General features: G+C 67.0%; 213 protein-coding genes, 5 tRNA genes, 2 other RNA genes, 1 pseudogene and 1 CRISPR repeat array (1 of these 222 only partly in view). Of the genes and pseudogenes, 99 read left to right on the top strand and 122 right to left on the bottom strand.

What is annotated here, in order from left to right; translation table 11 throughout:
* The 7 genes and pseudogenes from G7Y54_RS12495 to G7Y54_RS04265 all read right to left on the bottom strand — a co-directional run.
* A pseudogene (locus tag G7Y54_RS12495) lies at window positions 1–1,079 on the bottom strand (hypothetical protein); the annotation flags it as partial.
* Between the two features lie 72 nt (window positions 1,080–1,151).
* On the bottom strand, window positions 1,152–1,835 hold the full coding sequence (locus G7Y54_RS04240) for a DUF2612 domain-containing protein (protein ID WP_165078054.1): 684 nt from the start codon (window positions 1,833–1,835) through the stop codon (window positions 1,152–1,154).
* Window positions 1,835–3,022: a baseplate J/gp47 family protein gene (locus tag G7Y54_RS04245; protein ID WP_165078059.1), complete on the bottom strand. Its 1,188-nt coding sequence runs from the start codon at window positions 3,020–3,022 to the stop codon at window positions 1,835–1,837. Before G7Y54_RS04245 ends, G7Y54_RS04240 begins: the two co-directional genes overlap by 1 nt.
* Before the next feature lie 8 nt (window positions 3,023–3,030).
* Window positions 3,031–3,384: a hypothetical protein gene (locus G7Y54_RS04250; RefSeq protein ID WP_165078062.1), complete on the bottom strand. Its 354-nt coding sequence runs from the start codon at window positions 3,382–3,384 to the stop codon at window positions 3,031–3,033.
* Window positions 3,384–4,160: a Gp138 family membrane-puncturing spike protein gene (locus tag G7Y54_RS04255; RefSeq protein ID WP_165078063.1), complete on the bottom strand. Its 777-nt coding sequence runs from the start codon at window positions 4,158–4,160 to the stop codon at window positions 3,384–3,386. The genes G7Y54_RS04250 and G7Y54_RS04255 overlap by 1 nt, the downstream gene beginning before the upstream one ends.
* Before the next feature lie 4 nt (window positions 4,161–4,164).
* Window positions 4,165–5,094 carry a hypothetical protein gene (locus G7Y54_RS04260; protein WP_165078064.1) on the bottom strand — a complete coding sequence of 310 codons (930 nt, stop codon included), beginning with the start codon at window positions 5,092–5,094 and terminating at the stop codon, window positions 4,165–4,167.
* A complete protein-coding gene (locus G7Y54_RS04265) occupies window positions 5,091–5,420 on the bottom strand; it encodes a hypothetical protein (RefSeq protein ID WP_165078065.1) in 330 nt (109 codons plus the stop codon). The genes G7Y54_RS04260 and G7Y54_RS04265 overlap by 4 nt, the downstream gene beginning before the upstream one ends.
* A gap of 61 nt (window positions 5,421–5,481) precedes the next feature.
* Between G7Y54_RS04265 and G7Y54_RS04270 the strand changes: the two genes are divergently transcribed.
* Window positions 5,482–5,982: a thermonuclease family protein gene (locus tag G7Y54_RS04270; RefSeq protein WP_165078066.1), complete on the top strand. Its 501-nt coding sequence runs from the start codon at window positions 5,482–5,484 to the stop codon at window positions 5,980–5,982.
* 3 nt (window positions 5,983–5,985) lie between these two features.
* Here G7Y54_RS04270 and G7Y54_RS04275 read toward each other — a convergent pair whose 3' ends face one another.
* The 42 genes from G7Y54_RS04275 to G7Y54_RS04480 all read right to left on the bottom strand — a co-directional run bounded on the left by G7Y54_RS04275 (window position 5,986) and on the right by G7Y54_RS04480 (window position 31,594).
* Window positions 5,986–6,507, bottom strand: coding sequence for a phage baseplate protein (locus G7Y54_RS04275; protein WP_165078067.1), 522 nt, complete (start codon window positions 6,505–6,507; stop codon window positions 5,986–5,988).
* The gene (locus G7Y54_RS04280; protein WP_165078068.1) at window positions 6,504–8,195 is read right to left on the bottom strand and encodes a hypothetical protein; all 1,692 of its coding nucleotides are present in this window, start codon (window positions 8,193–8,195) and stop codon (window positions 6,504–6,506) included. The genes G7Y54_RS04275 and G7Y54_RS04280 overlap by 4 nt, the downstream gene beginning before the upstream one ends.
* Complete coding sequence (locus G7Y54_RS04285; RefSeq protein ID WP_165078069.1) at window positions 8,195–8,371, bottom strand: hypothetical protein; 177 nt, start codon at window positions 8,369–8,371, stop codon at window positions 8,195–8,197. The genes G7Y54_RS04280 and G7Y54_RS04285 overlap by 1 nt, the downstream gene beginning before the upstream one ends.
* Window positions 8,372–8,388: 17 nt before the next feature.
* Window positions 8,389–8,802, bottom strand: coding sequence for a phage tail assembly chaperone (locus G7Y54_RS04290; RefSeq protein ID WP_165078070.1), 414 nt, complete (start codon window positions 8,800–8,802; stop codon window positions 8,389–8,391).
* Between the two features lie 9 nt (window positions 8,803–8,811).
* Window positions 8,812–9,273 (bottom strand): phage protein, encoded by a 462-nt coding sequence (locus G7Y54_RS04295; protein ID WP_165078071.1) that lies wholly within the window; start codon window positions 9,271–9,273, stop codon window positions 8,812–8,814.
* Between the two features lie 11 nt (window positions 9,274–9,284).
* Complete coding sequence (locus G7Y54_RS04300) at window positions 9,285–10,763, bottom strand: DUF3383 domain-containing protein (RefSeq protein WP_165078072.1); 1,479 nt, start codon at window positions 10,761–10,763, stop codon at window positions 9,285–9,287.
* A gap of 10 nt (window positions 10,764–10,773) precedes the next feature.
* A complete protein-coding gene (locus G7Y54_RS04305; RefSeq protein ID WP_165078073.1) occupies window positions 10,774–11,346 on the bottom strand; it encodes a hypothetical protein in 573 nt (190 codons plus the stop codon).
* On the bottom strand, window positions 11,339–11,704 hold the full coding sequence (locus tag G7Y54_RS04310; RefSeq protein WP_165078074.1) for a hypothetical protein: 366 nt from the start codon (window positions 11,702–11,704) through the stop codon (window positions 11,339–11,341). Before G7Y54_RS04310 ends, G7Y54_RS04305 begins: the two co-directional genes overlap by 8 nt.
* The gene (locus G7Y54_RS04315) at window positions 11,694–12,281 is read right to left on the bottom strand and encodes a hypothetical protein (protein ID WP_241159371.1); all 588 of its coding nucleotides are present in this window, start codon (window positions 12,279–12,281) and stop codon (window positions 11,694–11,696) included. Before G7Y54_RS04315 ends, G7Y54_RS04310 begins: the two co-directional genes overlap by 11 nt.
* Window positions 12,282–12,289: 8 nt before the next feature.
* Window positions 12,290–12,694, bottom strand: coding sequence for a DUF4054 domain-containing protein (locus G7Y54_RS04320; RefSeq protein WP_165078076.1), 405 nt, complete (start codon window positions 12,692–12,694; stop codon window positions 12,290–12,292).
* A 2-nt stretch (window positions 12,695–12,696) separates the two neighbouring features.
* Window positions 12,697–13,623: a DUF2184 domain-containing protein gene (locus G7Y54_RS04325; protein ID WP_241159372.1), complete on the bottom strand. Its 927-nt coding sequence runs from the start codon at window positions 13,621–13,623 to the stop codon at window positions 12,697–12,699.
* A 22-nt stretch (window positions 13,624–13,645) separates the two neighbouring features.
* Window positions 13,646–14,098 carry a hypothetical protein gene (locus G7Y54_RS04330; protein WP_165078078.1) on the bottom strand — a complete coding sequence of 151 codons (453 nt, stop codon included), beginning with the start codon at window positions 14,096–14,098 and terminating at the stop codon, window positions 13,646–13,648.
* On the bottom strand, window positions 14,091–15,353 hold the full coding sequence (locus tag G7Y54_RS04335; protein WP_165078079.1) for a DUF2213 domain-containing protein: 1,263 nt from the start codon (window positions 15,351–15,353) through the stop codon (window positions 14,091–14,093). Before G7Y54_RS04335 ends, G7Y54_RS04330 begins: the two co-directional genes overlap by 8 nt.
* A 156-nt stretch (window positions 15,354–15,509) precedes the next feature.
* On the bottom strand, window positions 15,510–15,791 hold the full coding sequence (locus G7Y54_RS04340; RefSeq protein WP_165078080.1) for a DUF4926 domain-containing protein: 282 nt from the start codon (window positions 15,789–15,791) through the stop codon (window positions 15,510–15,512).
* Window positions 15,769–17,082 carry a phage minor head protein gene (locus G7Y54_RS04345; protein ID WP_165078081.1) on the bottom strand — a complete coding sequence of 438 codons (1,314 nt, stop codon included), beginning with the start codon at window positions 17,080–17,082 and terminating at the stop codon, window positions 15,769–15,771. The genes G7Y54_RS04340 and G7Y54_RS04345 overlap by 23 nt, the downstream gene beginning before the upstream one ends.
* The gene (locus G7Y54_RS04350) at window positions 17,079–18,485 is read right to left on the bottom strand and encodes a DUF1073 domain-containing protein (RefSeq protein ID WP_165078082.1); all 1,407 of its coding nucleotides are present in this window, start codon (window positions 18,483–18,485) and stop codon (window positions 17,079–17,081) included. The genes G7Y54_RS04345 and G7Y54_RS04350 overlap by 4 nt, the downstream gene beginning before the upstream one ends.
* The gene (gene terL / locus G7Y54_RS04355; RefSeq protein WP_165078083.1) at window positions 18,478–19,908 is read right to left on the bottom strand and encodes a phage terminase large subunit; all 1,431 of its coding nucleotides are present in this window, start codon (window positions 19,906–19,908) and stop codon (window positions 18,478–18,480) included. Before terL ends, G7Y54_RS04350 begins: the two co-directional genes overlap by 8 nt.
* Complete coding sequence (locus G7Y54_RS04360) at window positions 19,895–20,482, bottom strand: phage protein Gp27 family protein (RefSeq protein WP_165078084.1); 588 nt, start codon at window positions 20,480–20,482, stop codon at window positions 19,895–19,897. The genes terL and G7Y54_RS04360 overlap by 14 nt, the downstream gene beginning before the upstream one ends.
* A gap of 3 nt (window positions 20,483–20,485) precedes the next feature.
* A complete protein-coding gene (locus G7Y54_RS04365; RefSeq protein ID WP_165078085.1) occupies window positions 20,486–20,794 on the bottom strand; it encodes an ArsR family transcriptional regulator in 309 nt (102 codons plus the stop codon).
* Window positions 20,795–20,805: 11 nt separating this feature from the next.
* Window positions 20,806–21,198 carry a DUF2730 family protein gene (locus G7Y54_RS04370; RefSeq protein ID WP_165078086.1) on the bottom strand — a complete coding sequence of 131 codons (393 nt, stop codon included), beginning with the start codon at window positions 21,196–21,198 and terminating at the stop codon, window positions 20,806–20,808.
* Complete coding sequence (locus tag G7Y54_RS04375; protein WP_165078087.1) at window positions 21,198–21,479, bottom strand: hypothetical protein; 282 nt, start codon at window positions 21,477–21,479, stop codon at window positions 21,198–21,200. Before G7Y54_RS04375 ends, G7Y54_RS04370 begins: the two co-directional genes overlap by 1 nt.
* Window positions 21,457–21,822, bottom strand: a complete 366-nt coding sequence (locus G7Y54_RS04380) for a hypothetical protein (protein WP_165078088.1) — start codon at window positions 21,820–21,822, stop codon at window positions 21,457–21,459. Before G7Y54_RS04380 ends, G7Y54_RS04375 begins: the two co-directional genes overlap by 23 nt.
* Window positions 21,819–22,499 (bottom strand): lytic murein transglycosylase, encoded by a 681-nt coding sequence (locus G7Y54_RS04385; protein WP_165078089.1) that lies wholly within the window; start codon window positions 22,497–22,499, stop codon window positions 21,819–21,821. Before G7Y54_RS04385 ends, G7Y54_RS04380 begins: the two co-directional genes overlap by 4 nt.
* Entirely contained in the window at window positions 22,499–22,819 is a 321-nt protein-coding gene (locus G7Y54_RS04390; protein WP_165078090.1) for a hypothetical protein, read from the bottom strand. Before G7Y54_RS04390 ends, G7Y54_RS04385 begins: the two co-directional genes overlap by 1 nt.
* Window positions 22,820–22,902: 83 nt before the next feature.
* Entirely contained in the window at window positions 22,903–23,274 is a 372-nt protein-coding gene (locus G7Y54_RS04395; protein WP_165078091.1) for an RNA helicase, read from the bottom strand.
* The gene (locus G7Y54_RS04400) at window positions 23,274–23,741 is read right to left on the bottom strand and encodes a regulatory protein GemA (RefSeq protein ID WP_165078092.1); all 468 of its coding nucleotides are present in this window, start codon (window positions 23,739–23,741) and stop codon (window positions 23,274–23,276) included. Before G7Y54_RS04400 ends, G7Y54_RS04395 begins: the two co-directional genes overlap by 1 nt.
* Before the next feature lie 119 nt (window positions 23,742–23,860).
* Window positions 23,861–24,358, bottom strand: coding sequence for a hypothetical protein (locus tag G7Y54_RS04405; RefSeq protein WP_165078093.1), 498 nt, complete (start codon window positions 24,356–24,358; stop codon window positions 23,861–23,863).
* Window positions 24,343–24,996: a hypothetical protein gene (locus tag G7Y54_RS04410; RefSeq protein WP_165078094.1), complete on the bottom strand. Its 654-nt coding sequence runs from the start codon at window positions 24,994–24,996 to the stop codon at window positions 24,343–24,345. Before G7Y54_RS04410 ends, G7Y54_RS04405 begins: the two co-directional genes overlap by 16 nt.
* A 2-nt stretch (window positions 24,997–24,998) precedes the next feature.
* Window positions 24,999–25,199: a hypothetical protein gene (locus G7Y54_RS04415; RefSeq protein WP_165078095.1), complete on the bottom strand. Its 201-nt coding sequence runs from the start codon at window positions 25,197–25,199 to the stop codon at window positions 24,999–25,001.
* Complete coding sequence (locus G7Y54_RS04420) at window positions 25,199–25,411, bottom strand: hypothetical protein (RefSeq protein WP_165078096.1); 213 nt, start codon at window positions 25,409–25,411, stop codon at window positions 25,199–25,201. The genes G7Y54_RS04415 and G7Y54_RS04420 overlap by 1 nt, the downstream gene beginning before the upstream one ends.
* Before the next feature lie 7 nt (window positions 25,412–25,418).
* Window positions 25,419–25,495: hammerhead ribozyme type II (locus G7Y54_RS04425), an RNA gene on the bottom strand.
* A gap of 3 nt (window positions 25,496–25,498) precedes the next feature.
* Complete coding sequence (locus G7Y54_RS04430) at window positions 25,499–25,687, bottom strand: hypothetical protein (RefSeq protein ID WP_165078097.1); 189 nt, start codon at window positions 25,685–25,687, stop codon at window positions 25,499–25,501.
* Complete coding sequence (locus G7Y54_RS04435) at window positions 25,684–25,968, bottom strand: HU family DNA-binding protein (protein WP_206214899.1); 285 nt, start codon at window positions 25,966–25,968, stop codon at window positions 25,684–25,686. The genes G7Y54_RS04430 and G7Y54_RS04435 overlap by 4 nt, the downstream gene beginning before the upstream one ends.
* A 14-nt stretch (window positions 25,969–25,982) precedes the next feature.
* Window positions 25,983–26,207, bottom strand: coding sequence for a hypothetical protein (locus tag G7Y54_RS04440; RefSeq protein ID WP_165078099.1), 225 nt, complete (start codon window positions 26,205–26,207; stop codon window positions 25,983–25,985).
* A 1-nt stretch (window position 26,208) separates the two neighbouring features.
* Window positions 26,209–26,721: a host-nuclease inhibitor Gam family protein gene (locus G7Y54_RS04445; RefSeq protein WP_165078100.1), complete on the bottom strand. Its 513-nt coding sequence runs from the start codon at window positions 26,719–26,721 to the stop codon at window positions 26,209–26,211.
* 3 nt (window positions 26,722–26,724) lie between these two features.
* Complete coding sequence (locus G7Y54_RS04450) at window positions 26,725–26,904, bottom strand: hypothetical protein (RefSeq protein WP_165078101.1); 180 nt, start codon at window positions 26,902–26,904, stop codon at window positions 26,725–26,727.
* Window positions 26,894–27,286: a transcriptional regulator gene (locus G7Y54_RS04455; RefSeq protein ID WP_165078102.1), complete on the bottom strand. Its 393-nt coding sequence runs from the start codon at window positions 27,284–27,286 to the stop codon at window positions 26,894–26,896. The genes G7Y54_RS04450 and G7Y54_RS04455 overlap by 11 nt, the downstream gene beginning before the upstream one ends.
* Entirely contained in the window at window positions 27,283–27,897 is a 615-nt protein-coding gene (locus G7Y54_RS04460) for a hypothetical protein (protein WP_165078103.1), read from the bottom strand. Before G7Y54_RS04460 ends, G7Y54_RS04455 begins: the two co-directional genes overlap by 4 nt.
* Window positions 27,894–28,637, bottom strand: coding sequence for an AAA family ATPase (locus G7Y54_RS04465; RefSeq protein ID WP_165078104.1), 744 nt, complete (start codon window positions 28,635–28,637; stop codon window positions 27,894–27,896). Before G7Y54_RS04465 ends, G7Y54_RS04460 begins: the two co-directional genes overlap by 4 nt.
* Before the next feature lie 56 nt (window positions 28,638–28,693).
* Window positions 28,694–30,862 (bottom strand): Mu transposase C-terminal domain-containing protein, encoded by a 2,169-nt coding sequence (locus tag G7Y54_RS04470; RefSeq protein WP_165078105.1) that lies wholly within the window; start codon window positions 30,860–30,862, stop codon window positions 28,694–28,696.
* Window positions 30,863–30,899: 37 nt separating this feature from the next.
* Window positions 30,900–31,172, bottom strand: a complete 273-nt coding sequence (locus G7Y54_RS04475; protein ID WP_165078106.1) for an XRE family transcriptional regulator — start codon at window positions 31,170–31,172, stop codon at window positions 30,900–30,902.
* Window positions 31,169–31,594, bottom strand: coding sequence for a hypothetical protein (locus G7Y54_RS04480; protein ID WP_165078107.1), 426 nt, complete (start codon window positions 31,592–31,594; stop codon window positions 31,169–31,171). The genes G7Y54_RS04475 and G7Y54_RS04480 overlap by 4 nt, the downstream gene beginning before the upstream one ends.
* A 259-nt stretch (window positions 31,595–31,853) precedes the next feature.
* On the opposite strand from G7Y54_RS04480, the gene G7Y54_RS04485 reads away from it, so the two are divergent.
* The gene (locus G7Y54_RS04485) at window positions 31,854–32,528 is read left to right on the top strand and encodes a S24 family peptidase (protein WP_165078108.1); all 675 of its coding nucleotides are present in this window, start codon (window positions 31,854–31,856) and stop codon (window positions 32,526–32,528) included.
* 709 nt (window positions 32,529–33,237) lie between these two features.
* Here G7Y54_RS04485 and thiF read toward each other — a convergent pair.
* The 5 genes from thiF to G7Y54_RS04510 form a co-directional block, all read right to left on the bottom strand.
* Window positions 33,238–33,870: a sulfur carrier protein ThiS adenylyltransferase ThiF gene (gene thiF, locus G7Y54_RS04490; RefSeq protein ID WP_165078109.1), complete on the bottom strand. Its 633-nt coding sequence runs from the start codon at window positions 33,868–33,870 to the stop codon at window positions 33,238–33,240.
* Window positions 33,867–34,991, bottom strand: coding sequence for a 2-iminoacetate synthase ThiH (gene thiH / locus G7Y54_RS04495; RefSeq protein ID WP_165078371.1), 1,125 nt, complete (start codon window positions 34,989–34,991; stop codon window positions 33,867–33,869). The genes thiF and thiH overlap by 4 nt, the downstream gene beginning before the upstream one ends.
* Window positions 34,992–35,243: 252 nt before the next feature.
* Entirely contained in the window at window positions 35,244–36,017 is a 774-nt protein-coding gene (locus G7Y54_RS04500) for a thiazole synthase (protein WP_165078110.1), read from the bottom strand.
* Window positions 36,018–36,128: 111 nt separating this feature from the next.
* Complete coding sequence (gene thiS / locus G7Y54_RS04505; RefSeq protein WP_165078111.1) at window positions 36,129–36,326, bottom strand: sulfur carrier protein ThiS; 198 nt, start codon at window positions 36,324–36,326, stop codon at window positions 36,129–36,131.
* Window positions 36,327–36,442: 116 nt separating this feature from the next.
* Complete coding sequence (locus G7Y54_RS04510) at window positions 36,443–38,011, bottom strand: lipopolysaccharide biosynthesis protein (RefSeq protein WP_165078112.1); 1,569 nt, start codon at window positions 38,009–38,011, stop codon at window positions 36,443–36,445.
* A 240-nt stretch (window positions 38,012–38,251) separates the two neighbouring features.
* Here G7Y54_RS04510 and G7Y54_RS04515 point away from each other — a divergent pair, with 240 nt between their 5' ends.
* The 3 genes from G7Y54_RS04515 to sppA are packed head-to-tail and all read left to right on the top strand — an operon-like array spanning window position 38,252 to window position 41,710.
* Window positions 38,252–38,905 (top strand): cupin domain-containing protein, encoded by a 654-nt coding sequence (locus tag G7Y54_RS04515; protein ID WP_165078113.1) that lies wholly within the window; start codon window positions 38,252–38,254, stop codon window positions 38,903–38,905.
* Entirely contained in the window at window positions 38,902–40,644 is a 1,743-nt protein-coding gene (locus G7Y54_RS04520; RefSeq protein ID WP_165078114.1) for an AMP-binding protein, read from the top strand. Before G7Y54_RS04515 ends, G7Y54_RS04520 begins: the two co-directional genes overlap by 4 nt.
* Window positions 40,637–41,710 (top strand): signal peptide peptidase SppA, encoded by a 1,074-nt coding sequence (gene sppA, locus G7Y54_RS04525; RefSeq protein WP_165078115.1) that lies wholly within the window; start codon window positions 40,637–40,639, stop codon window positions 41,708–41,710. The genes G7Y54_RS04520 and sppA overlap by 8 nt, the downstream gene beginning before the upstream one ends.
* Window positions 41,711–41,846: 136 nt before the next feature.
* On the opposite strand, the gene G7Y54_RS04530 is transcribed toward sppA, so the two are convergent.
* The 8 genes from G7Y54_RS04530 to G7Y54_RS04565 form a co-directional block, all read right to left on the bottom strand.
* The gene (locus G7Y54_RS04530; protein ID WP_165078116.1) at window positions 41,847–42,149 is read right to left on the bottom strand and encodes a hypothetical protein; all 303 of its coding nucleotides are present in this window, start codon (window positions 42,147–42,149) and stop codon (window positions 41,847–41,849) included.
* 153 nt (window positions 42,150–42,302) lie between these two features.
* Window positions 42,303–42,626 (bottom strand): ATP synthase F0 subunit C, encoded by a 324-nt coding sequence (gene atpE, locus G7Y54_RS04535; RefSeq protein ID WP_165078117.1) that lies wholly within the window; start codon window positions 42,624–42,626, stop codon window positions 42,303–42,305.
* Between the two features lie 69 nt (window positions 42,627–42,695).
* Window positions 42,696–43,400 (bottom strand): F0F1 ATP synthase subunit A, encoded by a 705-nt coding sequence (gene atpB, locus G7Y54_RS04540; RefSeq protein WP_165078118.1) that lies wholly within the window; start codon window positions 43,398–43,400, stop codon window positions 42,696–42,698.
* Window positions 43,401–43,496: 96 nt separating this feature from the next.
* Window positions 43,497–43,967 carry a hypothetical protein gene (locus G7Y54_RS04545; protein ID WP_165078119.1) on the bottom strand — a complete coding sequence of 157 codons (471 nt, stop codon included), beginning with the start codon at window positions 43,965–43,967 and terminating at the stop codon, window positions 43,497–43,499.
* Window positions 43,964–44,365, bottom strand: coding sequence for an AtpZ/AtpI family protein (locus G7Y54_RS04550; protein ID WP_241159373.1), 402 nt, complete (start codon window positions 44,363–44,365; stop codon window positions 43,964–43,966). The genes G7Y54_RS04545 and G7Y54_RS04550 overlap by 4 nt, the downstream gene beginning before the upstream one ends.
* A gap of 354 nt (window positions 44,366–44,719) precedes the next feature.
* Entirely contained in the window at window positions 44,720–46,234 is a 1,515-nt protein-coding gene (locus G7Y54_RS04555; protein WP_165078121.1) for a flagellar hook protein FlgE, read from the bottom strand.
* A 132-nt stretch (window positions 46,235–46,366) separates the two neighbouring features.
* On the bottom strand, window positions 46,367–46,834 hold the full coding sequence (locus G7Y54_RS04560) for a rhodanese-like domain-containing protein (protein ID WP_165078122.1): 468 nt from the start codon (window positions 46,832–46,834) through the stop codon (window positions 46,367–46,369).
* A 17-nt stretch (window positions 46,835–46,851) separates the two neighbouring features.
* Window positions 46,852–48,072, bottom strand: coding sequence for a pyridoxal phosphate-dependent aminotransferase (locus tag G7Y54_RS04565; RefSeq protein ID WP_165078123.1), 1,221 nt, complete (start codon window positions 48,070–48,072; stop codon window positions 46,852–46,854).
* A gap of 121 nt (window positions 48,073–48,193) precedes the next feature.
* On the opposite strand from G7Y54_RS04565, the gene G7Y54_RS04570 reads away from it, so the two are divergent.
* The 18 genes from G7Y54_RS04570 to nadE all read left to right on the top strand — a co-directional run bounded on the left by G7Y54_RS04570 (window position 48,194) and on the right by nadE (window position 82,500).
* Complete coding sequence (locus G7Y54_RS04570) at window positions 48,194–48,625, top strand: MbtF (RefSeq protein WP_165078124.1); 432 nt, start codon at window positions 48,194–48,196, stop codon at window positions 48,623–48,625.
* Window positions 48,626–48,709: 84 nt separating this feature from the next.
* Window positions 48,710–48,785, top strand: a tRNA-Phe gene (locus G7Y54_RS04575).
* Between the two features lie 618 nt (window positions 48,786–49,403).
* Window positions 49,404–58,904 (top strand): VCBS domain-containing protein, encoded by a 9,501-nt coding sequence (locus G7Y54_RS04580; RefSeq protein WP_165078125.1) that lies wholly within the window; start codon window positions 49,404–49,406, stop codon window positions 58,902–58,904.
* 54 nt (window positions 58,905–58,958) lie between these two features.
* Entirely contained in the window at window positions 58,959–60,119 is a 1,161-nt protein-coding gene (locus G7Y54_RS04585) for a hypothetical protein (RefSeq protein ID WP_165078126.1), read from the top strand.
* A 790-nt stretch (window positions 60,120–60,909) separates the two neighbouring features.
* Window positions 60,910–61,647, top strand: coding sequence for a hypothetical protein (locus G7Y54_RS04590; RefSeq protein ID WP_165078127.1), 738 nt, complete (start codon window positions 60,910–60,912; stop codon window positions 61,645–61,647).
* 34 nt (window positions 61,648–61,681) lie between these two features.
* Entirely contained in the window at window positions 61,682–63,199 is a 1,518-nt protein-coding gene (locus G7Y54_RS04595) for a sigma 54-interacting transcriptional regulator (RefSeq protein WP_165078128.1), read from the top strand.
* 1,334 nt (window positions 63,200–64,533) lie between these two features.
* Window positions 64,534–66,618 carry a hypothetical protein gene (locus G7Y54_RS04600; RefSeq protein WP_165078129.1) on the top strand — a complete coding sequence of 695 codons (2,085 nt, stop codon included), beginning with the start codon at window positions 64,534–64,536 and terminating at the stop codon, window positions 66,616–66,618.
* On the top strand, window positions 66,615–68,258 hold the full coding sequence (locus G7Y54_RS04605; protein ID WP_165078130.1) for a hypothetical protein: 1,644 nt from the start codon (window positions 66,615–66,617) through the stop codon (window positions 68,256–68,258). The genes G7Y54_RS04600 and G7Y54_RS04605 overlap by 4 nt, the downstream gene beginning before the upstream one ends.
* Window positions 68,251–68,904, top strand: a complete 654-nt coding sequence (locus G7Y54_RS04610; protein ID WP_165078131.1) for an RAMP superfamily CRISPR-associated protein — start codon at window positions 68,251–68,253, stop codon at window positions 68,902–68,904. The genes G7Y54_RS04605 and G7Y54_RS04610 overlap by 8 nt, the downstream gene beginning before the upstream one ends.
* Before the next feature lie 7 nt (window positions 68,905–68,911).
* A complete protein-coding gene (locus G7Y54_RS04615; RefSeq protein WP_165078132.1) occupies window positions 68,912–70,546 on the top strand; it encodes a hypothetical protein in 1,635 nt (544 codons plus the stop codon).
* Between the two features lies 1 nt (window position 70,547).
* Window positions 70,548–72,020, top strand: coding sequence for an RAMP superfamily CRISPR-associated protein (locus G7Y54_RS12740; RefSeq protein ID WP_165078133.1), 1,473 nt, complete (start codon window positions 70,548–70,550; stop codon window positions 72,018–72,020).
* On the top strand, window positions 72,013–72,456 hold the full coding sequence (locus G7Y54_RS04625) for a hypothetical protein (RefSeq protein WP_165078134.1): 444 nt from the start codon (window positions 72,013–72,015) through the stop codon (window positions 72,454–72,456). The genes G7Y54_RS12740 and G7Y54_RS04625 overlap by 8 nt, the downstream gene beginning before the upstream one ends.
* Complete coding sequence (locus G7Y54_RS04630; RefSeq protein WP_165078135.1) at window positions 72,456–74,387, top strand: TIGR03986 family CRISPR-associated RAMP protein; 1,932 nt, start codon at window positions 72,456–72,458, stop codon at window positions 74,385–74,387. Before G7Y54_RS04625 ends, G7Y54_RS04630 begins: the two co-directional genes overlap by 1 nt.
* A 578-nt stretch (window positions 74,388–74,965) precedes the next feature.
* Window positions 74,966–76,006 carry a CRISPR-associated endonuclease Cas1 gene (gene cas1 / locus G7Y54_RS04635; protein WP_165078136.1) on the top strand — a complete coding sequence of 347 codons (1,041 nt, stop codon included), beginning with the start codon at window positions 74,966–74,968 and terminating at the stop codon, window positions 76,004–76,006.
* A complete protein-coding gene (cas2, locus tag G7Y54_RS04640; RefSeq protein ID WP_165078137.1) occupies window positions 75,991–76,254 on the top strand; it encodes a CRISPR-associated endonuclease Cas2 in 264 nt (87 codons plus the stop codon). Before cas1 ends, cas2 begins: the two co-directional genes overlap by 16 nt.
* 153 nt (window positions 76,255–76,407) lie before the next feature.
* Window positions 76,408–78,035: direct repeats of the CRISPR family, unit length 35 nt; unit sequence CCTGCGCAGACCTCACAGCTGAGAGGGGTTACAAC.
* A gap of 321 nt (window positions 78,036–78,356) precedes the next feature.
* Complete coding sequence (locus G7Y54_RS04645; protein ID WP_165078138.1) at window positions 78,357–78,860, top strand: NUDIX hydrolase; 504 nt, start codon at window positions 78,357–78,359, stop codon at window positions 78,858–78,860.
* 2 nt (window positions 78,861–78,862) lie between these two features.
* Complete coding sequence (locus tag G7Y54_RS04650) at window positions 78,863–80,719, top strand: UbiD family decarboxylase (RefSeq protein ID WP_165078139.1); 1,857 nt, start codon at window positions 78,863–78,865, stop codon at window positions 80,717–80,719.
* A gap of 35 nt (window positions 80,720–80,754) precedes the next feature.
* Window positions 80,755–82,500, top strand: a complete 1,746-nt coding sequence (nadE, locus tag G7Y54_RS04655; RefSeq protein WP_165078140.1) for an NAD(+) synthase — start codon at window positions 80,755–80,757, stop codon at window positions 82,498–82,500.
* A 131-nt stretch (window positions 82,501–82,631) separates the two neighbouring features.
* On the opposite strand, the gene ilvN is transcribed toward nadE, so the two are convergent.
* The 6 genes from ilvN to G7Y54_RS04685 form a co-directional block, all read right to left on the bottom strand.
* Window positions 82,632–83,123 carry an acetolactate synthase small subunit gene (ilvN, locus tag G7Y54_RS04660; protein ID WP_165078141.1) on the bottom strand — a complete coding sequence of 164 codons (492 nt, stop codon included), beginning with the start codon at window positions 83,121–83,123 and terminating at the stop codon, window positions 82,632–82,634.
* A 53-nt stretch (window positions 83,124–83,176) separates the two neighbouring features.
* Window positions 83,177–84,874 carry a biosynthetic-type acetolactate synthase large subunit gene (gene ilvB, locus G7Y54_RS04665; protein WP_165078142.1) on the bottom strand — a complete coding sequence of 566 codons (1,698 nt, stop codon included), beginning with the start codon at window positions 84,872–84,874 and terminating at the stop codon, window positions 83,177–83,179.
* A gap of 205 nt (window positions 84,875–85,079) precedes the next feature.
* A complete protein-coding gene (locus G7Y54_RS04670) occupies window positions 85,080–85,310 on the bottom strand; it encodes a DUF465 domain-containing protein (RefSeq protein ID WP_165078143.1) in 231 nt (76 codons plus the stop codon).
* Between the two features lie 66 nt (window positions 85,311–85,376).
* Complete coding sequence (locus tag G7Y54_RS04675) at window positions 85,377–85,679, bottom strand: YggT family protein (protein ID WP_165078144.1); 303 nt, start codon at window positions 85,677–85,679, stop codon at window positions 85,377–85,379.
* Window positions 85,676–86,368 (bottom strand): HAD family hydrolase, encoded by a 693-nt coding sequence (locus tag G7Y54_RS04680; RefSeq protein WP_165078145.1) that lies wholly within the window; start codon window positions 86,366–86,368, stop codon window positions 85,676–85,678. The genes G7Y54_RS04675 and G7Y54_RS04680 overlap by 4 nt, the downstream gene beginning before the upstream one ends.
* On the bottom strand, window positions 86,365–87,207 hold the full coding sequence (locus G7Y54_RS04685; RefSeq protein ID WP_165078146.1) for a hypothetical protein: 843 nt from the start codon (window positions 87,205–87,207) through the stop codon (window positions 86,365–86,367). The genes G7Y54_RS04680 and G7Y54_RS04685 overlap by 4 nt, the downstream gene beginning before the upstream one ends.
* 227 nt (window positions 87,208–87,434) lie before the next feature.
* Between G7Y54_RS04685 and ilvD the strand changes: the two genes are divergently transcribed.
* From ilvD to G7Y54_RS04720, 7 genes are all read left to right on the top strand, one after another.
* Window positions 87,435–89,117, top strand: coding sequence for a dihydroxy-acid dehydratase (gene ilvD, locus G7Y54_RS04690; RefSeq protein WP_165078147.1), 1,683 nt, complete (start codon window positions 87,435–87,437; stop codon window positions 89,115–89,117).
* A 14-nt stretch (window positions 89,118–89,131) separates the two neighbouring features.
* Window positions 89,132–91,258: a ribonuclease catalytic domain-containing protein gene (locus tag G7Y54_RS04695; RefSeq protein ID WP_165078148.1), complete on the top strand. Its 2,127-nt coding sequence runs from the start codon at window positions 89,132–89,134 to the stop codon at window positions 91,256–91,258.
* A gap of 36 nt (window positions 91,259–91,294) precedes the next feature.
* Window positions 91,295–91,897 carry a glycerol-3-phosphate 1-O-acyltransferase PlsY gene (gene plsY, locus G7Y54_RS04700; RefSeq protein WP_165078149.1) on the top strand — a complete coding sequence of 201 codons (603 nt, stop codon included), beginning with the start codon at window positions 91,295–91,297 and terminating at the stop codon, window positions 91,895–91,897.
* 89 nt (window positions 91,898–91,986) lie between these two features.
* A complete protein-coding gene (thrC, locus tag G7Y54_RS04705) occupies window positions 91,987–93,441 on the top strand; it encodes a threonine synthase (RefSeq protein ID WP_165078150.1) in 1,455 nt (484 codons plus the stop codon).
* 12 nt (window positions 93,442–93,453) lie between these two features.
* Window positions 93,454–94,515: an N-acetylneuraminate synthase family protein gene (locus G7Y54_RS04710; RefSeq protein WP_165078151.1), complete on the top strand. Its 1,062-nt coding sequence runs from the start codon at window positions 93,454–93,456 to the stop codon at window positions 94,513–94,515.
* Window positions 94,491–96,305 (top strand): LIC12162 family protein, encoded by a 1,815-nt coding sequence (locus tag G7Y54_RS04715; protein ID WP_241159374.1) that lies wholly within the window; start codon window positions 94,491–94,493, stop codon window positions 96,303–96,305. Before G7Y54_RS04710 ends, G7Y54_RS04715 begins: the two co-directional genes overlap by 25 nt.
* Window positions 96,302–97,459, top strand: coding sequence for an SEL1-like repeat protein (locus G7Y54_RS04720; RefSeq protein WP_241159375.1), 1,158 nt, complete (start codon window positions 96,302–96,304; stop codon window positions 97,457–97,459). The genes G7Y54_RS04715 and G7Y54_RS04720 overlap by 4 nt, the downstream gene beginning before the upstream one ends.
* 374 nt (window positions 97,460–97,833) lie before the next feature.
* On the opposite strand, the gene G7Y54_RS04725 is transcribed toward G7Y54_RS04720, so the two are convergent.
* Together G7Y54_RS04725 and G7Y54_RS04730 are read right to left on the bottom strand one after the other, a co-directional pair.
* Window positions 97,834–97,909, bottom strand: a tRNA-Thr gene (locus tag G7Y54_RS04725).
* 87 nt (window positions 97,910–97,996) lie between these two features.
* Complete coding sequence (locus tag G7Y54_RS04730) at window positions 97,997–98,695, bottom strand: SPOR domain-containing protein (protein ID WP_241159376.1); 699 nt, start codon at window positions 98,693–98,695, stop codon at window positions 97,997–97,999.
* Window positions 98,696–98,961: 266 nt separating this feature from the next.
* Between G7Y54_RS04730 and G7Y54_RS04735 the strand changes: the two genes are divergently transcribed.
* Window positions 98,962–99,927, top strand: a complete 966-nt coding sequence (locus G7Y54_RS04735; protein ID WP_165078152.1) for a peptidoglycan glycosyltransferase — start codon at window positions 98,962–98,964, stop codon at window positions 99,925–99,927.
* 5 nt (window positions 99,928–99,932) lie between these two features.
* Here the strand turns inward: G7Y54_RS04735 and hypB are convergent, their stop codons facing one another.
* Together hypB and G7Y54_RS04745 are read right to left on the bottom strand one after the other, a co-directional pair.
* On the bottom strand, window positions 99,933–100,595 hold the full coding sequence (gene hypB / locus G7Y54_RS04740) for a hydrogenase nickel incorporation protein HypB (RefSeq protein ID WP_165078153.1): 663 nt from the start codon (window positions 100,593–100,595) through the stop codon (window positions 99,933–99,935).
* Window positions 100,596–100,644: 49 nt separating this feature from the next.
* On the bottom strand, window positions 100,645–100,998 hold the full coding sequence (locus G7Y54_RS04745) for a hydrogenase maturation nickel metallochaperone HypA (RefSeq protein ID WP_165078154.1): 354 nt from the start codon (window positions 100,996–100,998) through the stop codon (window positions 100,645–100,647).
* Between the two features lie 148 nt (window positions 100,999–101,146).
* Here G7Y54_RS04745 and G7Y54_RS04750 point away from each other — a divergent pair, with 148 nt between their 5' ends.
* Together G7Y54_RS04750 and G7Y54_RS04755 are read left to right on the top strand one after the other, a co-directional pair.
* Window positions 101,147–101,920 (top strand): tetratricopeptide repeat protein, encoded by a 774-nt coding sequence (locus G7Y54_RS04750; protein ID WP_165078155.1) that lies wholly within the window; start codon window positions 101,147–101,149, stop codon window positions 101,918–101,920.
* Between the two features lie 65 nt (window positions 101,921–101,985).
* Window positions 101,986–102,834 (top strand): AMIN domain-containing protein, encoded by an 849-nt coding sequence (locus G7Y54_RS04755; RefSeq protein WP_165078156.1) that lies wholly within the window; start codon window positions 101,986–101,988, stop codon window positions 102,832–102,834.
* An 85-nt stretch (window positions 102,835–102,919) separates the two neighbouring features.
* On the opposite strand, the gene trpA is transcribed toward G7Y54_RS04755, so the two are convergent.
* The 8 genes from trpA to G7Y54_RS04795 form a co-directional block, all read right to left on the bottom strand.
* A complete protein-coding gene (gene trpA / locus G7Y54_RS04760) occupies window positions 102,920–103,711 on the bottom strand; it encodes a tryptophan synthase subunit alpha (protein ID WP_165078157.1) in 792 nt (263 codons plus the stop codon).
* Window positions 103,698–104,891: a tryptophan synthase subunit beta gene (gene trpB, locus G7Y54_RS04765; RefSeq protein WP_165078158.1), complete on the bottom strand. Its 1,194-nt coding sequence runs from the start codon at window positions 104,889–104,891 to the stop codon at window positions 103,698–103,700. Before trpB ends, trpA begins: the two co-directional genes overlap by 14 nt.
* Window positions 104,888–105,517: a phosphoribosylanthranilate isomerase gene (locus tag G7Y54_RS04770; protein WP_165078159.1), complete on the bottom strand. Its 630-nt coding sequence runs from the start codon at window positions 105,515–105,517 to the stop codon at window positions 104,888–104,890. The genes trpB and G7Y54_RS04770 overlap by 4 nt, the downstream gene beginning before the upstream one ends.
* Window positions 105,507–106,331, bottom strand: a complete 825-nt coding sequence (locus G7Y54_RS04775; protein WP_165078160.1) for an indole-3-glycerol-phosphate synthase — start codon at window positions 106,329–106,331, stop codon at window positions 105,507–105,509. The genes G7Y54_RS04770 and G7Y54_RS04775 overlap by 11 nt, the downstream gene beginning before the upstream one ends.
* Window positions 106,321–107,922, bottom strand: a complete 1,602-nt coding sequence (gene trpD / locus G7Y54_RS04780; RefSeq protein WP_165078161.1) for an anthranilate phosphoribosyltransferase — start codon at window positions 107,920–107,922, stop codon at window positions 106,321–106,323. The genes G7Y54_RS04775 and trpD overlap by 11 nt, the downstream gene beginning before the upstream one ends.
* Window positions 107,903–109,408, bottom strand: coding sequence for an anthranilate synthase component I family protein (locus G7Y54_RS04785; RefSeq protein WP_206214900.1), 1,506 nt, complete (start codon window positions 109,406–109,408; stop codon window positions 107,903–107,905). The genes trpD and G7Y54_RS04785 overlap by 20 nt, the downstream gene beginning before the upstream one ends.
* Before the next feature lie 485 nt (window positions 109,409–109,893).
* Complete coding sequence (locus G7Y54_RS04790) at window positions 109,894–110,451, bottom strand: translation initiation factor 2 (protein WP_165078162.1); 558 nt, start codon at window positions 110,449–110,451, stop codon at window positions 109,894–109,896.
* A 91-nt stretch (window positions 110,452–110,542) separates the two neighbouring features.
* Window positions 110,543–111,541, bottom strand: coding sequence for an OmpA family protein (locus G7Y54_RS04795; RefSeq protein ID WP_165078163.1), 999 nt, complete (start codon window positions 111,539–111,541; stop codon window positions 110,543–110,545).
* A 240-nt stretch (window positions 111,542–111,781) separates the two neighbouring features.
* Between G7Y54_RS04795 and G7Y54_RS04800 the strand changes: the two genes are divergently transcribed.
* From G7Y54_RS04800 to cobM, 4 genes are read left to right on the top strand one after another with little or no spacing between them, the layout of a single operon-like run.
* Window positions 111,782–112,600, top strand: coding sequence for a hypothetical protein (locus G7Y54_RS04800; RefSeq protein WP_165078164.1), 819 nt, complete (start codon window positions 111,782–111,784; stop codon window positions 112,598–112,600).
* A complete protein-coding gene (cbiD, locus tag G7Y54_RS04805) occupies window positions 112,587–113,732 on the top strand; it encodes a cobalt-precorrin-5B (C(1))-methyltransferase CbiD (RefSeq protein WP_165078165.1) in 1,146 nt (381 codons plus the stop codon). Before G7Y54_RS04800 ends, cbiD begins: the two co-directional genes overlap by 14 nt.
* The gene (cbiE, locus tag G7Y54_RS04810; protein WP_165078166.1) at window positions 113,729–115,156 is read left to right on the top strand and encodes a precorrin-6y C5,15-methyltransferase (decarboxylating) subunit CbiE; all 1,428 of its coding nucleotides are present in this window, start codon (window positions 113,729–113,731) and stop codon (window positions 115,154–115,156) included. Before cbiD ends, cbiE begins: the two co-directional genes overlap by 4 nt.
* Window positions 115,153–115,935: a precorrin-4 C(11)-methyltransferase gene (gene cobM / locus G7Y54_RS04815; protein WP_165078167.1), complete on the top strand. Its 783-nt coding sequence runs from the start codon at window positions 115,153–115,155 to the stop codon at window positions 115,933–115,935. Before cbiE ends, cobM begins: the two co-directional genes overlap by 4 nt.
* Before the next feature lie 60 nt (window positions 115,936–115,995).
* Here the strand turns inward: cobM and G7Y54_RS04820 are convergent, their stop codons facing one another.
* From G7Y54_RS04820 to glpX, 3 genes are all read right to left on the bottom strand, one after another.
* Complete coding sequence (locus tag G7Y54_RS04820; protein ID WP_165078376.1) at window positions 115,996–116,643, bottom strand: class I SAM-dependent methyltransferase; 648 nt, start codon at window positions 116,641–116,643, stop codon at window positions 115,996–115,998.
* A gap of 146 nt (window positions 116,644–116,789) precedes the next feature.
* Window positions 116,790–117,419, bottom strand: coding sequence for a serine/threonine protein phosphatase (locus G7Y54_RS12580; RefSeq protein ID WP_241159377.1), 630 nt, complete (start codon window positions 117,417–117,419; stop codon window positions 116,790–116,792).
* A 13-nt stretch (window positions 117,420–117,432) separates the two neighbouring features.
* Window positions 117,433–118,416, bottom strand: a complete 984-nt coding sequence (gene glpX / locus G7Y54_RS04830; RefSeq protein ID WP_165078168.1) for a class II fructose-bisphosphatase — start codon at window positions 118,414–118,416, stop codon at window positions 117,433–117,435.
* A 235-nt stretch (window positions 118,417–118,651) separates the two neighbouring features.
* Here glpX and ilvC point away from each other — a divergent pair, with 235 nt between their 5' ends.
* Both ilvC and G7Y54_RS04840 read left to right on the top strand, forming a co-directional pair.
* On the top strand, window positions 118,652–119,656 hold the full coding sequence (gene ilvC / locus G7Y54_RS04835; protein WP_165078169.1) for a ketol-acid reductoisomerase: 1,005 nt from the start codon (window positions 118,652–118,654) through the stop codon (window positions 119,654–119,656).
* A 263-nt stretch (window positions 119,657–119,919) separates the two neighbouring features.
* Window positions 119,920–121,188 (top strand): cyclopropane-fatty-acyl-phospholipid synthase, encoded by a 1,269-nt coding sequence (locus G7Y54_RS04840; RefSeq protein ID WP_206214901.1) that lies wholly within the window; start codon window positions 119,920–119,922, stop codon window positions 121,186–121,188.
* 51 nt (window positions 121,189–121,239) lie between these two features.
* Here G7Y54_RS04840 and G7Y54_RS04845 read toward each other — a convergent pair whose 3' ends face one another.
* The 11 genes from G7Y54_RS04845 to G7Y54_RS04895 form a co-directional block, all read right to left on the bottom strand.
* Entirely contained in the window at window positions 121,240–122,193 is a 954-nt protein-coding gene (locus G7Y54_RS04845) for a DMT family transporter (protein ID WP_165078170.1), read from the bottom strand.
* 104 nt (window positions 122,194–122,297) lie between these two features.
* Entirely contained in the window at window positions 122,298–122,867 is a 570-nt protein-coding gene (locus G7Y54_RS12745; RefSeq protein WP_206214902.1) for a DapH/DapD/GlmU-related protein, read from the bottom strand.
* On the bottom strand, window positions 122,864–123,826 hold the full coding sequence (locus G7Y54_RS04855; protein ID WP_241159392.1) for an ABC transporter ATP-binding protein: 963 nt from the start codon (window positions 123,824–123,826) through the stop codon (window positions 122,864–122,866). Before G7Y54_RS04855 ends, G7Y54_RS12745 begins: the two co-directional genes overlap by 4 nt.
* Window positions 123,827–123,890: 64 nt before the next feature.
* Entirely contained in the window at window positions 123,891–124,922 is a 1,032-nt protein-coding gene (locus G7Y54_RS04860; protein WP_241159378.1) for a VacJ family lipoprotein, read from the bottom strand.
* Window positions 124,900–125,553 carry an ABC transporter substrate-binding protein gene (locus G7Y54_RS04865; RefSeq protein ID WP_165078171.1) on the bottom strand — a complete coding sequence of 218 codons (654 nt, stop codon included), beginning with the start codon at window positions 125,551–125,553 and terminating at the stop codon, window positions 124,900–124,902. The genes G7Y54_RS04860 and G7Y54_RS04865 overlap by 23 nt, the downstream gene beginning before the upstream one ends.
* Window positions 125,550–126,002, bottom strand: a complete 453-nt coding sequence (gene mlaD, locus G7Y54_RS04870; protein ID WP_165078172.1) for an outer membrane lipid asymmetry maintenance protein MlaD — start codon at window positions 126,000–126,002, stop codon at window positions 125,550–125,552. The genes G7Y54_RS04865 and mlaD overlap by 4 nt, the downstream gene beginning before the upstream one ends.
* A gap of 85 nt (window positions 126,003–126,087) precedes the next feature.
* A complete protein-coding gene (locus tag G7Y54_RS04875) occupies window positions 126,088–126,903 on the bottom strand; it encodes an ATP-binding cassette domain-containing protein (RefSeq protein WP_165078173.1) in 816 nt (271 codons plus the stop codon).
* A 21-nt stretch (window positions 126,904–126,924) separates the two neighbouring features.
* Window positions 126,925–127,746, bottom strand: a complete 822-nt coding sequence (locus G7Y54_RS04880; protein ID WP_165078381.1) for an ABC transporter permease — start codon at window positions 127,744–127,746, stop codon at window positions 126,925–126,927.
* Window positions 127,746–128,675, bottom strand: coding sequence for an SPOR domain-containing protein (locus G7Y54_RS04885; RefSeq protein WP_165078174.1), 930 nt, complete (start codon window positions 128,673–128,675; stop codon window positions 127,746–127,748). The genes G7Y54_RS04880 and G7Y54_RS04885 overlap by 1 nt, the downstream gene beginning before the upstream one ends.
* An 11-nt stretch (window positions 128,676–128,686) precedes the next feature.
* The gene (gene argS, locus G7Y54_RS04890) at window positions 128,687–130,348 is read right to left on the bottom strand and encodes an arginine--tRNA ligase (RefSeq protein WP_165078175.1); all 1,662 of its coding nucleotides are present in this window, start codon (window positions 130,346–130,348) and stop codon (window positions 128,687–128,689) included.
* Between the two features lie 41 nt (window positions 130,349–130,389).
* Window positions 130,390–131,397: an ACP S-malonyltransferase gene (locus G7Y54_RS04895; protein WP_165078176.1), complete on the bottom strand. Its 1,008-nt coding sequence runs from the start codon at window positions 131,395–131,397 to the stop codon at window positions 130,390–130,392.
* Window positions 131,398–131,542: 145 nt separating this feature from the next.
* Between G7Y54_RS04895 and G7Y54_RS04900 the strand changes: the two genes are divergently transcribed.
* Both G7Y54_RS04900 and G7Y54_RS04905 read left to right on the top strand, forming a co-directional pair.
* A complete protein-coding gene (locus G7Y54_RS04900; protein WP_165078177.1) occupies window positions 131,543–132,331 on the top strand; it encodes an RsmG family class I SAM-dependent methyltransferase in 789 nt (262 codons plus the stop codon).
* Window positions 132,324–134,636 (top strand): STT3 domain-containing protein, encoded by a 2,313-nt coding sequence (locus G7Y54_RS04905; RefSeq protein WP_165078178.1) that lies wholly within the window; start codon window positions 132,324–132,326, stop codon window positions 134,634–134,636. Before G7Y54_RS04900 ends, G7Y54_RS04905 begins: the two co-directional genes overlap by 8 nt.
* A 6-nt stretch (window positions 134,637–134,642) precedes the next feature.
* Here the strand turns inward: G7Y54_RS04905 and G7Y54_RS04910 are convergent, their stop codons facing one another.
* Window positions 134,643–135,113 (bottom strand): 23S rRNA (pseudouridine(1915)-N(3))-methyltransferase RlmH, encoded by a 471-nt coding sequence (locus G7Y54_RS04910; protein WP_165078179.1) that lies wholly within the window; start codon window positions 135,111–135,113, stop codon window positions 134,643–134,645.
* On the opposite strand from G7Y54_RS04910, the gene G7Y54_RS04915 reads away from it, so the two are divergent.
* Window positions 135,112–135,867, top strand: coding sequence for a Sua5/YciO/YrdC/YwlC family protein (locus tag G7Y54_RS04915; RefSeq protein ID WP_165078180.1), 756 nt, complete (start codon window positions 135,112–135,114; stop codon window positions 135,865–135,867). The two genes, G7Y54_RS04910 and G7Y54_RS04915, sit on opposite strands and share 2 nt — an antisense overlap.
* A gap of 126 nt (window positions 135,868–135,993) precedes the next feature.
* Here the strand turns inward: G7Y54_RS04915 and G7Y54_RS04920 are convergent.
* Window positions 135,994–136,070 (bottom strand) — tRNA-Arg (locus G7Y54_RS04920).
* A 162-nt stretch (window positions 136,071–136,232) separates the two neighbouring features.
* On the opposite strand from G7Y54_RS04920, the gene G7Y54_RS04925 reads away from it, so the two are divergent.
* Together G7Y54_RS04925 and G7Y54_RS04930 are read left to right on the top strand one after the other, a co-directional pair.
* Window positions 136,233–136,847, top strand: a complete 615-nt coding sequence (locus tag G7Y54_RS04925) for a UbiX family flavin prenyltransferase (protein ID WP_165078181.1) — start codon at window positions 136,233–136,235, stop codon at window positions 136,845–136,847.
* Complete coding sequence (locus G7Y54_RS04930) at window positions 136,844–137,554, top strand: metal-dependent hydrolase (RefSeq protein ID WP_165078182.1); 711 nt, start codon at window positions 136,844–136,846, stop codon at window positions 137,552–137,554. The genes G7Y54_RS04925 and G7Y54_RS04930 overlap by 4 nt, the downstream gene beginning before the upstream one ends.
* On the opposite strand, the gene G7Y54_RS04935 is transcribed toward G7Y54_RS04930, so the two are convergent.
* Window positions 137,529–138,044 (bottom strand): peptidylprolyl isomerase, encoded by a 516-nt coding sequence (locus G7Y54_RS04935; protein WP_165078183.1) that lies wholly within the window; start codon window positions 138,042–138,044, stop codon window positions 137,529–137,531. The two genes, G7Y54_RS04930 and G7Y54_RS04935, sit on opposite strands and share 26 nt — an antisense overlap.
* A 118-nt stretch (window positions 138,045–138,162) precedes the next feature.
* Between G7Y54_RS04935 and mutY the strand changes: the two genes are divergently transcribed.
* Window positions 138,163–139,326: an A/G-specific adenine glycosylase gene (mutY, locus tag G7Y54_RS04940; RefSeq protein WP_241159379.1), complete on the top strand. Its 1,164-nt coding sequence runs from the start codon at window positions 138,163–138,165 to the stop codon at window positions 139,324–139,326.
* Window positions 139,327–139,340: 14 nt separating this feature from the next.
* On the opposite strand, the gene G7Y54_RS04945 is transcribed toward mutY, so the two are convergent.
* Complete coding sequence (locus G7Y54_RS04945) at window positions 139,341–140,282, bottom strand: ATP-binding protein (protein ID WP_165078184.1); 942 nt, start codon at window positions 140,280–140,282, stop codon at window positions 139,341–139,343.
* A 612-nt stretch (window positions 140,283–140,894) separates the two neighbouring features.
* On the opposite strand from G7Y54_RS04945, the gene G7Y54_RS04950 reads away from it, so the two are divergent.
* The gene (locus tag G7Y54_RS04950; RefSeq protein ID WP_165078185.1) at window positions 140,895–141,416 is read left to right on the top strand and encodes a DUF1269 domain-containing protein; all 522 of its coding nucleotides are present in this window, start codon (window positions 140,895–140,897) and stop codon (window positions 141,414–141,416) included.
* Between the two features lie 127 nt (window positions 141,417–141,543).
* Here G7Y54_RS04950 and G7Y54_RS04955 read toward each other — a convergent pair whose 3' ends face one another.
* From G7Y54_RS04955 to G7Y54_RS04965, 3 genes are all read right to left on the bottom strand, one after another.
* Window positions 141,544–142,443, bottom strand: coding sequence for a flagellin (locus G7Y54_RS04955; RefSeq protein WP_165078186.1), 900 nt, complete (start codon window positions 142,441–142,443; stop codon window positions 141,544–141,546).
* An 800-nt stretch (window positions 142,444–143,243) separates the two neighbouring features.
* On the bottom strand, window positions 143,244–144,143 hold the full coding sequence (locus G7Y54_RS04960) for a flagellin (RefSeq protein ID WP_165078187.1): 900 nt from the start codon (window positions 144,141–144,143) through the stop codon (window positions 143,244–143,246).
* 207 nt (window positions 144,144–144,350) lie between these two features.
* Entirely contained in the window at window positions 144,351–145,181 is an 831-nt protein-coding gene (locus G7Y54_RS04965) for a glycosyltransferase (protein ID WP_165078188.1), read from the bottom strand.
* 407 nt (window positions 145,182–145,588) lie between these two features.
* Between G7Y54_RS04965 and G7Y54_RS04970 the strand changes: the two genes are divergently transcribed.
* From G7Y54_RS04970 to G7Y54_RS04995, 6 genes are all read left to right on the top strand, one after another.
* Complete coding sequence (locus tag G7Y54_RS04970; protein WP_165078189.1) at window positions 145,589–145,933, top strand: chemotaxis protein; 345 nt, start codon at window positions 145,589–145,591, stop codon at window positions 145,931–145,933.
* Between the two features lies 1 nt (window position 145,934).
* Entirely contained in the window at window positions 145,935–147,047 is a 1,113-nt protein-coding gene (locus G7Y54_RS04975; protein ID WP_165078190.1) for a metal-dependent hydrolase, read from the top strand.
* 87 nt (window positions 147,048–147,134) lie between these two features.
* Entirely contained in the window at window positions 147,135–147,926 is a 792-nt protein-coding gene (lgt, locus tag G7Y54_RS04980) for a prolipoprotein diacylglyceryl transferase (protein WP_165078191.1), read from the top strand.
* Between the two features lie 38 nt (window positions 147,927–147,964).
* On the top strand, window positions 147,965–149,026 hold the full coding sequence (locus G7Y54_RS04985) for a hypothetical protein (RefSeq protein ID WP_165080185.1): 1,062 nt from the start codon (window positions 147,965–147,967) through the stop codon (window positions 149,024–149,026).
* The gene (locus G7Y54_RS04990; protein ID WP_165080188.1) at window positions 148,954–149,385 is read left to right on the top strand and encodes a hypothetical protein; all 432 of its coding nucleotides are present in this window, start codon (window positions 148,954–148,956) and stop codon (window positions 149,383–149,385) included. Before G7Y54_RS04985 ends, G7Y54_RS04990 begins: the two co-directional genes overlap by 73 nt.
* 54 nt (window positions 149,386–149,439) lie before the next feature.
* On the top strand, window positions 149,440–149,832 hold the full coding sequence (locus tag G7Y54_RS04995) for a NifB/NifX family molybdenum-iron cluster-binding protein (RefSeq protein ID WP_165078193.1): 393 nt from the start codon (window positions 149,440–149,442) through the stop codon (window positions 149,830–149,832).
* 84 nt (window positions 149,833–149,916) lie between these two features.
* Here the strand turns inward: G7Y54_RS04995 and G7Y54_RS05000 are convergent, their stop codons facing one another.
* Both G7Y54_RS05000 and purM read right to left on the bottom strand, forming a co-directional pair.
* Window positions 149,917–150,426 carry a YccF domain-containing protein gene (locus G7Y54_RS05000; protein ID WP_206214903.1) on the bottom strand — a complete coding sequence of 170 codons (510 nt, stop codon included), beginning with the start codon at window positions 150,424–150,426 and terminating at the stop codon, window positions 149,917–149,919.
* Between the two features lie 36 nt (window positions 150,427–150,462).
* Window positions 150,463–151,551 (bottom strand): phosphoribosylformylglycinamidine cyclo-ligase, encoded by a 1,089-nt coding sequence (gene purM, locus G7Y54_RS05005; protein WP_165078194.1) that lies wholly within the window; start codon window positions 151,549–151,551, stop codon window positions 150,463–150,465.
* 122 nt (window positions 151,552–151,673) lie between these two features.
* On the opposite strand from purM, the gene G7Y54_RS05010 reads away from it, so the two are divergent.
* The 5 genes from G7Y54_RS05010 to G7Y54_RS05030 all read left to right on the top strand — a co-directional run bounded on the left by G7Y54_RS05010 (window position 151,674) and on the right by G7Y54_RS05030 (window position 155,592).
* Window positions 151,674–152,870, top strand: coding sequence for a hypothetical protein (locus tag G7Y54_RS05010; protein ID WP_165078195.1), 1,197 nt, complete (start codon window positions 151,674–151,676; stop codon window positions 152,868–152,870).
* Window positions 152,871–153,878: an AmmeMemoRadiSam system radical SAM enzyme gene (gene amrS, locus G7Y54_RS05015; RefSeq protein WP_165078196.1), complete on the top strand. Its 1,008-nt coding sequence runs from the start codon at window positions 152,871–152,873 to the stop codon at window positions 153,876–153,878.
* On the top strand, window positions 153,875–154,378 hold the full coding sequence (locus G7Y54_RS05020) for a cob(I)yrinic acid a,c-diamide adenosyltransferase (protein ID WP_165078197.1): 504 nt from the start codon (window positions 153,875–153,877) through the stop codon (window positions 154,376–154,378). The genes amrS and G7Y54_RS05020 overlap by 4 nt, the downstream gene beginning before the upstream one ends.
* A gap of 2 nt (window positions 154,379–154,380) precedes the next feature.
* A complete protein-coding gene (locus G7Y54_RS12590; protein WP_241159380.1) occupies window positions 154,381–154,983 on the top strand; it encodes a translation initiation factor 2 in 603 nt (200 codons plus the stop codon).
* 63 nt (window positions 154,984–155,046) lie between these two features.
* The gene (locus G7Y54_RS05030; RefSeq protein WP_165078198.1) at window positions 155,047–155,592 is read left to right on the top strand and encodes a DUF1440 domain-containing protein; all 546 of its coding nucleotides are present in this window, start codon (window positions 155,047–155,049) and stop codon (window positions 155,590–155,592) included.
* Window positions 155,593–155,697: 105 nt separating this feature from the next.
* Here the strand turns inward: G7Y54_RS05030 and G7Y54_RS05035 are convergent, their stop codons facing one another.
* Both G7Y54_RS05035 and murA read right to left on the bottom strand, forming a co-directional pair.
* Entirely contained in the window at window positions 155,698–156,342 is a 645-nt protein-coding gene (locus G7Y54_RS05035) for a BON domain-containing protein (protein WP_165078199.1), read from the bottom strand.
* Window positions 156,343–156,440: 98 nt separating this feature from the next.
* A complete protein-coding gene (murA, locus tag G7Y54_RS05040) occupies window positions 156,441–157,691 on the bottom strand; it encodes a UDP-N-acetylglucosamine 1-carboxyvinyltransferase (protein WP_165078200.1) in 1,251 nt (416 codons plus the stop codon).
* Between the two features lie 217 nt (window positions 157,692–157,908).
* On the opposite strand from murA, the gene G7Y54_RS05045 reads away from it, so the two are divergent.
* The 10 genes from G7Y54_RS05045 to G7Y54_RS05090 all read left to right on the top strand — a co-directional run bounded on the left by G7Y54_RS05045 (window position 157,909) and on the right by G7Y54_RS05090 (window position 166,861).
* Window positions 157,909–157,984 (top strand) — tRNA-His (locus G7Y54_RS05045).
* Window positions 157,985–158,157: 173 nt separating this feature from the next.
* Window positions 158,158–158,234, top strand: a tRNA-Pro gene (locus G7Y54_RS05050).
* A 251-nt stretch (window positions 158,235–158,485) separates the two neighbouring features.
* Complete coding sequence (gene flgB, locus G7Y54_RS05055; protein WP_165078201.1) at window positions 158,486–158,899, top strand: flagellar basal body rod protein FlgB; 414 nt, start codon at window positions 158,486–158,488, stop codon at window positions 158,897–158,899.
* Window positions 158,900–158,947: 48 nt separating this feature from the next.
* A complete protein-coding gene (gene flgC / locus G7Y54_RS05060) occupies window positions 158,948–159,388 on the top strand; it encodes a flagellar basal body rod protein FlgC (protein ID WP_165078202.1) in 441 nt (146 codons plus the stop codon).
* Between the two features lie 38 nt (window positions 159,389–159,426).
* A complete protein-coding gene (fliE, locus tag G7Y54_RS05065; protein ID WP_165078203.1) occupies window positions 159,427–159,873 on the top strand; it encodes a flagellar hook-basal body complex protein FliE in 447 nt (148 codons plus the stop codon).
* Window positions 159,874–160,084: 211 nt separating this feature from the next.
* Complete coding sequence (gene fliF / locus G7Y54_RS05070) at window positions 160,085–161,731, top strand: flagellar basal-body MS-ring/collar protein FliF (RefSeq protein WP_165078204.1); 1,647 nt, start codon at window positions 160,085–160,087, stop codon at window positions 161,729–161,731.
* Window positions 161,715–161,924, top strand: coding sequence for a flagellar M-ring protein FliF (locus tag G7Y54_RS05075; protein ID WP_165078205.1), 210 nt, complete (start codon window positions 161,715–161,717; stop codon window positions 161,922–161,924). The genes fliF and G7Y54_RS05075 overlap by 17 nt, the downstream gene beginning before the upstream one ends.
* A gap of 53 nt (window positions 161,925–161,977) precedes the next feature.
* Window positions 161,978–162,973 carry a flagellar motor switch protein FliG gene (fliG, locus tag G7Y54_RS05080; RefSeq protein ID WP_165078206.1) on the top strand — a complete coding sequence of 332 codons (996 nt, stop codon included), beginning with the start codon at window positions 161,978–161,980 and terminating at the stop codon, window positions 162,971–162,973.
* A 669-nt stretch (window positions 162,974–163,642) separates the two neighbouring features.
* Window positions 163,643–165,301: a FliH/SctL family protein gene (locus G7Y54_RS05085; RefSeq protein ID WP_165078207.1), complete on the top strand. Its 1,659-nt coding sequence runs from the start codon at window positions 163,643–163,645 to the stop codon at window positions 165,299–165,301.
* A gap of 60 nt (window positions 165,302–165,361) precedes the next feature.
* Entirely contained in the window at window positions 165,362–166,861 is a 1,500-nt protein-coding gene (locus G7Y54_RS05090; RefSeq protein WP_165078208.1) for a FliI/YscN family ATPase, read from the top strand.
* An 815-nt stretch (window positions 166,862–167,676) separates the two neighbouring features.
* Here G7Y54_RS05090 and G7Y54_RS05095 read toward each other — a convergent pair.
* Entirely contained in the window at window positions 167,677–168,903 is a 1,227-nt protein-coding gene (locus G7Y54_RS05095) for a hypothetical protein (RefSeq protein WP_165078209.1), read from the bottom strand.
* Window positions 168,904–170,270: 1,367 nt separating this feature from the next.
* Window positions 170,271–171,083, bottom strand: coding sequence for a hypothetical protein (locus tag G7Y54_RS05100; RefSeq protein ID WP_165078210.1), 813 nt, complete (start codon window positions 171,081–171,083; stop codon window positions 170,271–170,273).
* 320 nt (window positions 171,084–171,403) lie between these two features.
* Between G7Y54_RS05100 and G7Y54_RS05105 the strand changes: the two genes are divergently transcribed.
* The 8 genes from G7Y54_RS05105 to G7Y54_RS05140 all read left to right on the top strand — a co-directional run bounded on the left by G7Y54_RS05105 (window position 171,404) and on the right by G7Y54_RS05140 (window position 180,595).
* Window positions 171,404–172,789 (top strand): FAD-linked oxidase C-terminal domain-containing protein, encoded by a 1,386-nt coding sequence (locus G7Y54_RS05105; RefSeq protein WP_165078211.1) that lies wholly within the window; start codon window positions 171,404–171,406, stop codon window positions 172,787–172,789.
* A gap of 3 nt (window positions 172,790–172,792) precedes the next feature.
* The gene (locus G7Y54_RS05110) at window positions 172,793–174,091 is read left to right on the top strand and encodes a (Fe-S)-binding protein (RefSeq protein ID WP_165078212.1); all 1,299 of its coding nucleotides are present in this window, start codon (window positions 172,793–172,795) and stop codon (window positions 174,089–174,091) included.
* Between the two features lie 80 nt (window positions 174,092–174,171).
* The gene (locus G7Y54_RS05115; protein ID WP_165078213.1) at window positions 174,172–174,822 is read left to right on the top strand and encodes a lactate utilization protein; all 651 of its coding nucleotides are present in this window, start codon (window positions 174,172–174,174) and stop codon (window positions 174,820–174,822) included.
* On the top strand, window positions 174,815–176,971 hold the full coding sequence (gene ldhH, locus G7Y54_RS05120) for an L-lactate dehydrogenase (quinone) large subunit LdhH (protein ID WP_165078214.1): 2,157 nt from the start codon (window positions 174,815–174,817) through the stop codon (window positions 176,969–176,971). Before G7Y54_RS05115 ends, ldhH begins: the two co-directional genes overlap by 8 nt.
* Window positions 176,972–177,228: 257 nt before the next feature.
* Window positions 177,229–177,624 (top strand): fluoride efflux transporter CrcB, encoded by a 396-nt coding sequence (locus G7Y54_RS05125; RefSeq protein ID WP_165078215.1) that lies wholly within the window; start codon window positions 177,229–177,231, stop codon window positions 177,622–177,624.
* 61 nt (window positions 177,625–177,685) lie between these two features.
* Window positions 177,686–177,883, top strand: a complete 198-nt coding sequence (locus tag G7Y54_RS05130; RefSeq protein ID WP_165078216.1) for a hypothetical protein — start codon at window positions 177,686–177,688, stop codon at window positions 177,881–177,883.
* A 380-nt stretch (window positions 177,884–178,263) separates the two neighbouring features.
* A complete protein-coding gene (locus G7Y54_RS05135) occupies window positions 178,264–179,952 on the top strand; it encodes an L-lactate permease (RefSeq protein ID WP_165080191.1) in 1,689 nt (562 codons plus the stop codon).
* A gap of 205 nt (window positions 179,953–180,157) precedes the next feature.
* Window positions 180,158–180,595, top strand: a complete 438-nt coding sequence (locus G7Y54_RS05140) for a hypothetical protein (RefSeq protein ID WP_165078217.1) — start codon at window positions 180,158–180,160, stop codon at window positions 180,593–180,595.
* Window positions 180,596–180,759: 164 nt separating this feature from the next.
* Here G7Y54_RS05140 and G7Y54_RS05145 read toward each other — a convergent pair whose 3' ends face one another.
* Window positions 180,760–181,167, bottom strand: a complete 408-nt coding sequence (locus G7Y54_RS05145; RefSeq protein ID WP_165078218.1) for a hypothetical protein — start codon at window positions 181,165–181,167, stop codon at window positions 180,760–180,762.
* 234 nt (window positions 181,168–181,401) lie between these two features.
* Between G7Y54_RS05145 and G7Y54_RS05150 the strand changes: the two genes are divergently transcribed.
* The 4 genes from G7Y54_RS05150 to G7Y54_RS05165 are packed head-to-tail and all read left to right on the top strand — an operon-like array spanning window position 181,402 to window position 186,423.
* Window positions 181,402–182,172, top strand: a complete 771-nt coding sequence (locus G7Y54_RS05150) for an ATP-binding cassette domain-containing protein (protein WP_165078219.1) — start codon at window positions 181,402–181,404, stop codon at window positions 182,170–182,172.
* On the top strand, window positions 182,166–183,389 hold the full coding sequence (locus tag G7Y54_RS05155; protein WP_165078220.1) for an FtsX-like permease family protein: 1,224 nt from the start codon (window positions 182,166–182,168) through the stop codon (window positions 183,387–183,389). The genes G7Y54_RS05150 and G7Y54_RS05155 overlap by 7 nt, the downstream gene beginning before the upstream one ends.
* 2 nt (window positions 183,390–183,391) lie before the next feature.
* Window positions 183,392–185,170 carry an SUMF1/EgtB/PvdO family nonheme iron enzyme gene (locus G7Y54_RS05160; protein WP_165078221.1) on the top strand — a complete coding sequence of 593 codons (1,779 nt, stop codon included), beginning with the start codon at window positions 183,392–183,394 and terminating at the stop codon, window positions 185,168–185,170.
* A gap of 32 nt (window positions 185,171–185,202) precedes the next feature.
* Window positions 185,203–186,423: an MFS transporter gene (locus G7Y54_RS05165; RefSeq protein WP_165078222.1), complete on the top strand. Its 1,221-nt coding sequence runs from the start codon at window positions 185,203–185,205 to the stop codon at window positions 186,421–186,423.
* A gap of 9 nt (window positions 186,424–186,432) precedes the next feature.
* Here the strand turns inward: G7Y54_RS05165 and G7Y54_RS05170 are convergent, their stop codons facing one another.
* The 3 genes from G7Y54_RS05170 to G7Y54_RS05180 all read right to left on the bottom strand — a co-directional run bounded on the left by G7Y54_RS05170 (window position 186,433) and on the right by G7Y54_RS05180 (window position 188,995).
* Window positions 186,433–187,662, bottom strand: coding sequence for a mechanosensitive ion channel family protein (locus tag G7Y54_RS05170; protein ID WP_165078223.1), 1,230 nt, complete (start codon window positions 187,660–187,662; stop codon window positions 186,433–186,435).
* A gap of 124 nt (window positions 187,663–187,786) precedes the next feature.
* Window positions 187,787–188,164, bottom strand: coding sequence for a carboxymuconolactone decarboxylase family protein (locus G7Y54_RS05175; protein ID WP_165078224.1), 378 nt, complete (start codon window positions 188,162–188,164; stop codon window positions 187,787–187,789).
* Window positions 188,165–188,179: 15 nt separating this feature from the next.
* Window positions 188,180–188,995, bottom strand: a complete 816-nt coding sequence (locus tag G7Y54_RS05180) for a hypothetical protein (protein ID WP_165078225.1) — start codon at window positions 188,993–188,995, stop codon at window positions 188,180–188,182.
* A gap of 75 nt (window positions 188,996–189,070) precedes the next feature.
* Here G7Y54_RS05180 and G7Y54_RS05185 point away from each other — a divergent pair, with 75 nt between their 5' ends.
* The 6 genes from G7Y54_RS05185 to G7Y54_RS05210 all read left to right on the top strand — a co-directional run bounded on the left by G7Y54_RS05185 (window position 189,071) and on the right by G7Y54_RS05210 (window position 194,725).
* Window positions 189,071–190,045 carry a LysR family transcriptional regulator gene (locus G7Y54_RS05185; RefSeq protein ID WP_165078226.1) on the top strand — a complete coding sequence of 325 codons (975 nt, stop codon included), beginning with the start codon at window positions 189,071–189,073 and terminating at the stop codon, window positions 190,043–190,045.
* Between the two features lie 98 nt (window positions 190,046–190,143).
* On the top strand, window positions 190,144–191,274 hold the full coding sequence (locus G7Y54_RS05190) for a branched-chain amino acid ABC transporter substrate-binding protein (protein WP_165078227.1): 1,131 nt from the start codon (window positions 190,144–190,146) through the stop codon (window positions 191,272–191,274).
* A gap of 122 nt (window positions 191,275–191,396) precedes the next feature.
* Window positions 191,397–192,302 carry a branched-chain amino acid ABC transporter permease gene (locus G7Y54_RS05195; RefSeq protein ID WP_165078228.1) on the top strand — a complete coding sequence of 302 codons (906 nt, stop codon included), beginning with the start codon at window positions 191,397–191,399 and terminating at the stop codon, window positions 192,300–192,302.
* On the top strand, window positions 192,299–193,246 hold the full coding sequence (locus G7Y54_RS05200; protein ID WP_165078229.1) for a branched-chain amino acid ABC transporter permease: 948 nt from the start codon (window positions 192,299–192,301) through the stop codon (window positions 193,244–193,246). The genes G7Y54_RS05195 and G7Y54_RS05200 overlap by 4 nt, the downstream gene beginning before the upstream one ends.
* Window positions 193,243–194,013 (top strand): ABC transporter ATP-binding protein, encoded by a 771-nt coding sequence (locus tag G7Y54_RS05205; protein ID WP_165078230.1) that lies wholly within the window; start codon window positions 193,243–193,245, stop codon window positions 194,011–194,013. The genes G7Y54_RS05200 and G7Y54_RS05205 overlap by 4 nt, the downstream gene beginning before the upstream one ends.
* Before the next feature lies 1 nt (window position 194,014).
* Complete coding sequence (locus tag G7Y54_RS05210) at window positions 194,015–194,725, top strand: ABC transporter ATP-binding protein (RefSeq protein ID WP_165078231.1); 711 nt, start codon at window positions 194,015–194,017, stop codon at window positions 194,723–194,725.
* Window positions 194,726–194,866: 141 nt separating this feature from the next.
* On the opposite strand, the gene G7Y54_RS05215 is transcribed toward G7Y54_RS05210, so the two are convergent.
* From G7Y54_RS05215 to hypF, 8 genes are all read right to left on the bottom strand, one after another.
* Window positions 194,867–195,289 carry a YbjQ family protein gene (locus G7Y54_RS05215; RefSeq protein WP_165078232.1) on the bottom strand — a complete coding sequence of 141 codons (423 nt, stop codon included), beginning with the start codon at window positions 195,287–195,289 and terminating at the stop codon, window positions 194,867–194,869.
* Between the two features lie 663 nt (window positions 195,290–195,952).
* A complete protein-coding gene (locus G7Y54_RS05220; RefSeq protein WP_241159381.1) occupies window positions 195,953–197,065 on the bottom strand; it encodes a hypothetical protein in 1,113 nt (370 codons plus the stop codon).
* Complete coding sequence (locus G7Y54_RS05225) at window positions 197,040–197,675, bottom strand: HAD family hydrolase (protein WP_165078233.1); 636 nt, start codon at window positions 197,673–197,675, stop codon at window positions 197,040–197,042. Before G7Y54_RS05225 ends, G7Y54_RS05220 begins: the two co-directional genes overlap by 26 nt.
* Before the next feature lie 6 nt (window positions 197,676–197,681).
* The gene (locus G7Y54_RS05230; RefSeq protein ID WP_165078234.1) at window positions 197,682–198,350 is read right to left on the bottom strand and encodes an acyltransferase; all 669 of its coding nucleotides are present in this window, start codon (window positions 198,348–198,350) and stop codon (window positions 197,682–197,684) included.
* Window positions 198,351–199,130 carry a 3-deoxy-manno-octulosonate cytidylyltransferase gene (locus G7Y54_RS05235; protein ID WP_165078235.1) on the bottom strand — a complete coding sequence of 260 codons (780 nt, stop codon included), beginning with the start codon at window positions 199,128–199,130 and terminating at the stop codon, window positions 198,351–198,353.
* 45 nt (window positions 199,131–199,175) lie between these two features.
* Window positions 199,176–200,090 carry an NAD(P)-dependent oxidoreductase gene (locus tag G7Y54_RS05240; RefSeq protein WP_165078385.1) on the bottom strand — a complete coding sequence of 305 codons (915 nt, stop codon included), beginning with the start codon at window positions 200,088–200,090 and terminating at the stop codon, window positions 199,176–199,178.
* Window positions 200,091–200,129: 39 nt separating this feature from the next.
* Window positions 200,130–200,915 carry an aldolase/citrate lyase family protein gene (locus G7Y54_RS05245; protein WP_165078236.1) on the bottom strand — a complete coding sequence of 262 codons (786 nt, stop codon included), beginning with the start codon at window positions 200,913–200,915 and terminating at the stop codon, window positions 200,130–200,132.
* Between the two features lie 680 nt (window positions 200,916–201,595).
* A complete protein-coding gene (gene hypF, locus G7Y54_RS05250; protein ID WP_165078237.1) occupies window positions 201,596–204,031 on the bottom strand; it encodes a carbamoyltransferase HypF in 2,436 nt (811 codons plus the stop codon).
* Window positions 204,032–204,116: 85 nt separating this feature from the next.
* Between hypF and ffs the strand changes: the two genes are divergently transcribed.
* Window positions 204,117–204,197: signal recognition particle sRNA small type (gene ffs, locus G7Y54_RS05255), an RNA gene on the top strand.
* A gap of 60 nt (window positions 204,198–204,257) precedes the next feature.
* Here the strand turns inward: ffs and G7Y54_RS05260 are convergent.
* The gene (locus tag G7Y54_RS05260) at window positions 204,258–205,367 is read right to left on the bottom strand and encodes an efflux RND transporter periplasmic adaptor subunit (protein ID WP_165078238.1); all 1,110 of its coding nucleotides are present in this window, start codon (window positions 205,365–205,367) and stop codon (window positions 204,258–204,260) included.
* Between the two features lie 177 nt (window positions 205,368–205,544).
* Between G7Y54_RS05260 and speA the strand changes: the two genes are divergently transcribed.
* The 4 genes from speA (at window position 205,545) to G7Y54_RS05280 (ending at window position 210,053) form a co-directional block, all read left to right on the top strand.
* Window positions 205,545–207,461, top strand: a complete 1,917-nt coding sequence (speA, locus tag G7Y54_RS05265; protein WP_165078239.1) for a biosynthetic arginine decarboxylase — start codon at window positions 205,545–205,547, stop codon at window positions 207,459–207,461.
* A gap of 65 nt (window positions 207,462–207,526) precedes the next feature.
* Window positions 207,527–208,837, top strand: coding sequence for a hypothetical protein (locus G7Y54_RS05270; protein ID WP_165078240.1), 1,311 nt, complete (start codon window positions 207,527–207,529; stop codon window positions 208,835–208,837).
* Window positions 208,834–209,415: a bifunctional adenosylcobinamide kinase/adenosylcobinamide-phosphate guanylyltransferase gene (locus G7Y54_RS05275; protein ID WP_165078241.1), complete on the top strand. Its 582-nt coding sequence runs from the start codon at window positions 208,834–208,836 to the stop codon at window positions 209,413–209,415. The genes G7Y54_RS05270 and G7Y54_RS05275 overlap by 4 nt, the downstream gene beginning before the upstream one ends.
* A complete protein-coding gene (locus G7Y54_RS05280) occupies window positions 209,412–210,053 on the top strand; it encodes a hypothetical protein (protein ID WP_165078242.1) in 642 nt (213 codons plus the stop codon). Before G7Y54_RS05275 ends, G7Y54_RS05280 begins: the two co-directional genes overlap by 4 nt.
* 7 nt (window positions 210,054–210,060) lie before the next feature.
* On the opposite strand, the gene G7Y54_RS05285 is transcribed toward G7Y54_RS05280, so the two are convergent.
* Together G7Y54_RS05285 and G7Y54_RS05290 are read right to left on the bottom strand one after the other, a co-directional pair.
* Complete coding sequence (locus G7Y54_RS05285) at window positions 210,061–211,347, bottom strand: MFS transporter (RefSeq protein ID WP_165078243.1); 1,287 nt, start codon at window positions 211,345–211,347, stop codon at window positions 210,061–210,063.
* Between the two features lie 316 nt (window positions 211,348–211,663).
* The gene (locus tag G7Y54_RS05290) at window positions 211,664–214,363 is read right to left on the bottom strand and encodes a PEP/pyruvate-binding domain-containing protein (RefSeq protein WP_165078244.1); all 2,700 of its coding nucleotides are present in this window, start codon (window positions 214,361–214,363) and stop codon (window positions 211,664–211,666) included.
* A 316-nt stretch (window positions 214,364–214,679) separates the two neighbouring features.
* On the opposite strand from G7Y54_RS05290, the gene G7Y54_RS05295 reads away from it, so the two are divergent.
* The 9 genes from G7Y54_RS05295 to G7Y54_RS05335 all read left to right on the top strand — a co-directional run.
* A complete protein-coding gene (locus G7Y54_RS05295; RefSeq protein WP_165078245.1) occupies window positions 214,680–214,982 on the top strand; it encodes a DVU0150 family protein in 303 nt (100 codons plus the stop codon).
* An 18-nt stretch (window positions 214,983–215,000) separates the two neighbouring features.
* On the top strand, window positions 215,001–216,065 hold the full coding sequence (locus tag G7Y54_RS05300) for a sulfite exporter TauE/SafE family protein (protein ID WP_165078246.1): 1,065 nt from the start codon (window positions 215,001–215,003) through the stop codon (window positions 216,063–216,065).
* A gap of 12 nt (window positions 216,066–216,077) precedes the next feature.
* Window positions 216,078–216,665, top strand: a complete 588-nt coding sequence (locus G7Y54_RS05305) for a DUF4881 domain-containing protein (RefSeq protein ID WP_165078247.1) — start codon at window positions 216,078–216,080, stop codon at window positions 216,663–216,665.
* Window positions 216,666–217,130: 465 nt separating this feature from the next.
* Window positions 217,131–217,442, top strand: coding sequence for a hypothetical protein (locus G7Y54_RS05310; protein WP_165078248.1), 312 nt, complete (start codon window positions 217,131–217,133; stop codon window positions 217,440–217,442).
* A 17-nt stretch (window positions 217,443–217,459) separates the two neighbouring features.
* The gene (locus tag G7Y54_RS05315; RefSeq protein ID WP_165078249.1) at window positions 217,460–218,299 is read left to right on the top strand and encodes a hypothetical protein; all 840 of its coding nucleotides are present in this window, start codon (window positions 217,460–217,462) and stop codon (window positions 218,297–218,299) included.
* Between the two features lie 179 nt (window positions 218,300–218,478).
* Entirely contained in the window at window positions 218,479–219,051 is a 573-nt protein-coding gene (locus G7Y54_RS05320) for a YchJ family protein (protein ID WP_165078250.1), read from the top strand.
* Window positions 219,048–219,530 (top strand): hypothetical protein, encoded by a 483-nt coding sequence (locus G7Y54_RS05325; RefSeq protein ID WP_241159382.1) that lies wholly within the window; start codon window positions 219,048–219,050, stop codon window positions 219,528–219,530. The genes G7Y54_RS05320 and G7Y54_RS05325 overlap by 4 nt, the downstream gene beginning before the upstream one ends.
* Window positions 219,531–219,540: 10 nt before the next feature.
* Window positions 219,541–220,896 carry a glucose-6-phosphate isomerase gene (locus G7Y54_RS05330; RefSeq protein WP_165078251.1) on the top strand — a complete coding sequence of 452 codons (1,356 nt, stop codon included), beginning with the start codon at window positions 219,541–219,543 and terminating at the stop codon, window positions 220,894–220,896.
* Window positions 220,897–220,900: 4 nt separating this feature from the next.
* Window positions 220,901–221,445 carry the start of an ATP-binding protein gene (locus G7Y54_RS05335; RefSeq protein WP_346773628.1) on the top strand. 1,000 nt of this gene lie beyond the right edge of the window, so 545 of the gene's 1,545 nt are visible here — the first part of the coding sequence; it begins with the start codon at window positions 220,901–220,903; its stop codon lies beyond the right edge, outside the window.

Genomic DNA, 221,445 nt, shown 5'->3' on the forward strand with positions numbered 1-221,445 from the left:
CCACCTTGTAACACAATAATGCCGCTGCCAGTTACGGTATTATCGGAGCGATCAGTTATCACGCCAAGAGCTGTATACCCGGAACCATTTCGCACCCGGTCGCTCATCACCCCTCCCATGCTGGGAGCAATCACCCCGTCCCCGGCCATTGCGCGAAACATGCCCGTGAGGTCCGGCATATACAGGGCATCTGCGGCCGCGTCGTAAAAAAACTTGCTCACGCCGCCAACACCTTCCCAGCCCACGGTCGCGCCGCTGGCCAGGGTATGCCAGATGGCGACGTGGGCGGCCTGGCGCTCGGCGAGGCTTGCAAAGCAGCGCGCCTGCCCGTGGGCGGTTTGCAGGTAGGCATACGCCTGCGGCCAGGTCGCGGCAAAGTCCTCCACCACGCTGCCGTTGAGCGGCACAAAGCCCGGACGAGATAACGTATCCTCGAACCACGCAGTCTGGCATATGCGCGTCCGCGCCATGCCCGCCATGATCTGCCAGGCCAATCCGGTGTAAATGACCTCATAGACCTGGCCAGCGGCCAGATCGCCCACTTCCGGGGCCACGCCCTCCCAAAGCAGGGGCTCGGCGTTGCCGCCGTTGATGCTGATGCGCGGGTTGACGGCCGTGTTGACGTGGGCAAAGCGCAGGTACACCTTGGAGCCGGGCACAAGGTCAAGGCCCTCTATTTCCAGGGCCTTGACGGGCTCGTCCGCGGCACTCTCGCACAGCGCAAAAGAGGCGTCATGCCGGGGCTCAAGGGCACGAATGGCCCTCACCAGGGCGGCCTCCACTTTGTCCAGGTCGCCGTCGTCGAGGACGCCCGGAGCAAAGCGGCGCGCCAGGAATTGCGCGAGGCCCGCGGCCATATGCGCAACCTGCCGGGCCTGTTTGTTGGCGAGCTTGGCGCGGGCAATGCCCGGCTGGTGGCCAATAATGCGCTGCATGTCCTGGGCGTACTCGGCCTGCGTAAGCAGGTCGCGGCCCTCCTGCCCCTGCGCGCAGAAGGGCAAAATCTCATTGATAACGGCCTCGGGCGCAACGGTGACGCCCGTGTCCTTGAGGTCCGCAACGGTTTGTGCCTGTGCCATGTCTGGCCTCCTCGGGGTACTCTACGGGGCTTTGCTGGCCTGGTGTCCCCCGAAATTGTTCGGGAGGCGTGATTATGCCGGAACCAGGAACTCGGGCCAGCGGCCGCCGCTCCCGGCCTCGTCAGGCCACCCCGCAAGGGCCGCCGAGTCGCAATCCCACGCGAACAGCTTGTCGCCGTCCGGCGTCACGGCGTACCAGTTTATGCGCACGCCCTCGGGCTTGAGCGGGATATAGTTGCCCGTGAGCAGCGCGCGGAATACGGCATCGGGCCTTATGCCCGCTATGCCCACGCTCATGCTCATGTCCTGGTTATCCTGGATAACCAGGAGGCTGCCTGTGTCCGCAAAGGCCATGCGCCAGACAGCGTAGGCCAGGGGCACGCTGCCATCCCAGGCATTGGCGGTAATGCGCGCCTTGACCAGGCGCCGGAAGCTGTCGTCATCCAGCACAGAGAGACCCGAGGCCGGGTCGTAGCGGCCTTTCCACACGCCCTCCTGCCAGCCCACGCCCTCCACGTCCCAGCTAAAATAGACGCCTTCCAGGGGCGTTTGCAGGTAGCGGGTGACGCCTACCCACAGGCCCACGGCGTCAAGCTGCACGCCCACGGCCGTGTCCACGTCAAAGGCCGGGGGAAGCTGGCAAAGGAAAGCCTGGGCGTCCGCATAGGGCTGGACGCACGCGGCCACCAGCGCCAGAAAACGCGGGCGGCGGTGCTCGCTTGTCACCAGGGCAACGTAGTCCGCAACGCCGGGCATTAGTCGCCCCCCGGCAGCAGCACGTCCTCTACCGCGCAACTCGCGGCGGCGTTAAAGGTAATGGGCAAATTGGCCTGCTGCCACTCGGCCGCGTCGTCCGGGGCGTCGCCCGTGCAAAGCTCCACCGCCAGCACGTCAAAGGACCTGCGGCCGGGCACGTCCGCCTCATTTATGGGGCACAAGAGGCGGCTCACAAGCACGTCCTCGCCAATGGGCAGGGCGTTGACGTAGGCCGCAAGATTTTCGCGAATGGCCTGCGCGGTACTGGACAAAAAGCCCGCCAGGGGCTTGAGGGTGACGCGCAGGCGTACGCGCACGGGCGCGGCGTAAAAAAAGCGGATAGGGTTAGGGACGCCCATTTCGTCGCGGGTCAACACCTCCACGTTGCCGTAGGTGTAGCAGCCGGGCGTCTTTTTAACGGCTATGGCGTCCGCAATGGCCCTGGCGTCGCCCCCCTCCACCACAAGGCAAATGCTGTGCGGCGGAAGATTGTTGGCGTCCTCCACATTGGTGTCATTTTCGTAGCCGCGCCAGCGGGTCACGCCCGGCACGGCCGCCACGGCCCCCAGCGTGCCCTCGAACACCGTGCGGCTGGGCAGCGCCGTGGAGACGGCCTGCCGCTCGCGCAGGGCCGCGTCAGTCTCAACCGCGCGGCCGGGCGTGGCGGCCACGGTATTGACGGCGCTTTGCCAGCCCCGGCAGGGCGTGGCTATTATCTTGATCTCGCCCGCGGCGGCGTGGATGTCCCCGGCCTCCTGCGCCGTGGCCGTCACCGTGATTTCCCCGGCCACGGGAATGATAACCTCGGCGGGCAAATCCCATTTGCGCCCTGCATCGTCCTCGAGCTGGCCAGCCTTGATTATGGTCCCGGCCACGCCCGTAAGGCGCACGGGCGCTGTGCTCACGCCCGCGGCCTGCCGTCGTATGCCGTTGATGATCACCATGCGGGACAGGCCCGCGCCCTGCGCCGTCTGCGGGGAAAAGGCGTTATACACGGCGCAGGCCAGGGCATAGGTATCCTGCTGCGCCAGCGCCACAATGGCGGCAAGCTGGCCCTCCTGGCTATCCGGCTCAAGGTACAGGTCAGCCCCGAAAATATCCCGCAGGCTCTGCTGCATCTTTTCCAGTGTCGCCGGGTACTCGGGCAGGTGGTAGCCGTCCCGGTCGATGTATGCGCTCTCCGGCATACTGCCTCCTATAGCGTCGCTGCCACTGTGGCCGGGCCGTAAACAGTGTCAATTTCCGCGGTCACGGTCAGCCTGCGCGTTTCGGCGTCCCACGAGCTCTCATAGCTCGTAAGGGCGCGCACGCCCTGCGTTTGCAAGATGCGGCGGCGCAAAATGGGGTCGTAGGTCTCGCGCGTCTGCTTGCCCCAGACGTGCGTGGCGTAGGGCGTGCCCTCGGTAAGGTCCAGGAACCACTCGCCCGAAAGCAGGGCCAGCCGCGTTTTTACGGCCTGCGCCACGCCCAGGGCATCGTCCACAAAATAATCGGCCTCGCCGTGGCCGAGGCGAAAGTCCCCGGCATTGTCCAGCTTGCGGTAACGCATCAGGCGGGCTCTCCCGTTGTGCCGCCGGAGTCGCCCTGGTGCGTGTGGTGCGCCACGCTCTTGCCCTCGGCGGTCATGTCGCCCGTGGTGTCCAGCGTGCCCTCAAGGCTCACGGCCCCGCGCATACTGATAACGCCCGCGCCGCCGTTTGCTCCCGTGGCGGTCAGGTTGCCCTCAATGGTCACTTGCGGGGCCTTGATGGTAAGGCTGGCGCTGGCCTCAAGCGTTATTTCCCCGGCCGGGGAAATGACCAGGCTGCCCTGCTCATTACGCATGTCCAGCGTCATGTCCGGCCTGATGGTCAGGCTTGCCTTGCCGTCGTCCATGCGCAGTTGCACGTTTTCCGGGTCCACGGGGGGGTCCAGCTTGCCCGCCTGGGAGCGGGGGCCCACAAAGGCCAGCCCGTCGGAAAGGTCATGCATCCGGCTATCGGGAGGCGGCACGGCTTTGCCGCCCTGCCACCAGCCGTCTATACAACGGCTGGAAAACACCACCAGGGCTTCGTCGCCGGGCTTGATGGGATAGGTCAGGGAAAAGCCGCCCCCGCAGGGAAACACCACGGGCACGTCCACCAGCAGGGGCATGGCCTGGCTCTTGACCTGGCCGCGCTCGTCCGCCACGCTGCCCATGACCGCGGGCTGTACGCTCACGGTCATGGCTACGGGGTCAAAGGCCTGGACAATGCCGGGCAGGGCCGTCCAGAGTTGCGCCTGCTGGCCCTCCTGGGCGCGGCGCAGGGCCTCCACGTCGTCACTTGTGCGCTCTATGCGGTCCACGTTGCTACCTCACCTGGTCCAGCGGGAGCCGCGCGGTGTCGTCAATGCCGATGCACACCATGTCGGCGTACCAGTCATTGCCGCGCGTGTCCCCTCGAAACTCAACCTTGAGGATGCGGTAAAAGCCGTCCGCGTCCATGCGCGGGGCCTGCTGCCCGGCCGCCTGCTTCAAGGGCGACTGCATGGCCTTGACCTGCGCGTTATTGAGCTTGATGCGGCCGCCCACGCGCAGCCGTGGGTTGAGGAGTGCCCGCACGGTGATGCCGTCCTGTGTCTGCTCGGGGCTGCCGACAAGCCCGGTCTCATGCGTCAGCACCACGGCCTCGCCGGGCAAATAGCCCTTGCGCGGGACCATTTGCACCTTGCCGTCCTGGATGCACCAGTCCGTACCCGTGTCGCGCGCCTCGTCGCGCATGTACTGCCTGGTCATGCCGTACATGACCTTGCCACGCGGAAGCCTCTGGCCGCCCAGGTCCGGCGTATAGCCGGGCTTGGCGCCCTTGCCCTCCATGCTTCCCTGGCACACGCGCACGCGGTCCGCCGGGCGGGAGCCCGCGGCCAATGTGGTGTTGACCGTGGCAAAATTGTAGGCGCGGTCGCCGTCCGCGGCCAAAATGGCCAGCACCGTGTCCACGCCGTTCTCGCGGAAGACTCGCACCTGCCGGATATTGCCGCGGAATATTGTGCCCAGGTTGTCCTCATAGCCCGCGGCCAGGTTGACCTGGGTAAACTCGCGGCGAATCTTCGCGGCCGTGTCGTCCGCGAGGTTATAGACGTTGATCTCGGCGCTGTTGGGCGTCTCGGTATCGCCCTTTTTGGTGGCAAAAGTGATACGCAGGGCCGAAAGGTCCAGCCCCTCGCCACTGTCCGGGCCCACGATAAGCGAGCAGGCGCGGAGCCACTGCCTGCCTTCCTCATGCTCATTTTGGCTCATTGGGCCGCGTCCTCCGTTTCAAACAGCAGCCGCACGTCCTCGCCCAGATTTTCCAGCGTGGGCGGCAGGTCCCCGGAAAGATGGAGGCCCCCGCCAATGCCCAGATAGGCATAGGGCCGCAAAAGATCGCAGCCCGCCACCAGGGGAATACCCAGCACCAGCGGCGCAAGGTCGTCAGGCGCGTCAAAAATGTCCAGCATCCAGCCCCCCGGCGCGTCAGGGCAGAGGCTTTCCGCCCAGCGCACGGCCAGGTGCAGCTCGCGTCCGGCCAGGCTTATGCCGATACTCTGCGGCTCAGGTGTCAGGGGTATCTCGTACAGTGCCATGCGGGCACTGTACCAGCGGAAGGGCTTATGCTATCCCCCGAAATAGTTCGGGGGGGGATATATGCGCAAGAGTTTTGTTTTTGGGCTGTGCATAGCCGCACTGGTGATGGCTCTTACCGTGCAGGCGGCGGAGATACTGTCAGGCAAAGTCGTGCATATTGCTGATGGGGACACCGTTACTATCCTCACGGGCGGCAACCGGCAGGTAAAAATCAGGCTGTATGGGATAGACTGCCCGGAAAAACGCCAGGCCTACGGCAACCGTGCTCGCCAAGCCATTGCGGAAATGATTGCGGGTAAAGAAGTGCGCGTGCGCAGTATGGGCGTTGACCGCTATGGGCGCGTCCTCGGCCTTATCACTGGTCCCGGCGGGGAGGATGTCAACCGTGCCATGATTCGGCAGGGTATGGCGTGGGTCTATACGCACTATTGTAAGGCCCCGGAGTGCAAAAGGTGGCGCATTGATGAGGTCGAGGCGCAGGCTGCAAAACTAGGGTTATGGGCTGATCCTCATGCCATGCCGCCCTGGGATTGGCGCAGGGCAAATCGGCGTAGGAGATAGCACCTAACCGAGGCCTGCCTTGAGCAGACTTTTGCTTTTCTCGGGTGCTGCCTTGGCCTGCTTTTGCCCCTTGTCCGCGCTGCCCCCGGTGCGCCCGGCGTTTTTGTGCTTCTCTCGCGGGGGCACACTGGTGGTCTGTGTCTGGACGATGATGACCTCGCGGCATTGCGCGGTGACAAAAAGAGCGTGCTCGCTTGTGCTGTCCGTTGTAGTGTTTACGGCCTCCACCAGCATGTTGCTGTAAAGGCGCTTGCCCGTGACTATTTCCACGGGCTCGCGCTTGCGCATGAGCTCGAGCAGCTTTTCGTAAAGCTCCCGGCTGGCCCCTGGGCCCGCGGCATCCGAGTGGCCCGCGCGTATGGTCAGGCTGGCGGGCTCGACGTAGGCGTGGTCGTTGATTTTCGCACCCTGCTCCACGGGGTGCTCGGTTATGGTCACCTTGTCCTCGTGGGCCTCCTCCACCACCACGGCAAATTGCAGGCCGCCCAGGTTGCGGCCCGTTATGATTGTCCCGCTCTCACTCACCGGACCGCCCCCTGCGTGTTGCGCGCAATGTCTGCGGCCACGTTGCCCTGCGCCGCGGCCACCTTGCCCGCCACCTGCTCGGGGCTTTGCGCACCGTTGACCGTGATTTCGGCCTTGCTGTCCACCTTGACGCTCGTGTTTTTGTTGACCGCGCCGTGCGCCTGAAGGGGCGAGGGCTTGAGGGCGGCCCCCTGCGGAATGGTCGGCGGCGCGACAGGCGCGGGCGCACCTTGCTTTTCCGGCGCGGGCGCACCCTGCTTTTCCGGCGCGGCCGCTTCCCCGGAAAGGCCCAGCTTTTTTTGCAGGAACTCGGGCAGGATGGACGCCATGCTCTTGATCTTGCCCTTGATCCAGTCAATGGCCGGGGCAAAAAAGTCCATTATGGCCTTGCCTGCCCCTTGCGCCCAGGCCGCCACGTCCGGGAAGGCATCCGCAAAGCCGTCCCAGAGGTGCGCGAAAAACTCTTTAATGGGCTCCCAATACTCGATGACCAGGGCGGCCAGAGTGATGATGATGCCAAGCGGGTTGGCCTTGAGGATGCCCCACAGCACGCGGAAGGCCATAGTCACGCCGCCCAGGACGCCCTTGACCGCCAGGAGCGCCCCCTTGAGGGACAGGGCCACGCCAAGGCCCGTGGCTATGGCCGTAAACAGGCGTTCATTTTCGGAGCAAAATTTGAGCACCGCGGAAATGGCGCCGCCAATGGCCTTGCGCACCGTCTCAATGGTCCCGGCCCACGGCCCCCAATCAAAGTAGGACTCGCCCCCTTCCATATAGGTGCAATAGTCGTCAATGAGGGCCACCACGGCGGCCAGCCCGGCCACAATGAGGCCCAGGGGCGTCGCCAGAAAACCCGCGTTGAGCAGCTTCCATGCGCCCAGAAAGAGCGCGAGGCCCTGGACAATGCGCTTTTGCCCGTCGTCCAGCTTGTCATACCAGGACACCAGTGCCGCCGCCCAGGTGACGACACGGCGCACAAAGGCCCCCACAACCCCGGCCACGCGCAGGACCAGGCCGATGATCGTCTCAAACAGGCGCTTGATCTTGCCGAAGTTCTCCATGACGACGCGGCGCAGGCTCTCGATGTCCCCCCTGATCTTGCCCAGGAAGGCCCCGCCAACTGCCTTGGCCAGAAGATCACACATGGAGCGCAGCTTGCCCAGCTCGGCCATAAAGGCCTTGCTGTCCTCCGCGGCCTTTTGCGCGTCGCGCCCCGCCACGGCGTACATGGCCGCAAACTCGCTTTTGAGCTCTCCCACGTCGCGCGTAAGCATGGGCACAAGGGCCGGGTCAATGCCCATGCGCTGGGCATAGAGGCGCGCGGCCTGGTCACTCATGCCGCGCATGGCCCGGCCCGCGCGCTCCAAAAGCACGCTCGTGTCCTTTATGTGCGGGTACTTGCTCTTGAGGCTGGCCAGGCTTGATGCCACGGCGGAGGCTGAGGCCCCTGTCTGCTCGGCCACATAGCCGAGCTCCTCCAACTTTTGAATGGGCACGCCCAGGCTCTCGGCCTTTTTGGCAAGCTCAACCTCGCTTTGCGCCACGCGCATGATGCCCGCAATGGCCGCGCCCGCGGCCACTGAACACGCGGCCCCAAAGCCCGCCACCTTGGCGAGGGCCGCCTTCATGCCCTTTTCATCGACTTTAAAGCCAATGCTGGCCAAAAATTCGGCAATGGTCGCCGCCATTATGTGCCCTTGTGTTTCAGCGCCGCGAGGTAACGCCGCTCATTTTCCGCCGCCACGTCCAGGGCGTCATTCATGGCCGCCACGTCCGCAAGGTCCAGGCTGCCGTTTTTAAGGCTCTCATAACGGCACATGCCGCGCACGGCGGGCCTAAGGAGCCAGTCGAGGCCGTCCGGCATGGCTACCCACTCAACGCTTACGCCGTCGCCGTCTCCCCCCCACCCGGCGCGATCGAGGGGAGCGCGAGAAAAAACCCCGCAAGGTTGTCCTGGAGGGTGTGCGCCGTAAGCGAAAGCAGGGTCAAAAGGTCAAGGTCCGCGTACATGGTCGCCCCGTTCTGGCGCAGGGGCGCCCAGCCGCCGCCCTCCACGCGGCGGGCGCACACGTCCAGGCAGGCGTTGCAAATGTATTCCAGGCTTTCGTCCGGGAGCGCGCCAATGGCCTCGCCCAGCGGCCCCACAAAGCTCTCGGGGTGCTCCATGTCCGCCTGCTGCAAAAGGCCCTGGACCTTGCCCAGCACGGGCGCGGCGCGCTTGATGATGTACATTTGCGCAAAGGCGTTGAGCTTGCCCGTGCGGTACGTCTTGCCCTGGATAATCACTTCCTTCATGGCTTGCCTCTAGAGGATTTCCGGCGTGCCGCTGCCGATCTGGCTCTCGATCTTGCCCGCGTAGAAAGTCCACTGGTAGGTCCCGCCCTCCTGCGCAAAGACCTTGTCCGGGGCCTTGGCGAAGGCCACCTCCTGTAAGGTCACGGTGTCCCCGCGCGCAATGTCCCGAATGGTTATGGTGTTGCGGCCCCAGGAGGAGCTGGACTTGCTCTGCGTGTTGTAGAGGTTTTGCAGCAGGCGGTTAACCGGGCTGGTGCGCAGCAGGGTCACGGTGATACTGCCCGAGCAGTCCGCAATCAGGGAGTGCATGGCCGCGCCGTCCGCGCCGATGGTCATCACGTCCTTGTCGCCCGTGGGCGTTATGGTGATGCCCTCCTGGGCAATGCCCACGCGGTCGCCGGACAGGGGGAAATTGCCCCCGGGCCCGGAAATGGCGGCCTGAACGTCCAGGAAAGAATATGCAAAGCCCATGATTGCCCCCCTTAGCGGTTGACGTTGATGGCCACATCAACGGAGTGGATGGCCCCGGCCAGCTTGATGGCGCACTGGATGGGCGGGGCCTTGCGCTGTTCGCGCTCGCTCTGCGCCTGCAACTCGATGGGCTCGGAATAGACGTAATAGCCCTTGGGCAGGTAATCGCCGCGCTCGATTTGCCCAAAGCCGTCGCCGTTCCAGGTGCCAGGCGCCACCAGGGCGTTGTTGACGGCCTGCTCCATGACGTTTTCAATGCAGGCAATGAGCTGGTTCACGCCGCTGTTGGTCTGCGGAATCTTGGTCTTGGACTGGTAGAGCAGGTTCCACAGCTCGGTTTGCACGGCGTTTTGGAGCCAGTCAGTGCCATGTACCTCGTCGAACCAGGCGTCGCCGCTCATGACGCCTTCCTGCAAAATGGCCGTGTCGTTATTGTAGGCCGCAAAGACGTTGCAGCGCTTGGCCGCCAGGGTGTTCGCCTGGCTTTCGGTAAGGCCCTCGGCTTCCACGCTGGGCAGCTGCTTGAACTTCAGCGTAATGGTGGAGCGGTTGGCCGAAAAATTGACCGTAAAGGCCCGGCCGATGGCGCTTATGGCCGCATAGGGGTTGGCGCTGTAGCACACAAAGCAGCGCGAGAGCTTCAGCGCCTTGGCGCGGCTAGCCAGGTCGTCCGCGTAAACACTGTCCAGCACGCGGGTGTCGGTAATGGTGGCCGCGTAGATGCGGCTTTTGGGCGCGGCCTGAAGGTATTGCGCCACGGCGAGGTGCTCGTCCACGGTGAGGTCCGGGTCCGCCACGGCAAAGCCGTACCAGTCGCCCCGGTCCGCCAGTTCCACGGCGCACTCTTTCAGGCTTTCGGCGTCCTGGCCGTCCTGGGGCGCGAGGCCCGTGGCCTGCGTGAGCTTCAGCATGGCGGCCAGCGGCGTACCGTTTTCGGCGTCGCCGCACCAGTTGAGCGTGGCTTCCGCGCCCGTGGCCTTGCTGGTCAAGGTAAAGCGCTCGCCGTCAAAGGTGCAGTTGGCCCCGGCGCTCGCGGCCTTGGTGTCAATGGCGGCCGCCACGGCGTTGAGGTTGGTCGCGGCCGTAAAGTCCAGGTCCTCGAGGGCCGTTTCCACGCCGCCCACGCTGATGACCAGGGAGCCGTCGGCAATGACGCCCCAGCGGGACATGGCCATTTCCTCGGCCGTGAGGATGCCGCCCGTGAGCTGGGCGGGGCTTGCCGTCTTAACCCAGCGGCCGATTTGCAAAATGGCCGGGCGCGGGGACTGTGAAAAAAAGAGTTCCGCGGCCAGGTATTCGGGGGCGTGGATGCCGAAGTCCGCGGCCACGCCGTCGATGCCCGTGTAGGTGCGGATACGCTCGGCCGCCGTGATGACAGGCGAGGCCCCGGCAATGAGGAGGACGCCGAAGTTGCGGCGGCTGGCGGCCAGCGGTTGCAGGTTGACGGTGACATTGACCACGCGGTCAACGGAAAGGGCTTTTGTGGCCATTGCTGCCTCCTTATCTTGAGCGCCCGCACAGGCCGCAGGCCTGGGCGGTTTTAAGGTCCTTGATGTCCGTAACGCCCTCGCCGGGCTCGCGCTTGCCGAGCCACGGCCCGCGCGTGAAGGTGATGCTCATGTCCTGGCGGCGCTGCCAGCGGCCGTCCACAAGCTCCGGGGCTGGCGTTATGCCGCCCACGCGCACCAGTGCCAGGTTGGCCGGGTCGCGCAGCATGGCCCGGTTTTGCTCAACCCAAAGGCCGTCGCGCACGGCGCGCGCGTGCTCCCGCGCGTGGGGCCCGTAAAAGCTGCAAAGCACGGTCAGGGACTCATGCATGGCCAGCCGTGTGCATCCGCCCTCATGCCAGGCCGCGCCGCCCGGCGCGTCCTCGCCCACAATGCCCAGGGCGCACCAGTCCACGTCCGGCACCGGGGCCGCGGGCGGCTTGGGCTGCCAGCGGGGGCGCACCAGGTCGCCGGGAAGGCCCGTGAGGGCGCAGACCATGTCGTGCAGCACGTCCTCAAGGGCAGGCTCTTCCGGGCCGGGAGCGGGCCTAAGCCACCCGGCCGCCAGGCTGCTCGCGTCAGTCATGGGTTGCCTCGGGCAGCAGCGTGGCCAGGGCGCGCACATAGCCGGGCCAGGTCTCCACGCTGGCCACCTCGTAGCGCTGCCCCTGCCAGAGGATGACGTCCGCGGCCGTGCCTTCCGGCCGCTGGCCCACGCGCAGGGGCTCGCGGCTGTAGACAGTGATGGTTTCCCGGTCGCGGTCGCCCTCGGCGAGGCGCTCAAGCTCGCGCGGCGTGGCAGGCTGGACCACGCCCCGCCAGGGCAGGACCTCGCTTGTGAGTTGCGCCCGGCCCTTGTCGTCAACACTTTCCACACACCGCTCCACCGTGAACGCCGCGCAAAAGTCCGGGTCAGAAAGCAGGTAGGAAATGTCAAGCGCCATTGCCGCCCCCTGGCGTAATAAGGCCACTGCCCCCGCCGCGCTTGCGGATCACATAGGTGTGGCTTTTCATAAGCTGGCCCGTGACCAAAAGCGGGTTGAGCTTGCCCTGCTCGCGGCGGGACTTGCCCCGCCTTTCCTTTCCCTTTTTGTCCTTGAGGACCTTGCCCTCGTCATTTTTCAGCAGGGGCTTGTAGTCCAGCGTTTCCGCCTTGAGCGGCGGCCAGTCGTTATCCTGGAATTTTGCCCGCACGGCGTTTTGCGCGAGCGTCCCCACTTTGTTGAGCGCCGCGTCCACGGCCTGCTCCTTGCCCTCCAGAGCCGCGCTGGCGGCCGCCCTAAGCTCCTCCGCGGCCTCGGGGATGATTGCCTCGATGCCTGGAATAAGGTGTGGCCGGGCCGGGATGCCCGCCGCGGGAGCCCCGAACTCGTGAATGTAGGACAGCTCGGCGTTGTTGATGCCCCCCTGGCGCGCCCCGGCCTTTTCGGCGGGCACGCCCACGAGCACGTCCTGCCCGCTCAAGTTGGCAACGGCCCTGCGGATCGCGCCCGTCTGGTCCGCTGTCTGCCTGACGCTCAACGTGGGCCTCATACCACCATGCCCCCGGCCCCCACGATTTGCACCAGGGCCCAAAACTGTTGGCCGTAACTCGTCAAATTGTATTGGCCAGCCCCGGAAAGGGCATTGCCCTGGGCGGCCGCGCCCGTGCGCGTGGTGGAGTGCGAGAGGCCGCCTACTGTCTTGGTCTCGCTGGTCACGGGCCCGGCGGCCGCGTTGATGCCGCCCGTGCCTGCGGTGTCCTTTGCCGCCTCAAGCTCCAGGGTGATCTGGTGCGCGGCGTAGAGGCCCATGCCCTCCTCAAGCAGGTCCCCCCAGCGGGTAGCGGGCAACAGTTTGCCCGCCACCCGCAGGTGGAACGCCACGCGGCCGTCCGGCACAAGGTCCGGCGAAAACTGCGGGAACGCCTCGCGGAAGGCCGCCACGTCGCACATGCCTACACCCCGTCCGCGTAGGCCACGGTCTCGGGATAGACAAACTCCACCTCGCCCAGGGCGGCGTAGTAGGTGGTCATCTGGTACAGGCTGCGGTACTCCACGGGCGTGTGCTGGAGCGGCACAAGGGGATAGCGCACATACTGGCGCGCCTTGGTGTAGGCCACCATGCGGCTCTTCTTGGCCGCGCCGATGCCGTCCAGGTGCTTGACCGGGGCCACCTCCAGCAGGCGGCCGTTGACGGTGTTGCAAAGGCACTGCTCGCGCACATATTGCAGGATGCTGATGCTGCCCGCCTCGGTCATGGGCTTGGTCAGGCAGCTCATGGCCTTGGGCGGGACCAGCAGGCGGTCCGGCAGGATGGCGTAGGCGCTGGCTTCCCAGGCGGTTTCCAGGAGCTTGTTGATGCTGGCAAGGATTTCGTCCGGCGTGGACGCGCTCCACAGCTTGGTGAGCGTGGTCGTGGCCACGTCCGGGTTGTTGCAAAGCCCCGTTGCCCCCACGGCGGCGTCGCCCACATAGACCATCTGGTCGATGTCCATCTGGTGCTTGAGGTGCATGGCGTCCAGCTTTTCGCGGTCAATGGGGCGGCCCACCTGCTGCGCGGCCGCCAGTTCCTTGACTGTGTAGCCAATCTCATTGGCCCAGAGGCGCAGGGGCTTGCTGGACTTTTCAATGTTCACGGCCACGCCCGGAATGGCCGTGGCGTCCTTGCCAACCCAGTTGATGCCACCCGCGTAGATGCCGCCCATAGCCGCAAAGCTGGTGTTGGTGTAGCTGGACACCTCGTCGGCGAGGGTCACGTCCTCGCGCAGGTCAATGTCGCGGCCCCAGGTCACGGCCGCCAGGGGGCCGTGAAGTTCCGGGTCCAGGCGCTCGAGTTCCCCCTCCAGGAAGGCCCCGGCATCGCGGATTTTCGTTGCATCCATCGTAAACATGCTTTCAGCCCCCTTAGATGTTGAAGGCGATCTCGACGATGCCGCCGTCGTCCGCCTGCCCCATGAAGATGCAGCCGGGCACTTCCAGCGTCTCGTCCTTGACCGCAGTGGCCTCGATGTCGCCCACGGCCTTGCCTTCGGCGGCCGCTATGCGCACATGGACGGCCGCGCCCTTGGCGGCCGTACCGCGGGCAAGCCGCACGGCCATGTAGCCCCGCCTCATGCAGTCCTGGATGCTCCCGGCCGTGGCCTGCTGGTCCTGCGTGGGATAGGGCCGGACCATAAAGCCATAGACGGCGTCGCCCGCGGCCGAAAGCGGCGAGAGCTTGCCCGTGCCGTCCAGCTTGACGGGCGCGCCGAAGGGCACGTCCTCGCCCATGAGGCCGGACTCCACGGTCGCCTCGGCCTTGCGGGTCACGTCCCCGGCAAAGCCCGCGGGCATCCTGAAGAGGTAAGCGTTACCCATTGTTGCCTCCCTTGCCGTAGAAAGCGGCGTTGGCCTTGTTGATGTCCGCGGGGGTCCATACCTTCCGGGCGCCATTGGCGGCGGTGCGCGTCAGGCTGTCCGCCGTGCGGGTATTGTTGCGGCTGGCCGCCACCGCGGACACAGCGCCAAAGGCCGCGGCAAGCTCGGCCGGGTTCGCGCGGGAAAGGGGCTTGTCGCCCAGGATGTCCCGCACCAGGCTGGCGCTCGCCGTATCGCGCATGGCCAGCGCCAGCGCGCCCCTGCGCACGGCGTCCGCATTGTCCCCCGGCCGCGCGCCCGCAAGGCCCATGCCCTGGGCCCGGCGCACCATATCCGCGTCCGCCAGGCGCTTCGGCCTGCGGTCACGGGCGGGCGCGGCAGGCTCCTCGTCCTGTGGGCTCGCGGGGTCGTCGTCGCCGCAGGGCTCCTCGTCCTGTGGGCTCCCCGGCTCCACGTCCTGGGGATTGTCGTCCGCTTTCTTGGGCATGAGCGCCTCGCAGAGGGTGCGCACCATGAGCTTGAGCTCTTCCAGGCTGGCGGCCATGTCGTCGTCGGTCGTGGCCGGGGCCTGCTCCTCGTCCTTGCCGGGCGTGTCCTCGTCCGCCGGAGCGGGCGCTTCTTCGTCCGCGGCCTTGGCGGCCACTTCTTCGGCTTCCGCCGCATCGAGCCAGCGGCGCAGCCTCTGCCAGGGCGTCCCCTTGGGCTTTTTGGCCATAGCATCCTCATCCTTGATTTTGCAGCGCCCTCCGGCCCTGCCGTGATCGACCAGGGCAACATGATTGCCCCGTATATGCGTCTGCCGCCCCACGCCGGGGCGGATGCGCTCCACTTCTGCGTCATAACCGCAGGACAATTCCCGCAGGCCGCCCTCGATAGCGCAAATCGCTTCCACGTCCGTTACCAGGATGTCCGCCAGCACGAGGTCGCTTGCGGGGCCCGTGCCCCGGTGGACATTGGTGACAATGCCGCGCGCGAGCTCGGCCCAGTTTTCCGGGTCCACGTCCTCGTCCGGGTGATCCAGCGTCAGGGGCTTGCCTTCAAAGCTGGCCAGCGCTTCAGGCGCAAATACTTCGGCGTCGTCCCGGTAAACCAGCACTTCCTTGCCCGCAAAGCCGCGGGTTATGTCGTCACTCACCTCCTCGGGCAGGTAACGCATGACGCCCGTCCGCCCCAGGGCGGCGTCCCTGCACAGCAGGTAGCCCTCGGGCGTCTTTTCGAGGTGCTCGGAGAGGTTGACCACGGTTCTGATGCGCATGGGGGCATCATGGGACACGGGCGCAAAAAAAGCCCCCCCGAAATTGTTCGGGGGGGCCGGAATTGGGAAACGTGTTTACGGGGTGTTTACCTTGCCGTGTGCTGCGTCAAAATGTGTCGGCCTGTAGGTCGGCCCATGTTGGCACTTAAAAACGTCTTAGGCGGCGTTTTTGGGCGGGAGCTTCCAGCCGGGCTCACATTGATCCGCCCTCACCGGGATTTGAACGGAAACAAAGTCATCATGGTTCGCGGGGTCCGGGTAGATGAGAAATTCCACCTCAAAGGCATCCCCGCCACCAAAAATATACACGACCGTCCCTTCGCTCCCAACCGGGAGTTGGTAGATGGCCTTGTCGTCAAAGACATCAGGCCCCTCTAGCGGCACCGTGAGGCGGATGACGTCAAACTCTTCGATTTCAGTTTCCCTTGTATTTTCCATTTTCGTCGATTTTCTTCGTGTCGATGTAGCAGTTTATCATGCGCGGATGCGTGGAAACAGATTTTCCTTCCTTGTAGTCCCGGTCATAAATCCACGCGGTCATAACGTCAACCTCGCGGCCATTGTTGCCTATGACGGGCACATACACGTTGAACCGCTGCCCGTATATATCCGTTGGGGCCTTGGGAATGGCCTTGAGCTTGGCAAGCTGGGCCATGACCTGCTTTTCCACCTTGGGGGCATCCTTGTCCGTAAAATCAAGCCACTTCTTGAACGCCCTTGCCTTTGAGCGGGCAGATTCGTTAGGCGTCCCGTCTTTTTTGACTGCATTGGCGTTCATGGAATAGGTGGTCAGCCTCTCAAAATCAAATTTTGCCTTGTCCACATTGGGCAGCGGCTCGCCCTCAAGGTGCGGAATGACCTCGGAGCCCACGGCCTTTTCCCATTGTGTGCGCAGGAGCCTTTGCCCGCTTTCACGCTCCTCTTCCTGCGTGGGCAGCATGGGGCGGTACACCCCCTTGCCGTCGCTCCTGGGGATGACGGGCTCCGGGTAACAGCGGCAGTTGGGAAATTCGCCCGCGTGCCCGGTCATGCCGTCAAGCCGGGGCGGATCAGACCATTTGACAAACTTGCCCTCCATTGCCCTGTGGCTTGGCCGCGTCGCCCCGTCGCGCACACTGCGCCAGATGTAACCCTCACTTCCAAACTGCTCGGAGCGCGCCTGCGTCAGGGCCGTGGCCGCCTTGCTGACCTCCGTTACTGCTATGACCTTCGCGCGCGCCTTGGTGACGCCGTTGAGGCCATAAATCTCCTCGGCCATGTCCTCGGCGCGCATACCCGTGATGAGGCTCTCGTGGGCCAGCTCGCCAGCTCGGAGCGCCGAGTCCAGCACCAGAGACTTGATGAGGCGCGCATTTTCCTCAATGCGCGCGGCTACCACCTGCCCCACGGCGTCGCCCCCCAGAAACGTCCGTATGTCATAGCCCATGCGGTGCGCCAGGCGCGCAAACTTGTCCGCGTTGTCGCGCTCTATGCCCAGCACCATGTTGGCGGCAGCCTGTTGCGCCCAGGGGCCAATGGTCTCGGCGTAGTCGCGCAGGATTTCCTCGGCGTCCCCGGGGGTGTGCGTGGCGAGCACCCCCGCGATCTTGTCCGCCAGGTTTCGCAGGGCGCGCGCGTAGGCACGCTCGGCCCCGCGCGAGGGCTTGAACCTGCCTTGCGCGGCCTTGGCAGCGTCCGCCCAGGTCCACACAAGGCCGGGCCATGCCGGGACTTGCCAGGGCATTGTCATGGCAGGTCGTAGCCCGCCGCTGTGGCCAGCGCGTCAAGGCCGGGGCCCAGCGGGGGAACGGCAGGGGCGCTCTCGGCCTTTTCCGCGGCCTCGATGTCCGCGTCGGTAATACCGGCAAAACGGCCCGTGAGGCGGGAGGAGTCGCGCAGGGCGGCAAGAGCCAGGGGCTCCTTGATGATGCCCGCCTGCATCAGGGCCGCAACGGCCTGCGCGTCCGCCGTGGCGATCTGCGCCTTGTCCACTTCAGAAGGTTGCATGAGGCTGTCAAACGTAAACGTAAAGCCGTCCGGCAACGCCTCGCCCCACAGGTGGCGCGCGAGCACCGCAAACACCACGTCCAGGGCTGGGCGCAGGTCGTCATCCTGCAATGTCGCTATTGTGTCGTAATAGGTGCGCAAGTCCGACTCGCCGCTGCTAAAGCCCTTGGGGCTTTGCCCCAAAAGGCGTACCAGGGGGATACCCGTCGCGCCCGCGATCTGCTCGGCGAAGGCCTGCAAAGCATCGTACATGCCCGCGAAAGTGTAGCCCGTGGTGTAAAACGTGTCGTTTTTGTCCAGCAGCGTGATGCCCTCATTGGATTGCATCTGCCGGATCATCTCAAATTGCTTGACAAGGGCCGTTTCCGCGCGGCCGCCCGTGGCCAGGATAGCCCGCAGGCCCTCCACGCCAATGACGCGCAGAAAGGACTTGTACAGCAGGTTGGCGCTGCCTTGCGTGGCGCTGTCATAGGCCAGCAGGCGGTCGTAGGCCTGCTCCACCACGCTCGCGCCCCAGTGCTGCTCTGTACGCCGTTGCTGCCACGGCAGCTCCACACCAATAAAGCGCAGGACGCGGCTGTGGTGTATCCGCTGCCTGTCCATGCCCTCACCGCTGTTGACCGTGTAAAACTCGGGATAGCCCAGCAGCGGGCCCAGCTCGGTAATCAACGCGGTACTGGGGGACAGTTGCCAGCGGTCCAGCACATGCAGGCCTCGGAAACTGCCCTTGCCAATGGCCGCAATGTCCAGGGGCTCGCCCAGGTCGTCGCCGTCAATGAGCAGCACGGCCAGCGCCCCGCCGTAGAGCCGCGCCCACTTGATGGCATCGGAGAGGCGGCCGGGGCAGCCCAGGCGGCGGTAGGCCTGCCACAGCTCGTCCGTTTTGCCCACGTCCCACTGCGCCTGGATGTCAATGCCCCCGCGCACCATGTCCTCGGCCACCACGTTGACCATGCGGCCCACGAGCCAGCTTGTGCGGTACATGTCCTCAAGTTGCAGGCGGTCGCGTGTGAGGTAGCCCCCCGGCTGGTAGCCGCTATGCGCCAGCGTATTGTCCTCGGAAAGGCCCAGGCGGGCCACGAAATTGCTAAAGCCGTCCCGCAGGCGCAGGCTGCGCTGCGCGGGCCTTGTCTTGCGTCTAATCATCGGCCAGTTTCTCCCAAACGCTCAAGCCGTGGCTCTTGAGATAGCGCAAGGCCTGGCTCGTGGCGTCCACTTGGTCATCGTGAGCCCCCGCGGGGAAGGCCACTAGCTCCTCTTTGTACTCGTCTAACCAGGGCGCGGCCGCGGGCAAATACACATTGCCCCCGGCAAAGAGCGCCGTCACGGCATAGGCGCGCGCAATCTTGCTGCCGTCCGGTTCAATGGGCACAAGGCCGGGTACGTCGTCGCGCAGGGCGTCCAGCACGGCCGGGCCGTTGGCCTTGTCCTCAATAAGCACGGCCGATGTCTCGGGATGCCGCACGCACATGGCCAGCACCGCGGCCTTGCTGGCCGTAAAGCCCATGCGCGCCCGGTGCTGCTCCAAAAGGTAGTAGCTGACGCCCGCGCGGGCCCACAACTGCCCCACCACAAAGTCGCTGCCGTCCGTATCCTTGAAGGTCATATCCCAGGACTGGATGACCTCATCAAAGCGCTCCGGCAGGTCGCCGCGCCGCCACGTTCTGAACCAGGCCTCGTCGAAAATGTTGCCGCCGTCCGCCACTGGGCTTTGCTGGTACAGGGCGGACCATTGCGTGGGCGACAGCGTTGCCCTGGTTTCCAGCAGCTTCTCCACCGGGTGCAGTTCCGGGACCAGGGCGCGGCCCTGGTCGTCCAGGGCCGGAAACTTCAGGTGCTCGGCGCGGCTGTTTTTTTTGCTCACCGTGCCGATGAGGTCGTCCACGGCCCAGCTTGTGGCCATGATGATCTGCCCGGAACGCCGGGACAGGCGCGTCAGAAAAACCGTATTGTACCAGCCCTCGATGGTGCGCTTGACCGTGGCCGAGCGGGCTTCCTCTTCATTTTTAATCGGGTCGTCGATGATGCCTATATCGACGCTCTTGCCCGTCAACGCGCCGCCCACGCCCGCGCATATGTAGTAGCCGCGCCGCCCCACTATATCAAAGCGGTCCGAGTTACGGAGCGCCAGGCCCTCCAAGGTCACCACGCGCTTAGGGTTCAGGCTGGCCTCGGGGAACAGGGCCGCATATTCCTCCGACATCATAATGCGCTGCACGTCCCGGTTCATGTCCCTGGCGAGGTCCGCGCCATAGCTGCACGCGGCGATGCGCAGGTCCGGGTTGCGGCCAAAGGCGAAGGGCGGGAACATACGGGAGACAAGCTGGGATTTCCCGTGCTGGGGCGGGGCCTGAAACAGCTTGACGGGGCGGCGTCCGGCAAGCACGCCCTCCAGAAAATCATCGAGGGCGGCGCACACGGCGCGGGAAAAGTCGCTATGGATGTAGTCCGGCATGATGTAGGACACAAAAGCGGCCATATGCCGCCGCGCCTGCTCGGCCTTGAGGGCGCGCCGCTCCTGCTCGCGCTGTAAACACTCGATGGCTTCTGCGCGTTTACGCGCTGGCATGGGGCACTTCCACCGTCAGTTCGGCCAGCTTTCGGGCCAGGTCCTCGTCGGAAAGCTCTTTTATGGAGGCCGCGCTGCCCAGCTCGCGCACGCGCGCGCGGATTTGCTCGCTTGCCTCGCGCTTTGCCTCTTCGCGGATGCGCCTGGCGAAGTCCGCTTCAAGGGTCATGGCCTGAGAGAGATTTTTAAAGCTGCGCGCCAGGCGGTCGATTTCCGCGGCGTCCACCTTGGCGTCAGGGTTGCCCATGCGGTCCTGGATGGCGCGGTAGCAAATGCCGCGCAGCATTTCCACCAAAAGGCGCCCCTGCTCGCTTTCCACGCTTTCCGCGCCAAGCTCTTGCGCCAAGGCGCGGGCCATGTCCCGGTTCTCGCGCATGACTTTTGCGGCCGCCTCAAAGTTGCTCGAGTAGCGCCACAGGGCCGTGCGGCTGGGCGGGGCCTCGCCTTCGGCCGCGCATTTTGCGGCCACAAAGGCGTGGAGCTCGTCCAGCGTCATGCGGCCCTGGGCCAGGGCCTTGTCGATCTGACTGCGCAGGGAAAGGGGCAGGCGCGTCACGGTGCTTTTGCGGCCCATAGGCTAGTCCCCCAGCCGGGGGCGCTTGACGCCCGGCACGGTCACAAGGCCCCTGGCCACCTCCACGCCGCGAGCCGTGACGCGGAAAATGGGCACAGTGCCCACATATTCCACCAGCAGCAGCCCGCGCTCCTCAAGGTATCCCGCGTCCACCATGACCTGGGCCCGCGGGACGTGGTGCGCCATGAGTTCCAGGGCGTCCTGCATGACGCTGGCACTCATGCGGCCGTCCGCCTCCTCGGCCAAAAAACGCAGGATGACCAGGCGGCGATCTTCCGCTAGACGCGCCTGAAATTCGGCATTATGAGACATTTCCGGGCCCCCTAGCGCATATGCGTTTCCTGGAACAGGTCCACGGCGCGTTCCAGGCGAGCGATCATATGCTCAAAGCCGTCGATCTGCGCGCGCAGGGCCTTCAGGTCCCCCTCAAGCTCCTTGACGCTGACCGTGATGTCCTTGAGCTCGTCCGATGTCGGCAGGTCGTCCAGCTTGCCGTTGAGGGCCTGCAACGTCGTGGCGCGCGCGTGCTGCCGCTTCTCCACGGCTTCCAGGCGCGCCTCAAGGCCCGCATTGGCGGTTTTGCGGCAGGTCTCGCAATCAGCCCGCGTGACAAACACCTTCTTGATGGACCACCAAAGCCACAGGCACGCGCCCGTGGCCACGAATTGGATGATGCCGGGCAGGTAGTGCCACAGCAAGGAGGCCATATGTTCCATTATTCCCCTCCCTGGGCGGGTGCCCCGGCTTGCGGCAGTTGCGCCTCGTAACAGTCCAGGGCATCGGAGAGCCCGGCAATGTAGTCGCGCATGATGCGGTCCCGTTGTTTAAGCAGGGCATAGCCCTGCGGGCTTTCCAGCAGGGAGAGCCCGGAGAGCCGGGGCAGGTCCGGGGCGGCTGGCCGCGCGCACCGCGCAGGCCACACAATGACCGGGGCGGCCACGGGCTCGCTCGGGACGGGCGCGGGCGCGCACGCGCTACAAAGGGCGGTCAAGAGCATCAAGCAACGCGCGGCGCGTGGCATCGTCCGGCACTCCCTTGGCTTCCTCCTCGCTTAGGGCGCGGAGGGTCATGTCTTGCAAAATTTGCCGCCACTCCTGGGCGTCCGCGCGGGCGGCGGTCTCCCGGTCAAGGCAGGCCTGCGCCTGGGCGGCGAGGGCGTCCTGTCCGGCCTTTGCCTGGGCATAGGCCGTTTGCCAGCGGGCTACCTCCACGCGCAGTTGCAGGGCTTCTGCTTCCAACAGGGCGGCGTTGGCCGAGGCTGTGCTGGCGCGCAAGTGCATAATGGCCACCGTCGCCGCAAGGATCGCGGCGAGCAGCAAGTAGAGGAGCACGCTTCTCACGGGCGCGCCGGCTTTGCCGCAAGCTCGGCCAGTGCCGGGCGGTAGCGCTCGCGCCGCTCGCCCATGACGTTGCGGACGTAGGCCCGATTAATGGCGTAAGGGGACTTGTCCGCGTAGGCCTTGCCCATGCCCTTGCGCGACTTCGTGCTGTGCGCTTCCACATGTCCGGCCCAGCGGCCTTGGTCGCAGCCCTTGACGCGGCCGCACAGGGCGCGGTCCTGCAACACGCCGCCAAGTCCACCGTTGTAGGCCGCAAGCATCATGGCCGCGCGGTCCTCGTCAGTTGTGCAGCCCTTGAGGGCGTTCCAGGCTTGGCGATTTTTGAGGACCAGCGCGCGCAGTTGCAGGCGCGGGTCGTAGCGCTCTTCCCAGCGCCATCTTTTCAGGCTGGCATGGAGGCGCTGCACGTCCTTAAAATTGTCAAAGCGCACCTTGCCCGCGCGGTCGTAGGCAATGGTTATCTGCCCCAGCCCAAAGCCATACTCCCGCGAGGTTTTGAGCTCCGTTGCCGGGTTCCAGCAGCGCTTATCCTTGAGGCCGTAGCAGGTCTCCTGCTCCACCTGCCCGGCATAGATGGCCGGGTCGTAAAAGTCCGGCGTATAGGCCAGGTGCTCCTCGTAGAGCATGGGCAGGTAGAGCTGCGCCAGGAGCGGCAGGGCCATGAGCGCCGAGGACATTATTTGCCCCAGGCCATGATGGTAATGAGCAGGCCCAGCACAAGGATCACCCGCGCCAGCACCACCAGGGCGGCGGCCACGTTGCCCTTTTCCAGGGCCGCGTGGACATGGCGGGAAAGGTGCAGATAGGGCATGAGGATCATGGCGAGCATCTGGGCCGCCCCGGCCATGCCGATGACGTATGCCAGGTAGCCCGCAAGCCCCAGCGTGGCCGCGGGGTCCGTAAACAGGCCCAGGGCAAACGCCACGCACAGGAGCAAGAGGGCCCGGAAGTCGTAGAGCGGCCGCAACGTGGCAAACAATTTTTTGAGCAGGTTCATAAGCAAAGCCTCCTGCGCTGATATAGCGCAGGAGGCTCGCTGGCCGCCCCCCCGAAACAGTTCGGGGGGCGAATGGGGACGAATCACATATCCAGCAGGCTGCCCTGGCGGGCGCCGGGCCGTGCTGACTTGGCCAGATATTCCACATAGCGTTGAGTCACGTCAAGGGAGAGGGCAATATCGCGCGCGGCCATGCCCCGGTCCAGCATGTCCAGGATTTTCCCCTTGCGCGGGCCCTCTTTGCGGCGGTTAGGGACTGCAATCATGTCGCCGCCATAGACTTCCACCAGCTTGCGCAGAGCCGGGACGCCGATGATGCGGGCCAGGTCCCCGCTTGCATCCGCCTGCATGGGCACATAGAGGGACACACCGCCCAGAGTGCTGCACAGGGCCTGCGTTGCGTCATTGCCAATCAGGCCTGCCAGCTCGGCCCAGCTTATCCAGGTCGCGCCCATTAGTTGATTCTCCTGCCGTGGCGCTTGGCGTCTCTGGCGAGGGCCGCAATAACGCCGCGCAACTGCTCGGGCGTGGCGTGCTCAAGGCAGCGCGTCACGCCGCCGGACTGCTTTTGCAGGATGCCCACGGCATAGGCCCAGGGCACGTCGGTTCCTTCCTCGCGTCCCTTTTCGGCAAGCTGGGCCTCAATCTTCTGCATGAGCTTTTTGCGCCCCAGGCCCGAGTCGTCCCTGGCAAGCGTTGCGGGCACGGCGCGCTTCCGGCTTTCCCCGCGGCGGGCATGTCCACGGCGGGGCTGGAAACCGTAGGCCTGCATCTCGAATATCATGCGTTGCAGGCCTGCGCCGTCCAGGTGCGCGGCGGAAGTTACGCCAAAATTCCCCTCGAGCATGGCGCGGTACTCGTCGTCAGTCAGGCCCAGTTGCTTTTTCGCAACGTGGATTTTGGCGAGCAGGCTCTTGCGCATTTCCTCCGTTACGGTCCCGCGCTTGCGGGCCCGCGGAGCCGGGCGCTTAGGCGCTACCGGTGCCGCAGGGGCTTGCGGCTCCTGGGGCCGAGAAAAATGGATCACGCGGGCGCACATGGCTACGCCTCCTGGTTACGGATCATCCACCTGCGGATAGGGCCGGGCTGGTACTTGGCGGGCAGGGGGCGCACGTCCTCGCAGCGGGCGTACCAGTGCCGCCCGCCCCCGCTAACCGCGACATACCAGTGGCCGTCATGGGCCAATATGGGCGCGGCAAAAACCCAGCCCTGCACAAATTCGTCCGCCTCAAATTCTCCCGCGTCCGGGCGGCGCAGCATGACGCTCATGTCCTCGCACAGCGCAGGGCCGGGCGGCGGCTCCACCGTGCCAGCGGCCAGCAATGCGGCCAAAAAATCGGCCAGCCCGGCGCGGTCCACGAAAAGCGGCTTGCCGTCAACACCATCATGCCATCGCCTGTTTACGCGCACGCGCCACGCGCCTTCCGGGCCGTCGTAGATTTCGGCCGGGGAAAGCTGTACGCGCACGGCGTCGCCGCCTAGGCGCAGCAGGCAGGAGGCCAGAAAGCGGCGCTTGTCCTGTCTCACAGGGCGTTCCATTCGCTTTCCTCCACGTCTGCGGCGCTCCCGCGCAGGCGCGCCCAGCACTCCGGGCAGCGGTAGTTATTGGTGGGCCGCCCGCAGTCATGGCAGTGGCGCGAGGCGCCAGTGCCAAAATTGCGGACGCCTGTGCGGGCCTTGCGCTTGGCGTCCACAGGTTTAGGCGCGGGAAAGCCTGCGGCAACGGCCGCGCCGGGCCCGAAGGCGAGTTCCAGGAGGCGCGCAACCGACACAGCGGTGCGCCCTACCACATAACTCCCGCCCGCAGGTCCCTCGGGCCTGTGGACCTTGAGCGGCTGCCCGCGCCTGCCCAGGCCAATGCCCTCGCGGTTGATGTGGTAGCCGGGATGGCCCGGCACGGGCACAAAGCCCTCGGGGACGACTTTGCGGGGCTTTTCCACAGGCGCGGGGACCACGGGGGCGGGCGCGGGCGCAGGCGGCACCGGGGCCGAAAGCTCACCTTCCGGCGGCCATGCCAGGGCAATCAGCTCCTGCGGCGTCAGGCGCGCCTTGCCGCCCCCGCAGGAGAGGCAGTAGCGCTTGCCCTGCCTGCACAGCACATAGCCCGAGGCCTTGCGCAGCACGCCGCGCGCGTTGACCTGATAGCCCGGATAGCCGGGCACGTCCCGCCACTCCATGACTAGCCCTCCTGCGCCTGCTTCCTGGGCGCGCCCGCCGCATTGAGCGCCGCCAGCATGACCTTGACCATTGCCTCGGTTTTCTCCAGGGGGCGCTTGCCCTTTTGGACAATGCACACCAGGCTGTCGTCTTTCTGGTCCTTGATAAACCAGGCGTCCGCCTGACTACGGCGCAGAATAAAGCGTTGCGGATGTCCGGCCATTATTCTTCCTCGCCTTCTTCCTTGATGATGTGGCCGCATTTTGGGCAGACATCCGGGCGGCTGCTGTAGCTGCTGCCCCCGAAGAGCGCGATCGCCACGGCGGCAAACAAAAATCCCCCGGAGTCCAACTGCCACGCGGCGAACATCGTAAGTGCGACCACCGCGTAACGGGCGCAGTTGATAATCACAAAGGCGCGAACTAAGGGTTTCATCGTTTTGCCTCGGCTGCTCGTCAGGCCCGGCGCGCCACCGCCGGGCGACAGCGCCGCCCTTGGACCGGGCGGGCTGTTTCGCTTTCCCTATGCCTCCTTTACGATGCCATCCTCCACGAGGTCCGGGGCATACTCGGTTTCATTCCTAAGCCATTCCAGTGTGTCGATGACGCCCTGCTCGTAGCAGGGGTTATCGTAGCGCGCCCTGTCGCCAAGATTCCGGCCCGCCCACTCCTCCACGCGGGCGATCTGTTCCTCGGTTCGCACGACCTTCATGCCCGGTCTCCGTTGAGCGCTTCCTTGAGTTCCTTCCCGGCCACAAAGCGCACCACCACGCAGGCCGGGATTTCCACGGGATCGCCCGTGCGCGGGTTGCGCCCGGTGCGCGCGGGGCGCTGCTTGGCCTCGAGCTTTCCCCCTGCCAGCGGTACGGACTCGCCCCTGGTAAGGGCATCCGTCACCGTCTCGGTCAGCGCGCCCAGAAAAGCCTCGGTATCGGCCTTGGTGACGTTCCTGTCATAGCGCCCGCAACGGGCAGCATGAGTCAGCTTATCCACAAGTCCCGCCTTGGTCATTGTTCGTCCCCCTTAGTGGCGTGTCGGCACTCCACCTCTTTCACAGCTTCATCTAATGCCGCTGCGACTGCGGCATGGAGCTTTTTATCCAGCGCGCTGCAATACGGTCGCATCCAGTCATCATACGCGGACTGTATGGCCCAAAAACCACTACTGGTATATTGCACCATGATGACAACATCTTTGTGCAAAAAGGCCACATTGTCGCATTGGACGTTCATGTTACGCCCCCTCCGGCACGGTCTCGCGCGGGATGTCCACAAAAAAGTCGTCCGTCTGCTTCTTGCGCAGGCCCACCAGCGCAAGCCGCTCTTCCGGCCAGCCGAGCAACACGGCCTTGGCAAGGCTTTCCTTGACCATTATGCCCTCGGCAAAGCCCAGCTCGCGCAGGCGCGCAAGCGAGCCCTCCACCGTGACGCCGCTCTGCTGGACAATGGACGGCATCGAGACGCGGAAGCCAATCTTCCCGGCCCCCAGGTCCAGCGTTTTGCTGTCCGCAAAGAGTTCGTCCTTGCGCAGCTTGGCCCAGGTGCAGACGGCTTTTTCCAGTTCCTTGTAGCGGTCCGGCAGGCCCGCGGCCTTCTGGGCGGCGCAGGCCTTTGCCTGGTCGATTTTTTCCTTGAGCTCGACTTCAATAAGGGTCAGCTCGCGGTCGATCCCGGCCATTTCCGCCACGGCCTCTGTGGCGCCATTTATGTCCGCCACCACATAGGCGTTCACAATTCGCCGTGCCATTCCCTACGCCTCCTCGGCCGCGTCCTGCGGCGGGCAAAAGTGCGCCTCAAGCGTGCCCACGCAATCGGCCAGCGCCGAAAGGTTGATGCGCGCCATCCTGATGACCTCGTAGTCCTCTTCCTGGAGCCGCCCGGCCAGTTCGCCAAGCTGGGCGCTGATGTTGCGGATTTTCTCATGCAGCATGGTTTTTTCTCTCCTGTTTTTGTGGGTTGTAGTGGCGGCAGCCGTTACGGCACGCCCGGTAAACACTCACGGCCAGGGGCGACGCGCTCACAAAGGGCTTGCCCTGCTGTTCCTGACATTCGGCCGCGCTGATCATGCCCAGGGCGGGGCAGGCCACGATCTCGGCCATGAGCATCGCCCGCACGCGCCCTGCCAAAAAGTCCAGGCTGGCGTGGTAGCGGGCGTTAATCACCCGCGAGACCAGGGCCGGGCTTACCTTGATGCTCACGGCCACTTGGCGCACGCTTCGGGCATCGCAGGCCTGGGCCAGGCGCAATATCCAGTCCGGGACTGCCGCGCCCCAGGCGGCCTTGGCGCGCTTGACAGCGCCCCCGGCCCTCATGCCGCGCCCTCGGCGGCGTCAATGGCCTCCTGCAATGTCTGCCCGGTAGCTATTTCGCCCGTGTTGGTGTCGTAGAGCTGCTTTAGCTGCAACACCTGCGGGGCTCGGGGCCCCGTATCCTTGACAAGGCGGTACGGCTCGCCGCGCCGCTTAGGGGCCTTGAGGTAGCCACCGCGCGCAAGCCAGTAGCAATAGTGCACGGCAGTCTTTAGGCGCAGATCGAGCCCGGCAAGCTGCGCGCTGGCGACGAGGTCCTGCGCCGTAAACTCCCGGAGCACCTTCATGGCCCGCCACATACTTTGCTGCACGGGCTCGGCGACAAGGCTGCCGTCCCTGCGCACGCGCGGGGCGTCCACGCCCACGTCCAGGCGCAGCCCATACAGGGCAAAAGCTCCGGGATATTTTGGGCGCTCCAACACCTCGACGATGCCCGCCTTGCAAAGCCCCAGCAGGTAGTCCCGGACGCAATAGGTGGACAGGTCGATGCCCGCTTCTTGTGCCAAGTCCGGCACGCGAAAGCTCTTTAACTCGCGCATGGCGCGCCAGAGTTTTTCCCTGGTGGAGAGGACGCCCGCCGGGGTAAGAGTGGGGGCCTTGCGCTGACCGCTCACGCCCGCCCCCGCACCGGGGCCTCGCCCGTGTACAGGGGCCGCTTGCCCCATTCGGCGAGGTTGATGGACTTTTTGCCAAGCCCGAGGGCCGCCTGCTGCGCGCGCTCAAGGTTGACGCAAATGCGCCGCGCCACGCCCTTGCTCACCGCATGGATCTGCGCGAGCAGGTCGTCCTCGATTGCCACCTTGTCGCAGTAGAGAGCGCGCAGGGCCTTGGCGTCGTCCATTGTGGCGTATTGCGCGGGTATCCACTCAAGGACGCGGTTGTGGATGCGCTCCCAGCGGGCCAGCCCCGCGGGCAGGTGCTCCTCGCCTATGAGCAGGATGGCCGCGCCGGACGCCTCGTAGATGTCCCGCACGATTTCAATGGACGACTTGGCGACAAGGTGGTCGCACTCGTCCACGATCAGCGGGCGCCCGCTGGCCGCAAGCTGGCCAGCGACCTGCTCCTCCATGTCATAGATTGTCTTGGCGGGCACGATGCCCATGACCTTGAGGATGGCCTGGTAAACGGCCTTGCGCGTCCAACTGCTTTTGGCTTGGACGTAGTAGGCCTGGAGCTGCATGGCCGCCACGGCGGCCGCCGTGCTCTTGCCGAGCCCGGACGGCCCGTACAACACCACAATGCCGGGCAGGTGGGCCGGGCGCTTCATGGCCCCGGAAAGGGCCGAGATAGTCAGGGCCACGTTTGCCAGCGGTGCTTTGCCGCCAAGGTTGACAGTTTTTTTCGCCTCTGCCATAGTGGAGTCCTCCTGTTTTTGGCGGGGTGCGTTGGTAGTGCGGCGCGCCCCGCGTTTTATTCGTTCACGGCCCGGACCTGTTCCGGGTCGATTAGGGCAAAGCCCCGAAATTCGTTAGATTCCGTATAAATTTGTAGCCACTCCACCTGTTCAGCGGTGAGGCTTTCGCCCGCAGCCTGGCGCGCCTTGAGGCGCTTCCAGAGGGCATACTTTTCTTGCGGGTGCTCGGGGAGCCAGTTGGTGGCCTCGGCCTGCGCCAAGCTGGCGCGGGCAATTTCCAGGGCGGCCGCCACGTCAACACCCGTGCCCAGGCTTGCGGGCTCTTCCACGGCGTGCACCGCCTGCGCAGCAGCTTCCAGGGCCTCGCTTTCGTGCTCCACCACTTCCGGGGCGGCCGGGCCGGCCGCGGCCTCAATGGCGCGTGCGCGGTCCTTGTACATGGCCATGATGTCAGCCGCGGCGTGTTCGGCGTCAGTCTCCTGGGCCGCCGCATCGAGCACCTTGCGCGCGCTGGTTATGGCCGCCATTTGCTTGCGGCGTTTTTCTTTCGCAAGCTGCATCCGCTCTTCAAGGGCGAGGCCGGAGACCTCGTTAGCCACGCCCAAAAAGTCGCCGTTCTCGTCAAAAATCCACGCGCGCGTCCTGTCAGTGGGGTCCACGCGCACCTGCGCGCGCTCGCCCACATGCGGGCCCAGCGCGGCGGCGTCGTAGCGCATACCGTCCAGGCGGATGCCCTTCTTGGTGATCTCGCGCCAGCCCGAGTCCATGAGCAGCACGTCCAGGGCGCGCTCCTGCTCGCCTGTGAGGCGGCGCACTTCCCCCGTCCATGACTGGCGCACCTGCCAGGGAGTTAGACCCCGGAGTGCGCCTCGGAAGCCGCTGTGGGGCGTATGGCGGTACACGTCATCCGCCCAGGCATCGCAAAATTCCTGCAACTCCTCGGGCGTGATCGCCATCGTCAACTGGTCCGCCGTGGAGGACATGAGGCGCTTGGCAAAGGTCTCGCGTTCCCGGATTTGCTGGCGCGTGGCCACATTGTGGCCGAGGTAACAGGGGCAAATGGGCAGCAGGTGGTGGCTAAAGGTGCGGAAAACGCGCTCAATGGCGGGTTTCAAGCAGGGCTGGAAAGGTGGCAACACGTCCGGGATGATGCCGAGGTCCAAGAAAAGCCCCTGCATGGTGTTGCTCACAAATTCTTTGCCGTTGTCGGTAACGGCCACGCGGGGCACGCCCCAGTCAAGGATGCAGCGCCGCGTGAGGTTCGCCACGGTGCGCCCGGTGGAGCGCTCGGCCACCTCAAACTTTACCTCGCGGCTGTAGCAGTTGATGATGCCCACAATGGTGTAGCGCTTGCCGTCCTTGAGCATCAGGTCCGCGGGCGTGCCGTCGTATTCCCAGCGCTCGTTATATTCGGTAAGCGCTTCATAGGCGACGCCCGTTGCGGACTGGTAGCTTCCGCGCCACTTGTCCGGCGCTGTGATATAGGCCAGCAGGGAGCGGTGCGTGGCTTTCCAGTTGGCTATCCACGATTGCAGCCGCCGCAGTGACGGCACCTCTACGTCGATGCCCTTGTGGGCAAGGGCCTCAATGCGCTGGCGTATAACGGTCGCGCTGGCATTGGGATACTGGCGCACCATGCCCAAAATAGTGTTTACGACCAGGTCCTGCCTGTCGATGCAGCCCGTGCCCAGCGTTTTGCGGCCATACTTGCCGCCCAGCACGGCCACGCCCTCGGCCTTGGCGTCACTATCCCAGCGGCGCAGGGAGCTCATATTGAGCGCCGGGAGCTCGGCCCGCGTGGCCTCGGAAAGCACAATTTCCCCGGCGTTGTAGCGCCGGGCAAAGGTGGAGAGCGCCACCGTGTAGGGTAGGCCGGAGTTGGCCGCAAAGGTGCGTGCGGCCAGCGTGGCCTCGATGCGCGCGTCCGCGCGCCGCTTGGCAGAGCCCGAGAGCGTGGTGAGAGAGGCGGCCGCCCCCGCACCGCCCGGCGCACCGTGGCGCGCATGGGCGGGACCAGACACGGGGGCGGCCATGCTGGCGGCGGGATGAGTTACCGCCAGCGACGTTGTGGAGGCGCACACCTTGGCGGCAATGGCCAGGCGCGTAGGCTCGGGCATGGAGGACACAATCCACTCATGGCCCCCGCCCTTTCCCACGCGGGCGCGGGAGTTCCAGCCCTCGCGCTGGGCGCGCTTCAGTGCGTTTTTCACAGACACGTCAAGCATGTCAGCTACTTCTCGAGTGGTGTATGCTTCTCTCATTTTACGCCACTTCTTTTGCTGTCATCCGGCGCGGGTCATAAAGATATTTTTCCGGGACGCCAGCTTCGCGCAGGGCATCCAATACGACGGGGCTGTGCCCGTTGCCCGTAATCACTTTGCACACGCCCGCGCGCGTGAGGCCAAGTTGCTTGGCTATAGCTGCGCCATTTGTCCCCGCCTTTGCCAGCGCTTCATAGATGCGCCATCTGTTACGGGCACGCCGGGCCCCACACGCGGCACGGAGCGCAGGACTATCAATGCCTTTCCGGCTCATAACCCTGCCTCCAGCATCTTCTTGCGTTTGCGGGCTGCGCGCATTTCCGCGTCCAGCTTGCCCAGGTCCCGGTAGCGGCGATCCTCGTCGGTCATCACGTCGAGCCCCACGGCGCGCAGCATGGCGCGCAAAGGCGCGGGGTCGCCCGTGGCCACCACAAAGGCCAGCAAGGCCTGGATGGATGGGGGATGTGATTCATCCGAAGGCGAAAGCCACTTGTCCAGGGTATCCTTGGACACGGCGCGACTGTTTCCCGCAGTGAGCTTGAGGCCGGACATGGCCGCTACCGCGTTGATTTTGTCAGGCAGCGCCTTGCGCCCCTCCCCCTCGGCCGCGCCCGCAACGGCGCGCATGGCGGCGCGTATTTCCGCCATCACACCTGCCATCGGGGCTATGTCGTCGAGGAGGGAGAGTTGCCGCATGAGTTGGTCCCTTGAGTTGTCCAAACCTTGCACAGTCGCGGACGTTGACCTTTGCTTGCGGCGGCTGGTAAGTTGACTTGTGGGGCAACATGTCAACCGCCGGAATTTTGTTTTAGGCCAAAATATTGTTCTTGTAAACAAAATTTCGGGGTAAAACTTTAAATTTGTCCGAAATTTTATTTCCTTGCTTTTTCAGGTATTTGCTTTCAAATACGAGGAAAAAGTTAGGGTAATAGTTCGGGCAAGGAACTTTTACCCTATGAGCACCTTTGGCGAGCGCCTTAAATTGGTGAGAGGCCCAGAGACACAGGAAGCATTCGCCGCCCGCATCGGTATCCCCAAAAGTTCCATGAGTGGCTATGAAAAAGATATAAATTTACCAGGCGCGGATGTGATTTCAAAAATTTGTCTAAAACTCGATATTTCGTCCGACTGGTTACTTCTGGGAAAGGGCTCGATGCAAGGCAGGGCAGCGGAGGAACCCACTAGGAATCTAGACGCCAAGGTTTCCCCTGACGACTTGATTATGATTCCAATGGTAGAGGCTATTCTCTCCGCGGGGACAGGTAGTCTGGAAACTAGCGACCATATGGTGCGAGAATACGCCTTCCGGCGCGATTTTATTCAGCGCAAGGGTAATCCGGCGAATATGGTTTTAATGCGCGTCCGAGGCGATTCTATGCAGCCCGAGGTAATGGATAATGACATTGTGTTGTTGGACCAGTCCAAGACGCGCCCGCATCCGGGTCCGATCTTCGCCGTGGGTATTGAGGACGCCATCTATTTGAAACGAGTGGACATGCTCCCTGGCCAGGTCGTGCTTAAGAGCGTGAACCCGGACTACGCGCCTATTCATATAGATATGGGAGAGGACACAGCGGACCAATTCCGCGTCATTGGCCAGGTGTTGTGGGTAGGGCGTGAATACAAATAACAACGCCCCGCGCGTGCCACACTTGGCACGGCGCAGAGCCCTCAACGGTTACATGTTAAAATTTTTCAAAAAAATATAACGTATAGATATATCAGGCAATATTTGTTTTGCCCAGTAACAGGTTCGGTTGCAGGTTGTGCCGGAGAAGTTGCAACCTTGCGTGTAGCCACAAGCAAGCCCGTGCGTGTCGCTTTTGGCACTCCGTAGGGCGTTGGCAGGGTCCAACTTCATTTTTTCTCATTTTTTCTATCCTATAGAAAATATAAAGAAAAAGGCTCTCTACCACCTGTCCAGCTTGTGTCCATCTTTCGCCAGAAGTCGGACACGCCGTCCAGCCGTTTGACGGCCTCACAAGTGCTATTTTAGGGCGCCAATTATTTTCAAAATGAGTTTCGCGGGGGCGGATTTTTTTCAAACTAAGTTTCGCACAGGGTAAAACTTCCACGCGACGCTTTTTTCTTGCCACGCGCCCGCAAGTCCGCGCCAGCCGTGGCTTTCCATTCCACCACGTCCCGCTAAGTCCCGCTATATTCCGGTTCCTCTAATTTTCAATCTAAGTGTCGCTGCACACCCGTGGCCCGCGAGGGGCAGGCCCTCGCCTGGGTGACGCCCCAAGAAGCCGCCGCGCTGCCCTTCCTGCCGGCGGACGCGGATATTTTGCGGGAATTGCAGGCTCAGGAGGGCATGGCAGCGGCCGTTGCTCCCACCCTCAGCTAAGGATCCACTCCAGCACGGCGTCGGCCAGAAGGGCCGCGGCCTGGGTCACGCGCGGGGCCAGCGGCGGCGCTTCGGCCACATCCGTTGCAAAATCCCCCACCAAAACAAGGTTGCCGAGGCGCCGGCGGCGCATGGGCGCCCCGCCCACGCCGGCCACGCCCGAGGCCGAGGCGATGCGCCGCCCGGCGAGCAGGGCCCGCTCCACGAGCAGGGTCTTGGTGTCCGCCGCGTCCAGCGCTTCCACCCAGAGGGGGCAGGCGGGGAGCAGCGCGGGCAGCGTGGCCTCGTCGAGGCGCGCGTTGACGAGCTCGAGGCGGATGTGCGGGTTCAGCTCGCGCAGGAGTTCCCCAAGTGCCTCCACCTTGGGCCGCCCCACGTGGCGCGGCCAGAACTGCTGGCGGTTGAGGTTGGAGGCGTCCACCACGTCGTGGTCGATGACGAGCATGTCTTCCACGCCCGAGCGCGCGAGCATGAGCGCCACGTTGGAGCCGAGGCCCCCGGCCCCGGCGATGCCCACGCGCGCGGCCGCAAGCCGGGCGAGCTCGTCCGGCGAGAAATAGCGCGCAAGCCCTTCGCGCAGGGTATTGGCATTGCCGCCCGCTTGCCGGCCGTCAGTCCCGCTCATGCCGCCGGGTCTTCCCAGTCCTTGAGCACGGGCTGGTAGCCGTGGGCCGCGAGGTCGGCCATCATCTGCTCGAGGCTGCGGTGGTCGGTGATCTCGAACTGGCCGGGATTGTGCAGGTCCTCGGTGGCGCGGCCGCCCACGGCCGTGGACACGCCCGCCGAGACGCGCGTGACGCCCAGCGGCACGAGATGGTCGCGCATGAAGGCGCTCTCGCGGCTCGAGCAGGTGATACCCGCGCGCGGCAAAAAGCAGCGCAGGGCCGTCACATACTGGGCGAGCTCGCGGTCCGTGACGCCGTGCGTCACCTCGAATTCCCCCTCGTGCGGGCAGATGCGCGGGATGGACACGCTCACCTCCACCCCGGGGAAGTGCCGCTGGAGCCACCACGCGTGCAGCCCCGTGGCGAAGGCGTCCTGCTCGAAGGCGTCCAGCCCGAGGAGCGCGCCCACGCCGAGCGAGCGCATGCCCGCGCGCGCGGCCCGCTCCGGCGCGGCCAGCCTGAAGGCGTAATCGCGCTTGGGGCCGGCCGGGTGCAGCCAGGCGTAGAGCTCGGGGTTGTAGGTCTCCTGGAACATGGTCATGGAGTCCACGCCCGCTTCCACCAGCATGCGGTAGTTCTCCTCGGTCTGGGAATAGACCTCGATGCCCACCGAGGCGAAGCGCGGCTTGATGCGGCGCACCACGTCGGCGATATATTCCGGCGAGGAGACCTTGGGCGCGTCCCCCGTGAGCAGGAGGATGTGCTGGAAGCCCGCGTCCGCAATGGCGAAGGCCTCGGCCGCGGCCTCGTTCACGCTGAGGTGCCGGCGCGGCTGCTTGTTCTTCGCGTTGAATCCGCAGTAGCGGCACTGGTTGGTGCAGACATCCGAAATATAGAGCGGCGTGAAGATGCTCACCGCGCGCCCGAAATAGCGCAGGGTGAGCTCGTGCGCCTTTTGCGCCATGGCCTCGAGATGTTCGGCCGCCGCCGGCGAGAGGAGGACGAGAAAATCCTCCGGCGAGAGCCAGTGCCGCGCGAGCTTGTCGAGCACTGCCGTGACATCCGCCGAGGTGGCGCGGGCGGCCGCCTCGCTGCGCCGGCCGGCCGGCCAGTTCTGCAAAAATTCCTGAAACGTTTCCATCATGCACCTGATGTTCTGGGAGATTATGATAACGGAAGCCGGCGAGAGCCCTTCCTTATGTCCGTCTGGAGCGAAGCGGAAGACGGGTGCTGCGACCGGATGGCGGCGCGAAGCGCCGTGCCCGTTGGCGAGCGAAGCGAGCCCTACGGGCATCGACAGCAGCGATGGTGCCGGAAGAATCCTAAAAATCTGTTTTTGACGGATAATTTCGGCATTACAGATGCAGCACAGCCCCACCAAGGCAGACGACACTCAGCGCAAAAAGCCCGTGAGCGGGGACGAGGCCTCGGCGCCCTCGCCGCGCTTCTTCACCGCGCCCGGGCCGGCCAGCCACGCGTCGCGCCCTGCCGCCACAGCCGCGCCGAAAGCCCGCGCCATGCGCACCGGTTCGCCCGAGGAGGCGATGGCCGTGTTCACAAGGCAGGCGGCCGCGCCCATCTCCATGGCCTCGCAGGCCTGGGAGGGCAGCCCGATGCCAGCGTCCACCACGATGGGGATGTCCAGCTCCTCGATGAGGATGGCGATCATCTCCCGGGTCTGGAGGCCCCGGTTGGTGCCGATGGGCGCGCCCAGCGGCATGACGGCCGCGGCGCCGGCGTCCACGCAGGCGCGGGCCACATAGAGGTCGGGATTGATATAGGGCAGCACCGTGAAGCCTTCGCCGGCCAGGATTTCCGTGGCCTTGGCCGTGCCGTAGCCGTCGGGGAGCAGGTGGCGCGTGTCCGAGATGACCTCGATCTTGATCCAGTCGCCGCAGCCAGCGGCCCGTGCCAGATGCGCGAGGCGCACGGCCTCTTCCGCGGTGCGGGCGCCCGAGGTGTTGGGCAGAAGGCGCATGTGCGGCGGGATGTGCCCCATGACGCCCTTCTGGCCCGGCTCCACGCGGCGCATGGCCACGGTGATGACCTCCGCGCCGCTGGCATCGGCCACGGCGGGGATGAGGGCGTCGTCACCGTATTTGCCGGTGCCGATAAACAGGCGGCTGTTCAGGGTCACGCCGCCGATGACCAGGGGATCGTCCCGCATAGTGCCTCCGCCGCCCAAGGCGGCGTCTCCAGAATGTGCGTTGGGTGAGGGGAAGAACAGGATCCAGATACCGGACGGGAAAGCGGCCCCGCGCGGGGCCGGGGCGCGGGCCTAGCCGCCGCCCACGAACTGGACGATCTCGACCGTATCGCCGTCGGCGAGGGCGCGGGCGGCGAACTCCGCCGCGGGGACGATCTCGCCGTTGAGCTCCACGACCACGGCTTTTGGCGCGTGGCCGCGCGCCTCGAGCAGGGCGAGCACGGTGGAAAAGTCCCCTTTTTCGGGCGCGCCGTTGATGATGAGTTCCATGCTGTCTCCCGGGTTCCGGGCTTGCGGCGGGACCGCCGCCCGAAACGCCATTCTAAGCCTTGGCACGGGGGATTGCAAGCGGCCCCCGGAGCGGCGGACGCCCGGGAGGGCCGGTCTCAACGCCTGAGCACGGCGAGGCGGAAGCGCACAACGAGCTCGGCGAGCTCGCGCCGCGTGAGCCCGAGCAGGCCGGGCGCCAAAAGGCAGAGGCCGCCGGTGAGGAAGGTGTAGACCACCCCGGAGAGGACGAAGCGGGCGATGCCGTCCAGCGGGCCGCCCCCGGTGCCACCGAGCAGCGCCGCCAGCGAAGACGTGGCCTCGCGCGCGCCGAAGGCCAGCGCCAGCAGGGCCGCCACGCACAGCAGCTGGTGGGCGGCGTTGCGCCAGAAATCAAAGGGGATGAAGCGCGAGGCCAGCCAGAGATAGACGTTCACGGTCACGCACTGCACGGCCACGGTCTTGACGGCGAGGCCCGTGGCACCGAGGTTGAGGCCGCCGAGATGGGCCGGCGCCAGCAGGAACCACGCCGTCGCGAAACCGTAGACGCACTCCAGCGCCGCCATGTTGCGCAAAACACGCGTGCGCCCCGTGGCGTGGAACACCGAGCCCGCAAGCTGGCCGTACGCCTGGTGCAGCGGATAGAGCGCCATGATCTGCACCGGCAAGAGCGCGGCCGCGAACTCGGCGCCGCCGAAAAAGTCCACGAGGGCCGCGCCCTCGGCGAGCGTGAAACAGGAAAAATACGCGGCCACGGCATAGAGCAGCGGCGCGAAGCGCGTGAGCAGGCGGCCCATGGCCGAAACATCCTTCTCGCCCCAGGCGATGGAGAGCTCGCGCATGACGAGCGGCGTCATGGCCGAGACAAAGAGGAAGCAGGCCATGCTCACCTTTTGCGACAGCGCGAAAAAGCCCTGCTGGGCGCTGCCGTCGAACCACTGGAGCAGCCAGCGCTCGGCGGTGAGCATGGAGAAGGAGAGCAGGGCCTGCACGAACAGCGGGTGGCTGTAGTCGAAAAATTCGCGGCCATAGGCGCGCATCTGGGCCCTGTCGGGCTTGAGGCGCAGGGGCACGCCGCGCTCAAGCCAGTGGCGGCGGCTCACCAGCCAGAAGGCCAGCGCCGTGGCGCCGAGCATGAGGTATTGCTGCGCGAAGAGGCTTCCGATGGTGAGCCAATCGCCCCAGAAGAGCACGCCGAGCAGGGCCACGGCGAGGAGCGAGATGACGGTGCGCGCGAGCTCCGAGGGGATGGTGGCGCCGAGGGCGTCGTTCATGGAGCGCAAAACCCGCCCCCACCATGTCAAAAAGGCCCAGAGCGCGGCCAGCGGCGCGAGCCAGAGCGGCACCCCGGGCATGAGCAGGCCGCCCACGGGCGGCCAGAGCATGAGCAGGGCGCAAAGGCCGCTCACCACGGCCACGGCGAGGCTCACGCGCAGGTAGAAGCCGGCGAGCGCCGTCTCGTCCCGGCGGCGCGACAGGGCATTGTAAAAACAGGTGGAGGTGCCCATGTCGAGAAAGCCGGAGAGCTGCTGGAAAAGATTGGTGGCAAAGCTGTAATTGCCGTACATCCGCGGCCCGAGGGCGCGCGGCAGGATGGCCTCCATGGCGAGGTAGACCGGGACGGAGGCCATGTTGGCCAAGAGCTTGAAGCCGTAACGGCGCGCCAGCGTGGGCGTTGGTTTTTGCATGGCGGTGCGTGGGGGATACGGGGCGTCTGGCCCCGTCCGCAGAGAGTGGCATTGTCTTGCATGGATGGCAAGGGGCGGCCTCCGGAAATGGCGGGGAGCGCGCTTACGGGGGTTTCCCGTGGCCCCCGCGCCCTCCCCTGCCCGCGCTTGCCTCGCCGCGCCCTTGCCGCTATAGTGCCCGATACTCCGGCTTCGGCACGAAGCCTGTTCCCACTTTTCCCTTTTTTCCAAGGAGCCCGAATGCCCGGCACAGCCCCCCCGCCCAGGCGGGACAATGCCGTCGGCGCGCGCGTCCGCGCCTTCAGGGAAGCGCGCGGCATGGAGCTTTCCGCCCTCGCCGAAACGACCAACCTCTCCCCGGCCTTTCTGGAAGGCCTCGAAAACGGCGCCGTGTATCCGCCCATCGGCACCCTGCAAAAGGTGGCCCGCGCCCTCGACCTGCGCCTCGGCACCATTCTGGACGGCGAGGAGATCGCCGACCCGGTGAGAGCCCGCATCGAGGGCTTTCCCGGCGGCATCCAGAGCGTGGGGCACATGGCGCCCCCGCCTGTGGAGGGCCAAGCCCCGCAGGGCGGCAGCGCCGAACCGGCCGCGGACATGCGCCGCCCCGGCTACAGCTATCAGGTACTCGGCAAGGGCAAGAGCGACCGCAACATGGAGCCCTTTTGCGTGGAATTCTTCCCCCCGGCGGACGGCGAGGAGCCGCACCTCTCCTCGCACCAGGGCGAGGAATTCATCCTCGTGCTGGCCGGGCGCCTCAGGCTGCGCTACGGCCGCGAGAGCTACGAGCTCTCGCCCGGCGAGACCGTCTATTACAATTCCATCGTGCCCCACGCGCTCACCGCGCTTGACGGGGCGCCGGTGCGCATCCTCGGGGTGGCCTACAATCCATGAGCCGCGCCACTCCCCTCCCCGACGACGAGACCTTCGAGATGCGCGAGCGCACGCTCGGACAGATTTTGGATGAAACCGTCGCCCGCTTCCCGGACAACGACGCCCTGGTGTATCCAGACCGCGGGTTTCGCCTGAGCTGGCGCGAGTTCGGCGCCCTCGTGGACCGCCTCGCCCGGGGCCTCATGGCGCTCGGCATCCAGAAGGGCGAAAAAGTGGCCGTCTGGGCCACCAATGTGCCGTGGTGGCCGGCGCTCCAGTTCGCCACGGCGCGCATCGGCGCCGTGCTGCTCACGGTGAACACCAATTACCGCGAGCACGAGCTTCGCTACCTGCTCGGCCAGTCGGAATGCGAAAACATCTTCCTCATCGACAGCTTGCGCGACCACAGCTTTCTCGACACCCTCTACGCCATCGCGCCGGAGCTGCGCGCCCAGCCCCGCGCCCGCGGCCTGCGCAGCAAGGCGCTGCCGCACCTGCGGCGCGTGTGCTTTCTCGGCGCGGAAAAGCACCGCGGCATGTTCTCCATGCCCGAGATTCTCGCGCTTTCCGCCATGACCGACGAGGCCGCCTACAGGGCGCGGCAGGCGGAGCTTGACCCGCATGACGCCATCAACATGCAGTACACTTCGGGCACCACGGGCTTTCCGCGCGGGGTCATGCTCACGCATCTGGGCGTGGGCCTCAACGGCTACTGGATCGGGCGGCGCCAGCGCTTCACGGCGCGCGACCGCGTGTGCCTGCCCGTGCCGCTCTTCCACTGCTTCGGCTGCGTGCTCGGAGTCATGGCCTGCGTCAACCACGGCGCGGCCATGGTGATGCTCGAGAGCTTCAACCCCCTGCACGTGCTCGAGGCCGTGGAGCGCGAGAAATGCACGGCCCTTTACGGCGTGCCCACCATGTTCATCGCCGAGCTCGAGCACAAGCGCTTTCCTGAGTTCGACCTCTCCTCCCTGCGCACGGGCATCATGGCGGGCTCGGTCTGCCCGGAACCGCTCATGCGCCGCGTGGTGGAGGACATGCACATGCGCGAGATCACCATCTGCTACGGCCTCACCGAGGCCTCGCCGGTGATGACGCAGTCCGGCATCCATGACCCGCTCCCTTCCCGCTGCACGACCGTGGGCCGGGCCCTCCCGGGCATCGAGGTGCGCGTGGCCGCGCCGGGCGGCGTGGAGGAGCTTGGGCGCGGCACCCCCGGCGAGATCCTGTGCCGGGGCTACAATGTGATGCAGGGCTATTACAGGATGCCCGAAGAGACGGCGCGGGCCGTGACGCCCGAGGGATGGCTGCGCTCGGGCGACCTCGGCGTCATGGACGAGGCGGGCTACCTCACCATAACGGGCCGCATCAAGGACATGATCATTCGTGGCGGCGAAAACATCTATCCTCGAGAGATCGAGGAATTCCTCCTCGGCATGCCCGGGGTCATGGACGTGCAGGTGGTGGGCGTTCCGAGCCGCAAATACGGCGAGGAAGTGGCGGCCTTCATCCTCCCCCGGCCCGGCGCCATGCCGGACGCCAAGGCCGTGCGCCAGTGGTGCCGCGGGAAGATCGCCTGGCACAAGATCCCTCGGCATGTGGCCGTGGTGGAGAAATTCCCGCTCACGGCGAGCGGAAAGATCCAGAAATACCTGCTCAGGGAGGAGGCCGCGCGGCTGTGGCCCGAGGCGCCGCGGGAAGGGCCGGGCGCCAAAGCCGTCGCCAACGCCGAAACACCACGCGGAGGCTCCAATGGCTGATACCACATCTCAAGACTCCGTCCCCGCGCCCGGCGCCCCGGCCAGTGGCGCGCCCGGCGGCTCGCCCGCCTTCACCCTCGAAGCCGCCGCAAAGCGCGCCGACAGCGGCTGCGGCGCCTGCCCGCTTGGCCGCATCCCGGCATCCGTGTGGCGCGCCCTCCTGCGGCCGCCCTTCCGCAAGCGGCACCCCGTGCTCTTCTGGGGGCTCGTGGTGCTTTCTCTGGTGGCTGCCGGCGCCGTGGGGCGCCTTGCCGCGCCGCCGGCCCCGGGCGAACGCCTCGCGCTCGTCTCCGTGCGCGGGCCCATCCTCGACCCGGTCCCCACCCTCGCCTGGGTGCGCCAGCTGGAGCAGGACGAGCGGGTAAAGGGCGTGCTCCTGCGCGTCGACTCCCCCGGCGGGGGCGCCGCGGCCTCGCAGGAAATCTACGCCGCGCTGGAGCGCCTCTCGCGCAAGGTCCCCATTGTGGTGAGCATGGGCGCCACCGCGGCCTCGGGCGCCCTCATGGTCAGCATGGCCGGGGCCCGCATCTACGCCAACCCTTCCACGGTGACGGGCTCCATCGGCGTGCGCATGGACATCCCCCAGTTGCAGGGCCTCATGGACAAGGTGGGCGTGGGGCAGGAAACACTGGTGACCGCGCCCTACAAGGACGCGGCCTCATACCTGCACCCCCTCACGCCCAAGGACCGCGCCTATCTCGAGCATGTGCTCATGGACATGCACGAGCAGTTCGTGGCCATCGTGGCCAAGGGGCGGCACATGGAGCGCGAACAGGCCGTGAAGCTCGCGGACGGCAAGATCTTCACCGGTCAGGAGGCGAAAACGCTGGGCCTTGTGGATGTCATGGGCGGCCAGGACGCCGCCCTCGACTGGCTGGCGGAGAAAACGGGCGTCCCGGCGACGCGGCCCCTGCTGCGCAAGCAGGACAAGGCCCCGGCCTCGCTGCTCAAGCGCCTGCTTGGCGCCGCGGCGGAAGCCATGGGCCTTTCTGGCGCGCTGGAGCTTGCGGGCGCCGCGCAGCTCGTGGAACGGGGTCTCGGCCCGGCCTTCCTGTACCAGATGTAGACGCAGGAAAGCCGCGCGACACCGGGGCATTCCCGGCGCATGCAGAAAGGGCGCCCTTTCTGCAGTGCATGGCGGGGAAATCATCGCGTTCCCTGCCATTCTAAAATCCATGCTTCGCAGAAAAGCGGGGCAAGCCTCATTCCCGCGTGCCGCGCCGGCGCTCACGCCAGCGCCAGAGGCGCAAGCCCACCTGGATGGCGAGCCACGCCAGCACCAGCATGAGCAAAAAGGCCGGCCCGAGCACGCCCCAGGAGTGGCGCGAGGCGCCCTCCCACAGGCCGCTCGCCCAGAACAGCAGGAACACGCCCGAAATGAAGGCGCCATAGCCGAAGGCGCGGCGGAAGCCCGTCTCCCAAAAGAAGTTGATGGCCCCGGCCGCCGCGCAGGCAGCCGCGAGCCACAGGGCAAGCAGGGCGATGAGGAGGGAAAATTCAGGCATTGCGCCTCCGCATGGGGGGCAATCTCAACGCGGAGCGCCGGAAAACGCGCCCCGTGAAAGACAGGCGGGCGGCCGTGCGCATGCACCGCGCGGGCCACGGCCCCCATGCCGCCGGGGGCCGGAAGGCCCGGCCCCGCACGGCGGCGGAAACGGCTACGCGTAGGGGTTGGCGTAGAGCAGGATGAAGCTGATGACGAGCGCGTAAATGGCCAGCGATTCGATGAAGGCGAAGGCCAGGATCATGGTACCCGTGATCTTGCCGCTCACCTCGGGATTGCGGGCCACGCCCTCGCTGGCGCCCTTGAGGCCCAGGCCCATGCCGATGCCGCAGCCGCAGGCCGCGATACCGATGCCCAGCGCCGCCGCGAGGCAGGTGAAGCCGAGCGAGTCGGAATTGAGCGCTTCGGCGGCGAAGGCCATGCCGGCCATGCCGAGCAGGGCGACGGTGTTGAGGGCAATCAGCAGAATCTTGCGCATGGAACACTCCTTCCACGTTGTATTGTTGGGTCGCGTGCGACCATTCCCCCGATGTTGCGCTGGCGCGTCCTAGTGCTCGGGCCCTTCAAGGGCGCTCGCGATATAGAACATGGTCAGCATGAAGAACACGAAGGCCTGCATGCACTTGCCGAGCAGGAAGAGCCCGTAGATGGGCAGGGTGCCGAGCAGCGGCGCCATGATGAAGAACAGGATGATGACGATTTCCTCGCCGCGGATGTTGCCGAAAAGTCGCAGGGAAAGCGACACCGGCCGCGAGAGGTGCGAGACGATCTCAAGCGGGAACATGAGCGGGATGAGGAACTTGGAAGGCCCGAGGAACTGGTTGATGTAGTGCGCCTTCCAGCGGGCGAGGCCCACCCAGTTGTAGTAGAAGAAGACGAAGATCGCCATGCACGCCGTGGTGTTCAGGTTGGCGGTGGGCGCGTCGCAACCCGGGATGAGCCCGAGGATGTTCATGCCGAAGATATAGATGAGCATGCCGGCGAGCAGGGGCACATATTTCTTGCCCACCTCGCCCATGGAGGAGCAGATAAATCGCTCCGTGGTGTCGATGACCGCCTCGAAAAAGTTTTGCAGGCCCCCGGGCACCAGTGTCAGGCGCCGGCGCAGGATGAGGGCCACGCCGAAGAGCACGGCCATGCACAGCCAGGAATAAAAGACGTGCTTGAAGGGCACGAGCTGGCCGCCGATGGTGATTTCATCCATCCCGAGAAAGGTGGAGAGCAATACCGGTTCCGGCAAACTGCCTGCCATGATGAGCCTCCTCGTCGGCCTGTGCGGCCATTCCTGGAACAGCGCGGAAGCGCCCGCGCCCGTGACCATGCCTGAAAAATCTGTGCGCCGGGGTGCTCAGGCCCCCGTTCCCCCTGCCCCGCTGCCGCGAGCCCCGGGGCTGCGCGCAAGGAGGGCGTAGCCGGCAAGGCCCACAGCCACCCCGAAGGCCACGCCCGCCGCGAGGGCGATGGGCGAAGCGCCCACGCGCAGCGCCCCGTACAGGGCCAGGGCGAACACCAGCATCCGGCAGCCCCAGCGCAAAAGCGCGCCCATGAGCGCCCCGGGCTGCACGCTCCCGGACCCGCGGGAGAAAAAGCGCGCCCAGCCCCAAAATACCCAAGCCATGCCGGCGAGCCCCGCGCCGAACCACAAGAGCAGGGGCGTCACCACCAAGAGCGCGGCCCCGGCCGCCAGCGCGAGGGCGCAGGCCCCGGCCTCGAAGCACAACAGGCCCCGGATGGCCGGCTGGCGGATGCCCCGGCGCCAGAGCCACGCGTCCAGCGCCGCATGAAGGGCCGCGAGGGGCTGGAACTTGGTGCGGCTCATTTCCCTCCGTCCGTGCCCTTGGGGTCGGCCTTCGCCGGGGCCTCTTGCGCGCCTTGGGGCGCGCCTCCGGGAGCTTCTGCCGGAACCTTTGCGGGAGCCTGCACAGGAGCCCCGTGAAGCGCCGCCCCCGGCGCCGCCGGGCGCCCGCGCCGGCTTTCCTTCTCGAGCTTGCGCAAGAGCTCCTGCGTGTCGCGGTAGACATTGAGAAAGCCCGCGCCAATGCCCACCAGCAGAAAAATGATCTTGCACCAGGGGCTCGTGCCGAGCCACGCGTCCAGCCCGTACCCGATGGCGAAGCCCACCAGCGGCCCGCTCACGAGGTGCAGCCCCATGACGCCCGTGGTCGCCATGGCGCGCATGCCGTCCCGCTGCTGGCCTAAAATATCCCTGAAGGACACCCGCGCTCCCGGCATGGCGGAGGCGCGCCCGGGAAAGCCCGGCCCAAGGCCGTCCGCATGTGTGCCTTTCCCGCGTACTCTAGCACGGGCAAGGCGATGCGTCAATCGGCTCCGGGAAATCCCCAGGGCACGCCAAGGGGCGCCCGCGGCGCGGCCTGACGGTGGAAAAAGAGGATGGGAGAAAGCGAAGAGGAAGAATTTGCAGCCCGCGAGCGCACCCGGGGATAGGGCGCCCGCAGGCTCTGCGTATATGCGCGGGCCGCGCGAAAGCGCGGCACGCACCACGCGCTCCCGGGGGGAGGAAAATTTTTCTCCCCGGCAACGGCGCCGGCGCCGCGTTTCAGGCGGTGCGCCCTACTGCCGCTTGAGCTCCATGGCCTTCTGCAGCATCTGGTCCGCCGTGGTCACGACCTTGCTGTTGGACTGGAAGCCGCGCTGGGTGACGATCATGTTGACCATCTCGGTGGCCATGTCCACGTTGGAGAGCTCGATATTGTAGGCCTGGACGGTGCCGTAATTCTCGGTGCCGGCCATGCCGAGCTCCATCTGGCCGGACTCGGGCGTGGCGGAAAAGAGGTTGCTGCCCTCGCGGCGCAGGCCGTCCTCGCTGGTGAACCGGGCCACGGGTATCTGCCACAAATCGATGCTCTGGCTGTTGGAGAAGAGCCCCACCACCGTGCCGTCGTTACGGATGCTCACATTGCTCAAAAAGCCCTCGCTGTAGCCGTCCTGCGTGTAGGCGCTGGTGGGGCCGCTGCTCGCGAAGGCCGTGGTGGGATACTGGGAGAGGATGGCGCTTTCGCCCATGTTGGGCAGAAGGTGCATGTCCGTGCCCACGTCCGCAGCGGTGGCGGGAGCGTTCTGCCAGCCGCCGGCCGAGCGGATGCCGAGGTCGAGGGTCATGGGCGCACCGTCGAGGCTGAACTGCGGGAGCCCCCCGGAAAGACTGGCCGGCACCCAGTCCTTGAGGTCCTTGCTGCCCTCGGTGGTGGGCGTGAAGGCGGCCATGCTCTTGAGATTGCCCGCCGAATCGAACTGGAGCACGCCGCTCATGAGCAGCCCGTCGCCCGGCTTGGGCATGATGGCGTTGCCGTCCGCGTCGTACTTGAGCTCGGTGTCGGCCGCGATGATGAATTCCATGTAGCGGTTGGGCGAATCGGAAGGCGCGCCGTCAAAATAGGCCGTGACCGTGCGGGCGTTGCCTTGCGCGTCATAGACGGTCATGGGCTGGCTGTAGGTGTAGGCGTCGTTGGCGAGCGGCTTGCTGCCCCGGCCGTCATACTGGTCGAGCAGGGAGAAATACGGATTTTCGCCGCCGGTGCTCTTGTCCGCCTTGGAATTGAGGTTGAGGGTCAGCTCCACCTTGCTGGTGGTCTTGGCCGGGATGGTGGCGAACCTGTCCACCTGCACGGCGGAAAGCTCGCCGCGACTGCCGTCCGCGCCGATCTGGTAGCCCATGAGCGCGAGCCCCGTGGGCGTGCGCCAGACACCCTCGTTGTCGGGCCTGAAATCGCCCGCGCGCGTGTAGAACGTGCCGCCCTTGTCGTCCGTCACCTGGAAGAAGCCCTTGCCGTTGATGGCCATGTCCGTGACGGTATTGCTGGATTCCAGCCCGCCCTGCTGGAACATGGTGCGGATGGACTCCACCTGCAGGCCCATGCCCACCTGCCCGAGGGCAACGCGCGAGTCCTCCTGGGCGTTCCACCAGTTGCCCATGCAGGCCTGGCCCTGCGAGAGCATGTCCGAAAAGAGGATGCCCTGCTGCTTGTAGCCGATGGTGCTGACATTGGCGAGGTTGTTGGTCGTTACCTGCATGCCCTGGGCCAGGCCCTTCATGCCGGTGGCGCCGATATAGAGCGACGAGTTCACGCTGCTGCCTCCGGGAAAAAACTGCGGCGGCGGGGAAAATTTTTCCTCACCGCCGCATATAAAGCAGCATTCGTGCCAGCGCGCCGGGCCTTTGCGGCTTGCGCAAGAGGGACGGGCGCCCGCCCCCGCTTCCTATTGCTCCAGCGGCAGCCCGGCCTGCCGCCAGGCCTCGATGCCCTGGTGCATATGGTAGATGTGTTTCACGCCCGCCTCGCCCAGGGTCTCGGCGGCAGCCGCCGAGCGCTTGCCGGTGCGGCAATAGAGGAGCACGGGCGCGTCCTTGGAGAGGGCCTCGGCCTGCCTCTCAAAGCTGCCGCCGAAAAAGTCCATGTTGCGCGCCCCGAGGAGATGCCCCTGGCGGAACTCCTGCGGGGTGCGCACATCGAGGATGACAAGGCCTGCCGGCGGAGCGGCAAGCAGGTCCTTCGCCTGCCCCACGCTGATGTCGCCCGGGGCGGCCAGGCACGTGACCGCCGCATGCTTCGCGGCCTTGGGGGCCTCGTCGCGCGCGCCGGCCGGGGCGGCGCCCCACAGGGCAAGCAAAAGGACGGCGAAAGCCAGCGCCCCAAAGCGCTGACGAAAGAACGGCGCAGGCCGCATACATCTGCAAAAAGCGCTCATGCCTTCGCCTCCCCGTCCGCCTTCCCGGCGCGCACGGCAGCGGCTGCCTTGGCGAAACCGGGCGCCGCGTCGCGGATGACCTTTTCATCCACGCAAAAGGCGAGCCGGAAATGCCCGGGCCAGCCGAAGCCCGAGCCGGGCACGGCGAGCACGCGCTCTTCCATGAGCCGGCCCACAAAGGCCACGTCGTCGCCGCCGGGCGCCTTGGGGAAGAAATAAAAGGCCCCGCGCGGCATGAAGAACTCATAGCCCGCTTCGCTGAGCACCTCGGCCATGGCCGCGCGCCGGGCCGCATAGATCTCGCGCTCCACGGCGCTGCCGAGGGCCGCGGCCATGATGTGCTGGCCCACCACCGGCGGGTTCACGAAGCCCAGGATGCGGTTGGTGAAGGTGAGCGCGGCCATGAGCTCGGCCTTTTCGGGCATCTGCGGCGCGAGCACCACATAGCCCACGCGCTCGCCGGGCAGCGACAGGTTCTTGGAGAGCGAGCTCACCGCCACGGCGTAGGGATAGAGCGGCAGCACCGAGGGCACCTCGGCGCCGTCATAGGCGAGGAAGCGGTAGGGCTCGTCCGCCACGAGCCAGATGGGCCGGCCGTACTGCTGGCTCTTGTTCTCGAGGAGGGCCGCCAGCGCCTGAAGGTCGGCGCGGCTGTAGATGGCCCCGGTGGGATTGTGCGGCGAATTGATGAGCACCACGCGCGTTTTCTCGTCGATGGCGCGCTCCAGCGCGGCGAGGTCGGGCGCGAAGTCCTGGGGCTTGCTCGGCACGGCCTCGAGCGTGCCGCCGTGGTTGGACACATAGAAGCCGTATTCCACAAAATAGGGCGCGAAGGTAAGCACCTTTTCCCCGGGCTCGAGCACGGCGCGCAAAAAGGCGTTGAGGCCGCCGGCCGCGCCGCAGGTGAGGATCACGTCCCCGGCGCCCAGCTTCACGCCCTGCTCGCCCGAAAGCTGGGCGGCCAGCTTCTCGCGCAGCCACGGGAAGCCGCCGTTGGGCATGTAGCCGAAGGCGAAGGGCTCGCCGGCGTGCTCGGCGAAGTCGCGCAGGCCCTGCTGCACGGCCGGGGGCGCCGGCAGGTCGGGGTTGCCGAGGCTGAAGTCATAGACGTTTTCCGGGCCGTACTTGGCCTTGAGCTGGATGCCGGCCTCGAACATCCGGCGCACCCAGGAGGCGTTGGCGAGGTCGGCGGCCACATTCTTCGCAAGGACAGACATGGGAGACTCCAGATGATTGTCTTTGATGGAGAAAGCCAGTATACTCCCGAAAAGGGCCGGATGGCAATCGCCGCGCCGCCCCGCGCCCGGTCACAGACGCCGGTATATCTGGAGGATGATAATGATGCTCGCGCTTCACGCCCGCACCCTGCTCCTGCCCCTGCTCTTCGCCGCGCTCCTCCTGGCGGCCTGCGCGGCAAGGGACGAAAACACGCCGCCCGAAGAAGGCATGACCATCACCGTCGACTTGAGCGAGATCCACCGCTGCTCGCGCGTCTCGCCGGAGATTACGGTGGCCTATGCGCCCAAGGGCACGAAATTCTACGACATCCGGCTCATCGAATACGGCACCGAGGAAGAACGCTTCTTCGGCGGCGGCACATGGGTGGAGGACGGCACGGGCGTCATCCCCGAGGGCGCGCTCACCCGGCACTATCGCGGCCCCTGCCCGCCCGGCACCAAGGCCCTGGAATACGCCTATGTGGTCTCGGCCATGGAGAGCGAAAATTCCCAGCCGCTCGCCGTGCGCCTCTACCGCTTCACGCAGGAATAGCCGCAAGCCCGGCGCGGCCCCGGTGGCCGCGTGAAAAAGTGCTTGCCAATTTCACCGCGGAGGCATATGAATGCCCTCACGCGGGCCGAGGTAGCTCAGTTGGTAGAGCAGGGGACTGAAAATCCCCGTGTCGGCAGTTCAATTCTGTCCCTCGGCACCAGCCAAATATCCGGCGAAGCCCCGCAAGGTTCCAAAAGCCTTGCGGGACTTCGCTTTTGGGGAAACCGGTCGTCCAGCGAAGTCTTGCGGGGCGCGCCGGCTGAGCCGAATGGGAAACAGGTTTCCCATGGTACTTTATTTTTTTTTCTAAAATCGTCTGCCCTCATGGGCATCCCCGTCTCTTCCCGGGGCCCGACTTGACAATATTTGCCAAGCTGCTATTTTCTTAGCCATCTGGAGATAAACTTCAGAAGATTTCCTGCCAATTTGGAGATCGACCGGCCTTGTTTCCGGCCCACAGGCAGGCTCGCCCCATATCGGGCGTGTCCGCCGGAAGTGGGTGTACGCGGGTTATTTTCTCGCGCACTGACGTGCCAGGCCCTTGCTGCGAAAATGGCAGGAACTCAAATGCTCTCTCTCTTCTCTCTCTCTGGAGTTAACGCGTCCGCGTGCCCTCGGCGCGGCTTTTTGCGTGCCGGGCCTTAAGGCTCCGCCGCCCTGAAATGGCGTTTCCACGCCCGTTTCAGGGCTTTCCAGTTTTCTGTCCCCAGGAATTTCGGCAACGAACCACGGCTTCCAGCCAATAGAGAAACCTTAAGAAACTTCCCAGGAGCCCATCATGGCCGACATCCGCCTCGCCAAGCCCGCCGCCGGCGCCACCCAGACCGTCCCCTGCGAACCCGAAGCCCGCTTCGTCTTCGACTTTCCCACGACGGACGCCACCCTCGCCCGCGACGGCGACAACCTGAACATCAGCTTTCAGGACGGCTCACGGCTCCAGCTCGAGGGCTTTTATCAGGAATATAACGGCGACAACCTGCCCTCGTTCACTATCGACGGCACCGAAGTGGCCGCGGCGGACTTTTTCGAGGCCATGAACGAGCCCGACCTCATGCCGGCAGCCGGCCCCGGCACGGGCACTGTCGCCAACGGCGCGCGCTTCCACGAATGGGGCGATTCCTCGCTCACCGGCGGTATCCAGCATCTGGACGGCCTTGACTGGGGCTTCTCCCGCAGCTTCGAGTGGGACGACGTGCCCAACGCCGTGGGCCGCAACGGGGATGATTGGGGCTGGTGGGCCGACCGAGGCGGCGAGCCCGACAATCCCGTGACCATCGTCCCCGAGGACCCCACCCCCGTGCCTCCCGGCACGCCGGGCATCCCGGGCATCCCGGAAGGCGGTGAGCCCGGCAACGCGGGCATCGTGCCCACCGGCGACGTGCGCGTGGTGGATGAGGCCGGCCTGCGCGGCGGCGGCACGGTCTCCGTCAACGGCGCCATGCGCATCACCGCCCCGGACGGCCTCGCCAGCATCGAGATCGCGGGACAGGCCGTCTGGCAGAACGGCCATATCATCGGCAATCCCAGCTTCGCCACCGACGAGGGCTATTTCCACAATTTCGCCTATGACGCGGCCTCCGGGCGCCTCACCTATATCTACACCCTCACCTCCTCCACGCAGGAGCACGGACAGCCCGGCGCGGACCACATCGCCCATTCCCTGCCCGTGACCGTGCGCGACACGGACGGCGACGCCGCGTCCAGCAGCATCACCATCGTCATCAGGGACGATATGCCCGAAGCGGTCAATGACTATGCAAAAGCTGTGGAAGGGCATGAAATTAGCGGGAATGTCGTTAAAAACGACACGCGCGGCGCCGATGACCTGGGCACTTTCGATGACGGGAGGGTTGTGCGCTGGGGCGTGTCCGAAGATGCCCGCGAGGGCGACCACTATGTGATCCAGTTGCAGGATAACGCTGGCAGGCAATATGGCACCGTGGAGCTGTATGACGACGGCAGCTACACGTTCAGGGCCGAGAGCGTCGGTGAGGGCTGGGACGAAGGCATAACCGAATTTTCCGCGCCCGCCATCGGATATGACATCGTGGATGCGGACGGTGACATTGCGCATGCCACGCTGAATCTTGAAACCATCAAGTTCGTGCCCGGCGTCACGCCGAATCCCCCGGAGCCGGAAGTTCCGGAGGAGCCCAAGCCCGGCGACGAAGAGAGCGGCGTCGGTGCCAAGGGCGCAACCATCAGCGTGGACGAGGGCGCGCTCGACGGCGCCTCAGGGCAGCACACGGAGCACGGCTTCAAGGGCACAGGCACGGTCACGCTTGAGGTGAACGGCGAGGCCAACGGCAAAGCCACGGCCACCCTGAGCGGCGCGGGCCATGCGGACATTACCGTTGCCCTGCCCGACACGAGCGAGGGCGATACCAGTGTGACGTTCCCCGAGGGCAGCATTTTCACCATCAACGGCGTGGACGTCACCTTCACCGGGGCCGATTACGCCGACGGCAAGTGGATGCTGAGCTATAAGTACGAGCTCAAGGACGCCCAGACCCACGACAAGGCCCAGGACCACGACAAGGTTCTCGGTGGCCCGGATGACGCAGGCATCAGCATCACCGTGAAGGACGCCAGCGGCGATGAGGCCACGGGCAAGGTCACTGTTGAAGTGCATGACGACATCCCGGTGGTGAGCACGGTTGAAGGCCAGAGCACCACCGTGCAGGTCAGCATGGGCGCGGACAACGTGGCCATTGACGGCCAGCCGGCCCACTACCATTCCGTGGAAGTCTCTATCAAGGGCACGGACACAGTCCTCCAGTGGAAGGCGGAAGGCTCCGAGGACGCCCAGCCGCTCTACAATCCCGATGGCACCTTCAATGCCGGCGCCTACACCGCCGAAAGCGACTACGGCACCGTCACGCTGCAAGTTTCGTCCGACGGCAGCCTGAAATTCGGCATGGAGCCGGCCGAGGACGGCAAAGAACAGAATGTGGAGCTGACGATCAAAGCCATAGACGCCGACGGCGACACGGCCAGCGCGGACGTAAAGCTCTCCACGCCCAGCATCACGACACCTCCTTCCGAGCCGGAAATCCCGGAAGAGCCCAAGCCCGGCGACGAAGAGAGCGGCGTCGGCGCCAAGGGCGCAACCATCACGGTGGACGAGGGCGCGCTTGACGGCGCCTCAGGGCAGCACAACGAGCACGGCTTCAAGGGCACAGGCACGGTGACGCTGGAGGTGAATGGCGAGGGCAACGGCCAGGGCAAGCTCACCCTGAGCGGAGCGGGCCATGACCCCATTGAGCTTAACCTGCCTGACACGAGCGAGGGCGTTACCAGTGTGACGTTCCCCGAGGGCAGCACCTTCACCATCAACGGCGTGGAAGTAACCTTCACCGAGGCCGATTACGCCGCCGGCCAGTGGACGCTGAGCTATACCTATGCGCTCACGGACGCCCAGACCCACGACAAGGCCGAGCATGACACTGTTCTCGGCGGCCCCGACACCGATGGCATCAGCATCTCTGTGAAGGACGCCAGCGGTGATGTGGCCACGGGCAAGGTCACTGTTGAAGTGCATGACGACATCCCGGTGGTGAGCACGGTTGAAGGCCAGAGCACCACCGTGCAGGTCAGCATGGGCGCGGACAACGTGGCCATTGACGGCCAGCCGGCCGACTACCATTCCGTGGAAGTCTCTATCAAGGGCACGGACACCGTCCTCCAGTGGAAGTCGGAAGGCTCCGGGGAGGCGCAGCCGCTCTACAATCCCGATGGCACCTTCAATGCCGGCACCTACACCGCCGAAAGCGACTACGGCACCGTCACGCTGGAAGTTTCGTCCGACGGCAGCCTGAAATTCGGCATGAAGCCTTCGGCCGACGGCAAAGAACAGAATGTGGAGCTGACGGTCAAGGCCATTGACGCCGACGGCGACACGGCCAGCGCGGACGTAAAGCTCTCCACGCCCAGCATCACGACACCTCCTTCCGAGCCGGAAATCCCTGAAGAGCCCAAGCCGGGTGACGAGGAGAGCAAGGTCGACGCCACGGGCGCGACCATCACGGTGGACGAGGGCGCGCTTGACGGCGCCTCAGGGCAGCACAACGAGCACGGCTTCAAGGGCACAGGCACGGTGACGCTGGAGGTGAATGGCGAGGGCAACGGCCAGGGCAAGCTCACCCTGAGCGGCGCGGGCCATGACCCCATTGAGCTTAACCTGCCTGACACGAGCGAGGGCGTTACCAGTGTGACGTTCCCCGAGGGCTCCACCTTCACCATCAACGGCGTGGACGTGACCTTCACCGGGGCCGATTACGCCGCTGGCCAGTGGACCCTCAGCTATACCTATGCGCTCACGGGCGCCCAGACCCACGACAAGACCGAGCATGACACTGTTCTCGGCGGCCCCGACACCGATGGCATCAGCATCACTGTGAAGGACGCCAGCGGCGATGAGGCCACGGGCAAGGTCACTGTTGAAGTTCATGACGACATCCCGGTCATCAGCGCGGTCACCACCGTGGCAGGCAAGCCGGCCAATGCGGTGGAATTCTCCTTCGGCGCGGATGACAGGGCGAATGATCCGGCCAGCCAGCAGCAGGTCGAGGTGAGCATTGACGGCGAGAAGCTCACGTGGGCTCACGGCGAAAGCAGCGAAACGGACCTCTCGCAAATCACGTCAGGCGAGTGGACCACCACGGCGACGACAAAGGACGCTGAGGGCAATGAGGTAAAGGTCGATCTCAAGGTCAGCTACCAGGACGGCAAGTACGTCTTTGCGTATGCCGACAAGGAAGCCGCCAATCCGAACCTCAAGCTGGATGTGCAAATCACCGACGCCGATGGCGACACCGCGAGCGCCAAGGTCAGCCTCGCCACTCCCGGCCTGGAGGTGCCCCCGCCCCCGCCTGCTCCCAGCGACACTCCCTTCATTCCGGCCACCGGCAATGCCCAGATAGTGGTGGACGAAGGCGCGCTGCTGGCGGATGACCAGGGGCACGCCTACCACGGCAAGCAGGGCACAGGCTCCTTTGAGGTTGAAATCACCGACCCCGAGGGTGGCAGCATCGAGCTTGCGGCCGGCGGCAAGACGGTCAGCCTGACTGTTGCGGCTGACGGCACGGTGACAGTCCAGCCGGAAGATGCCTCTTTCACCATCAACGGCGTCGAAGTGGGCGGCTTCACGGCCAGCCCGCTGGGCGATGGCAAGTGGGAGGTCAGCTACACCTACGAGCTCACGTCCGCCCAGACCCATGACAAGGATGGCCAGCCTCTGGACGAGGGCAGCTACAACAGCGATGACGTTATCTTCACCGACAAGGCCATCGGCATCACGGTGAAAAACCATGATGGCAGCGAGTCCGACCAAGGCAAGATCAGCGTTGAGGTGCATGACGATGTGCCGGTTATCAGCGCCGTGGCGGCCGATGCCGATGGCCCCGTCAACGCCGTGAAGTTCTCCTTTGGCGCGGATAACAGGGCGAATGATGCGGCCAGCCAGCAGCACGTCGAGGTGAGCATTGACGGCGAGAAGCTCACATGGACCGATAGCGACGGCAACGGACAAGGCTCGGACCTCTCGCAGCTCCAGTCCGGCAGCTGGACTGCCGAAGTGCCGGTGACAGGCGTGGATGATGACGGCAACCCGCTCACCACCGCGGTCACGGTCACGTACAGGGACGGCAAGTACGTCTTTGAGTATGCCGACAAGGAAGCTGACAATCCGGATCTGAAGCTGGATGTGCAAATCACCGACGCCGATGGCGACACGGCCCTCGCAAATGTCTATCTGGGCACGCAGCCGGGTGATGGTCCCGACACTCCCGGCAACGAATCCGCCATTCCGGCCACGGAGGGCGCCAACATCGTGGTGGACGAGGGCGCGCTGAAAGACGGCAGCCACGCCCATGACGCCCACGGCAAGGAGGGCATCGGCCAGTTTAATGTGGAGCTGCCCCATGCGGAGGGCGGCACCATAGAGCTTGCGGTCCCCGGCGCGGACGGCCAGCCGATAACGCTGACCATCAGCATTGCTGCCGCCAGCGGGGATGGCCAGCCGGCCTACACCATTACCGGCGCGGAATCGCTGGTGGCCAACGGCGTTGCCCTCTCCGAGTTCCAGCTGGTGTACAATGGCGACGGAGCGGAAGGCAAAGACAGCTGGACGGTGAACTATCACTACGAGCTCACCGGCGCCCAGAAGCATGACCCGGAAACGGCCGACAAGAGCCTCTATGAGGAAGGCGCGGTCAAGATCACTGTTACGGACGGAACGGGCGAATCCGTTACCGGCCAGATCAACATTGAAGTGCATGACGACGCGCCCCAGGCCGTGGCGGACTTCGCTGAAGTGACGCGGGGCCGGGATGGCAAGACGGAAGCCGTCACAGGCGACCTGCTTGAGAATGACAGCTTCGGCGCGGACGGCAAGGCCGACGCCGGGTATGTCAAGCCTGCGGGCGATGTTGAAACCGCCAACGCCTATACCCTCAAGGGCGAGTACGGCACCCTTACGCTCAAGGCGGACGGCACCTACTCCTATCAGCTGAATGACGAGAATCAGGATGTCATCGCCCTGGTCAAGGGCCAGACCCTGACGGAGACCTTTGACTACCAGATAACGGATGGCGATGGCGATGTGAGCACCGCCACGCTGACACTTACCGTTACGGGCGATCATGGCGTTACCGTCACCCCCGGCGACGATCCCACACCTGGCGCGTCCAGCGTGGCCACGGTCTATGACGCGGGCCTTGCGGACGGAAACCATGCGGGAGAGGACCGTTACACGACCGAAATCAGCAAGACCATGCATATCGAGGCCAAGGACGGCCTTGGAAGCATAAAGGTGGACGGTGAAACTGTCTGGGAGAATGGAGAGTTCAAGGGTGCGGAAATCGGCACACCTGATGGCAAGCTGACCATCACCGGGTATGACGAGGCAAACGGCACTCTCAGCTATACCTACAAACTTGACAGCGCGGCCATGCACGACAAGCCCGGCGAGGACAACCGGCTCACGCATGAGTTCACGGTTGAGGTAGCTGATATTGACGGCGATACCGGCAAGGGCGCCATCAAGATCAACGTGGTGGACGACGCGCCGGTCTGGACACAGGAGTCCTCTACGGTCCATAGCGATCCGGGCTTTACCTCTCTCACGGGCATCGGAAATGAGAGCATGAGCATTGATTTCACTAAGGGAGGAACAGGATCGTACGCGGCTGTGTTCAACAAGTGTGGGCTGAAGACCACTCTTGAGTATGGGGAGAATAAAGATACTTCGCTCCCATCAGGGTTGAATCCGAATGGTAATAATCCAACTGCCCAGGCAACCACTCCGAATGGCAGTGTAAAAATGACTGCATCCTTTGTGCATTACAGATATGTGGAGAATGAGGGAGAAGGCCTGCTGGATGTTGACAATGTGGTGGACATTACCAATGCCATACCCCATAGCGCCAAGGCTCTCCGTCTGACAGGGGAAGGCATCACCGTTGGCGCCACCACAAACGAAAATGCCTGGAACGGGGGCACGAACGATGGCGAAATCTCTGCCGTCGGGGCGACCGGGAACCACGAACTGAAGGGCGCGAACGGCATCGGCAACTTTGAGAATGCCTATGGCAGAGATCACTACTTGGGGAATGGCAAGGGAGTCGATGCGGACAATGTCTCCGAGGCCATCGTTTTTGACCTCGGGCGCACTTCCTCTTACGGCTTCAAGATTAACCTCGGCACCAGTCTGCAAGATGGCGACCGGGTACTGCTCACTTTCATGCAGGCGCCGGCCAACAGCAGCGACGACTCCATCGTCAAGATGGTGGAAATCAGGGATGGTGTTACGGAAAGCCCCTTCTGGGACAAGGACGACGCCGGCAACTACACCATCAGCGTGCCGGACGGCTTTACCAAGGTCATTGTGTCCGCCCTGCCCAAGGAGACGTACACCGTCGGCGATGACGGCTTCAGCGCCAATAAGACTTCAGGGGGCACGGAAAGCTCGGGCTTCATCATCAAGTCCGTGGATTTCCTTACGGCCACCGAGGTCTCCCGCGGCACGGTGCACGCCGTCAGCGCGGACGAAGTCACCTACGACTGGAACTGGGACAATCTCAAGGGCGCCGAAGTGCTGGTGAAGGGCGAGAACGGCGGGCAGTTCACCCTGACGTCCCCGACGCAGACGCAGTCTGGCACGCTGATAACCTATGAGTGGAAGGCCGGTGACAAACTCCTCTTTGTGGCGACCATAAATACTGAAAGCGGCGAGTGGACTGTCACCCATTACCATGAGTTTGACATGCTCAATGGCGAGGCCCCCTTCAGGATCGATGCCAAGGACAAGGATGGGGACGTTTCCACCATTGACCTGGAGCTGAACCCGCATTTCACCAGGTTTGCCGAAGTTATTGACGGTACCTATCTGAAGGGCTGGGACCAGGTGAACGTCGCCACCAAGGACCAGGCCGACGACATCCTCGTTGGTAAGGATGACAACAGCCTCATCTACGGCAAAGGCGGCGACGACCTGCTCATCGGCGACAAGCTGGACGGGCCGGAGGAGTATGACCCCGAAGGCAAAACTGTGGAGGATATTGCCGGCCGGATTGCCAACGCCACGACAGAGACGAACCTTAACAACGTGGCTGGCAATGTCTCAGGCGACAAGGTTACGGAGTATGCCGATACAAAGGTCGACACGCTCTATAACGACATAGTGGACCTTGACGACAACGACGCCCGGGAGGAGCTCGGCAAGGAGCTGGAAGGCTACGAAAAGGTCACCCACGGCGACGACGCGCTCTATGGCGGCCAGGGCAATGACCTGCTCTTCGGCGCCGGCGGCAATGACTACCTCAGCGGCGACCTCGGTTCGGATATCCTCTATGGCGGCGGCGGCAATGACATCATTCTCTATGACGAGAACGATGCCTACATTGACGGCGGCTCAAACATCGACATCCTGCTGGCCGGCAAGAGCGCGGACCTCACCGACTTGCAGAACAGGGACGACATCCGCAATATCGAGGTCTTCATCAAGTCGGAAAATACCGACAACGTCGCCACGCTGGGCATAACCTCGCTCCAGACGCTTGCCCAGTACGGCGTCAGCATCGACGAGGCCAACAACACCATCCACCTCTCCGGCGCCTGGACCGACGAGGGCAATGGCGTTTATAAGAACAGCTCGGCCGGCCTGCAACTGGCGACCAATAATCTGTCCACTATCGGGGTGGTGGACAGCCGTGGTTCTGACAAGAAAAGTGGCACGGCGGCCAACGACGTGCTGCTGGACAGCGCCGCCGCCGCCATCATCGGCACGGGCCTGCACAACTCCTTCTATGAAGATGTGCTCAAGCACCATGAAGACCTGGCGCAAGAGATCGCGGAGAAGGGCGAGCTGAAGGACAATTCCTTCTCCAACATCTTTGGCGGCGGCGGTGACGACATCCTCTTCAACAACGCGGCCAACAGCGTCCTGCTGGGCGATGGCGATGACGATACCAAGACAGCCATTGATGCCAGCCTGGGGAGGAACGACCAGAAGATTGCCGACTTCATCGACGCCACCAAGGGAGATGTCGAAAAGCTGGAAGGCATCGACACGTCGCTCTACGAGAAGGAAGCCGAGCTGGAGAGGGAAACTGACGGCGCGGACATCATCCACGGCGGCAGGGGCTCGGAAATCCTCTACGGCGGCGGCAAGGCCGACCACCTGGACGGCGGCGCGGGCGATGACATCCTCATCGGCGGCTCCGGCGACGATGTGCTCCTGGGCGGCGACGACGAGGACCTCCTCTTCGGCGGTTCGGGCAACGACTTTCTGGATGGCGGCGCGGGCAGGGACAGCCTCTTCGGCGGCACCGGCGACGACCTCATTGTCTATGACCCGACCGACTACCTCATCGACGGCGGCACGGGCATCGACTTCCTGCTGTCTGCCGACAGCAAGCCTGACCACAACCTGGCAGATATGCTGGGCAACTGGGAACAGAACGGCGTCGACAAGGGCGTGCCCATGGTGCATGACGTGGAGGTCATGCTCAAGGGTGTGGACACGAGCCTCCAGAACATGGACGCCGTTGCCAAGGAATACGGCTTCAGCTTGGAAAAGGACGCCAATGGCCGCGAGACCCTGGTGCTCGACAAGAGCAAGTGGGAGCTGGATGAAGCCCAGAGCGGCAACGGCACCCAAACCTATGTGAACACGGAGAGCGGCGTCACGCTGGAAACCACGCTGGCGGAGGTCGGCAACACCGGCACGGATGCCGGCGAGCAGGCGGCCCAGACCATCGTGCTCGCGAACAACGGCTAAGAGCGCACAAGGGCAGGCGGAGCTTCGCAAGCTCCGCCTGCCGCCTTTGCCGCCATGCGCATCCTGTTCATCAGCAACTACTTCCCGGGCGATCTCGGGCCGCTCGCGCGCGTGCTCGCATCCGCGCCGGAAAACGAGGTCTTGTACGCCTCCATTCGCCAGCGCAAGGATTTTGTCCTGCCCGGTGTCCGGCGCGTGCGCCTGAAAAACTGCCACGCCCTGTTCGACGAGGGGGAATCCAGCGTTTCCCGCATCTGGGAGGAGGCCGTGCAGCGCGGCGCGGGCGGCCTGCGTTCCATGCAGTCCCTGCGCGATTCGTGGGGCATGCCGGACATCATCTTCGCCTCCCTCGCCGCCGGGGCCGGGCTCTTCGCCCCGCAGGCCTTTCCCGGCGCCTTCATCGTGGCCTACGCGGAAAGCGGGCTCAAGAATTACTCCCTGCTGCCGGAGGAATTGCGGAACGCCTGGGCCCTCATGCAGGGCGTGCTCTTCTTGCAGGGGAACCTCTGCTACGCCTTCAGCGAGGAGGAGCGCCAGCTCTTCGCGCCCCAGTTGCAGGGGGGCATCCGCATCGTGCCGCCCAGCGTGGACACGGAACTCTTTTCGCGCGAGGCCGCCGGGCCGTGGGCGCCCGGGGTGCGGGCCCCGCTGCTCACCCTCAACGCCATCGGAGTCGAGGGGGCGCCGCTGGCGGAGTTGCTTAAAACCGCCCATGCAGCGCTCAGGCAACTCCCCCTATGCAGTGTTGTCATCCTGACAGAAAACAGTGTCCGCAGTTTGCGGCTGCGGCATGCAGCGGGCGCTTGGGAAGATGCGTGCCGTAACCGGCTTGAAGTCCATGACGCGCTGCCCTTCCTGCGCTACCGGGATTTGCTCGCCGCCTCCTCGCTTATGGTCTGCCCTGACAGCGGCGAGGCAGCGCGGCGCACCATGCTCCAGTGCATGAGTTGCGAGACCCTGCTCATGGCGAGCCCCGACGCGGCCAATTTCCTGCGCCCGGGCGTCAACATGCTCGCGCTGCCCGCCGATGGTTTCGCGGACGCCGTGCTGACGGCCCTGCAAGCCATCCCCGCCGATGGTTCCCCGACGCCGCAGGGCCGCATGGCGCGGCGCAACGTGCTCGCGCATTTCAGCGAGGCGACCGTGGCTCCCCGGCATCTGGACGAGGTCATGCAGGCCTGGGCGGCCTGGGCAAAGCAACATCGCAAGCAATGACAGGGGCAATGGCGCCTGATTCCGCCACACTTGTCCGCTATATCGGCCCCCCACCCACTCTTTTTGTCCGCCCGCTGTCGTGACGCATATGCTGAAGTTGACCCCGGTGTCTTGAGCAATAATCCATAATTTCCGCTTTCTTGTTGAATTTCTCCCTCATTGCGGGAAAAGCGCGGGGGTTGGTCATGAAGAGAGCATGGCGGGGAGGCTGAAAAGCGACAGGCGATGATTTAAAACCCACGCCACACCCCTGGCTCGCCTTTACCGAAGCGTGGATATCTTTTACCCTCTGATCAGTGGGAACGCTTTAACTGCGCGCGCAAAAATCGGCTCCTGCGCGGGGCGGGCATCCCTCCCCACGCCATGAACTCCCGCTGGGGTTGGGAGGAAAAAGGGCCCTGTCCGCAAAACGTGCCATGTGGGAGGCGCCGGAAAAAGGGTTGCGGATGGCACCACCAGCGCGCAGTCGGAGCAAAATATTTTTGTCGGTAAAATTGTGGGCAAACCAGATAAATATAAAATGCTTCCTCAAATTAAATCAGTATGATGATTATACGTCGCAACGCCGTCTCTCGCACCCGCCGAATCTCCAAGGAAGTCCCGCAAGGTTCCAAAAGCCTTGCGGGACTTTGCGTTTGGGGAAATCCTGCCCTACGGAGCGGGGGGCCGGCACGGCGGCCGCAGCGCGCAGGGAGGAGGATGGCACTTGTATTTCCTGGCTCTTGAATTTGCTGTCATCAAACCGGTTTTATCGCTGCCGGCATGGCACGGGGCCCGCTGGAGCGCATGGTTGCGGGAGGCCTGCCACCTCTGCTCGTGCAATTTCGATGAAATGGTCTTGGGGCTGCTGCCCATGCGCAAGGGCACAAAACCCCTCGCCGTGGGGGAGCGCCTTTTTTTGCGCCTCCTCCTCTCCGAAAGCGGCCTCGCCTCCCTGGGGCTGCTTCTGGAGGCGCTCACCCGCATGGCTGGCAAGGGGGAATTCTCCGCGCACAGCCTCTCCCTGCGCCGGGTTCATGACCTGCCCGGGGGGGAATGCCTCTGGCAAGGTTCGGGCCCCCTCACCGGCAGCCCGAGGCCGTTCCATGAAACCCTCCTGCATGCGGAAATCGAGAAAATGCGGGAAGCGGACAGCTGGACGATCAGCTTCCCGGGCCCCCTGCGCCTGCCGCTGCCCGCAGGCCATGCGGACCGCGGGGAAAATGTCCGCAAATATGCCGCGCCGGCCAACCTTCTTGACCGGGAGGGCGTGGCCAACCTCCTGAACCGGGTGCGCTTTCTCGACGGGGAAGGGCCGGTGGCCCTTCCCGCCGGCGTGCGGGTTGACAGGGAGCATTCGGGCCTGCAATGGGAGGACATGCGCTACAATCCGCACCGCAGGATCGCCCTGGGGGGCGTCACCGGCTTTCTGCGCTGCCTGGGCAAAACGGATTTCGCCACCGCCCGGCGCCTGGTTCTCGGCCAATACCTCGGGGCCGGCAAGAACGCCCGCTTCGGCCTCGGTTTCTGGCAAGTGCGGCGGGGCTGAAACCGCGCCGCAAAAACATGGTGGGGAGGATTTCGTGGCGGACGTCAAGGTGCTGGTTTCGTGGCTCGGCAGCAAGGACATAACGTATCTCTCCACTCCCGGGCTCGCGGGCCGCGAGCTCGGCGCCATCAATTCCATTCTTCAGGACACCCAATATGGGCCGTTTAACGAGCTCTTCCTGCTGAGCTCCCGCAATTCGGTCGAATGGGAAGGATTTGAAGAGTCACTCAGGCAGGCCTTGCACAGGCTGGAGGATATTTGCAGGCGATCCGGGATATGCCTGCGCAAGTGCGAAGCGCCGGAAGATTTTCGGAGCGCCACCCCGGGAGAAATTTTCAACTTCGTCCTCCAGGCATTGGATGCATGCTATGGCGGAAAAAAGAACATCGCTTTTTTCTACAACATTACCTCCGGCACGGCGCTGATGTCCGCCATGCAGCTCTATATGGGGACCACCAGCCGGTATCAGGGCACCTGCCTCTATACCTTCGATCCGAGGTGGGTGACCAAGGAGGCCCCAAATGTGGGCAAGGTCGGGCTGCCCGGCATGCTGGCCTCGCTGGAAGCCCCGGACCCTGCCGACGAAGGGCTCTACATCGAGCCCAACCGGAAGGTTTACGACCAAGTGCGGCTGAAAGTGGCCAACACCGATGCTTCCATCCTCATCTTGGGCGAAACGGGCGTGGGCAAGACAGCCCTTGCGGAATACGTGCACGAGCAGGACAGGAAGCGCTGCGACAAGGAAATGGTGGCCCTGAATTGCGCCACTTTTATCGGCCAGCCCGACGTGCTCTTGTCCGAGCTGTTCGGGCATGAAAGGGGCGCCTTTACCGGCGCAGTCAGCAAGCGGGAGGGCGCATTCAGGCAGGCGCACGGCTCGACCCTGTTCCTCGACGAGGTTGGTGAGATCCCCCTGCCCCTGCAGGGCCTGCTGCTCCGCGCCCTTGAGAAGAAAATTGTCAAGCCGCTGGGTTCCGAAGAGGAAATCAAGGTAGATGTGCGGATAATCGCGGCGACCAATGTGGACTTGAAACAAGCCATGCGGGAGGGAAAATTCCGCACCGACCTCTACTACCGCCTGGCGCAATATTCCCCGCACCTCAAGTCCCTGCGCGAATACACGGATGAGGAAAGGCGCACCCTGCTTCACCGCCTGCTCGCAAAAATCAATGCCAAATCCTATAGCCTCGAGCCGCGCCAGTTGACACGCGGCGCGGAACGGCTCCTGCTCCACTCCCCGTGGCCGGGAAATATCCGCGAAATGTGGTTCAGGCTCGAAAGCATCTGCCTGCTTTCCGGGAAGCTCGTGACCGAGGCGGATGTGCTGGAGCAGATGGGGGGGGCGCCCGCTGAGCCCGCCGTGGCCCCCCTGCCCGCTGGCGAACACGGGCTGCCCCACAACCTGGACGCGTGGCTGGAAGAGCAGGCATACTCCTTGATGAATGAAGCACTGCGTGTTTGCCCCACCCAGAAGGAAGCGGCCATGCGGCTCGGGCTTGCGCCTTCCACCTTCAATTCACGGCTGCAGAAATTCCGGGACAGGCAGTCGTAGCGCCCGCGAGGTCGGGCGAAATCCCGTTTTCAGGATAATTTTCAACGAAAATTCGTATTCAGGTTTTCGCTTCCAGAGGGATAAAATATCAACATATTGAAATTATAATAAAAATATTCTAGCATGCTTTGGCACGCTTCCTGCTCTCTTGGTTGCGTCCCTGCGGGGGCACACACACCCAAAACCAGGAGCGACAGCATGTTCATCCCCATCCTCATCCGCATCCTGATGCGCTAAGGCGCACAGGGAGAGGGCCCGGGAGGCCCTTTTCGCCAGGCGGCAATCCCGCCGCCCGCCAAAACAGGGGGAAAATCATGTCCATCTTTATCGAACTCGGAAAGTTCGTGGCCGTGGAGATCATCACCGTAGCGGCCGAAAAGATCGTGGAGGCCATCGAGGAAGACTGACCCGTGGCCGGGCGGCGCCCCCGCCCGGCGCGGCTTGCCAAACCCAACAAAGGAGGCTCCCCATGATCATGCCCGTCCCCCCCTGGGTCCTGCTCAGGATCCTGCTGCGCCACTAGGCGCGGCCAAGGGCCCCTGGCGGCCCTTTTGAGGGAATGGCGGCACTCCCGCCGCCATGCAAAACAAGGAGAGAACCCATGTTCGAGGTCGCAAAGGCAATCGCCGAGGTGGTCGGGCCCATCATCGCCGAAAAAATCGTGGAGGCCATAGTGGAAGACTGAGCCACGGCCGGGCGGCGCCCCCGCCCGGCCGTGGATTGCCAAACCCAGCAAAGGAGGCTCCGCCATGATCATCACCATCCTGCCCGGCCCCCTGCCGCGCTAGCGCGCCCGGGCACGGGCCCTCCGGGCCCTTTTTGGGAAATGGCGGCAATCCCGCCGCCATGCAAGACAGGGAGAAAAATCATGTCAGGGCTCTGCAAGTGCCTCACCGTGGCTGTCGTCGCCATCGTCGCCCAAAAAATCCTGGAAGCGCTCGAGCGCCCGTGACCGGCCGGGAGGCCGCGGCCTCCCCTTCGGCTTGTCAACCGCAAAAAAAGGAGCCCGACATGCTGTTCTACCCGGATTTCACCGCAAGCGGCCACCTCGGCGCCAACGTGCGCTAGGCCGGGCGGGGGGCATCCCCCCGCATGTTGTGGGCGGCGCCCCGGAGAGGGGCGCGGGGGCATCACCCATTTCGGCACCTTTTCCCTGTTATTCGTTATCTGTTGCCCCGGCGCGGGGTTGCGGCTAACATGAGGCGTGGCTGTTCACCCGCCGCTTGCCGCTGCGGGGCGCCCACGCTGCGTCCCCAGACGCCCCGCGTCAACGAGTGAAACACGCCCCCGAGGGCGGCCTGCCCGGAACCCGGAAGGCAGCGCAGGAGTTGAAGATGGCTTCCGACCATGTTTTTGTTTCCATGACCGGCACCCAGGTTCTGGGTGTCCTCCAGCCGCTCATGGTTCTCGCCAAGAATGAAGGGCCGCTTGACATCCGGCTCCTCCACACGGCCCACACGCTCCCCGAGGCGTTGCGCATCAGGGACTTTTGCGCCCGCCGCGGCCTTGGCGAAGTCACGCTCTCCGAAGTCAGCACAGAGTTGGGAGCCGAAGACAGCGCGCCCCGCAAGGTCCGGGAAATCGCGGAAAGCCTGGCCGAACGCGGCGCAAGGCCCTGTTTCAACATCGACGGCGGCATGAACTTCATGCTGGCCGGCTGCGCCCTGGCTCTCGCGCCCTTCAGGCCCCGCCTCATCCAGACCACCCGCGAGCGCGCGCTCATTTACGACACGGCGGATGATTCCTGCGTGGTGCAGCGTTTGCCCGAGCCGCTTTCCGTGGAAGAGATCCTCGACTTGCAGAAAGTGGAATATACGGCGGGGGCGAAAAATCCGGATACATGCGAGAAAGAGCCGCTGGACACGCTCATGATGAAGCACAGGGTGAAGCTCCCCGCCGCCTGCCTCGAGAATGTTGAGGTTTCGGGGATCGTCTTTGACCATGTGTGGAATCCCGGCAACAACCGCCTGTGCTTTTTCAAGGATTGGCGCTTCCCGATCAAGGACAGCAACAGGCGCCTCGAGCGCGAACGCGATTTTGCGCAGTGGAGCAAGAACCGCAGGCGCTGCGGCCAGATCTATGACAAGCACACCTACGCGCTGGTCCAGGAAAATAAATCAAGGCAGCGCCTGGAACAAGCTTCTGGAGGCCAGATCGAGGTCCTCGACCTCGATGCCCGCTATGCGGACGACAATGGCCGCGAGATCTGCGCCGGGGAGAAGCTCGCAAAGATATTCTCCGCCAGGCTTCACAAGGTCCGGGAGAGGCTTCTGGAAAAGCCCAGGGCCAGCGAGCTCCCGCCCATGCGGGACGGCACCCTCGTCGTCTGCGTCGGCACGAACCTCATCCCCACCCTGGTGGCCATCTGCAGCCACAAGGCGAGGCATCTCGTGCTGTGCTACAACCTGCAGGACAAAAGGGTGCGGGACTATGCCCGGGGCATCGCGGAATACCGGGAGGAACTGGGGCTGGAATCCGTGACCCTCGCCAAGTATCCGCTGGAGGGCGTGTTTCCCGGCCAGTACCTGCCGGCCGCCGAGCCCGGCGCCAGGGTTGCGGTAAACATCACCCCGGGCACCAAGGGCCAGACCTGCATGCTCGCCCTGTGGGCCGCGGAACACGGCTATGACATCTGGAGCCTGTACAACAAGAAGCGCGTGTGCAAGCCCATTTCCGCCAGCGGGAGCCCGGAAGACATCCCCATGGAAATTTGCGACCCGCTGCTGGTCTTCAGGATCATGGGCATAAACGTTTTGGAGAACAGTACGACGGAGGCGGACCTTGCCCCGGATTTTCCCTGGCTGGACGCGCTGCTGGAATTTATGCGCCGCCTGTCCCGCGCGGGAAAAGACTTCGCCCAGGCCTGGGAGCGGGGCTGCACGCTGGGGAATGATGTGTTGAAATACCGCCACAACCACCATTGGCGCCTGAAGCTTGACGGCGAAACCCATGATTTCCTGAAAGAGATCAAAGGTGTGTGGTATGAGAAACTGTGCGCCCGGGCCCTGATGCACGCGGGTGCCGACAAGGTGCGCCTGAACCTTGGCATCCGCTGGGACAACGACACCGAGACAGCTTTAAAGAAAAAATATGACGAGGTGAAGCACCTGCTGGAGCTCGATGTGGTGGGTGCCTGTCACGGCGACCTGGTGCTGATTTCCTGCAAGGCAAAGGTGCTTCAAGAGGATGATGCGGAGATAAAAGAATCGCTGGACTATGTTGCGGCCGAAGCCGCCAACACCGCGGCGCACCTCGGCCGGTTCGCGCTGTGCATGGTGTCCGATCTCGGGGCTTCCAAGTGCATGATCGACAGGGGCGTCACCATTCTCGGCTGGCGCGACATCTGTGAGCCGGAAAAATTGCGGGAACACATAGCGTCCTTGCGCCGCAGGGCCGGGACAAGCGCGGGAGAAGCATGATGGCGGGAAACGCTGCTGAAAAAACGGTTTTTTTCGCAAGGCTGTCCGTGGAGGGCATCCAGAGATACATCTTCTCCACCGGCAAGCTGAAGGAAATGATTGGCGGCTCGGAGATAATCCATTTCCTGGCCTCCCGGGATTTTTACCGGCCCCTGCTGGAAGATGAGCTCGGCCTGCGCGAAGACACGGACTTCAGGTGCGCGGAGGGCAGCTATATGGTCGCCCAGGCCAATGCCGGCGTCCTGTGCCTCATCCTGCCCGATGAGCGTTCCGCCAAGAAATTCCTGCGCCGCGCGTCGGAAGAGCTGCTGCGCTCCTTTCCCGGGCTCCCCTTTTACGGCGCCCTCGAGGCCTTTCCCTGGTCCGATGATGTCACGGGCCGCAAGGCCTATGACGCGGCCTACCAAAGAGCGAAAAACGCCATCTCCATCCAGCGCAACCACGACGCGGTGCCCGTGGGCGCGCCCCTGCTGCCCATCCTCCAGGCCTCGCGCCTTGACGGCCTGCCCGCTGTGAGGCGCGAGCGAAGCGGCCCGGGCGGCCGGGGCGAGCTGGTCTCGCTGCCCTCCCTCGCAAGGAGCCGCCCCGCCATGCTCGAAAGGTCGCGCACAAGGCTGCGCCGGGATGTGAAGCCGCCGGACGGGGTGGAGCTCGAGTGGAAGGACAACCTGGAAGAAATGCTGGAAGGCGAGGGCCGGAAGGTCGCGCTGATCTGCATGGACGGCAATGACCTCGGCAAGCTTTTCGGCGCCATGCTCCACAGCACCGTGGACATGTCGCTTTCCCAGTGCCTGCGGGAGCGGAAGGCGCTCTCGCAATTCATCCAGGACTGCACCACCGGCGCTTTCAGCTGGGCGGCCTCGCGCATCGCCGGCTACGAGCTTGAGAGCCGCCACGCGGCCGGGCGCCCGGACGGGCGCCTGCTCATGCCCCTGCGCCCGCTGGTCATGGGGGGCGACGATACAACCGTCATCGCCCGGGCCGACATAGCCCTGGCCTTTGTGGCGCTTTTTGCGGCCAGGTTCGGGGAGCTGGGGCGCCAGCAGGGCCTCTCCGTGGGCATCGGCATGGTGGTCATGCCCGCCGGCTATCCGTTCGCCAAGGCCTTTCCGCTGGCCGAGACGCTTCAGGACAGCGCGAAAAAGCGCACCCGTGATCTCGAGCCCGGCGAGCGGCCTTCCAGCATCGACTATCTCGTCCTCACCGAGGATGTGGAAAACGATGCCCAGCTCGTGCGCGAGCGCCTGTTCACCACGCCCGGCGCCCGGCTGACCACAAAGCCGCTGCTTTTCGGGGAGGAATTCACGCAATTGCTCGTCCATGGGCACAAGGTCCTCACGGGGCTCCCCCGCTCGCAGGTCCGGGAGGCCTGGACGGCCTGCCGCCAGGGGCCCCCGGCCGCCAAAAAGGGCTGGCTCAACCTCAGGGAAAACATCGCCCGCCGCATCGGCGGCCGCAAGGGCACCTTGCTGTCCATGGAAGAATTTGAGGCGATCTTTCCCGAAAACTTCTTTGTCTCCAGCGCAGGCGTGTGGCGCTCGCCGCTGGGCGATTATCTTGAGCTCGAGCATTTGCTGCCCGGCGATGCGGGCCTGTGCGCACGACTGTTCGCCATGATGGAGGAAAAGGCCGATGCTTGAAATTCCGCTGCAAATCGAGTTCCTCTCCGACTGGCATGTGGGCTCGGGCCTGGGCGACGGGGCCATTGCGGACGCCATCCTGAACCGGGATGTCAACGGCATTCCCTCCATCCCGGGTTCGGCCATCAAGGGCGCCCTGCGCGAGGGCGCGTGGCGCCTCGCCATTGCTGACAGGGCGCATCTTGAAAAACTGGTCGATTTCCTTTTCGGCACCGCCCAGCCGGACAAGAGCTCCAACCGCCCGGGGCGGATCTTCGCCAGCGGGGGGCGCCTGCGCGCCGATATCTATGCCTGGCTGGAATCCCTGGACGGCTGGGAAAGAAAGGAATTCGTCCGCGACATGACCATCCTCCGCTTCCAGACAAGGCTCGACGCCCGCAAAATGGTGGAGCCCCACACGCTGCGCTCCATCGAGTGCGGCATTCCGGGCCTCGCCTTCACGGCCACGCTGGCCGCGGATGTGCCCGCCGCCGCCGAAGACTGGCTGAAAGGCTATCTCGCCGCCATTTGCGCCTGCGTAAAAAGCATTGGCGGCCACAGGGCGCGCGGCCTCGGGCGCTGCCGCCTCAAGCTGGCCGGCATGGAGGACGGGGCCGCCCTGCCCCCACCCGCCCCCGAGTGCCTCCTGGCCAAGCTCAACTCGTGAGGGAAACATGGAAATCCTCGAACTGAACATCACCGCGAGAGAGCCCCTGATCATCACCGCGGGCGCCATGCGCGGCATGGCCCACGCCAGCCTGGACTACATCCCCGGCAACATGCTGCTCGGCGCTTTCGCCGCCGCGTGGATCAACGCGCACCCCGGCGCCGCGCCGGATGACGACCCGCGTTTCCGGCGGCTTTTCCTCAGCGGCGAGGTCTCCTGGGGCTGCGCCTATCCGCTCTGCGGCGGCACGCGCTGCCTGCCCGTGCCCCTGTGCTTCCACCGCGAAAAAAACCAGCCCGGCCTGCCGGTGGAAAATGAAAAAACCCCGGAAGACTCGCGCGTCATCTTCAACTTTCTTCCCCTGGCGGATGAGGATGAGGGGGAAGAAGAGGCAGAGGGAGAGGTAAAGGTAAAGGGCCCGCGAGCCCTCTACCGGCAGAAGTTCGGCGAAAGCGCGCCGCGGCCCAAGTTCAAGAAGCTCAGCGCCTCCTTCATGAACCCGGACACCTTGTGGCAGCCCGACATCCGCAAGCTCTGGAACGTCCGCGTGGCGCTGGGGCGCCAGCGTTCCGCCGTGGAAGGGCAGCTCTTCGGCTTCTCCTCGCTGGCGGCCGGCCTGCGCTTCAAGGCCGAGATCCTTTGTTCCCCACAGGCCCGGGAGGACATGGAAGAGCTTGTCGCCGCCAACGGCAGCCTGCGCATCGGCGGCTCGCGCTCGTCCGGCTCCGGCCTCGTGGCGCTGGAGGCCGGCTGGAAACAGGGGGACGCCCGGCCGCCCGTTGAGGGGCAAGAGTTCAACATTTTTCTGGAATCGGCGTATTACCCCTCCCCCTCGTGGGAAAACCCCCTCGACAATCTCCTGGGGGCGCTGGAAAGCCAGGCCGGGCAGAAAATGACGCTGCAAAAATGCTCGCTCGCCCATGTGCGGCTCGACGCCTTCAACAGCCATTGGCAAAAATGGCGCGACAGCCGCGGCGGCCTCGCCGCCGGCAGCGTGCTGGTGATCGGCTGTGAAAAGCCCGCCGCGCTGCCCGCGGCCCTCTCCCTGGGCGCGGGCCGGCTGGAGGGCTACGGGCGCCTGCTCATCGACCCGGCCTTTCTCAGGGAGCCCATGCCGGAAATTCCCGATATGCCGGCGGCCCGGCCCGACAGGCCCCTTGCGCGGCCTGACCTGCGCGACCCGGTCTGGCGCATCCTGCGCGAGCGGGCCCTTGGCCGGCTGGCCGTGCGGCAGGCGCGGGAGTGGCTGCATGACAAGAGGTGGACGAAATTCCTTGAAAAGGCCGCCGCGCAGGAGCGCCCCACCGCCAGCCAGCGGGCCAATATCATGGAAATGGAACTTCCGCAGTTCGAGGCCATGCTCGGCAAGACCCCGGGCGAGCAATGGCGGCAGGCCGTGTGCCCCAACCCCTTTGGGCTCGGCAACGACAGCCTCGACGCGATCATGAAAAAACTGCTGGATCCCGGGATATTTCTCCAGGACTTTCCCCTGACTGTCGCCATCGTGCTTCCCGGCGGCGAGGTCTCGGGGCAGGACAGGGAAAGCTGCGGCCGCGAGGCCCATGCCATTTTCAAGCGCGAGCTCGTGCGCGCCTGGGGCAAGCAGGCCCGCACAAGCCGGCCCAACGGGCGGGGGCAATAACATGGCTGAACAGAAAGTGCTCATATTCAAGGCTGTGGTGGAATGCCTGACGCCCCTCCACTGCGGGGGCGGCCCCGATGACGAGCTCGACCAGCCGGTGGCGCGCGACGCCTTCGGGCTCTGGCGCATCCCCGGCTCTTCCCTTGCCGGGGCGCTGCGCTCCCTTGCCGACCGGCGCGATGAAACGCTGGCCCGGCGCCTGTTCGGCCACCAGGAAAAGGAATCCTCCCGCGCCTCCCTTGTGTGGTGCGAAGACGGGCTGCTCCTGGACTATGACGGCCAGCCCGCGCTCGCCAAAAAGCTTGCGGGCGCGCCGCCGCGCATCAGCTGCGCCCCCTTCGTGCGCGACCATGTGCGCATCGGGCTGGAAAGCGGGGCAGCCGCCGAGGGCGGCAAGTTCGACTGCGAAATCGTCCCGGCGGGCGCGCGCTTTTTGCTGGAATTCCGCTGCGACGGCTGGGACAGGCCCCTGGCCCCCGACGAGGAGGCCTTTTTCGACGGCCTCGTGGCGGACGTGGCGGCGGGCAGGCTGCCCCTCGGCGGCAAGACCGGCCTGGGCTACGGGCTCTACACGGTCATTGAGGCCGGCTATCGCCGCATCGACCTTTCCCGGCCGGAGGGCATGCGCCAGTGGCTCACGCAAAAAGCGCATTCCCTGCCCGGCACCGGGCGGCCCGACCTTCCCCCGGCGGCCGCGCTGGCGCCCCGCCCGGGCCTGGACGGCTGGCTCGAGATCCCCCTGGCCTGCGACGGCCCCATGCTGGCCGGCGGCGGCCAGCCCGGCCGGCCGGACGGCTCCGTGGCCGAGGCCGACATGGTTTTCGCCCTCACCCCGCGCCTCGCCTATGACGAGGGGCAGAAGCGCGGCGGCCTCGTTTTCGGGCCGGCGCTCCCCTCCTCCTCCCTCAAGGGCGTGCTCAGGCATGACATTTTCCATATCCTGCGCGCCCGCCAGGCCGGCGACGGCGCCACGGCGGTGCTGAACGGAATTTTCGGCATGGTGAGCGGGGACGGCGGCCAGTGTGGCAAGCTGGTCGTCACCGATTGCCCGCTGGCCCCGGCCTTTGCCCCCGGTGACTTCGTCTTCGGGCAGCATGTGGCCATCGACCGCTTCAGCGCCGCCACCATGGACGGCGCGCTCTTCAGCGAGGAACCTTTCTGGAAGCCGGGCAGCCGCGTCACGCTCCGCATCCGCGCGTGCGGGCTTGAGGCCCACGAGGCGGCGCTTTTCACCCACGCCCTCATGGACCTCTTCGAGGGCTCGCTCGCCTTTGGCGGCGGCGTGAACCGCGGCAACGGCCGGCTGTGCCTGCCGGGCTGGCGGGATGACCCCGCAAGCGCCCTCGGCGCCGTCAGGGGGGACCTCGCCTGGAACGGGACGCCCATTCTTGAAAACGGCAAGGGCCTGGAAAACCTGGCGCGCCTCGCGCCGGAATGGGATGCCGCCTTGATCCGGAGGCTGGAACATGAATAACCAACTTGTGGACACGCGCCCTGTCTCCCTTTTGTGCGCCACCGAGGTCATGACCCTCCCCGAGGCCCTCGCCTGGGCGCGGGAGCATGTGGCCCCCGGCACGGGCTGGCTTTTGGCCGAATCCCCCCGGGGTGTCGCCTGGAACCGCTTTTCCGGCGAGGCCCTCCCCGGGGACGCGGCGGAAATCGAGCGGCTGGCGATTTTCGGGCCCGATGCCGAGCTGCGCCTTGAAAAGGCCTTTGGGGCCGCATCCGGCCCCGCGCGCCTCCTGCGGGTGGACGAGGCCGGCGAGCCGACCTTTGAGCGGCTCTCCCGCTATCCGCTTGCCAACGGCATGCGCCTGGCCTATGCGGAGCATTTTCGTGAGGATGAAAAAAGCGGTGTCCTGCGCCTGGCGTGGGCGCGTTTCTGCGGCGTGACCGAGGGGGGCGACTGATGGAAGAATATACCGGCAGGCTCATCATCAACCAGACCAAGAAGGGCGGCCTGGACTACAGGGTCGAATTCACCAACAGGAAGGGCAAGACGGTGGACTTTCCTGTCCACAAGGAGGCACGCTGTTTTAACACCGGGACCGTTGCCAGCGGCGATGAGGCGCACTTCCAGCTCGAGGGCTCCAAGGTGCTCAAGTGCACGGTGCCCGGCAAGGAGGCCCCCTGCCCCGAGGAGCCGGTGAAGGCGCCGCGCCCCGGCGGGGCGCCCGGCCGGGATTTCACGCGCCCGTCGCCCGGCGCCACGCGCGCCACGGGCCGGCCGGAGCCCGTCATGGGCAAGGCGCCCTACAACTTTGTCCGCTACATGCCCTCGGCCGTGGTGCCCGCCCCCGGGGGGGACGAGGGCCGCTGGTCCGGCGAGATCCTCTGCCGCCTGACCGCGGAAACGCCCCTGCTCGTTTCGGGGCGGCAGGTGAAGGACGATTCCGGCGCCACCTGCGCCTTCCAGCGGGTGGGTGGCCTGCCCGTCATCCCCGGGACGGCCGTCAAGGGGATGCTCCGCGCCTATATGGAGATCCTCTCCTTTTCCGGCTTGCGGCCGGTGAGCAAAAAATGGCTTTTCTGGCGCACCGTGGCTGAAAACAAAGACGGCTCCTATTATCATTCCCTTTTTTCCAGCAAGGATATCCTGGGCGGATTTTTGCGCAAAAACGGGGCGGATTTCAGCATCATCCCGGTGGAGGTCAAAAAAAAGGCGCGGCACGCGCCCGAGGAAGCCGGCTGGGAAAAGGTCATGACGGGCGGCATCAAAACCATGGGCGTGGACTCCGCCTCCTATTTCTTCCGCCTGCCTGAGCAGGGGGCGCGGGCCCTCCCTCTTGACCGCGACATCGTCCTGCGCCTGCGCGACCAGCTCACCCCCGACCAGGAAAAACGCTGGCCCAAAGACCGGCGCCACAGCAGGCTCGCCAGCCACCCCGGGCTGCCCGTATTTTACCGCGAAAAGAACGGCGCCATCGTCGAGCTCGGCTTTTGCCGCTATTTCCGCGTGCAGTACGAACATTCCCCCCACGATCTCGCGTGGCCCGACCCCAGCGTGGAAAAGGTGCGCGACCTCGCGCGCGCCATCTTCGGCCATGCGGAGAAAAACAGCGCCGAGGCCGGGCGCGTGGCCGTGGAGTCCTTCCACGTCCACGGCGAGCCGTGGCAGGGCGGCGCGCCCGTGCGGACGGTCGGCGCCGGGCCCAAACCCGGCTGCATCCCCTTCTATCTGGTGCAGGGCCAGTCCCCGGTGAAGGTCATTTCGGGCGGCAGGAAGAACAGCCGGGAAAGCATGAGCAACTACGACACGAGGGGTGCCCGGCTGCGCGGCCGCAAGCTGTACTGGCACCATGACGCGGACCCGCAGTTCTTCCCCAAGGGCAATGAAAACAAGAAGCTCGCCCTTCGCCTGCTGCCCCTTGCGCCGGGCGCCGGCGGCGACTTTGTCATCCGGGTGGAGCGCCTTTCGGACATCGAGCTCGGCTGCCTGCTGGAGGCGCTGGAGCTCAAACCCGATTGCCGCCACAAGCTCGGCATGGGCAAGCCCCTCGGCTTCGGCTCCGTAAAGCTGGAAATCCGGGAGGCGCGCCTTTCCGATGTGCGCCGGAAATACGCCTCACTGGCCGGGCGCCTTGGCAGCCCGCGGCCCGTGGCCATGCCCGCCGGGGAGCGCGAGGCCCTACGGGCCGCCTTCCGCCAGTATGTCCTCGATGCCGCGGCCGGCTTCTACCCTGGCGCCCCCGTGCGGGACTATTACCAGCTCCCGCCCATCCGGGACCTCTTCCGGCTGCTGGACTGGGAGCACAGGCCCACGCCCAGGGATGCGGCCAACATGACACTGGAGGAGTTCGGCAACAATCCCCTCCTGCCCCTGCCGGAGCAGGTCGTCTGACATGCGGGGGGCGGCCCGGCAAAAGCCGGCCCGCCCCGCGCAGGGCCACGCGGCGCGGCGTCCACCTCCCGGCAGATTTTGGTGTGGGGAGGGAGCTTGCACAGGCCTCGAAGCTGGGAGGGGTTACAGCGTACGGAAAGCGGTATTCGAGGTACGGAGGTTACCTGCACAGACCTCGAAGCTGAGAGGGGTTATGACTTCCCGGTCCCGCTCCATGTGGTATCATTGCCGAGCAGACCTCGCAGCTGAGGGGGGTTACAACTCCCGCATGTAGTCGAAGGTGCAGGTCACGCACCTGTGCAGACCTCGAAGCTGGGAGGGGTTACAACTTCGCGTACATTTCGGTGAGTTTGATGTGACGTGTGCGGACCTTGCAGCTGAGAGGGGTTACAACTCGTCCGGGCCCACATTGTTGTGGATGAAGTAGCCTGCGCAGGCCTCGCAGCCGAGACGAGGGGTTGCAACATATTCCCATTCCGGCAACGTGGCCCGGTGTTCGCAAGCGCGGCCCCGAGGCTGGGGACGGCGTCCCCGCCGCACGCCGGCCACGTCACCCTGAACCTGCCATGGAAGAACGGATGGAACAGCCCGCCGCCCGACACGCCCTTGCCGAGCGCGTCTTCAGGAAAACCACCCTTTGCCTCACCCATTCGGCGCGAAGTGTCTTCATGCGCGGCGACGCGCTGGTGGTTGCGGACAAGCTGGGCCGGGAGCGCCCGCTGCCGCTAGCCTCCCTGCGCCGGGTAATTCTCGTGGGCAAGGCGCCCGTGCCGGGCCCGGTGCTCTATCAGCTGGCGCGCAAGGCCGTGCCCGTGGACTGGCTGGATATTTTCGGCCGCCCTGTGGGCCAGCTCCTGCCCGTGAACGGGAATGCCGGCTTCATGCTGGAGGCGCAGGCGGCCTTCCGCAAAGGGCCCGGGGCCTTGGCGCTGGCGAGGGGCCTCCTGCTCGCCAAGTTGGATAATTGCCACGCGACGCTCCGGCGGCGCCGCGCCCTTCCCGAGGGCTGGGCGAGCCTGCGCCGCTCCATGGCCGCGGCCGAGGACCCGGAGCGTCTGCGTGGTTTTGAAGGCGCGGCCGCACGGATGTATTTTTCCCAGTGGCACGGGCTGCTGCATAAATTCGACTGGACAGGGCGCCACGCGCACCCCGCGCCGGACCCGGTCAACATGCTGCTTTCATTCGGGTATTCCCTGCTTCGCCACCGGCTGGCCTCCTCCCTGCGCCATGCCGGGCTTGACCCGCGCCTCGGGTTTTTCCACATCGGGCGCGGCCGCCACGCCGCCCTGGCCTCGGACTTGATGGAGCCCCTGCGCTCCCTCGTGGATTCCCGGGTCCTTTCCCTTGTGCGCAGGCAGGAGCTGGCGCCCGCGGACTTCGCGCCCCGCCGTGGCGGCGGTGTGGGCCTGGCGAAAAATGTCTTTCCCCGGATGCTTGGCGAGTATGAGGACATGTTCGACACCGTCCGCACCTTCTATCTCGCCCCCGGCGAGCCGCGCCTTTATGTCAAAAGGTCGGCCAATGACCTCATGGACGACATGGCGGAGAGTTTCGCCCTCCACGTCCATGACGGCCATGGCTGCATCATCCCGAGGCTTGCGCCGTGCGCCGCTGCCTGATTGCCTATGATGTGGCCGACAGCCCGGCCCGCAACGCCATGGCGGCCCTCCTCGCCAAAATGGGCACGCGCGTGCAGAAATCGGTTTTTCTTGTGGAGCAGACGGACGCGGTCTTGGAAACAATGGAACGTGAATTGCAAAAATGGCTGGGACCGTCGGATTCCCTGCTGATTGCGCCGCTGTGCGAAACCTGTTTCAGGAAGGCCGTGTTTTTTGGCAAGGTGGCGCCGCTTCTCGTGGTCACCTAGCGGGCGGTCACCCGCACATGAATGAAATCAGGAGCATAGGCTGTTTTTTATGGCAAACTCCGCAAAATTTGGCCCGTTTTCCGGCCGCTTGTATCGCCACCTGCCAAGGCGGCGCCGCAAAACCTTGACAGGGGCGGCTTTGCGGACCATGCTCCTGCGCAGACCTCACAGCTGAGAGGGGTTACAACTTGCGCTTGATGCTGTTGCTCAGCTTGGCAACCTGCGCAGACCTCACAGCTGAGAGGGGTTACAACTTGCGCTTGATGCTGTTGCTCAGCTTGGCAACCTGCGCAGACCTCACAGCTGAGAGGGGTTACAACGAGAAAACACCTTTCAGCGCACCCCGGCAGAACCTGCGCAGACCTCACAGCTGAGAGGGGTTACAACTTCTCCATACCAGCAAGAGCACCACAGCTTATCCTGCGCAGACCTCACAGCTGAGAGGGGTTACAACTTGTAGCCGTATTCGTGAAGCCTGTCGTTGGAACCTGCGCAGACCTCACAGCTGAGAGGGGTTACAACCAAGGAGGCTGCTGTGGCGGAGAATGGTCACCTGCGCAGACCTCACAGCTGAGAGGGGTTACAACTTGAAAATCATCGACTGATTATTGTCGATTTCCTGCGCAGACCTCACAGCTGAGAGGGGTTACAACTCCTTCGAAAGTGGAATACCCTGGCCCTCACCCTGCGCAGACCTCACAGCTGAGAGGGGTTACAACTCGGGGAAGTCCTGCCCTGATTCGAACTTCGACCTGCGCAGACCTCACAGCTGAGAGGGGTTACAACCAAAGCAGAATGTAGATGCGTGGGTGGAGCACCTGCGCAGACCTCACAGCTGAGAGGGGTTACAACTAAGGAGGTGTTACTATGTTCGTGCTTCATTCCTGCGCAGACCTCACAGCTGAGAGGGGTTACAACCCAGTCAAGGCAACGTAGCCAAGCGCCTTGGCCTGCGCAGACCTCACAGCTGAGAGGGGTTACAACTCTTGTGATGGACAGTGATGCTACCATACGCCTGCGCAGACCTCACAGCTGAGAGGGGTTACAACCACGACATCATACGGCGCGAAAAAATGTTCACCTGCGCAGACCTCACAGCTGAGAGGGGTTACAACTTCCATCTGGAAGGACATGCGTGAGGGAAGAGCGCCTGCGCAGACCTCACAGCTGAGAGGGGTTACAACTCGCACGCATAGTCCTTTCCGGAAGACTGTTGCCTGCGCAGACCTCACAGCTGAGAGGGGTTACAACTTATTGCATGTAACTGGGAATGGGTCCGTAGATCCTGCGCAGACCTCACAGCTGAGAGGGGTTACAACGGTTGAGATAGGCTGCGACTTGTTGTTCTTTGTCCTGCGCAGACCTCACAGCTGAGAGGGGTTACAACCCAAAAAGATATGCTCCCGCGAGAGGCCCGTGCCTGCGCAGACCTCACAGCTGAGAGGGGTTACAACGAGTGTTTGAGCCTTTTCAAACTCCTCCTGCCTGCGCAGACCTCACAGCTGAGAGGGGTTACAACTGACTTCACCCAAGCCCGCCGTGTAGAGGTCCTGCGCAGACCTCACAGCTGAGAGGGGTTACAACTTGGAGGGCTGCTTGACATTCAGTGGATTCTCCTGCGCAGACCTCACAGCTGAGAGGGTTACAACTTCGTCCCTGTGCTTGTCCGTGTTCGTCACGCCTGCGCAGACCTCACAGCTGAGAGGGGTTACCACGGTGCAATCCATTCACCAGACTCAGTAATCCTCTGCAAGGACCTCAAAGCTGAGAGGGGTTACAACTCATCCTCGTCCTCGTCATCATCTGAGTCTTCGCCAGAGGCTGCCCAGCCGCATGCCGAGGCACCGGCAACGCCATGACGCTCCGGGGGCAAGCCACGCCGGCCACATGACGGGAAAGTCCCGCAGGGCAAAAGCCTTGCGGGGCTTTGCTTTTGGAGAAGGGCCGCGCACCGAGGCGCGAAAGGCGATTTTTTTATCAGGAGGGGGCGGGGGATGCGTGCGCGGCGTGGGCAGCCGGAACCACTCTCCCGCATCCCGCGCCGGCCGCTTGCGGATGGGACGCCGCTGGCATACCATTTTCCCCAGCCCGAGGAGACAGCCATGAAAAAGACCGTCCTGTGCCCGCATTGCGGCAAGCCCTACAGCAAGTGGTGCAATCCCACGCCCACGACGGATGTGGTCATTTACGAGCCCGGGCGCGGCGTGGTCATCATCCGGCGCGGCAACGAGCCGCTGGGCTATGCGCTGCCCGGCGGCTTCATCGAGGAGGGCGAGCAGGCCGAAGCCGCGGCCATGCGCGAGATGAAGGAGGAGACGGGCCTCGACGTGGAGCTCACCGGCCTTCTCGGCGTGTATTCCAGGCCCGACCGCGACCCGCGCCAGCACACCCTGAGCGTGGTCTTCACCGGGCGCCCGCGCGATGCCTCGGCCCTGCGCGCCGGCGACGACGCGGCCGCCGCGGCCTTCCACCCGCTGGACGCGCTGCCAGGGCCGCTGGTCTTCGACCATGCGCGCATCCTCAGGGATTTTGCCGAGGTGCTCGCCGGCCGCAGGAGCGTGGCGCCCGTGGAGCCGCTGCCCGAAGACCGGCGGGGGGGCGGCTAGCCGTGGGCTATTCGAGCCTCCAGGCCTGCGTGCGCGACCTTGAAACCGCGGGCGACCTTCTCCGCGTGGACGCGCCCGTGAACCCGCACCTCGAGCTCGCGGCCATCCAGCGCCGCGCCTTCCGCGCCGGCGGCCCGGCCCTGCTCTTCACGCGCGTCACGGGCACGGACTTCCCTGTGCTCGTCAACCTGTTCGGCACGAAGCAGCGCCTCCACTTCCTCTTCCGCGACGGCCTCGCCGCCACCGAGGCGGTGCTCGCCGGCAAGGCCGACCCCGTGGCCCTCTTGCGGCGGCCGCGCAAGAGCCTCGCGGCCCTCGGCGGCCTTTCCCGCATGCTGCCGCGCCGGGTGGGCGCGAACCGCGCGCCCGTGCTCGCCGCGCGGGGCAGCCTCGGGGAGCTCCCGCCGCTCGTCTCCTGGCCCATGGACGGCGGCCCCTTCATCACGCTGCCGCTCGTCTATAGCGAAGACGCGGCGCGCCCCGGGGTCAATGCCTCCAATCTCGGCATGTACCGCATCCAGCTTGCCGGCAACGACTATGCGGAGGACGAGGTGGGCCTGCATTACCAGATCCACCGGGGCATCGGCGTGCACCACGCGCATGCGCTCGCCAGCGGGCGCCCCCTCCCGGTGCGCATCCATGTGGGCGGGCCGCCGGCGCTCACCGTGGCCGCGGTGATGCCGCTGCCCGAGGGGCTTTCGGAGCTGCGTTTCGCGGGCCTGCTCGGCGCCCGGCGCGTGCGGCTCGCGCCCGGGGACGACGGCGTGGGCCTCCCCGTGCTCGCCGAGACGGATTTCTGCATCTCCGGCCATGTGCTGCCCGGCACGCGCCCCGAGGGCCCCTTCGGCGACCATGTGGGCTATTACAGCCTGCGCCACGACTTCCCGGCCCTGCGCGTGGCCTCGGTGACGCACAGGAAGGGCGCCATCTGGCCCTATACCTCGGTGGGGCGGCCGCCCCAGGAGGACACGGTCTTCGGGGATTTCATCCACGAGCTCACGGGCCCGCTGGTGCCGCGGGTCTTCGCCGGCATCCGCGAGGTGCACGCCGTGGACGCGGCCGGGGTGCATCCGCTGCTGCTCGCGCTCGGGTGCGAGCGCTACACGGCCTGGGAGGCGGCGCGGCGCCCGCGCGAGCTCCTCACCCAGGCCCTGCACCTGCTGGGCACCACGCAGACCGCGCTCGCCAAGTATGTGCTCATCGCCGCGCAGGAGGACGCGCCGGGCCTTTCCTGCCGCAACGTGCCGGCCTTTCTGGCCCACCTGCTCGAGCGCACGGATTTTCGCCGCGACCTGCACTTCCTCACGCGGAGCACCACCGACACCCTCGACTATACGGGCACGGCCCTCAACGAGGGCTCCAAGCTCATCTGGGCCGCCGCCGGCGAGCCGCGCCGGCGCCTGGCGACGGGGGCGGACGGAATCGGCGCCCTGCCCGACCTCCCGGCTGGCTTCGGCGCGCCGCAGGTGGTCGGCCCGGGCATCCTCGCGCTCCGCGGCCCGCGCCACGCGCTGGAGCGCGGCGAGCCCGACCCGGCCATGGAAGAGCTCGCCAAGCGCCTCGGCGGCTGGGACAGGCGGGAGAACTTCCCGCTCGTGGTTGTGGCCGACGACCCGGCCTTTTGCGCGGCGAGCTTCGAGAACCTGCTCTGGGCCACCTTCACGCGCTCCGACCCGGCCACGGACTGTTATGGCGCGGATGCGCGCATCAAGGCGCGGCACTGGGCCTGCGAGGCGCCGTTTGCCATCGACGCGCGCCTCAAGCCCTTCCATGCGCCGCCCCTGGAGGAAGACCCGGAAGTGGCCGCCCGCGTGGACAGGCTGGCCGCGCCCGGGGGCCCGCTGCACGGGCTGTGGTAGGCGCGAGCGCATCTCCTGACAGCAAGGAAACGGACATGAAGATCGCCATGATCCAGTGTGACAGCGTGCCCGGCGACGTGGCGGGCAACGCCGCCATGATCCTCAGGGAGGCGCGCAGGGCCTCGGGCGCGGCCCTCTGCGTGACGCCGGAGCTCGCGCTCTGCGGGCCGCAGCCCGGGGAATACCTCCACGCGCGGGACTTCGCGCGCGGCGTGCGCCGGGCGCTGGATAGCCTCGCGGCCGAGCTCGCCGACGGGCCGGCCCTGCTCGTGGGCGCGCCCGCGCCCAGCCTGTCGCGGCCCGGGGGCTTCGCCAATGCCGCCGTACTGCTCCACGGCGGGCGTTTGCAGGTGGTGTCGCGCAAGGTGCGCCCCAACCAGCGGCGCCATGGGCTCCCCGGCGCCGAGGCGCTGCCGTGGGACGACGGCGTTTCCTGCGGCATCCTCTCGCTCACGGGCTGGCGGCTCGGCGTGGTCGTCTGCGAGGACGCGGCCATGCGCGCGGACGCCTTCTGGCGCCAGCCGCCGCCCGGCGCCCCCGACCCGCTGGGCGACCTCACGCGCCGCGGCGTGGACGCCATCATCCACATGACCGCCTCGCCCTACCGGCCCCACGCGCAGGAAGAGGCCGAGCGCATGCTTTCGCATGTGGCGGCGCGCGAGCATGTGCATCTCGTTTCCGTCAACCTCGTGGGCGGCGACGGCGCCACCGTCTACAGCGGGCAGAGCGTGGCCTTCGACCCGGCCGGCCGCCTTTTGGCGCGGGCAGCGGCCTTCGCGCCGGACCTCGTCATGGTGGATACCGCGGCGGACGCGCGGGAGGACGCCGGAAACGGGGCCAAAACGGGCGGCGAACCCGGCGGGCTCCCGGTCAATCCCGTCGCCCCGGCCTGCGCCGGCGAGGAGGAAAGCTGCTGGCGCGCCCTCGTGCTCGGCACGCGCGACTATGTGCGCAAGAGCGGCGCCAGCCGCGTGCTGCTGGGCCTTTCCGGCGGCATGGATTCCGCGCTCGTGGCCTGCGTGGCCGCCGAGGCGCTGGGGCCGGAAAACGTCACCGGCGTGCTCATGCCGTCGCCGCACACGAGCCGCGCCTCGGTGGAGGATGCCGAGGAGCTGGCGCGCAACCTAGGAGTTTCCACGCTCACCGTGCCCATCGCGGGCCTCATGGAGGCCTTTGCCGAAGCGCTCGGCCCGGGGCTCGGGCGCTTCCCGGCATGGCCGGGCGACGTGACGCTGGAAAACCTCCAGGCCCGCATCCGGGGCACCATCCTCACCTCGCTCGCCAACCGGGCCCGCGCGCTCGTGCTCAATACGGGCAACAAGAGCGAGGTCGCCATGGGCTACTGCACGCTCTACGGCGATGCCGTGGGCGCGCTCGCCGTCATCGGCGACCTCACCAAGACGCGGGTCTACGCCCTCGGGCGCTGGCTCAATGCGTGGAAGGGCCGGGAGCTCATCCCCGAGGCCGTGTTCGTGAAGGCGCCCAGCGCGGAGCTGAGGCCGGGACAGAAAGATACGGACTCGCTGCCGCCCTATGACGAGCTCGACCCGCTGCTGGAACGATTGCTTTCCCCGCCGCTGCCGGCGCAGGACGGCGAAAACGCGGACGGCGCGAAAGCGCCCGAAGCCGCGCCCGCGGACCTCGAGGCGGATGTGCGGCGCCGCCTCTTCGCCTCCGAATTCAAGCGCCGGCAATTGCCGCCCGCGCTCAGGGTGAGCGGCGTGCCCTTCGGGGAGGACGGCTGGGTGGCGCCCACGGCCGGCCGCTACCGCATGCCGTAATAAGGCGGCAGCACCCGCTCCTCACACGCAAAACGCCCCCGCCGTCGCACAGGAAGCGCTGACGGCAGGGGCGTCTCACCGGCGCCCGGCCCGGCCGGGCGTTCCCTGCTTTCGAGAAATTGCCGCCTCCCCTACCCCTCGGGCTGGCGCGAGCGGCGCATGGCCACCGAGCCCGTGCGCGCGATCTCCTTGATGCCGAAGCGCTGGAGCAGCCCCAGGATGGCCTCGAGCTTTTCGTGGTCGCCCGTGGCCTCGATGGTCATCTCGGTGTGGCTCACGTCCACCACCTTGCAGCGGAAGATCTCCACCGTGCGCAAGATCTCGCCGCGCGCCTGCCCCTCGGCCTGCACCTTGACGAACATCATCTCGCGCTCCACGGCCTGGAGCTCGGAAAAGTCCACCACCTTGATGACCGACACGATCTTGTGCAACTGCTTCATGATCTGCTCGAGGATCATGCTGTCGCCATAGGTGGTGATGGTCATGTGGGAGGTGCCGTCCTCGAGGGCCGGGGCCACGTTGAGCGAGTCGATATTGAAGCCGCGCCCGCTGAAGAGCCCCACCACGCGCGAGAGCACGCCAGGCTCGTTCTCCACAAGGACGGAAAGCACATGCCGCTGCATCGGGATTCTCCTTCGCGCCTGCTGTATTTTCGCCCGGACGGTCCCGCCCGCTCCTAGACCAGGAGCATCTCGTCCAGCGCCGCGCCCGCGGGCACGATGGGATAGACATTCTCCTCCCGCTCCACACGCACGTCCACAAAGGCGGGATTGGGCGTGGAGAGGGCCTTTTCCAGCTCGGGCAAGAGATCACAGGCGCGCTCGATGCGGTAGCCCTCGGCGCCGTAGGCCTCGGCGAGGCGCACGAAGTCGGGCTGCGCCTCCATGTTGGTGGAGCTGTAGTTGCCAGCGTAGAAGAGTTCCTGCCACTGGCGCACCATGCCGAGGTGCCGGTTGTTGAGGATGATGACCTTGACCGGCAGCTTGTTGGCCACGGCCGTGGCGAGCTCCTGGATGTTCATCTGCAGCGAGCCGTCGCCGGCCACGGCGATGACCATCTTGTCCGGCAGGGCGAGCTGCGCGCCGATGGCCGCGGGGAAGCCGTAGCCCATGGTGCCGAGGCCGCCGCTCGTGAGCAGGGTGCGGGGCTTGGTGAACTCGTAATACTGCGCCGCCCACATCTGGTGCTGCCCCACCTCGGTGGCGATGATGGCGTCGCCGCGCGTGAGCTCGCGCAGGGCCTCGATGACCTCCTGCGGCTTGATGGCGCCGTCGGCCGAGGGCTCGTAGGAAAGCGGCTTGCTCTTCTTCCACGAGGCCACGTCCTTGAGCCACAGGGCGTGCTGCGTGGCCCAGTCCTTCTCGGCATACTTGCTTTCGCAGATGTCGAGGATGCCCGCGAGCGCCAGCTTGCAGTCGCCCACCACCGGGATGTCCACATCCACGTTCTTGCGGATGGAGGTGGGGTCGATGTCGATATGCACGATGCGCGCCTTGGGCGCGAAGGCCGCGATCTTGCCGGTCACGCGGTCGTCGAAGCGGGCGCCCGCGCAGACGACGAGGTCGGCGTTGTTGATGGCGAGGTTGGCGGCATAGGTGCCGTGCATGCCCACCATGCCGAGGAAGAGCTCGTCGGTGGCCGGGAAGGCCCCGAGCCCCATGAGCGTGGCCGTCACCGGGATGCGCAGCTTGCGCGCGAGGGCCGTGGCCTCGGAAGCGGCGTCGGCCATGACCACGCCGCCGCCGCAGAGCAGCACCGGCCGCTGCGATTCGGCGATGAGCTCGGCCGCGCGCCTGAGCTGGTTCGCGTTGGGCTTGTAGGTCGGGTTGTAGCTGCGCATGGAGATGTCGTCCGGCCAGAGAAACTCGGCCGTGGCCTGCACGATGTCCTTGGGCAGGTCCACGAGCACCGGCCCCGGCCGGCCGCTGCGCGCGAGGTAGAAGGCCTGGCGGATGGTGCGCGCCAGCTTTTTCACGTCCTTGACGAGGAAGTTGTGCTTGGTGCACGGCCGCGTGATGCCCACGATGTCCACTTCCTGGAAGGCGTCGTTGCCGATGAGCTGGGTGGGCACCTGCCCGGTGATGACCACGAGCGGGATGGAATCCGCATAGGCCGTGGCGATGCCGGTCACGGTGTTGGTGGCGCCGGGCCCGGAGGTCACGAGGCAGCAGCCCACCTTGCCCGAGGCGCGGGCGTAGCCGTCGGCCGCGTGCACGGCGCCCTGCTCGTGCCGCGTCAGGATGTGGCGGATCTCGGGGTGGCGCGGCAGCTCGTCATAAATGTCGATGACCGCGCCGCCGGGGTAGCCGAAGAGGATGTCCACGCCCTCGCGTTTCAGGGATTCCAGGAGGATATAGGCGCCGGTGCGTTCCATGCAAGTGTCCTTATGGGGCGGATGTGCTGTAGCTCTCCGGCCCGGGGCGTTCCCCGCGGGGGCGCGCCATGGGGGCAGGCGGCGCGAGCGCTGGTTGAGACGGGGCGAGCCCCGGCGGCCGCCAGGAGCCCGTGCCCCCGGCAGCGCGGCCGCAGGAGCGCCGGCCCCCGCCCGGGCCGGAAGGGGCGCCCCTTGCGGGCGCCCGCTAGCTATTTTCTTTTTTCAGGCGGTCGAGCATGTCCATGAGCTGGGTCTTGTTTTCCAGCTTCTGCTTCTTGAGCTGCTTCAGGGTCTGCTCCTCGGTGGGCGTGCGGAAGCTCTTGCCCTCGAGCTTTTCCACCTGCTTTTCATAGAGCACATGGTCGTCCCACAGGGATTTCAGCTCGGGGTCCTTGGGGGCGTACTTTTCCAGAAGGTCGAGTTCATGCTGGTCCATGACGGCTCTCCAGGGTTAGAAGGTGCGGCGCGGGGCGCGCCCGCGAAAAAACCGGGCCGCTGCTCCCTAGGGCAGGCCCGCGGCATACTGGGCCAGCGAGCGCACCACGATGCGGTTGCAGAGCTCGATGGCCAGCAGCACGATGATCGGCGAGAAGTCGAGCCCGCTCGAATAGGTGAAGGGCAGCCACTTGCGGACGCGGTAAAAGACAGGCTCGGTGAGCTGCCTCAGGATACGCACGATGGGATTGTACGGGTCGGGGCGCACCCACGTGATGAGCGCCGCGATGACGACGATCCAGAAATAGAGGTTGAGCAGGGTGCCGAGGACCATGGCCACCGCGCTCAGGGTATTGGCAAGAACGATCATGCGCGCTCCGAAGGCGTTTTCCCGGGCCGGGGTTTCTCCTCAAGGCCCAGCATCCGCGCCAGCGTGGGAAAATCCGGGGCAGTGAGGTCGCCTTCCACAAGGCCCCCGAAGCCCGCGAAGACCATGCCCGCGCCACGCGCGGCGAGACGGTCGTTTTCGCTGTCGCCCACAAAGAGCGCCTGGCCGGGCGCGGCGCCCCAGGCGCGGAGGATGAGTTCCGCGCCCTCGGGCGACGGCTTGGGCCGGGCGCATGACGCCGAGATTACCGGTTCAAAATAGGGAGGAAGGGAAAAAAAGTCCAGAACCCTCTCGATGCCCACGTCCGTGCGGTTGGTGTCGATGGCGAGGCGCGAGCCCTTCGCGTGCAGGGCCTCGATGAAGGGCCGAAAGCCGGGCATGAGCCGTATCAGGGGCAACACCGTGCGGCCGTAGTCCACCCGGTTCACGGCGTCCAGGATCTCGCCGTGCCGCGCCTCGGGCACCATGCGCCTGAGCGCCTCCATGGCCGTCGCCATGAAAGCGTAGCTCTCCTCTTCCGGGCCCATGGCGGGGAGCCCCATCACGGCGAGCACGCCGTTGTAAAAGGCCCGGTTGGCCTCGCGCGAGTCGATCATCACGCCGTCGCAGTCAAAGACCACGCCGGCGAGCCCCTGCGGGAAGATCTCCGGGGCGATACTGGGGAAACTCATGGGCGCCCCCACGTGATCCAGACGCGAAGTTCCGCCTGCCCCCCGGGCCGCTGCCGGCCGAGCGCGCGCCAGAGCGGCGCCTCAGCGGCCACCACGCGGGCCGCGTCTTCCGGGGCGCAGCCGAGCCGTTCGCCCCATTCGGGGGCCGGCCGGAAGTCGAGCCTGTCGAGCAGTTCCTCGCGCATGGGGCCTTCCACAAAGAAGACGGCCTCCCCGGAAACGAACACGGCCGCGCTGGCCACGGCCGGCCGCCACGGCGGCACGAGGCCGGCATGGAGCGCGAGCGCCGGCTCCCCGGCGGCTTCCTCCCCGCGGGCGGAAGCCTCCTCGCCGAAGCCCCGCGCGAGACGGCCGAGCCCGCGCGCGCAGCCCGCGGCGAGGGACGCGAGCTCGGCGAGCCTTTCTTCCTGGAGCCAGAGCCAGAGCAGGAGCTTTTGCGCCTGTTCGGCGGCGATACGGGCTGGCACGGGCGCTCCGGCCTTGTGGCGCGGGCTCCTGCCCTCCCCGGGGCTTTCCGCAAAGGCCGCGAGGTCGGCCATCTCGCCGAGCTCGCGGGCGCGCCGCTCCTGCTGCGCCCTGTCGGCCGCGTCCCGGGCGCCTTCAAGATCGCGCGCGTCAAGGCTCCCGAAGGCCGCGAGCAGGGCCGCGGCTTCGGCGTGGCCGAAGGGATAGCCGTCGGGCGCGTGCCAGCCCGGGGGCACTTCCCCGCCGGGCGGCCTGTGCCCGGGCCACAGCCTGAGCGCCCCCGGCGCCCCGGGCATGCCGGCGGCAGCCTGATCCAGCCCTTCCGGGAGCGGGCCGCGCAAGAAGGGCAGCCGGATGCAGAGCGGGTCGGTCATGAAAATTTCTCTCCCGGGAAGGGGCATAATGATTCCTTAATAAATTCTGCCGGGAGGAGGACGATACGCGCCCGGGCGCCCGAGCGCAACGGGGAATTTGCCGGCCCCACCCCACCCCCGCGCCATATTTACGGGCAGGGGATTTTCGCGTACTGTCGGGGCCGAACTCCCATCGCCGGAAGGCGCGGCCTTGCCGCCGCAAAGCCGGCGCAGCCAAGGAATACCCGATGAAGGACGAAGTCAGCAGCCGCATGAAGCGCGGCCTGGAAAAGGCTCCCCACCGTTCCCTGCTCTACGCGCTTGGCCTGACGCGCGAAGAGATGGACCGCCCCTTCGTGGGCATCGTCAACGCCGCGAGCGAGATCGTGCCCGGGCACCTGCACCTCGGGGCGCTGGCCGACGCGGTCAAGGCCGGAGTGCGTCTCGCGGGCGGCACGCCGCTGGAATTTCCGGCCATCGCGGTCTGCGACGGCATCGCCATGAACCACGAGGGCATGCGCTTTTCGCTGCCCTCGCGCGAATTCATCGCCGATTCCATCGAGATCATGGCCCGCGCCCACGCCTTCGACGCCCTCGTCTTCATCCCCAACTGCGACAAGACCGTGCCCGGCATGCTCATGGCCATGCTGCGCCTCAACCTGCCCTCCATCCTCATTTCCGGCGGCCCCATGCTGCCCGGCAACCTCGCGCCGGGCAAGCGCGGCGACCTCATCACCGTGTTCGAGGCCGTGGGCAAGGTGCGCGCGGGCGAGCTCGACGAGGAGGGACTCGAGGTCATGACCGAGCGCGCCTGCCCGGGCTGCGGCGCCTGCGCGGGCATGTTCACGGCCAATTCCATGAACTGCCTCGCCGAGACCATCGGCGTGGCGCTGCCCGGCAACGGCACCATCCCGGCCGTGAGCGCGGCGCGCATCCGCCTCGCCAAGACCGCGGGCATGAAGGTCATGGAGCTCTTGCAGAACGACATCCGCCCGCGCGACATCGTGACGCCCGACGCCGTGGCCAACGCCGTGGCCGTGGACATGGCCCTCGGCTGTTCCACCAATACCGTGCTGCACCTTCCGGCCGTCTTCGGCGAGGCCGGCCTCGACATGGGCCTCGAGGTCTTCGACGAGGTGAGTCGCAAGAGCCCCAACCTCTGCAAACTCTCGCCCGCGGGCAAGCACTTCATGGTGGACCTCGACAACGCGGGCGGCATCCCGGCGGTCATGAGCGAGCTCGACAAGCTCGGCCTCATCCATGAAAACTGCATGACCGTCACCGGCAAGACCGTGGGCGAAAACCTGCGCGAGCGCCATGCCCGCATCCTCGACGAGGAGGTCATCCACACCGTGGACAAGGCCTATTCGGCCGAGGGCGGCATCGCCATCCTGCGCGGCAATCTGGCGCCACAGGGGGCCGTGGTCAAGCAGTCGGCCGTGGCGCCGGAGATGATGCGCCGCGAGGTCACGGCGCGCGTCTTCGACTCCGAGGAGGACGCCATGCACGCCATCCTCGACGGCAAGATCAAGGCCGGCGACGCCGTGGTCATCCGTTATGAGGGCCCGCGCGGCGGCCCGGGCATGCGCGAGATGCTCTCGCCCACCGCGGCCATCACCGGCATGGGCCTTGGCAAGGACGTGGCCCTGCTCACGGACGGCCGCTTCTCCGGCGGCACCAACGGCGCGGCCATCGGCCACATCTCGCCCGAGGCGGCGGACGGGGGCCCCATCGCGCTCGTGCGCGAGGGCGATGTCATCAGCATCGACATCCCGGGCCGCAAGCTCGAGCTTCTGGTGGACGAGGCGGAGCTTGCGCGACGCCGCGAAGAGCTCAGGCATCCTGAAAAGAAGAGCCCCTACCCGGTGCTCAGGCGCTACGCGGGCCTCGTGAGCTCGGCGGCCACGGGCGGCCGCTACAAGGAAATCTGAGCGCTGGCCTGGCCATGCAGGAGAGCGTGCGCTACCCGGCGCCGGGCTGCATAGTGGAATACCTGGAGGGCAATGCCGTCCAGATAGCCATGGTGATGGAGGAGGCCGGCGGCAAGCTGCGCCTCTTCCTGCCCAATCGCCGCGAGACCCGGCTCACCTCGGCGCGCGTGCTGCCGTGGCTCGGGCCGCTCCACGAGGGTACCACCGGCAAGGACGAGATGGCGCGCCTGCTCGAGGCCCACAAGGCCCGGCGCGAGCAACTGGCGAGCGCCGTGCCGGTGGGAGAGCTCTGGGAGCTCGCGCAGGGCGAGGTGGAGGCCGCGCCGGCGCGATGGTTTGCCGAGCTCATGGAGACGGCCCCGGGCCCGGACGAGGTGGCGGCCTACGGCCGCGCGCTCCTCGCCTGCAAGAGCCATTTCCGCTTCCAGCCGCCGGATTTCCAGGTCTATGACGCCGAAACGGTGGAGCGGCGGCTTGCCGAGCAAAAGGCCCGGGAGGAGCGCGAGGCACTCGTGGCCGGCGGCGCGGCCTTTTTGCGCCTGCTCTGGGAAGTGGCCAGCGGCCGCAAGGCGCTTTCGCCGCAGGGGGAAGGCGCGTATGCCGCCGAGGGCGTGCCGTGGCCCGCGCCGGAAGTGGCGGACCGGCTCAAGGCCCTTTTGCGGGCGCGCATGATCGACCCGGAGACGCAGGAGGACGACGCCCTGTGGCGCCTGCTCGCCAAGGGCCTGCCGGACGTGCCGCATTTGCCGCTCCAGTTGCTCATGGCCTGGGGCGAGCTTCCGCCGCACCACGATTTCTGGCTCGACCGCGCGGGCTATGACGCCGGCGACACGTGGTGGCAGCCCTTCGCCCCTGAGGTGGCGCAGCTCGCGGCCGGCGCCGGGCAGGAGCTCCCGGCCTGCGATCTCCCCTTCATCAGCATCGACAGCGCCAGCACGCGCGACGTGGACGACGCCTTTTATGTGGAGGAAAGGCCCGGCGGCTGGCACGTGACCGTGGCCCTCGCCTGCCCTGCGGCCTCGTGGCCCTTCGGCTCCGCGCTCGACAAGGCGGTGCTGCACCGCGCGACGAGCATCTACCTCCCCGAGGGCGACTGCCACATGCTGCCCGAGCGCCTGGGCACGGATGCGTGGTCGCTCCGGGCCGGGGAGGAACGGCCGGCCTTTTGTGTGCGCGCGGCCGTGGACAGCGACGGCACCGTGGGCGAATGCCGGTTCTTCGCGGCCCGGGCGCGCCTTGCGGCGAACCTCGCCTATCCCGACGCCCAGGCCGTGCTGGACGGCGTCGCGGAGGCGGACAATCCCGCCACGCCGCACGCCGCGCAACTGCGCATGGGCCTCGCCCTGGCCCGCGCCCGGCAGGCCGCGCGCATAGCCGCCGGCGCCGTGATCATGGAGCGGCCCGAGCCCCAGCTCGCCCTCGAGGGCGAGGGGTGGGACACCACGGTGCGCCTTTTTTGCCCCAAGCCCGCGGCGGACGCGCAGCTGCTCGTGCAGGAGCTCATGATCCTCGCAAGCGCGGCGCTTGCCGAGTGGGGCGCCGCCAACCATGTGCCCCTGTTGCACCGCACGCAGGATGTGGCCGTGCCGCGCGAATACGCGGGCATCTGGACGGAGCCTGCCGACATGGCCCGCATCCTGCGCGCGCTCATCCCCTCCACGCTGGAGGTCGCGCCCAGGCCGCACGCGGCCCTCGCGCTTTCGCGCTACGCGCCCGTGACCTCGCCGCTCAGGCGTTACCCGGACCTTGTCAACGAGGCCCAGGCCCTGCACATGCTCGCCACGGGCACGCCCCGCTGGGACGCGGAAGCCCTCGCCACCCTGCTCGACCAAGTCTCGCCCGCTCTCGAGGGCGCCTCGCAGGTGCAGCGCTTCCGGCCGAGATACTGGAAATTGCTCTATTTCCGCCAGCAGGGCGACAAGGTGTGGTGGCCGGCCGTCATCACCGAGGAAAACGAGGCCTTCGCCACCGTGACCCTGCCGGAACAGGGCCTCATCGTGCGCGGGCGGCGCAAGCTCTTTGACGAACGCGCGGCGCCGGGGATGCGCGTCATGGTGCGCCTCGGCAAGGTGCAGCCGCTCTACAACGAGATCCAGATTCTTGAGGTTGCCCCGGCGGACGAGGAGATGCCCGTCGCCTGAGCCGCCAGTCCACCCGCCCCCCTGAAGGAGGACGCCATGCTCGTCAAAGCCTGCTGGATACTGTTCGCCTATGTGCTCGGCTCCGTGCCCTGGGGCGTGGTCATCGCCAAGACCTTCTGCGGCATCGACCCGCGCAAGGACGGAAGCAAAAGCACCGGCGCCACCAATGTGTCGCGGCTTTGCGGCTTCGGCTACGGCGTGGCCACGCTCGCCTGCGACGTGCTCAAGGGCGCGGTGCCGGTGTGGGTCGCGCTCAGGTTCATCAGCCCCGCGCCGCACTTCGTGAGCCTCGTGGCCGTGGCCGCGGTGCTCGGGCATGTGTTTTCCTGCTTCATGCGCCTCAGGGGCGGCAAGGCCGTGGCCACGAGCATCGGCGTCTTTTTGCCGCTGGCCTTCTGGCCCCTGCTCGGCTCCTGCGCGCTGTGCATGCTCGTCATCTGGCGCAGCGGCTTCGTGTCCCTGGGCTCGCTCTCCCTGCTCGCGTCGCTCCCGGTGTTCCTCGCCTTCGCGGGCGCGTGGCAGTGGCTGCCCCTCTCCCTCTGCCTTTGCGTCATCGTGTTCGTGAAGCACCGGGAGAATATCGGCCGCCTGCGCGCGGGCACGGAAAAGCCCTGGCTCAAGGGCAAGGCCGGGCGCTGAGGGCACCGGGGGCTCCCCGCCGCTCGACAAAGGCGCGGCCGCGGGCTACAACTGCCCTGCCGCGCCAACCGCGCGTGAAGGAGCCCCCCATGACCGACACTTTCCCCGCCTGGCGCGGACGCCTCGAATATGTCTGCCTTGACTGCGGCGCCCGCTATCCCGCGGACGAACTGCTCTACACCTGCCCCCGCTGCGGTGGCGTTTTCCTTTTGCGGGATCTCGATTTCGACGAGCTGAAAAAACGCCCCGGCGCGGAATGGCGCGCCACCTTCGACGCCCGCGCCGCCACCCGCGTGACGGCCCTGCGCGGCATCTTCCGCTTTTATGAACTGCTCGCACCGGTGCTCGACGAGGAGGACATCGTCTACCTCGGCGAGGGCCAGACCCCGCTGGTGGACGCGGCCCCGCGCTTCCAGGCGGAGGTGGGCTGCAACTTCGCCTTCAAGAACGACGGCCAGAACCCCAGCGCCTCCTTCAAGGACCGCGGCATGGCCTGCGCCTTCAGCTACCTCAAGTGGCTCTGCCGGCGCCATGACTGGGACGAAGTGCTCACGGTCTGCGCCTCCACGGGCGACACCTCGGCCGCGGCCGCCCTCTACGCCGCCTATGTGGGGCCGCCGCTCACCTCGGTGGTGCTGCTCCCGCACGGGCGCGTCACCCCGCAGCAGCTTTCGCAGCCCCTCGGCAGCGGCGCCATCGTGCTGGAGCTCCCCGGCGTGTTCGACGACTGCATGAAGGTGGTGGAGATCCTCGCGGAGCATTACCGCGTGGCGCTCCTCAACTCCAAGAACAGCTGGCGCATCCTCGGGCAAGAGAGTTACGCCTGCGAGGTGGCGCAGCGCTACGGCTGGGACGTGTCCGGCCTCTGCCTTTTCGTGCCCGTGGGCAATGCGGGCAACATCACGGCCATCATGTCGGGCCTGCTCAAGCTGCGCGAGCTTGGTATCATCACGAGCCTCCCGCGCATCTTCGGCGTCCAGTCCGAACACGCCGACCCGGTGTGGCGCTATTACGCCGCGCCCGAGGCCGAGCGCGTCTGGAAGCCCGTGGATGTCCAGCCCAGCGTGGCGCAGGCGGCCATGATCGGCAATCCCGTGTCCTTCCCGCGGGTGCGCGCGCTGGCCACGCGCTATGCCGACGCCTTCGGCGCGGGCTCCGACCGCGCCTTCCAGGTGGTGCGCGTCACCGAGCAGGAAATCATGGACGCCATGATAGCGGCCAACCGGCATGGCCATATCGCCTGCACCCAGGGCGGCGAATGCCTCGCGGGCCTGCGCGTGGCGCTCGCCGAAGGGCTGGTGGGCAAGGACGAACGCGCGGTGCTCGATTCCACGGCGCACAGCCTCAAGTTCGCGGGCTTCCAGGACATGTATTTCAACAACGGCTTTCCGCCGGAATACGGCGTCACGCCCGACCCTGCGCTCGCCAACCGGCCCGAGCTTTTGCTTCAGCCCAGGGAGCGCGAGGGCCGCGATGTGGCCAGCTTCGCGCGCCTCGGCGCCGAGGCCGTGGCCAGGCGCCTCGGCCTGCGTCCGCGTGATTAAGGAGCAAACACCATGACCCTGCAAGAACTCTTCGCCGTTCCCGCGCCCGAGACGCGCATCCCCATGCCCTATGTCATCGCCGAGGCCGGCGTGAACCACGAGGGCAAAATGGACATCGCCAGGCGCCTCATCGACGAGGCCGCCGAGGGCGGCGCCAACGCCATCAAGTTCCAGACCTACAAGGCCGAGACACTCGCCTCGAAGGATTCCCCCGCCTACTGGGACACGAGCAAGGAGCCCACGCAGAGCCAGTACGAGCTCTTCAAGCGCCACGACTCCTTCTGGAAAAACGAGTTCCAGGCCCTGAAGAAGCACTGCGACGCGGCCGGCATCGCCTTCCTCTCCACGCCCTTTGACGTGGAGTCGGCGCGCTTCCTGAACGACCTCATGGACGTGTTCAAGATCTCCTCGTCCGACATCACCAACAAGCCCTTTATTGAAATCCTCTGCGGCTACGGCAAGCCCATCCTGCTCTCCACGGGCGCGGCGCACCTGCACGAGATCGCCGAGGCCGTGGAGTGGATAGAAGCCAAGGGCAACAAGCTCGCCCTGCTCCACTGCGTGCTCAACTACCCCACGGCGGACGAAAACGCGGCCCTCGGCATGATACCCGCGCTTCGGCGCATCTTCCCGGGCCATGCCATCGGCTATTCGGACCACACCCTGCCGAAGGACATGCACACCCTCGAGATCGCCACCCTGCTCGGCGCGCGCGTGCTGGAAAAGCATTTCAGCCACGACAAGACCCTGCCCGGCAACGACCACTACCACGCCATGGACAAGGACGACCTCAAGCTCTTTTTCCGGCGCATGCGCGCGACCCTCGCCAGCGTGGGCGAAATTGGCGTCAGGGCGCTCCCGCAGGAGGAGCCGGCGCGAAAGCACGCCCGCCGCTCGCTGGTGACGGCCCGGGCCGTCCCGGCCGGCCACGCGCTCACGCCCGCCGACCTCACGTGGAAGCGCCCGGCCCACGGCATTTCGCCGCGCTGCTATGACGAGGTTGTGGGCATGGCGGCGCGGCGCGACCTTGCCGAAGACACGGTGCTCCAGTGGACGGATCTGGAACGGCCCTGACGGCGGAGGCGCCCCCGCACAAGCCCGAAGCCCCACGCCCGGCCTTCGGCGAGCTCGTCCTCGGGGCCATGCCCCGCGGAGCCGACCCGGCGCGTGTGCTGGCCGTGGGCCCTTCCTGCTTTGCGGGCCGCGAGGAATTCTTCCCGGACTGGGAAACCGCCTTCACCTTCGCGCCCGAGCCGCTGGCCGAGCACGCCGTCGCGCGCGAGGCCGCGCGTGCCGCCCAGGCGCTGGCCGCGGACGCCCTCCCGCGCCTGGCCCAGTGGGTCTCGCCCCATGCCGGGGAGCTCCCGGCCGCCTATTGGCAGACCCTGCTCGCCCCCTGGGCCGTGGACGTGGCGCGGCAGGTCATCGAGCGCCATGTGCGCGCCCGGGCCATGGTTGCGGCCTGGGGCGGCCTTGAGCTCCATGTGGGGCTGCTGCCCGCGGACATGGCCTTCCAATTCCAGGACGAGCATGACTTCACCCTGCGCGGCGCCCTCGGCACGGACTTCAACCACTGGCTCTTCTCGCGCCTTCTGGAGGCGGACTGGCCCCCCGCGTGGAAGCGGCACTTCCCCGAGGCCGGGGAAAGCACGGCGCAAGCCCCTGCGGACAAGGCCCCGGACGGGGCGGCCGGGCCGGCCGAGCCGCTCCTGCGGCACTGGCTCAGGCGCACGCTGCGCTCGCTCCTGCTCGGGCTGCCCTTCCCGCGGCTCAAGGGCATGACCCTGCCGCAGGCCCTGCGTTTTTCGCTGGCCCTCCTGCATCCCTGCCACGGGCCGGACCACAGCCTCGATCTCGAAACGGCCTTCGGCGGCGCGGCGGGAAAAGACACGCCCCTTATCCCGCCGCTGCCGCTGGACCCGCTGCCCCTTTTTCAAGCCGCCTGCCCGGCGAGCCTGCGCGCGCTCAGGCACCCGGCCGCCCTCCCGCGCACCTCGCGGCCCCGGCTGCGCGTGGCCACCATCCTCGCCTATGAGGACGCGGCCTACCGTGAGCGGCTGGCGCGCTGGCGCGGGCGCGGCCACCGGCTCGCCTTCGCCCAGCACGGCGGCAACTACGGCATGGAGGCCGTGGCCTGCGAAACGGCCTTCGTGGAATACAGCCAGGATGTGTTCTTCACCTGGGGCTGGACGCGCCACGGCGAGGCGCGGGGCAACTTCGTGCCCTTACCCTCGCCGCAGCTCGCGCGGCTGGAAAACGCGTGGCACGGAGCGGCTGGGGAAGACCTGCTCTTCGTGGGCACGGAAATGGCGGCTTTCGCCTACAGGCTCGACTCCCACCCCACCCCCCTGCAACTGGTGGAATACCGCGAAGACAAGGAATGGTTCTTCGAGGCGCTGGGGCGCGAGCTGCAATCGCGCACCCTCTACCGGCCGTATTTTCCCCTGCCGGGCTCGCTCGAGGACGCGGCGTGGCTGTTGCCGCGCATGCCGAGGCTCAAGCTCTGCACCGGGCCGCTTCTGCCGCACCTGCTCGGCTGCCGGCTGCTCGTGCTGGACCATCACGGCACGTCGCTGCTGGAGGCCATGGCCGCCAACGTGCCCATGGTGCTCTACTGGAACCGCGCCCACTGGCCCCTCACCCCCGAGGGCGACGCCCTGCTGGACGAGCTCGCGGCCGCGGGCATCTGGTTCCCCACAGCGGAGGAAGCCGCCGTGCAGGCGCGGCGCGTCTGGCCGGCAGCCGCCTCGTGGTGGCAGAGCCCGGACATCCAGGCCGCGCGGCGGCGTTTCTGTGACGCGCAGGCCCGGCTTTCCCATGGCAAGGAAGTTCCCCTCTGGACGCAAACGCTGAAGGCGCTATGAACACCCTCTCCCGCCTGTGGCACAGGATGCGCGCGGCCCTCGGGCCGTCCCCGAAACTCCTTCCCCTGCTGGCGCTCGCGCTGGTTCTCGCCGCAGCCCCCGCATCTGCCCCGGCCCCGGCGCTCGCCGCCGCCAAGCCAAGCCCGGCCCCCAAGGCGGCGCCGGACGCGGCCCGGGATCTCACCGCCGCGCAGGCCGCGCTCGACAAGGGCGACTATGCCGCGGTCATCGGGCTGCTCTCGCCGCTCGCGGAAGCGGGCAATGCGGAGGCGCTTTACGTGCTCGGGCGGCTGCGCCTCGAGGGCAAGGGCGTGAAAAAGAACGAAGCACGCGCCGCCCAGCTCTTCAACCAGGCGGCGGAAAAGGGCGACATCAGCGCCCAGAACGCGTGGGCCACGGCGCTCGCCCGCGGCCAGGGCACGCGCCGCAATTATCTCGAGGCGGCGCGCTGGTTCCGCAAGGCCGCGGAGCAGGGGCTCGCCGAGGCGCAGTACAATCTCGGCTATCTCTACGCCCACGGCCGCGGCGTGAAGAAGGACGAGAACGCCGCCCTCGACTGGTACGGCCGCGCCGCCAACCAGGGCCTCGCCGACGCCCAGTATTCCCTCGGCTGGACCTACCTCAATGCCAAGGGCGACAACCAGAGCGACACCAAGGCCGCGCACTGGTTCGCCAAGGCCGCCGAGCAGGATCACCTGAAAGCGCAGAACAACCTCGCCTTCATGTACGCCGAGGGCCGAGGCTTCGCGCGGGACCCGGCCCGGGCCGTGCAGTGGTACACGCGCGCGGCCGAGCGCGGCTCGCCCGAGGCGCAATACAATCTCGGCTTCATGTACGAGCAGGGGCGCGGCGTGCCGCAGGACTACGCCAAGGCCGTGGAATGGTACCGCAAGGCCGCGGAGCAAAACGAGGCCGCCGCCCAGTTCAGCCTCGGGCTCATGTATGACCAGGGCACCGGCGTGGAGCGCAACCTCACCGAAGCGACCCGCTGGTACCGCCTCGCCGCGCGCAACGGCGACCCGGACGCCAAGGCAGTCCTCCGCGCGCAGAGCGCGGCGGCGGCGCCCGTGGTCAAGAGCGCGCCCAAGGGCAAGGAAAAGACGGCCCCACGCGCCAAGGAGGGCGGCAAGAGCCGCGATACCGGGAAGCCATAGCGGGGAATGGCCGGGTGAAAAGATCCCGGACACCCGGGCCCACCCTCTGCGCCCGCAAGACCGGCCTGCGGGTGGCGCCCCCGCGGGCGCCACTTCCGGCGCACTGCGGGGCGTCAAGCGATTTTCCGTTCATGCGGCGCATGGCCTGTTTTTTTCAAACTGGCTTTCACCCTTTCCGTTCCCGCGCGGCGCCTTTTTCCTGTTCGCGCCCGCATGTGCGCGCCATTGGCGGCACGCCATGCCGCCACGTCCCTCCAGGTTGCGGTATCTGGCTTTCTTTACTGGCGAGCCCGGTATCGCTGCACACCGCAGGGACAAAAGGGCGGCCACGAAAAAAGGCTCACGGAATTTCCGTGAGCCCTTAAATTAATCACTGGAGCCAGCTAAGAGACTTGAACTCTTGACCTGCTGATTACGAATCAGCTGCTCTACCAACTGAGCTAAGCTGGCGTGGCGTGAGCGTGTACCGGGCACTTGTGGCAAAAAACCGGCGCGCTGTCAAGTTTGCTCCCGCAGGCGGCGCAGCGCGGGGCCGGTTCAGGGGGTCACGGGCTTGCGGCTGCGCACCATGGGCTTGCCGAGGCGCAATTCCTCGGCGATGCGCATCACTTCCTCGGCGCGCGCCGCATCGCCGCGCAACAGCACCAGCACCACATAGAGCTTGCCCTCGCGCTGCATGCGCGTGCGCAGGCCGCGCCCCTCGAGGCGCTGGCGCAGGCTGTCCACGCTCTCCTCGTCGCGGAAGGCGCCCACCTGGAACACATAGTCCTGCATGGGGGTGGCAGGCGCGGCCACCGGCGCCACGGGCTGCGCCGTTGCCGCCTCGGGGGCCGCGGCTAAAGGAGCCGCGCCCGGCATGGGCGCCACAGGTTGCCCCGGGGAAGGCGTTGTCGCCTCTGCCGGCGCCTGGGCGACAGGGGCGGGGCTTTGCGCGGCCAGGCGCGGTGGCGCCGGCGGCGCTTCCGGCGCGCCGTCCTCATTGCGCAGGGCGCGGGCAAAGCGCAGTTCTTCCGGGGAGAGGATGCCCGGGCCTTCCTGCGGAGGGGCTGCAGGCGCGCCCTTCGGGCTGGCCGGCGGCACGTCCGCGGACGCTGTCCGGCCCGCTTCCAGAGAGGCGAGGCGCCGCTCGGCGCTCGCCGAGGCGCGCCCGGTCATGACGCCCCCCACATAGGCGAGCGCGATGGCCGCCACGCCCAGAAAGGCCAGCGCCAGGAGCGACGAAAAGCGCAGCCGCAAAAAGGGCGCCCTGCCGGAGCCTTGGGCCGCGCTTCGGCCAGCGCTTCGTGAAGAACTTGAGGGCATCCCCGTCTCGCGTGTTCCGCTAAAGGCTGCTCACAGGCCCGGGGCGCGTGAGCCCCGCTCCGGCAAGCCGAGAAATTGCGGGCCAAGCATAGCAGCCGCCGCCGGCGGCGTAAAGCGGGCGCCCCCGGGCTACGCCCCGGCTTGACAGCCTTCCCCCGGCCTCTGGTACACTTGCGCCAAACGCGCTTTGGGAGCCTGCCATGTTCGTCTTGTCCCGCGTCCTGCTGCCCCTGCTGATCCTCGCCCTCCTCCCTGCCCTGCCCCGCGCGGCGAGCGCCGCCGCCGAGCTCAGCATCGGCAACCAGACCCGGCAGGACATGCTCAATATCCGCTTCCGCACCGGGCCCAGGGTCTTCTTCCTGCGGCTCGACATGGCGCCCGGCCAGCGCGCCGAGGTGGAGAACCCCGGCGGCGTGGCCGACATGCGGGTGGACACGGGCCTCGAGCTCTGGGCCTTCCCCGCGGTGCCCGTGGGCGAGGCGCGGGGCATGACCTTTTGCGGCGACCACACGGCCTGCATGATCCTCGACCTCAAGGACGGCATCTCGCGCCATGTGAACGGCAAGGTGCAGGAGCTCGTGCCGCGGCCCGGCAGCCGCCCGGTGTGCGAGCTTTCGCAGTTCCGGCCGGGCATGACCATGAACGATGTCTGCTCCCTGCTGAGCATGGACGCCCCGCGCGACGACAACGACGCCATCCTCGAGGGTCTGGGCTTCGCCGGCCAGCTCTGGGCCGCGCGGCTCATCCCCGGGGCGGCGGAGCCGGAGCCCACCGATGCGGCGGCCATGGGCCACGAATATCTGGAGCATCTGGAATTGCGGCGCCCCTTGGAACAGGCCACGCTCGAGCGGTTGCTGGCCGTGCTCTACGGCCAGGGCATGACGCCGTGGCAGGCGGAATTTCCCGGGCTGGACATCAATTTTACCGAAATGCCCGACCTCACGGTGGAGCAGAAGCGCGAGCTGCTGGACCAGACCCTGCAGCGCTTCCTCAAGGCCGGCCGCGGCGAGGCCAGCTTCATGCTCGCCCCGGCGGCGGAGCTCCCCGCCCTGACCGAGGCCGACGCCCCGCGCTCGGACGTGCAGATCTTCACCATCACCCTCAGGCCCGACTCGGGCACCTTGCTCGTGGACCTCGCGGCCTACAGGGGGAGCAGCCCCCGCTGAGCCGCCTAGCGCCGCGCCCGCTTGGCCTCACGCATCCGGCGCAGCCAGTCATACCACGCCTCCATGCCGCTGCCGTCGCGCGCCGAGACCTCGAAGACGGCGAGGTCCCTGTTGAGGCGCGTGGCGTGGGCGCGGGCGCGCGCCGTGTCAAAGTCCACATGCGGCAGCAGGTCCATCTTGTTGAGCAGCATGGCTTTGGCCAGGTTGAAGAGCAGGGGGTATTTCTCCGGCTTGTCGTCGCCCTCGGCCACGCTGAGGATGGCCACCTTGGCGTCCTCGCCGCAGTCGAATTCCACCGGGCAGACGAGGTTACCCACATTCTCGATGAAGAGGATGTCAAGGCCCGCCAGGTCGAGCCGCTCCATGGCCGAGAGCACGAGGTTGCTGTTGAGGTGGCAGCCGCCCTCGGTGTTGATCTGCACGGCCTGGGCGCCGGTGGCGGCCACGCGGCGGGCGTCGTTGTCGGTCTGGAGGTCGCCCTCGATGACCGCCATGCGGAATTCGCCGCCAAGGTCGCGCAGGGTGCGCTCCAGAAGGGTCGTCTTGCCGGCGCCCGGCGAGCTGATGAGGTTGAGCGCGAGGATGCCGCGCGAAGCCAGTTCGCGGCGCACCTCGGCCGCCATCTTGTCGTTGGCTTCCAGAACATTGCGGACAACGGGGATCTGCATCACGCCCTCCCTGGGCTCCCATATGGGCTCGGCGGCTCGGCCGCCCGGTTCAACTGGCTTCCACCTCGCGCAGGAGAAGCTCCTTCCCCTGCTCCACCACATGCCCGGCCACCTCGCCGCAGCCGGGGCACGGCGTAAAGCGCGCCTCCTGCCCTTCGCCCCCGAACACCGTGCCGCAAAACACGCAGCGCAGCCGAAGCGGCAGGCAGACGAGCTCAAGTACCGCGCCCTCGTGCGCGGTGCCGCGCGTGAGCGCCTCGAAGCAGAGCTCGAGCGCTTCGGGCATGACGCCCGCGAGCGCGCCGTACTCCACGCGGACGCGCATGAGCCGCGTGCAGCCCTGGGCGGCCGCCGTCTCTTCGGCGAGCTCAAGCAGGCTCATGGCGACGGACATTTCGTGCATGCGCGAGGCTAGCCCATTCGCCGGGCCGCGTAAAGGCCGCGCGTAACAAATTCGTATCTTTCGTGCCACCGGCCCGCAGGCACACTCCCCGGGGAGGAGCCCGGGGCGGCAATCTTGCTATTTGGGGCGAATAATGTACATTTCTGCCATGCGACAGCCCCGATACCTCGGCGTCTACAGCGAGCGGCCCAATGCGGGCGCGGAGGCTCGCGGCAGATCCGGCCGCAGGCCGCGCTTCTTCGTCTGGGAGCTCTCCCCGGCCGACTACGCCATCCAGGAGCTGGACGGCGCGCTGGAGCCCAATTCCCGCGTGCGGCTCATCAGCGCCGGGCGCCTCCAGAGCGGCTACCAGCTCGAGCCGTCCATCCTCGTGGCGCCCATCACGCTGCCGGACATCGCCAATGCCGAGCGCGTGCCGGAAACGCCCGAGACCGCGGCGCCGCGCAAGGCGGCGGAGCTCAATGACGACACCCTGCGCGAGCTCGAGATCGCCCGCCGCGCCAAGCAGATAGAGAACGACCTGCGCGGCAGCTTCCGCAAGGCCATCCGCGGCCTTTCGCGCCCACGCGAGCGCGAGGCCGCCCTCGAGGCGCTGGCGCAGATCGCCGAGACCATCGACGGCATCGTGCCCGCGCACAAGCATATGTTCCGCGATTTCGGAGTCACCCTGCGCAAGAAGGATCTGCCCGAGATCGCCCTGCGCTGCGGGCTGCGCGTCCTGGAGCTCTCGCCCGACGACGACCACGGGCATTTCAACCTCGCGCGCATCCTCTGCGCGCTGGGCGTCTGGGACAAGGCGGCCGCCCACGTGGAACGGGCCATGCGCCTCGATGGCGCGGAGCCGGTGTACCCGCGCCTGCTCGCCCACATCCGCAAGGAGAGCCGGCGCCCGGGGCGCACCGCGGCGCCCGATAAACAGTAAGCGGCCCGAAACCTGCTCTGGCCATCCGCGGCGGCACGCCCGCGGAGAACGAGGAGCCTCACGGCATGAACAAGACCATTTTTTTCCTGATCCTGGCGGTCTGCATCCTGGGCATGGCGCTTATCCTGCTCAACCAGCGCCTCGGGCGCGCGCCCGAGCCCCGGCCCACGGCCCGCGCCGAGCAGAGCGTGGTGGCCGACGCCCCCATGACCGAGCCGGCCCCGGAATATCCCGTGCCCACGCCCTCGCGGGCGCCGAGCCCTGAGGAGGACGCGCCGCGTGCGCCCGCGGCCCTGCCGGAAGCCGTGGAGCGCGCGGCCGAAAGCGAGCGCGAGGCCGCCGCGGCCGCCGCCGCGGCTCTCGCCGTGGAGCAGAAGGAAGCGGACGCGGCCCTGCACGGTACCACCCCGGCGCCCACGCCCCCGGCCATGCCGACCCCGACCGCTGTTGCCCCGGCCCCGCAGGCGCAGCCCAAGGCTGCGGCCCCGGCTCCGAAGGAAACGGCACAACGCCCCGCCGCCGAGACAGCGCGCCAGCCCGCGCAGGAGCGCGCCACCGCTGCCGCCCCGGCCAAGAAGGCCCCCGCGCAAGAGAAGGCCACAGGCCCGCGCACCATCACGCGCTTTGTGGTCTTTGCCCGTGACAACGGGGCCACGGTGCGCCTCACGGGCAATGGCCCCCTGCGCTACAAAAGCATGAATCTCCAAAATCCCGACCGCGTGGTTCTCGACCTCGAGGGCGACTGGGAGGTCAAGGCCCCGGCCGTGCCCAAGAATCCGCTGGTGAGCGCCGTGCGCGTGGGCGACCTCGACGGGCGAACCCGCATCGTCATCGACCTCAAGGGCAAGCCGCGCACCGCCCGCGTCATCCCGGCCAAGACGGGCGACGGCGTGGACGTGCGCGTGGACCAGTAGCCGGCCTTAATACCTACCGAGTCCGCAACATAAAGGGGAGACGGGGCATTGCCCGCCTCCCCTTTCCATTTCCGGGCACAATCCTTCAATTTTTCAGCCAACGGCGCAGGAATTCGCCGGCGCTCTTGCCCTCGTCCACATGGCGCAAGAGCGCGCTCCCGAAGACCGCCGCATCCGGCCGCGCCTCGGGCGGTAGTGCCTCAAGCTGCTCCGGGCGGCTCAGGCCGAAGCCCAGGGCCAGCGGCAGCCTGCTCGCCCGGCGCGCGCGGCTCATGGTGGCGGCCACGCGCGGCGCCAGGGCCGCGCGCTCGCCCGTGACGCCCATGACCGACACCACATAGACATAGCCCTCGCCGTCGCCGGCGCAGGCCGCCATCTGCGCCTCGCTGGTGTTGGGCCCGACCAGCGGGATGAGCGCGATGCCGGATGCCGCCAGCACCGCGCGCACCGGCGCGGCCTCCTCATGCGGGAGGTCGGGAATGATGCAGCCCGAGATGCCCGCCCGGGCCGCGTCCCTGGCGAGGCGCTCGAGCCCGTAGCTCAGGAAGGGGTTGAGATAGCCCATGAGCACGAGGCCCGCGTCGCCCGAGCGCGGTTTGGCGCGGCCCTCGCGCCGGGCCGCCAGTTCTTCCAGCAGGCCGGAAAGGTGGAAACCCGCCTCGAGCACGCGCCGGGAGGCCTCCTCCACCACCGGGCCGTCGGCCACCGGGTCGGAGAAGGGCACGCCGATCTCGATGATGTCCGCGCCGCCCGCGTCCAGCTCGTCAAAGGCCGTCCAGAAGCGCTCCCTGTCCGGGAAATGGGCCGTGAGGAAGGGGATGAGCGCCGGGCGCCCCTTGGCGTTGGCCTCCCGTATCTTTGCTTCAAGCGTGTGCATGGTTGTTCTCCCGCGCGGCCAGGGCCGCCTCGATGATGTCCATATCCTTGTCTCCCCGGCCCGAAAGGTTGACCACCACGTGGTCGCCGGCCTTGAATTCCCCGGCATGCCCCAAAACCCACGCGAGCGCGTGGGAGGATTCCAGCGCGGGCAGGATGCCCTCGGCCCGGCAGAGCCGCCCGAGCGCGTCCAGCGCCTCGCCGTCGGTGACGATCTCGTAGCGGGCGCGGCCGGTCTCGCGCAAATAGGCGTGCTCCGGGCCCACGCCGGGATAGTCCAGCCCGGCGGAAATGGAGCCCGAGGGCTCGATCTGGCCGTCCTCGGTCTGGAGCAGGAGCGAGCGGCTGCCGTGGAGCACGCCCGGGCGCCCGAGATTGAGCGAGGCGCAGTTGAGGCAGCCCGGCTCGCCGCTGCCGCCGGCCTCCACGCCGATGATGGCGACCTCAGCATCTTCCACAAAGGGATGGAACATGCCGATGGCGTTGGAGCCGCCGCCCACGCAGGCCACCACGGCCGTGGGCAGGCGCCCGGTGAGCTCCAGCATGCGGGCGCGCGTCTCGCGGCCGATGACGCTCTGGAACTCGCGCACGAGCAGGGGGAAGGGATGCGGCCCCGCGGCCGTGCCGAAGCAGTAGTGCGTGTCCTCCTGCCGGGCGATCCACACCCTGAGCGCGGCGTTGATGGCGTCCTTGAGGGTGCGGCTGCCGCTCTCCACGGCGTGCACCTCGGCGCCCAAAAGCCGCATGCGGCGCACATTGGCCGACTGGCGCTCCACATCCTCGGCGCCCATGTAGACCGCGCACTCAAGGCCCAGGCGCGCGGCCGCCGCGGCCGTTGCCACGCCGTGCTGGCCGGCGCCGGTCTCGGCCACCAGGGCGCGCTTGCCCATGCGCTTGGCGAGCAGCGCCTGCCCCAGCGTATTGTTGATCTTGTGCGCGCCGGTGTGCAGCAGGTCCTCGCGCTTGAGCCAGAGGTCGAAGCCGAGCTCGCGGGAGAGCGTCGGGCAATGCGTCAGCGGCGTTTCGCGGCCGGCATAGTCGCTAAGCAGGGTGCCCAGTTCTTCCTGAAAGGCGGGCGTGGGCATGATGTCGCGCATGGCCGCTTCCACCTCCTGAAGCGGCGGCACGAGCAGCTCGGGCACGAAGCGGCCCCCGAATTCTCCAAAATAGCCGTTCCTCATATATGCTCTCCAGAGGCCCCGGAGGCGGCGGCCAGGGCGGCCGCCAGCAGTTCCGGGGATTTTTTGCCCGGCGCTTCCTCCACGCCGGAATTGAAGTCAAGGCCGTCGGGGCCGCAGGCCGCCACGGCGGACGCCACATTGAGGGGCGAGAGGCCGCCCGCAAGGAGCCAGGGACGGGGCGGACGCAAGCCCGCGAGGCGCCCCCAGTCCTGTGGCCGGCCGCTGCCCCCGCCCCCGCGCCCGGCCTCGAGCAGGAACCAGGCGCAGGCCGGGGCATGGGCCTCCATGTCGGCCATAAGCTCAGCGCGCGAGGCATAGCGCTCGGGCCAGAGGACGCGGATGACGCGGGAGGGCCCGATGCGCTCCGCCGAGGCGCGGTCCTGCCCGCCGTGAAGCTGGGCGTAATCCAGCCGGGCCTCTTCCATGATGGCGAGGATCTCCTCCGCCCCTTGCTCCACGAAAACGCCCACGCGCGCCATGCCGGCCGTGCCGATGGCGGCGGCCGCCTGCGGCGTGAGATGGCGCGGGCTCGCGGGGTGGAAGATGAAGCCGCAGAAGGCAGCACCCAGGCGCGCGGCCGCGTCCGCATCCCGCTGGCGTGTCAAGCCGCAGACCTTAATCCGCATGCGCCTCCTCCCCCCCGAGCAGCCGCCCGAGGGCCGCGCCGGGCTCGCCGCCGGCCATGAGCGCCGTGCCCACGAGGGCCGCGGCATAGCCCGCGTCCGCCGCCTGTCGGAGATGCGCGAAGCTGTCCATGCCGCTCGCCGCGATCCAGCTTTCGCCGGAAAGCGGCGGGTGCTCGCGAATGAGCGTGAGCGGCGCGTCCCTGTCCACCTTGAGGCTGTCGAGGTCGCGCGCATTGACCTGGATGATGCGGGCGCCGCTCTCGCGGGCGAGGGCGACATCTTCCGCGTCGAACACTTCCACCACCGCGGCCATGCCGTGGCCCTCGGCCCGCTCGCGCAGGGCGCGGAGCACCGCCGGCTTTGGGGTGAGGCGCACGATGAGCAGGAGGGCCGAAGCCGGGGTCGCGGCCGTGGCCTCCACCTGCAAGGGGTCGAAGATGAAGTCCTTGCGCAACAGGGGCAGCCGCTGTGGGCCGGCAGCTTCGAGCGCCCGGGCCGCGCGCCCGAGGAAGCCGAGCTCCCCGTGGAACCATTCCTCTTCCGTGAGCACGGACATGGCCGCTGCGCCGGCCCCGGCATATTGCCGCGCCACATCCTCGACCGTGAGGTGCTCGCAGATGATTCCCTTCGAGGGGGAGGCCCGCTTGTATTCCGCCACCACGTTGAGCGGCCCCTGTGCCGGCCGCGCGGTGAGGGCGGCGGCAAAGTCGGGCCGCGGGCCGGCCCAGGCGACGGGCAATGCGCCCGCATCGGCGGCGCGGCGCAGGGCCGAGAGCTCCGCCGCCTTGGCCGCGCGGAAGCGCTCAAGCCGCATGGAGCACCTCCCGGCCGGCGCCCGCGCGCACGGCCTCCTTGGCGCGGGCCATGGCCTCGCCAAGGTCGAGCCCGTCCTCCAGCAGGTAGACGGCGAGGCCCACGTTGAGGGCCACCATGTCGAGCATGGCTTCGGGCCCGCGCCCGGCCAGCAGCTCCCTGAGGATGGCCACGGCCTCCTCGCGGTTCTGCACGGCGAGGTCGCGCGGGCGGCAGGTGTGGGCGAGGCCGAAATCCGCCGGGTCGAGCTTCAGCGGACGCACTTCGCCCCCTCGCAGCAGGGCCACGGTGGCCGGCCCCATGGGCGTCACCTCGTCGTAGCCGCCGGCCCCGCAGACAACAGCCCCGCAGCGCAGCGGCGTCTGGCGCAGGGTCTGCGCCACCAGTTCCACCAGTTCGGGCCGGGCCACGCCCATGAGCAGGTGGCTCGGCCGGGCCGGGTTGATCATGGGCCCCAGGATGTTGAAAAGCGTGCGCACGCCGAGCTCGCGCCGCAGGGGCCCGATATTCTTGAAGGCCGGGTGGAAGCGCGGCGCGAAGAGAAAGGCGAAGTTGCGGCGCGCCACGGAGTCGGCCACGGCCGCCGGGTCGGCGTCGAGGTCCACGCCCAGGGCCTCCAGCGCGTCGGCGCTGCCGCAGGTGGAGGAGACCGCGCGGTTGCCGTGCTTCACCACCCGGTAGCCCATGCCCGCCAGGGTGAGCGAGGCGGCGGTGGAGCAGTTGAAGGAATGGCGCCCGTCGCCGCCCGTGCCCACCACGTCGATGCAGGTGCCCCCGATGCCCTCCACCGCAACGGCGCGGGCCAGCGCCGCGCGCGAGGCGTGGGCCAGCTCCAGCGCGCTCTCGCCCTTCATGCGCAGCCCCATGAGCAGGCCTCCGGCCTGCGCTGCCGTGAGCCGGCCATCCATGAGGGCGGCGAAGGCCGAGGCCGCCATGTCGGCCGTGAGGTCTTCGCGCGCGGCCAGGCGGTCGAGGATGGCCGCCATGTCGGGCGGCGCGGCCTTGGCGGCCTCCAGCGTGCCCGGGAAGTTGGCGAGCAGCCGGTCGCCGTCGGGCGTCAGCACGGATTCGGGATGGAACTGCACGCCCACCCAGGGCCGGTCGCGGTAGCGCAGGGCCATGACCTCGCCCTCGGGGCCACGCGCCGTCACCTCCAGGCGCTCGGCCGCATCACCGGCCACGCGTACCACGAGGGAGTGGTACCGCCCCACGGTGAGCGGGTTCGGCAGGCCCTCAAAAAGGCCCTTGCCGTCATGCACGATGTCCGACTGCTTGCCGTGCATGACTTCGGGCGCAAGGGTGATCTCGGCGCCGGCATGCAGCCCCAGCAACTGGTGCCCGAGGCACACGCCGAGCACGGGCACCGCTGGCTCGCGGGCCTCAAGGCGGCGCAGGAATTCCGGGCAGAGGCCCGCGTTTTCCGGGCGCCCGGGCCCGGGCGAGATGCAGACCATCTCCAGGCGCGGGTCGTTCGCCATGTCCAGCAGGGCCGGGTCGTCGTTGGCCATGACCACGGGCGCGCGCCCGAGGCCGTAAAAGGCCTGAACGAGGTTGTAGGTGAAGGAGTCATAATTATCGATGAGCAGGAACATGGTCATCCTCCCCGCAGGCGAGCGCGGCGCGCATGATGGCAGACTTGTTGAGCACTTCCTTCCACTCCAGTTCAGGGTCGGAATCGTGCACGATGCCGCCCCCGGCCTGCCAGAAGAGCTGCCCGTCCCGCTGCCACATGCAGCGGATGGCGATGCCCATGTCGAGATTGACCTGGGCCGCCGCCTCCTCGGGCGTGGCGGCGTCCTTGTCCGCGCCGCCAAGGCCGATCCAGCCGATGCAGCCCGCGTAGGGGCCGCGCGGCTCGCCTTCCAGCTCGCGGATGATCTCCATGGCGCGGCGCTTGGGCGCGCCCGACACCGTGCCCGCCGGGAAGGCCGCCGCGAGCACGTCCACGGCGTCCGGCTTGCGGTCTCCCGCGTCGCCGGAGCTGCCGGCGGCGGCGCCGAGAACGGCGGTCACGCGGCTCGTGAGGTGCATGACATGGGAGAAGCGCTCCACCTCCATGAAGCGCTCCACCGCAACGCTGCCCGGGCGCGCCATGCGGCCGAGGTCGTTGCGGCCGAGGTCCACCAGCATCACATGCTCGGCGCGCTCCTTGGGGTCGGCGAGCAGTTCTGCGGCCATGGCCTCGTCCTCGGCGTCGGTGCGTCCTCGGCGGCGCGTGCCCGCGATGGGCGAGAGCGTGAGCTTGCCCGCCTCGCAGCGCACCATGACCTCCGGGGAGGAGCCGAAGAGCGTGATCCCGGGAAAGCGCATGCAGAACATGTAAGGCGAGGCGTTGAGCCGGCGCAGGCGGCGGTAGCAGTCAAAGGCGTCCCCCGCGAATGGCGTGGAGAAACGGTTGGACGGCACCACCTGGATGGCCTCGCCCTGGCGCAAGAGCTCGCGGATGCGGCGCACCATGGCCTTGTAGCGTTCCCCGCCGGCCATGGCGCCCGCGCCCGGCTCGAGCGTGGGCGCGCAGCCCGGCGCGTCGCGGCCGGAAGTGGGCTCGCGGTGTTCGCCGAGACTGACCTCGCAGAGCCGGTGATAGAGATGGTCGAACAGGAGCACCGTGCCCGGGAGCGCCAGGGCGCCTTCCGCCTCCTCGGGGGGCAGCGCCGGGGCCAGCGCCGGCTGGAAGAGCCCGGCCATGCCGAAGCCGAAATAGCCGTACAGGGCGCGGGTGATGGGCGGCAGGTCCTGCACCTGGCCGTCCTTGCCCTCGGGCGGCAGGATGCGGATGCGGCCGATGAGCGCGCGCAATCCCTCCACAAAGGGCGTGCCCTCGAGGTCGCGCAGCGGAGCGAAGCGCTCGTCGCGCACATCCAGCGCGAGGCGCCCCTCCCGGCAGGAGGCGATAAGCGCCATGTCGCAGCCAAGCACGCTGTAACGCCCCCAGCGGCCGTCCACCTCGGCGCTTTCCAGCAGGATGCCTTCGCCAGCGCCCACCATGCCGAGCCAGAGGCTGATGGGCGTGTCCATGTCCGCCGGGAGCCAGCGCGCCCGCTGGCGGATCGTCACCATGCCTTTCTCTGTATCCATGTTCCTTCTCCGGCGCGTGCCGCGCCCGCAAAGGGGAATAAAAAAAGCGCCGCCCCCCGAAGGGAGGCGGCGCTGCCATGCACCGACTGGACCGCGAACGCCTATGCCCGCGCCACTCCCTTCGTCAAGAGAGAGCAACGCCACCAGAGACGGAACGAGGAATGGCTGCCGCAGGAAAGACCCGCAGCAACGCCGGCCGCCATAACGCCGCAAGCCGCCGCGGGCTGGGGGCCCCGGCAGGAAGAGCGGTATGTGGAGGCGGCAGGAAACATAAAGACCTCGTCCAGTTCGCGTTGAGAGCAGCCTAGACGCAAGCGGCGCCCATTGTCAAGCGTGGCGCGGGGGCACCGCACCCAAACACCGATATTCTCCCGGCACCCCTGCGAAAAACGGCCGGGACACAGGCCCCGGCCATTTTTCTCCGCCCCATCCGCGCAAGGCGCCGACACGCCGGCCCGCGCGAGGGCGGAAAGGCGCGACAGGGATCAGTCCTGCCACTCCTTGCCGTCGTAGCGGATGAGCTCGTTGAGGTTGCGGGCGCGCACCTGGGTGCAGGGCGCGGAAAGCGCGGCCTGACGCGTGGCGCCGCGGCATTCGAAGACACGCTCCTGGTAGCGGATGAAGCCCACATACTGGCCGTTGGCACCGGGCCGCATTTCCGTGCTCACGTTGTTGGTGTCCACCTCAAGATAGGTCGCCACGTATTCGCCGCCGACCTTCTTCACTTCCTTGTTGGCCTTGTTGGGCAACAGGGTGCGCTTGGACTGGTTGACGAGTTTCTGGCCCATCTTGTCCAGTTCGGCCTTGATCTGGGCTTCGGACTTGGCGCCCTTCCTGGCGGCGGTCTTCGCGGCCGCCTTGGCCGGCGCCTTCTTGGCCGGTGCCTTGGCGGCCTCGGCGGCGGGCGCGGGCTCGGCGGCAGGCGCCGCGGCCTCCCCGGCCGGGGCGGGCGTGACGGTCTCGCTTTCTTCGGAGCTCGTGAACCAGGCGCAGCCGCCGGCCATGAGGGAAAGGGCAACAACGAACACCAGTGCTTTTCGCATCAGCTACCTCGCGTCAGGATGGTTTGAACATAATCAAGGCCGGGCGGCATGCGCCGCCCGGCCGGAATCAGGGATGGTCGGTCAGCAGAGCCTAGTCGAAGGAAATCTCGACGCGGCGGTTCATGTAGCGGCCTTCCTCGGTATGGTTGTCATACTTGAAGGACTTGCCGCAGCCGATGGCCGTCATGCGGCTGGCCGGGATGCCCTGCTTCTCGAGGTAGTTCTTCACGGCATTGGCGCGGTTCTGGGAGAGAACCTTGTTGTAGGCGTCAGAGCCGATGTAGTCGGTCCAGCCCTTGAGCACCACATGCTTGTTGGGGTTGGCCTTGATGAGCACGGCGGCTTCGTTCAGGATGCCCTGGGCCTTGCTGTCGAGCGCATAGGAGTTGAAGGCGAAGTGCACGCCGCGCAGAACGATGACGTCCTCGTCCTGGCAGAAGACGGAGAGCACGAAGCGCTCAACGGCGGCGTCGCTGGTGGCGAGCTCTTCAGCGCGCACCACGATGCTGCCGGGGTTCAGGGCCGCCAGTTCCTTGATGGTGGCTTCGCCCTTGGCGTTGTCGGCAAGGGAGATGATGTGGATGGTGAGGTCGCGCTGGCTGGCGTAGAGCTGGCGGGCCACTTCGACCACGCTCTCGCCGCGGTTGTTGTCGCCGTCGGTCACGAGGATGATGGCGGACGGGGTCTGCATGCTGGAGACGAAGGGCTCATACTTGTGCAGGCCGTTGCCCATGCTGGTCATGCGGCCGAAAATCTGGAAGCCGCTCTTCAGCTTGTTGATGCCGGCGCTCATGGCAGCGCGATCCCAGGGGCCCTGAGGGATGATAACGCCGTCGGGCGTAACGGTGTGCAGGCCGCCATTATAGTCGAGGGCAGGAATGGCCGCGTTGACGCGCTGCAGCACGTCCTTGGCGACGACGATCTTGTCCTTCTTGAGCTGCTTGTTCTGCATCATCATGGAGCCGGAATAGTCCACGACGAAGTCGAAGCTGTTGATCTTCTTGTTGCAGGTCGGCGTGGCAGCGGCGGCTGCAACGGCGTACCCGAGCACAAGAACCGCCGCGAGGGCGAGAAGACGAAGCGATTTCATGATGCCTCCCAAAAACGGTTTGTGTGTCGGCCTCATTTCCTGTGCACCGACAGTTGTCACGGTTTGCCCGCCAGTATGAACCGGCTCGTCGCCCCGCTCGCCGGAACGCGGCAACAGGTTCTGCATACGCCCCTTTGGAAAAATCCGCAAGTCATATTCGGCCATTGCCCCAAAGAAGCGCCGGCTGGACACCGCCCCTCCCATGCGGCATACTTTTCGCCGTTTCTTCAAGGATGGCCCATGCCACAGCTGACCTTTTCCAAATGGAGCTCCGGGGGCAACACCACCCTCTTCCTGCACGATGCGGGCGCAAGCCCGCGCGAGCAGGCGGCATGGGCCCGCGCCGTGCTCGACCCCGAAGTGCTCGGCGCGGAACAGGCGGGCTCGGTCTCCCTGACCGGGCGCAGCCTGCGCATGGCCGGGGGCGAATTCTGCGTCAATGCGAGCCGGGCCTTCGGAGCGCTCATCGCGCTTTGCACGGCGCCGAAAGGCGGCGAGTGGCGGGGCGAGATCCGCGTTTCCGGCTGGGAGGGGCCGGTGGCGCTCACCGTCCGCGGGGCCGAACCGCGCTGGGAGGTGGCAGCCCGCCTTGAACTGCCCCCCTCCGCACGCCCGGAAGGCCATGCCGGTGGCAAACTGGTGCGTCTGCCCGGCATCAGCCATCTCCTGCTGCCGTTGGAGGAGGCCGCGGCCGCGCACGACCTGCCCGCCCGGGCGCGGTCAACGCTTTCCGCCGCCGGCCTGCTCGGCGAAGCCGCCGCCGGCGTCATCTGGTGGCAGCCAACGCCGGAGGGCGCCCGCATGGTGCCTGTGGTCCATGTGCGCGATGCCGGGACGCTCATGGCGGAACAGGCCTGCGGCTCAGGAGCGCTCGCCCTTGCGCTGGCACTGGCGGAAAGACGCGGGCTTGAGCACTGCCGGCTGCGCCAGCCCTCGGGCTCCGTGCTCGCGGTGCGCCTTGAGGACACCGATGGCCGCATCACGGCGGAAATCAGCGGCCCCGTGGCCTTGCTCGCGCGCGGGCACGTCTGGCTGGATGCGGCGGATGGCGCGCACTGAAGGCCGTCCCCTGCGCGAAGGCTTCACCACCGGCACCGCGGCCACGGCCGCGGCCCTGGCGGCCCTGAGCCTCCTTCTCCAGGGTTCGGCGCCGGCAAGCGTGCCCACCCCCCTCCCCCCCATTGAGGAAGTGCCCCGTGCGTGGCTCGACGTACCCGTCCGCGCCTGCGCCCCCGGCCCGGCGCCCGAGCTCGCGGGCCAACCCCAGCTCTGCCCCGCCGGCGCCCCCGCCGCGTACGCCCGCGTCCGCAAGGACGGCGGCGACGACCCGGACGCCACCAACGGCGCCCTCATCACGGCAAGCGTTTTTTTGCAGCCGGGGGCCCTCGCCCCGCATATCACTCTCGAAGGTGGCCCGGGCGTGGGCCGCGCCACGCTGCCCGGGCTGCCCGTGCCCGTGGGCGAGGCCGCCATCAATCCCGGGCCGCGGGCCCAGCTCCGCTTTGCCCTCACCCACGCCCTCGCGGAGCTGGACGGGGGGAGCCGGGCGCTCACGGTGGTCCTCAGCGTGCCCTGGGGCGAGGAACTGGCGCGGCACACGCTCAATCCGCGCCTCGGCATCAGGGGCGGCATTTCCATCCTCGGCACGCAGGGCACGGTGCGCCCCTACAGCCACGCGGCGTGGCGGGCCACCGTGGCGCAGGGGCTTTCCGTCGCGCGGGCCACGGGCTGCCGCACCGTCTGCCTTGCCACCGGGCGCCGGTCGGAAGCGCTGCTCATGCGCCGCTACCCGGAACTCCCGGAGCAGGCCTTCGTCCAGGCCGCGGATTTCGCGCGCTTTGCCCTTTCGGAGGCCGGCCGGCTCCCGCTGGAGCGCCTCGCCTGGGGCTGCTTTTTCGGCAAGCTTGCCAAGCTGGCCCAGGGGCTGGAATATACCCATGCGCGCGAGGCGCCGCTGGACATGGCGGCGCTGGCCGCCCTGTGCGCGGACGCCGGGGCCGCGTGCGCGCCGGAAGTGGCCCGCTGCGTCACGGCCGCGCACGCCCTGGAACTCTTGCTGACGGACCCGGCAGGCTCGGCGGCGCTCGCGGCCGTGGGCGCCCGGGCCGCGGCCACGGCGCGGCGCTTCGCCGGGCGCGCGGTCACGCTCCACCTTTTTCACACCGACGGCAGGGAGCTTTTGACGCTATGACACGCCCCTTCCCCCTCGGGCCCCAGAGCCGGCACGAAGCCACGCCTCCCGGCAGGAAGCCGGAGGGACGGCCCGCCGCCCCCCCGGTATCCGACGGCGACTGGCCGGCCAGCGGGCAGGCGCGCTCCTCGCTCTTTGTCTTCGTGCCCGCCACGTCGCGGCCCGAGCCCATCACGGTGCTCGGGCTGGATTGCACCGCGCAGGCGCTGGACGACGCCCTCACACCGTCCCAGCGACGCCTGCTGGACGATGCGGACGTGGTGTGCGCGCCCGCGCGCCTTCTCGAGCAGGTGCCGGAAGCCCCGGGCCGCACGCTGCGGCGCATCCCGCTCAGCCTGCCGCTGGAGCCCCTGCTGCAGCGCCTCGCCAACTTGCGCTCGGCCGGGGCGCAGGTGCTCGTGCTCTCGGGGGGCGACCCGCTCTTTTTCGGCATCGGGGCCACCATGGCGCGCCAGCTCGGGGCCGAGGCCGTGCGCGTCGTGCCGGCGGCGAGCTCCCTGCAGGCCGCCTGCGCGCGGCTGGCGCTCCCCTGGCACAAGGTCGCCTGCCTTTCGCTCCACGGCCGCGAGGACCTTGCGCCGCTCAATGCCGCGGCCGGGCGCGGCGCGCCGCTCTGCATCCTCACCGACGCGCGCATGACGCCGGATGTCATCGCCCGGCACCTCCTCGACCGCGGGGTGGACTGGTTCACGGCCCATGTTTTCGAGCGCATGGGCGCAGAAGACGAAAGCCGCCGCGCGCTCAGCCTCGCGGACGCGGCCCGCGGGAGCTTCGGGCCGGCCTGCGTGCTCATCCTCGAGCCTGCGGAGCCGGTGCGCCGGCCGCGCCTTGGCATCGACGACGCGGAACTGGCGACGGACGGCTGCTTCACGCGCAAGCCCGTGCGCGCGGCCGCGCTCTCGCTGCTCGGCATCGGCCCGCGCCATGTGGTGTGGGATATTGGCGCGGGTTCGGGCGCGGTGGCGCTTGAGGCCGCGGCCCTGGCCCACGAGGGCCGCGTCATCGCGGTGGAGCGCGACCCGGGGCGCGCCATCGGCATCCAGGAAAACCGGCGCCGCTTCGGCGCGGCCACGGTGGAGGTCTGCCTCGGACGCGCGCCTGGCTGCCTGCGCGACCTCCCCGAGCCGCAGCGCATCTTCATCGGCGGGGGTCTCTCCGGGGCGGACGGCGTGGCCGTGCTCGCCGCGGCCTGCGGGCGCCTCGCCCCGGGCGGCCGCCTCGTGGCCAGCTGCGTCCTTTTGGAGAGCGTGCAACTCTGCCGGGAAGAACTCCAAAAGTGGGGCTGGCCGCTGGAGATCGTGCAAATACAGGCGTCCGAGGCGCGCCCGCTGGGGAGGGACGCGCACCTCGCGGCGCTGAACCCCGTCTTTTTGCTGGCGGCGCGCAAACCGGGGGGCAGGGAAACGCAGGAGGCGAAGGAATGAGCGGAAAGGGTGGACAAAACCCCGCGCCCGGGCTCGTGAGCTTTGTGGGCGCGGGCCCCGGCGACCCCGAGCTTCTGACCATCAAGGGCCGCAACGCCATCGCCGAGGCCGACCTTGTGCTCTACGCGGGCTCGCTGGTGCCACCGGCCGTGGTGTCCTGCGCACGGGCGGACGCGGCCGTGGTGGACTCGGCGCCGCTCACCCTTGAGGAATGCCACGCCCGCGTGCGCGAGACAGCCCTTGCCGGGGGCCGCGTGGCGCGCGTCCACACGGGCGACCCGTCGCTCTACGGCGCCCTGCGCGAGCAGGCGGCCCTGATGGACGCCGACGGCATCCCGTGGCGCGTCATCCCGGGCGTGACCGCGGCCTGCGCGGCGGCGGCAGCCGCGGGCGTGAGCTTCAGCATCCCGGGCCAACGGCAAAGCCTCATCCTCTGCCGGGCGCAAGGGCGCACCCCGGTGCCGGAACGCGAGAGCCTCGCTGCCCTGGCCGCGCACGGGAGCGCCATGGCCGTCTACCTCTCGGCGCCGGCGGCACGGCGCATGGCCGGTGAACTGGGGCGGCAACTCCCCCCCGAAACGCCGGTCGTCTGCGCGCAGCGCGTGGGGTGGCCGGGCGAGCGCCTCGTGTGGACCTCCCTCGCGGAGCTCGCCGCGTGTGTGGAGGAAAACGGCTTTGACCGCCAGACCATCTTCCTTATCCTGCCCGGCGATGAGGGCGCCGGCGTGGAGCGCTCCCGCCTTTATGCGCCGGATTTCCGCCATGGCTGGAGGCGTTGACGCACTTCAAGTTTTCTGCACGCAGGAACGCAAAAACTCGTAACCAGGAATGCCCCGCCCTCACAGCCTTTTCATCATTTTTTGGCGTATCTGGGCGAGCGCCCGGGCCTTTCGTTCCTCCATCGCCTTTTGACATGGGGAAAAATAGTCTTCCCGTTTTTGACACAGGGAAAGACAGTCAAGGCCCTGCATGGGGTTGTCCGCGCCCCAGTCGATCAAATCCTGGCTCAGGACCTCGAAGCCCCCAGTGGTGGCGAGGTGCGCGAATATCCTGTCGGAACAAAAATTCCGCCCATAGGGATTTTGAAAATAAAAATTTCCCACCGGGGCGTCATAATAGTTTGAATGGTGAAACAATATCTTGCCGCCGGGCTTCAGGATGCGCCAGGCGTCATTGATGTAGGTGGCCACATCAATGAGATTGAAGTGCATCATGGAATCGTAGGAAAAGATGGCGGAATAGGCGGCGTCGGGCAAACCCTGAAAAGTATTTCCAGAAGTAAGAGAGAAGCTTATTTTTGAATTTCCGTTGAAACGCCGTTGGCAAAAGTCGATATTTTCCTGATTGACATCGACAAGGGTGATATGCCCCGCATCCTCCATATACTTGGGGACGTGGCGGCCGTGCCCGCACGCAAGTTCGACGATATTGTCTAGATCCAGTTCTTTAAAACGCCTTAAAAAGATACTATCTCCCCCCCCCCCCAGAAAAAGTCAACAGTTTTTTCCGCAAGCGAATAATAGGGATCCTGTTTCCAGTCGTCGGCGATGGCCTGTGAAATCTTGTTCAGCATGTTTTTCTCCTCATGCGCGAAGCGGGATACTGCCTGGACAGTTCGGCACTTAACGCACATTTATTGCCTGATGGGCGGCGCGTCGCCCCCGGCGGTGAGCAGGGTGCCGAGGTGGCGGCGGGCCAGCTCCAGCTCGTCGTTGGTCACCGAGGGCATGTCGGCCGGGCGGGTGCCCATGTCGTTGCCCTCCTCCACGATGACGAGCGCCGCGGCGAGCCGCCCCATGACGCAGAAAAAACGCGCCGGCTGCCAGCCCTGCGCCGTGACCCATTCCGCAGCCCGGGGCGAATAGAGAAAGTCCGCCTTGCCGGCGCGCACCACCGGGTGCGCCTCCTCATGGCCCTCCCGCGCCCAGGCGCGGAACCGGGGCAACAGGTCGGCGAAGGCGAGCAATTCCTTTTCCGTCACCGCGGGCTGCCCGGCATAGACATTGGCCTGCGCGGGCTCCGTCTTGGGGCTCTGGGCCTTCTTGCCGGCGCTGCGCGTACGGGCGGCTTTGGCCGCCCTGGCCTTGGGCGCGGGCGCGCGGCCGGCGGCCTCCATGGCGGCTTCCATCTGGGGCGTGGCGGCCGGGGCCGCGCAGGGCGCGAGCAGGAGCGTCACGGCCAAGGCAACGGCGAGCGCGCAGCCCAGTCCGGCGAGCCGCTGAAACGCCTGCGCCCCTGCGCGCAAAAAGGCACGTGCCGCCATGGTTCCCCGGGCCTCAGTAACGCACGGCGCTGATCTTGCCGAGCCTTTCCATATTGTGGAAGGACTCCACATAGCGGATGGTGCCGGTCTTGCCGCGCATGACCATGGAGTGCGTCACCGTGTGCCTGGCGCTGTAGCGCACGCCGTGCAGGAAATCGCCGCCCGAGATGCCCGTGGCCGCGAAGAAGCAGTCATCGCTGCGCACGAGGTCGTTCACCGTGAGCACTTCCCTAAGGTCGATGCCGGCCTCGGTGATGGCCTCCTTTTCCACATAGGACTGCGGGTCGAGCCGGGCCAGGATCTGGCCGCCCATGGCCTTGATGGCGCAGGCGGCCAGCACGCCTTCCGGGGTGCCGCCGGTGCCCATCATCATGTCCACTTCGGAGCGCGGGTCCACGGCCATGAGCGCGCCGGCCACGTCGCCGTCGGTATGGAGCTGGATGCGGGCGCCGACTTCCCGTATTTCCTCGATAAGGCGCTGGTGGCGCGGCTTGTCGAGCACGAAGACCACGAGGTCCTGCACGTTCTTGCCGAGCGCGCGGGCCACGTTGTTGCAGTTGTCGCGCACGGGCGCGTCAAGGTCGACCACGTCGCGGGCCTCGGCGGGCACCACGAGCTTCTGCATGTAGTAGCTCGGGCCCGGGTTGAACATGCTGCCCTCGGGCGCCACGGCCACCACCGAGATGGCGTTGGGCCGCCCATAGGCGAGGAGGTTGGTGCCCTCCACCGGGTCCACGGCCACGTCGAGGCGCGGGCCTTTGCCCTCGCCCACCTTTTCGCCGTTGTAGAGCATGGGGGCGTGGTCCTTCTCGCCCTCGCCGATGATGACCGTGCCGTCGATGTGCAGGCTCCCGAAGCTGACGCGCATGGCGTCCACGGCGGCGCCGTCCCCGGCCTCCTTGTTGCCGCGCCCGAGCCAGCGCGCCGAGGCGAGGGCCGCGGCTTCGGTGATGCGCACGATGTCCAGGGCCAGGTTGCGTTCCGGTGCTTCTGCCATGTGGGTCTCCTCGGCGTGGGGTGGCGCGGGCATGCGGGCGGATGCCGCCCGCTTCGCAAAGCATAGCCCACGGTGCCTCCCCCTTCAAGCAAAAAGCCGGGCGGCGCTCGCCCGGTGTGCGCCCCGCGGCCGCGTCAGGCTTGACAAAAGGCCGCGCCGGGGCAAAAAAGGAGGTTCCCCGTCGCGGCGGCCCCGCGCACCCCTCCAGCAGCCCATGCAGCAAAGGAAAGAAGCCATGAAAGTGTATTACGACAAGGATGCGGACTTAGGCGCCCTCAAGGACAAGACCGTGGCCATCATCGGCTACGGCAGCCAGGGCCACGCCCACGCGCAGAACCTGCGCGATTCCGGCGTCAAGGTGGTGATCGGCCAGCGCCCGGGCAGCCCCAACTACGACCTCGCCAAGGAGCACGGCTTCGAGCCCGTGTCCGCCGCCGAGGCCGCCAAGCAGGCCGACCTCATCATGGTGCTCGTGCCCGACGAGGTGCAGGCCAAGGTCTATGAGGAGGACATCAAGCCCAACCTCACCCCGGGCAAGGCGCTGCTCTTCGCGCACGGCTTCAACATCCATTTCGGCCAGATCCAGCCGCCCAAGGACGTGGACGTCTTCCTCATCGCGCCCAAGGGGCCCGGCCACCTCGTGCGCCGCACCTTCAGCGAGGGCGGCGGCGTGCCCTGCCTCGTCGCCATCGAGCAGGACGCCACGGGCAAGGCCCTCGAGACCGCGCTCGCCTATGCCAAGGGCATCGGCGGCACGCGCTCCGGCGTCATCGAGACCACCTTCCGCGAAGAGACCGAGACCGACCTCTTCGGCGAGCAGGCCGTGCTCTGCGGCGGCCTTTCCGCGCTCATCCAGGCCGGCTTCGAGACCCTGGTGGAGGCCGGCTACCAGCCGGAAATGGCGTATTTCGAGTGCCTGCACGAGATGAAGCTCATCGTGGACCTGCTCTACGAGGGCGGCCTCGCGCGCATGCGCTATTCCATCAGCAACACCGCCGAATACGGCGACTACGTCTCCGGGCCGCGCCTCATCAACCAGGCCGTCAGGGACGAGATGAAGCGCGTGCTCAAGGACATCCAGAGCGGCAAGTTCGCGCGCGACTTCATCCTCGAGGCCCGCGCCGGCTATCCCATGTTCCTCACCACGCGCAAGAACGAGTCCGAGAAGCAGATCGAGAAGGTCGGCAAGGAACTGCGCGGCATGATGACCTGGCTCAAGAAGGACGGCAAGAAGGATTAACTTCCGCCGTTCCAGCCACGTACAGACAAAAAGGGAGCCGCATGGCTCCCTTTTTTATTGGAAAATCGCCCTCCCGCGTCGCACGCCTCACGAGTCCCCGCACCTTGGCGGGCGTTGACTTGGCGTGAGGGGAAGCCTACACCGAAACTGTGGCCGGGATTGCATCTTTCCCGCGCCGGCATTGGCGGCGAAGCGCTTTCCGCCGCCGGCGCACGCGCAAACGGGCTTTTCCGCTGACCGCCTGAGCCTTCGGGAGCTTTGCCATGAAAGGATATTCCAAAAACCCGCGTGCCCGCCAATGGGTGGAGGAACTGCTGGCCCATGCGGACATCCGCCTTGACGGCGGCCGCCCCTTTGACATCCGCGTGCACGACGAGCGCCTCTTTGACCGCGTGGCCCAGGCCGGCACCCTTGGCGCCGGCGAGGCCTACATGGAAGGCTGGTGGGACTGCGAGGCGCTGGACCGCATGTTCGCCCGCGCCATCAGCGCCGGCCTCGAAACCAAGGTGAGCCGCAACCTCACCACGCTCGCGCTGGCCCTGCGCCACACCCTCTTCAACATGCAGTCCCGCCGGCGCGCGCCCATGGTCGCCCGGCGGCACTACGACTTCGGCAACGAGCTCTTTGAGGCCATGCTGGGCCCAAGCATGAACTATTCCTGCGCGTGGTGGTCGGGCCTTGAGGAGGTCCGGTGCAAGAAGCGCGCCCGCGCCACGTCCCGGGCCGGGAGCCCGGCTGCCGGGCCTGACGTGAGCCCCGATATGCTCCCCGCCTGCTATCCTGAGCAGCCGGGGGCGCTGCTCGAAGCCGCGCAAAACGCCAAGATGGAGCTCATCTGCCAAAAGCTCCAGCTTGCACCGGGCATGGAGGTGCTGGACATCGGCTGCGGCTGGGGGAGCCTCGCGCGCTACATGGCCCGCGAGTACGGCTGCCATGTCACGGGCATCTCCATCTCCCGGAACCAGATAGAATGGGCGAAGCGGCGGGAGCTTGCGCCGGACGGCCCCGTCACCCCGGGGCGCCTCACTTGGATCCTGGGCGACTACCGCGAGTTGCGCGGCGAATTTGACCGCATCGTGTCGGTCGGCATGTTCGAGCATGTGGGCCGCAAGAACTACCGGCGCTATTTCCGCACCGCCCGGGGGCTGCTCAAGGCGGACGGGCTCTTCCTGCTGCATACCATCGGCTCGATTTCGCAGCGGGCCGGCTGCGACCCCTGGATCTCGCGCTACATTTTCCCCAACGGCCAGCTCCCCACGCTGGACGCCATCGTCCGGGCCTGCCACGGGCTCTTCGTGCTCGAGGATTGCCACAATCTTGGCGCGGACTATGACCCCACGCTCATGGCTTGGCACGAACGGTTCGAGGAGGGGCTCAGCGCCGGCGCCTTCGACCTCACGGAGGCCGAGGCGCGCATGTTCCGCTATTACCTGCTCACCTGCGCGGCCGCCTTCCGCTGCCGCGACATAGAGCTCTGGCAGATCATCCTCAGCCCCGGCGGCGTGGCGGCCGGCTACGACGGGGTGCGCTGAGGCGCACGGAACGGCGGCCGCCTCGCTCCTGCCACCTGACGCCCCCGGCATTCACCGCCGCGCGGACGCCGGCTCCGCCTTGTCCGGGGCCGCGTCCGCAGGGCCGCGCGGGGGGCCGCTGTCGGCGATCTCCACCAGATAGACCGAGAGCACGATAAGGACGACGGCCACGCCCTGCTCCCAGCTGAACCTGTCCTGCCCGAGGGCGTAGCTCGCCGCCATGGAGACGATGAGGATCACATAGCCGTAGATAGCCACCACCGTCGACGGCAGGTCCCTGATGCCCACGGCCACCAGCAAGTAGCTCACCGTGGAGGGGAAGACCAGCACGAAGAGCAGCACCAGCATGGGGAGCGAAAGCAGGCCCTGCGTGAGCACCGGCGCGTCCAGGCCGTGGACGGCCACGCCCGCGCCGGCCGCGATGGCGCCGCCGAGGAAGATCCACTTGTTGAAGGTGATGTTGTCCACCCGCCTGAGCAGGCCCTTGGAAGCCACGAGGTAGATGGAATAAAAGATGGCGCCCCCGAGCCCGCAGAGATTGCCGAAGAGCGGGTCCGTCGCCACGGCGTCGCTCTTCTGGGTGAGGATGCAGACGAGGCAGCCGGCCATGCCCAGGGCGATGCCGAGCACCTTGCTTTTCGTGATGGGCCGGTGCAAAAACCAGGCCGCCATGAGGAGCACCCACACCGGCTCCGTGCAGATGATGAGCGAGGACGACACGGGCGTGCTGTAGGTGAGCGCGAGCAAAAGCCCGAGCATGTAGCCGTACACAAGGACCATGCCCATAAAGAGCAGGGCCAGCCTGTCTTTCCAGCTGACGTTCGCCGGCTTTTTGGTGATCAGGCCGATGAGCCAGAAGGAGGCGCCCGCGAAGGCGAGACGCAGAAAGACCCCGCTCACCGCGTCCATCCACACGGGCTGGAGGTAGCGCAAGGCGTTCTGGTTGAGGCCGGAGCAGATCTTGGAAAAGGCCATCGCCAGATTGCCCGTGACCTTTTTGCTCATGCCTCTTGCTCCCCAGTGCGTTATGAACGCGGCGGCGCCCTCTTGCGCCCGCGCAAGCAGCCGGCCAGGACGGGCTTTCCGGCGGGCGGCTGTCGCTCCCTCCCCTACCTGATCTCCTTGAGCGTGCGCGCGGGCACGCCGCCGGCCACGGTGCCGGGCGCCACGTCGGAGCGCACCACCGCCCCGGCGGCCACCACGGCGCCGGCGCCGATGCGCACGCCGGGCAAAAGGATGGCGCCCGAGCCGATCCAGACATCGTCCTCCACCACGATGGGCGCGAGCTCGTGGGTGAGCCGGTCTTCCTTGCGCAGCCCGTGGTTGATGGTCGCCATGAGCACATTGTGGCCCACGAAGACGCCGTCGCCCAGGGTGATGCCGCCCTGGTCCTGGAAGCAGCAGCAGGCGTTGATGAACACGCGCTTGCCGATGCGGATGTTCTTGCCGAAATCCGAATAAAAGGGCGGGAACATGCGGAAACTCTCGTCAAGGGGCTGGCCGGTGAGCCGCGCCATGAGCACGCGGACCTCGGCCATGGGCCGGTAGCCGTTGTTGAGGTCGCCGGTGATGCGGCGCGCCTCGTCCGAATAGTGCTCCATGCACGCATAGGCTTCGGTGCCGGCCACAAGATCCTTGCCGGCGGCAAGGTGGGCGAGCAGTTCCTGCAGATCCATCATGGTGTGGGTCCTCCTTCTCGTGTGACGCGCCAGCAGGCCACGCCGTGGGCGCCTTCGCTCCGCATGGGGGGCGCCATCTCGGCGCAGCGGGGCAAGGCCTCGGCGCAGCGGGGTTGAAAGGGGCAGCCGGGGGGCATATCCGCCAGGGCGGGCACCGTGCCCGGGATGGTGGGCAGCCGCTCCGCCCCCAGGGAGGCGCGGCCCGGCGCCGCCGCCATGAGCCCGCGGGTATAGGGATGCAGCGGCCGGGCGAAGAGCTCGCGCGCGGGCGCGCGCTCCACCAGCATGCCGGCATACATGACGCCCACGGTGTCCGCCATGTCGGCCACCACGCCGAGGTCGTGGGTGATGAGCAAGACCGCCATGCCGCGCTCGCGGCTGCGGCTGCGGATGAGGCGCAGGATCTGCCCCTGGATGGTGGCGTCAAGCGCGGTGGTGGGCTCGTCGGCCAGCAAAAGCTCGGGCCCGCAGGCGAGCGCCATGGCGATCATCACGCGCTGGCGCATGCCGCCGGAAAGCTGGTGCGGATAGTCGTCATAGCGGCTTTCCGGCGCCGGGATGCCCACCTCGGTGAACAGGCGCACCACGCAGCGCCTCGCCTCGGCGCGGCCCATGCCGAGGTGCAGCCGCAAAGGCTCGGCCGTCTGCGCGCCCACGCGGAGCACGGGATTGAGCGAGGTCATGGGCTCCTGGAAGATCATGCCCACGCGCCGCCCGCGGATGCCGCGCAGGGCGCGCTCCGAAAGGGTGAGCAGGTCTTCGCCGTCCAGCAGCACGCGCCCGCCGAGCACCGCCGCCTCGGGCGTGAGCCTGAGCACCGAACGCGCGGCGAGGCTCTTGCCGCAGCCGGATTCGCCCACGAGGCAGGTGATGCCGCCGGCCGCCACCTCGAGGTCGATGCCGCGCACGGCCGGGAGCAGCCGCCCCTCAGAGAGAAAGTGGACCGAAAGGCCGTCCATCCGCAGGAGGGGCTGGAGCTGGGGGGCGCCGGCGGCAACCGCGCCGGGCGAGGCCCCCGCGGCCTCAGCGCCTGACCTGGGCATTGCGGTAGTTGGCATAGGCCTCGCGCATGGCGAGGTAAGGGTCCACCGCGATGGTCTTCAGGTCCTCATAGGTGGGCAGCACGTCGCCAAGGTCATTGAAGCGGAAGCCCACCTCCGCGCCGGTGGAAAGCTCCCATGGCCGCACATAGAAGAGCGGGTCGGTGAAATAGTCGCCGATGCGGCCGATGGTGTCGCGCAGCGAGCTCGGGCCGATGAAGGGCCAGACCACATAGAAGCCCTGGCCGAAGCCCCAGCGCCCGAGGGTCTGGCCGAAATCCTCGCCCGAGGGGTCCACGGGCACGATGGTCTTCTTGTTCTTGGCCACATTGGCGAATCCCGCGCTCGACATGGTGTTCATCATGAAGCGGCCGAACTCCACCCCGGCCTCGAAAAAGCGGAACTGGAGCAGGTTGTTGATGAAGCGCGTGGGGAAAAGCAGGTTGTGGAAGAAGTTGCTCAGGCCGCTCCTGAAGCACTCGGGCACGAGCCACGTCCAGCCCGTATAGGCGGGCTTGGCGATATACATGAAGAAGATGTCGTTGAAATGGAACCAGAAGCGGTTCCACGGCTCGATGGGGTCGGCGATGCTCGCCACCGGCTCGTCGTCGTAGTCGTCGAGATTGTCCGCTGCCTGCGCGTCCGCGTCGGGGTGCACGGTGATGGCGCCCCCGGGCAGCGCCGCGCCGCCGGCATAGACCACGGAGGGCGCGAAGGGGCCCACGCCCGCCGCGGTGGAGGTCCGCGCAAGGCGCGGGGCCAGCGCCGCGGCCTGGGCCGTGGGGCCGGCCGCGCTTTCGGAAGCCCCCGCCGGCACGAACACGGGGCGGATGCCTGCCTCGGGCGCCGTGGCGGAGGCCGGCGCATTGCCCATGCTGACGCCGCCCTCGCCGTCCGCCCACGCGGCGGGCGCGAAGCACAGGCAGAGCGCGCACAGGACGAGCGCCGCCAGCGCGGGCCGGGCAGGCAGCGGCCGGCAAAGGCCGCGGGGGCTAGTGCTGCGCGCGCACTTCATTGGCTTTTTCCATTACCCGCGCGATGAGCTGGTCGGGCGTGGCGCTGTTGAGGATGTCCTGAAACTGGGTGCGGTAGTTCTTCACGAGGCTGATGTTCTCGATGATGACATCATACACCCGCCACGAGCCGTCCTTGGGCAGCATGCGGTAATTCACCGGGGTCTTCTTGCCGTCCTTCATGGTGACGACGGTGCGCACCTCCACCCGTTTGCCGTCCTGCGAGGCCGTCTCGCCGGTATAGGCCACCTGCTCGCCGTTGTAGCCCGTGATCTTGTTGAGGTAGGTGTTGAGCAGAAGGTCGGCGAAGGCCTCACTGAAGCGCTTTTTCTGCTCCGGCGTGAAGGAGCGCCAGCGGGGGCCCACGGTGCGCGAGGAAAATTCGCCGAAATCAAAGGCGTGGTAGACCTCGTCCTCGATGCGCTGGCGCAGGGGGCCGCGCGTGGCCGGGTTCACCCAGTCCGGGTTCTTGATCTCCTCCATGACGCGGGTGATGGCCGTCTCCAGCGTCTGGCGCGGCCCGGGGTCGGCCGCGAGGGCGTGCCCCGCCGCGAGGAGCGCCGCCAGCAAAAACGCCGCCAGCAGGGGGAAGGCCGGCGCAAGACGGCGCCGCCACGGGAAGGCCAGTCTCATTTCACACCTCCGAAGGCGTATTTGCTGATGAGCGACTCGAGGTCCATGGGCGATTCCGTCTCGGTGATGGTGCCGCCGGGCTCGAGCATGGTCTCCGAACCGCCGCGCGACAGGCTGACATACTTGTCGCCGATGAGGCCGCTCGTCTTGATGGAGGCCATGCTGTCGTCGGAGAGCTGAAGGTCGTGGTCGAGCATGAGCTCCACGATGGCCTGGCTGTGCATGGGGTCCGGGTCGAGGCGGATGCTCACCACCCGGCCCACGGGCACGCCCGCGAGCTCCACGTCCGCGCCGGCGCGCAGGCCCGAGGCCGAGTCAAAGCGCGCGGAAAGCTCAAAGCCCTTGTGCGAGAAAAGCTCCATGCGGCCGAGCTTGATGGCGAGCCAGGCCACGCAGAGCAGGCCCAGGATGACGAAGACGCCCACTGCGGTTTCACGAAAGCTGTTCATGCGGCGCAGGTTCTCCATGGAGGACGGAAAGGCTCGGAACGCTCCATGCTAGCGGGCGCCCGGGCGGGTGTCAATGCGCCCCGGCTCACGAACGCAGCCATTTCTCGAGCGCGGCGCGCACTTCCGGGTTCGGCGGCTGTTGAAGCGCGAGCTCCTCGGGGCCGGCTTCGCGGTTCAGGAACTGGCGCAGATACGGGTCGCCGCTCTTCTCCAGCTCGGCGAGGCTGCCGGCGAACACGGCCGCGCCGTCGCGCAGCACGAGCACATAGTCCGCGATGCGCTTGAGGCTGGCGAGGTCATGGCTCACCACCACGAGGGTCATCTCCGCGTATTCCGCGTGCAGGGAGAGGAGGAGGTCGTCCATGCGCACGGCGGTGATGGGGTCGAGGCCGGAGGTGGGCTCGTCGCAGAGCAGCACGCGCGGCTCGGCGATGATGGCCCGCGCGAGGCCCGCGCGCTTGCGCATGCCGCCGGAAAGCTGGTTCGGGTAATAGTCGGCGAAACTGTCGAGCCCCACCATGGCGAGCACGCGCAGGGCCGCCTCGCGCAACAGGCGCTTCGGGAGGCGCAGGTGCTCGCTGAGCGGGAGCGCCACGTTCTGCGCCAGGGTGAGCGCGCCCAGAAGCGCGCCGTCCTGGAAGAGCACGCCCATGCGCCGGCGCACCCGGCGGAAGGCCCGGCGGTCGAGCCTGAAGAGGTCATGCCCGCCGATGAGGATCTCGCCCGCGATGGGCCTGGAGAGGCCGATGATGTGGCGCAACAGCGTGGACTTGCCGCAGCCCGAGCCGCCGAGGATCACCGACACCTTGCCGGCGGGGAGCGTCGCGTTGATGTCCTTCAATACGGCCGTGGCGCCGTAGCCCACGGTGAGGTCGTGAAACTCGATGTCCCAGGCGTCCATAGCTTGCGGCTCCGTTGCGCCCTAGAGCAAAAAGGAGGTCAACACATAGTCGGCCGCGAGGATGAGCACGCAGGAAATGACCACCGCCGAGGTGGTGGCGTTGCCCACGGCCTCGGGGCCCACGCTGTCGCGGCGCAGGTGCGCGCAGTAGCCCTGGTGGCAGCACACCGTGGAGACCAGAAGCCCGAACACGAGGGCCTTGATGAAGCCGCCCGACACGTCGCTCATGGTCACGGCGTGGGCGATCTTGTAAAAATAGACGCCCTCGTTGATGCCGAGCATGCACACGCCCGTGAGATAGCCGCCCACGATGCCGATGACATCGAAGATGGCCGTGAGCAGCGGGAAGGAGATGAGCGAGGCCAGGATGCGCGGGCTCACGAGATAGCCCATGGAATTGATGTCCATCACGTCCAGCGCGTCCACCTGGTCGGTGATGCGCATGACGCCGATCTCCGCGGCCATGGCCGAGCCGGCGCGGCCCGTGAGCATGATGGCCGTGAGCACGGGCCCGAGCTCGCGGATGAGCGTGAGCGACACGGCGGAGCCGAGCAGCCCCACGGAGCCGAACTGCACGAGGGTGTAATAGCCCTGCAGGCCCAGCACCATGCCGCAGAAGATGCCGATGAGCAGGATGACGAAGAGCGACTGGTAGCCGATGACGTAGAGCTGGCGCACCGTGCGCGGGAGGATGCGGATGGTGGCGAACATCTGCCAGAGCCCGGCCGCCATGAAGATGGCCATGCCGCCCACGGCGTCCACGCCGCGAAGCGTGGCCGCGCCCACGGCGCGCGCGAGCCGCGGGAAGCCGGCCAGGGGGCCCTTCTCTGTGCGTTCCTGCATCATGGCGCGCTCCTGCGGCGGCTCTTGCCGCCCGTTTTTTCCATCGCCGGCTTCTTTTCGAGCTGGATGGGCCGGCCGAGCCCCATGCCGGAAAGCTGCCCGCGCACCCGCTGCGCGTCCTGGGCTGTGCCGCGCAGGGAAACGAGCACGAGGCGCACCTTGCCGCTCTGGCGCACGCTCGCGCGCAGGCCCGCTGCCGCGAGGCGCCCGCGCAGGCGCTCCGCATCCACGGGGCCCTTGAAGGCCGCGGCCTGGAAGAGATAATCGAAACGCGGCTCCGCCGGCTGGCGCGGGGCCTCCGCCTTGCGGGCTTGCGCGGGCGCCGTGGCTTGCGTTGCCGGCTTTTGTGCCGCCTGCCCCGGCATCATGGGCGCGGGGCGCCCGGCCTGTGCCCCTTCGGGGCTGATGCCCCAGGCGGCGAGGCTTTCGCCCTGCGGGCGGTTGAAAGGATAGGCGGAAGCGCCGCTTCCCGTTTCGGCTGCCGCCGGGGCTGCCGAAGCCACGGCCGCGCCTTGCGGCGGAGTCTCGCGCGGCGCCTCCGGCGCGCCCTGCGGGCCTTGCGTGCTGGCCACGGCACCCTCGGGCGCGGCAGGCGTGCCCTCATGGGCGGCACCGGCACTTTCGAGCAGCACTTCTTCCCCGGGGAGCGGCGCGTTGCGCGGCGCGTCCCCGCCTTTCGCCGGCGCGCCGGGCCTGAGCAGCCCGGCCACGCTTTCCACGCCGCGCTCGGGGTGTTCGCCGCGGCCCACGAGATAGCCCATGAAAAAGGCCCAGCCCACGGCGGTCACCAGCGCAAGGCCGAGGGCCGCGGCCGCGGCCCCGGAAAGGTCGAGCGTCCTGCGGCGGACGCTCCCCCGGCCTCCCTGCGCGGGCGCATCCGCGCCCCGGAGCAGGTTTTTCTGGAAGATCTTGCGCAGGGGAAGGGCCATGCCGTCCGCCGCTACATGTCAGTCGGCGCGCTCACGCCCAGGAGGGCGAGGCCGTTGCCCAAGGTCTGTTGTATGGCGCGCAACAGGGCGATCCTTGCCGCGGCGCGGGGGCGGTCATCGGGGAGCAGGATCTGGTGCTTCGCGTAATAGCCGTGGAGCAGCCCGGCGAGCTCCATGAGGTAGCGGCTCAGGTGCTGCGGCGCCAGGTGTTCCGCCGCCTGGGCGACGGTGTCCTCAAAAGCGGCGATCTTGCGGAGCAGGGCCAGGTCTTCCGGCGTGTCGAGCGGGGCGAGCGCCGCCTCATCCATGCGCTCCGGGACGCTGTACCCCTTGTCGGCTGCGCGCTTGAGCAGCGAGTTGATGCGCGCATGCGCGTACTGCACATAGTAGACCGGGTTGTCGAGATTGCGCTGCTTGGCGAGCTCAAGGTCGAAATCCAGCGGGCTGTCGCTCTTGCGCGAGAGAAAGAGGAAGCGCGCCGCGTCGGGCCCCACTTCGTCCAGCACTTCCCTCAGGGTCACGAATTCGCCCGCGCGCGTGGACATGCTCACGAGCTTGCCGTCCCTGAGCAGGTTGACAAGCTGGATGAGCACCACGTCGAAGCTCGCCTCGGGCTCGCCCATGGCGGCCACGGCCGCGCGCATGCGCGGGATGTAGCCGTGATGGTCCGCGCCCCACACGTCCACCAGCCACTGGTAGCCGCGGCTGTACTTGTCGTGATGGTAGGCGATGTCCGAGGCGAAATAGGTGAGGCTCCCGTCGGACTTGCGCAGCACCCGGTCCTTGTCGTCCCCGAGGCGCGTGGTCGCGAACCACAGGGCCCCGTCCTTCTCATAGGTGTAGCCGGCCTCTTTCAGGGCCGCGAAGGCCGCGTCCACGGCGCTCTTGTCCACGAGGCTTTTTTCGGAGAAATAGTCCCCCTCCCCGAACTCCACGCGGAAGTCCGCGAGGTCCTCCTTGATGCCGGCGAGGAGCCGCTCCACGGCGTAGGCGCCGCAGCGGGCGCGGGCCTCGTCCTCCGGGGCATCGGCGAGCTCCGGCTCCTTCCTGAGCAATTCGGCCGCGAGCTCGCGGATATAGTCCCCCCGGTACCAGTCCTCCGGGAAGGTGACGGGCCTCTCCGCGAGCTCCTGCAGCCTGAGCCACACCGAAAGGCCGAGCAGGCGCATCTGCCGGCCCGCGTCGTTGAGGTAGTATTCCCTCCCCACGTCGTGCCCGGTGGCCTTGAGCAGGCGCGCCAGGGTGTCGCCCACGGCGGCGCCCCTCCCGTGGCCCACATGGAGCGGCCCGGTGGGGTTGGCGGAAACGAATTCCACGAGCACCTTGCGCCCCTTGCCGGCGTCGCTCCTGCCGTAGGCGTCGCCCTGGGCCTCCACCTCGGTCACGGCGCGCCGCCAGAATTCGGGCCTGAAGGTGACATTGCAAAAGCCCGGGCCGGCCACCTCCACGCGCTCGATATCCGGGCAGAGCGCTGCCAGGCGCCCCGCCAGGGCCTCCCCTAGCTCGCGCGGGTTGCGCTTCGCCGCCCTGGCGAGCAGCATGGCCGCGTTGGTGGAGAGGTCGCCGTGCCTGGCCTCGCGCGGGGGCTCCACCACGAGCTTGTCGGGCAGGGGAAGGTCCAGTTCCTTCAGCGCCGCTTCGATGGCGGCGCGCAACGTGTCAGCGGCGCGCATGGCGTGGCCCCGGATGGGCTCCCCGGCTTGCCGGGAAGGTATTACATGGCATAGTTGAGGATGCCCGTGAGGGAATCGATGAGGTCCACGCGCAGGTTCTCGCTCTGCGCGGCGATGCCTGCCATGGACGGCCCCACCATCTTGCCGAGCACGGCGCGGGGGCTGATCTCCATCCACCAGCGCACGCCGGCGAGATAGAGATTGCGGATGAGGTCCACCCAGAAGACCGGCGTGACCATCTGCCGAAGCAGGCTCTTCTTGGCGCCCTCCGCGTCGTGTACGGGCTTGCCGTCCACATTGCAGTACACGGGAAAGCGCGGCGTGTGCCACTCGGTCTTCTCGAGCAGGGGCGCGAGCTCGCGGTTGGCCTCCTCCATCATGGGGCTGTGAAAGGCGCCGCTCACCTTGAGCTCCACGCCGCGGCCCTTGCGCTCTTTCGCTTTTTGCACGGCGAGCGCCACGGCCTCGCGGGCGCCGCTCACCACGGTCTGCTGCGGGGTGTTGCGGTTGGCCGCCACAAGGAGGGCGCCGGTCTCGGCCGCGGCCTCGGCCACGAGGGCGGACACCGCGTCCATGTCCAGCTTGACGATGGCCGCCATGGCGCCCTTGCCCTCCGGGTCGGCCTCGGCCATGAGGCGCCCGCGCAGGGAGGTGATCTCGAGCACGCTCTTGGGCGAGAGCACCCCCGCGGCCGCGAGCGCGCTGTATTCGCCGAGGCTGTGGCCCGCGGCGGCGAAAGGCGTGAACGAAGGCCCGAGGCGGGCGGAAAGGGCGCGCCAGAGATTGCCGTTGACCACGGTGAGCGCGGGCTGGAGGGCGCGGGTGTCGCTCATGGCGGCCTCGTCGCCCTCCCAGTAGATCTCGCGCAAGGGAAGGCCGCTTACACGCTCGGCCTCTTTCCAGTAGTCCATGGCCTCGGGGCTCGCCTCGGCGATGTCGCGGCCCATGCCCGCCATCTGCGAGCCCTGGCCGGCGAAGATCAGGGCCGGGCGCCCGCAGTCGGGCGCGGCCTCCACGGGCGTGGCGTCCACGGTCTGTGCATGTGTCATCTCTGGCTCCGAAAAATGCGGCGGTCCCGCAGTCTAAGCGCTTTTTTCTACGCCATCGGGCCGGGGCTTGCAAGCGCTGTCTCGCCGGGCTATCACAGGCCCGGAAGCACGTTCCCCGCGCTGCCGGGGAGCACCCGGAGGCCCCATGGCGCAACGCCGCGCCCCCAAAAAACCCGCACCGGCAGCGGCCGGCGCCGCCGCGCCCTTCAGGCCCGCGCCGGAAACGCTGGCCCGGCTCCTCCCGCCGGGGCTTGCCGCGCGCACGCCCCAGACCCTGCTCGACGCGCTGCCCGAACGCGTGGGCCTGTATGCGGACATGCTCGCCGCCTGGAACGGCGCCATCAACCTGACGGGCGCGCGGCGCCCCGGGGATATCCTCGAGCGCCTCATCCCGGACAGTTTCGAGCTCGCCGCCTTCCTCTCCTCGGGCCCGCTCGCGGAAGTCACGGACGCCGCAGGCCGGGCCAACCCGGCGCGCGGCCCGCGCGTGTGGGACCTGGGCGCCGGCGGCGGCCTCCCCGGCATCCCCTTGCGCATGGTCTGGGAGCGCGGGGAATACACCCTCGCGGAAGTGCGCGAAAAGCGCGCCCTCTTTCTCGCCAACGCGCTCGCCAAGCTCGGCCTGCCGCGCACGGAGGTCTGGCGCGGCCCGGTGGAACGGCTGTTCGCCGAGCGCCCCCACGGGGCGGACATCATCCTCTCCCGGGCTTTCATGCCGTGGGAGAAACTGCCCGATTTCTGCGCCCCGGGCCTCGCGCCCGGCGGTGTCATCATCATTTTCGGCGCCGGCCCCTGCGGGGAGCTCCCGGCGCCGTGGCGCCTGCTCGCCGAGCGGGCCTATAACGTGGGCGAAAGCCGGCGCTGGCTCTGGGCGATCCGGCGCGAAGGCGGGGCCGATGCCGGGGCGCCCCCCGGGGAGGGCGCCCATGCCTGACGGCGCCCCCTCCCCCGCTCCGCGCCCGCGCGCCTTGCGCCACTGGGCCGGCGGCCTCGCCTGCTTCCTCCTCACCGTGGGCCTCGCCTTCGGCCTCAGGATGCTGGAATGGCCCTCGTGGCAGAACCCCGAATACCGCCTCGGCGGGGAGATGCTTCTGGCCACGCACGATGCCTACCACTGGGTGGCCGGGGCCGAGGGCTTCGGCCTCGCCGTGGACCACCCCATGGCCGAGATGTTGCGCCTCGTGGCCGGCCTCACGGGCACCCCGCCGGCGGTGACGGCTTTCTGGTTCCCGGCGGTGCTCGCGAGCCTCGTGGCCGGCATCGTCTTTCTCTGGGCCTGGGCTCTCGGAAGCATGCAGGCCGGCGTGGCGGCCGGCCTCGTGGCGAGCCTCGCGCCCGGCTTTCTCGCGCGCACCCTGCTCGGCTATTATGACACCGACCTCGTGACCCTGTTCTTCCCCCTGCTCATGACCCTGGCCCCGGCCTGCTGGGCCATGCGCTACATGCTGCTTCCGCAGATGGTGCTCCGCCGGCTGCGCGCGCCCGGCGCCGGCGTGAAGGCCCTGCTGCGGCGCGGGGCGCCTGATGCCGCGCAGCCCCCCGATGCGCCTTTCCCGGACGCCCTCAGGCCCGGCGATCCGCTCAGGCCCCTGTGGACCGTCCTCCTCGGGCTTTCCGGGCTGCTCTCCTGGTGGGCGCAGGAGTGGCATTCGGTCTTTCCCTATCTCTTGCGCTACAATGTGGCCCTCCTCGCCTGCATGGCGCTGGTCCTGGGGCCGCGTGGCCGGCGCGGGCCGCTCTTTCTCGGGGCGCTCGCCTACGCGTTGCCGGCCCTCGGCGGGCTCCCGGGCTGCGTCTTCGACCTCCTGCTTCTGGCAGCGCGCGCGCCGGGCGCCGCCGGCGGCGAGGGCCGGGGCCTCCGGCGCTTCCTGCTTGAGCCGCGCGTGCTCGCCGTGCTCTGGCTCTGCGTGGGGCTCTTGCTCGTGCGCGGCGAGATCCTGGCCACGCTCATCAACCACGCCAACGCCTACCTCAAGCACAGCGGCGACGCCCGGGGCGCCGGGGGCGCCGCGCTGGTCTATCCGTCAGTCGCGCAGTCCATCATCGAGGTGCAGGACCTTGGCTTCGCCGCGCTCTTTCCCTATTTCCACCCGTGGATGGAAGCGGCCGTGGCCGGGCTCGCGGGCTTTTTGCTCCTCATCTTCCGCCGGCCGGGCACGCTCTTTCTCCTGCCGCTCGCCGTGCTGGCGCTTTTGAGCACGCGGCTCGGCGGCCGGATGGTCATGTTCGGCGCGCCCGTGGTGGCGCTCGGGCTCACCGTGCCGCTCGCGTGGCTCACGCAGCGCGTGCTCCCGCGCGCCTTGCGCGGCGCCCCGGCCTCGTGGCTCGCCGCCGTTCTGGCCGTGGCGCTCTTCGTGGCGCCCTTCGCGCACATGATCCCGGCGCTCTCGCAGGGGCCGATCATCAACCGCCGCCACGCAGCCGCCCTGGCCCAGGCCCGCTCCATCACCCCGGCCGACGCGCGCCTCTGGCTCTGGTGGGACTGGGGCTACGCCGCCCACTATTTTGCGCGGCGCGCCACCATCGCCGACGGCGCCCAGCACGCCGGGCCGTCGCTCTATCTCCCCGCCGCGGTCTTCGCCACGGACAACCCGCGCTTCGCCCGGCAGGTCATCCGCGAGACCTCGCGCCACGGCAACGAGCCGGGCGCGGTCTTCGCCGGGCTCGACGGCGCGGGCGCGCAGGCCCTCATGGCGCGCCTGCGCTCGCCCGCCACGCCGCTGGTGGCCGGGCGCGGGCGGCAATTCGTGGTGGTGAGCTTCGAGATGCTCAGGCTCGGCTTCTGGATCAGCAATTTCGGCAACTGGAACTTCGTCACCCGCCACGGCGAGGGCGGCGCGCTCTCCATCGTGCCGCAGGCGCTGGCCTACCGCCTCAAGACCGGCGAGGTGCGCCTCATGGACAGCGGCAGCATCATCTATCCGGCTTCCATCGCCGTCTTTGACGAGACCGGCGTCATCCGCCGCAACTACGTGCAGGAGTGGTTCGACGCCCACCCCGACGCCAGCGCGCGGGCGCAACAGGCCTTTCTCGCCGGGCGCCGCAATGTGCACTTTCTCTTCAACCGCGTGACCGACGAAAAACTCGCCATGGACGAGGGCATCTTCAGCTCGCTCATGGTGCGCCTTTTGCTCTGCGACCCGCAGGACCCGCGCATCTCGCCGTATTTCAAGCTCGTCTACGACAACGTGTTCGCGCGCATTTACGAGGTGCTGCCCGCGGAGGGTGACACGCCCTAAGCCGCTTCAGTGGTGGTAGGGGATGTTGCGCAGGATGCACTCGGCGCGGTAGAGCTGCTCCAGCAAAAGGACGCGGGCGAGCTCGTGCGGCCAGGTCATGGCCGAAAGGCTTATGCGGCGCGGGCAGGCGGCGAGCACCCCGGGCGAGAGGCCGAAGGGGCCGCCGATGACAAAGACCGGGCGCCGGGCGGCTTCGTCACAGTGGCGCAGCAGGGCCGCGATCCCGGGCGAATCCAGCGTCTCGCCGCCTTCGTCCAGGGCCACGGGCGCGGCTTCGCGGGCTAGGGCCTCGAGGAGGCGCCGGCCTTCTTGCGCCGAGCGCGCGACAGGGGCGAGCGCGGCGTCGCCGTCGCGCACTTCCACCACCTCCACGCGCCGCCAGCGGTCGAGACGCCGCCGGTAGTGCTCCGCCGCCTCGCGCCAGAACGGCGTTTTCAGCTTGCCCACGCAGAGGAGCCGCAAAAGATTGCCAGCCATGCCTTCACATCCTCAAAGCCCGGCGCATGAGGCCGAGACGCCGCAACTGCGACGCCTCGGGCTCGAGGAGGCCGCGGCCACCCTCGCCGCCGGGGGCATCGTCATCTTTCCCACCGAGACCTTGTACGCCATCGGCTGCCGCGCCGACAAGGCCTCCGCCTGCGGCCGCATCTGCGCGCTCAAGGGGCGCCCGCAAGGCTCGCCCCTGCCCCTGCTGGCGGCGGACAGAACCCAGGCCGCCAAGGCCGTGCGCCTTGACGAGGCGGCGCCGGGCCTTATCCAGCGCTTCTGGCCCGGGCCGCTGAGCTTGCTCCTCCCGGCCCTGCCCGAGCTGGCGCCCGAGGCCCGCAATGACAATGGTTTCGCCGCCCTGCGCGTGACCTCGCACCCGCTTGCGGCCAAGCTCGCGGCACTCGCGGGCGGCGCGCTCACGGCGAGCAGCGCCAATTTCAGCGGCGGCGCGCCGGCGGCGCGCGCGGATGCGCTCGACCCGGCGCTTCTGGCGGCGCTCGCCCGCGATGGCACGGCTACCGGGCTGCTTGCGGCACGCACCCCGGATGATGAACCGCGCGGCGGCCTGCCCTCCACCCTTGTCCAGTCGCTCCCCGGCGGCCGCTCGCTGCGTCTCCTGCGGGCCGGAGCTGTCAGCGCCGAAGCCCTCGCGGCGGCGGGCTTCCGCCTGGTGCTCCGGGGCGGGCCAGGCGCTCCTTCCGTTGCCGGCAAAAGCGGCCCGAGGCCACCGACCCGGTATTGACCGGCGCCCTGCGGGAGGGCCCCGCACCTCGAGGCCCTTTTTGCACGGAAAAAGCTCCGGCCCAGACGAGAGCTTTTCCGCATAGAAAAAGCGGCCAGCCATTTACGGCTGACCGCCTGGTTTCCTTGGCGCGCCCGGCGCGATTCGAACGCACGGCCTTTGGCTCCGGAGGCCAACGCTCTATCCGGCTGAGCTACGGGCGCGGGAGGTTCTTGGTATGCCGAAAGCCGGCGGCTGTCAAGCGGAACGCCCCCCCGGGGAAAGGAGGGGGCCGGCCGGCGGCATTGCGCGGCGCGCGCTTTTGTGGAACAAGGAGGCAGGGCGTGAAGCCCGGACTTTTTCCGCACAGGGGTGGGCCGGCGACCATGCGCAAGATACTTGTGGGCGTAAGCGGGGCGAGCGGCATGCCGCTCGCGCTCCGGCTGCTCGGGCATCTTTCCGCCATGCCGGACGTGGAGCTCTCCTGCATCGTCTCGGACGGCGCGGCCGCGGTGCTCGCCGCCGAGTGCGGCATGGAGCCTGCGGCCCTTGCCCGCCTCGCCCGCCATGCGTACCCCGCGGACGACCTCGGCGCCGGGCCGGCCAGCGGCTCGTGGTGGCACGGCGGGGGCGCGCCCGCGGCCATGCTCGTGGTGCCCTGCTCCATGGGGACGCTCGGGGCGCTGGCGTCGGGCGCCACGCGCAACCTGCTCCAGCGGGCGGCGGACGTGGCCCTGAAGGAGAGCCTGCGCCTTGTGCTCGTGACGCGGGAAAGCCCGCTTTCGGCCATCCACCTGCGCAACATGCTCACCTTGCGCGAGGCCGGGGCCGTCATCATGCCCTTCTCGCCCGGCTTCTACCTGCGCCCGCAGGGCCTAACCGCCATGCTCGACCAGTTTTGCGGGCGCATCCTCGACCAGGCGGGCCTCGCCCACAGCCTCGGCCGCTGGGCGCCCGAAGCCGCCACCCGCTCCGCCATCAGCCAAGGAGACCAGCCATGAGCAGCATCACCTGGTACGGCCACTCGGCCTTCAAGATCGCCTGCGGCGACGCGTCATGCGTCATCGACCCCTTTTTCGCGCCGCGCTGGGGCCAAAAGCCAGAAGAAATCGGCAGCACGGACATGGTGCTCGTGACGCATGACCACGGCGACCATGTGGGCGACGCGGTAGCCATCTGCAAGAAGACCGGCGCCATGCTCGGGGCGGTGGTGGGCACGGCCGCGAAGCTTGCCGACGCCGGCGTACCCGAGGCGCAGGTCATGAACGGCATCGGCTTCAACATCGGCGGCACGCTGACGGTCAAGGGCATTTCCGTCACCATGACCCAGGCCTTCCATTCCAGCGATTCCAGCGTGCCGGTGGGCTACATCCTGCGCATGCCCGACGGCCTTGTCATCTACCACGCTGGCGACACGGGCATTTTCTCAAGCATGGAGCTTCTGGGCAGGCTGTACGGCATCCATGTGGCGCTGGTGCCCATGGGCGGCGTGTTCACCATGGACGCCGCGCAGGCGGCGCACGCCTGCCGGCTCATTGGCTGCGGCGCCGCCGTGCCCATGCACTGGGGCACCTTTCCGATGCTCGCGCAAAATGTGGACGGCTTCCGCAAGGCGCTTTCCGCCGCCTGCCCGGGCTGCTCCTGTGTGGAGCTGGCGCCGGGCAAGGCGCGGGAATTCACGCTCACTCAAAACGGCTTGCGCTGGTGATCATCACCGAGTCGGCGGGCACGTTCTCGTGGATGCCCACGGTCCTGGTCTTGACCTTGGCGATTTTGTCCACCACGTCCATGCCGTCCGTGACCTTGCCGAACACGCAGTAGCCCCAGCCGTCGATGGTGGGCGCGCGGAAGTCCAGGAAGTCGTTGTCCACGAGGTTGATGAAGAACTGCGCCGAGGCGCTGTGCGGGTCGCTGGTGCGGGCCATGGACACGGAACCGCGCTCGTTCTTCAGGCCGTTGTCGGCCTCGTTGGGGATGGGCTCGTGGGTGGGCTTTTCGCGCATGCGCGCGTCCATGCCGCCGCCCTGGATCATGAAGCCCGGGATGACGCGGTGGAAGATGGTGTTGTTGTAAAAGCCCTCGTCCACATACATGAGGAAGTTCTCCACCGTGCGCGGGGCCTTGTCGGGATAGAGCTCGATGAGGATGTCGCCCTCGGTGGTCTCGAGCAGGACGACGGGATTTTTCTTGTCTGCCATTGCTGACTCCCTGCTGCGCCGGGATTTGGCGGCGGATGGTTCCCGCGCCGGGCGCGCGGCTCGACTATAGGCGCACATGCCCCGCTTGACAATGGCGGCGGACGGGCAAGGGGAGAGCATGAAGAGACGGGCCGCCGGAGTCGCAAGGGCCGCAAGGCCGCTCTTGCCGGGCCCCCTCCCTGGCATGGGCCCCGAACTGCGCGACCCCGAACGCCACGCGGCCGAGCTCTCGCCCCTGCTTTGCGCATGGTTCGCGGCGGCGCGCCGCGACCTCCCCTGGCGGGTGAACTACACGCCCTATGAGGTCTGGATCTCGGAGATCATGCTCCAGCAGACCCAGATGGACCGCGCGGTGGACTATTACCGTCGCTGGATGGAACAGCTCCCGGACGTGGCGGCCCTCGCCGCGGCGCCGGAAGAGACTGTGCTCCGCCTCTGGGAGGGCCTTGGCCACTATTCCCGCGCGCGCAACCTCATGGCCGCTGCCCGGCGCATCATGGAAGAGCACGGCGGCGCCTTCCCGGAGCGGGGGGAGGATATCCGCGCCCTGCCCGGCATCGGCCCCTACACGGCCGCGGCTGTGGCGAGCATCGCCTTCGGCAGGCCCGTGGCCTGCGTGGACGCCAATGTGGAGCGCGTGCTCTCCCGCCTGTTCGATGTGGAGACGCCGGCGCGCCGCGAGCCGGCGGCCACGTTCATCCGCCAGTGGGCGCAGCGCCTCGTGCCCGAGGCTGCCGCGCGGGAGCACAACCAGGCCATGATGGAGCTCGGCGCGCTCGTCTGCCGCAAGCAGCCGCGTTGCCCCGCCTGCCCGTGGGGCGCCTATTGCCGGGCGCGGCAGCGCGGCGTGGCGGCCGAGCGCCCGGTGAAGGACGAAGGCCCCGGCATGACCGCCCTCACCACCGTGGCGGGCATCCTCACGGCGCGGGGCCGCATCCTCGTGCGCCGGCGCCCGGCGCGGGGCGTCTGGGCCGGGCTGTGGGAGTTCCCCGGGGGCGCCGTTCAGGAGGGGGAAGAGCCGGGCGCGGCCCTGCTGCGCCATCTGCGCGAGGGCTGCGGCCTTGGGGCGCAACTTCTCGAAGGCGGCGGCCACATCGTGCACACGCGCACGCGCTACCGCATCACCCTGCACTGGCGCCGGCTGGGGCTTGGGGAGAGTGCGCCGGGCTCTCTCCCCGCCTTGCCAGATGACAGCTGGCGCTGGGTGACACCCGAAGAGCTGGCCAGTCTTCCCCTGCCCGCGCCGCACCGCAAGGTCGCCGCCCTCGCCCTGGCCCAGTGATTTTGGAGGGTGCGTCAGGCCGGCGCTTCCCCGGCCACGGCGGCGCGGATGCGGCACACCCCGCAGAGGGCGCCGGAGGAAGTGGGCGAGCCGCAAGCTGTGCAGGGCGCGAGCGCGGTGCCGCTATCTTGCTCCTGGCGGCTGAAGGCCGCCTTGCCGCGCGCGAGAAAGCCCTGATAGAAGTCCAGCTTGCGGCCGGGCATGGCCGCCTCCAGCCTTTGCAGGACGCCCTTGAGCGTGGTGAAGCTGGCGCCCGGGCTGTAGGGGCAGCGCGCGTGGTGGTGCTCGATGCCCATCAGGAAGGCGTAGTTGGCGGTCTCGAATTCCGTGAGCCGCCACAGCGGCTTGACCTTGCGCGCGAAGCCGGGCTGGGCCGGCAAAAGCGGCCCCTGGTCGGAGAGGTAGGCCGTGTCCCAGCGCAGGGTATTGCTGAAAAGGCGCGCCACCTCGTCGTCGAGGTTGTGGCCGGTGGCGATGGCGTCGAAGCCGCCGTCGAGCGCCGCGCGGTTGAACACATGGCGCTTCACCTTGCCGCACACCGAGCACACGGGCCGGCGCAGCCGCTCCTTGACGAGCGGGATGGCGAGCCCCTCGGCCGCGAGGTCCACGATGCGCAGGGGAAGGCCGTGGGCCTCGCAAAAGCGCTCCACCACGGCGCGGGCCACGTCGGAAGAACCGGGGATGGCGAGGTCCACGAAGAGCCCGGTCACGTCATAGCCCTGGCGCGAGAGCTCCAGCATGAGGGCCAGCGAGTCCTTGCCGCCGGAGAGCGCCACGAGGATGCGCTCGTCGCGGGTGAAGAGCGGCTCGCCGTGGCGGCCGTCCGGCCCGGGCGCGCCCTTGATGCCGCGCTCCACCTGGCGGGCGAAGAAGTCCTTGTAGCAGTCGGGGCAGAAGGCCGCGTTATGGCTTTTGAGGGCCACCTGCGCCGTGGCCTTGCAGATCTTGCACTTCATTTTTTCCTGATTCGATGATTTTGATGTTGTTGTGCGTTTGCATTGCGCTGCGGCGATTCGGCGCTTGCCCCTGTGACGCCGAAATTATCCGTCAAAAACAGCCTTGCTCCAGCCGTTGCGACGAAGGAAGCTACGGATGGGGACAGAATTGGTTACCCCTACAGCCAGTCGACGCAGCCGCTGTCGCTATCCGTAAGGCTCGCAAGCTCGCCAACGGCTAGCGCTTCGGTGCTTGCTGCGTCAGAAAAAAATTTCCTCGGTCGAGTACTTAAGTACACTCCCTTCGGAAATTATTTTTCTTCCTTGCAAGCACCGAAAAATCTTATTTTTTAGGATTCTTCCGGCACTCGCATCCGTCTGTCGCTTCGCTCCAGACGGAGTCTGGAATTGGCAGTCCCCTTTAGTGTAGCCAACATTTCCCGGGCCCCCATCTTTCCGCAGGCGCGGGCGTTTTTCAAGGTTTTTCGGCGCCGGCCGGCCGCCCTTGACAGGGAGGCCCCCGCCGGATACCCAAACAGGGATGCGGCAGCGGCCCCCCGCTAGCCCGGCGCGCGCCGGCGCCACCGCGGGAGCCCGTGTTGCCGCGCCCCAACCCAGCGACGGAGAAGCCCCATGAGCACTCTTATCGTCATCGTCTATCCCGACGAACTCCAGGCCGAGCAGGTCCGGCTCGATTTCATCAAGATGCAGAAGGAATACCTCGTCAGCCTCGAGGACGCGGTCATCGCCGTGAAAAAGCCCGACGGCAAGGTCAAGCTGCACCAGATGTACAACCTCACCCTGGGCGGCGCCATGAGCGGCGGCCTGTGGGGCACCCTCATCGGCCTCATCTTCCTCAACCCGCTCCTGGGCCTCGTGGTGGGCGCCGGCGCGGGCGCCGTGGCCGGGGCGCTCAGCGATGTGGGCATTAACGACGACTTCATGAAGAATCTCGCCTCCACGCTCAAGCCCGGCTCCTCCGCGCTCTTCGTGCTGGTGGATTCCGCCATCACCGACAAGGTGCGCGACGCGCTGGCCGGCACGGGCGGCAAGATCATCCAGACCTCGCTTTCCACGCCCGACCAGGAAAAGCTCCAGCAGGCCCTGGACGAAGCCAGAAAGCAGATCGCCGCGGCCCAGCCCGAGCAGAAGTAAGCCCGCCGGCCGCGCGCCCGAGCGGCCTTCGACCATCCCGCCTTAAAACGAATATCCCCGGAGGGGGAACCCTCCGGGGATATGTGGTCTGCACCCCGAAACCGGGGAGCCTCAACCAGATCGGCGGCTAGCCGATGAGCTGCATGGCCATCTGCGGCATGCTGTTGGCCTGCGAGAGCATGGCCACCGCCGACTGGGTGAGGATCTGGTTGCGGACGAACTGCGTCATTTCCGTGGCCACGTCCACGTCGGAAATGCGGGATTCCGCAGCCTGCAGGTTTTCGGCCTGGGTCGTGAGGTTGGTGATGGTGTTCTCCAACCGGTTCTGGAGCGCGCCCAAGTGAGCGCGGATCTTGTCCTTGGACACGATGGCATTGTTGATGCCCACGAGAGCCTTCTGGGCCGCTTCCTGCGTGGAGACCGTGTAGGCGTCAGCCTTGTCGCTGGCCTGGTTGCCCACACCCAGGGCCGACGCGGTGCTCGTGCCGATCTGGATGTAGTAGTAGTCTTCCGCGGAGTCGTTGGCCGAGCCGAAGTGGACCTTCAGCTTGCCGGTGGAGCTGAGGCCGGAGTCGTCGCCGCCCTTGCCCACATGCTTGTCGCTGGACAGATTGCCATCCAGGAGCTTGATGTTGTTGAAGTCCGTGGAGTTGGCGATTCGGGTGATTTCCGAAGCCATGGCCTGGTACTCGGACTCGATCATCAGGCGCTGGGTGGAATCGTAGGTGCCCGTGGCCGCCTGTTCCGCCAGTTCCTTCATGCGCACGAGCTTTTCGTCGATGACGCCCAGGGCACCGTCCGCCGTCTGGAGGAGGGAAATGGCGTCATTGGCGTTGCGCACGCCCTGGTTCAGAGCCGCGATATCCGAGCGCATGAGCTCGCGGATGGCGAGGCCGGCCGCGTCGTCGGCCGCGCTGTTCACGCGCAGGCCGGAAGACAGGCGCTGGGTCGAGGTCTGAAGGTTGCCGTAGTGGCTGGTAAGGGTGTTGGCGACATTGCTGGCCATCTGATTGTGATTGATGTACATGACATTCCTCCATGAATGTGCTGTTGCCCGGCGGCGCACTGTGCACGCCCGCGTCCCTGCGGACTACCGCCGTACGATGCCTGCTCCCGCAGGGTTATCGTTCTCTTTCGTTGACGCCCCGCCCCGGCCTTGGCCGGTGGGGCGGCTGCCCCCGCCAGGGGGTCTCCCCCCGTCCCCGGCTCGTGGTGCCGGGGGTGGCAAAATCTGCCTGAATCAACCTGCGCCCTGTTTTAAGCATGATCCGTGCCAGTTTTCACACCCGGGCGCCGGGCCGAACCGGCCGCCCCCGCCTCCCCGTTTTTGCCGGTAACGGCAGGGGAAACACGGACGCGGCACCCCTTTCTTTGCATACGCCATGCCGGAAAAGGCCGGCAAAAATGACCGTGCGCCCGGGGTGCGTCCCCGGGCAACGCGGGTCGCAGGCCCGGGCCCGCAGCGCCCGAAGGCATCGTTTTTTTGACGCCGCTGCCAGGGCGCCAAGATGGGCCCGAAAAGTTTTCAACAGGCCATTGACGCACAGGTATTGATGCCTACCCTTTGTTCACAGGCTTTCCACAGGAGCTTGTGAATAAGGATTGCCACACCCTCCCACACCTCCTCCGGGACGGCCGCATGACGGCCGCTGGCCCCGGCGCGGTACATGGGGCCGCGCCGGGGCTTTTTGCGCGCAAAAAAGCGCGGGCAAAAGCTGCCGGGGGCCTTGCCATCAGGTATTAAAAGGAAAAGCCCCCGGCGAAAGCCGGGGGCCTTTCCTTCTCCCTAGGGGCTCCCTTTCGGGCAGCCCCTCCTTCCCCCAATCCCTAGCCGATGAGCTGCATGGCCATCTGCTGCATGCTGTTGGCCTGCGAGAGCATGGCCACGGCCGACTGCGTGAGAATCTGGTTGCGCACGAACTGCGTCATTTCCGTGGCGACGTCCACATCGGAGATGCGCGACTCGGCGGCCTGGAGGTTCTCGGCCTGGGTCGTCAGGTTGGAGATGGTGTTCTCCAGCCTGTTCTGCAGCGCGCCCAGGTGGGCCCGGATCTTGTCCTTGGAAATGATGGCGTTGTTGATGCCGCTGAGCGCCTTCTGCGCCGCCTCCTGGGTGGAGATGGTGTAGGCGTCGCCCTTGGGGTTGGAGGCATTGCCCACGCCCAGCGCCGAGGCCGTGCTGTCGCCGATCTGGATGTAGTAGTAGTCTTCCGCGGAGTCGTTGCCCGCGCCGAAGTGGACCTTCAGCTTGCCGGTGGACGCGAGCTTGCTGTCGCCGCCGCCCTTGCCCTTGTGCGTCTTGTCGGAGAGATTGCCGTCCAGGAGCTTGATATTGTTGAAGTCCGTGGCATTGGCGATTCGGGTGATTTCCGAGGCCATGGCCTGGTATTCGGACTCGATCATCAGGCGCTGGGTGGAGTCATAGGTGCCGGTGGCGGCCTGCTCGGCCAGTTCCTTCATGCGGATGAGCTTTTCATCGATGACGCCCAGGGCGCCGTCCGCCGTCTGGATGAGGGAAATGGCGTCATTGGCGTTGCGCACGCCCTGCTGCAGGGATGCGATGTCCGCCCGCATGAGTTCGCGGATGGCGAGGCCGGCCGCGTCGTCGGCCGCGCTGTTGACCCTGAGGCCCGAGGACAGGCGCTGGGTCGAGGTCTGGAGATTGCTGTAATGGGATGCCAGGTTGTTGCCGACGTTGCTCGCCATCAGATTGTGATTGATATACATACATTCCTCCCTGAATGCTGTACGTCACGGGCGGTGCACCATGCAGACGCGTCCCTGCGTCCTTCCGCCTCAGAGAGCATATCGGCGCACCGGGGCAAAGGATTAGGGCCGGGAGGAAAATTTTTCCTACTGACAACCTATTGTTCTTGCAGGAGAAAACAATTCACCGCCAAGAAAGGCGGCAAAAATTTCCGGCTTGCGCGGCGCTTAATCCCAGGAGTCGGCCAGCGCGCGCTCCTTTTGCGAGAGCAGGTCATACCAGCGGCGGCGCATCTCCATGAAGCAGTTGATGCGCAGCTCGTCGCCGGGCCACGGCTTGCTCACCTCCCAGGGCTTGGGCCCGTGAAAGTGCACGATATGCGCGGTGTCGAGGCAGTCGGCCTGGTAGGGCGGGCGGTTCCAGCGGTCTTCCAGACGCGTGATGCGCTTGCCGAAAAAATAGTTGAGCAGGGACTGGTCGAGATTGCCCGCCGCCTCCACATTGGCCCTGGAGAACGCCAGAAGGTGCCCCACGAGGTCGCGCCGGCGCAGGCGCTCGAGGTTGAACAGCGTGACCGCGCTCGAAAAGGTCCAGATGGGAAAGGGCAGGCGCACGGTATAGTGGCGGTCATGGAAGTCATAGCCGAGCTGGTCGTGCTCGTTGTAGAAGGGCGCCGTGGCCTCGCGGGCCATGCCGAGATAGGCGGGCACGGGCGCCGCGAAGAGCGCGTCCAGCGGCCGCAGGAAGAAAGTGTCCGAATCGCAGTAGAGCACGGCCGCGTCGTCGGCGAGCTCCGGCACGAGGGAGAGCTCGAGCCGGAGAAAGCAGCCGATCATCGGGTGCGTGAAGGCGGGCAGTGTCTGCCTGTTGAGGCGCGGCCTGTAGTGAGCGAGGGGGATGCGCTCGCTCTTCACCTCGGCCATGACGGCCTCATCCTCCCCGCCGTAGACGCAGAGCAGGGGCGCGTCCTCCCCGTGCAGGGCGCGCAAGGAGCGCACCGCAGCCTTGAGCAACAGCAGGTAACGCGGATTGTCGTCGATGCAGAAGACTGTTTTCATGGCGTTAGGCGGGACGTTGTTATGCTTTGCAGTGGTGGTGTGGCTGTGCGGCTTATGCAATGCCGAAATTATCCGTCAAAAACAGCCTTTTTGCTGCTTGCTGCGTCAGAGAAAAATTTTCTCGGTCGAGTACTTAAGTACACTCCCGTCGAAAATTTTTATCTTCCTTGCAAGCAGCAAAAAATCTTATTTTTTAGGATTCTTCCGGCACGAGCACCCGGCTTCCGCTTCGCTCCAGCCGGACTTAAGGAAGGGCTCTCAACCGCGGTGCATACGATACCCTTTGCCACTCCGCCACCGCTCCGCATGAAGCGAGCCACGCCCCCTGCCCCAATCTATCAGTCGGGCGCGGCGCCGGCAAGCGCCGTGCCCTTGCGCGGCGTCGCGGCGCCGCATATACTTCGCCCATGCGAAGCACAACGATGTTCCGGCCCGTGCGTGCCTGCGCGGCCCTCGCCCTGGCGCTCCTCCTCGGGGCGCTCCCCGCCTGCGGCCCCAAGGAGATTGGCCAGAGCAGCTCGCAGGAGAGCACGGGCGCCGGCGGCGCGCCCGCCGCCGAGCTCATGCGCTATCCCATGACCGGGGCCAACGCAAGGGAGCGCATGCTCTATCTGCACAACCGGCCCGATGTCATGCAGCAGGTGCAGGACTGGCGCCTGCAGAGCTATCGGCGCATGATGGGCGCCCAGCCCTCGCCGGAAGACCCGGCCTATCGCGCCGTCCCCAAGCAGCGCAGCCCCTTCAGGCAATAGGATGGATCCCGTCACCCATGCCGCCAGCGGGGCCGTGGCCCTGCTCGCCCTGCCCCGCCGCCCGCTCACGGCGTGGGCCCTGCCGCTGGCCGCGCTCGTCACGGCCTCGCCCGACCTTGACGTGCTCTTCTGCCACACGCCGCTGGAATTTTTGCTCCTCCACAGGGGCATCAGCCATTCCTTCGCGGGCATGCCTTTTTTCGCCCTCCTGCTCGCCCTCTGCTGCTGGCCGCTCTGGCGCGCCGCCACCCCGGGCCGCTGGAGCTTCGGCCGCGTCTGGCTGCTCTGCTGCGGGCTTTTGCTGCTCCACATCTGGCTCGATGTGGTCACCACCTACGGCACCATGGTCTTTTTGCCCTTCTCCCATTACCGGGTGCGCCTCAACAGCGTCTACATCATCGACCTCCTGCTCACCGTGCCCCTGCTCTGGGCCGTGTGGCGCTGGCGGGATCGGCGCGGGCTCATCCTGCTGACGCTGGCCTGGATGTTCGTCTATCCCGGCGGCGGCATCGGCATCAACGCCTGGCACACGGCCCAGTGCCGCGAGCGCTTTCAGGAGGAAGGCCGGCCCGTGAGCCGCCTGCATGTGCTGCCTGACGCCTTCGCGCCCCTGTTCTGGCGCGTCATCTTTGAGGAGGGCGATACGGTACACTCGCAGAGCCTCGACGCCCTGGGCCGGCCGCGCGCCCCTGAAGACAGCTATCCCGCCACGCCGCTCTCCTTGGTGGATGCCATGTCGCGGCAGTCCGTCGCTTGCGAGACGTATTTCCAGTTCGCCATGCTGCCTGTGATGGACGCCTTGCGCCCTGGGGACGCCCCGCCTTTAATTAAGGATGGCGCCCACAAGGGCGCCCTGTTCTACGACCTGCGCTTCGGCAGCGGCCTCGCCTTCGTGCGCCGGCTGCTCGCCATGCGCCCCAATGCGGACATTCCCTTCCAGCTCATGGTGGAGCTTGCCCCCGAGACTGCGACAGAGCCGGGCGCCGGCCCCCCGGGCCCCCGCCTCGAGGAGCTGCGCCTGCGCTTTTCGGACAGCGGCCGCGATTCGCACTGGCATGCGCCCGTCGCGCCCACGCCGCCCAGCTTCTGGCAATGGCTTGTGGGCCTGCGCTGAACCTGACCGCACACAGGAGCACCCGGAGCCCATGCCTGCCGCCCCCGCCCTGCCTTCCCCCGCCCCCGCCGCACCGGGAGGCAACCCGTGCTGAGCCCGCGCATCGACCCCGTGGCCATCTCCCTCGGGCCGGTCCAGTTGCACTGGTACGGGCTCATGTACCTCGTGGGCTTTGTGGTGGGCTGGCTGCTCGGCCGCTGGCGGGCGCGGCGCCCCGGCTCCGGCTGGACGCCCACGGACGTGGACGACCTGCTCACCTGCGTCATGCTCGGCGTCATCGTGGGCGGCCGCCTCGGCTACGCGCTCTTTTACGATCTCGGCGCCTTCCTCAAGGACCCGCTCGAAATCTTCCGCATCTGGCACGGGGGCATGTCCTTCCACGGCGGCCTCTTGGGCGCGCTCGGCGCCTTTTGCTGGTTCGCGCACAGCCGCAAGCGCAGCTTCCTCCAGGTGTCGGACTTCGTGGCGCCGCTCGTGCCGCAGGCGCTCTTTTTCGGCCGGCTCGGCAACTTCATCAACGGCGAGCTCTGGGGCAAGGTGAGCGACGTGCCCTGGGCCATGGTCTTCCCCGGGGCCGGCCCATGGCCGCGCCACCCCTCGCAGCTCTACGAGGCCCTGCTGGAAGGGCTGGTGCTCTTCGTGGCGCTGTGGATCTATTCCTCAAAGCCGCGCAAGCCCGGCGCGGTCTCCGGCTTTTTCGCCCTGGGCTACGGCATCGCCCGCTTCCTCGTGGAGTTCGTGCGCGTGCCCGACGCGCACCTGGGCTACCTCGCCTTCGGCTGGCTCACCATGGGGCAGCTGCTCTGCCTGCCGCTCATGGCCGCGGGCCTGTGGCTCATGCTGCGCCCGGTACGGCCGTCGCGGCCGGTAACGCGTTGACAGAACGTCCCAACGCCCGAGCCGTACCCGGAGCCCCGATGGACGCGACCCTCCCCTTGACGCAGAAATTCCCCAGGCTGCTCTTTTTCGCGTCCGTGGCCGTCCTGCTGCTGCTTTTTGGCATCGAGTGTTTTCTTGTCCTGCACACCCGGGCGTGGCGGCACGACTCCTTTCTCTACATCCCCTCCTATTACGGCAACCTCATATCCGAAGGGCGCTGGCTCAATTATCTCCTCTTTCCGGCCCTCAGGCACTTCCCGCCGCACCTTGCGCTCGCGCTCTCGTTCGCGGCCTTTGGGTACTTCAGCTGGAGCGTCGCCAGGCAGCTCACCGACAGGCGGGGCGCGCTGCTTTTTGCCCTTGCGGCGCTGCAACTCCCCTCCATTTATTCGCTCTTCGGCTGGCCCCTCATCCCGCTTTCGGCCTACCTTTTGCTCGCAGCGGCGGCATATCTCGCCCGGCGCCTCGATTACCGGCTCTTCTTCCTTTTCTTCGGCATCCTGTTCCACGGCACATTGAACAATTTTTACAACCTGCTCATCGTGCTCTCCATCGCGCCGCTGCGGCGCGGCGACATGCGGCTGGCGGCGCTCCTCATCTGGTACGCCGCCGGTTTCGTGGCCGGCTATGCCGCAACGCAGCTCATCATCCTCGCGGTGCACGGCAGCTTCATGCAGGTCGCCGAATGGCGCAGGCTCAACTATCCTGTCAGCATCCCGGACGCCATCCGCAATCTCCGGCTCGCCCTGGGCAGCCTGAAAGACAATCTCATGATCCTGCCGGACAAAGCGCTCGTCTTGGGCAGCGTACTTTTCTGCATGGCGCTCTCGCAATGGCACACGCGCGCCACGAAGAGAGAGAGAGAGAGAGAGAGAGCCTGCTGCTGTGCCTTGTCCTCGCCGCCTCCACCTATGCGCAGTTCTTTTGCCTCGGGCTCTATGTGGAGATCCGCACCGCCTTTCCCCTGTATCTTTCGCTCCTCTGCTTTCCCCTGCTGGTGGCGAGGCGGCACCAGCGCATTTTCACCGTGGCGCTCCTGGTCATCGCCTTTTCGTATTCTCTCCCCAATATCCACTCGCTGCGCTACTATCAGGGCGTGACCTCGGCCTATCTGGAGGAGCTGGCCGCCATCACGCCCCACCCGGAACGCTGGAAGATCCTTTTCCTGCCGGATGCGCGGGAGCTCACGGCCGTGGAAGACAGGCTCATCGCCCTCCACGGCTATAAAAATTCCACCAACAAGCGTTTCCATGAGCCCATGCGCTGGGCGCCCGTGGCCTATGCGGCGCATTTTCCCGGCGTGCTCTGGGGCGAGGCCGCAAAGCCGGTGCTCGAAAAACTGGGGCCGCTCACATTCACCCGGGGCAAGCTCTATGACTACGCGCTGGCGGACGGCTGGCTGGTCCTCAAATTTAACCCGGATTTCACCCGCCAGATCCGGGCGCGCCCTGCCGATTGACTTTTGCCGCTTCGGCCTTAACTCCCCCGCAGAAACCAACGCCCGGAGGTATCCATGAGCGAATCCGTCCTTTGCGCCGTGCCGTCCGAAGCCCCGGGGGGCCTCGACGCCGCGCCCAGCGCCCATTTCGGCCATTGCGCCGCCTATACCATCGCCAAGGTGGAAAACGGCCGGATAAGCGATGTGAAAATCATGCCCAACAACGGCCATGAGCACGGGAGCTGCATCGAGCCCGTCAACGACCTCGCCAAGGCCGGCGTCACGGCGCTTTTGGCCGGCGGCATGGGCATGCGCCCGCTCAACGCCATGCACGCCGCCGGCATCAAGGTCTACCATGCAACGGGCTTCGCCACCGTGGCCGACGCCCTCAAGGCCTTTGCCGCAGGGAGCCTCAAGGCCTTCGGCGAGGAGCAGCTCTGCAAGGGCTGCGGCGGCCATCACCACTAGGCCGCGAATCTCCCGCCTGCCCCCACATGCCAAAAGCCCCGGATGGTCACGCCATCCGGGGCTTTTTGACTGTCAGCCATATCTTCAGCGCTGCCCGTCGGGCGGTGGGGGTGCCTTGCGCGCCGCTGCCGCCGCCTGCTCCCGCGCGGCCCTTTCCTGCGCGGCCCGCTGTTCGGCCGCCTCGGCCACCTGCGCGGGCACGATGGTCTTGCCGATGGGGCAGAGCGCCAGCGCCGCGAGCTTCACATGCTGCCACGCGAAGGGGATGCCGATGATGGTCAAGGCGCAGGCAGCGGCCCAGGCGAGGTGCGCGAGGGCGATCCACACCCCGGCGAGCACGAACCAGATGACATTGCCCACCATACCCCAAAAGCCGGTGCCCACGTCCGGCTGGCCGGTGAGCACCTCGCGCGAGACGGGCATCTTGCCGAAGGGGCAGAAGGCGAACTTGCCGATGACGAAGCAGGCGCGCCCCCACGGGATGCCGATGATGGAAATGAAGCAGAGCACCCCCACGAGCCACCACGCGAGGCCCATCACGAGCCCGCCCAGGAGGAACCAGAGGATATTGCCGAGAAAATTCAAGACGTGCATGAGCCCATCCTGCACGCTGCCGGCGCTTGCGCCGCTTCAGGGGCGCGCGTCGGCGTCGCCCTCAAATTCCATCACCACCTGCTCGCCCTCGCCCCCTTCGGGGCCGCGGCTGCGCCGGGCGATCTCGCCGATCTGCCACGCGGGCAGATACGCCCGGATGCGGCTCACCGCCTCCTCGGCCTGGGCCTGCGGCAGGATGAGCACGAAGCCGATGCCGCAGTTGAAGATCTGGAGCATCTCGGGCCAGCCGAGGCTCCCGGCCTCCTTGAGCCAAGTGAAGACCGGGGGCATCGGCCAGCTCCCGAAGCGGATGCGCGCCTCCACTTGCCCGGGCAGGATGCGCGGGATATTGTCGTAAAAGCCGCCGCCCGTGATATGCGCCATGCCCTTGATGTTCATGTCGCGCAGAAGCGGCCTGACGGCCTCCACATAGATGGTCGTCGGCGCGAGGAAAACCTCGGCCACGGTCTTGCCGTCCGCCCCGGGCAGGGGGTCGTCCGGCCCAAGGCCCGATTCGGCGAGGATCTTGCGCGCGAGCGAATAGCCGTTGGAATGCGGCCCGGACGAGGCCACCCCCACCACCGCGTCGCCCACCTGGGTGCCGGAGCCGTCCACGAGCTTCGCGTTGTCCACGAGGCCCACGCAGAAGCCGGCGAGGTCGTATTCGCCGGGGGCGTACATGCCCGGCATCTCGGCGGTCTCGCCGCCCAGAAGGGCGCAGCCGGCCTGGCGGCAGCCCTCGGCCACTCCGCCCACCACGGCCGCGGCCGTGTCCACGTCGAGCTTGCCGGTGGCGAAATAGTCGAGGAAGAACAACGGCGCCGCGCCCTGCACGAGGATGTCGTTGGCGCTCATGGCCACGAGGTCGATGCCCACGGTGTCGTGCCTGTTCCAGGCGAAGGCGAGCTTGAGCTTGGTGCCCACGCCGTCCGTGGAGGCCACGAGCACGGGCTCGGCCATGCCCGCGAGGTCGGGGCGGAAGAGGCCCCCGAAGCCGCCGATTTCCGCGAGCACGCCCCGCGTCTGCGTGGAGGCCACCAGCCCCCTGATGCGGCGCACCAGGGCATTGCCCGCCTCGATGTCAACTCCGGCGGCAGTATAGGCACGCGCGCGGTCACTGGACATGGTTTCCTCCTTGCTCCTTCATGAGTAGCAGAATTTGCCCCGAAGCCCAAGCGACTTTTTTCACCGGGCGGGCGCGGGCCTTTTTCATGGACCGCCGCAAACGCCCCTGCTATACTCACAGCATGAAGACTCCCTTAAGCGCCCCCAAGGGCGCACGCCGCGCGGGCCGGGCCCTGCTCGCGCTCCTTTTCGTGATGGCGCCCTGCATGGGCGTGGCGCCCGGCGCCTCAGGCGCCGAAAGTTCCCGTGAGGTGCCCCAGGCCTCCACGCAGCAGGGTGCGCCGGCCGGGGCGCAGCCAACGGCGCCCGCTCCTGCACAGGCTGCGCCGGCCGCGCAGAACGGCCAGGACGGGGCCATCGTCATCAGCAACGACGCGCCGGGCTATAACGGCTATGCCGGCACCTGGCGCGACCCGGAAACCGGCGACATCGTCACCTCGGTCATCGCGCCGCGCCGCCCGCGGGAGCAGGCGCAGCAGCCGCCCATCTATGTGGCGCCCCAGATAGACCCGGACTGGCCGGCCAACGGCTACGGCAATTCCGGCTGGCCCAACGGCTGGAATGGCGGCTGGAACGGCGGTGCCCAACCCGGCTGGACTCCCGGGGCGCCGCCCGGGGGCGCTCCCGGCTGGGGCCAGTCGTGGCGACCCGGGCAAGGCCCCCTGCCTCCCGGCATGGGCCGGCCCCCCTCGGCCATGGTGCCGCCGGCCGGGCCCCCCTCTCTGCCGCCCCAGGCCGGCCAGCCCGGCGGCCGTCCGCCGCAGCAGCCCGACAGGCCCGGCCCCGGCGGCCTGCCCCTGCCCGGGATGCAGCCGGGCATGCAACCTGGCGCACAGCCCCCGCAAGGGAACGGCCAGCCCGGCGCCGTGCGTCCTCCGGCCAACGGGCAACAGGGCAACTGGCAGGGGCCGCCCCCCAACTGGCGGCCACAGAACTGGCGCCCCCAGAACTGGCAGCCGGGGAACTGGCAACCCTCCAACTGGCAGCCCCATTGGCAAGGGCCAGCGGGCCAGTCCACGGCCTGGCGCCCGTGGGGGCCGGCCGGCGCCGGGAGCGGCGTCAAGGCCTGGACGCCCGGGCAGCCGCCGCACGGTGACTGGCAGCCCCTGAGCTGGAGTCCCGGCCCAGCCGGGGCCGCGGGCGCATGGAACCCGTGGCAGCCGTATATGATGGGTGGCATGATGGGTGCCCCGATGGGTGCCATGATGGGCGGCATGCGCTGGCCGGGGCGCTTTGCGGGCATGCCGCAGCTTCCGCCCAATATCTCGCGCCATCTCGGGCCCGTGGTGCCGCTCGGCCAGCGCGGAGGGCCACGCTAGATGCGCGCCATGCTCTGGACACCGGATGCCGCCGCGGACGCGAGCGTCAACTGCTCCCTCTGCGCGCATGCCTGCCACATCAGGGAGGGCGCCCACGGCCGCTGCGGCGTGCGCGTCAACCGGCGCGGTGAGCTCATCACCCTTGTGGGCGACGTGGTCACCTCCGTGGCGCTGGACCCGATGGAAAAAAAGCCGCTCTACCACTTCCTCCCGGGCAGCAAGACCTTTTCCGTGGGCAGCGCGGGCTGCAACTTCCACTGCCGCTTCTGCCAGAACCACCAGATCGCCCATGTGCGCCCGGCCAGCACCATCTCCGGGCGCCGCGCCACGCCCGACACCCTGGCGCGCCTCGCCGCGCAGCAGGCGCCGAGCATGGCCTTCACCTACAACGAGCCCACGGTCTTTTTCGAGCAGATCTACGAGACCGCGGGCCTCGCCCAGGCGCGCGGGCTCAAGGTCATCCTTGTGAGCAACGGCTTCATGGGGGCCGACCTGCTCCAGTCGCTCAACCGGCGCGTCAACGCGGCCAATATCGACCTCAAGGCCTTTTCGGATGACTTTTACCACAAATTCTGCGGCGGCCGCCTCCAGCCCGTGCTCGACAATCTCAAGGCCATAAAGAAGCTCGGCTGGTGGCTCGAGGTCACGACCCTCGTCATCCCCGGCTGCAACGACAGCCCGGACGAACTGCGCGCCATGGCCCGCTTCATCCGCGACGAGCTCGGGCCGGACACGCCGTGGCACCTCTCGGGCTTCCACGGGGCGGCCATGATGACGGCGCATCCCGCGACCCCGGCCTTCCAGCTCGAAGACCTCTGGCACATGGGCCGCGAGGAGGGCCTGAACTACGTCTATATCGGCAATGTGCAAAGCCTGCTCGGCGCCTCCACCGTCTGCCCGTCCTGCGGGAGCGTGGTCATCGAGCGGCGCGGCTATCGCACACGGGCGGGCAAGAATCCCGGCGTCTGCCCCTCCTGCAAGACCGTCCTCCCCGGGGTGTGGCGGTGATCCTCGTCTATACCGGCGAGGGCAAGGGCAAGACCAGCGCCTGCGCGGGGCAGGCCCTGCGTGCCCTCGGGCAGGGCATGGCCGTGGCCTTCGGCCAGTTCATGAAGCGCGATTGCGGCGCCGGCGAGCAGGTCATGCTCCGGCGCCTGCTCGGGACGAGGTTCCGGCCCGGGGGCTTGGGCTTCCTGCGCCATGAGGAGGAGCGCCCGGCCCACCGCGCCGCCGCGGCGCAGCTTCTGGTCTGGGCCCGGGAACAGGCGGCCGAGGTGGACATGCTCGTCCTCGACGAAGCGCTCTACGCGCTCGGGGCCGGCATCCTCACGCGGGGGGAGCTGGCGCCGCTGCTTGCGGGCGCGCGCGGGGAAGGGCGGCACCTCGTGCTCTCCGGGCGCGGCCTGCCGGAATGGCTGGCCGAGGAAGCCGACCTCGTGACCGAGATGCGGGAACGCAAACACCCGTGGCGCAAGGGCATTGCCGCCGCGCGGGGCATCGAGTTCTAGCCGTGCGCCGCCGCCCCGCCCTTTCCGCCTGCCGCGCCCGGCGCACACGCGCCCTCCCGGCCCGCGACACCGCCGACACGGCGCTCACGGTCTATGTGGCCGGCTCCTTCAAGCACAAGCACGGCGTGCGCCTTTTGGGCCGCGAGCTCATGGCGCTCGGCTGCCGCATCCTCGACTGGACGGAAAAGGCCGCGCCGCCCCCGGGCCTCCCCCCGCAGGAACGGCGCGCGTGGATGGATACGGACAGGGCCGGCGGCTCGGTGTTCGCCTTTTGCCGCGACGCCTGCCTCTCCGCCGACCTCGTCATCTATTACGGCGCCTCCGGGCAGGACGCCGGCGTGGAGGTGGGCCTCGCGGCCGCTGCCGGGGTTCCTGTGCTCGGCATCCGCGGCCCGCTGGAGGCGCCGGGCCTCATGCTCCACGGCGCCGGCACGGCCTGGGTGGACAGCGTGGAGGAGGCCCTGGAGCTCACCGCGCGCCTCGTGCAATTGCTGGGCGAACCCGCGGCCGCGCTCCCCCGGCGCCGCGGCCCCCTGCGCCGCCTCGCCGAGGCCCTTCTGGCGCGCCGGGGCCGCACTGTGGACATCATCACCGCCCGGGATTAAAATCCGTTTGGCGCGGGGTGGCCCGCGCCCTCATGCACCATCAAATCCCCGAGGGTCAAGAATATGCCCGAATGTCTGAAATCCGAGGAATTCCGGCGCAGGGTCATGCTGGCCGTGCTGATCGGCGTCATCATCGGCATCATCGGCGCCATCGTCAAGTTCGGCTGGGAAGTGCCCTTCCCGCCGCGCACGCCGCTGCGCGACGCCACCAACCCGCCGCAGGAACTGTTGCAGCAGCTCGGCTTCTCGTACCAGTTCACCCACATGACCTATATGTTCAGCGACACCCCGAGGCCGATCGTAAGCTTTGTGGTGCATTTCGCGTTTTCCATCGGCATCGGCATCATCTACGCGGTGATCGCCGAGTACAAGCCCATCGTCAAGCTCTGGCAGGGCGTGGCCTTCGGCATCCTCGTGTGGTTCGTCTTCCATGTGGTGCTCATGCCGCTCATGGGCACAGTGCCCGCGCCGTGGGACCAGCCCTTTGACGAGCATTTCTCGGAATTTTTCGGACACGGCTTCTGGATGTGGGTGATGGAGCTCTGCCGCCGTGACCTGCGCAACCGCATGACCCACGAGATCGAGCCGCCGGTGCCGCGCATCTTCTAGGGCGCCTTTCCCGCTCCCACCACTTCGAGCCTTAAAGAAACGCAAGCCCGGGAAGTTGTTGCGCACAGCTTCCCGGGCTTCATTCCTTAATAATCAGTGTCCGCCCTAGGTGGCCGGAAGCTCGCGTTCCTCAACGGGGGCCCCCTCGCCGGAAGCGCCCTGGCCGCCGGACTTTTGCATCGCCGGCACTGTTTGCGGCAGCATGAGGTAGCTTGTCACCGAGGTCACGCCCTTGACGCGACGCGCCACCCGGATGGCGAGCTGCTTTTCCGCGTCGTCCTGCACCACGCCCAGAAGCACCACGCGGCCAGCATTGACCTCGGTGTCGATGCGTGTGGAGGAGAGGCCCTTGGTGCCGATGAGGTCGGCGCGCAGGCTCGTGGCAAGGGCCACGTTGCCGGTGTCGCTCTTGGCGGGGGTGAACCAGTGCGGCGTGACCGAGCGCGGCTTGTAGCTCCTGGCGATGCTCACGGCCTTGGCCTGCATGTTCTTGGGCACCTCGCCCACCAAAAAGACATTGCCATAAAAGCAGTAGACCGACACGGCCCAGCCGCCGCTGAAATCGGCCTTCATGAGCGCGGTCTTGATGCTCGTGGCCATGGCCTTGTCGTCGGTGATGGTGTCCATGAGGCGCTTGTCGTCATAGAGGCCGTAGCCCCCGTAGGCGCAGCCCTGCGCGAGGGCGCAGGCGAGGAGCAGGGCCGCCAAAAGGGCGGCGCGCACGGACGGGACAAAAGCAGCTTGGGGCATGGCGATCCTCCAACATCATCCTCTTTTCATGGGCTGAATGTCCCCTGATTCTTGCTGAACTGATGCACCGGCCATTCCCCTGCCGATGCCATCCTCCCCTACTCCGCCTCGCGGCGGATGCGGGCGCCCACGGCGCCGAGCTTGTCCTCGATGCGCTCGTAGCCGCGGTCGAGATGATAGATGCGGCGCACCTCCGTGACGCCCTGCGCCGCCAGCCCGGCCAGCACCAGCGACGCGCTGGCCCGGAGATCCGAGGCCATGACCGGCGCGCCGGCAAGGCTTGCGCCGCCGCGCACCATGGCCGTATGCCCCGAGACCCGGATGCTCGCGCCCATGCGCATGAGCTCCTGCACGTGCATGAAGCGGTTCTCGAAAATGCTTTCCTCCACCACGCCCGCGCCCTGGGCCACGCACATGAGGGCCATGATCTGCGCCTGCATGTCGGTGGGAAAGCCGGGATAGGGCTGCGTCTTCACGTCCACGCAGGTGAGGCGCCCGGCGCTTCTGGCGCGCACGCCGCCGGGCTCGGGCTCCACCTCCATGCCCATGTCGCGCAGCTTGAGGATGACGGCCTCAAGCTCCGCATAGGGGCAGCCGCGCACATGGAGGTCGCCCCCGGTGATGCCCGCGGCCACGAGAAAGGTGCCGGCCTCGATGCGGTCGGGCATGACGGCGTAGTCCGCGCCGTAGAGCGCGGGCACGCCCTGGATACGGATGACGCCCGTGCCGTGGCCCTCGATCTGCGCGCCGCAGGCGATGAGGAATTCGGCGAGGTCCACCACTTCGGGCTCGCGCGCCGCGTTTTCGAGGATGGTCTCGCCCTCGGCGAGGCTCGCGGCCATGAGCAGGTTTTCCGTGCCGCCCACGGTGGGCATGTCGAAGGTGATGCGCGCGCCGGCAAGGCCCTCGCACTCGCCCACGATGTAGCCCTCCTCCAGCTCGAAGGTCGCGCCCATGAGCTCCAGCGCCTTGAGGTGCTGGTCCACGGGCCGGGCCCCGATGGCGCAGCCGCCCGGGAGGGCCACGCGCGCCCTGCCGATGCGCGCGAGGAGCGGCCCAAGGCAGAGCACCGAGGCGCGCATGGTGCGCACGAGGTCATAGGGGGCTTCGGGCATAAGCTCGCCGGGGGTGACAAAAACCTCGTCGTCCTCGCGCCGGCAGGCGCAGCCGAGGCGCCCGAGAAGGTCGAGGGTGGTGTCGATGTCGCGCAGGCGCGGCACATTGCGGAACGTGGCCGTGCCGTCCACGAGGATGGACGCGAAGAGGATGGGCAGGGCCGCGTTCTTGGAGCCGCTGACGCTGATGGCGCCGGCGAGCGGAACGCCGCCCTCGATGACGAGCTTGTCCATAGGCCTCCCGCCTGGTGCGCGGGCTGGCGCGCCCGCAGGGATGGATGGCGCACTCTAGGCCAGTTTCTAAAAAAAATCCAGAGTCGGCGGCGGCGTGGGGCGGCTTCTTATGGCGGGGGGAATGGGAAGCGCGGCTGGCGCAAGGCCGCGCCCGTGCCCGGCCGGGGAAAAAGAGCTTGCCAAAAGCCGGGCCCCTGTGTATGAAAGATGCCTTGCGGCGGAAGTAGCTCAGTTGGTAGAGCACCTGGTTGTGGCCCAGGTGGCCGTGGGTTCAAGTCCCATCTTTCGCCCCAGAAATTTCGCGCCTGCAAAGCCCGCCGGAACCTTCGGCGGGCTTTCGGCGTTTTTGGCGTCCGGGGCGCCCGCGCCCCCTGCCGGGGCAGACCCGCCGCGGCTGGACATCGGCCCCGGATTCTACTAAGAACATGCCGCCGGCGCGGGCGTTGCCGCGCGGCATCCACCGCATCGGAGCGTGGCGCAGTCTGGTAGCGCACCTGCTTTGGGAGCAGGGGGTCGAAGGTTCAAATCCTTTCGCTCCGACCACGAATCCCTCCCCCGGCCTGGCCGGGGTTTTTCGTTTCCCGGCCTTCACCCCTTCCCGCCCCTCCCGCCTTCCCCCACCGGCGCGCCGTCAAAAATCCGCTCCCGGGAACCTCCCTCCCCCGGGCGCCCCGCCGAAAAATCGCCTCTATCCCATCGAAAACGCATGGCTTTTCAAGGATGGAACAGTGCTTGCTAATGAAGGGCACACAGCAAAGTCATGCCGGCAGCAGCCGGGCCATGCGGGAGGCGTCATGAAATCCATGTTCAACAGCCAGATCGGCCTTGTGGGCCGCGTGATGGACATGCAGCTCCAGCGGCAGAATGTCATCATGAGCAATCTTGCCAACATCGAGACGCCCAACTACAAGCCGCGCGAGATCGCGTTCGAGAAGGAGCTGCAGAGCGCCCTCGGGCTGGATATGCGCGGCCGCATGAGCATCACGAGCCAGGGCCACATGCCCGCGGCCTTCAACCCGGACAATTTCGGGCCCGAATGGTCCAAGCAATTCAAGCCGCGCCAGATCCACGGCGAGGACCGCGTGCACCTGGACAAGGAAATGGCCAAGCACGCCAAGAACCAGCTCCAGTACACGGCGCTCACCCAGGTCATGGCCAAGAATTTTGAGGCCCTGTCCACGGTCATCCAGGACGGCAAGCAGGTCTAGCCGGCGCTTCGGCCGCCATTTTCGGGCTGGAATTTTTGGGAGAGAGTTATGGATTTTCTTACCGCCATGGACATCAGCGCCTCGGGCCTCACCGCGGACCGCACGCGCATCAATACCATCGCCATGAACCTGGCCAACGCCAAGACCACGCGCACCCCGCACGGCGGCCCCTACCGCCGGCGCACCGTGGTGCAGGTGGCCACCGACGTGGACGACCCTTTCTCCGTGCACATGCGCTCCGCGCTGGACCGCGAGCTCAAGGGCGTGCGCATCCTCGGCGTGACGCAGGACAAGCGCCCCCTCAAGCAGGTGTATGAGCCGGGCCACCCGGACGCCAACGCCGAGGGCTATGTGTCCTACCCGGACATCAACGTGGTCGAGGAAATGGCCAACCTCATGACCGCGCAGCGCAACTACGAGGCCAACGTCACCACTGTCGAGGCCATCAAGGGCATGTTCAACAAAGCCCTCGAGATCGGCAAGGCGTAACGGATTTTTGACAGAGCACAGGACACACGGAGCAGAAAATGAGCATTCAGGCAGCGGGCATGCGGGCATATACGGAAGCGCTCCAGCACTTCAACAAGGTGGACAGCTCCCTCAAGCAGGGGCAGGCTGTCGGCAAGCAGACGCTCTTCTCGCGTACCCTCGACCAGTCCCTTTTGCGCGACCGCGTGGACAAGCCCGAGAACTTCGGCGCCCAGGCGGACTTCATCCGCTATCCCGAGCAGGAGCACATCCCGGTGGCACAAAAGAACAGCTTCACCAACACGGTGACGAGCTCGCTCAACCGCGTCAACGAACTCCAGAACGCCAAGGACCAGGCCATCGACGATTTCGCCTCCGGCCGCAGCCAGAACGTGCACGAGCTCATGATCTCCATGCAGAAGTCGAGCATGGCCATGAAGCTCACGAGCGCGGTGCGCGGCAAGGTGCTCGAGGCCTACAAGGAAATTTCGCGCATGCAGTTCTAGCCCCCTCTCCGGGCTGCATGCTCCCTCAAAAAGCCAGTCTCCGCGTGTGTCCCGCGGCGACTGGCTTTTTGCGTCATTTTTTTGAATACGAGGGGAAAAATCCCTTCTAAGCGTAAAATATCCTTGATGAAAACACGCTGGCACGGCCTTTGCTAATCCCCTCGCATCATACGATTGCGCCACAGGGGCGCAAGGAATGAGGGGAATCGCCATGCCGACGTTCATCACCAATCTCGTTGACAATCTCAAGGGCCTCTGGGCCCGGCTGAACATGATCCAGCGCGTCGCCGTCGCCGGCGGCGCCGTGGCCCTGGTGGCCTGCGCCATCGGGCTCTCGCTCTGGGCGGGGCGGGTGGAGTACAAGGTGCTCTACTCGAATCTTGGCCCCGAGGACGCGAGCTCCGTGGTCAAGGCGCTCCAGGCCGACAAGACGCCCTACCAGCTCGCGGACAACGGCACCACCATCCTCGTGCCGCAGGACGTGGTCTATGACCAGCGCATCAGGATCGCCGGCGAAGGCGGCCTGGTGGGCCAGGGCATCGGCTTTGAGATCTTCGACAAGGTCAAGGTCGGCCAGACGGATTTCGTGCAGAAAATCAACTACACCCGCGCGCTCCAGGGCGAGCTCTCGCGCACCATCAGCGAGTTCCCCAGCGTGGAGAGCGCGCGCGTGCACCTCGTCATCCCCAAGCGCAGCCTCTTCGTGGAGGAGCGCCAGGACCCGTCCGCCTCGGTGGTGCTCAAGCTCAACAAGCCCAGCGTCAAGCCGGACCAGAAGGAGATCCAGGCCATCCTCAACATGGTGGTCATGGCGGTGGAAGGCCTTGACAAGAACCATGTCTCCATCACCGACAACGGCGGCAAGGTGCTCTACGAGCCCGAGGAAGACACCCTCGCCGGCATCAGCTCCACCCAGATGGAGCACCGCCTCTCCGTGCAGCGCAACCTTGAGCGCCGCATCGAGGAGCTGCTGCAGCCCATCTTCGGCCCCGGCCGCGTCATCGCCAAGGTCAACGCGGACATGGACTTCAGCCAGAAGACCATCCGCCGCGAGATCTACGACCCCGAAAAAACCGTGGTCCGCAGCGAGCAGCGCAGCGAAGAGAGCCAGCAGGGCCAGGCCAACCTCGAGGCCGGCGCGCCGGACGCCAACTTCCGCGGCGACGGCATCACGGGCTCCGTCTCCAACCAGAACGGCACCCGCGAGACGCGCACCACCAACTACGAGATCAACAAGGAAGAGCACCAGATCATCGCCAATGTGGGAGATTTGCGCCGCCTGACGGTTGCGGTTATCATTGATGGGTCGTATGAAAAGAGCGAGGGCGCGTGGAACTTCGTGCCCCGCAAGCCTGAGGAACTGGACCGCGTGCGCCAGCTCGTGTCCAACGCGGTGGGCCTGAACACCGGCCGTGGCGACTCCCTCGAAGTGAGCTCGGCCCCGTTCAACGATTCCGAGCCGCCCCACGAGCCCAACTTCGCCGAGGTGCTGGCCGACTACGCCGAGCGCCTGGGCAAGCCCCTGCTCAACGCGCTGCTTGCCTTCCTCTTCCTCATGCTGGTGGTCCGGCCCGTGGTGCTGGCCCTCATCCGGCCCAAGGTCGAGGCGGGCGAGATGGTCGAAGGCCTCGAGGGCCTGCCCTCCGCCGAGGAGCAGCTGGCGCTCTACGAAGCCCTCGAGGAAGCGGCCAAGGCCGACGAGGAAGAGCCGGAAGCCATTGAAGAGGAAGATGACGAGCTCGTCTTCAAGGATATCGAAGCCCTCAAGGCGCACATCTTCACCCTCTCCGACAATCACATGGAGCAGGTGGTGAGCCTGGTGCGCGGCTGGATGCAGAACGATGAAGCAAGAGCCTAAAGCCAGGGCATTGTCGGCCGGCAAGGGCGGGGGCACCCCCGCCCTTGCCGACATCCGCGCCATACGGCTCGCACAGAAGGCAACGAACCAGCGGGTGGAGGAGCTGAAGCTCCGCCTGTTCCGCATGACAGAGCAGCACATGGACCAGGCGGTGAGCCTGATCCGCCGTTGGCTCAAGGACGGGGAGCGCTAAGCGCTCCCTTTCGCCACAGAGAAAGCGGCATCGGGAAAGGAGTCACGAACATCATGGAACTGACCGGCCAGCAGCGCATCGCGGTCCTCCTGCTCGCCATGGGCGACAAGTTCACGGCCGATGTCTTCAAGCGCATGGAGCGCCAGGAGATCGCCGACGTTTCCAAGGCCATCGTGGAGCTCGGGCCCGTGCCGCGCGAGACCGTGGAGGAAGTGCTGCGCAACTTCCACGAATCCCTGGTGGACGGCGTGGACATGATCTCGGGCGGCAGCGACACGGCCAAGCGCCTCCTCGTCCGCAACCTCGACCCCGAAACCGCCAAGTACGTCATGGACACGCTGGCGCTGGACACGGGGCCCGCCCCCTTCCGCGACCTCGAGCAGGTGAGCCCGCGCCTGCTCTCGCAGATCCTGCGCAACGAGCACCCGCAGACGCTGGCGCTCATCATGGGCCACCTCCACCCGGACCAGGCCGCCAATCTTTTGACCAGCCTGCCCGCGGGCGTGCGCGCCGAGGTGCTCACGCGCCTCGCCAAGCTCGAGTCCGTGCCGGAAGAAATGCTCATGGAGGTGGACAAGGTGCTCACGAGCCAGCTCATCGCCATGGGCGGCAAGGAGGGCAAGAAGGTGGGCGGCGTGCAGTCCGTGGCCGAGATCCTCAACGCCGTGGACCGCGCCACCGAGGAGGAGGTGCTCTCGGAGATCGAGGAAGAATCCGCCCAGATGGCCGAGGACATCCGCAACCTCATGTTCGTCTTCGAGGACTGCAAGAACATCGACGACAAGGGCGTGCGCGAGCTGCTCAAGGAAGTCTCCAACGAGGTGCTGACCCTGGCCCTGCGCGGCGCCAGCGAGGATCTGCGCGAAAAGTTCTTCAAGAACATGTCCGAGCGCGCGGGCAACATGATCCGCGAGGAGCTGGAATTCATGGGCCCCACCAAGATCTCGGACGTGGAGGCCGCCCAGCAGAGCATCGTCAAGGTGGTGCGCCGGCTGGAGGCGGAAAACAAGGTGGTGGTCAGCCGGGGCGGCGGCGATGTGTTCGTCTAGGCCCCGGGAGCGTGCGGGCGCTTCCCCTCTGCGCCCGCAACAACAAGCCTTTTGCCCCTGCCGGGCGCGTTTCGCGCCTGCGGCAAAAAGGCTTTTTTGCGTGACGGGCAAAGCGACAAGGCTGAGTTATAGGGCATAGATACTCTTCCAAGCTCCGTCTGGAGCGAAGCGGAAGACGGGTGCTGGTGCCGGAAGAATCCTAAAAAATAAGATTTTTTGGCGCTGGCGCGCTAGCCGTTGGCGAGTCCGCGAGCCTTACGGATAGCGACAGTGACAGCGTTGGCTGTCTGGCGCGCTAACTAACTGCTGTCTTCATCCGTAGCTTCCTTCGTCGCAACGGCTGAAGCAAGGAAGATAAAAATTTCCGAAGGGAGTGTACTTAAGTACTCGACCGAGGAAATTTTTCTCTGACGCAGCCAGCGCCAAAGCGGTAGCCGTTAGCAGGCTCTGCCTGCTTACGGATAGCGACAGCGGCATCGTTGATTGACTTTTGTGGTAACTTGCTGCTGTCTTCATCCGTAGCTTCCTGCGTCGCAACGGCTGAAGCAAGGCTGTTTTTGACGGATAATTTCGGCAGTATACGCGCAAGCACAGGCGCGCGGCCAACTCAACGGCAAGGCAGGGCGCAACTCCGCCCTCGCGGCATAAACTTCGGCACGGGTAGCGGGCATGGCCTCCGAGCAATTGCGGAAAAAATGGGGCACTATCTTCATGGGCGAGCGCGAGGCCACGGTGGACCAGCTCGACGCCATGCAGGAGCCCATGCGCCGCGAAAAGCTCAAGCAGGAGCAGGAAGCCGACTACATGGAGCGCGTGCGCGCCCGCGCCGCCGAACGCGCCAAGGAGATTCTGGGCGCGGCCTACGCCGAGCGCCTGAAGGTGCTGGAGGAAGCCAAAGCCGAAACCGACACCCTGAAGCGCGAGACCGCCGCCAAGTGCGCGGCCGTGAAGGCCGAGGCCGAGGCCCTGCGCAAGGAGGCCCAGGCCGAGCTCGCCCGGGCCCAGGCAGAGCGCGAAGCCGCGGTGCGTGTGCGCGAGGCCGCCCACGGCGAGGGCTACCAGGCCGGCATGGACCAGGCCGGGCAGGAATTGCGCGAATTCCGCGCCGAGCTCGGGCAGTCCCTGGGCGCGCTCTTGCGGGCCATCGCCGGCCAGCGGGCCGACCTTGCGGCCGCGTGGCGCGAGGAGCTTGTGGAGCTCACGCAGGAGGCCGTGGCCGCGGGCACGGGCCATGTGCTCAGCGAGGACCACGCCAAGCTGCTCCGCGCGCTGGTGCTCAAGGCCGTGGCCCTGCTGGAGGACCGCGCCACCATCGTGGTGCGCGTCAACCCGGCGGACGAGGCCGCGGTGGGCGACATGTTCGCCGCCGCGCGCGAGCGCGCCCCGGAGCTCGTCCAGTGGATCGTCAATGGCGACGAGCGCATGGAGCCCGGGGGGCTGGTGGCCGAGAGCGGCAGCGGCAGCGTGGACTGCCGGCGCGAACATTTCCGGGAAATGGTGGATTCCATCCTCTCGCACCTGGCGCTCCCCGAGCGCGAAGGCGAGGCCGAGGCGGACGAGGCCATCGACACCCTCGTGGAGCACGAGACCGCGCGCATGGCCGAGCTGGCCCCGCCGCCGGAGCCGGCCCTCGAGCCTGCCCCTGCACCCGCAACCGATGCGGCGCCCGTGGAGGACATGCCGGAACAGGCGGAAGACCCTGCGGCCGGGCAAGCTCCCGGGGCGCAGCCCGCACCGCCCCAGGCGCCCCCGCAGCAGGCCGCGCCGCAGGCGCCCCCCGTGCCACCGCAAGGAGCCCCGCAGGCGCCCCCGCAACAGGCCGCGCCCACCACACCCCCGCCCGCCCCTGAGCCGGAACTGCCGCCGGATTTGGCGCCCGACCTTCTGGAAGACGGGGAGATCGACCTCTCCAGCCTGCCCCCCGACGACATCGACATGGGCGCGCCGGAGGCCGAAGCGGCGGCGCCGCCCCCGCCACCACAGGCCGCGCCCCAGGCAGCCCCGGAGGCGCCCGAAATGGGGGCGCCCGGCCCCGAACTTCCGCCGGAAGGCGAAGACGACGGGCTCGCGTGGCTGCCCCCCCTTGGGGACCCGGGCGCGGACGGCCCCGGGGCACCTGCCGCTGCCGCCGAAAAGCTCGACCCCAGCCTCGCGGAGCTGGAGGAAGAGCTCTTCCCGCTGGACGCGCCCGAAGCCGCGGCAGGCGGCGGCGTCGCGGCACCCGACCTGCCCCCGGAAGACCTGCTGCCCCCGGACTTGGCCCCGGGCCTGCAACAGGACGAGCGGGACGAAGTGCTGGCCCACGGGGGCTTCCTGCCCGGCAATTGATTGAGGCCGGCCCGGGCGCCCCGCGTCTCCCCCACTCCTTCCTTCGCCACGGAGAGCGCCATGAAACTCGACCCCCGCGCCTGCCGCCGGCTCCTGCATGAGGCCAATCCCATCCGCCTGTTCGGCAAGGTCAACAAGGTCGTCGGGCTGGTGGCCGAGGGCAGCGGCCTGCGCGCGCCGCTCGGCGCGGTCTGCCACATGCTGCCCGAGGGCGGCGCCGAGGGCGTGGCCGCCGAGGTGGTGGGCTTCCGCGACGGCAACCTGCTCTTCATGCCCTATGGCGACATGCGCGGCATCCGCCCGGGGAGCCTCATCCGCAATACCAGCATGCCGCCGGTCTTCCCCGTGGGGCCGGACCTTCTCGGCCGGGCCTTCGACGCCTTCGGCACGCCGCTGGATGCCGGGCCGCCGGTGAGCGCCGAGCTCTCGGGCTCGCCGCTGCCCCCGGGCGAGCAGGACAAGGCGGATTACGAACGCCAGATGGAGCTCCAGGCGCCCCACACGCCCGAGTGGGCGGTCAAGGCGCGCCAGCTCTGGCAGCCGGAGCTCGCGCAGCTCTACACCGACCCGCCGAGCCCGCTCCAGCGCCCGCGCATCACCGACATGCTTGATGTGGGCGTGCGCTCCATCAACAGCCTCATCACCCTGGGCAAGGGCCAGCGCGTGGGCATCATGGCCGGCTCGGGCGTGGGCAAGTCCACCCTCATGGGCATGATGGCCCGCTACACCAAGGCGGATGTCAACGTCATCGCGCTCATCGGCGAGCGCGGCCGCGAGGTGGTGGAATTCATGGAGCGGGACCTCGGCCCCTCGGGCATGGCGCGCTCGGTGCTCGTCATCGCCACGTCCGACCAGTCGCCGCTCGTGCGCATGCGCGCGGCCTACGCGGCCACGGCCGTTGCCGAATACTTCCGCGACAAGGGCATGGACGTTTTGCTCATGATGGACTCGGTGACGCGCTTCGCCATGGCCGCCCGCGAGGTGGGCCTCGCCGTGGGCGAGCCGCCCACCACCAAGGGCTACACGCCCTCGGTGTTCGCGCAGCTTCCCAAGCTCTTGGAGCGCGCCGGCCGCTCGGCCACGGGCACCATTACCGGCATTTATACCGTGCTCGTGGACGGCGACGACTTCAACGAGCCCATCGCCGACGCCGTGCGCTCCATCCTCGACGGGCACATCGTGCTCACCCGCGACCTCGCCGACCAGGGCCACTTCCCGGCCATCGACGTGCTCCGCTCCATCAGCCGCCTGCGCTCGGACATCTGCCCGCGCGAGGACGTGGTGGCGGGCCGCATCGTGACGCGGCGCATGAGCACCTTCCGCCGCGTGGAAGACATGGTGAATATCGGCGCCTACGCCAAGGGCAGCAACGCGGAGATCGACGAGGCCATCTCGGCCATGCCGGCCATCAACGCCTTCCTCTGTCAGGAAGTGGGCGACCCGCAGAACCTGGAGCAGTCCATGGCGCAACTGCGCGAGCTCGCCGGCATGGGCGGCGCCCCGCAGCAGGGCATGCCACGCCCGGCCCCGCAGGGGGCTCCGCAGGTGGCGCGGCGCTGAAGGGCGGCTGAGCGCAAACGGAAAACCTGGCGCATATTTTTGCACCAGCACCCTCGTGAGCACATCTCCAACACGCGTCTCTTTCCGACAACTTGGGGACATGCTTGGCCCAGCGCAGGCGCCTTTTGGGGCTAATATGCCAGCTGGAACCCTTATTGGAAAGGGACAGTCGCCATCATGAGAAAAGAAGGAGCTTGGTCAACATCCTGGGTTGGTAAACATAGAAAAAGAAGCGTATCGTTTCATTGTCCTACAGGAGATATCATCAACCCCTACAACTGCCTGATTGGGATACGCCCCGGAATAGAGCGCGGATACGGTTTTTAGCTCGCCTGCGAATACGGCAATATCTTTTCTGGCAGGGAAGGTCGGAGAGGATCGCCATAATGGAAAATTTTAATTAGAGTCGTTATTTCTACTGGCATATTGGTTTTGTCTTACGGCAAGTCATCTTTTGCGAGCCGATATTGTATCGCGTGTGACGAAGTTCCCGTGCTAAAATAAAAGGGCAACAAACTATTAAAAGACCACTCAGTATATGAGAACGATCGATATTACGGATTCTGCAGGGGAAGGGAGAAAAAATTAAATGAGATATCCATAAATAGAACTCAACCTCACTCTCTATGGGAATAAATCTCCTACCTGAATTTTATAATGATTGTGTAAAGTTTATTCCCATAATTATGTGTTGATGTATAGCAATCTAGTTGCATAATTCTTCTAATAATAAAATATCCAAATAAAGGTTATGGATCGCTAAGTTCTTTATATGCTTTCTTTCCCAATAAAAGTTATGACTGATCGATTCTGACTCAGTCCATCAATAATGGCGCTACTCTTTTTATACTCAGATAGCGGCCTCGCACAAACATAAATACTTTTTTTAATAATCCATAGAGCGCTACTAGAATTGCTATAATATAGATGGGCTCAGTGTAGGTATAGTAACGCTCGAGCATAATGTGGCTATAAGCGACAGCTAGAACAGAAAACTGATGGGTAGATACAAGAACAATAATTAAAAAGCGAATATCCTTGCATAACATGAAAGCTAATACCAATATGACAAGAGCACTAATTGAATAAGCAATGCCCTTTCGAGCCAAGACGCCGGGCCGCCAATCCTTAACCACCCCCAGGGTGCTGAGGAAGTACCCCACTCGTACTTTTGCTAACTCTCTGGAGTGGTTGATACTTAAGCCGTTTTCAATTTCTCTGGTGATATGCGTCAGATCAAGCAGGGAATATTTTATTGCAGGATTTCTCCATTCCTTGCTGGACTTCCAATACACACCCCCTATACGGTCATTAATGATCTCTGCAAAATGATTATAGCGGGTTGGCAGGGAAATGGATTGTAGAGGTTTGTTACGATACCTTTTTTTCAGATCTGATTCAACTTGATCATAATTTTTTATTTTTTCATTAAGCAACTTCTCTGCCAATATTTTTGAGCGTGAGGTTGGCATGTTTTGTATATCCTTCTCCTCCAAAAAATATGCTATTCTCCTCACTGAAACCTGATACTGAATAGTACCAAAACAGAGGTTTCCACATGTAAGGGAAAGGAACATAATATATACATATCCGAATAGTAATATAATTCCATTGATTTCATATTCAATATTACGTTTCAACCTTTTTTTATAGAAAAGGTATATTAAATAAAAAGTGCTAATAATGAGCGCTGCCAAGGCCACAGGGCGAATAAGAAAAGTATACAGGGCAAAAAAACATGATAAATATAAGAAAAATATTTTATTTGTTTTATGAAATAAAAGCACGGACGCGGTCCAGATAAATAATGTGGACTGCCCTAAGGATTCAGATAAAATCCACCGCATGGAAGCAGGAGGGGCTATATATAATCCTAATAGTAAAATTAATCCATATAGAATAAGCTCAACACATGAGGCATTAGATGGCAGGAGTGCCGAATACAAAAAAACAATTGCAAAACATAATATAAGAAATTGAACGATAACAATCAAATTTAATGAAGGAGCCAATCCCTCCTCTCGAAAGAGGAGCGCAGCCATATTTCCCTTATGGCCCCTGCCGTAATTCCAGAGTTCATCTGGCTTATGGTTCCGCATCTCCCTATATACTTGGTCTATTTTCCTATTCTCGCCAATTGTAAAGAGCTTTAGAAATAGAGGATATCCAGGCGATCTGAATGATCCGAACGGATGAATAAGGAAATTCGATTCATACTTTAAATAACTTTCTGTATCTGGCTGAACAGCATAGAGTTCACCTTTGATTATACTCCCTGTATTAAAATTTGAAATAGTATATTGCTGAAAAAAAATAGCGGAAATAATACATATTACCATCAAAATAAATATGAGTTTATGCGCAGATGTACTATATACTTTTAACATATGGCAGTTCTCCATACCATGCATTTGTCCTCAACACCGCTTTGCAGTGCTATCCGCGGTATCCACACCTGACGCGATGTCCTGTTATAAGGACAATAATGGAAACATTGCACCTGATTTACCACAGCTATAGCTGATACCGAGATTTTTGGCAATATAAAATTGCCACTTTAATAAGATAGTGTGCAATTAGAGTGAAATAGCAGCGCATTTTTGTATTGACAAAAATTGCCATACCGCTCCTGCACCTTGCGGTCAACACGTCGCAGCGCTTTTCGGAGGTGGTTGCGCTCACAAGGACGACGACACATCCCAGCTGGTCTTTGCCAAGCTAAAGAAGATGCTAAATATATTCATTACAAACAAAATCAACAGTTTTCCCAACTTTTCAAGGGGAAATGGCGCGTGGCATCCCGCCTTGCTGAAGCGCTCCGTTCCCTGCACCGCTAACCCATCCAAAGCCTGCCAAAAGGCGCACAGTATCTTTTTCTTCACTCACTCTGGAGACCTGCGGGTATTTTCTGGGGAGCTGTTGCGATGCATCTTCCGGCTGGCAGATCAAGTGCCTCCATATCTGATTCATTCAGGAGTTGAACAGGAGTTGAACCCCTTGCGCGTCCGCATTCTGGTTGCATCGGGATCTTCCGTGTGATGAGAGGCTACAAAATCTGGCATTGGTGGATATCGATGCAGGCTGGTAACGCTCCCCTTCACCACATACCGAGGGGCCCTTCTGGCTCCCCCATACCTTGATCTGGTAAGCGGGACCGTGCTGCGCCCTCGATGCGGCAGCTTCAGGGACAATCATGGAAGGGAGTAAAATTATCAGCGAAGCGCGGGGCCCTTCTGCACTGGCGCATCCAGATAACCTGCCTTCCAAGCACCGGGGCTCTACCGCTACCTTTCCCAACCATCCTATACAGGCCAGGCGAGATCCCAAAGGCGTCAAACGCTGCCCGGGCCGCGGAAACACCTGTCCACCCGTGGCCAACTTCTCTTTTCATGACAAATAGAGACAGCTCCTAGGACGCGACCGCCCGGAAATTGCGGTTCAGCCACTCGGCGATGGCCGGCACGCCGTCCTCGTCGGCCCGGAACCAAGTGTTCGGGTGCCGGCTCACCACTTTGCGCCAGGCGAGGAAGCGGCAGCCGAAGCTGGTCACGCCCTCGGCATCCGGCTTGGGCATGCTGCGCACGATGACGCCGCGCACGAAGAGGGGATTGGGCTCGCCGCCCTTGCCGAAGTCGCCCTTGAGCAGCAGCGGGTCATAGAGCACGGAGTGCGAAAGCGGGCAGGCGGCCAGCACGTCGAGGCGCATGCCCGAGGCCGAGAGCTCGCCGAGCTCGCATTCCCCGTTCTCCAGCGGCGTCCAGGCGAGGTCGGGCAGTGCCTCCGGCCCCCCGTTCACGAGGCGCCCGTACCAGATGCCGAAGCCATCGGCGTTTTCGCGCTCGAGATTGACGCGCTTGCTGAAGCGCCGCTGGTGGTGGTCCAGCGATTCGGGAAGCGGAAAGACAAGATAGACCGAATTGAGCGGCCCGTTGTAGATGCGGGCGAGCTTCGTCAGGAAGTGGCAGGTCACGCGCTTGCCGTCGTCCATGACCACGAAGTAGCCCCTGACCTCCGAGCCCCAGATGATGGGATGCTCGGCCAGCTGCTCGAGCTCGGCCCGGATGACGAAGTGCCCGTTCTTGATCATGATGCAGGGCGCGGCGAAACGCGAGACCTCGCACTTGTCCAGCAAAAAGACAAGGTGGATGGGCACGTCCTGGGAGCGCGCCAGGGTGAAGCAGCGCACGGTCTGTTCGAGCGCTTCCTGTTTCGGGTCGGGCATGGGCACCTCGCTGCCTGTGAGCCCTGAAGCATACCCAAAGCGGCCCCGCAAGGCAATCGGGCGGTTTTCATTGCGTATTTGCCCGGCGGCTGCTAAAGTGGAGGCGATAGTACAGGCAGAGGCACCAATTGCCGGCCCGCCCGGGCCCCGCCATGCCGGCGGGCGAAGCGGGCAGCCGGCGCGGTTCGGCCGCGTCCGCGGCCGGCCCTTTCGGCATATCCCGGATGTGCGCATGCGCGGCCGCGCCGTGCGCCCGCGGCATTCGGCGCGCCCGATGCGCAAACCGCGCACCGGCACCACCGCAGGAGCGAGGAGGCTCTATGGCAAGCCAGGCATTGATCAAGGACTTTGAAGAGCTGCTCGGCAAGGAAAACGTGTTCACCTCCGAGGCCGACCGGCAGAGTTATTCCTTTGACTCGGCCGTGCTCCCCTCGGTGACGCCCGCCATGGTGCTCAGGCCCACCACCACGGAGCAGCTGGGCGCGTGCGTGAAAAAACTCTACGAGGCCGGCGTGCCCATGACCGTGCGCGGCGCGGGCACCAACCTCTCCGGCGGCACCATCCCCGACAGCGTGGACTCGGCCGTCATCCTGACCACGGCCTTGAACCGCATCCTCGAGATCAATTCCAATGACCTCTACGCCGTGGTCGAGCCCGGCGTCATCACGGCCCAGTTCGCCGCCGAAGTGGCGAAAAAGGGCCTCTTCTACCCGCCGGACCCGGGCTCCCAGACCGTGTCCACCATCGGCGGCAACATCGCCGAGAACGCGGGCGGCCTGCGCGGCCTCAAGTACGGCGTCACCAAGGACTACCTCATGGGCATCGAGTTCTACGATTCCACGGGGGCCCTGGTGCGCTCGGGCTCGCGCACGGTGAAGTGCGTGACCGGCTACAACCTGCCCGGGCTCATGATCCAGTCCGAGGGCACGCTCGGCATCATCTCCCAGGCCGTCATGAAGCTCATCCCGCCGCCGCAGGCCTCGCAGGCGCTCATGGCCGTGTTCGCCGACATGCAGGACGCGGCCGAGGCCGTGGCCGGCATCATCGCCGCGCACATCCTGCCCTGCACGCTGGAATTTCTCGACAACAACACCATTATCCGCGTGGACGACTTCACCCATGCGGGGCTCCCGCGCGAGGCCGGCGCCATCCTGCTCATCGAGGTGGACGGCCATCCGGCCCAGGTGGCCGACGACGCCGCCGCCGTGGAGAAGGTCCTCAAGGCCAACCGCGCCACGGCAGTGCACGTGCCCAAGGACGCCGAGGAAAAGAACCGCCTCTGGGAGGCCCGCCGCCAGGCGCTCCCGGTGCTCGCCCGCTGCCGGCCCACCACCGTGCTCGAGGACGCCACGGTGCCGCGCTCGCAGATCCCGGCCATGATGAAGGCCGTCAACGAGATCGCGGCCAAGCACAAGGTCGAGGTCGGCACCTTCGGCCACGCCGGCGACGGCAACCTGCACCCCACCTTCCTCTGCGACAAGCGCGACAAGGAAGAGTTCTCGCGCGTGGAAGCGGCCGTGGACGAAATGTTCGACGTGGCCATCCGCCTGCAGGGCACGCTCTCGGGCGAGCACGGCATCGGCACGGCCAAGGCCAAGTGGCTGGAAAAGGAGACCGGGCGCGGCGCCATCGAGTATTCGCGCAGGCTGAGGCACGCCCTCGACCCCAAGGGCCTGCTCAATCCCACGAAAATGGTGGAGATCTAGCCCATGGAAAACAATCTGCAAAAGTTGGCCCAGCGCCTCATGGCGCTGGACGACAAGATCACGGCCTGCATGCGCTGCGGCATGTGCCAGGCGGTCTGCCCCATGTTCGGCGCCTCCGGGCAGGAGGCCGACGTGGCCCGGGGCAAGCTCTTCCTCATCAACAACCTCGCGCACATGCTCCTTGACGACCCCGAGGCCCTGGCGGACAAGCTCGGGCGCTGCCTGCTCTGCGGCTCCTGCCAGGCCGCGTGCCCGCCCGGCGTGGAGATCATGGCCATCTTCCGGGAGGCGCGCGAGGTGGTGTATACCTATCTCGGGCTGAACCCGGTCAAGAAACTGGTGTTCCGCACCCTGCTCGCCAAGCCCGGGCTCTTCAACTTCGCCATGCGCGTGGGCGCGCCCATGCAGGGGCTGCTCTTCCACAAGACGGGCGACGTGCAGGGCACGGTCTGCGCGCCCATGTTCAACTTCTTTCTGGGCGACCGGCACATCCGGCCGCTGGCGAAAAAGCCGCTGCACGCCATCTACGGCGCCCTCGACGAGCCCAGGCCCGCCGGCGGCATCAAGGTGGCCTTTTTCCCGGGCTGCCTCGGCGACAAGATGTATGTGGAGATGGGCCAGGCCTGCCTCAAGGTGCTGAAGCACCACAAGGTCGCGGTCTACATGCCCGCGGAATTCGCCTGCTGCGGCATCCCGGCGGTCTCCTCCGGCGACGCCAAGGGCATGGAAAAGGAGCTCAAGGCCAACCTCGCCATCCTTGCCAAGGGCGATTTCGACTATATCCTTACCCCGTGCGCCTCCTGCACCTCCACCATCAAGGAGCTCTGGCCCGAGTACGCCAAGCGCCTCGGCCCCTCGGAAGCCAAGCTCGCCGAGGACTTCGCGCAGAAGGCCATGGACATCAACGTCTTCATCGTGGACGTGCTCGGCGTGACCCCGGCCGCCCAGCCCAAGGGCGGGGCCACGGATGTCACCTATCACGACTCCTGCCACCTCAAGAAGTCCCTCGGGGTGAGCCGCGAGCCGCGCATGGTGGTGGAGGCCAACCCGGCCTATACAATGAAGGAGATGAACGAGGCCGACCGCTGCTGCGGCTGCGGCGGCTCCTTCAACCTCTTCCACTACGATTATTCGCGCAAGATCGGCCAGCGCAAGCGCGACAACGTGGTGGCCTCGGGCGCCAGGATCGTGAGCGCGGGCTGCCCGGCCTGCATGATGCAGCTCGAGGACGTGCTCTCGCAAAACAAGGACGACATCAAGGTCAAGCACACGGTGGAACTCTACGCCGAAAGCCTCGACTGAGACGGCGCCCGCACAAGGATCAAGGACGGCGCGGCCCGGAAGGGCCGCGCCCGCGTTCAAAATCTGCAAAGGAGCAAGATATGCCCCCTGTGAACCCGGAACTGGTCGAGGCTTTCAGCGCCAAGGCCGCCCTGGTCAATGCCGTGGTGCAGGAGCTGCCCACCATGGCGGCGGCCCTGCAATACGTGGTGGATGTCTGCGCGAGCAAGGCGCCCGCCGAACTGCTCGCCGACGAGCCGGGCACGGAAAAGGGCCCGCTCGGCCCCAACAAGTGCCCCACCCGCGTGCAGCGCGTGGTGGCCGCCCCCGGCCTTGACGAGGCGGACTTCGCCGAGCTCCAGAAAGCCTGCCAGGAAAAGGGCTTCCTCTGCCTGCGCGAGGGCCTGCGCGGCTATCTCGCCGGCATCGACGTGGGCCTGTCCCAGGCCGTGCTCGGCGTGGCCGCCAGCGGCACCTGCATGCTCGACACGGATAACGAGGACGTGCGCCTCGCGGGCATGATCTCCGAGGTGAACGTGGTGCTCCTGCGCAAGTCGGAGATCTATCCCGATCTCCCCTCCATCGCCGGCCAGCTGCGCGAGCGCATGAACGACCACAAGGACGGCGCCGGCACCTTCACCACCTTCGTCACCGGGCCGAGCCGCACCGCCGACATCGAGCGCGTGGCCGCGGTGGGCGTTCACGGCCCGCTGGAACTGCACATCATCCTTCTGGAGGAAGGCCATGCATAAAGCGCCGTCCACCCTTTCCGACTACCGCAAACAGATCGACGAGGCCCTGGGCGACGAGTTCCTGCGCCGCACCCTCGACACCTTCGCCGTGGCCTACAAGGCCAACCGCGAAGCCGTGTTCAAGGACGTGGACGAGCGCAGGCTCATCGAGGAGATCGCCGCCGCCAAGGACGACGCCTGCCAGCACATGGAGGAGCTCTACGAGGAGTTCAAAAAGAACGCCGAAAAGCTCGGCGTGCATGTGCACCGCGCGGCCGACGCCGAGGACGCCAACCGCATCATCGTGGGCATCGCCAAGAAGAACCACGTCAAGCGCGTGGTCAAGTCCAAGTCCATGACCGCCGAGGAGATCCAGCTCAACCCCGCGCTGGAGAAGGAAGGCATCATCGTGGACGAGACCGACCTCGGCGAGTGGATCATCCAGCTGCGCCATGAGGGCCCCTCGCACATGGTCATGCCGGCCATCCACCTCTCCCGCTACCAGGTGGCCGACAACTTCGAGAAGGAGACCGGCGAGAAGCAGGAGGCCGAGGACGTCCAGAAGCTCGTCAAGGTGGCGCGCGTGCAGCTTCGGCGCAAGTTCATCGCCGCGGACATGGGCGTTTCGGGCTGCAACTTCGCCATTGCCGAAAACGGCGCCATCTCGACGGTCACCAACGAGGGCAACGCCCGCATGGTGGAGACGCTGGCGCCCATCCATGTGGCCGTGGCCGGCCTCGACAAGCTGGTGCCCACGCTGGACGTGGCCCTCACCGCCCTGCAGGTGCTGCCGCGCAACGCCACGGCCCAGCGCCTCACGGCCTATGTGAGCCTCATCTCCGGCTGCGTGCCCTGTGCCGTGGGCCCGGACGGCCGCAAGGAACTCCATGTGGTCTTTCTCGACAACGGCCGCACCGAGATCGCGAAAGACCCGCTCTTCTCGCAGATCTTCCGCTGCGTGCGCTGCGGCGCCTGCGCCAACGTGTGCCCGGTGTTCCGCCTCGTGGGCGGCCACAAGATGGGCTACATCTATATCGGCGCCATCGGCCTCATCCTCACCTACTTCTTCCACGGCAAGGACAAGGCCAAGGTGCTCTGCCAGAACTGCGTGGGCTGCGAATCCTGCGCCAACGTGTGCGCCGGCGGCATCGACCTGCCGCGCCTCATCCGCGACATCCGCGCCCGCTGCTCCGAGGAGCAGGGCTCGGGCGCCCAGGCGGCGCTGCTCGCCTCGGTGATGAAGAACCGCAAGCTCTTCCAGACCCTCTTGCGCTTCGCGAGCAAGGCGCAGAAGCCCTTCACCGGCGGCACGCAGTTCCAGCGGCATTTGCCCAACATGTTCCTCGGCAAGCACGGCTTCAAGGCCCTGCCCGCGCTGGCGCCCAAGGCCTTCCGCGACAAGTGGGAGTCCATCCGGCCGCGCGTGCAGAACCCGGTGATGAAGGTCGCCATCTTCGGCGGCTGCGCGCAGGACTTCATCTATCCCGAGCAGCTTGAGGCGGCGGTGAAGATCATGGGCGCGAAAAACGTGGCCGTGGACTTCCCCATGGAGCAGACCTGCTGCGGGCTCCCCGTGGAGATGATGGGCGAGCGCAAGACCTCCACCGAGATCGCCAAGCAGAACATCGGCGCCTTCGACCCCAAGGACTATGACTATATCGTCACGCTCTGCGCGAGCTGCGCCTCGCACCTGAAGCATGTCTATCCGAAGCTGCTGGAGAACGATCCCGAGCGCTACGAGGCCCAGGCCTTCGCGGACAAGATCATCGACTTCAGCTCCTTCGTGCGCGACAAGCTGGGCCTCAAGCCCGAGGACTTCGAGAAGAGTGGCGAGAAAGTCACCTACCATGCCTCCTGCCACCTCTGCCGCGGCCTCAAGGTCAAGGAGGCCCCGCGCGAGCTCATCGCGGACGCGGCCGAATACGTGCCCTGCGAGGAAGAAGAGGTCTGCTGCGGCTTCGGCGGCACCTATTCCATGAAGTTCCCGGAGATCTCGGGCCAGCTCATGGACAACAAGCTGAAGCACATCGCGGACACCGGGGCCGAGCGCCTTGTGGTGGACTGCCCCGGCTGCGTCATGCAGATCAAGGGCGGCGCGGAAAAGAAGGGCCAGAAGATCAAGGTGCAGCACATCGCCGAGCTCTTGGCCGAAAACCTCAAGAAGGACTAGCCAGCCGCCCGCAGGGGCGACCGGCTCACCGGGGCGCGCTTTCCGCAAGGGGGCGCGCCCCTTGTTTTTGGGACGGCACCCGCGCCGGAACAAGAAAGGCCGGGAGGCGGTGCCTTCTGGCATGGATTGACATACAGGGCGACAAGCTCAATACTTGATGCGCTTTCAGGGCAGAGGGAACACTTTTCACATCTGGCACAGGCCTCTTTTGCCTTTCGTCAGCATCTCATTCCAAATTGCACCATGGCGCACCGGCTATGAATGTTGTGTACTCCATCATCGCCATCGGCATAGGCGCAACGGGCGGGGCAGCCTTCCGCTGGCTCCTCGGCCACGCGCTGCACGCCCTCTACCCCTCCATCCCGCCGGGAACGCTTGCCGCCAACTGGCTGGGCGCCTACATCATCGGCCTTGTCTCCAGCATTTTCGCGGCCTGCAACATCACATCTTCCTCATACCTCTATCTGATGGTGATCACGGGTTTTCTGGGCGCGCTCACCACGTTTTCCACCTTCACGCATGAAATGGGCACGCTCATCCGCCACCATGAGTACTGGACGGCCGTGGGCGGCATCGCGCTGCATGTGTGCGGCTCGCTCATCCTGTTCTTCCTCGGGATCGCCACCTTCATGCTGTTCCATCACGCGGAGTGACGCGAGAGAAACGTTTTACTGCGGCTCTACGGCCACACAAATCTCCATAAGGGAGGGAACCATGGCCAAATACAAAGTGACCGGAAAGGTCAGCAAGCCTGAACTGGGCGCCGCCGGCACCGTGACCGCCTCCAAGATCGTCGACGCGGACTCGGAGAGCGAAGCCATCGCCAAGGCGAAAGAGAAGTGGCTGGGCGTGTATGATTACATCATCAAGGACGGTAACGACATCCTGGAGATCAAAGTCGCCGCCATCTAGGGTATCCGCATAACGCTACCTCAACTCCCGGCCGCGGCCGCAGCAAGACCCGCGCCTTCGGTGCCCCCGACACGGCATCGGAGGCGCGCGCGTTTTTTGTGACCGCCGCCCTCCCCTTTGCGCCCCAACCTGCCGGCGCCGTGCAGGACTTTGTGAAAAAAATTGCCTGCCTGCGAGCCGGGAAAAGTGCCCGGCGCCCCTTGCGCATTGACCGGGCTTTACGCTATCCATAAAGGACTGGAGAGTATTTCTGACATCGGCCCGCGAACCGACGCGGCGCCCCCACCTTCGCCGGCGCTGGCGCGAAGGGGCGGGGCCCGCGCCCTTCCAGCAGGTTCTTCGGGCTCGGTGCCGCAAACCGGGTCCCGAGGGAGGTTTTCATGTCAATCGGATTTCTGGCCTTGCTGGCGATCATCCCCATTGTGGTCGCCCTCATCCTGATGGTGGGCATGCGCTGGCCCGCCACCAGGGCCATGCCCTTCGCGTGGGGCGCGTGCGTGGTCTGCGCCATCTTCGGCTGGGACATTTCCATCCTGCGCCTCATGGCGCTCTCCATCCAGGGCGTGATCATCGCCATCGGCGTGCTCATCATCGTCTTCGGCGCCATCCTCATCCTCTACACGCTCGAGAAAAGCGGCGGCATGGAGACCATCCAGTACGGCATGCAGAACGTGAGCCGTGACCGCCGCGTGCAGGCCATCATCATCGGCTTCCTGTTCGCGGCCTTCATCGAGGGCGCGGCGGGCTTCGGCACGCCCGCGGCCCTGGCCGCCCCGCTGCTGCTCGGCCTCGGCTTCCCGGCCATGGCCGCGGCCGTGGTCTGCCTCGTGTTCAACAGCGTGCCGGTCTCCTTCGGCGCGGTGGGCACGCCTATCCTCGTGGGCTTCGGGCTGCTCAAGGAAAAGATCGCGGCCCTCGTGGGCGCGGACCCGAACCTGCCCTTCACGGGCTTTGACGGCTTCGCCAAGCTCGTGGGCGAGTGGGCCACCCTCATGCACGGGCCCATGGCCGTCATCCTCACCATCTTCATGCTCGGCTTCATGACCCGCTTCTGGGGCCCCGAGCGCTCCTGGGCGGCCGGCTTCCGCGCCTGGAAGTTCTGCGTGTTCGCGGCCATCTGCTTCCTCGTGCCCTACATGGCCTGCGCCTGGGCCCTCGGGCCGGAGTTCCCGGCCATGCTCGGCGGCCTCATCGGCCTCGCCGTGGTGGTGTGGGGCGCCAAGCAGGGCATCTGCGTGCCCAAGGACAGCTGGGGCTTCGGCGATCCTTCCAAGTGGGAGGCGTCCTGGTCCGGCACGGCCAGCCAGAACACGAGCACCGAGTTCAAGGCCCACATGAGCCAGTTCCAGGCGTGGCTGCCCTATGTGATCATCTGCTTCCTCCTCGTCATCTCCCGCATCCCGGAACTCGGCATCAAGGGCTGGATGACCGCGCAGAAGATCACCTTCAGCAACATCCTGGGCTTCAAGGACATCACCGAGAGCATCACCTATCTCTATCTCCCGGGCACCTTCTTCATCTTCGTGGCCCTGCTCACCATCTGGCTGCACAAGATGCCCGCCCCGGCGGTCAAGGCCGCGTGGAGCGAGAGCTTCCAGAAGATGAAGTCGCCCACCATCGCGCTGTGCTTCGCCGTGGCGCTCGTCGCCATCTTCCGTGGCTCGGCCGTGAACCCGCTGGGCGCGCCCTCCATGCCGCTGGCCCTCGCCGAGACCGTGGGCGCCGCCGCCGGCGCCATCTGGCCCCTGCTCGCGGCCTTCGTGGGCGGCCTCGGCGCCTTCATCACCGGCTCGGCCACCATCTCCGACCTCATGTTCGGCGAGTTCCAGTGGGACATGGCCACCATGCTCACCCTGCCCCGCTCCATCATCGAGGCGGCGCAGACCGTGGGCGGCGCCATGGGCAACATGATCTGCATCCACAACATCGTGGCCGCCTGCGCCGTGGTCGGCCTCTCCGGCCGCGAGGGCGAGGTCATGCGCAAGACCTTCTGGCCCTTCCTGCTCTACGGCTGCGTGGTCGGCATCATCTGCTGGGTCCTGGTCGCGGCCAATCCCGGCGCGTTCTAGGAGCTTCAGCGGGGCTTTTCGCCCCTCCAACATCAAAAGGCGCACGGCTTTCGGGCCGTGCGCCTTTTTTGGTGGGCGCCCGTTTCGGTCCTACCCGGCCCTTTGTGCGGGCGCGCCGGAAAAGTCCTTTACAGGGGGCGGCGATGGGCCTAGTCTACAGGGGTCCCGGCTGATCGGGGCACAAAGCCCGTATGGGAGAATGAAAATGAAAAAACTGCTTTTTGCCGCCGCGGCCCTCTGCGCCTTCGGATTCATCGGCTCCGCCCAGGCTGCCGACACCAAGACCCCGGATCCCTATGACCTTCCCCTCGTGGGCGAATATGTCAATGACGCCGGCTTCCTCGTGATCGCCCCGGCCGCCAAGGGCGAGAACGCCAACTACAACGTGGGCCTGCAGGACAAGTCCGGCAAGTGCAGCCTCGAGATCGTGGCCGGCACCTGGCAGAACTCCGAGCAGAAGAGCCCCATCAGCAAGCCCACGCACCCCAAGGCCATCGTTGCCGTGCAGTCGCAGGACTTCCCCAACTTCTCCCTCTGGCCTGAAGACGAAAAGATCCGCCTGGCCGACGACGCCCTGCCGCTGGACAAGCTCGATCCGGCCTGCGCCGTGTTCAAGGGCAACATGGTCTTCACCCGCAAGTGACCATCCGCGCATGAGCGCTCAAGGCCGCGGCCCGCACACCCGGGGCCGCGGCCTTTTTTGCGCGCAAAAAGCCTCCCGTCCGGCGGGAGGCTTTTGCGTTGTCAAAAGAACGGCGCGACCCAGAGAGCCCGGGACATGCGCGGGGCGTTTCCGGCCCTTGGCTTCTAGCCCCGCATGGCGGCGAGCGCCGGGATGCGCCACCAGTACCACTGGCTCACCAGCGTTTCGTCATCCGGGTCCCATTCGCCGCATTCCTCAAAGTAACGGAACACGTCGCGTTCCACCGGGCTGGCATCGCCGCGCCCGGCGCACTGGCGCAACCGGAACAGGATGACCATGCACTCGAAGAGGCTGAAGCAATCTTCTTCGGTGGTGAAGCCCTTTTTGAGGAGGCTCGTGAATTCGCGGTAAAAGCGATTGTCCTCGGGCACACAACGGTCAAAATCTTCCGCATGTTCGATGAGATAGCGCAGGCTGCGGCAAAACAGCACCTGGCGCGGGTCGGCCGAGGCATGCGCGATGCGGGCGGCATAGAGCTTTTCCAGGTCATGGCGGTAGGCGGAAAGAGGCATAGGGCACCCCAAAATATGTGTAAAGAAATACCTCTTCACAAATATTATAGGAAACGGTTTCGCTTATCAAATAATAAATAGGGGCCACCCCGAATCCCCCGCGGACCTGGCGCGCCACCCCTTGTCACCGGCAGGGCGAGCCGCGGATTTTTCTCGACCTTTGCTCCGCGCTTTGGCATGCTGCCCCAAGGCGCCGGGCCTTCACGGGCTCGCGGCGCGGCCGGGAAGCGACACATGCTCTACGTCATAGAAAATCTCCTCAAGCGCCGCCAGCGCGAGCAGGGCTACCGCCTGCTCATCAGGAGCCTGCACATCCCGCGCGGGGCGCGCCTCGCCATCACGGGCCCCAGCGGCTGCGGCAAGAGCACCACGCTCGACCTGCTCGGCCTGGCGCTCAGGCCGGACTCTGCCGCGCGCTTCACCTTCGCCCCGGATCCCGACGCTGCGCCGCTGGATGTGACCGCCCTCTGGGCCGGCGGGCGCCATGACGCCATGGCCGCCCTGCGCCTTGCGCACATGGGCTATGTGCTCCAGTCGGGCGAGCTCTTGCCCTTTCTGACCGTGGGCGAAAACATGACGCTCACGGCGCGGCTTGGCGGCATGCCGGACGCCGAGGCCGAGGCCCGCGCCCGCGGCCTCGCCGAGGCCCTGGGCGTGGCCCATCTCAGGGGCGCCATGCCGGCCACGCTTTCCGTGGGCGAGCGCCAGCGGGCGGCCATCGTGCGCGCGCTCACCCCGGGGCCGCAGCTCATCCTCGCGGACGAGCCCACAGCCGCGCTCGACCCGGTGCACGCCGGCCGCGTCATGGACGCCTTTCTCGCGGCGCTCGACCTCCATCAGGGGAGCCTCGTGCTCGTGACGCACAATGCCGGCTGGGCGCGGCGGGGCGGCCTTACGGAACTGGCCTTCCGCATGGAGGAGGACGAAGGCGGCGTCACCGCCGTCCTCGACGATGACGCGGGCGCTGCGACGGGCTCCCCGGGCGGGGAGGGCGCGCCATGCTGAAAAAGGTCTGGCTCGCCGTATGCCTCGCCGCGCGCGACTGGCGCTTCGAGCGCTCGCTCACGCTCTGCGCCATCCTTGCGCTGGCCAGCATGCTCACGCCGCTGCTCGTGCTCCAGGGCCTGAAGAACGGCGTCATCGAGGGCATGCGCGAGCGCCTGCTGCAAGACCCCACGGTGCTCATCATCACGCCCAAGAGCGACGGCGGCCGCTTCACCGAGGCCGAGGTGCGCGCCTTCGGCGAGCTCCCGGGGGCGGCCTTCGCCATCGGCCGCACCCGCGACACCGCCACGGACATCACCCTCGCCGCCGGTGCGGACGGCAGCGGCAAGAGCGCGAGCCTCTCGCTGGAGCCGAGCGCCCCCGGCGAACCCGTGCTCGCGCATCTTGGCATCACGCCGCCCGCGGACGGAGCCGAGCCCGGGCTCGTGCTTTCGGCGCCCGCGGCCCAGGCGCTTGGCGCCGGGCCCGGCGCGAGCCTTTTGGCCAGGCTCGGGCGGCGCACGCCCGAAGGCCGGCTGGAATCGGCGCGCATGGTCTTCCGCGTGACCGCTGTGCTCCCCGAAGCCGCGGCCGACCGGCGCATGGCCTTCGCGCCGCTCTCCACCCTGCAGGACCTTGAAGACTACCGCGATTATCTGGAAGTCCCGTCCCGGGGCTTCACGGGCACTCCCCGCGAGGGCGGCCGCCGCTACGCCTCCTTCCGGCTCTACGCGCGCGACCTCGACGCGGTGGAAGGCCTCGCCACGGCCCTCGGCGAGCGGCACATCGAGACGCGCACACGCTCGCGCGAGATAGCGGCCATCCGCATGCTGGAATCGTCCATCAACCAGGTCATCCTCATCATTTCGCTGGCCGTGGGCGCGGGCTTCGCCGCGTTCACCATAAGCTCCGTGCAGGGCGCGGTGGAGCGCAAGCGCCGGATGCTCGGCATGCTGCGCCTTCTGGGCTTTCCGCACGCGGCGCTCGTGCTGTATCCCATGGCGCAAAGCCTGCTCACCTCCCTCAGCGGCTTCGGGCTCTCCTGCCTGCTCTACCTTGCGGTGAGCCTTGGCATAGCGCAGGCCTTCGCCGGCCAGGGCGGCATCGCCTGCCGCCTCGGCCCGGCTGACGTGGCCATCGCCTGCGCCGCCGTGGTGGCGCTCTCCCTGCTCTCCACGGCCCGGGCCGCCCGCGCGGCCGCCGCCGTCGAACCCTCCATCGTCATCCGCGAGGTCTGACCATGCCCGCGCCCGCTTTCTCCCCGCGCTTCGGCGCGCGCTGCCGCCGCGCCCTCGCCCTGCTGCTGCCCCTGCTCCTGCTTATTCCGCGACCGGCGCTCGCCGCCTTCACCTCGGCCCATGACGGCGTCCCTGTGGAGAGCGCCTGGAACCCGGCGCCGGCCAGGGACGACATCGTGCTGCCCATGCCCTGCGGCCTTTCCCTCACCCTGCGGGCCGTGGCGGTGCCCGCGGGCGGCCTCATCAAGGACAGGACCTTCTCCATGGGCGTGGTCAACGCGGCCGACGGCGAGCGCCAGATCTACGAACGCCAGTTCGACGGCCACATCGCCGCGCCCTTCACCGAAGGGGACCTCCCCGCGGACTGGCGGGGCGCCGTGGCAGGAGGGGCCAAAAAAACCGGTGCCGACACCTATTATTTCATCGGCAAGTACGAGATCTCGCGCCTCCAGTGGGACGCGGTGATGCGCGCCGTGAACGACGACGGCATCGTGGACGAAGCCGCCTGCCCGGTGAAGGGCGCGACCGCGCCGGCCGGCGCCAACTTGCCGCAGGGCGGCGTCTCGTGGTTCGACGCGCAGCAGTTCCTCCAGAAATACAATGCCTGGCTCGTGCGCGAGCACCCGGAGAGCCTGCCGCACTTCGCGGGCACGAAAAACGTGGGCTTTTTGCGCCTGCCCACCGAGGAGGAATGGGAATTCGCGGCGCGCGGCGGCGCCGGCGTGGCCCCGGAATGGTGGGCCGACAAGGACGTGTTCCCGCTGGAGGAAGGCAAGGCGCTCAAGGATTATGGCGTCTTTTCCGGGGATACGGCGCTCTCCGGGCCCGCGCCCATAGGCTCGCGCCACGCCAACCCGCTGGGCCTGCACGACACGCTCGGCAATGTGCGCGAAATGACGGACGGCTTCTTCCGCCTGTCCATCGCCGACATGCAGGGCGGCATGGTGCGCCACCGCCTGCACGGGGCGGCTGGCGGCGTGCTCGTCAAGGGCGGCGGCTTCCGCAGCGACGAGGCCGGGGTGGCGCCCGGGCGGCGCGACGAGGTGCCGCTGTACACAGCTTCGGGCCCGAGCCGGCCGGAAGATCTGGGCCTGCGCCTCGTGCTCTCGGGCATCAATATCCCCAATGCGGAGCGGCTCGAGACGCTGCGCAAGGAGGAACGCGCGCCCGCGCCCATGCCCGGGGCCGTGAAGCCGGGGCGCACGCCGCTGGAGGCCGTGGAGGCCCTGGCGGCCACGGCGCCGGCCCTCAAGCCGCAGCTCGACCAGTTGCGCGCCATGCTCGAGGACCAGGAAAGCGCGGGCCAGCGCGAGCGCGCCGCCACCCTGGAGCACGAATTCCGCTCCCTGCTCTACCAGGCCGAGACCCTGCGGGCCTTCGCCTTTCGCTACAGCGCGGCGCACAAGCAGGAGGAAAAGATCCGCGAGATGCTGAAAAAGCCCGCGGACGCGGCCACCAAAAAGCAGCTTGAAAAGCTCAGGGCCGAGGTGGCCGGCGACCTCAAGGACTATCTCGAATCCCTGCGCATGGGCGCGGGCTATTACAAGACGAGCCTCGCCCTCGTGGGGGCGGCCCCGAAGGACGAGACCGAACGCCTCGCCGCGCAGGCCAGGCGCGAATACGGCGGCGCGGGCGTGTTCAACACGCACATGACGCAGAATATCGGCGTGCTCGAAAAATGGCTGGCCCAGGCCCGCGCCAAGGGGGCCGCGTCCCTGAGCGTCAGGGACATCCTCAAGGGCATCCTGCCCGAGCAGCATTACAAGGTGCTGCCGCTCTAGCGGCGGAAAACCACAGCATTCCCACGGAGACCATGTTTTACGGCTGGAAACTCGGCGCCCTCACCATGGGCTGCAACTTCATGCTCCAAGGCAGCGCCCTCTACTGCATGAACGCCTTTATGGAACCGCTCTGCGAGCTCAACGGCTGGACGCGCGCCGGCCTCAACCTGAGCATGGGCGTGGCCTCGCTCATGGGGCAGCTCGCCATGCCGCTGGCAGCGGCCGTGTCCGCCAGACGCTCCCTGCGCCTGCTCACCACGCTGGGCGCGCTCGCGGGCGGCGCCGCCACGCTCGGCATGGGCCTGACCGGCAACCTCGCGCTCTTCACGCTCTCTTTCATCCTTGTCTGGGTGTGCAGCCAGTTTTGCGGCGGCGTGGTGGGCAATGCGCTCATCAGCCGCTGGTTCCGCCATTTTCAGGGCCGCGCCTTCGGCCTCGCCAATGCCGGCACCTCGCTTTCAGGCGTCATCCTGCCCTTTTTCTGCATGCTGCTCATCCACAGCTTCGGGGTGACGGCGGCGTACACGGCGCTCGGCGTGCTCACCTGCCTTTTGGCGCCGCTCTCGTGGAAGCTCGTGCGCGACGAGCCCCAAGCCCTCGGGCTGCACCCGGACGGCCGGCGCCATGAGCCGCATGTGCCCAGGGCCGCGCCCATGAACACCTCCTTCACGGCGCTCGCCCATTCGCGCCCGGCGTGGTTCGTGGGCGCCGCCTTCGGGCTCGCGCTCATGACCGGCTCGGCCTTCATGAGCCAGATGAAGCCGCGCTTCGCGGACCTCGGCCTCGAGGCGTGGACGGCCATGCTGCTCGCCTGCCTTTCCGCGCTGTTCGCGGCGCTCGCCAAGTACGCCTGGGGCTGGGTGAGCGACCGCGCAACGCCCCTCACCGCGTCCAGGCTGATCATGGCCCTGAGCGCGGCCAGCGTGGCGCTCTTGGCGCTGCCGCCAACGCTCCCGAGCCTCGTTGTGTTCAGCATGGCCTTCGGCGGCTGCATCGGGGGCCTGTGGGCGGTGCTGCCCGCGGTGGTGGCCTGGTATTTCGGCAGCCGCAACTTCCTCGCGGCCTACAAGTTCATCTCGCTGTTCATCATCCTGCGCTGCGCGGGCTTTCCGGTGGTGGCCCTCTCGCACGACCTCTTCGGGAGCTATGCGCTGGCTGACGCCTTTTTCGGCGCTGCCCTGCTCACCGCTCTTGTGCTCACCTTCCTGCTCCGGCCCGGCGGCGCCGTGGAGAACACGCATCACCGGCGCTGAGGCGCGCCGCTAGTTGGCCGCCCCCGAAGCGGAAGAGGCGTGCGCGGCCTGTGCGGCCTCGGCCTTGGCTGCGGCCACCGGCGTGGGGCTGGCGCCCCAGGGCGTACCGCTGAGCAGGCCGCCGGGCTGGTCGGTCATGAACATGTGCGTGGTGGGGTAGGCCCCCAGCACATGCTCGTCATTGAGCTTCTGCTGGATGGCGAGGTTCACGGCCGAGCGCGTCAACTGGAAGCGCTTGATATTGGGCTCGTGCACGACATAGATGAGCTGGAACATATAGTTGGCGCTGCCGAACCTGAGCATGCAGGCGCGCTCGTAGCTGCAATCGGGGAAGGACTCCACCACCTCGCGCAGCATGTCGGGCACGCGCCTGACCACATCGAGCGGCATCTCGAAGGCCACGCCGAGCTCCAGCACCACGGGGCGCTCGTTCACATTGCCGAGGTTGACGATGACGCCCGTGGTCATCTCGGAATTGGCGCAAACGATGAGGTCGCCCTCGAGATTGCGCAAATGGGTGGTCTTGGGGCCCATGTATTCCACGTCGCCGGCCTTGCCGTTCGAGAGTTCCACATGGTCGCCGATGCGGAAGGGCTTGTCGAGCAGGATGACGATATAACTGAAGAAATCCTCGAGAATAGCCTTGCCGGCCAGGCCCACGGCCACGCCCATGATGCCGAGGCCGGCCACGATGGTCGAGACGTGGAAGCCCAGGTTGTCGAGCAGGAAGGTCAGGCCCACGGCCCAGATGATGCCCGTGATGATGGGCATGAGCGAGCGGCTTTGCGAGGTCTTGAGCGTCTCGCCGTGGCGGCGCATGTAGAGGTCGAGGTTGAAGGGCACGAAGGCGGCTACGAAGGCGATGGCGATGACCGTGCAGACGATGCTGAAGAGGGTGGCGAGCGCGTTGGCATAGACCGGCGCCAGCACGAGCATGCGCGCGGCCCAGGACACGATGCCCACATAGCAGAGCCGCTTCAGGTGCAGCATGACGCGCTCGTACATGGGGAAGTCCATGGCCCTGACCCCGGCAGCGCCCTGGGCGTCCGTATTGGTCTGGTACTTGCGCTCCATGAAGGCCTCGAACTTGCGCTCGGCCCACGGCCAGAACACATGCACGGCGATGAGCGCCAGAAGCATGATGCCGAAGATGCAGGCCAGCCTGAGCGGCGGGTTCTGGTGCAGGAATTGCCGGTAATCGAAATATTCGAGCAGGATCTTCCAGGTCTCGGGATTCATCCTCGGCCTCCTGGGATGGATGGCGCCGCAAGGGGCGTGAGGCCGAAGTATGCCGCATTTCGGCCCGCCGCGCCAGAGGCAGCCGGGGGGCGGGACGCGCCCGGCGGACGCGCCCCTTGCCCGGTCAGGACTCCTCAGCCGAAAAGACCTCCCGCGCCGCAAAGAGGCCGTTGAGCGCCGCCGGGAAGCCCGCATAGACGGCCATCTGCATGCAGACCTCGATGAGCTCCGCGCGCGTGCAGCCCACGCGGAGCGCCGCCGCAAGATGCACCAGGAGCTGCGGCCGCGCATTGCCGAGGGCCGTGAGCGCCGCCACGGTGATGAGCTCCCGGCTTTTGAGGTCGAGCCCGGGGCGGCCCATGATGTCCCCGAAGGGGAATTCCACGAGATAGCGCGCGAAGTCCGGCGCGATGCCGGCGAGGCGCCGGACGACGGCTTCGCCGCCTTCGCCGTCGATGCGTTTCAAAAGGGCGAGGCCCCGTGCATAGCGTTCGTTTTCCATTTTTTCCTCCATTTTTTAAAATCCTTCCCGCGGGAAAGCCCGCACCGTGCCGTCGCCCCATGGGGCCACAAGGATGCGGCCGTCGGGCGCGCGGGCGAGCCCCACGGGCGAGGCAAGGCCGGTGACAAGCACGGCGGCGCGCCCTCCCTTGTCCAGCCGGGCCACGGAGCCTGCGCCATTGTCCGCCACGAGCACGCTGTCGGCCCCGGCGGCAAGGATACCCACGCCGGGGCGCACGAGGCCGGCGGCCGCGGCCGGGAGGGAGCGCACGGCCCCGTCGGGCGCCACCATGTCCACGCTGCCGCCATAGCAGCTCACGGCGAGGCTGCCGTCCGCAAGGCGCGTCACGTCCACGGGCAGCCGGTGCCCGGATGACACCACTTCGCGCGTGCCGTCAGGCTGGATGCGCACGAGCTCGCCGGCATTGCGGTTGGCCGCGAGCAGGCCGGTCTCCAGGCTCCAGAAAAGCCCGGTGGGCGCGGAAAGGCCGGACGCGACCACGCTCAAGCCCGTTTCCGGCGTCCAGGCATAAATGCGGCCGTCGCCATAGCCCGCGGCCCAGAGCGTACCATCCGCGTCAAAGGCGAGCCCGGCGGGCTGGGCAAGCCCCTCGATGATTTCCGCCCGCCTCCCGCGGTCATCAAGGCGCACGATGCGGTTCGCGCCCCATTCCGCCACCCAGAGCCGGCCCTGCGCGTCATGGGCCATGCCCACGGGCGCGGAAAGGCCGGACGCCACGATTTCCCCGCCGGGTTCGGCCCCGGCAGCCCACGCCGGGAGCGGCGCAAGCATGCTGAGCAGGAGCAGAGCCGCCAATGTCACTTTTTTCATAAAGACCTCCTTGCGCTCAGGCATAGCGCCCGAGGCCGGCTTTGCCCCTTGCCCTTTTTGTGATACCTCCAAGGCATGACAGCGCCCGACAGCCCCTCACAGCGGCCGCCCCTCACGCCGCGCGAATTTCACTGGCTCTGGTATTTCGCGGTCATCGCCGAGGAGCGCAGCCTGCGCCGCGCCGCCGAACGGCTCTTTCTGTCCGAGCCGCCCCTGAGCCGCCAGTTGCGCGCTCTCGAAGACCGGCTGGGCTTCGCCCTCTTCCACCGCCATTCGCGCGGCCTTGCGCTCACGGCGGAAGGCGAGCGCGTGCTCGCGGCCGTGCGGCCCCTGCTCGACCTTCAGGAACGCGCCTTTACGGAGCTGGCGCAGCTTTCCGCCCCGGCGCCCGTGAGGGACCTCGGCCTCACCACGGCCGTGGAGCAGGGCGTCTTTTCCGCGCTGGAAGAGGAACTGCGGGCCGGCGCGGAGGCGTCCCTGCGCCTTGTGCGCGCGCCCTCGCCGCGCCTTCTCCGCGATGTGCTGCGCGGCCGGCTGGACGCGGCCGTGGTGGCCCTGCCGCTGGAAATCCCGGCGCTCCCCGAGGGCTTTTCCGTGACGCCGCTCGGCCATGCGGAAGCGCTCCTCGCGGTGCTGCCCGAAAGCTGGCCTGTGTGCCGCGGCCTCAGGGAAGGCCGCGCCCTGAGCCTGCGGGAGCTTTCCGGCCTGCCGCTCTTCTGGTTCCGCCGGGAGGAAAATCCCGTCTGGTTCGACCATGCACTCGGCGCGTTCCGGCTGGCCGGCTTCGCGCCGCGCCTCCTCGAGGAGGCGCCGGAGCATGATGTGCTGCTCGCGCGCATCGCCCGTGGCGAGGCCATGGGGCTTTTCCCCGCGTCCTTTGCGGCCATCCGGCGCGAGGGCGTGCGCTTTGCGCCCCTCGAAGAGGGGCCGCTGCTCACCTTGCGGCTCGGCCTTGTGGCCGACGCCCGCGCCCTTGGGCAGGGCGCCCCGGGCGAAGCCGTGTTCCGCTGCCTCGGCCGTGGGGAAAATCCCTCGCCCCCGGCTTCCTGAAATCCGCCCGCCCTTGCCCCGCTGTGGGGGCTTTTGCTTTGTCGCGTTTTGCGGTAAGCTGCCGCCACTTCATTCACTTGCCGCATCGGGGGACCCGCATGAACAGAGTTTTCGGCCTTGTGGGCGCGCTGGCGCTCGCGCTTCTGCCTGTGCTTTCCGCGCAGCCCGCCACGTGCGGCGAGATCAAGATCGGCCTCATGTGCCCGCTCACGGGCAAATGGGCCTCCGAAGGGCAGGACATGAAGAATATCGTGACCCTGCTCGTGGACGAAACCAACGCCAAAGGCGGCATCAACGGCGATACCGTGCGCCTCGTGGTGGAGGACGACGCGGGCGACCCGCGCACGGCGGCCCTTGCCGCGCAGAAGCTGGCCAGCGCCGGCGTGGCCGCGGTCATCGGCACCTACGGCTCGGCGGTGACGGAAGCCACGCAGAATATCGTGGACGAGGCGGGCCTCGTGCAGATCGGCACCGGCTCCACCAGCGTGCGCCTCACGGAAAAGGGCCTCGAGCGCTTCTTCCGCACGAGCCCGCGCGACGACGCCCAGGGCAAGTCGGCCGCGGCCGCCATCGAAAAGGGCGGCTACAAGGCCGTGGCCCTGCTCCACGACAATTCCTCCTACGCCAAGGGCCTCGCGGAGGAGAGCCGCGCCGCGCTGGAAAAGGCCGGCGTCAGGGTCATCTTCTTCGACGCCCTCACGCCCGGCGAGCGCGACTACACGGCCATCCTCACCAAGCTCAAGGCCGCTGACCCGGACCTCGTGTTCTTCACCGGCTACTATCCCGAGACCGGCATGCTGCTCCGCCAGAAAAAGGAAATGTCGTGGAACGTGCCCATGATGGGCGGCGACGCGGCCAACCACCAGGACCTCGTCAAGATCGCCGGGCCTGAAGCCGCGGCCGGCTATTTCTTCATCAGCCCGCCCCTGCCTCAGGACATGGACACCAAGGAAGCCAAGGATTTTCTCGCCGCCTACAAGGCGAAATACGACAGCGTGCCCGTTTCCGTGTGGGCGGTGCTCGCGGGGGACGCCTACAAGGCCATCGAGGGCGCTCTTGCCGCCGGCAAGGCCGACCCGGAGGCCATGGCCGCGTGGCTCAAGGAGCTCAAGGACATGCCCGGCCTTTCCGGGAGCCTCGGCTTTGACGCCAAGGGCGACCGCGTGGGCGAATTTTACCGCACCTATGTGGTGAACAACGAGGGCGCATTCGAGCTGCAACCCCGCTAGGCGCGGGCGAAAGCCCGGGAAGGCGCCCTGCCGCCCGGGCGGCGCGCGGCAGGCGTGAATCTGTTTCAGGCCCGGTGCGTCGGGTGGCGGCGCACCGGGCACAGGAATCTCGGCGCTCAGGCATGGAACAATTTTTCCAGCAGCTTCTCAACGGTCTGGCCGTGGGCGGCATCTACGCCTTGGTGGCCCTGGGCTACACCATGGTCTATGGCGTGCTCAAGCTCATCAATTTCGCCCACGGCGACCTGTTCACCATCGGTGCCTATCTCGGCCTCACCCTGCTCGCCAGCTGGAACCTCGCCGGCGTGCTGCCTCCGGCCGTGGCCGTGCTGGCGGTCTTCCTCATGGTGGGGCTGCTCGTGGCGCTCATCGGCGTAGTGCTCGAGCGCGCGGCCTACCGCCCCTTGCGCGGCGCCAACCGCCTTTCGGCCGTGGTGTCGGCGCTTGGCGCCTCCATCTTTTTTGAAAACGCCATCATGCTTATCTACGGGGCGCGCGTCTACGTCTATCCCGATTTCCTGCGCCCCGACTTCACGGTCAATCTCTTCGGCGTGAGCGTGCCCGGCGTGCGCCTGCTCATCCTCGGGGCCAGCGTGGCGCTCATGCTGGCGCTCTCGGCCTTCATCCAGCGCACGCGCATGGGCGCGGCCATCCGCGCCACGGCCATCGACCCCGGGGCGGCGCGGCTCATGGGCATCAACGTGGACCGGGTCATCGCGCTCGTCTTCCTCATCGGGCCGGGGCTTGGCGGCATGGCCGGGCTCATGGTGGGCATCTACTACGGGCAGATCGACTTCACCATGGGCTGGTCCTACGGGCTCAAGGCCTTCACCGCCGCCATCCTCGGCGGCATCGGCAATATCCCCGGGGCCATGCTCGGCGGCCTCCTCCTCGGCGTCACCGAGGCGCTGGCCGCGGGCTATGTGGCCATGGCCTGGAAGGACGCCGTGGCCTTCCTCGTGCTCATCCTCATCCTCATCATCCGCCCCACGGGCATCCTGGGCGAGCGCACGGCGGACAAGCTATGAGCCGCACGCCGCTCTATGTGGCGCTGGCCGTGGTCATCGCGGGCCTGCCGCTCGTGTGCAACGCCTACTGGACGGACGTGTGCGTGATGATCGGGCTCTACGCCCTGCTCTCCCTCTCGCTCAACGTGATGCTCGGGCAGGCCGGCATCTTCAACATGGGCCACGCGGCCTTTTTCGCCGTGGGCGCCTACACCACGGCCATCCTCAACACCGTGTGCCACTGGTCCATTTTTCTCACCATGCTGCCCGCGGGCGCGGCGGCCGGCCTCTTCGCGCTGGCCGTGGCCAGGCCCATCATTCATCTGCGCGGCGATTACCTGCTCATCGTGACCATCGGCATCGTGGAGATCGTCCGCATCGCGCTCATTAATGATGTCTTTGGGCTCACGGGCGGCGCCAACGGCATTTTCGGCATTTCGCGGCCCGTGTTCTTCGGCTTCCGCATCGTCAAGGGCATCCAGTTCTACTATCTCGTCTGGGGCATGGTGGGCGTGAGCATGCTGCTCTTTTACGGGCTGTGGCGCTCGCGCTTCGGGCGCGCGCTCAACTATATCAAGGAGGATGACGTGGCCGCCGAGGGCTGCGGCGTCAACGTGACCGGCTACAAGCTCGCGGCCTTCACCCTCGGCGCCGCGTGGGCCGGCGTGGCCGGCACGGTCTATGCCGCCAAGATGCTGACCATCGCGCCGGAATCCTTCAATTTCATGGAGTCGGTCATCCTCTTCGCCGTGGTCATCCTTTCCGGCGGGAGCCAGCTCGGCGTGCTCGTGAGCGTGTTCCTGTTCATCGGGCTGCCCGAGCTGTTGCGCGAGTTTTCCGAGGCGCGCATGCTCATCTTCGGCCTCGCCATGATGGTGATGATGATCTGGCGCCCGCAGGGCCTGTTGCCGCCGCTGCCCCGCCGCTACGCCATGCCGCACCCGCAGGAGGGGGCGCGGCCATGAGCCTGCTTGAGCTCACGGACGTGACCAAGGTCTTCGGCGGGCTCGTGGCCGTCAACGACCTTTCCTTCAGCGTGGACGAGGGCAGCGTCGTCGGCCTCATCGGCCCCAACGGCGCCGGCAAGACCACGGTGTTCAACTGCATCACCGGCAACTACGCGCCGGAGCGGGGCAGCATGCGCTTCGCCGGGGAGGACATCACCGGGCTTCGGCCGCATCGCATCGTGGAGCTGGGCATCGCGCGCACCTTCCAGAGCATCCGGCTGTTCGGGCGCCTCCCCGTGATCGAGAACGTGCTGGCCGGGCGGCACTGCCGCATGAAAGCCGGCCTTTTGGCCTGCATGCTGCACACCCCAGGGCAGCGCCGAGAGGAGCGCGCGGCCGTGGCCCGCTCGCTGGAGGAGCTCAGCTTCGTGGGCCTCACCGACCAGGCCAGCGCCATGGCGCACGCGCTTTCCTACGGCAACCAGCGCCTTTTGGAAATCGCCCGCGCGCTGGCCTCCGACCCGCGCCTGCTCATCCTCGACGAGCCGGCCGGCGGCATGAACGACCAGGAGACCGCGGCCCTTGTGGAGCTCATCCGCGCCATCCGCGGCCGCGGCATCACCATTTTGCTTATCGAGCACGACATGCGGCTCGTCATGCAGGTCTGCGAGAAACTGGTGGTGCTGGAACACGGCACGCTCATCGCCGAGGGCGAGCCCGCCGCCTTGCGCGAAAACCCGGCGGTCATCGAGGCCTATCTCGGCGCCGATGACGACAGGTGGTGACATGGCCCTGCTGACGCTTTCGGACATCCGGGTGCGCTACGGCAGCGTGGAGGCCCTGCACGGCATCGACCTCACCGTGGACGAGGGCGAGATCGTCACCATCCTCGGGGCCAACGGCGCGGGCAAGAGCACCACCTTGCTCAGCATCAGCGGCCTGGTGCGGCCGAGCTCCGGCGAGATACTCTTCGACGGCAAGCCGCTCCTGCGCCTGCCGAGCCACGAGGTCGTGGGCCTCGGCATCGCCCAGGCGCCCGAGGGCCGGCGCGTGTTCGGCGCCATGAGCGTCCTCGAGAACCTGCGCCTCGGCGCCTTCCGCATCCGCGACAAGGAGCGCAGCGAGCGCACCCTGGAGTGGATTTTCGACCTGTTCCCGCGCCTTCAGGAACGCAAGGGCCAGCTCGCGGGCACGCTCTCGGGCGGCGAGCAGCAGATGCTCGCCATCGGCCGCGCGCTCATGGCCGAGCCGCGCCTGCTCCTGCTGGACGAGCCTTCCCTCGGCCTCGCGCCCCTGCTCGTGCGCTCCATCTTCGACACCGTGCGGGCCATCAACCAGCGCGGCGTCACCGTGCTCCTCGTGGAGCAAAACGCCCGCGCGGCCCTCAAGCTCGCCACGCGTGGCTATGTGCTGGAAGTGGGCCGCGTGGTGCGCGAGGACACGGCGGCGAACCTGCTGGCCGACGCCGCGGTGCGCGAGGCCTATCTGGGCGGCTGACGCGTCGGCCGCGCCATTTTTCACCGGCCACCACGCGCAAAAGCGGCGCCCGCGTGATGCAGGCGCCGCTTTTCACGGCCGGCTCTCCTTTCCGGCCGGTGGGGACCGTTGCCGAAAGCCCGGGGGAAAACTCGTTTTCCGCTAGATCATGTCGTCGTTGATGCGCTGGTCACGCTCGCGGAAGCGCTGCTGGAGCATGAGGGGCAGGCTTTCCGGGTCGGCCGGGTCGTACTCGAACATCACGGCCGTGCCGTAGCAGGTGAAATACTTGCTGCCGTCGGGATGGAAGGCCACGTTCTCGTTATAGCCCACGATGGCCTGCGCGCCCTTGTTCATGGCGCGGGCGGCCATGCCGAAAAAGGCCTCTTCCGAGTCATAGCCGCGGCAGCACACGAGGCCGAGCACCTTGGCGATCTTGCGGCCTTCCACCTGATGCGTGGTGACCACCGGGAAACGCCCGGCAAGAAAGGCCTCGCGCACGCGCGAGTCGGCCGCGGGCGCGGTGTTCTGCTGCTTCTCGGCCTTGCGGGCCTTTTTGTCGTTACCGCCGAGCAAGAAAAACATGGCAACCTCCCAAAACGATCTTCCGGTCTCATCCGGCTTGCTTTCGCCGGATGCCCCGGCAGGCGTATTTTCTCTTGAGCGCGCCCGGCGTTGCCCCCAGGCCGCGCCGTGCGTTGCCCGAGGCATTGCAAAGAGCTTGCCAGAATTGCAAGTCGCTGATTTAGCATGGAATCATGAAAGACGGAGGGGACGGCAACGCGCTGGCAGGCTGCAAAAAACTCCGGCCCTGTCGGAAAGCTGACAGGACCGGAGGAGAGAAAATGCCACAAGGAACGGGGGTAGAGGAGCGCGCATTCCATTCCCCGTCTGGAGCGAAGCGGAAGACGGGTGCTCGTGCCGGAAGAATCCTAAAAAATAAGATTTTTTTGTGCTGCCGCGCTAGCCGTTGGCGAGCCTGCGAGCCTTACGGATAGCGACAGTGGCAGCGTTGGCTGACCGGTGCGGTAACTAACTGCTGTCTTCATCCGTAGCTTCCTTCGTCGCAACGGCTGAAGCAAGGAAGAAAAAGAATTTCCGAAGGGAGTGTACTCAAGTACTCGACCGAGGAAATTTTTTTCTGACGCGGGCAGCACAAAAAAGGCTGTTTTTGACGGATAATTTCGGCATTACATAGGCAGCACTACGCCACAAGCAAAACCGACACAGGAAACGCACAAACCGCGCTCAACGCGCACGCAGGCCGTTGGCCTCGCGCACGAAGGCATTATAGGCCGCGCGGCTGCGCAGCGCCGCCACATTGAGCTCGCGCCGCTGCGGCGGGTAAAAGCCCTCGGCGAGCCCCCGCCCGAGCGCGTCGGCATAGGCCTGCGCCTCCTTGAGGAAGGCGCGGTACTGCCGCTCGAGCTGCGGGGCCGCGGCAAAAGGCGGCTTGCCCGCTTCGGCGATACGGTTTGCAAGCTCCGTGTGGATATGCTGAAGCGTGGTGCGCGCCGTGGCCTCCAGTGTGGCTGCGGCGTCGCCGGCCTGCTTCTCCGCCGCCGCGCCCTTGGCGGCAACTTCGCCCGCGGCCGCGGCGTCTTCCGCGCCCAAAAGCTCCGCAGCGCGCCCGAAGCCGGCGAAGATGGCGGAGGCCGCCTCGATCTGCCGTTGCAGCGGATGGCCGCGCAAAAGCGCGGCCTCGGCCTGGGCGGCGCGGGCCTCCACGATTTCCAGCCAGGACTTGCGGGCGGCCATGAACTCGGCGTGGTCCGCATCCAGCTTGGCCGCCAGCGCCTTGCCCTTGGCGCCGTCGTCCTTGATGCGGCTGTCGGCCACATAGTCTTCCAGCGCCTTGTACTTGCCGAGCAGGCTGTCCAGCGCCTTGTCCATGCCGGCCAGCGCTGCGGTGAGCTTCGCCGCCTCCTCCTCGCTGAAGACGCCGGCCTTGGGCTTGAGGCGCGCCTTCGCGGCCTCGCGGCTGCCCGCGCCCTTGGGCCGCCCCGGCAACTGCCAGGTCTTGAGATACAGGCGCGCATTGGCGTAGAGCGCTTCCGGCAGGGCATAATAGCCGGTCTCAAGCGCGTTCATGGCCGTATTGTGAAAGTCGAGCGCGGCCTCGGCGCGGGCGCGTTCCTCGGCCGTCAGTTCCGTCACGGGGGCGGCCTCAGGTTCCGGCGCGGCCTTCGTGACGGCCGGGGCCGCGGGCGCGGCGCTTTCCGCCGCCTTTTGCGCGCCCTTCTCCGCGCCCTTTTCCTCGTCCGACCCGCAAGCGCAGAGGGCGGCTGCCAGCAGCACGCACAGCGCGAGCGCGAGGCCGCGGAGGAATTGCCGCTCAGGCATGGTCTTCGATCCAGGCATTGAGCCCCCTGAGATCCGGCCCCCAGGGGAAGGGGCCGCCCTTGAGTTCCGGGCCCACGCCATAGAAGCGCGTGCCCACCTGTTCGGCGGCGTCGCGGTCGGTCACGGCGTCGCCCACCATGAGGGCCGCTTCCGCCGCAACGCCGGCGCCGTTCACGATGCGCGCCAGAAGCTCGGCCTTGGCCGGCGGCGAGCCGTGGATGCCGGTGAACATGTCCGCGAGTCCGCGCTCGGCGAGCACGGCGCGGACTTCCCCCTCCGGCGCGCCCGAGCAGACATAGAGCGGCAGGCGGCCGTGCCACTTCTCCAGCACGTCGGCCGCGCCCGGAATGAGCGCGCAGCGGCGCACCTCGTCCAGCGCGTAGTCCGCGAAGCGGCGCCCCCAGTCTTCCAATTCTTCCGGCGTGATCTCCCGGCCGAGCACCTCCTGGAAAAACCAGGCGAACTTGCGGTAGCGGCTCACGCCGCCATGCACCGTGTGGTACATGACGAAGCGGTCGCGCGCTTCCGGCCCGAAGGGCTCGGCCAGGCGGGCGAAGGCCCGCGTCTTGACGGGCACGCTGTCGAGGATGACGCCGTCGCAGTCAAAAACCAGGCATTCCAGCTTCATGGCTCCCTACCCTTCCCCAGTTCCGGCTTCGCCCCGCCTCCCGATGACGCGCGCCGGCACCCCGCCCACCACGCGGAAAGGCTCCACGTCGCGCGTGACCACCGCGCCCGCGCCCACCACGGCCCCGCGCCCGATGCGCACATCCGGGGTGATGACGCAGTTGGCGCCGATCCAGACATCGTCCCCGATGATGACCGTGCCCGGCACATGGCCCTGCCGCATGATGGGCACGTCGCGGCGCTCAAAGCGGTGATTGGCCGCGCGCACCACCGTGCCCGGGCCGATGGCCGTGAATTGCCCGACCTCGATGCGGCCATGGTCCGCCCCGAGATGCACCCCCGGCGAGAGCGCCGCGCCGTCCGCGAGCTTGAGCTCGCCGTCCTGCGCCGTGAGGATGCAGTGACGCCCCACGCGCACGCCCCGGCCGAAGCGCATGTTGCGACAGCCGGCCAGGCTCACGCCCGTGCCGAAGCGCACGAGCGTGCGCGACGCGAAGAGCGGCAGCCAGCAGAGCGCCCTGAGGCCCATGCCCAAAGGCGTGGGAATCCAGCCTAAAAGCGCCACCCACAATTCTTCGAGCGCGGCGGCGAGCCGGCCAGTGGCCGTGGGGGCTTTCGGGGGCGTGGGGGCCGGCGCGGGTGCGCCCTCCCCTCTTTCGGGCTCCGGGCTTTCCATCTAGCGCGCCTTGTCCGCGTAGGCCGCCATGAGGTCGTCGCCTTCCATGAGGCGCGCCACGCGGGCGAGGTCTTCGGGCGTGTCCACGCTCCAGGTGCGCGCGGCCGTGGGCACCATGCGCACCTTTTCGCCATGCTCGAGGATGCGCAGCATGTCCACGGATTCGTAGATCTCGAGCGGGCTCTCTTCCATCTCGTTGAAACGCAACAGATAGTCGCGCCTGAACGGGATGATGCAGACCTGCTTGCGCATGGGCACCTTGTCGCTCCCCTTCTTGCGCGAGGGGATGGGCTCGCGCGAAAAATAGAGCGCGTCGTTCGCGCGGTCCACCACCACCTTGACCTCGTTGGGGTCCTCAAATTCCGCAAGGGTCTCCATCTCGGCCATGAGATTGGTCACGTTGACCGCCGGCTCCTCCAGCAGCGGCTGCACGGCCGCGTCGATCATCTCCGGGCGCACCATGGGCTCGTCGCCCTGCACCATGACCACGATGTCCGCGCGCTTGCCCGTGAGCTCCTCGATCTTGAGCAACGCCTCGGCCGTGCGCGTGGAGCAGCGCACGTGGTGGTCGCCGGTCATGACGCAGTTGAGGCCAACGCGCTTGCAGTAGTCCTCGATGATGGGGTCGCAGGTGGCCACCCAGGTGGAGGACAGGATGGGGCTCATGGCCGTGCGGAAGGCAACGTGCCCCACCATGGGCACATGGTGGATGAGCGCCAGGGGCTTGCCGGGATAGCGGCTCGAGCCCATGCGCGCGGGGATGATGGCGATGATGTTCACTGGCGTACTCCTTGCGGGCTTGTGGGGGGATGTCGGGCGGGGCCCTCAGTCGTCCGTGGGGACGAGGTAGCCGCCCTCGGCCTGCATGTCGGGGTGCAGGGCGCGGTGCTCCTCCTCCATGACACGGAGGATGCCCTGGCCGAGGTCCACGGTGAGCGGCGGCACGAGCTTGCGGCCCACCTTGGGCATGAAGGCATAGGGCGTTATCTGGTAATGGCCGCTGTTGGGGTCGTTCTGGTATTCGATGACAAGCTCCTTGCCGAGCATCTCGCCGATCATCTTGAACAGGTCGCCCACGCGCATGGGCTGGTTCCCGGAGATGATGATGTTCTGGTTGGCGAATTCCGGCGCGAGGATGGCAAGGGTTGCCGTGGCGGCGTCGTCCACGTGCACGTATTCGCGCAGGGCCGTGGGCGCGCCGTAATAGGTGATGACGCCCTTCGTCAGCGCCTCGTGCACGAAGCGCTCGATGGCGTTGCGGCGGTCGGCGCGCGGCCCGTAGAGCGAGCCGTAGCGCAGGATGGTATACGGCAGGCCGTACATGGCCTGGTAGTTCTCGATATAGATCTCGCAGGACTGCTTGCTGCAACGGTAAAAACCGCCGGACTTCCCGTAGACATAGAGCGACGAGGCGAACACATAGCGCGAGACGCCCGCCTTGCGGCAGGCCTCGAGCGCCATGACATTGCCGACCACGTTGATGCGCGCCGTGTCCACCGGGCGGGAATTGGCTTCGCCGATGTCCGCGATGCCCGCGTAGTTGAACACCATGTCCGCGCCGTCCACGGCCTCGGCGACGATGCCCTCGTCAAGGATGGAGCCCACGAGCATGCGCTGGCCGGGCCTCAGCCACGGCGAGGGGCGCACGTCCACGATGGTCACGGCGTGGCCTGCGTCCGAGAGCTTGTCGCAGATATGCGAGCCGAGAAAGCCCGAGCCGCCGAAAACAGTCATGCGCACGAGTGGTTCCCCCTCAAGGCGGTCTTTTGCGTGGTCCATCTAGACGCGCGGCCGCTCCGCCCCGCGCCAGAGAAAGACCGTGTCGATGCCGTAGGCGATGAAGCGGCAGCCGGCCGCGATCTCCCGGGCCAGCGCCGCCGGGTCGGGCTGCACGATGTGCAGGCCCATGCGGGCGTGGGCGCGGGCGCAGGCCGCCTTGATGCGCTCCATGGCGGCCATGAAGTCCGGGTGGTCGAAGCGGCCCGTGAGCCCCATGCTGCCCGAGAGGTCGTAGGGGCCGACCATGATGGCATCGAGCCTGGGCTGCGCGAGGATGGCGTCGAGCTCGTCCACGGCGCGGATATGCTCGATCTGCGCCACGAGAAAGATCTTTGGCGCGCGCTTCTCCCGGTAGGCGTCGAACTCCTTGCCGAACACATTGGCCCGGCAATAGCCCACGCCGCGGTATTCCGGCGCGGTCTCCCCGGCGGCGCGCCAGGAGTCCTGGCCGGGATAAGTGGCGAGGTCGATGGCGCGGTCGAGCTGGGCGCGGCTCTCGATCATGGGGAAGATGAGCCCCTGCGCGCCGGCCTCCAGCGCGGCCTTGATCCACGTCTTGGAGGCTTCGGGCAGCCGCGCGACGGGCGCGGCGCCGCCGCATTCCACGGCGCGGAAGATGTCGGGCAGCACTTCAGGCCCGAAGGAGCCGTGCTCCATGTCCGCGGCCACCCAGTCATAGCCCGCGCGGGCCATGAGCTCGGCCACGTCCGGCGAGGGGAGCTGGAGCCAGGTGCCCACTGTGGGCCTGTCCTGCGCGAGCAGGGCGCGGATGCCGTCAATGTCCATGTTTTGCCGCCTCTTTGTTGGGCGTTGTTGGTATGCCTGCTAGGTAGGACTGCCGCGGCTGACTGTGTGCCCTGCGTAATGCCGAAATTATCCGTCAAAAACAGCCTTGCTCCAGCCGTTGCGACGAAGGAAGCTACGGATGGAGACAGCAACTAGTTACCGCAACAGCCAGCCAACGATGCCACAGTCGCTATCCGTAAGGCTCGCAAGCTCGCCAACGGCTAGCGCTTAGGTTCCGGCTGCGTCAGAGAAAAATTTCCTCGGTCGAGTACTTAAGTACACTCCCTTCGGAAATTTTTATCTTCCTTGCTCCAGCCGTTGCGACGAAGGAAGCTACGGATGGAGACAGCAATTAGTTACCACCCCAGCCAGCCAACGCAACCGCTGTCGCTATCCGTAAGCCCGGCAAGCCGGGCAACGGCTAGCGCGCCGGAACCTAAAAATCTTATTTTTTAGGATTCTTCCGGCACCATCGCTGCTGTCGATGCCCGTAAGGCTCGCTTTGCTCGCCAACGGGCACGGCGCTTCGCGCCGCCATCCGGTCGCAGCACCCGTCTTCCGCTGCGCTCCAGACGGAATTAAGGTAGGCCCTTGGACACAGTTGGTGACAAACCCATCATGGGATGCCGCCGTGTCCATAACCATAGCGCGGGGAGACCTTGCGCGCAACTGCGGCGCACTCAGGCCGGGGCGCGCCCCTGCGCGAGCATGCGGGCGCCCCACACGGCCTGACCGAGCGCGAGGCCGCCGTCTCCCGGCGGCACCTGCGCGTGGCCCAGGGGCTTGAGGGCGCGGGCCGCGAGCTCTTCTCGCAATCGGCCCGAAAGGATGAGGTTCTGGAAGGAGCCGCCCGAGAGGCCCACCATGCGCGGGCCGAGCTTTTCCGCCGCCCGGGCGGCCATGTCGGCGAAGCCCCTGGCAAGGCTCGCGTGGAAGCGGGCCGCGATTTCGCCCGCATCCATGCCGCCTTCCCGTGCGCCAAGCACCCCGGCGAACAGGGCCGCGCTGTCCAGCGTAAGCAGGCCGTCCTCCCCCTCCCTAAGGGGCACGCTCCACGGCGCAGGCAGCTCGCCCCCGTGGGCGGCGAGCCACGCCCGGGCCGCGCTCTCCAGCCGGATGGCCGCCTGCCCCTCGTAGGTGATGGCGAGGCCGAGGCCCAGCGCCGCGGCCACGGCGTCAAACAGGCGCCCGCAACTGGAGGTGGCGGGGGAATTGAGCCCCCGGTCGAGCAGGGCATCCACGGCGGCGAGAGCACGCGGGGACGGAGGCTCTTCACCTTTCGGCGCCGCTTCGGGGCGCCAGTCCATGCCCGAAAGCCACGCAAGCCCCCGGGCGATGCGCCACGGCTCGCGGATGGCGGCCTCGCCGCCGGGGAGCGCGAAGGGCGAGAGCCGGCCGAGCCTTCGCCATTCCGGCGCGCCGAGATCCATAAGGAGGAGCTCTCCGCCCCAGATGGTGCCGTCCGTGCCGAGGCCGGTGCCGTCAAGGCAGAGCGCCAGCGCCGGCTGCGTCACGCCGTGCTCGGCGAGGATGGCGGCCGCGTGCGCCGCATGGTGCTGGAGGCGATAGAGTGGCAGGACCTCGCGCCGGGCACGCTCCTCGGCGCGGCGGCTGGAGGGGAAGTCCGGGTGCAGGTCACAGACGAGCGCCTCGGGCCGCACTTCCAGCAGTTCCTCGAGGCGCCGGGCGGCCTCGTCATAAAAGCCGAGCGTGGCCGGGCTTTCGAGGTCGCCGATATGCTGGCCCATGAAGGCCTCGTGCCCGCGCGTGAGGCAAAACGCGGCCTTGAGCCCGGCGCCCGCCCCGAACACGCAGGGGGCCGCCTGCCCCTTGGGGCCGGGAAACTCCGGCAAGGGCACCGGACGGGGCACATAGCCCCGGGCTCGCCGCACGGGGAGCGGCGCGGCGGCCGCCTCCTCGGGCACCATGACCACGCTGTCGTCCACGCGCACGAGGATGTCGCGGTCATGGAGCAGCCAGCCGTCCGCCATGTCCGCAAGGCGCGCCAGCGCCTCGCGGTTGCCGAGGCACAGGGGCTCCCCGTGCGGGTTGCCCGAGGTGGCCACGAGCAGCGGCGCGGCGCCCCCGTGCTCGGCGAGCCAGTCGCAGAGCGCGGCGTGAAGCGGCGTATACGGCAGCATGAGGCCCACGGTGGCGGAATCCGGCGCGATGGCGGCGGGGAGGGCCGAACTGTCCTCCCGGCGCGGGCAGATGACGATGGGCTTTTCCGTGCCCGTGAGCAGGCGCTCGGCCGCCGGGCCGATTCGGCAGGCTTCGCGGGCCGCGGCGAGGTCGTGCGCCAGCACGGCGAGCGCCTTGTGCGGCCGCAATTTGCGGCGCCGCAAGGTGGCCACGGTCTTTTCGTTGCGCGCGTCGCACAGGAGCTGGAAGCCGCCGAGGCCTTTGAGGGCGAGGATACCGCCGTCAAGCAGCAACCGCCCGGCGCGGGCCAGCGCGTGGGCCTGGTTTTCCGGCGTGGGGCCGGTGGCTTCCGGGCCGCGGCCGGCCTGCGCCGCATCCACGAACCAGAGGCGCGGGCCGCATTCCGGGCAGGCGATGGGCTGGGCGTGGAAACGCCTGTCCGCCGGGTTTTCGTATTCCTCGGCGCAGGCCGGGCAAAGCGGAAAGCAGGCCATGCTCGTCACGGCACGGTCATAGGGGATGGACTGGGTGATGGTGAAGCGCGGCCCGCAATTGGTGCAATTGGTGAAGGCATAGCCGAAGCGGCGGTCGGAGGGGTCGCGCATTTCGGCGAGGCAGTCCTCGCAAATGGCCACGTCCGGGCTCACGAGCACGGTATGGCTGGGGGCGCCCTCACTTTCGAGGATGCGGAATTCCGCCTCGCCGGCCACGGGCGCGAGCTCCGCCTCGGTGACGCCGGTGAGGCGCGCCAAGGGCGGCAATTCTTCGCGCAGGCGCCGGCCGAAGGCCGCCACGGCGGAGGGCTCCCCCTGCACCTCGATGCGCACGCCGTCGGCCGTGTTGCGCACCGAGCCGGTGAGGGCGCCCTCGGTGGCGAGGCGCCAGACAAAGGGCCGGAAGCCCACGCCCTGCACCTGGCCGGAGGCGGTGAAAGCCCTGCGCGCGGGCGCCTTGGGGGGGTCTTGCTGTGCCATGCGGCGAGAATAGCGCAAAAGAGGCCGCGGCGCCACGCCCGGCACCCCGATTGACAGGCGCCCTTCGAGCGGCTAAAGGTGATGCCAAGCCGGGCGGCGGCAGCCCCCGCCAACCCCGTCAGGTCCGAAAGGAAGCAGCGGCAACGGGGGCTGCCGGGTGCCCGGCCCACAGACGGCGCGAAGTGCGGATGTGCTTCGCGCCGTCCGCGTCTGGCGGCAAACCCATCTACTCCAGCACGTTCACCGGCACGCCGGGAGCGAGCCGCACCTGGCCGTCCACCACCACGCGGTCGCCCTTTTGAAGGCCCTGCACCACGGTGGCGCCCTCGTGCTCGAAAAGCGGCGTCACCGGCCGGTAGACGGCGCGGCCCTCGCCATCCACCAGATACACATAGCGCTCGTCGCGGCCGGCCTGCACGGCGCGGGAGGGCACCACCAGCGCGTGTTCGGCCACGCCGAGCGGGAGCGCCACCTGCACGAACTGGCCCGGCCAGAGCCGGCGCCCGGGATTGTCGAAGGCCGCGCGCAGGCGGATGGTGCCGGTGCGCGTGTCCACGGTATTGTCCACGAGGGTGAGGCGCCCGGTCTCCGCGGCGCCGCCCGTGGGCGTGGCCGTGACCGCCACGTCGCCCTGCGCCATGCGCTCGAGAATGACCGGGAGCTGCGCCTCGGGCACGGAAAAGGTCACATAGATGGGCGAGAGCGTGTCTATGGTCACGATGGGTGTCGCGTCCGTGCTCTTGACCATGTTGCCCTTGTCCACGTTGAGCGCGCTCACGCGGCCGCCGATGGGCGCGGTGACGGTACAATACGCGAGCTCCAGCGCCGCGCTCTCCACGGCGGCGCGGTCCGCCTGGACGGTGGCGCGCAGCGCGGCGGCGTCCGTGGCCGTCTGCTCGTAGGCCTCGCGGCTCACATAGCCGCCGCCCACGAGCTTGCCGTAACGGCGCCTGTCATCATTGGCCTTGGCAAGCTGCGCCTCGCTCTTGGCGAGCACGGCCTTCTTTTCGCGCAGGGCGGCCTCGAAGGGGCGCGGGTCGATGACCACGAGCGGCTGCCCTGCCTCCACCTCCTGTCCCTCGGTGAAGCGCACGTCCAAAAGCTCGCCGGTGACGCGCGGGGTCACGCCCACCGTGGCCGAGGCGCGCACATTGCCCACTGCCGAGAGCACGCGCGGCACGTCGGCCTCGGTCACGAGGCGTACATGCACCGGGGCCGGGGGCGGCCCCTTGGCCGCGTCGCCGCCGCCGGAACAGGCGGCGCCCCCGAGGCTGAGGGCCGCGAGGCACAGGCCCGCAAGGCAAAGGGCCGGGGCACGCCGGAGCAGGATCTTCATGTGCGCCTCCTTAAAAGATACTCCCAAGAATGTACCATGCACCGGCCAGCGTCAAGAACACATTGACTTCGCAAGGCTTTTAGGCATACTGGCAAATTCGGTGGGCACGGGGCTGGCGAAAGCCGGGCCCCGCAAGCGGGCGCCGGCCACAAGGCGGCAGCCACGAGGGGGGATCTGTTGGCAAAGAATCACGCCTTGCAGCGGTGGGGGGTGGAGGATTCCGTCGAGCTTTACGGCATCCGCACCTGGGGCGCGGGCTTTTTTGACGTGTCGGAAAACGGCGAGGTGGTCGTGTGCCCGCACGGCGCGCAGGGCCCGCAGATCCCGCTCATGGAGATCATCGCAGGGCTCCACGAGCGCGGCTACGACATGCCCGTGCTGCTGCGCGTGGAGAATATCCTGAGCTCCCGCATCGCCCACATCCACGAGTCCTTCCGCAAGGCCATCCGCGCGCTCGGCTACAAGGGCGATTACCGCGGCGTCTTCCCCATCAAGGTCAACCAGCAGCAGCAGGTGGTGGACCAGATCGCCCAGTTCGGCAGCCGCTTCCACCACGGCCTCGAGGCCGGCTCCAAGGCCGAGCTCATCGCGGCCGTGGCCCTCATGCGCGACCGCGAGGCCTGCATCATCTGCAACGGCTACAAAGACGAGGAATTCATCGACCTGGCCCTCCAGGCGCAGCGCTTAGGCTATAATATCTTCATCGTGCTCGAAATGCCCGGCGAGCTCGAGGTGGTGCTCGAGCGCGCGGCCGCGCTCGGCATCCGCCCGAACGTGGGCGTGCGCTCCAAGCTCTCGGTGAAGGCCGGGGGGCACTGGACGGACTCGGGCGGCGAGCGCTCCACCTTCGGGCTCTCGCCCTCGCAGATCGTGGACGTGGTGGACACGCTCAAAAGCCGCGACATGCTCGACTGCTTCCGCCTGCTGCACTACCATCTGGGCTCGCAGATCTCCAATATCCGCGACATCCGCACCGGCGTCATGGAGGCCACGCGCCTTTACGCGGGCCTCGTGGAGGAAGGCGCGCCCATGGGCTACCTCGACCTCGGCGGCGGCCTCGCCGTGGACTATGACGGCTCGCACACCAACTACGTTTTTTCGCGCAACTACAATCTCGACGAATACTGCGCCGACGTGGTCGAGACCATCATGAGCATCCTCGACGAAAAGGGCATCCCGCACCCGCACATCATCACCGAGTCCGGCCGGGCCACCGTGGCCTACTGCTCCGTGCTGCTCTTCAACATCCTCGACGTGAACGTGGTGGAGGAGGCGCGCCTGCCCGAGACCCTGCCCGAAGACGCGCCCGAGGCCGTGCGCAACCTGCAGGAGACGCTGGCGAACATCAGCCTGCGCAACCTGCAGGAAAGCTACAACGACGCCGTCTATTACCGCGACGAGGTGCGCCGCCTCTTCTCCACCGGCGGCGTGAGCCTGAGGCAGCGCACGCTCGGCGAGCGCTTTTTCTGGGCCATCCTCATGCGCATCGCCAAGGAAAAGCGCAAGCTCAAGAACGTGCCGCGCGACCTCGAGGACATCGACGTCAACCTCGCCGACATCTATTACGGCAATTTCAGCGTGTTCCAGTCCCTGCCGGACTCCTGGGCCATCGACCAGCTCTTCCCCATCATGCCAGTGCACCGGCTCGGCGAATTCCCGTCCCGGCAGGGCATCATCTCGGACATCACCTGCGATTCGGACGGCCGCATCGACCACTTCATCGACCCGCAGGGCATGAAGCCCATGCTCGACCTGCACCCCTTCCGCGAGGGCGAGGAATACTATCTCGGCGTCTTCCTCGTGGGCGCCTACCAGGAGACCCTGGGCGACCTGCACAACCTCATGGGCGACACAAACGTGGTCTCCATCCGCGCCGCCGACGACGGCAGCTATGAATATGTGCGCGAGATCCGGGGCGATTCCGTGTCCGACGTTTTGAGCTATGCGGAGTACGAGCCGCGCCGCATCCTCGAGAACCTGCGCAGCGCCGCCGAGCACGCCGTGCGCGAGGGCCGCATCTCGCCGAGCGAGCGCTTCGCGGTCATGCAGGCCTTTGAGGACGGCCTGCGCGGCTATACCTATTTTGAACGCTGAGGAGGCCGGCCCCGCTTCCTGAGGCCCGTCCCCGGCGGCGGCCCGCAAGGCCGCATGGGGTGAATATGGAACTGAACGACACTGCAAAGCGCACCCCCGCGGCACCGCCTCCGGGCGCCCCTGCCGAAGGCCCGCTGGCGCCGCTCCCCGGGCCGTCCGAGGCGCTGCCCGAACCAGAGCCGGGCGCGGGCGGTCGCAAGCTCTGGCTGGTGGCGGCGCTGGCCGTGCTTTTGCTGGCGCTGGCCGCCTGGTGGTTCAGCCGCGACGACGACACGCGCGCCCACCTGCGGGAAAAGGCCGCCAGCTATGTGGACGGCATCACCGAGGGCACGCCCCTCGCTGGCGTGGGCAATATCCTGCGCACGGCGCCGCCCCCGCCTCCGGCATCGGTGCTCAACCCGCCCACCGAGCCCGGCACGTTGGCCGGCCGCAATGTGCAGGGCACGGTGGCCGCGCCCGTGGATACGGGCGTTCCGGCCGGATCCGGGGGCGCTGCCGGGGCCGGCGGAGCGGCCGGGGCAGCCGGGGTAGGCACGCCCGGCGCGCCCGGTGAAGGGACGGCCGCCGGCGCCGAGGGGACGCTCCCAGGCTATGTGCCGCCGGTGACGGAAGACAGCCGCGTGCGCTCCAATTTTGTGGCCGAGCTCGCCAACTGGCTCGCGTCGCGCTACAAGCCCGGGCCGCGCGGGGGCACGCTCTCCGTCACGGTGCAGGCCCTCAACCAGCGCTGCGGCGTGGCGCAGGCCGGCATGGTGGCCGGCGGGCGCGCGGGGCTTTTGCGCTATGCCTTCCACCCGAGCATGATCCATGGGCTCTACAACCTCTATATCGGCCGTTTCCTGCAGGCCCTCGACGACGCCGCCCAGCGGCGCGGCCTCAACGAGGCCCAGAACCGCCAGTTCCATCTCGCGCTGGCCGGGCGCGCCGTCATCCTCGCCGGGGCGCTGGAGGGCGTGGCCGGCGTCACGGACATGAAAGAGCGGCTCGCCCATGTGGAGCGGCTCGCGCAGAACGCCGTGGACATCAATGCCCAGATGGCCCAGGCCGTCTTCGAGCTGGACGAGAAGCGCGCGGCCAACGCCGCGCGGCAGGAGCTCGCCGCCGGGCAGCTGCGCGTGGACGGCCTCGCCGCCCGCTACCGCCGCGCCCTGGACGAGCAGGCGGCGGCGCAGCGCGCCCTGTTGGCGGCCATCCGCAAGGGCGGCGGGCAGGGCATGGATGACGATTCGCTGCTCTTCGTGGCCCACTGGGTGGAGCGCCGCCTCGCGGGCGACCCCGGGGCTCTTGCCTCGGTGCGCGCCGCGGCCGGCGTGCTGCGCGACCTCGGGCGCCGCTGCGCCGAGATCGGCGCGGGCGCGGCGCCGGCGCGCCCGTGACGCCCCCCTGCGCCCTCTTTGTGGGCGGCGTGCGCAGCGGCAAGAGCGGCCTCGCCCAAAAGTGGGCCGAGGCGCGGGCGCCCCGCCGGCTCTATGTGGCAACAGGTGAGCCCGCTGACGCGGAAATGGCCGAGCGCGTGCGCCAGCACAGGGCAGCCCGCGGGCCGGAATGGGCCTGCCTTGAGGAGCCGCTGGACGTGCCCGCCGCGCTGGACGCCCTGTGGGCCGGGAAAAGCGCCAGTGCCGAGGCCGGCAGCCCGGGCGTGGTGCTCCTTGACTGCGTGAGCATGTGGCTCGCCAACCTGCTCGGCGCGGGCCTCGACGACGCCGCCGTGCTGGGCCGGGTGGACGGCCTCGCGGCGAGCCTTTCGCGGCGCACGCTGCCCGTGGCCGTGGTCACGGCCGAGGCCGGCCTCGGGCTTGTGCCGCCCTCGCCGCTTCCGCGTCGTTTCCTCGACCTGCTCGGCCTCGCCAACCAACGGCTCGCGCGCGTAGCCTTGCCCGTCATCTTCGTCACCTGCGGCCTGCCGCTGCCTTTGCGCGGCACAATGCCGCGGGAACTGGAGTCGCGCCCATGAAGCCTGCCTTCGCCCCGCTCCTGCTCGCCCTTTTGCTCGCCTTCCTGCATGTCTCCGGCGCGTCTGCCGCATCCGTGGAGGACAGCGGGGCGCCGGCCCGCTGCCTCGCCGAGACGGCCAGGGCCATCGACAGCGCCGATGTGGCCGCTTTCGAGCGGCAGGTGGATGTGGACGCCATCCTCGAAGAGGCCATGGGCCTTCTCATGCACATCATGGCGCAGCCGGAGACGGCCGGCGGCATGCCGCCCCTCTTGGCCCTCGTCTTCTCGCAGGCCGCTGGCGACGGCGGCGCGGCCGTGCGCAGCCTGCTCAAGAACGAGGCGCGGGCCTTTATCCTCAATGGCGTGGCCTCGGGCGCCTTTGCCGGGCGCAAGCCCACGGGCAACGCCGCGAGCGGCCTTCTGGCGCCGCTCTTCGCCGACGCCTCGCTGGGCAGGAAGGAGATCCGGGAGACGGGCGCGGCCGTCCCGGACGGCGAGGGCTGGATCATGCCCTTTGTGGTCCATGACGCGGGCAACGGCCAGGACTATGCCGTGACCGGCCGCTTCAGCCCCACGGAAAACGGCTGCCGCCTCACGTCGGTGGAAAATCTCGGCGAGCTCTTCGAGCGCATCCGCCGGGAAGGCATGGCGCAGTAAAGCCCCCTCACGCCGCCCGGCGCCGGGCCTCGCGGTCGGCGCGCAGCACCCGCGCACGGTCGATGATCATGAAGAGGCCGCAGCAGGCCACGCTCACGGCGCCCGCCGTGAACACCCCCTGGTAGCCGAAACCCGCCTGCATCACGAGGCCGCCGATGACGGGCGCCAGCATGCCGCTGGCGTCGAAGGTGGCCATCATCACGTTGGAATTCACCGAGCGCATCTCCGGGGTGGAGCGGTCATAGACCGCCGCCGCCAAGAGCGGATAGAGCAGGCCGAGGCTCAGCCCGTAGACGCAGGCGAGCGGCAGGAAGCTCCACTGCGGCCCCCAGGCGAGCCCGAGCACGCAGAGCGAGAGCACGGCCGCGCAGAGCGTGGTCACGCGGTAGCGCGGCAGCGTGTCCATGTGGTGGCTGCCGAAAAGGCGCACGAGGATGATGGTGACGGTGTAGGTGCTGAAAAACCACGCCGGATGCGCCCCGGTGACGCCGCACAGGCCCTTCATGAAAAAGATGGCGATGACCGTGGTGATGCTGAAGGCGAGGCAGGAGAGGTTGACGAAGGCGAGGCCCGAATGGGTGATGGCGTGCCACAGCTCCTGGCGCGACATGCCGCTTTGGGGCGCCACCTCGGGCGTGCGCAGGCGCTTGGCCAGAAGGCCGATCATGACGAAGGACGGGATGCCGAGCACGGTGGTGGCGGCGAAGAGGCGCGCCTCGCCGCCGAGCAGCGGGATAAGGCTCTCCGACACGGCCGGGATGATGGAGTACGGCAAGAGCATGGTCAGGGAAAAGAGGGCGAAGCCGCGCGCGCTCTGCCCGGGCGGGATGCAGTCCACAAGCACGGCCACGGTGCAGCAGGAAAACACGGCGAGCGCTATGCCCTGCACGAGGCGCAGGGCGAGGATGATCGCCACGGCGTCGTGCGGCGTCACATAGGGGTAGACGAGCATGGCGAGGCTCATGACGACGAGCGAGACCACCATGGCCCCGAGCTTGCTTCGCTTGAGCATGAAGACGCTGGTGAGCGGCCGGAAAATGAGGATCATGGCGAAGAGCGCGGAGAGCAGAATGCCCCGCCACTGCGGCGCGATGCCGAGACCCTGCATCCACTGCTCGAAGCAGTAGTAGACAGCGATGAAGCTGTTGCTGCACATGGCCATGAGGAAGAGCAGGATAAAGTCGCGGGAGAGCAGCTTTTGCGGCACGTGGCCGGGCTTGTCCCAGCGCTTGGGGGCTTTTTGCGGGCCGATGAAGCGGGCCGGGCCGAAGATGGCGAGCAGGGAGCGGTGCATGGCATGACTCCGGGCGGCTGCGGGAGGGCCGCCGCCTTGCATGGAGGCTTTGGCAGGCTTTTCGTTGTTGCTGTATCTGTGCTTCCTGTGTAATGCCGAAATCATCCGTCAAAAACAGCCTTTTAGGTTCCGGCGGCGTCAGAAAAAAATTTCCTCGGTTGAGTACTTGAGTACACTCCCTTCGGAAATTATTTTTCTTCCTTGCCGGAACCTAAAAATCTTATTTTTTAGGATCCTTCCGGCACGAGCATCCGTCTTCCGCTTCGCTCCAGACGGAATGAAGGAAAAGTTGTCCACGGCAGCGGAGCACCAGGCCTTAGTGGTATTCCCCGTTGAGAAAGTTGGCGGCGAAGGTCTGGACGGCGGCCTCGCTGACCATGAGCATGTCCATCTGGCGCGTCATGATGAGCAGGCGCCCCAGCTGGTCGAGGCGGGAGCAGATCTCGAGCTTCGGGTATTTCTGGAAGCGCGCGCGCACCCTATCATGGAGCACGTCGATGGTAAAGCCGAGCTCGCTCAGGATAAGGCCGATGCAGCGCGCCCGCCGCCCGCGCTGCACGTCGCCGGCGGCGCCGCCCGCGAACTCGAAGCGGATATAGTTCTTGTTCACCGTGTCTCCGCACCAGCTGTCAAGAATGGCGTAGTGGTAGCCCACCCGCGAGGAGAAATTGAGGTAGCGGTCGGACACGATGGCGTAGCTCCTGTCGCCGAAGCGCTGCCCGCCCTGGAGGTTGCCGCCGATCATGCTCTGCCCCATGACCGAGAGGAAGCCGCGCATGTTCACCGGCCTGGGCCCCCGCGCCTGCACGGCCGGGTTCAGCATGCCGGCGAGCAGGTGCTTGAAGGGCACGCTGGTCACGTCTTCCGGCGTCACTTCGGGCCGGTGCGGCGGCTTGAGGCCCCCGCCGAGGTCGATGACGTAGAGGTCAAGCGGCACCGCGCACACGAGGCGGCTGGCCGCGCCCGCGCCGCCGCTTTCCGAAAGGCTGTCGGAAAGGAGGAACATCTCCGCGTAGCTCTTCTCGTGGGCGTAGCGCATGATGTCGTGCAGCGAGGTGCAGTTGGCCGGCGCGAAGAGCTCGGACTGCGGGTCGATGAGGTGCAGCGGCAGGATATAGGGCGCCACGCGCCGGAGCAGCACCTGCGCCGGGTTGTCGGCCTGGGGCGGCTGGCGGCGGCGCAGGCTCAAGGCCAGAAGCTCGGGCACCTCGCCCGCGAACACGCGGCCGAGCAGCGCGTCCACCGTGACCACCTCGCCGTCCGACAGCAGGCTCACGGCGCCGGGCACGTTCATGAGCGCGGGCACGCCGAACTCCCGGCAGAGGGAGGCGAGATGCCCGGTGAGGCTGCCCGTCTCGGCCACCAAGGCGGCCGCGCGCCGGAGCGCGGTCATCACATTGGGCGAGGAATGCTCGATGACCATCACCGCGCCCTCGGGGAAGTGCGTCAGGTCCTCGTTGGGATGGGCGTGCATCACCGGGCCGCAGCCCACGCCCCGGGCCGCGATGTCCGCCCCGAAGAGCAGGGGCCGCAAATGCCCCAGCGCGGGCAGGGTGCATTCCTCCGAGGCGCTGTCCGGGCTCGCGCAGTCAAGGCCCATGGGCCGCGCCTGGAGGAGCACGATGCGGTCGTCCTGGTCCACGGCCCATTCCATGTCCTGCGGATACTGGTAGTGGCGCTCGAGCGTGAGGGCCATGGCCGCGATGTCCGCGGCCTGCGCGTCGCTCAGGGAGGGCATGTCGCGCATGTCCTCGGGCACTTCCGTGAGCACGCATTCCGCATGCTCCCCGTGGCGCCGGAGCACCATCTCCATCTCCTTGTGCGCGATGACGCATTGCGTCACCTTGCCCGTGGCGCGCGAGACGAGCCACTGGTCCGGCGTGCCCGTGCCGTCGGCCACCATCTCCCCGAGGCCCCAGAGGCCGTTGATGAGCACGCAGTTGGAGCGCAGATCGACAGGATGGCGCGAAAAGGCCACGCCGGCCGCCCGCGCGTCCACCATCTGTACGCAGCACAGGCCCATCCCGGTGGCGTCGAGCGCGTAGCCGTGCGCCGCCCTGTAGGTGAGGGCGCGCTCGGAAAACAGGCTCGCGATGACGGTCTTCATGGCCGTGAGCAGCTCCGGCCGCATGACGCCGAGCACGCTGTGGTACTGCCCGGCGAAGGACTGCACGCCGTCCTCGGCCACCGCGCTGGAGCGCAGGGCCGCCACCGCCTTGTCGCGGTCGTCGCCGAAGGCGTCGTCCCACGCGGCATACATGGCGCGGGCGAGGTCGTCGGGCACGGGCGCGGCCATGATGAAGCGCTCGGCCTCGCGCGCGGCTTTGCGGATGGTGGAGGGCTTTTCCACATCCACCCGCCGCAAGGCCTCGTAGATGCGGCCGAAAAGGTCGCCGTTGCGCAAAAGGAAGATGGTCGCCGCCTTGATGGTCACGGCAAAGCCGCGCGGCACCGGCAGCCCGAGCATGTTCTTGAGCTCGCCGAGGTTGGCGTTCTTGCCGCCCACGATATAGGCCATGCTCGCGTCCACCTCGGAGAGGGGCACGGTGACGGTGCGCAGGTCGCCGCGGGTGTGGCTGCGCAACTCGCGCTCGATGCGGCCGCCGAGCGCCTTGGCCGCGCCCACGAGCTCGGTATGGCGGTTGCCGGACATGCCGTTGAGGCTCTCGGCCATGCGCTCGCAGAGAAAGACCGCGCGGCGCGCCTCCTTGCGCACTTCGCGCGTCTCGAGGCCGCGCTCGCCCTGCTGGGCCTGGGTGAGGGCCGCGAGGATGCCGGCGAGGTCGGCATTGGCCTGGAGCAGTTCCTTAAACGACGCATAGCGGCGGTTGAAGGCGGCCATGGCCTCGGCGCGGGAAAGGCCGCGGCGCGGGCGGAAAAAGCGCAGCAGGCGCTCGGCGAAGGTGGGCTTTTCGGGGGCCGCGCCTGAAGCGGGGCCGTTTTGCGCATCGTCCTTGCGGTCTTTGCGGGTCGCGCCTTCGGGCGCGGAACTTGTGCCGGTATGCTCGGGGGCCATGGGCATCCTCGCGTCATGGTGAAAAAATACGCCGGGCCGCGCCCGGACGCGCGGAAGCGCGCCGTTCCTAGCCTAGGTGAGAACGCGGCCCCGCGCAAGCCGCCCGGAGGGCGCCGCCGGAGCGCGGAACATGCCCGGACGGGCTTGCCATTATTTTCACATCCGGGTATAAGGCTGGCACTAGGCTTAGGATTTTGTGGCAGAATGGAAGTACCGCCACGGTTCGCGCCGCGTCCCCATCCTGGCGCGAGGCCCCCCTGCCGTTGTGTGCGGGATGCCTCCATTCCCTGGATTCCCCTTTCCGCTGGAGGATGTCATGAGGAAACTGCGCCGACTGTGGACCTGGATCTTGGGCTGCGCGCTCGTCTTGCCCGCCCTGATGCCTTCAATCGCCCTTGCCGCCAAGAAGAAAGCCGATGTCGTCATCGTGGCCGACACCCGCAAGCTCGACGGCATCCTTTACTGGTGGGCGGAAATGTATAACGAGAGCCACCTGCTCTTCGCCATCATGACCATGGTCATCATCCCCATCATCGGCTGCATCCTCGGCTGGCTCGCCGATATCGTCATGTCGCACATCGGCATCGACCTCAAACACCGCGAACTGGCGGAAAAGTAGCCCGGAAAGGAGGCACTCATGGACTGGCTGTATATCTTGATGCCCATTTCCGGTGTGATGATCTTCTGGCCCGGCCTGATCATTCTTGGTCTCGGCGTGGGCATCATCGGCGGCTTCTTCGGCCTGGGCGGCGCCTGGATGGTCACGCCGGGCCTCAACATCCTCGGCTTCCCCATGGCTTTCGCCATCGGTACGGACGTGGCCCAGATGGCGGGCAAGTCGCTCATCTCCACCATGCGCCACGGCAAGTTCGGCAACGTGGACTACCTGCTCGGCATCACCATGCTCATCGGTACTGTGGTGGGCGTGGAAATCGGCGCCCAGATGGTCATGTGGCTCGAGCGCATCGGCTCGGTGGACAAGGTCGTCCGCTGGCTCTATGTGGTGCTGCTCGTGCTGCTCGCCTGGCTCGTCTTCCATGACGTGTGGCTGCGCCGCAAGAAGGAGCGCGAAGCCGCGGCCCAGCACAAGGAACTCGACAAGGCCGCCGTGGGCGTGGACTGGGCGAGCAAGCTCCAGGCCATCCACATCCCGCCTGTCGTGCACTTCAAGAACGCGGGCATCACCTGCTCCGCGTGGCTGCCCATCACGGTGAGCCTCTTCACCGGCTGGCTCGCCGGTATCCTCGGCATCGGCGGCGGCCTCATCCGCATGCCCGCCCTCGTCTACCTCGTGGGCTGCCCGACCCACCTCGCGGTCGGCACGGACCTCTTTGAAGTGGCCATCTCCGGCCTCTACGGCACGGCCTCCTACGCCTACAAGGGCCGCGTGGAGCTCATGGCCGCCCTGATCATGCTCTGCGGCGCGGCCATCGGCGCGCAGATCGGCGTGGTCGCCACCAAGTACGTCAAGGGCTACGGCATCCGCTTCGTGTTCGGCCTGGCCGTGCTCGGCTGCCTCATGTCCGTCGTGCTCAAGCTCCTCCAGGCCGAATTCCCGTCCTGGGGCTGGCTGCTCGGCCCCTTGGCCACCGTGGAAGTGCTCGGCTTCGTGAGCGCCATCTCCATTTACATCGCCGTGCGCATGGTGCAGGGCGCCAAGGCGGAATTGGCCGCCAAGAAGCAACAGGCCGCCGGCAACTAGGAGGAGAACGCCATGAAAATTCGGAGTTTGCTGCTTTCGCTGGTGCTGGTCCTCTCCTTCGCGCTGGCCGCCTGCGACTTTGACGGCGGCGTGGAACAGGGCCGCACCGTGGGCTATGACGAAGCCAACAAGACTATCACCATGGTGGTGGACACCACCCTCGACCAGCACAACCCGCATTACAGCGGCGGCGTCCACACCTTCAAGTTGCCCACCGACCCGCGCGACATGGGCCCGGCCCCCGTGGAGGGCGGCCGCCTCATGCTCGAGATGGACAAGGGCATGATGCTCTACTATGACCGCGACGACCAGAAGGTCAAGGAAATGCCCGTCGAGTTCGTCAACGTGCAGAAGGGCGTCACCGCGAAGGCCGCGGCCGGCAAGAAGTTCCCCATCGTGGACAAGGCCGCCTGCACCGTGACCGTGTATTCCCCGAGGCTCGAGTCCATCGTGACCTTCAAGGTGCCCGAGAGCGACATCGACCTGCCGGAATATGTCTGGACGGCCGGCGACGAGGCGCGCATCGCCTTCCGCAAGGAAAACAAGAACCAGGCCATCCGCTTCATGAACGTCTCCAAGACGAGCATCTTCACCCGCTAGTGACACCCTCCCGCGCGGGGCCGTGGACTGCGGCCCCGCGCGGGCTCATCACGGAAATGGCTGTGCCGCTCTCATGCGGTCAATGGGGTTCCCTATCCCGTCTGGAGCGAAGCGGAAGACGGGTGCGAGTGCCGGAAGAATCCTAAAAAATAAGATTTTTTGCTGCTTGCTTGGAAGATAAAAATTGCGCTAGCCGTTGGTGAGTCCACGAGCCTTACGGATAGCGACAGTGGCATCGTTGGCTAACTGTTACGGTAACTTGCTGCTGCCTTCATCCGTAGCTTCCTTCGTCGCAACGGCTGAAGCTCCGCAGGGAGTGTACTCAAGTACTCGACCGAAGAAATTTTTTTCTGACGCAGCCGGAACCTGAAAGGCTGTTTTTGACGGATACTTTCGGCGTTCAGAAAGTACAGGGACACCAACAAAAGCCGTGTGCAACAAAACCCAAAGGCGCACGGGAGGCGCATGAACAGCTACAAGCAGTCGCTCTATGCGGGCATCATCCGCATCCTCGCCAATGTGCTCATGGTGGGCGCGCTCTTCTTCGCCATGCGCGAGGCCGCCCTGCCCTCTCCGTGGCCCTCGGAGGCCGTGTTCTGCGCCTGGTTCTTCGGCATCACCATCCCGCTCTGGGGCGCGGCATGCCTCCTCACACGCCGCATCCGCCGCCAATTCCCCGCTGAATTCGAGAGCCTTGTGGAACTGCCGCGCAAGGGCCCGCAGCTCGTGCGCTGGCGCGTGCTCGACGAGGCTTCCCGCATGGCGCCCGCGCGCTGACCATGCCCGCGGCCTCCATGCGACCCGAGTTCGATCCCCGTCCCTGGCAGGCCGCCGCGCTCGCGCGCACGCGGCAGCACCGCCTCGGCCTTGTGAGCGGCATCCTGCTCGCCGTGGCCCTGCTCGGGCTCTTTGACGGCCTTTTGGCCGAAATGCGCGCGGGCGCAAACCAGCTCGAGCTCTTGCCCGGCGAGAGCCTGACCCTTTCCGGGCCGGCGGCGCTGAAAAATCCCGTCTCAAGCGACCTCGTGGCGCGCCTAAGCCCGCCGGACGCGCCCCTGCGCTTCACCCTCGAAGGCTTTTTCACCGGCTACTGGTTCGGCAACGGCATGTGGCGCGGCGAGGTCATGGCCGAGCCCGAGGCCGCGCCCGGCACTTACGGCCTGCGCGTCACCTTCAGGGGCGCGGTGGGCCAGGCGCCGCAGGTCTATACCCTCATCGTCCACGAGGACGCCGCGGCCCGGCGCGAAGCCTCGCTCTCCTTCCTCCGATGCCTGGCGGGCGTGAACCCCTTTGTGCTCGCGGCACTCTGCGGCGGGGCGGGCGTCCTGCTCGGCGGCGCCACCTATGCCTTCGGCCGCCGCCATGTGCGGCTTTTGGCAGAGCTCGGGTGCAGCGAGGTCTACCGCGCGGCCCCGGCGGGCGCGGGCCTGCGCCTCTGGTGCCTTGCGGCCAAGGCCATGGCCCCGCGCCCCGGAACTCTCTGCCCGGTGCTGGACGCGGATGGCGCGGCCATCGGCGAGGCCCGGGCCGGGCAGTGGCGCAAGGGCAGCCTGGAACTCACCTTGCCCGCCGCGCGCCCGCTCCCCGAAGGAAGCCTCGTCCGCCTGCGAACACCCGCCACGCGCGGCCAGTAGCTGTCTTTTGGATGCGGGCGCGGGGCGGAGCCCCGCATCTTCCTCCCCACCACCAACCTCCCCGCCTCCACCCTCCCCGGCTCCAACCTCTCCGGCCCCCGCGGCCTTGCCCGGCGGGGCGGCATGGGCTATGCTTTTGCAGCCGGCAGAGTGCCGGTTGCAAACCCAAGGCGGTCATCATGTCCCGCGCGCGGCCCGAGTCCCCGGCATCATCCTCCACCCCATCCCCGGCAGCGGTTCCGGCTAAAGCGCCCTGCCCCTGCGGCAGCGGCAAGGCCCTTGGCGCCTGCTGCGGCCCTTATCTGGAGGGCGCCGCGTGGCCGGAGACCGCCGAGGCGCTCATGCGCTCGCGCTATACGGCCTATGCGCTCGGCAACTATCCGTGGCTCGTGGAGACGACCCACCCCGGCGCCCGGGCGGACGTGAGCGCGGAAGGGCTCGCGCAACAATGCAAGGGAGTGCGCTGGCTCCGGCTGGATGTGGAAAAATGCGTGGACGCCACCGAGCCCGGGGACGCGGACATGGTGGAATTTCACGCCCTGTACGAGCTCGACGGCGTGGTGCGCCAGATCGGCGAGCGCAGCGCCTTCGTGCGCGATGGGGGCAGGCTGTACTACATGGACGGCACGGCGCTCCGGCCCGCGGCCTACAGGCGCGAGGCGCCCAAGGTGGGCAGGAACGACCCGTGCCCCTGCGGCAGCGGCAGGAAATACAAGAAATGCTGCGGCCGCAACTCGGGAGACGCCGCATGAGGGAGCGGCCGCCCTTGCGCAGCGCCCCGCTGGCGGCGCGGCGTTTTTGCCTCGACTGCCAGGGCGCGTCGCCGGGGGCGGTGCGCAGTTGCGCGGATAGAGCCTGCCCGCTCTGGGAGTGGCGGCTGCCGCCCGCTGCCCGCGAGGCATCGGGAGCCGGCGGCGCGTGCAGCGACACAGCGCGGGCCGTGCTCCGGGCCATCCGGCGGCAATGCGTGACGTGCGCGGGCAGCCGCGGCGATGTGCGGGCCTGCGCCGCGCGCGAGGACTGCGCCCTGTGGTCCTACCGTTTCGGTGTGCGCCCGCGCACCTACAGGGAGGTGCGGCGGCGCTTTTTCGCGCCGCGCGAGCTCGACCTGCCGCTGGCGCCGGCCGCAGCCCGGCCGGGCGCGGCAGAAGATTTTTTGCGGGCGCCCGCGCCCGTGCTGGCGATGAAGGCTTGTCCACAACGGGGAGATATTCCTGCAAAAACTGTGTGAGGAGGTAGCCATGGCAGCGGAAAACGGCTCCACCAGTTATCTTGAATGGTCCCGCGCCTGGACCGGGCGCATGCCGGCCTCCGGGCAGGCGCTGGCCGCCCGCGCGCCCGAGCTGGCCGAGCGCCTGCGCGCGGGCGTGGCCGCAGGCGAGATGCCCTTCCTGAACATGCCCTACCGCGAGCGCCTGGAGCAGGCGCTGCCGCCGCTGCTCGCCAAGCTCAAGCCCTTCAGGCACATGCTCGTGCTCGGCATCGGCGGCTCGGCCCTCGGCGCGCGCGCCATGCAGAAGGCCTTTGCGCCCGGCCAGGACGGCCCGGACTATGCCGGGCCCTGGCTCTGGATCGCGGACAATGTCTGCGCGAGCCAGTTCGAGGCGCTGCTCGGGAAGCTCCCGCCGAAAGAGACGGTCGTCGTGTGCATCAGCAAGTCCGGCGGCACCATCGAGACGCTGGCGCAGTATTTCCTCGTGCGGGCGTGGCTCCAGAAGGCGCTCGGCGACGGCTGGCAAAAGCACATGGTGGTCGTGACCGACCAGAAAAAGGGCTATCTGCGCCAGGAAGCCACGGAAAAGGCGCTGGACGCCCTCGAAGTGCCGGACTATCTCGGCGGCCGCTATTCGGCGCTCTCGGCCGTTGGCCTCTTGCCCGCGGGCTTCATCGGCATCGACTGGCAGGCCCTGCTCAGGGGCGCGGCCTCGGTGGCGCAGCCGCTTCTGGCCGACCCGGCGAGCATCGCGCGGCATCCTTCCTTCTCGCTGGCCTGCTGGGCGCGGGAGCTGGAAGAGCATGACTACGGCCAGCTCATCTTTTTCTGCTACATCCCGCAGTGGGCGGCCTACGGCCAGTGGTTCGCGCAGCTCTGGGCCGAGAGCCTCGGCAAGGACGGCAAGGGGAGCCTGCCCGTGCCGGCCACGGGCGTGACCGACCAGCACTCGGTGAACCAGATGTTCCTCGACGGGCCGCGCAACAAGGGCTGCCTCTTCCTCACGGGCGAGCAGCCGCGCTCGGGCCGCAGCTTCGGGCAGGACCTACCCGAGCAGTGGGCCTGGCTGCGCGGCAAGGCCTTCGACAGCCTGCTGGACGCCGAGGCCCTTGGCACGCGCATGGCGCTCTGCAAGAGCGGGGTGCCGCTGGTCAACGTGCACATGGGGAGCCTCGACGAATTCGCGGCCGGCTCGCTGATGATGCTCCTTGAGGCGGCCACCATCTTCACGGGCTGGCTCATGGGCATCAACCCGGTGGACCAGCCGGCGGTGGAGCTTGGCAAGCGCATCGCCAACACGCGCCTGGGCGCGCCGGGTTATACCGAGGAAGCGGCCGACCTCGCCGCCTTCCTCGCCGTGCCGGCGGAAAAGCAGGCGTTCTAGGCCCGTGGGAGCGGCGAAGGCCGGGCACGAGGCGGACGGCGCCAAGGAGGAGGCGGAGCGCCGCGTGGCCCAGGAGGCGGAGCGCCTGCCCCTGAGCTACGCGCGCACGCTCTCCTGGCTGTCCCTGCTCTTCATCCTGCTCTCGAGCCTCGCGCTCTCGTTCTTCATCTCGAGCTCGGTGCGCGACACCCTCCTCCGGCGGCAGGAGGATTTCGCGCGCCAGCTCGTGGAAAACCTCAACAGCCAGATCTACCGCCGCTTCGCGCTGCCCACCATCATGGCCAACGGGCGCATCGCGCTCCGCCAGCCCACGCAGTACGAGCATCTCGACCGCGTGGTGCGCTCGGTCATCGAGGGGCTGCCCGTGGAGAAGCTGCGCATCTATGACTTCACGCGGCGCGTGGCCTATTCCAGCGACAAGGAGGACCAGGGCCGCGCCGGCCTCGCGCCGGCCAATGTGGACGCGGTGCTGGACGGCTCCACCGTGAGCTCCGAGATCGTCTCCAGCATCCCGGCGTGGCAGGCGCCCTTCCGCGTGCCGCTCAAGGA

This window comes from Desulfovibrio sp. ZJ746 (genome assembly GCF_011039155.1).
In the GTDB taxonomy this organism is placed as follows: domain Bacteria; phylum Desulfobacterota; class Desulfovibrionia; order Desulfovibrionales; family Desulfovibrionaceae; genus Desulfovibrio.

Excerpts from the sequence above, each read along its gene's own strand:
- G7Y54_RS04300 (WP_165078072.1), bottom strand. The coding sequence starts at position 10,763 with ATGGCCACAAAAGCCCTTTCCGTTGACCGCGTGGTCAATGTCACCGTC.
- G7Y54_RS05230 (WP_165078234.1), bottom strand. The coding sequence starts at position 198,350 with ATGGAAAGCCCGGAGCCCGAAAGAGGGGAGGGCGCACCCGCGCCGGCC.
- thiF (WP_165078109.1), bottom strand. The coding sequence starts at position 33,870 with ATGAGCGGGACTGACGGCCGGCAAGCGGGCGGCAATGCCAATACCCTG.
- purM (WP_165078194.1), bottom strand. The coding sequence starts at position 151,551 with ATGTCCAGTGACCGCGCGCGTGCCTATACTGCCGCCGGAGTTGACATC.
- G7Y54_RS05280 (WP_165078242.1), top strand. The coding sequence starts at position 209,412 with ATGAAGCCTGCCTTCGCCCCGCTCCTGCTCGCCCTTTTGCTCGCCTTC.
- G7Y54_RS04285 (WP_165078069.1), bottom strand. The coding sequence starts at position 8,371 with ATGCCGGACGGCCTCGACTGGCTCCTTAGGCCCGCCGTGCGCGGCATG.
- fliE (WP_165078203.1), top strand. The coding sequence starts at position 159,427 with ATGAGCATTCAGGCAGCGGGCATGCGGGCATATACGGAAGCGCTCCAG.
- G7Y54_RS04945 (WP_165078184.1), bottom strand. The coding sequence starts at position 140,282 with ATGAAGTGCAAGATCTGCAAGGCCACGGCGCAGGTGGCCCTCAAAAGC.
- G7Y54_RS05075 (WP_165078205.1), top strand. The coding sequence starts at position 161,715 with ATGAAGCAAGAGCCTAAAGCCAGGGCATTGTCGGCCGGCAAGGGCGGG.
- G7Y54_RS04895 (WP_165078176.1), bottom strand. The coding sequence starts at position 131,397 with ATGACACATGCACAGACCGTGGACGCCACGCCCGTGGAGGCCGCGCCC.
- G7Y54_RS12740 (WP_165078133.1), top strand. The coding sequence starts at position 70,548 with ATGGCTGAACAGAAAGTGCTCATATTCAAGGCTGTGGTGGAATGCCTG.
- G7Y54_RS04615 (WP_165078132.1), top strand. The coding sequence starts at position 68,912 with ATGGAAATCCTCGAACTGAACATCACCGCGAGAGAGCCCCTGATCATC.
- G7Y54_RS04420 (WP_165078096.1), bottom strand. The coding sequence starts at position 25,411 with ATGAAACCCTTAGTTCGCGCCTTTGTGATTATCAACTGCGCCCGTTAC.
- G7Y54_RS05115 (WP_165078213.1), top strand. The coding sequence starts at position 174,172 with ATGCCCCCTGTGAACCCGGAACTGGTCGAGGCTTTCAGCGCCAAGGCC.
- G7Y54_RS05100 (WP_165078210.1), bottom strand. The coding sequence starts at position 171,083 with ATGCCCGACCCGAAACAGGAAGCGCTCGAACAGACCGTGCGCTGCTTC.
- trpB (WP_165078158.1), bottom strand. The coding sequence starts at position 104,891 with ATGAGGAACGGCTATTTTGGAGAATTCGGGGGCCGCTTCGTGCCCGAG.
- G7Y54_RS04735 (WP_165078152.1), top strand. The coding sequence starts at position 98,962 with ATGTTCGTCTTGTCCCGCGTCCTGCTGCCCCTGCTGATCCTCGCCCTC.
- cbiE (WP_165078166.1), top strand. The coding sequence starts at position 113,729 with ATGACACGCCCCTTCCCCCTCGGGCCCCAGAGCCGGCACGAAGCCACG.
- G7Y54_RS05130 (WP_165078216.1), top strand. The coding sequence starts at position 177,686 with ATGGCCAAATACAAAGTGACCGGAAAGGTCAGCAAGCCTGAACTGGGC.
- ilvN (WP_165078141.1), bottom strand. The coding sequence starts at position 83,123 with ATGCAGCGGCATGTGCTTTCCGTCCTTGTGGAGAACGAGCCTGGCGTG.
- trpD (WP_165078161.1), bottom strand. The coding sequence starts at position 107,922 with ATGTTCCTGCTCATCGATAATTATGACTCCTTCACCTACAACCTCGTT.
- G7Y54_RS04560 (WP_165078122.1), bottom strand. The coding sequence starts at position 46,834 with ATGCGGCCTGCGCCGTTCTTTCGTCAGCGCTTTGGGGCGCTGGCTTTC.
- G7Y54_RS05270 (WP_165078240.1), top strand. The coding sequence starts at position 207,527 with ATGGAACTGAACGACACTGCAAAGCGCACCCCCGCGGCACCGCCTCCG.
- G7Y54_RS05225 (WP_165078233.1), bottom strand. The coding sequence starts at position 197,675 with ATGAAGCTGGAATGCCTGGTTTTTGACTGCGACGGCGTCATCCTCGAC.
- glpX (WP_165078168.1), bottom strand. The coding sequence starts at position 118,416 with ATGGCAGAAGCACCGGAACGCAACCTGGCCCTGGACATCGTGCGCATC.
- argS (WP_165078175.1), bottom strand. The coding sequence starts at position 130,348 with ATGCGCGCCGCTGACACGTTGCGCGCCGCCATCGAAGCGGCGCTGAAG.
- G7Y54_RS05155 (WP_165078220.1), top strand. The coding sequence starts at position 182,166 with ATGCTGAAAAAGGTCTGGCTCGCCGTATGCCTCGCCGCGCGCGACTGG.
- G7Y54_RS04885 (WP_165078174.1), bottom strand. The coding sequence starts at position 128,675 with ATGGCCCTTCCCCTGCGCAAGATCTTCCAGAAAAACCTGCTCCGGGGC.
- G7Y54_RS04450 (WP_165078101.1), bottom strand. The coding sequence starts at position 26,904 with ATGCTGCATGAGAAAATCCGCAACATCAGCGCCCAGCTTGGCGAACTG.
- G7Y54_RS04905 (WP_165078178.1), top strand. The coding sequence starts at position 132,324 with ATGCCTGACGGCGCCCCCTCCCCCGCTCCGCGCCCGCGCGCCTTGCGC.
- G7Y54_RS05150 (WP_165078219.1), top strand. The coding sequence starts at position 181,402 with ATGCTCTACGTCATAGAAAATCTCCTCAAGCGCCGCCAGCGCGAGCAG.
- G7Y54_RS04530 (WP_165078116.1), bottom strand. The coding sequence starts at position 42,149 with ATGCCTGAATTTTCCCTCCTCATCGCCCTGCTTGCCCTGTGGCTCGCG.
- G7Y54_RS04310 (WP_165078074.1), bottom strand. The coding sequence starts at position 11,704 with ATGGCGCTTGACATTTCCTACCTGCTTTCTGACCCGGACTTTTGCGCG.
- G7Y54_RS04775 (WP_165078160.1), bottom strand. The coding sequence starts at position 106,331 with ATGCGGCTTGAGCGCTTCCGCGCGGCCAAGGCGGCGGAGCTCTCGGCC.
- G7Y54_RS04605 (WP_165078130.1), top strand. The coding sequence starts at position 66,615 with ATGATGGCGGGAAACGCTGCTGAAAAAACGGTTTTTTTCGCAAGGCTG.
- G7Y54_RS04865 (WP_165078171.1), bottom strand. The coding sequence starts at position 125,553 with ATGAGACTGGCCTTCCCGTGGCGGCGCCGTCTTGCGCCGGCCTTCCCC.
- G7Y54_RS05295 (WP_165078245.1), top strand. The coding sequence starts at position 214,680 with ATGAGGAAACTGCGCCGACTGTGGACCTGGATCTTGGGCTGCGCGCTC.
- G7Y54_RS04370 (WP_165078086.1), bottom strand. The coding sequence starts at position 21,198 with ATGGAACATATGGCCTCCTTGCTGTGGCACTACCTGCCCGGCATCATC.
- flgC (WP_165078202.1), top strand. The coding sequence starts at position 158,948 with ATGGATTTTCTTACCGCCATGGACATCAGCGCCTCGGGCCTCACCGCG.
- G7Y54_RS04950 (WP_165078185.1), top strand. The coding sequence starts at position 140,895 with ATGAGCACTCTTATCGTCATCGTCTATCCCGACGAACTCCAGGCCGAG.
- G7Y54_RS04955 (WP_165078186.1), bottom strand. The coding sequence starts at position 142,443 with ATGTACATCAATCACAATCAGATGGCCAGCAATGTCGCCAACACCCTT.
- G7Y54_RS04685 (WP_165078146.1), bottom strand. The coding sequence starts at position 87,207 with ATGACCGACCCGCTCTGCATCCGGCTGCCCTTCTTGCGCGGCCCGCTC.
- G7Y54_RS05325 (WP_241159382.1), top strand. The coding sequence starts at position 219,048 with ATGAGGGAGCGGCCGCCCTTGCGCAGCGCCCCGCTGGCGGCGCGGCGT.
- G7Y54_RS04415 (WP_165078095.1), bottom strand. The coding sequence starts at position 25,199 with ATGGCCGGACATCCGCAACGCTTTATTCTGCGCCGTAGTCAGGCGGAC.
- G7Y54_RS05205 (WP_165078230.1), top strand. The coding sequence starts at position 193,243 with ATGAGCCTGCTTGAGCTCACGGACGTGACCAAGGTCTTCGGCGGGCTC.
- G7Y54_RS04375 (WP_165078087.1), bottom strand. The coding sequence starts at position 21,479 with ATGCTCTTGACCGCCCTTTGTAGCGCGTGCGCGCCCGCGCCCGTCCCG.
- cas1 (WP_165078136.1), top strand. The coding sequence starts at position 74,966 with ATGGAACAGCCCGCCGCCCGACACGCCCTTGCCGAGCGCGTCTTCAGG.
- atpB (WP_165078118.1), bottom strand. The coding sequence starts at position 43,400 with ATGGCAGGCAGTTTGCCGGAACCGGTATTGCTCTCCACCTTTCTCGGG.
- G7Y54_RS05160 (WP_165078221.1), top strand. The coding sequence starts at position 183,392 with ATGCCCGCGCCCGCTTTCTCCCCGCGCTTCGGCGCGCGCTGCCGCCGC.
- ilvB (WP_165078142.1), bottom strand. The coding sequence starts at position 84,874 with ATGGAACGCACCGGCGCCTATATCCTCCTGGAATCCCTGAAACGCGAG.
- nadE (WP_165078140.1), top strand. The coding sequence starts at position 80,755 with ATGAAGATCGCCATGATCCAGTGTGACAGCGTGCCCGGCGACGTGGCG.
- G7Y54_RS04295 (WP_165078071.1), bottom strand. The coding sequence starts at position 9,273 with ATGGGCTTTGCATATTCTTTCCTGGACGTTCAGGCCGCCATTTCCGGG.
- G7Y54_RS05290 (WP_165078244.1), bottom strand. The coding sequence starts at position 214,363 with ATGGCCCCCGAGCATACCGGCACAAGTTCCGCGCCCGAAGGCGCGACC.
- G7Y54_RS04570 (WP_165078124.1), top strand. The coding sequence starts at position 48,194 with ATGATGCTCGCGCTTCACGCCCGCACCCTGCTCCTGCCCCTGCTCTTC.
- G7Y54_RS05095 (WP_165078209.1), bottom strand. The coding sequence starts at position 168,903 with ATGGCTGCGCTCCTCTTTCGAGAGGAGGGATTGGCTCCTTCATTAAAT.
- G7Y54_RS05035 (WP_165078199.1), bottom strand. The coding sequence starts at position 156,342 with ATGCCCCAAGCTGCTTTTGTCCCGTCCGTGCGCGCCGCCCTTTTGGCG.
- G7Y54_RS04385 (WP_165078089.1), bottom strand. The coding sequence starts at position 22,499 with ATGTCCTCGGCGCTCATGGCCCTGCCGCTCCTGGCGCAGCTCTACCTG.
- G7Y54_RS05190 (WP_165078227.1), top strand. The coding sequence starts at position 190,144 with ATGAACAGAGTTTTCGGCCTTGTGGGCGCGCTGGCGCTCGCGCTTCTG.
- G7Y54_RS04930 (WP_165078182.1), top strand. The coding sequence starts at position 136,844 with ATGAGCAGCATCACCTGGTACGGCCACTCGGCCTTCAAGATCGCCTGC.
- G7Y54_RS04260 (WP_165078064.1), bottom strand. The coding sequence starts at position 5,094 with ATGAGCCAAAATGAGCATGAGGAAGGCAGGCAGTGGCTCCGCGCCTGC.
- G7Y54_RS04750 (WP_165078155.1), top strand. The coding sequence starts at position 101,147 with ATGCGACAGCCCCGATACCTCGGCGTCTACAGCGAGCGGCCCAATGCG.
- G7Y54_RS04330 (WP_165078078.1), bottom strand. The coding sequence starts at position 14,098 with ATGGGTAACGCTTACCTCTTCAGGATGCCCGCGGGCTTTGCCGGGGAC.
- ldhH (WP_165078214.1), top strand. The coding sequence starts at position 174,815 with ATGCATAAAGCGCCGTCCACCCTTTCCGACTACCGCAAACAGATCGAC.
- terL (WP_165078083.1), bottom strand. The coding sequence starts at position 19,908 with ATGCCAGCGCGTAAACGCGCAGAAGCCATCGAGTGTTTACAGCGCGAG.
- G7Y54_RS04695 (WP_165078148.1), top strand. The coding sequence starts at position 89,132 with ATGCAGGAGAGCGTGCGCTACCCGGCGCCGGGCTGCATAGTGGAATAC.
- G7Y54_RS04350 (WP_165078082.1), bottom strand. The coding sequence starts at position 18,485 with ATGATTAGACGCAAGACAAGGCCCGCGCAGCGCAGCCTGCGCCTGCGG.
- mutY (WP_241159379.1), top strand. The coding sequence starts at position 138,163 with ATGAAGAGACGGGCCGCCGGAGTCGCAAGGGCCGCAAGGCCGCTCTTG.
- ilvC (WP_165078169.1), top strand. The coding sequence starts at position 118,652 with ATGAAAGTGTATTACGACAAGGATGCGGACTTAGGCGCCCTCAAGGAC.
- G7Y54_RS05010 (WP_165078195.1), top strand. The coding sequence starts at position 151,674 with ATGAAGACTCCCTTAAGCGCCCCCAAGGGCGCACGCCGCGCGGGCCGG.
- G7Y54_RS05135 (WP_165080191.1), top strand. The coding sequence starts at position 178,264 with ATGTCAATCGGATTTCTGGCCTTGCTGGCGATCATCCCCATTGTGGTC.
- G7Y54_RS05110 (WP_165078212.1), top strand. The coding sequence starts at position 172,793 with ATGGAAAACAATCTGCAAAAGTTGGCCCAGCGCCTCATGGCGCTGGAC.
- murA (WP_165078200.1), bottom strand. The coding sequence starts at position 157,691 with ATGGACAAGCTCGTCATCGAGGGCGGCGTTCCGCTCGCCGGCGCCATC.
- G7Y54_RS04600 (WP_165078129.1), top strand. The coding sequence starts at position 64,534 with ATGGCTTCCGACCATGTTTTTGTTTCCATGACCGGCACCCAGGTTCTG.
- G7Y54_RS04960 (WP_165078187.1), bottom strand. The coding sequence starts at position 144,143 with ATGTATATCAATCACAATCTGATGGCGAGCAACGTCGGCAACAACCTG.
- G7Y54_RS04630 (WP_165078135.1), top strand. The coding sequence starts at position 72,456 with ATGGAAGAATATACCGGCAGGCTCATCATCAACCAGACCAAGAAGGGC.
- atpE (WP_165078117.1), bottom strand. The coding sequence starts at position 42,626 with ATGCGCAAGATTCTGCTGATTGCCCTCAACACCGTCGCCCTGCTCGGC.
- G7Y54_RS04395 (WP_165078091.1), bottom strand. The coding sequence starts at position 23,274 with ATGGGCGCGACCTGGATAAGCTGGGCCGAGCTGGCAGGCCTGATTGGC.
- G7Y54_RS04755 (WP_165078156.1), top strand. The coding sequence starts at position 101,986 with ATGAACAAGACCATTTTTTTCCTGATCCTGGCGGTCTGCATCCTGGGC.
- hypB (WP_165078153.1), bottom strand. The coding sequence starts at position 100,595 with ATGCAGATCCCCGTTGTCCGCAATGTTCTGGAAGCCAACGACAAGATG.
- G7Y54_RS04345 (WP_165078081.1), bottom strand. The coding sequence starts at position 17,082 with ATGACAATGCCCTGGCAAGTCCCGGCATGGCCCGGCCTTGTGTGGACC.
- G7Y54_RS05180 (WP_165078225.1), bottom strand. The coding sequence starts at position 188,995 with ATGAAAAAAGTGACATTGGCGGCTCTGCTCCTGCTCAGCATGCTTGCG.
- G7Y54_RS04855 (WP_241159392.1), bottom strand. The coding sequence starts at position 123,826 with ATGGACGGCCTTTCGGTCCACTTTCTCTCTGAGGGGCGGCTGCTCCCG.
- G7Y54_RS05175 (WP_165078224.1), bottom strand. The coding sequence starts at position 188,164 with ATGGAAAACGAACGCTATGCACGGGGCCTCGCCCTTTTGAAACGCATC.
- G7Y54_RS04340 (WP_165078080.1), bottom strand. The coding sequence starts at position 15,791 with ATGGAAAATACAAGGGAAACTGAAATCGAAGAGTTTGACGTCATCCGC.
- G7Y54_RS05210 (WP_165078231.1), top strand. The coding sequence starts at position 194,015 with ATGGCCCTGCTGACGCTTTCGGACATCCGGGTGCGCTACGGCAGCGTG.
- G7Y54_RS04485 (WP_165078108.1), top strand. The coding sequence starts at position 31,854 with ATGAGCACCTTTGGCGAGCGCCTTAAATTGGTGAGAGGCCCAGAGACA.
- G7Y54_RS04965 (WP_165078188.1), bottom strand. The coding sequence starts at position 145,181 with ATGAAAACAGTCTTCTGCATCGACGACAATCCGCGTTACCTGCTGTTG.
- fliG (WP_165078206.1), top strand. The coding sequence starts at position 161,978 with ATGGAACTGACCGGCCAGCAGCGCATCGCGGTCCTCCTGCTCGCCATG.
- G7Y54_RS04475 (WP_165078106.1), bottom strand. The coding sequence starts at position 31,172 with ATGAGCCGGAAAGGCATTGATAGTCCTGCGCTCCGTGCCGCGTGTGGG.
- G7Y54_RS05090 (WP_165078208.1), top strand. The coding sequence starts at position 165,362 with ATGAAACTCGACCCCCGCGCCTGCCGCCGGCTCCTGCATGAGGCCAAT.
- G7Y54_RS04365 (WP_165078085.1), bottom strand. The coding sequence starts at position 20,794 with ATGTCTCATAATGCCGAATTTCAGGCGCGTCTAGCGGAAGATCGCCGC.
- G7Y54_RS04270 (WP_165078066.1), top strand. The coding sequence starts at position 5,482 with ATGCGCAAGAGTTTTGTTTTTGGGCTGTGCATAGCCGCACTGGTGATG.
- G7Y54_RS05185 (WP_165078226.1), top strand. The coding sequence starts at position 189,071 with ATGACAGCGCCCGACAGCCCCTCACAGCGGCCGCCCCTCACGCCGCGC.
- cbiD (WP_165078165.1), top strand. The coding sequence starts at position 112,587 with ATGGCGCGCACTGAAGGCCGTCCCCTGCGCGAAGGCTTCACCACCGGC.
- G7Y54_RS05245 (WP_165078236.1), bottom strand. The coding sequence starts at position 200,915 with ATGGACATTGACGGCATCCGCGCCCTGCTCGCGCAGGACAGGCCCACA.
- G7Y54_RS04250 (WP_165078062.1), bottom strand. The coding sequence starts at position 3,384 with ATGCGTTACCGCAAGCTGGACAATGCCGGGGACTTTCGCCTCGGCCAC.
- G7Y54_RS04500 (WP_165078110.1), bottom strand. The coding sequence starts at position 36,017 with ATGCGGGACGATCCCCTGGTCATCGGCGGCGTGACCCTGAACAGCCGC.
- fliF (WP_165078204.1), top strand. The coding sequence starts at position 160,085 with ATGCCGACGTTCATCACCAATCTCGTTGACAATCTCAAGGGCCTCTGG.
- G7Y54_RS05200 (WP_165078229.1), top strand. The coding sequence starts at position 192,299 with ATGAGCCGCACGCCGCTCTATGTGGCGCTGGCCGTGGTCATCGCGGGC.
- G7Y54_RS04720 (WP_241159375.1), top strand. The coding sequence starts at position 96,302 with ATGAACACCCTCTCCCGCCTGTGGCACAGGATGCGCGCGGCCCTCGGG.
- G7Y54_RS04770 (WP_165078159.1), bottom strand. The coding sequence starts at position 105,517 with ATGCGGATTAAGGTCTGCGGCTTGACACGCCAGCGGGATGCGGACGCG.
- G7Y54_RS04910 (WP_165078179.1), bottom strand. The coding sequence starts at position 135,113 with ATGGCTGGCAATCTTTTGCGGCTCCTCTGCGTGGGCAAGCTGAAAACG.
- G7Y54_RS05085 (WP_165078207.1), top strand. The coding sequence starts at position 163,643 with ATGGCCTCCGAGCAATTGCGGAAAAAATGGGGCACTATCTTCATGGGC.
- G7Y54_RS04445 (WP_165078100.1), bottom strand. The coding sequence starts at position 26,721 with ATGGCACGGCGAATTGTGAACGCCTATGTGGTGGCGGACATAAATGGC.
- G7Y54_RS05000 (WP_206214903.1), bottom strand. The coding sequence starts at position 150,426 with ATGCACGTCTTGAATTTTCTCGGCAATATCCTCTGGTTCCTCCTGGGC.
- G7Y54_RS04925 (WP_165078181.1), top strand. The coding sequence starts at position 136,233 with ATGCGCAAGATACTTGTGGGCGTAAGCGGGGCGAGCGGCATGCCGCTC.
- trpA (WP_165078157.1), bottom strand. The coding sequence starts at position 103,711 with ATGCACACGCTTGAAGCAAAGATACGGGAGGCCAACGCCAAGGGGCGC.
- ilvD (WP_165078147.1), top strand. The coding sequence starts at position 87,435 with ATGAAGGACGAAGTCAGCAGCCGCATGAAGCGCGGCCTGGAAAAGGCT.
- amrS (WP_165078196.1), top strand. The coding sequence starts at position 152,871 with ATGCGCGCCATGCTCTGGACACCGGATGCCGCCGCGGACGCGAGCGTC.
- G7Y54_RS04975 (WP_165078190.1), top strand. The coding sequence starts at position 145,935 with ATGGATCCCGTCACCCATGCCGCCAGCGGGGCCGTGGCCCTGCTCGCC.
- G7Y54_RS05215 (WP_165078232.1), bottom strand. The coding sequence starts at position 195,289 with ATGTTTTTCTTGCTCGGCGGTAACGACAAAAAGGCCCGCAAGGCCGAG.
- G7Y54_RS04465 (WP_165078104.1), bottom strand. The coding sequence starts at position 28,637 with ATGGCAGAGGCGAAAAAAACTGTCAACCTTGGCGGCAAAGCACCGCTG.
- G7Y54_RS05300 (WP_165078246.1), top strand. The coding sequence starts at position 215,001 with ATGGACTGGCTGTATATCTTGATGCCCATTTCCGGTGTGATGATCTTC.
- G7Y54_RS04440 (WP_165078099.1), bottom strand. The coding sequence starts at position 26,207 with ATGAACGTCCAATGCGACAATGTGGCCTTTTTGCACAAAGATGTTGTC.
- G7Y54_RS05140 (WP_165078217.1), top strand. The coding sequence starts at position 180,158 with ATGAAAAAACTGCTTTTTGCCGCCGCGGCCCTCTGCGCCTTCGGATTC.
- G7Y54_RS04845 (WP_165078170.1), bottom strand. The coding sequence starts at position 122,193 with ATGAGCAAAAAGGTCACGGGCAATCTGGCGATGGCCTTTTCCAAGATC.
- G7Y54_RS04245 (WP_165078059.1), bottom strand. The coding sequence starts at position 3,022 with ATGCCGGAGAGCGCATACATCGACCGGGACGGCTACCACCTGCCCGAG.
- G7Y54_RS05145 (WP_165078218.1), bottom strand. The coding sequence starts at position 181,167 with ATGCCTCTTTCCGCCTACCGCCATGACCTGGAAAAGCTCTATGCCGCC.
- G7Y54_RS05320 (WP_165078250.1), top strand. The coding sequence starts at position 218,479 with ATGTCCCGCGCGCGGCCCGAGTCCCCGGCATCATCCTCCACCCCATCC.
- G7Y54_RS04935 (WP_165078183.1), bottom strand. The coding sequence starts at position 138,044 with ATGGCAGACAAGAAAAATCCCGTCGTCCTGCTCGAGACCACCGAGGGC.
- G7Y54_RS04305 (WP_165078073.1), bottom strand. The coding sequence starts at position 11,346 with ATGACTGACGCGAGCAGCCTGGCGGCCGGGTGGCTTAGGCCCGCTCCC.
- G7Y54_RS04995 (WP_165078193.1), top strand. The coding sequence starts at position 149,440 with ATGAGCGAATCCGTCCTTTGCGCCGTGCCGTCCGAAGCCCCGGGGGGC.
- G7Y54_RS04790 (WP_165078162.1), bottom strand. The coding sequence starts at position 110,451 with ATGCGAAAAGCACTGGTGTTCGTTGTTGCCCTTTCCCTCATGGCCGGC.
- G7Y54_RS04785 (WP_206214900.1), bottom strand. The coding sequence starts at position 109,408 with ATGGATACAGAGAAAGGCATGGTGACGATCCGCCAGCGGGCGCGCTGG.
- G7Y54_RS04985 (WP_165080185.1), top strand. The coding sequence starts at position 147,965 with ATGGACGCGACCCTCCCCTTGACGCAGAAATTCCCCAGGCTGCTCTTT.
- G7Y54_RS04520 (WP_165078114.1), top strand. The coding sequence starts at position 38,902 with ATGAGCCGCGCCACTCCCCTCCCCGACGACGAGACCTTCGAGATGCGC.
- mlaD (WP_165078172.1), bottom strand. The coding sequence starts at position 126,002 with ATGAACAGCTTTCGTGAAACCGCAGTGGGCGTCTTCGTCATCCTGGGC.
- G7Y54_RS05310 (WP_165078248.1), top strand. The coding sequence starts at position 217,131 with ATGAACAGCTACAAGCAGTCGCTCTATGCGGGCATCATCCGCATCCTC.
- G7Y54_RS04455 (WP_165078102.1), bottom strand. The coding sequence starts at position 27,286 with ATGAGGGCCGGGGGCGCTGTCAAGCGCGCCAAGGCCGCCTGGGGCGCG.
- G7Y54_RS04360 (WP_165078084.1), bottom strand. The coding sequence starts at position 20,482 with ATGGGCCGCAAAAGCACCGTGACGCGCCTGCCCCTTTCCCTGCGCAGT.
- G7Y54_RS04645 (WP_165078138.1), top strand. The coding sequence starts at position 78,357 with ATGAAAAAGACCGTCCTGTGCCCGCATTGCGGCAAGCCCTACAGCAAG.
- G7Y54_RS04565 (WP_165078123.1), bottom strand. The coding sequence starts at position 48,072 with ATGTCTGTCCTTGCGAAGAATGTGGCCGCCGACCTCGCCAACGCCTCC.
- G7Y54_RS04390 (WP_165078090.1), bottom strand. The coding sequence starts at position 22,819 with ATGAACCTGCTCAAAAAATTGTTTGCCACGTTGCGGCCGCTCTACGAC.
- G7Y54_RS05220 (WP_241159381.1), bottom strand. The coding sequence starts at position 197,065 with ATGCCTGGATCGAAGACCATGCCTGAGCGGCAATTCCTCCGCGGCCTC.
- G7Y54_RS04480 (WP_165078107.1), bottom strand. The coding sequence starts at position 31,594 with ATGCGGCAACTCTCCCTCCTCGACGACATAGCCCCGATGGCAGGTGTG.
- G7Y54_RS04430 (WP_165078097.1), bottom strand. The coding sequence starts at position 25,687 with ATGAAGGTCGTGCGAACCGAGGAACAGATCGCCCGCGTGGAGGAGTGG.
- G7Y54_RS04510 (WP_165078112.1), bottom strand. The coding sequence starts at position 38,011 with ATGCAAAAACCAACGCCCACGCTGGCGCGCCGTTACGGCTTCAAGCTC.
- G7Y54_RS04915 (WP_165078180.1), top strand. The coding sequence starts at position 135,112 with ATGCCTTCACATCCTCAAAGCCCGGCGCATGAGGCCGAGACGCCGCAA.
- G7Y54_RS04675 (WP_165078144.1), bottom strand. The coding sequence starts at position 85,679 with ATGATCGTTCTTGCCAATACCCTGAGCGCGGTGGCCATGGTCCTCGGC.
- G7Y54_RS04875 (WP_165078173.1), bottom strand. The coding sequence starts at position 126,903 with ATGGACGCCTGGGACATCGAGTTTCACGACCTCACCGTGGGCTACGGC.
- G7Y54_RS04280 (WP_165078068.1), bottom strand. The coding sequence starts at position 8,195 with ATGGCGGCGACCATTGCCGAATTTTTGGCCAGCATTGGCTTTAAAGTC.
- G7Y54_RS04625 (WP_165078134.1), top strand. The coding sequence starts at position 72,013 with ATGAATAACCAACTTGTGGACACGCGCCCTGTCTCCCTTTTGTGCGCC.
- G7Y54_RS04335 (WP_165078079.1), bottom strand. The coding sequence starts at position 15,353 with ATGCGCATCAGAACCGTGGTCAACCTCTCCGAGCACCTCGAAAAGACG.
- thiH (WP_165078371.1), bottom strand. The coding sequence starts at position 34,991 with ATGGAAACGTTTCAGGAATTTTTGCAGAACTGGCCGGCCGGCCGGCGC.
- G7Y54_RS05260 (WP_165078238.1), bottom strand. The coding sequence starts at position 205,367 with ATGAAGATCCTGCTCCGGCGTGCCCCGGCCCTTTGCCTTGCGGGCCTG.
- plsY (WP_165078149.1), top strand. The coding sequence starts at position 91,295 with ATGCTCGTCAAAGCCTGCTGGATACTGTTCGCCTATGTGCTCGGCTCC.
- sppA (WP_165078115.1), top strand. The coding sequence starts at position 40,637 with ATGGCTGATACCACATCTCAAGACTCCGTCCCCGCGCCCGGCGCCCCG.
- G7Y54_RS04710 (WP_165078151.1), top strand. The coding sequence starts at position 93,454 with ATGACCCTGCAAGAACTCTTCGCCGTTCCCGCGCCCGAGACGCGCATC.
- G7Y54_RS12580 (WP_241159377.1), bottom strand. The coding sequence starts at position 117,419 with ATGGCGGCACGTGCCTTTTTGCGCGCAGGGGCGCAGGCGTTTCAGCGG.
- G7Y54_RS04840 (WP_206214901.1), top strand. The coding sequence starts at position 119,920 with ATGAAAGGATATTCCAAAAACCCGCGTGCCCGCCAATGGGTGGAGGAA.
- G7Y54_RS05125 (WP_165078215.1), top strand. The coding sequence starts at position 177,229 with ATGAATGTTGTGTACTCCATCATCGCCATCGGCATAGGCGCAACGGGC.
- G7Y54_RS04585 (WP_165078126.1), top strand. The coding sequence starts at position 58,959 with ATGCGCATCCTGTTCATCAGCAACTACTTCCCGGGCGATCTCGGGCCG.
- G7Y54_RS12745 (WP_206214902.1), bottom strand. The coding sequence starts at position 122,867 with ATGATGGATCTGCAGGAACTGCTCGCCCACCTTGCCGCCGGCAAGGAT.
- G7Y54_RS05285 (WP_165078243.1), bottom strand. The coding sequence starts at position 211,347 with ATGCACCGCTCCCTGCTCGCCATCTTCGGCCCGGCCCGCTTCATCGGC.
- G7Y54_RS04325 (WP_241159372.1), bottom strand. The coding sequence starts at position 13,623 with ATGGATGCAACGAAAATCCGCGATGCCGGGGCCTTCCTGGAGGGGGAA.
- G7Y54_RS04515 (WP_165078113.1), top strand. The coding sequence starts at position 38,252 with ATGCCCGGCACAGCCCCCCCGCCCAGGCGGGACAATGCCGTCGGCGCG.
- G7Y54_RS04580 (WP_165078125.1), top strand. The coding sequence starts at position 49,404 with ATGGCCGACATCCGCCTCGCCAAGCCCGCCGCCGGCGCCACCCAGACC.
- G7Y54_RS05165 (WP_165078222.1), top strand. The coding sequence starts at position 185,203 with ATGTTTTACGGCTGGAAACTCGGCGCCCTCACCATGGGCTGCAACTTC.
- G7Y54_RS04265 (WP_165078065.1), bottom strand. The coding sequence starts at position 5,420 with ATGGCACTGTACGAGATACCCCTGACACCTGAGCCGCAGAGTATCGGC.
- G7Y54_RS05105 (WP_165078211.1), top strand. The coding sequence starts at position 171,404 with ATGGCAAGCCAGGCATTGATCAAGGACTTTGAAGAGCTGCTCGGCAAG.
- G7Y54_RS05195 (WP_165078228.1), top strand. The coding sequence starts at position 191,397 with ATGGAACAATTTTTCCAGCAGCTTCTCAACGGTCTGGCCGTGGGCGGC.
- G7Y54_RS04970 (WP_165078189.1), top strand. The coding sequence starts at position 145,589 with ATGCGAAGCACAACGATGTTCCGGCCCGTGCGTGCCTGCGCGGCCCTC.
- hypF (WP_165078237.1), bottom strand. The coding sequence starts at position 204,031 with ATGGCACAGCAAGACCCCCCCAAGGCGCCCGCGCGCAGGGCTTTCACC.
- G7Y54_RS04405 (WP_165078093.1), bottom strand. The coding sequence starts at position 24,358 with ATGGAACGCCCTGTGAGACAGGACAAGCGCCGCTTTCTGGCCTCCTGC.
- G7Y54_RS04670 (WP_165078143.1), bottom strand. The coding sequence starts at position 85,310 with ATGGACCAGCATGAACTCGACCTTCTGGAAAAGTACGCCCCCAAGGAC.
- G7Y54_RS04470 (WP_165078105.1), bottom strand. The coding sequence starts at position 30,862 with ATGCTTGACGTGTCTGTGAAAAACGCACTGAAGCGCGCCCAGCGCGAG.
- G7Y54_RS05330 (WP_165078251.1), top strand. The coding sequence starts at position 219,541 with ATGGCAGCGGAAAACGGCTCCACCAGTTATCTTGAATGGTCCCGCGCC.
- thiS (WP_165078111.1), bottom strand. The coding sequence starts at position 36,326 with ATGGAACTCATCATCAACGGCGCGCCCGAAAAAGGGGACTTTTCCACC.
- flgB (WP_165078201.1), top strand. The coding sequence starts at position 158,486 with ATGAAATCCATGTTCAACAGCCAGATCGGCCTTGTGGGCCGCGTGATG.
- G7Y54_RS04900 (WP_165078177.1), top strand. The coding sequence starts at position 131,543 with ATGGCGCAACGCCGCGCCCCCAAAAAACCCGCACCGGCAGCGGCCGGC.
- G7Y54_RS05030 (WP_165078198.1), top strand. The coding sequence starts at position 155,047 with ATGCCCGAATGTCTGAAATCCGAGGAATTCCGGCGCAGGGTCATGCTG.
- G7Y54_RS04290 (WP_165078070.1), bottom strand. The coding sequence starts at position 8,802 with ATGAAGGAAGTGATTATCCAGGGCAAGACGTACCGCACGGGCAAGCTC.
- G7Y54_RS04680 (WP_165078145.1), bottom strand. The coding sequence starts at position 86,368 with ATGAGTTTCCCCAGTATCGCCCCGGAGATCTTCCCGCAGGGGCTCGCC.
- G7Y54_RS04240 (WP_165078054.1), bottom strand. The coding sequence starts at position 1,835 with ATGCCCGGCGTTGCGGACTACGTTGCCCTGGTGACAAGCGAGCACCGC.
- G7Y54_RS04800 (WP_165078164.1), top strand. The coding sequence starts at position 111,782 with ATGCCACAGCTGACCTTTTCCAAATGGAGCTCCGGGGGCAACACCACC.
- G7Y54_RS04880 (WP_165078381.1), bottom strand. The coding sequence starts at position 127,746 with ATGCAGGAACGCACAGAGAAGGGCCCCCTGGCCGGCTTCCCGCGGCTC.
- G7Y54_RS04545 (WP_165078119.1), bottom strand. The coding sequence starts at position 43,967 with ATGAGCCGCACCAAGTTCCAGCCCCTCGCGGCCCTTCATGCGGCGCTG.
- G7Y54_RS04610 (WP_165078131.1), top strand. The coding sequence starts at position 68,251 with ATGCTTGAAATTCCGCTGCAAATCGAGTTCCTCTCCGACTGGCATGTG.
- cobM (WP_165078167.1), top strand. The coding sequence starts at position 115,153 with ATGAGCGGAAAGGGTGGACAAAACCCCGCGCCCGGGCTCGTGAGCTTT.
- G7Y54_RS04400 (WP_165078092.1), bottom strand. The coding sequence starts at position 23,741 with ATGCGCAAGAGCCTGCTCGCCAAAATCCACGTTGCGAAAAAGCAACTG.
- G7Y54_RS05305 (WP_165078247.1), top strand. The coding sequence starts at position 216,078 with ATGAAAATTCGGAGTTTGCTGCTTTCGCTGGTGCTGGTCCTCTCCTTC.
- G7Y54_RS04410 (WP_165078094.1), bottom strand. The coding sequence starts at position 24,996 with ATGGAGTGGCGGGACGTGCCCGGCTATCCGGGCTATCAGGTCAACGCG.
- G7Y54_RS04795 (WP_165078163.1), bottom strand. The coding sequence starts at position 111,541 with ATGAAATCGCTTCGTCTTCTCGCCCTCGCGGCGGTTCTTGTGCTCGGG.
- thrC (WP_165078150.1), top strand. The coding sequence starts at position 91,987 with ATGACCGACACTTTCCCCGCCTGGCGCGGACGCCTCGAATATGTCTGC.
- G7Y54_RS04745 (WP_165078154.1), bottom strand. The coding sequence starts at position 100,998 with ATGCACGAAATGTCCGTCGCCATGAGCCTGCTTGAGCTCGCCGAAGAG.
- G7Y54_RS04860 (WP_241159378.1), bottom strand. The coding sequence starts at position 124,922 with ATGAAGTGCGCGCGCAGCACTAGCCCCCGCGGCCTTTGCCGGCCGCTG.
- G7Y54_RS05315 (WP_165078249.1), top strand. The coding sequence starts at position 217,460 with ATGCGACCCGAGTTCGATCCCCGTCCCTGGCAGGCCGCCGCGCTCGCG.
- G7Y54_RS05170 (WP_165078223.1), bottom strand. The coding sequence starts at position 187,662 with ATGAATCCCGAGACCTGGAAGATCCTGCTCGAATATTTCGATTACCGG.
- G7Y54_RS04320 (WP_165078076.1), bottom strand. The coding sequence starts at position 12,694 with ATGTGCGACGTGGCGGCCTTCCGCGAGGCGTTCCCGCAGTTTTCGCCG.